General features: G+C 39.0%; 225 protein-coding genes, 1 tRNA gene, 1 other RNA gene, 2 pseudogenes, 1 riboswitch and 7 other annotated features (2 of these 237 running past the window's edge). Of the genes and pseudogenes, 202 read left to right on the top strand and 27 right to left on the bottom strand.

Annotated features, from left to right (window positions below; translation table 11 throughout):
- The 21 genes from AC3A54_RS03985 to AC3A54_RS03885 all read left to right on the top strand — a co-directional run.
- A protein-coding gene (locus AC3A54_RS03985; protein WP_335545657.1) for a MaoC/PaaZ C-terminal domain-containing protein crosses the window boundary here: on the top strand, window positions 1-470 show its 3' portion. 7 nt of this gene lie to the left of the window's left edge; only the last 470 of its 477 coding nucleotides appear in the window; the start codon falls outside the window, past its left edge; its stop codon occupies window positions 468-470.
- A gap of 362 nt (window positions 471-832) precedes the next feature.
- Window positions 833-1,552 (top strand): response regulator, encoded by a 720-nt coding sequence (locus AC3A54_RS03980; protein WP_335545655.1) that lies wholly within the window; start codon window positions 833-835, stop codon window positions 1,550-1,552.
- Window positions 1,549-2,967: a two-component system histidine kinase PnpS gene (pnpS, locus tag AC3A54_RS03975; RefSeq protein WP_487653391.1), complete on the top strand. Its 1,419-nt coding sequence runs from the start codon at window positions 1,549-1,551 to the stop codon at window positions 2,965-2,967. Before AC3A54_RS03980 ends, pnpS begins: the two co-directional genes overlap by 4 nt.
- An 18-nt stretch (window positions 2,968-2,985) precedes the next feature.
- Window positions 2,986-5,622 carry a DNA polymerase I gene (polA, locus tag AC3A54_RS03970; protein WP_487653390.1) on the top strand — a complete coding sequence of 879 codons (2,637 nt, stop codon included), beginning with the start codon at window positions 2,986-2,988 and terminating at the stop codon, window positions 5,620-5,622.
- 18 nt (window positions 5,623-5,640) lie between these two features.
- A complete protein-coding gene (gene mutM, locus AC3A54_RS03965) occupies window positions 5,641-6,468 on the top strand; it encodes a DNA-formamidopyrimidine glycosylase (protein WP_487653389.1) in 828 nt (275 codons plus the stop codon).
- A gap of 98 nt (window positions 6,469-6,566) precedes the next feature.
- On the top strand, window positions 6,567-7,202 hold the full coding sequence (ytaF, locus tag AC3A54_RS03960) for a sporulation membrane protein YtaF (protein ID WP_335545647.1): 636 nt from the start codon (window positions 6,567-6,569) through the stop codon (window positions 7,200-7,202).
- An 18-nt stretch (window positions 7,203-7,220) separates the two neighbouring features.
- A complete protein-coding gene (coaE, locus tag AC3A54_RS03955; protein ID WP_487653388.1) occupies window positions 7,221-7,823 on the top strand; it encodes a dephospho-CoA kinase in 603 nt (200 codons plus the stop codon).
- Window positions 7,824-8,178: 355 nt separating this feature from the next.
- Complete coding sequence (locus tag AC3A54_RS03950) at window positions 8,179-9,210, top strand: glyceraldehyde-3-phosphate dehydrogenase (protein WP_487653387.1); 1,032 nt, start codon at window positions 8,179-8,181, stop codon at window positions 9,208-9,210.
- A gap of 368 nt (window positions 9,211-9,578) precedes the next feature.
- A complete protein-coding gene (gene speD, locus AC3A54_RS03945; RefSeq protein WP_307290748.1) occupies window positions 9,579-9,953 on the top strand; it encodes an adenosylmethionine decarboxylase in 375 nt (124 codons plus the stop codon).
- A gap of 111 nt (window positions 9,954-10,064) precedes the next feature.
- Window positions 10,065-10,451 (top strand): hypothetical protein, encoded by a 387-nt coding sequence (locus AC3A54_RS03940; protein ID WP_487653386.1) that lies wholly within the window; start codon window positions 10,065-10,067, stop codon window positions 10,449-10,451.
- 86 nt (window positions 10,452-10,537) lie between these two features.
- Window positions 10,538-10,999: a transcriptional regulator NrdR gene (nrdR, locus tag AC3A54_RS03935; protein WP_144564449.1), complete on the top strand. Its 462-nt coding sequence runs from the start codon at window positions 10,538-10,540 to the stop codon at window positions 10,997-10,999.
- A gap of 60 nt (window positions 11,000-11,059) precedes the next feature.
- Window positions 11,060-12,454 carry a replication initiation and membrane attachment family protein gene (locus AC3A54_RS03930; protein WP_487653385.1) on the top strand — a complete coding sequence of 465 codons (1,395 nt, stop codon included), beginning with the start codon at window positions 11,060-11,062 and terminating at the stop codon, window positions 12,452-12,454.
- Window positions 12,455-12,463: 9 nt separating this feature from the next.
- Window positions 12,464-13,390 (top strand): primosomal protein DnaI, encoded by a 927-nt coding sequence (dnaI, locus tag AC3A54_RS03925; protein WP_487653384.1) that lies wholly within the window; start codon window positions 12,464-12,466, stop codon window positions 13,388-13,390.
- Window positions 13,391-13,534: 144 nt separating this feature from the next.
- Window positions 13,535-14,416: a putative sporulation protein YtxC gene (ytxC, locus tag AC3A54_RS03920; RefSeq protein WP_487653383.1), complete on the top strand. Its 882-nt coding sequence runs from the start codon at window positions 13,535-13,537 to the stop codon at window positions 14,414-14,416.
- 86 nt (window positions 14,417-14,502) lie between these two features.
- Window positions 14,503-14,751 (top strand) — a binding site (T-box leader).
- 274 nt (window positions 14,752-15,025) lie between these two features.
- Window positions 15,026-16,960, top strand: a complete 1,935-nt coding sequence (gene thrS / locus AC3A54_RS03915; protein ID WP_487653382.1) for a threonine--tRNA ligase — start codon at window positions 15,026-15,028, stop codon at window positions 16,958-16,960.
- 172 nt (window positions 16,961-17,132) lie between these two features.
- Window positions 17,133-17,264, top strand: a sequence feature (ribosomal protein L20 leader region).
- A gap of 141 nt (window positions 17,265-17,405) precedes the next feature.
- On the top strand, window positions 17,406-17,909 hold the full coding sequence (gene infC, locus AC3A54_RS03910) for a translation initiation factor IF-3 (protein ID WP_308084118.1): 504 nt from the start codon (window positions 17,406-17,408) through the stop codon (window positions 17,907-17,909).
- Window positions 17,910-17,925: 16 nt separating this feature from the next.
- Entirely contained in the window at window positions 17,926-18,126 is a 201-nt protein-coding gene (gene rpmI / locus AC3A54_RS03905; RefSeq protein WP_308082943.1) for a 50S ribosomal protein L35, read from the top strand.
- Window positions 18,127-18,163: 37 nt separating this feature from the next.
- The gene (gene rplT / locus AC3A54_RS03900; RefSeq protein ID WP_308082944.1) at window positions 18,164-18,520 is read left to right on the top strand and encodes a 50S ribosomal protein L20; all 357 of its coding nucleotides are present in this window, start codon (window positions 18,164-18,166) and stop codon (window positions 18,518-18,520) included.
- A gap of 60 nt (window positions 18,521-18,580) precedes the next feature.
- A complete protein-coding gene (locus AC3A54_RS03895) occupies window positions 18,581-18,850 on the top strand; it encodes a DUF1294 domain-containing protein (RefSeq protein ID WP_487653381.1) in 270 nt (89 codons plus the stop codon).
- 4 nt (window positions 18,851-18,854) lie between these two features.
- Window positions 18,855-19,346, top strand: a complete 492-nt coding sequence (locus AC3A54_RS03890) for a dUTP diphosphatase (protein WP_487653380.1) — start codon at window positions 18,855-18,857, stop codon at window positions 19,344-19,346.
- A 74-nt stretch (window positions 19,347-19,420) separates the two neighbouring features.
- Complete coding sequence (locus AC3A54_RS03885; RefSeq protein ID WP_487653379.1) at window positions 19,421-20,506, top strand: M42 family metallopeptidase; 1,086 nt, start codon at window positions 19,421-19,423, stop codon at window positions 20,504-20,506.
- A gap of 229 nt (window positions 20,507-20,735) precedes the next feature.
- On the opposite strand, the gene sspI is transcribed toward AC3A54_RS03885, so the two are convergent.
- Window positions 20,736-20,942 (bottom strand): small acid-soluble spore protein SspI, encoded by a 207-nt coding sequence (gene sspI / locus AC3A54_RS03880; RefSeq protein WP_308082948.1) that lies wholly within the window; start codon window positions 20,940-20,942, stop codon window positions 20,736-20,738.
- A 122-nt stretch (window positions 20,943-21,064) separates the two neighbouring features.
- Here sspI and AC3A54_RS03875 point away from each other — a divergent pair, with 122 nt between their 5' ends.
- The 4 genes from AC3A54_RS03875 (at window position 21,065) to AC3A54_RS03860 (ending at window position 26,436) form a co-directional block, all read left to right on the top strand.
- Window positions 21,065-21,826, top strand: coding sequence for a TrmH family RNA methyltransferase (locus AC3A54_RS03875; RefSeq protein ID WP_487653378.1), 762 nt, complete (start codon window positions 21,065-21,067; stop codon window positions 21,824-21,826).
- Window positions 21,827-21,884: 58 nt separating this feature from the next.
- Window positions 21,885-22,136 (top strand) — a binding site (T-box leader).
- A 69-nt stretch (window positions 22,137-22,205) separates the two neighbouring features.
- Window positions 22,206-23,243 (top strand): phenylalanine--tRNA ligase subunit alpha, encoded by a 1,038-nt coding sequence (pheS, locus tag AC3A54_RS03870; protein ID WP_308082950.1) that lies wholly within the window; start codon window positions 22,206-22,208, stop codon window positions 23,241-23,243.
- A gap of 11 nt (window positions 23,244-23,254) precedes the next feature.
- Window positions 23,255-25,669 (top strand): phenylalanine--tRNA ligase subunit beta, encoded by a 2,415-nt coding sequence (gene pheT, locus AC3A54_RS03865; RefSeq protein ID WP_487653377.1) that lies wholly within the window; start codon window positions 23,255-23,257, stop codon window positions 25,667-25,669.
- Window positions 25,670-25,836: 167 nt separating this feature from the next.
- Window positions 25,837-26,436, top strand: coding sequence for a hypothetical protein (locus tag AC3A54_RS03860; RefSeq protein ID WP_487653376.1), 600 nt, complete (start codon window positions 25,837-25,839; stop codon window positions 26,434-26,436).
- A gap of 179 nt (window positions 26,437-26,615) precedes the next feature.
- On the opposite strand, the gene AC3A54_RS03855 is transcribed toward AC3A54_RS03860, so the two are convergent.
- On the bottom strand, window positions 26,616-26,915 hold the full coding sequence (locus AC3A54_RS03855; RefSeq protein ID WP_335545455.1) for a 4a-hydroxytetrahydrobiopterin dehydratase: 300 nt from the start codon (window positions 26,913-26,915) through the stop codon (window positions 26,616-26,618).
- 38 nt (window positions 26,916-26,953) lie between these two features.
- The gene (rnhC, locus tag AC3A54_RS03850; RefSeq protein ID WP_335545457.1) at window positions 26,954-27,901 is read right to left on the bottom strand and encodes a ribonuclease HIII; all 948 of its coding nucleotides are present in this window, start codon (window positions 27,899-27,901) and stop codon (window positions 26,954-26,956) included.
- 137 nt (window positions 27,902-28,038) lie between these two features.
- Between rnhC and zapA the strand changes: the two genes are divergently transcribed.
- From zapA to AC3A54_RS03785, 13 genes are all read left to right on the top strand, one after another.
- Entirely contained in the window at window positions 28,039-28,299 is a 261-nt protein-coding gene (zapA, locus tag AC3A54_RS03845; protein WP_308082955.1) for a cell division protein ZapA, read from the top strand.
- Between the two features lie 6 nt (window positions 28,300-28,305).
- On the top strand, window positions 28,306-28,848 hold the full coding sequence (locus tag AC3A54_RS03840) for a CvpA family protein (RefSeq protein ID WP_308082956.1): 543 nt from the start codon (window positions 28,306-28,308) through the stop codon (window positions 28,846-28,848).
- A gap of 84 nt (window positions 28,849-28,932) precedes the next feature.
- Window positions 28,933-30,648, top strand: a complete 1,716-nt coding sequence (polX, locus tag AC3A54_RS03835) for a DNA polymerase/3'-5' exonuclease PolX (protein ID WP_487653375.1) — start codon at window positions 28,933-28,935, stop codon at window positions 30,646-30,648.
- 17 nt (window positions 30,649-30,665) lie between these two features.
- Complete coding sequence (locus AC3A54_RS03830) at window positions 30,666-33,023, top strand: endonuclease MutS2 (RefSeq protein ID WP_487653374.1); 2,358 nt, start codon at window positions 30,666-30,668, stop codon at window positions 33,021-33,023.
- Window positions 33,024-33,042: 19 nt separating this feature from the next.
- Window positions 33,043-33,447: a DUF350 domain-containing protein gene (locus AC3A54_RS03825; protein WP_335545465.1), complete on the top strand. Its 405-nt coding sequence runs from the start codon at window positions 33,043-33,045 to the stop codon at window positions 33,445-33,447.
- A gap of 452 nt (window positions 33,448-33,899) precedes the next feature.
- A complete protein-coding gene (locus tag AC3A54_RS03820) occupies window positions 33,900-35,603 on the top strand; it encodes an AMP-binding protein (RefSeq protein ID WP_487653373.1) in 1,704 nt (567 codons plus the stop codon).
- Between the two features lie 338 nt (window positions 35,604-35,941).
- Window positions 35,942-36,526, top strand: a complete 585-nt coding sequence (gene fadR, locus AC3A54_RS03815; RefSeq protein ID WP_308082962.1) for a fatty acid metabolism transcriptional regulator FadR — start codon at window positions 35,942-35,944, stop codon at window positions 36,524-36,526.
- Window positions 36,527-36,547: 21 nt separating this feature from the next.
- A complete protein-coding gene (locus AC3A54_RS03810; protein ID WP_335534016.1) occupies window positions 36,548-37,321 on the top strand; it encodes an enoyl-CoA hydratase in 774 nt (257 codons plus the stop codon).
- 109 nt (window positions 37,322-37,430) lie between these two features.
- Window positions 37,431-38,204 (top strand): electron transfer flavoprotein subunit beta/FixA family protein, encoded by a 774-nt coding sequence (locus AC3A54_RS03805; protein WP_309860252.1) that lies wholly within the window; start codon window positions 37,431-37,433, stop codon window positions 38,202-38,204.
- Between the two features lie 39 nt (window positions 38,205-38,243).
- The gene (locus AC3A54_RS03800; protein ID WP_487653372.1) at window positions 38,244-39,221 is read left to right on the top strand and encodes an electron transfer flavoprotein subunit alpha/FixB family protein; all 978 of its coding nucleotides are present in this window, start codon (window positions 38,244-38,246) and stop codon (window positions 39,219-39,221) included.
- 171 nt (window positions 39,222-39,392) lie between these two features.
- Window positions 39,393-39,707 (top strand): thioredoxin, encoded by a 315-nt coding sequence (gene trxA / locus AC3A54_RS03795; protein ID WP_487653371.1) that lies wholly within the window; start codon window positions 39,393-39,395, stop codon window positions 39,705-39,707.
- Between the two features lie 135 nt (window positions 39,708-39,842).
- Entirely contained in the window at window positions 39,843-41,615 is a 1,773-nt protein-coding gene (gene uvrC / locus AC3A54_RS03790) for an excinuclease ABC subunit UvrC (RefSeq protein ID WP_335544345.1), read from the top strand.
- A gap of 70 nt (window positions 41,616-41,685) precedes the next feature.
- Window positions 41,686-41,863: riboswitch (Lysine riboswitch) on the top strand.
- A 115-nt stretch (window positions 41,864-41,978) separates the two neighbouring features.
- A complete protein-coding gene (locus tag AC3A54_RS03785) occupies window positions 41,979-43,193 on the top strand; it encodes an aspartate kinase (protein ID WP_335544352.1) in 1,215 nt (404 codons plus the stop codon).
- 48 nt (window positions 43,194-43,241) lie between these two features.
- Here the strand turns inward: AC3A54_RS03785 and AC3A54_RS03780 are convergent, their stop codons facing one another.
- Window positions 43,242-43,700, bottom strand: a complete 459-nt coding sequence (locus AC3A54_RS03780) for a YslB family protein (RefSeq protein ID WP_487653370.1) — start codon at window positions 43,698-43,700, stop codon at window positions 43,242-43,244.
- Between the two features lie 445 nt (window positions 43,701-44,145).
- Between AC3A54_RS03780 and AC3A54_RS03775 the strand changes: the two genes are divergently transcribed.
- The 20 genes from AC3A54_RS03775 (at window position 44,146) to yihA (ending at window position 65,484) form a co-directional block, all read left to right on the top strand.
- Window positions 44,146-44,757 carry a succinate dehydrogenase cytochrome b558 subunit gene (locus AC3A54_RS03775; RefSeq protein WP_487653369.1) on the top strand — a complete coding sequence of 204 codons (612 nt, stop codon included), beginning with the start codon at window positions 44,146-44,148 and terminating at the stop codon, window positions 44,755-44,757.
- 55 nt (window positions 44,758-44,812) lie between these two features.
- Window positions 44,813-46,564 (top strand): succinate dehydrogenase flavoprotein subunit, encoded by a 1,752-nt coding sequence (gene sdhA / locus AC3A54_RS03770; RefSeq protein WP_335544347.1) that lies wholly within the window; start codon window positions 44,813-44,815, stop codon window positions 46,562-46,564.
- A gap of 21 nt (window positions 46,565-46,585) precedes the next feature.
- Window positions 46,586-47,347 carry a succinate dehydrogenase iron-sulfur subunit gene (gene sdhB, locus AC3A54_RS03765; RefSeq protein WP_335534027.1) on the top strand — a complete coding sequence of 254 codons (762 nt, stop codon included), beginning with the start codon at window positions 46,586-46,588 and terminating at the stop codon, window positions 47,345-47,347.
- A gap of 304 nt (window positions 47,348-47,651) precedes the next feature.
- Window positions 47,652-48,236 (top strand): class D sortase, encoded by a 585-nt coding sequence (locus AC3A54_RS03760; RefSeq protein WP_487653368.1) that lies wholly within the window; start codon window positions 47,652-47,654, stop codon window positions 48,234-48,236.
- A gap of 132 nt (window positions 48,237-48,368) precedes the next feature.
- Complete coding sequence (gene gerE / locus AC3A54_RS03755) at window positions 48,369-48,593, top strand: spore germination transcription factor GerE (protein WP_007087335.1); 225 nt, start codon at window positions 48,369-48,371, stop codon at window positions 48,591-48,593.
- A gap of 382 nt (window positions 48,594-48,975) precedes the next feature.
- Window positions 48,976-50,445 carry a PAS domain-containing sensor histidine kinase gene (locus AC3A54_RS03750; protein ID WP_487653367.1) on the top strand — a complete coding sequence of 490 codons (1,470 nt, stop codon included), beginning with the start codon at window positions 48,976-48,978 and terminating at the stop codon, window positions 50,443-50,445.
- A 152-nt stretch (window positions 50,446-50,597) separates the two neighbouring features.
- Window positions 50,598-51,047 (top strand): MarR family winged helix-turn-helix transcriptional regulator, encoded by a 450-nt coding sequence (locus tag AC3A54_RS03745; RefSeq protein WP_308082974.1) that lies wholly within the window; start codon window positions 50,598-50,600, stop codon window positions 51,045-51,047.
- A 16-nt stretch (window positions 51,048-51,063) separates the two neighbouring features.
- A complete protein-coding gene (racE, locus tag AC3A54_RS03740) occupies window positions 51,064-51,858 on the top strand; it encodes a glutamate racemase (protein ID WP_487653366.1) in 795 nt (264 codons plus the stop codon).
- Window positions 51,859-52,008: 150 nt separating this feature from the next.
- A complete protein-coding gene (locus AC3A54_RS03735) occupies window positions 52,009-53,055 on the top strand; it encodes a GerMN domain-containing protein (RefSeq protein ID WP_487653365.1) in 1,047 nt (348 codons plus the stop codon).
- Window positions 53,056-53,175: 120 nt separating this feature from the next.
- Window positions 53,176-53,931, top strand: a complete 756-nt coding sequence (rph, locus tag AC3A54_RS03730) for a ribonuclease PH (RefSeq protein ID WP_309860277.1) — start codon at window positions 53,176-53,178, stop codon at window positions 53,929-53,931.
- A gap of 13 nt (window positions 53,932-53,944) precedes the next feature.
- Complete coding sequence (locus AC3A54_RS03725) at window positions 53,945-54,556, top strand: XTP/dITP diphosphatase (protein WP_487653485.1); 612 nt, start codon at window positions 53,945-53,947, stop codon at window positions 54,554-54,556.
- Complete coding sequence (locus tag AC3A54_RS03720) at window positions 54,553-55,071, top strand: metallophosphoesterase family protein (protein WP_487653364.1); 519 nt, start codon at window positions 54,553-54,555, stop codon at window positions 55,069-55,071. Before AC3A54_RS03725 ends, AC3A54_RS03720 begins: the two co-directional genes overlap by 4 nt.
- Before the next feature lie 249 nt (window positions 55,072-55,320).
- Window positions 55,321-55,857, top strand: coding sequence for a hypothetical protein (locus AC3A54_RS03715; RefSeq protein WP_487653363.1), 537 nt, complete (start codon window positions 55,321-55,323; stop codon window positions 55,855-55,857).
- 165 nt (window positions 55,858-56,022) lie between these two features.
- A tRNA-Arg gene (locus AC3A54_RS03710) sits at window positions 56,023-56,099 on the top strand.
- 119 nt (window positions 56,100-56,218) lie between these two features.
- Complete coding sequence (locus AC3A54_RS03705; RefSeq protein WP_487653362.1) at window positions 56,219-57,244, top strand: tetratricopeptide repeat protein; 1,026 nt, start codon at window positions 56,219-56,221, stop codon at window positions 57,242-57,244.
- A 167-nt stretch (window positions 57,245-57,411) separates the two neighbouring features.
- Window positions 57,412-58,689: a trigger factor gene (gene tig, locus AC3A54_RS03700; RefSeq protein ID WP_308082979.1), complete on the top strand. Its 1,278-nt coding sequence runs from the start codon at window positions 57,412-57,414 to the stop codon at window positions 58,687-58,689.
- Between the two features lie 438 nt (window positions 58,690-59,127).
- Window positions 59,128-60,387 (top strand): ATP-dependent protease ATP-binding subunit ClpX, encoded by a 1,260-nt coding sequence (gene clpX, locus AC3A54_RS03695; RefSeq protein ID WP_308082980.1) that lies wholly within the window; start codon window positions 59,128-59,130, stop codon window positions 60,385-60,387.
- A gap of 270 nt (window positions 60,388-60,657) precedes the next feature.
- On the top strand, window positions 60,658-62,325 hold the full coding sequence (gene lonB, locus AC3A54_RS03690) for an ATP-dependent protease LonB (RefSeq protein ID WP_487653361.1): 1,668 nt from the start codon (window positions 60,658-60,660) through the stop codon (window positions 62,323-62,325).
- A 253-nt stretch (window positions 62,326-62,578) separates the two neighbouring features.
- On the top strand, window positions 62,579-64,906 hold the full coding sequence (lon, locus tag AC3A54_RS03685) for an endopeptidase La (RefSeq protein ID WP_487653360.1): 2,328 nt from the start codon (window positions 62,579-62,581) through the stop codon (window positions 64,904-64,906).
- Window positions 64,903-65,484 carry a ribosome biogenesis GTP-binding protein YihA/YsxC gene (gene yihA / locus AC3A54_RS03680; protein ID WP_335545761.1) on the top strand — a complete coding sequence of 194 codons (582 nt, stop codon included), beginning with the start codon at window positions 64,903-64,905 and terminating at the stop codon, window positions 65,482-65,484. The genes lon and yihA overlap by 4 nt, the downstream gene beginning before the upstream one ends.
- Window positions 65,485-65,556: 72 nt before the next feature.
- Here yihA and AC3A54_RS03675 read toward each other — a convergent pair whose 3' ends face one another.
- A complete protein-coding gene (locus AC3A54_RS03675; protein ID WP_487653359.1) occupies window positions 65,557-66,045 on the bottom strand; it encodes a LiaF transmembrane domain-containing protein in 489 nt (162 codons plus the stop codon).
- Window positions 66,046-66,264: 219 nt separating this feature from the next.
- Here AC3A54_RS03675 and hemA point away from each other — a divergent pair, with 219 nt between their 5' ends.
- The 8 genes from hemA to ysxE all read left to right on the top strand — a co-directional run bounded on the left by hemA (window position 66,265) and on the right by ysxE (window position 74,996).
- Complete coding sequence (gene hemA / locus AC3A54_RS03670) at window positions 66,265-67,608, top strand: glutamyl-tRNA reductase (RefSeq protein WP_487653358.1); 1,344 nt, start codon at window positions 66,265-66,267, stop codon at window positions 67,606-67,608.
- A gap of 12 nt (window positions 67,609-67,620) precedes the next feature.
- Window positions 67,621-68,454, top strand: coding sequence for a cytochrome c biogenesis protein CcsA (gene ccsA / locus AC3A54_RS03665; RefSeq protein ID WP_308082986.1), 834 nt, complete (start codon window positions 67,621-67,623; stop codon window positions 68,452-68,454).
- Between the two features lie 14 nt (window positions 68,455-68,468).
- Window positions 68,469-69,404 carry a hydroxymethylbilane synthase gene (gene hemC / locus AC3A54_RS03660; protein WP_487653357.1) on the top strand — a complete coding sequence of 312 codons (936 nt, stop codon included), beginning with the start codon at window positions 68,469-68,471 and terminating at the stop codon, window positions 69,402-69,404.
- Window positions 69,401-70,186 carry a uroporphyrinogen-III synthase gene (locus AC3A54_RS03655; protein WP_487653356.1) on the top strand — a complete coding sequence of 262 codons (786 nt, stop codon included), beginning with the start codon at window positions 69,401-69,403 and terminating at the stop codon, window positions 70,184-70,186. Before hemC ends, AC3A54_RS03655 begins: the two co-directional genes overlap by 4 nt.
- Window positions 70,187-71,167, top strand: coding sequence for a porphobilinogen synthase (hemB, locus tag AC3A54_RS03650; protein ID WP_487653355.1), 981 nt, complete (start codon window positions 70,187-70,189; stop codon window positions 71,165-71,167).
- Window positions 71,168-71,190: 23 nt separating this feature from the next.
- Window positions 71,191-72,477 (top strand): glutamate-1-semialdehyde 2,1-aminomutase, encoded by a 1,287-nt coding sequence (hemL, locus tag AC3A54_RS03645; protein WP_487653354.1) that lies wholly within the window; start codon window positions 71,191-71,193, stop codon window positions 72,475-72,477.
- Window positions 72,478-72,771: 294 nt separating this feature from the next.
- On the top strand, window positions 72,772-73,866 hold the full coding sequence (gene spoVID, locus AC3A54_RS03640; protein ID WP_487653353.1) for a stage VI sporulation protein D: 1,095 nt from the start codon (window positions 72,772-72,774) through the stop codon (window positions 73,864-73,866).
- Between the two features lie 92 nt (window positions 73,867-73,958).
- A complete protein-coding gene (ysxE, locus tag AC3A54_RS03635) occupies window positions 73,959-74,996 on the top strand; it encodes a spore coat protein YsxE (RefSeq protein ID WP_487653352.1) in 1,038 nt (345 codons plus the stop codon).
- Between the two features lie 18 nt (window positions 74,997-75,014).
- Here ysxE and AC3A54_RS03630 read toward each other — a convergent pair whose 3' ends face one another.
- Complete coding sequence (locus AC3A54_RS03630) at window positions 75,015-75,206, bottom strand: hypothetical protein (RefSeq protein ID WP_309860309.1); 192 nt, start codon at window positions 75,204-75,206, stop codon at window positions 75,015-75,017.
- 159 nt (window positions 75,207-75,365) lie between these two features.
- Window positions 75,366-75,601: a binding site (T-box leader), on the top strand.
- Window positions 75,602-75,661: 60 nt separating this feature from the next.
- Here AC3A54_RS03630 and AC3A54_RS03625 point away from each other — a divergent pair.
- The 3 genes from AC3A54_RS03625 to AC3A54_RS03615 all read left to right on the top strand — a co-directional run bounded on the left by AC3A54_RS03625 (window position 75,662) and on the right by AC3A54_RS03615 (window position 81,507).
- Window positions 75,662-78,304 carry a valine--tRNA ligase gene (locus AC3A54_RS03625; RefSeq protein ID WP_487653351.1) on the top strand — a complete coding sequence of 881 codons (2,643 nt, stop codon included), beginning with the start codon at window positions 75,662-75,664 and terminating at the stop codon, window positions 78,302-78,304.
- A gap of 90 nt (window positions 78,305-78,394) precedes the next feature.
- On the top strand, window positions 78,395-79,717 hold the full coding sequence (locus tag AC3A54_RS03620) for a bifunctional folylpolyglutamate synthase/dihydrofolate synthase (protein WP_487653350.1): 1,323 nt from the start codon (window positions 78,395-78,397) through the stop codon (window positions 79,715-79,717).
- A 71-nt stretch (window positions 79,718-79,788) separates the two neighbouring features.
- The gene (locus AC3A54_RS03615; protein ID WP_487653349.1) at window positions 79,789-81,507 is read left to right on the top strand and encodes a sensor domain-containing diguanylate cyclase; all 1,719 of its coding nucleotides are present in this window, start codon (window positions 79,789-79,791) and stop codon (window positions 81,505-81,507) included.
- Between the two features lie 50 nt (window positions 81,508-81,557).
- On the opposite strand, the gene AC3A54_RS03610 is transcribed toward AC3A54_RS03615, so the two are convergent.
- The 3 genes from AC3A54_RS03610 to AC3A54_RS03600 form a co-directional block, all read right to left on the bottom strand.
- Window positions 81,558-82,397 carry a hypothetical protein gene (locus tag AC3A54_RS03610; RefSeq protein WP_487653348.1) on the bottom strand — a complete coding sequence of 280 codons (840 nt, stop codon included), beginning with the start codon at window positions 82,395-82,397 and terminating at the stop codon, window positions 81,558-81,560.
- 74 nt (window positions 82,398-82,471) lie between these two features.
- Window positions 82,472-82,924, bottom strand: a complete 453-nt coding sequence (locus AC3A54_RS03605; protein ID WP_487653347.1) for a PilW family protein — start codon at window positions 82,922-82,924, stop codon at window positions 82,472-82,474.
- Between the two features lie 3 nt (window positions 82,925-82,927).
- Complete coding sequence (locus tag AC3A54_RS03600) at window positions 82,928-83,359, bottom strand: PulJ/GspJ family protein (RefSeq protein ID WP_487653346.1); 432 nt, start codon at window positions 83,357-83,359, stop codon at window positions 82,928-82,930.
- 161 nt (window positions 83,360-83,520) lie between these two features.
- On the opposite strand from AC3A54_RS03600, the gene AC3A54_RS03595 reads away from it, so the two are divergent.
- The 28 genes from AC3A54_RS03595 to pheA all read left to right on the top strand — a co-directional run bounded on the left by AC3A54_RS03595 (window position 83,521) and on the right by pheA (window position 108,563).
- A complete protein-coding gene (locus tag AC3A54_RS03595; protein WP_487653345.1) occupies window positions 83,521-84,300 on the top strand; it encodes a hypothetical protein in 780 nt (259 codons plus the stop codon).
- An 18-nt stretch (window positions 84,301-84,318) separates the two neighbouring features.
- Complete coding sequence (locus AC3A54_RS03590; protein WP_487653344.1) at window positions 84,319-85,629, top strand: G5 domain-containing protein; 1,311 nt, start codon at window positions 84,319-84,321, stop codon at window positions 85,627-85,629.
- 14 nt (window positions 85,630-85,643) lie between these two features.
- Window positions 85,644-87,305 carry a GspE/PulE family protein gene (locus tag AC3A54_RS03585; protein WP_487653343.1) on the top strand — a complete coding sequence of 554 codons (1,662 nt, stop codon included), beginning with the start codon at window positions 85,644-85,646 and terminating at the stop codon, window positions 87,303-87,305.
- 12 nt (window positions 87,306-87,317) lie between these two features.
- Complete coding sequence (locus AC3A54_RS03580) at window positions 87,318-88,367, top strand: type IV pilus twitching motility protein PilT (protein ID WP_487653342.1); 1,050 nt, start codon at window positions 87,318-87,320, stop codon at window positions 88,365-88,367.
- Window positions 88,360-89,574 carry a type II secretion system F family protein gene (locus tag AC3A54_RS03575; protein ID WP_487653341.1) on the top strand — a complete coding sequence of 405 codons (1,215 nt, stop codon included), beginning with the start codon at window positions 88,360-88,362 and terminating at the stop codon, window positions 89,572-89,574. Before AC3A54_RS03580 ends, AC3A54_RS03575 begins: the two co-directional genes overlap by 8 nt.
- Window positions 89,575-89,707: 133 nt before the next feature.
- Window positions 89,708-90,235 (top strand): type IV pilin protein, encoded by a 528-nt coding sequence (locus AC3A54_RS03570; RefSeq protein ID WP_487653340.1) that lies wholly within the window; start codon window positions 89,708-89,710, stop codon window positions 90,233-90,235.
- Window positions 90,236-90,239: 4 nt separating this feature from the next.
- Window positions 90,240-91,004, top strand: coding sequence for a prepilin peptidase (locus AC3A54_RS03565; RefSeq protein ID WP_487653339.1), 765 nt, complete (start codon window positions 90,240-90,242; stop codon window positions 91,002-91,004).
- A gap of 16 nt (window positions 91,005-91,020) precedes the next feature.
- Window positions 91,021-92,016: a type IV pilus biogenesis protein PilM gene (gene pilM, locus AC3A54_RS03560; protein WP_487653338.1), complete on the top strand. Its 996-nt coding sequence runs from the start codon at window positions 91,021-91,023 to the stop codon at window positions 92,014-92,016.
- A gap of 4 nt (window positions 92,017-92,020) precedes the next feature.
- Window positions 92,021-92,797 carry a PilN domain-containing protein gene (locus tag AC3A54_RS03555; RefSeq protein ID WP_487653337.1) on the top strand — a complete coding sequence of 259 codons (777 nt, stop codon included), beginning with the start codon at window positions 92,021-92,023 and terminating at the stop codon, window positions 92,795-92,797.
- Entirely contained in the window at window positions 92,794-93,573 is a 780-nt protein-coding gene (locus AC3A54_RS03550) for a hypothetical protein (protein ID WP_487653336.1), read from the top strand. Before AC3A54_RS03555 ends, AC3A54_RS03550 begins: the two co-directional genes overlap by 4 nt.
- Before the next feature lie 132 nt (window positions 93,574-93,705).
- Window positions 93,706-94,779, top strand: coding sequence for a hypothetical protein (locus AC3A54_RS03545; RefSeq protein ID WP_487653335.1), 1,074 nt, complete (start codon window positions 93,706-93,708; stop codon window positions 94,777-94,779).
- Between the two features lie 220 nt (window positions 94,780-94,999).
- Window positions 95,000-95,572 (top strand): Maf family protein, encoded by a 573-nt coding sequence (locus AC3A54_RS03540; RefSeq protein WP_487653334.1) that lies wholly within the window; start codon window positions 95,000-95,002, stop codon window positions 95,570-95,572.
- A 40-nt stretch (window positions 95,573-95,612) separates the two neighbouring features.
- Window positions 95,613-96,302: a RadC family protein gene (gene radC, locus AC3A54_RS03535; RefSeq protein WP_309860347.1), complete on the top strand. Its 690-nt coding sequence runs from the start codon at window positions 95,613-95,615 to the stop codon at window positions 96,300-96,302.
- A gap of 164 nt (window positions 96,303-96,466) precedes the next feature.
- Window positions 96,467-97,489, top strand: coding sequence for a rod shape-determining protein (locus tag AC3A54_RS03530; protein WP_487653333.1), 1,023 nt, complete (start codon window positions 96,467-96,469; stop codon window positions 97,487-97,489).
- Between the two features lie 61 nt (window positions 97,490-97,550).
- Window positions 97,551-98,432, top strand: a complete 882-nt coding sequence (mreC, locus tag AC3A54_RS03525; protein WP_335545297.1) for a rod shape-determining protein MreC — start codon at window positions 97,551-97,553, stop codon at window positions 98,430-98,432.
- Entirely contained in the window at window positions 98,429-98,947 is a 519-nt protein-coding gene (gene mreD, locus AC3A54_RS03520) for a rod shape-determining protein MreD (RefSeq protein ID WP_487653332.1), read from the top strand. The genes mreC and mreD overlap by 4 nt, the downstream gene beginning before the upstream one ends.
- A 205-nt stretch (window positions 98,948-99,152) precedes the next feature.
- A complete protein-coding gene (minC, locus tag AC3A54_RS03515; RefSeq protein ID WP_487653331.1) occupies window positions 99,153-99,833 on the top strand; it encodes a septum site-determining protein MinC in 681 nt (226 codons plus the stop codon).
- A 1-nt stretch (window position 99,834) separates the two neighbouring features.
- Entirely contained in the window at window positions 99,835-100,638 is an 804-nt protein-coding gene (minD, locus tag AC3A54_RS03510) for a septum site-determining protein MinD (RefSeq protein WP_308083018.1), read from the top strand.
- A gap of 118 nt (window positions 100,639-100,756) precedes the next feature.
- Window positions 100,757-101,563 carry a peptidoglycan DD-metalloendopeptidase family protein gene (locus tag AC3A54_RS03505; protein WP_487653330.1) on the top strand — a complete coding sequence of 269 codons (807 nt, stop codon included), beginning with the start codon at window positions 100,757-100,759 and terminating at the stop codon, window positions 101,561-101,563.
- Window positions 101,556-102,422: a M50 family metallopeptidase gene (locus AC3A54_RS03500; protein ID WP_487653329.1), complete on the top strand. Its 867-nt coding sequence runs from the start codon at window positions 101,556-101,558 to the stop codon at window positions 102,420-102,422. The genes AC3A54_RS03505 and AC3A54_RS03500 overlap by 8 nt, the downstream gene beginning before the upstream one ends.
- A gap of 46 nt (window positions 102,423-102,468) precedes the next feature.
- Complete coding sequence (locus tag AC3A54_RS03495) at window positions 102,469-103,932, top strand: Rne/Rng family ribonuclease (protein WP_487653328.1); 1,464 nt, start codon at window positions 102,469-102,471, stop codon at window positions 103,930-103,932.
- Between the two features lie 69 nt (window positions 103,933-104,001).
- Window positions 104,002-104,085: a sequence feature (ribosomal protein L21 leader region), on the top strand.
- A gap of 13 nt (window positions 104,086-104,098) precedes the next feature.
- Window positions 104,099-104,407, top strand: a complete 309-nt coding sequence (rplU, locus tag AC3A54_RS03490; RefSeq protein ID WP_283919673.1) for a 50S ribosomal protein L21 — start codon at window positions 104,099-104,101, stop codon at window positions 104,405-104,407.
- 14 nt (window positions 104,408-104,421) lie between these two features.
- The gene (locus AC3A54_RS03485) at window positions 104,422-104,766 is read left to right on the top strand and encodes a ribosomal-processing cysteine protease Prp (protein WP_335545301.1); all 345 of its coding nucleotides are present in this window, start codon (window positions 104,422-104,424) and stop codon (window positions 104,764-104,766) included.
- Window positions 104,767-105,060, top strand: a complete 294-nt coding sequence (gene rpmA / locus AC3A54_RS03480; RefSeq protein WP_191269736.1) for a 50S ribosomal protein L27 — start codon at window positions 104,767-104,769, stop codon at window positions 105,058-105,060.
- A 208-nt stretch (window positions 105,061-105,268) separates the two neighbouring features.
- Complete coding sequence (locus AC3A54_RS03475; RefSeq protein WP_335545302.1) at window positions 105,269-105,805, top strand: Spo0B C-terminal domain-containing protein; 537 nt, start codon at window positions 105,269-105,271, stop codon at window positions 105,803-105,805.
- A gap of 60 nt (window positions 105,806-105,865) precedes the next feature.
- On the top strand, window positions 105,866-107,155 hold the full coding sequence (obgE, locus tag AC3A54_RS03470) for a GTPase ObgE (RefSeq protein ID WP_487653327.1): 1,290 nt from the start codon (window positions 105,866-105,868) through the stop codon (window positions 107,153-107,155).
- Between the two features lie 26 nt (window positions 107,156-107,181).
- The gene (locus AC3A54_RS03465) at window positions 107,182-107,637 is read left to right on the top strand and encodes an ACT domain-containing protein (protein WP_308083027.1); all 456 of its coding nucleotides are present in this window, start codon (window positions 107,182-107,184) and stop codon (window positions 107,635-107,637) included.
- Window positions 107,638-107,705: 68 nt separating this feature from the next.
- Entirely contained in the window at window positions 107,706-108,563 is an 858-nt protein-coding gene (gene pheA / locus AC3A54_RS03460; protein ID WP_487653326.1) for a prephenate dehydratase, read from the top strand.
- Window positions 108,564-108,596: 33 nt separating this feature from the next.
- On the opposite strand, the gene AC3A54_RS03455 is transcribed toward pheA, so the two are convergent.
- A complete protein-coding gene (locus AC3A54_RS03455; protein ID WP_487653325.1) occupies window positions 108,597-109,136 on the bottom strand; it encodes a 3H domain-containing protein in 540 nt (179 codons plus the stop codon).
- A 71-nt stretch (window positions 109,137-109,207) separates the two neighbouring features.
- Window positions 109,208-110,338, bottom strand: coding sequence for an IscS subfamily cysteine desulfurase (locus AC3A54_RS03450; RefSeq protein ID WP_487653324.1), 1,131 nt, complete (start codon window positions 110,336-110,338; stop codon window positions 109,208-109,210).
- A gap of 152 nt (window positions 110,339-110,490) precedes the next feature.
- Here AC3A54_RS03450 and nadB point away from each other — a divergent pair, with 152 nt between their 5' ends.
- The 12 genes from nadB (at window position 110,491) to yajC (ending at window position 122,933) form a co-directional block, all read left to right on the top strand.
- Window positions 110,491-112,068: an L-aspartate oxidase gene (nadB, locus tag AC3A54_RS03445; protein ID WP_487653323.1), complete on the top strand. Its 1,578-nt coding sequence runs from the start codon at window positions 110,491-110,493 to the stop codon at window positions 112,066-112,068.
- The gene (nadC, locus tag AC3A54_RS03440) at window positions 112,037-112,885 is read left to right on the top strand and encodes a carboxylating nicotinate-nucleotide diphosphorylase (protein WP_487653322.1); all 849 of its coding nucleotides are present in this window, start codon (window positions 112,037-112,039) and stop codon (window positions 112,883-112,885) included. The genes nadB and nadC overlap by 32 nt, the downstream gene beginning before the upstream one ends.
- Before the next feature lies 1 nt (window position 112,886).
- Window positions 112,887-113,984: a quinolinate synthase NadA gene (gene nadA / locus AC3A54_RS03435; protein ID WP_487653321.1), complete on the top strand. Its 1,098-nt coding sequence runs from the start codon at window positions 112,887-112,889 to the stop codon at window positions 113,982-113,984.
- A 379-nt stretch (window positions 113,985-114,363) separates the two neighbouring features.
- Window positions 114,364-116,172, top strand: coding sequence for a SafA/ExsA family spore coat assembly protein (gene safA, locus AC3A54_RS03430; RefSeq protein ID WP_487653320.1), 1,809 nt, complete (start codon window positions 114,364-114,366; stop codon window positions 116,170-116,172).
- Window positions 116,159-117,148, top strand: coding sequence for a phosphotransferase (locus tag AC3A54_RS03425; RefSeq protein WP_487653319.1), 990 nt, complete (start codon window positions 116,159-116,161; stop codon window positions 117,146-117,148). Before safA ends, AC3A54_RS03425 begins: the two co-directional genes overlap by 14 nt.
- A gap of 98 nt (window positions 117,149-117,246) precedes the next feature.
- Window positions 117,247-117,939, top strand: coding sequence for a YhcN/YlaJ family sporulation lipoprotein (locus AC3A54_RS03420; protein WP_487653318.1), 693 nt, complete (start codon window positions 117,247-117,249; stop codon window positions 117,937-117,939).
- 126 nt (window positions 117,940-118,065) lie between these two features.
- A complete protein-coding gene (locus AC3A54_RS03415) occupies window positions 118,066-118,614 on the top strand; it encodes a BofC C-terminal domain-containing protein (protein ID WP_308083039.1) in 549 nt (182 codons plus the stop codon).
- A 140-nt stretch (window positions 118,615-118,754) separates the two neighbouring features.
- The gene (gene ruvA / locus AC3A54_RS03410) at window positions 118,755-119,366 is read left to right on the top strand and encodes a Holliday junction branch migration protein RuvA (RefSeq protein ID WP_335545317.1); all 612 of its coding nucleotides are present in this window, start codon (window positions 118,755-118,757) and stop codon (window positions 119,364-119,366) included.
- A gap of 13 nt (window positions 119,367-119,379) precedes the next feature.
- The gene (ruvB, locus tag AC3A54_RS03405; protein ID WP_335545320.1) at window positions 119,380-120,384 is read left to right on the top strand and encodes a Holliday junction branch migration DNA helicase RuvB; all 1,005 of its coding nucleotides are present in this window, start codon (window positions 119,380-119,382) and stop codon (window positions 120,382-120,384) included.
- A 35-nt stretch (window positions 120,385-120,419) separates the two neighbouring features.
- Window positions 120,420-121,448: a tRNA preQ1(34) S-adenosylmethionine ribosyltransferase-isomerase QueA gene (gene queA, locus AC3A54_RS03400; protein WP_335545322.1), complete on the top strand. Its 1,029-nt coding sequence runs from the start codon at window positions 120,420-120,422 to the stop codon at window positions 121,446-121,448.
- A 28-nt stretch (window positions 121,449-121,476) separates the two neighbouring features.
- A complete protein-coding gene (gene tgt / locus AC3A54_RS03395) occupies window positions 121,477-122,616 on the top strand; it encodes a tRNA guanosine(34) transglycosylase Tgt (protein WP_308083043.1) in 1,140 nt (379 codons plus the stop codon).
- 29 nt (window positions 122,617-122,645) lie between these two features.
- Entirely contained in the window at window positions 122,646-122,933 is a 288-nt protein-coding gene (yajC, locus tag AC3A54_RS03390; RefSeq protein WP_335545324.1) for a preprotein translocase subunit YajC, read from the top strand.
- Between the two features lie 53 nt (window positions 122,934-122,986).
- Here the strand turns inward: yajC and AC3A54_RS03385 are convergent, their stop codons facing one another.
- Entirely contained in the window at window positions 122,987-123,346 is a 360-nt protein-coding gene (locus tag AC3A54_RS03385) for a TIGR04086 family membrane protein (protein WP_335545326.1), read from the bottom strand.
- Between the two features lie 254 nt (window positions 123,347-123,600).
- Between AC3A54_RS03385 and AC3A54_RS03380 the strand changes: the two genes are divergently transcribed.
- On the top strand, window positions 123,601-124,263 hold the full coding sequence (locus AC3A54_RS03380; RefSeq protein WP_487653317.1) for a DUF421 domain-containing protein: 663 nt from the start codon (window positions 123,601-123,603) through the stop codon (window positions 124,261-124,263).
- Between the two features lie 41 nt (window positions 124,264-124,304).
- Here AC3A54_RS03380 and spoVB read toward each other — a convergent pair whose 3' ends face one another.
- Entirely contained in the window at window positions 124,305-125,855 is a 1,551-nt protein-coding gene (gene spoVB, locus AC3A54_RS03375; protein ID WP_487653316.1) for a stage V sporulation protein B, read from the bottom strand.
- Window positions 125,856-125,993: 138 nt separating this feature from the next.
- Here spoVB and AC3A54_RS03370 point away from each other — a divergent pair, with 138 nt between their 5' ends.
- The 6 genes from AC3A54_RS03370 to dtd all read left to right on the top strand — a co-directional run bounded on the left by AC3A54_RS03370 (window position 125,994) and on the right by dtd (window position 134,531).
- Window positions 125,994-126,290: a post-transcriptional regulator gene (locus AC3A54_RS03370; RefSeq protein ID WP_335545331.1), complete on the top strand. Its 297-nt coding sequence runs from the start codon at window positions 125,994-125,996 to the stop codon at window positions 126,288-126,290.
- Between the two features lie 140 nt (window positions 126,291-126,430).
- Complete coding sequence (gene secDF / locus AC3A54_RS03365; protein ID WP_487653315.1) at window positions 126,431-128,695, top strand: protein translocase subunit SecDF; 2,265 nt, start codon at window positions 126,431-126,433, stop codon at window positions 128,693-128,695.
- 97 nt (window positions 128,696-128,792) lie between these two features.
- Complete coding sequence (recJ, locus tag AC3A54_RS03360; protein WP_487653314.1) at window positions 128,793-131,156, top strand: single-stranded-DNA-specific exonuclease RecJ; 2,364 nt, start codon at window positions 128,793-128,795, stop codon at window positions 131,154-131,156.
- Entirely contained in the window at window positions 131,147-131,659 is a 513-nt protein-coding gene (locus AC3A54_RS03355) for an adenine phosphoribosyltransferase (protein ID WP_308083051.1), read from the top strand. The genes recJ and AC3A54_RS03355 overlap by 10 nt, the downstream gene beginning before the upstream one ends.
- Window positions 131,660-131,881: 222 nt before the next feature.
- Complete coding sequence (locus tag AC3A54_RS03350; protein WP_308083052.1) at window positions 131,882-134,077, top strand: RelA/SpoT family protein; 2,196 nt, start codon at window positions 131,882-131,884, stop codon at window positions 134,075-134,077.
- A 10-nt stretch (window positions 134,078-134,087) separates the two neighbouring features.
- Window positions 134,088-134,531: a D-aminoacyl-tRNA deacylase gene (dtd, locus tag AC3A54_RS03345; RefSeq protein WP_487653313.1), complete on the top strand. Its 444-nt coding sequence runs from the start codon at window positions 134,088-134,090 to the stop codon at window positions 134,529-134,531.
- Between the two features lie 35 nt (window positions 134,532-134,566).
- Here dtd and AC3A54_RS03340 read toward each other — a convergent pair whose 3' ends face one another.
- Complete coding sequence (locus tag AC3A54_RS03340) at window positions 134,567-136,327, bottom strand: N-acetylmuramoyl-L-alanine amidase family protein (protein WP_487653312.1); 1,761 nt, start codon at window positions 136,325-136,327, stop codon at window positions 134,567-134,569.
- 173 nt (window positions 136,328-136,500) lie between these two features.
- Between AC3A54_RS03340 and AC3A54_RS03335 the strand changes: the two genes are divergently transcribed.
- From AC3A54_RS03335 to AC3A54_RS03305, 7 genes are all read left to right on the top strand, one after another.
- Window positions 136,501-136,677 carry a hypothetical protein gene (locus AC3A54_RS03335; RefSeq protein WP_487653311.1) on the top strand — a complete coding sequence of 59 codons (177 nt, stop codon included), beginning with the start codon at window positions 136,501-136,503 and terminating at the stop codon, window positions 136,675-136,677.
- 61 nt (window positions 136,678-136,738) lie between these two features.
- Window positions 136,739-136,983, top strand: a binding site (T-box leader).
- 90 nt (window positions 136,984-137,073) lie between these two features.
- Window positions 137,074-138,345 carry a histidine--tRNA ligase gene (hisS, locus tag AC3A54_RS03330; protein ID WP_335545343.1) on the top strand — a complete coding sequence of 424 codons (1,272 nt, stop codon included), beginning with the start codon at window positions 137,074-137,076 and terminating at the stop codon, window positions 138,343-138,345.
- Between the two features lie 15 nt (window positions 138,346-138,360).
- Complete coding sequence (gene aspS / locus AC3A54_RS03325) at window positions 138,361-140,130, top strand: aspartate--tRNA ligase (protein WP_487653310.1); 1,770 nt, start codon at window positions 138,361-138,363, stop codon at window positions 140,128-140,130.
- 66 nt (window positions 140,131-140,196) lie between these two features.
- Window positions 140,197-140,394, top strand: a non-coding RNA gene (gene ssrS, locus AC3A54_RS03320) — 6S RNA.
- A 171-nt stretch (window positions 140,395-140,565) separates the two neighbouring features.
- Window positions 140,566-141,333, top strand: coding sequence for a tRNA threonylcarbamoyladenosine dehydratase (locus tag AC3A54_RS03315; protein ID WP_308083058.1), 768 nt, complete (start codon window positions 140,566-140,568; stop codon window positions 141,331-141,333).
- Window positions 141,334-141,444: 111 nt separating this feature from the next.
- The gene (locus AC3A54_RS03310) at window positions 141,445-142,371 is read left to right on the top strand and encodes an ABC transporter ATP-binding protein (RefSeq protein WP_487653309.1); all 927 of its coding nucleotides are present in this window, start codon (window positions 141,445-141,447) and stop codon (window positions 142,369-142,371) included.
- Window positions 142,364-143,314, top strand: coding sequence for an ABC transporter permease (locus AC3A54_RS03305; protein WP_487653308.1), 951 nt, complete (start codon window positions 142,364-142,366; stop codon window positions 143,312-143,314). Before AC3A54_RS03310 ends, AC3A54_RS03305 begins: the two co-directional genes overlap by 8 nt.
- Window positions 143,315-143,359: 45 nt before the next feature.
- Here AC3A54_RS03305 and AC3A54_RS03300 read toward each other — a convergent pair whose 3' ends face one another.
- A complete protein-coding gene (locus AC3A54_RS03300; RefSeq protein ID WP_487653307.1) occupies window positions 143,360-144,631 on the bottom strand; it encodes a replication-associated recombination protein A in 1,272 nt (423 codons plus the stop codon).
- Window positions 144,632-144,799: 168 nt separating this feature from the next.
- On the opposite strand from AC3A54_RS03300, the gene cymR reads away from it, so the two are divergent.
- The 21 genes from cymR to AC3A54_RS03195 all read left to right on the top strand — a co-directional run bounded on the left by cymR (window position 144,800) and on the right by AC3A54_RS03195 (window position 165,531).
- A complete protein-coding gene (gene cymR / locus AC3A54_RS03295; protein WP_308083063.1) occupies window positions 144,800-145,219 on the top strand; it encodes a cysteine metabolism transcriptional regulator CymR in 420 nt (139 codons plus the stop codon).
- A gap of 45 nt (window positions 145,220-145,264) precedes the next feature.
- Entirely contained in the window at window positions 145,265-146,407 is a 1,143-nt protein-coding gene (locus AC3A54_RS03290; protein WP_487653306.1) for a cysteine desulfurase family protein, read from the top strand.
- A gap of 40 nt (window positions 146,408-146,447) precedes the next feature.
- On the top strand, window positions 146,448-147,566 hold the full coding sequence (mnmA, locus tag AC3A54_RS03285; protein WP_335545358.1) for a tRNA 2-thiouridine(34) synthase MnmA: 1,119 nt from the start codon (window positions 146,448-146,450) through the stop codon (window positions 147,564-147,566).
- 107 nt (window positions 147,567-147,673) lie between these two features.
- Window positions 147,674-148,327, top strand: coding sequence for a tetratricopeptide repeat protein (locus tag AC3A54_RS03280; protein ID WP_487653305.1), 654 nt, complete (start codon window positions 147,674-147,676; stop codon window positions 148,325-148,327).
- A gap of 35 nt (window positions 148,328-148,362) precedes the next feature.
- Entirely contained in the window at window positions 148,363-150,777 is a 2,415-nt protein-coding gene (gene recD2 / locus AC3A54_RS03275; RefSeq protein WP_487653304.1) for an SF1B family DNA helicase RecD2, read from the top strand.
- Between the two features lie 32 nt (window positions 150,778-150,809).
- On the top strand, window positions 150,810-151,286 hold the full coding sequence (locus AC3A54_RS03270; RefSeq protein WP_487653303.1) for a PRC-barrel domain-containing protein: 477 nt from the start codon (window positions 150,810-150,812) through the stop codon (window positions 151,284-151,286).
- 11 nt (window positions 151,287-151,297) lie between these two features.
- Window positions 151,298-151,489 (top strand): hypothetical protein, encoded by a 192-nt coding sequence (locus AC3A54_RS03265; protein ID WP_308083069.1) that lies wholly within the window; start codon window positions 151,298-151,300, stop codon window positions 151,487-151,489.
- Window positions 151,490-151,510: 21 nt separating this feature from the next.
- Window positions 151,511-151,645, top strand: a complete 135-nt coding sequence (locus AC3A54_RS03260) for a YrzQ family protein (protein ID WP_308083070.1) — start codon at window positions 151,511-151,513, stop codon at window positions 151,643-151,645.
- A 321-nt stretch (window positions 151,646-151,966) separates the two neighbouring features.
- Window positions 151,967-153,046 (top strand): AI-2E family transporter, encoded by a 1,080-nt coding sequence (locus tag AC3A54_RS03255; protein WP_487653302.1) that lies wholly within the window; start codon window positions 151,967-151,969, stop codon window positions 153,044-153,046.
- Between the two features lie 346 nt (window positions 153,047-153,392).
- A complete protein-coding gene (gene alaS / locus AC3A54_RS03250; protein WP_487653301.1) occupies window positions 153,393-156,029 on the top strand; it encodes an alanine--tRNA ligase in 2,637 nt (878 codons plus the stop codon).
- Between the two features lie 75 nt (window positions 156,030-156,104).
- Window positions 156,105-156,374, top strand: a complete 270-nt coding sequence (locus AC3A54_RS03245; RefSeq protein ID WP_308083073.1) for an IreB family regulatory phosphoprotein — start codon at window positions 156,105-156,107, stop codon at window positions 156,372-156,374.
- A complete protein-coding gene (ruvX, locus tag AC3A54_RS03240; protein WP_308083074.1) occupies window positions 156,374-156,790 on the top strand; it encodes a Holliday junction resolvase RuvX in 417 nt (138 codons plus the stop codon). The genes AC3A54_RS03245 and ruvX overlap by 1 nt, the downstream gene beginning before the upstream one ends.
- 13 nt (window positions 156,791-156,803) lie before the next feature.
- A complete protein-coding gene (locus tag AC3A54_RS03235; protein ID WP_335545372.1) occupies window positions 156,804-157,109 on the top strand; it encodes a DUF1292 domain-containing protein in 306 nt (101 codons plus the stop codon).
- A gap of 326 nt (window positions 157,110-157,435) precedes the next feature.
- Window positions 157,436-158,572 (top strand): endolytic transglycosylase MltG, encoded by a 1,137-nt coding sequence (gene mltG / locus AC3A54_RS03230; protein WP_487653300.1) that lies wholly within the window; start codon window positions 157,436-157,438, stop codon window positions 158,570-158,572.
- Window positions 158,573-158,833: 261 nt separating this feature from the next.
- Window positions 158,834-159,484, top strand: coding sequence for an O-methyltransferase (locus AC3A54_RS03225; protein WP_487653299.1), 651 nt, complete (start codon window positions 158,834-158,836; stop codon window positions 159,482-159,484).
- On the top strand, window positions 159,481-160,410 hold the full coding sequence (locus AC3A54_RS03220; RefSeq protein ID WP_335545379.1) for a peptidase U32 family protein: 930 nt from the start codon (window positions 159,481-159,483) through the stop codon (window positions 160,408-160,410). Before AC3A54_RS03225 ends, AC3A54_RS03220 begins: the two co-directional genes overlap by 4 nt.
- A gap of 15 nt (window positions 160,411-160,425) precedes the next feature.
- The gene (locus AC3A54_RS03215; RefSeq protein WP_308083079.1) at window positions 160,426-161,697 is read left to right on the top strand and encodes a peptidase U32 family protein; all 1,272 of its coding nucleotides are present in this window, start codon (window positions 160,426-160,428) and stop codon (window positions 161,695-161,697) included.
- Between the two features lies 1 nt (window position 161,698).
- A complete protein-coding gene (gene udk, locus AC3A54_RS03210) occupies window positions 161,699-162,334 on the top strand; it encodes a uridine kinase (RefSeq protein WP_335545383.1) in 636 nt (211 codons plus the stop codon).
- A 167-nt stretch (window positions 162,335-162,501) separates the two neighbouring features.
- Window positions 162,502-162,978, top strand: a complete 477-nt coding sequence (gene greA, locus AC3A54_RS03205) for a transcription elongation factor GreA (RefSeq protein ID WP_308083081.1) — start codon at window positions 162,502-162,504, stop codon at window positions 162,976-162,978.
- Between the two features lie 48 nt (window positions 162,979-163,026).
- On the top strand, window positions 163,027-164,787 hold the full coding sequence (locus AC3A54_RS03200; RefSeq protein WP_487653298.1) for a peptidoglycan D,D-transpeptidase FtsI family protein: 1,761 nt from the start codon (window positions 163,027-163,029) through the stop codon (window positions 164,785-164,787).
- Window positions 164,788-164,862: 75 nt separating this feature from the next.
- Window positions 164,863-165,531, top strand: a complete 669-nt coding sequence (locus tag AC3A54_RS03195) for a YrrS family protein (protein ID WP_308083083.1) — start codon at window positions 164,863-164,865, stop codon at window positions 165,529-165,531.
- A 36-nt stretch (window positions 165,532-165,567) separates the two neighbouring features.
- On the opposite strand, the gene AC3A54_RS03190 is transcribed toward AC3A54_RS03195, so the two are convergent.
- Window positions 165,568-165,771 (bottom strand): DUF2536 family protein, encoded by a 204-nt coding sequence (locus AC3A54_RS03190; RefSeq protein ID WP_487653297.1) that lies wholly within the window; start codon window positions 165,769-165,771, stop codon window positions 165,568-165,570.
- A 272-nt stretch (window positions 165,772-166,043) separates the two neighbouring features.
- Here AC3A54_RS03190 and mtnN point away from each other — a divergent pair, with 272 nt between their 5' ends.
- The 6 genes from mtnN (at window position 166,044) to AC3A54_RS03160 (ending at window position 169,956) form a co-directional block, all read left to right on the top strand.
- Window positions 166,044-166,739: a 5'-methylthioadenosine/S-adenosylhomocysteine nucleosidase gene (gene mtnN, locus AC3A54_RS03185; RefSeq protein ID WP_487653296.1), complete on the top strand. Its 696-nt coding sequence runs from the start codon at window positions 166,044-166,046 to the stop codon at window positions 166,737-166,739.
- A gap of 10 nt (window positions 166,740-166,749) precedes the next feature.
- The gene (locus AC3A54_RS03180; protein WP_487653295.1) at window positions 166,750-167,673 is read left to right on the top strand and encodes a PLP-dependent cysteine synthase family protein; all 924 of its coding nucleotides are present in this window, start codon (window positions 166,750-166,752) and stop codon (window positions 167,671-167,673) included.
- A gap of 1 nt (window position 167,674) precedes the next feature.
- The gene (locus AC3A54_RS03175) at window positions 167,675-168,808 is read left to right on the top strand and encodes a bifunctional cystathionine gamma-lyase/homocysteine desulfhydrase (protein WP_487653294.1); all 1,134 of its coding nucleotides are present in this window, start codon (window positions 167,675-167,677) and stop codon (window positions 168,806-168,808) included.
- 133 nt (window positions 168,809-168,941) lie between these two features.
- On the top strand, window positions 168,942-169,202 hold the full coding sequence (locus AC3A54_RS03170) for a YrhC family protein (RefSeq protein ID WP_309860483.1): 261 nt from the start codon (window positions 168,942-168,944) through the stop codon (window positions 169,200-169,202).
- A gap of 433 nt (window positions 169,203-169,635) precedes the next feature.
- A complete protein-coding gene (locus AC3A54_RS03165; RefSeq protein WP_335545400.1) occupies window positions 169,636-169,776 on the top strand; it encodes a YrzI family small protein in 141 nt (46 codons plus the stop codon).
- Window positions 169,777-169,815: 39 nt separating this feature from the next.
- A complete protein-coding gene (locus AC3A54_RS03160) occupies window positions 169,816-169,956 on the top strand; it encodes a YrzI family small protein (protein WP_309860485.1) in 141 nt (46 codons plus the stop codon).
- A 432-nt stretch (window positions 169,957-170,388) separates the two neighbouring features.
- Here AC3A54_RS03160 and AC3A54_RS03155 read toward each other — a convergent pair whose 3' ends face one another.
- Window positions 170,389-172,188, bottom strand: a complete 1,800-nt coding sequence (locus tag AC3A54_RS03155; RefSeq protein ID WP_487653293.1) for a M3 family oligoendopeptidase — start codon at window positions 172,186-172,188, stop codon at window positions 170,389-170,391.
- Between the two features lie 242 nt (window positions 172,189-172,430).
- The gene (locus tag AC3A54_RS03150; RefSeq protein WP_487653292.1) at window positions 172,431-172,601 is read right to left on the bottom strand and encodes a hypothetical protein; all 171 of its coding nucleotides are present in this window, start codon (window positions 172,599-172,601) and stop codon (window positions 172,431-172,433) included.
- 162 nt (window positions 172,602-172,763) lie between these two features.
- Here AC3A54_RS03150 and AC3A54_RS03145 point away from each other — a divergent pair, with 162 nt between their 5' ends.
- Both AC3A54_RS03145 and AC3A54_RS03140 read left to right on the top strand, forming a co-directional pair.
- Window positions 172,764-173,444: a response regulator transcription factor gene (locus AC3A54_RS03145; protein WP_487653291.1), complete on the top strand. Its 681-nt coding sequence runs from the start codon at window positions 172,764-172,766 to the stop codon at window positions 173,442-173,444.
- A 43-nt stretch (window positions 173,445-173,487) separates the two neighbouring features.
- The gene (locus AC3A54_RS03140; protein WP_487653290.1) at window positions 173,488-174,462 is read left to right on the top strand and encodes a F510_1955 family glycosylhydrolase; all 975 of its coding nucleotides are present in this window, start codon (window positions 173,488-173,490) and stop codon (window positions 174,460-174,462) included.
- Between the two features lie 592 nt (window positions 174,463-175,054).
- On the opposite strand, the gene sigK is transcribed toward AC3A54_RS03140, so the two are convergent.
- Together sigK and pssA are read right to left on the bottom strand one after the other, a co-directional pair.
- Window positions 175,055-175,771, bottom strand: a complete 717-nt coding sequence (gene sigK, locus AC3A54_RS03135; protein ID WP_308083095.1) for an RNA polymerase sporulation sigma factor SigK — start codon at window positions 175,769-175,771, stop codon at window positions 175,055-175,057.
- 350 nt (window positions 175,772-176,121) lie between these two features.
- Window positions 176,122-176,661, bottom strand: coding sequence for a CDP-diacylglycerol--serine O-phosphatidyltransferase (gene pssA / locus AC3A54_RS03130; protein WP_335544035.1), 540 nt, complete (start codon window positions 176,659-176,661; stop codon window positions 176,122-176,124).
- Between the two features lie 127 nt (window positions 176,662-176,788).
- Between pssA and AC3A54_RS03125 the strand changes: the two genes are divergently transcribed.
- Window positions 176,789-177,571, top strand: coding sequence for a phosphatidylserine decarboxylase (locus AC3A54_RS03125; RefSeq protein WP_487653289.1), 783 nt, complete (start codon window positions 176,789-176,791; stop codon window positions 177,569-177,571).
- A gap of 70 nt (window positions 177,572-177,641) precedes the next feature.
- Here the strand turns inward: AC3A54_RS03125 and sda are convergent, their stop codons facing one another.
- On the bottom strand, window positions 177,642-177,782 hold the full coding sequence (gene sda / locus AC3A54_RS03120) for a sporulation histidine kinase inhibitor Sda (RefSeq protein ID WP_308083098.1): 141 nt from the start codon (window positions 177,780-177,782) through the stop codon (window positions 177,642-177,644).
- 454 nt (window positions 177,783-178,236) lie between these two features.
- Between sda and AC3A54_RS03115 the strand changes: the two genes are divergently transcribed.
- Genes AC3A54_RS03115 through AC3A54_RS03080 form a run of 8 tightly spaced genes read left to right on the top strand, consistent with a single transcriptional unit; the run spans window position 178,237 to window position 183,291 of the window.
- Complete coding sequence (locus AC3A54_RS03115) at window positions 178,237-178,752, top strand: YqeG family HAD IIIA-type phosphatase (RefSeq protein ID WP_308083099.1); 516 nt, start codon at window positions 178,237-178,239, stop codon at window positions 178,750-178,752.
- A 3-nt stretch (window positions 178,753-178,755) separates the two neighbouring features.
- Window positions 178,756-179,859: a ribosome biogenesis GTPase YqeH gene (gene yqeH, locus AC3A54_RS03110; protein WP_487653288.1), complete on the top strand. Its 1,104-nt coding sequence runs from the start codon at window positions 178,756-178,758 to the stop codon at window positions 179,857-179,859.
- Window positions 179,860-179,911: 52 nt separating this feature from the next.
- Complete coding sequence (gene aroE / locus AC3A54_RS03105; protein WP_487653287.1) at window positions 179,912-180,751, top strand: shikimate dehydrogenase; 840 nt, start codon at window positions 179,912-179,914, stop codon at window positions 180,749-180,751.
- Entirely contained in the window at window positions 180,745-181,035 is a 291-nt protein-coding gene (gene yhbY / locus AC3A54_RS03100; protein WP_487653286.1) for a ribosome assembly RNA-binding protein YhbY, read from the top strand. The genes aroE and yhbY overlap by 7 nt, the downstream gene beginning before the upstream one ends.
- Window positions 181,036-181,062: 27 nt before the next feature.
- Window positions 181,063-181,632 carry a nicotinate-nucleotide adenylyltransferase gene (locus tag AC3A54_RS03095; RefSeq protein ID WP_487653285.1) on the top strand — a complete coding sequence of 190 codons (570 nt, stop codon included), beginning with the start codon at window positions 181,063-181,065 and terminating at the stop codon, window positions 181,630-181,632.
- Window positions 181,622-182,188 (top strand): bis(5'-nucleosyl)-tetraphosphatase (symmetrical) YqeK, encoded by a 567-nt coding sequence (yqeK, locus tag AC3A54_RS03090; RefSeq protein WP_487653284.1) that lies wholly within the window; start codon window positions 181,622-181,624, stop codon window positions 182,186-182,188. Before AC3A54_RS03095 ends, yqeK begins: the two co-directional genes overlap by 11 nt.
- Before the next feature lie 3 nt (window positions 182,189-182,191).
- Entirely contained in the window at window positions 182,192-182,548 is a 357-nt protein-coding gene (gene rsfS, locus AC3A54_RS03085; RefSeq protein WP_335544029.1) for a ribosome silencing factor, read from the top strand.
- A complete protein-coding gene (locus AC3A54_RS03080; RefSeq protein WP_487653283.1) occupies window positions 182,545-183,291 on the top strand; it encodes a class I SAM-dependent DNA methyltransferase in 747 nt (248 codons plus the stop codon). The genes rsfS and AC3A54_RS03080 overlap by 4 nt, the downstream gene beginning before the upstream one ends.
- 77 nt (window positions 183,292-183,368) lie before the next feature.
- Here AC3A54_RS03080 and comER read toward each other — a convergent pair whose 3' ends face one another.
- Complete coding sequence (comER, locus tag AC3A54_RS03075) at window positions 183,369-184,190, bottom strand: late competence protein ComER (protein WP_308083107.1); 822 nt, start codon at window positions 184,188-184,190, stop codon at window positions 183,369-183,371.
- Window positions 184,191-184,280: 90 nt separating this feature from the next.
- Here comER and AC3A54_RS03070 point away from each other — a divergent pair, with 90 nt between their 5' ends.
- From AC3A54_RS03070 to AC3A54_RS03060, 3 genes and pseudogenes are all read left to right on the top strand, one after another.
- Window positions 184,281-184,928: a helix-hairpin-helix domain-containing protein gene (locus AC3A54_RS03070; protein WP_487653282.1), complete on the top strand. Its 648-nt coding sequence runs from the start codon at window positions 184,281-184,283 to the stop codon at window positions 184,926-184,928.
- Between the two features lie 73 nt (window positions 184,929-185,001).
- Window positions 185,002-185,448: pseudogene (locus AC3A54_RS03065) on the top strand (ComE operon protein 2); the annotation flags it as partial.
- Window positions 185,449-185,539: 91 nt separating this feature from the next.
- Window positions 185,540-187,867 (top strand): DNA internalization-related competence protein ComEC/Rec2, encoded by a 2,328-nt coding sequence (locus AC3A54_RS03060; RefSeq protein ID WP_487653281.1) that lies wholly within the window; start codon window positions 185,540-185,542, stop codon window positions 187,865-187,867.
- Window positions 187,868-187,938: 71 nt separating this feature from the next.
- On the opposite strand, the gene AC3A54_RS03055 is transcribed toward AC3A54_RS03060, so the two are convergent.
- Window positions 187,939-188,073 carry a YqzM family protein gene (locus AC3A54_RS03055; protein ID WP_307286666.1) on the bottom strand — a complete coding sequence of 45 codons (135 nt, stop codon included), beginning with the start codon at window positions 188,071-188,073 and terminating at the stop codon, window positions 187,939-187,941.
- Window positions 188,074-188,378: 305 nt separating this feature from the next.
- Here AC3A54_RS03055 and holA point away from each other — a divergent pair, with 305 nt between their 5' ends.
- The gene (gene holA, locus AC3A54_RS03050; RefSeq protein WP_335544025.1) at window positions 188,379-189,395 is read left to right on the top strand and encodes a DNA polymerase III subunit delta; all 1,017 of its coding nucleotides are present in this window, start codon (window positions 188,379-188,381) and stop codon (window positions 189,393-189,395) included.
- A gap of 576 nt (window positions 189,396-189,971) precedes the next feature.
- Here the strand turns inward: holA and rpsT are convergent.
- Window positions 189,972-190,232 (bottom strand): 30S ribosomal protein S20, encoded by a 261-nt coding sequence (gene rpsT, locus AC3A54_RS03045; RefSeq protein WP_487653280.1) that lies wholly within the window; start codon window positions 190,230-190,232, stop codon window positions 189,972-189,974.
- 222 nt (window positions 190,233-190,454) lie between these two features.
- On the opposite strand from rpsT, the gene gpr reads away from it, so the two are divergent.
- From gpr to deoC, 13 genes are all read left to right on the top strand, one after another.
- Window positions 190,455-191,579, top strand: a complete 1,125-nt coding sequence (gene gpr, locus AC3A54_RS03040) for a GPR endopeptidase (RefSeq protein ID WP_308084122.1) — start codon at window positions 190,455-190,457, stop codon at window positions 191,577-191,579.
- Between the two features lie 129 nt (window positions 191,580-191,708).
- Window positions 191,709-192,914, top strand: coding sequence for a stage II sporulation protein P (gene spoIIP, locus AC3A54_RS03035; RefSeq protein WP_487653279.1), 1,206 nt, complete (start codon window positions 191,709-191,711; stop codon window positions 192,912-192,914).
- 18 nt (window positions 192,915-192,932) lie between these two features.
- Window positions 192,933-193,259, top strand: coding sequence for a YqxA family protein (locus AC3A54_RS03030; RefSeq protein WP_335544023.1), 327 nt, complete (start codon window positions 192,933-192,935; stop codon window positions 193,257-193,259).
- 114 nt (window positions 193,260-193,373) lie between these two features.
- Complete coding sequence (lepA, locus tag AC3A54_RS03025; RefSeq protein WP_308083115.1) at window positions 193,374-195,209, top strand: translation elongation factor 4; 1,836 nt, start codon at window positions 193,374-193,376, stop codon at window positions 195,207-195,209.
- Window positions 195,210-195,287: 78 nt separating this feature from the next.
- Window positions 195,288-196,427: a radical SAM family heme chaperone HemW gene (gene hemW / locus AC3A54_RS03020; protein ID WP_487653278.1), complete on the top strand. Its 1,140-nt coding sequence runs from the start codon at window positions 195,288-195,290 to the stop codon at window positions 196,425-196,427.
- A gap of 115 nt (window positions 196,428-196,542) precedes the next feature.
- The gene (hrcA, locus tag AC3A54_RS03015; RefSeq protein WP_487653484.1) at window positions 196,543-197,574 is read left to right on the top strand and encodes a heat-inducible transcriptional repressor HrcA; all 1,032 of its coding nucleotides are present in this window, start codon (window positions 196,543-196,545) and stop codon (window positions 197,572-197,574) included.
- A gap of 103 nt (window positions 197,575-197,677) precedes the next feature.
- Window positions 197,678-198,268 (top strand): nucleotide exchange factor GrpE, encoded by a 591-nt coding sequence (gene grpE / locus AC3A54_RS03010; protein ID WP_335544020.1) that lies wholly within the window; start codon window positions 197,678-197,680, stop codon window positions 198,266-198,268.
- Between the two features lie 34 nt (window positions 198,269-198,302).
- The gene (gene dnaK / locus AC3A54_RS03005) at window positions 198,303-200,129 is read left to right on the top strand and encodes a molecular chaperone DnaK (protein ID WP_308083118.1); all 1,827 of its coding nucleotides are present in this window, start codon (window positions 198,303-198,305) and stop codon (window positions 200,127-200,129) included.
- A 145-nt stretch (window positions 200,130-200,274) separates the two neighbouring features.
- Entirely contained in the window at window positions 200,275-201,405 is a 1,131-nt protein-coding gene (dnaJ, locus tag AC3A54_RS03000) for a molecular chaperone DnaJ (RefSeq protein WP_335529576.1), read from the top strand.
- 18 nt (window positions 201,406-201,423) lie between these two features.
- Window positions 201,424-202,365, top strand: a complete 942-nt coding sequence (gene prmA / locus AC3A54_RS02995; protein ID WP_487653277.1) for a 50S ribosomal protein L11 methyltransferase — start codon at window positions 201,424-201,426, stop codon at window positions 202,363-202,365.
- Window positions 202,366-202,472: 107 nt separating this feature from the next.
- The gene (locus AC3A54_RS02990) at window positions 202,473-203,222 is read left to right on the top strand and encodes a 16S rRNA (uracil(1498)-N(3))-methyltransferase (RefSeq protein WP_487653276.1); all 750 of its coding nucleotides are present in this window, start codon (window positions 202,473-202,475) and stop codon (window positions 203,220-203,222) included.
- Window positions 203,223-203,229: 7 nt separating this feature from the next.
- The gene (gene mtaB / locus AC3A54_RS02985; RefSeq protein ID WP_335544018.1) at window positions 203,230-204,603 is read left to right on the top strand and encodes a tRNA (N(6)-L-threonylcarbamoyladenosine(37)-C(2))-methylthiotransferase MtaB; all 1,374 of its coding nucleotides are present in this window, start codon (window positions 203,230-203,232) and stop codon (window positions 204,601-204,603) included.
- A 123-nt stretch (window positions 204,604-204,726) separates the two neighbouring features.
- Window positions 204,727-205,401, top strand: coding sequence for a deoxyribose-phosphate aldolase (gene deoC / locus AC3A54_RS02980; RefSeq protein ID WP_487653275.1), 675 nt, complete (start codon window positions 204,727-204,729; stop codon window positions 205,399-205,401).
- A 28-nt stretch (window positions 205,402-205,429) separates the two neighbouring features.
- On the opposite strand, the gene AC3A54_RS02975 is transcribed toward deoC, so the two are convergent.
- A complete protein-coding gene (locus AC3A54_RS02975; RefSeq protein WP_487653274.1) occupies window positions 205,430-206,365 on the bottom strand; it encodes a Na/Pi symporter in 936 nt (311 codons plus the stop codon).
- 218 nt (window positions 206,366-206,583) lie between these two features.
- Between AC3A54_RS02975 and rpsU the strand changes: the two genes are divergently transcribed.
- From rpsU to AC3A54_RS02960, 3 genes are all read left to right on the top strand, one after another.
- Window positions 206,584-206,757, top strand: coding sequence for a 30S ribosomal protein S21 (gene rpsU / locus AC3A54_RS02970; protein WP_007087607.1), 174 nt, complete (start codon window positions 206,584-206,586; stop codon window positions 206,755-206,757).
- A 15-nt stretch (window positions 206,758-206,772) separates the two neighbouring features.
- Complete coding sequence (locus tag AC3A54_RS02965) at window positions 206,773-207,216, top strand: GatB/YqeY domain-containing protein (protein WP_487653273.1); 444 nt, start codon at window positions 206,773-206,775, stop codon at window positions 207,214-207,216.
- Window positions 207,217-207,350: 134 nt separating this feature from the next.
- Window positions 207,351-207,983 carry an NfeD family protein gene (locus AC3A54_RS02960; protein ID WP_487653272.1) on the top strand — a complete coding sequence of 211 codons (633 nt, stop codon included), beginning with the start codon at window positions 207,351-207,353 and terminating at the stop codon, window positions 207,981-207,983.
- 11 nt (window positions 207,984-207,994) lie between these two features.
- Here AC3A54_RS02960 and tnpB read toward each other — a convergent pair.
- Window positions 207,995-209,243: pseudogene (gene tnpB / locus AC3A54_RS02955) on the bottom strand (IS200/IS605 family element RNA-guided endonuclease TnpB).
- A 142-nt stretch (window positions 209,244-209,385) separates the two neighbouring features.
- Between tnpB and floA the strand changes: the two are divergent.
- The 21 genes from floA to AC3A54_RS02850 all read left to right on the top strand — a co-directional run bounded on the left by floA (window position 209,386) and on the right by AC3A54_RS02850 (window position 230,346).
- Complete coding sequence (floA, locus tag AC3A54_RS02950; RefSeq protein WP_335544013.1) at window positions 209,386-210,378, top strand: flotillin-like protein FloA; 993 nt, start codon at window positions 209,386-209,388, stop codon at window positions 210,376-210,378.
- Window positions 210,379-210,409: 31 nt separating this feature from the next.
- Window positions 210,410-210,868: a hypothetical protein gene (locus tag AC3A54_RS02945; protein WP_487653271.1), complete on the top strand. Its 459-nt coding sequence runs from the start codon at window positions 210,410-210,412 to the stop codon at window positions 210,866-210,868.
- A 99-nt stretch (window positions 210,869-210,967) separates the two neighbouring features.
- Window positions 210,968-211,270 carry a sporulation protein YqfC gene (gene yqfC, locus AC3A54_RS02940; protein WP_335544011.1) on the top strand — a complete coding sequence of 101 codons (303 nt, stop codon included), beginning with the start codon at window positions 210,968-210,970 and terminating at the stop codon, window positions 211,268-211,270.
- Window positions 211,267-212,460 carry a sporulation protein YqfD gene (yqfD, locus tag AC3A54_RS02935; RefSeq protein WP_487653270.1) on the top strand — a complete coding sequence of 398 codons (1,194 nt, stop codon included), beginning with the start codon at window positions 211,267-211,269 and terminating at the stop codon, window positions 212,458-212,460. Before yqfC ends, yqfD begins: the two co-directional genes overlap by 4 nt.
- A complete protein-coding gene (locus AC3A54_RS02930) occupies window positions 212,457-213,425 on the top strand; it encodes a PhoH family protein (RefSeq protein ID WP_308083132.1) in 969 nt (322 codons plus the stop codon). The genes yqfD and AC3A54_RS02930 overlap by 4 nt, the downstream gene beginning before the upstream one ends.
- A gap of 162 nt (window positions 213,426-213,587) precedes the next feature.
- Window positions 213,588-215,762 (top strand): HD family phosphohydrolase, encoded by a 2,175-nt coding sequence (locus AC3A54_RS02925; protein ID WP_487653269.1) that lies wholly within the window; start codon window positions 213,588-213,590, stop codon window positions 215,760-215,762.
- On the top strand, window positions 215,759-216,229 hold the full coding sequence (ybeY, locus tag AC3A54_RS02920) for an rRNA maturation RNase YbeY (protein WP_487653268.1): 471 nt from the start codon (window positions 215,759-215,761) through the stop codon (window positions 216,227-216,229). The genes AC3A54_RS02925 and ybeY overlap by 4 nt, the downstream gene beginning before the upstream one ends.
- Window positions 216,213-216,596: a diacylglycerol kinase family protein gene (locus AC3A54_RS02915; RefSeq protein ID WP_487653267.1), complete on the top strand. Its 384-nt coding sequence runs from the start codon at window positions 216,213-216,215 to the stop codon at window positions 216,594-216,596. The genes ybeY and AC3A54_RS02915 overlap by 17 nt, the downstream gene beginning before the upstream one ends.
- A 211-nt stretch (window positions 216,597-216,807) precedes the next feature.
- Window positions 216,808-217,209 carry a cytidine deaminase gene (locus AC3A54_RS02910; RefSeq protein WP_308083136.1) on the top strand — a complete coding sequence of 134 codons (402 nt, stop codon included), beginning with the start codon at window positions 216,808-216,810 and terminating at the stop codon, window positions 217,207-217,209.
- Window positions 217,199-218,119 (top strand): GTPase Era, encoded by a 921-nt coding sequence (gene era / locus AC3A54_RS02905; RefSeq protein ID WP_487653266.1) that lies wholly within the window; start codon window positions 217,199-217,201, stop codon window positions 218,117-218,119. The genes AC3A54_RS02910 and era overlap by 11 nt, the downstream gene beginning before the upstream one ends.
- A gap of 160 nt (window positions 218,120-218,279) precedes the next feature.
- Window positions 218,280-218,423, top strand: a complete 144-nt coding sequence (locus tag AC3A54_RS02900; protein WP_024030127.1) for a YqzL family protein — start codon at window positions 218,280-218,282, stop codon at window positions 218,421-218,423.
- A gap of 34 nt (window positions 218,424-218,457) precedes the next feature.
- Window positions 218,458-219,210, top strand: a complete 753-nt coding sequence (gene recO, locus AC3A54_RS02895; RefSeq protein ID WP_487653265.1) for a DNA repair protein RecO — start codon at window positions 218,458-218,460, stop codon at window positions 219,208-219,210.
- Window positions 219,211-219,260: 50 nt separating this feature from the next.
- Window positions 219,261-219,451, top strand: a binding site (T-box leader).
- A 101-nt stretch (window positions 219,452-219,552) separates the two neighbouring features.
- Window positions 219,553-220,938 carry a glycine--tRNA ligase gene (locus AC3A54_RS02890; RefSeq protein WP_335544006.1) on the top strand — a complete coding sequence of 462 codons (1,386 nt, stop codon included), beginning with the start codon at window positions 219,553-219,555 and terminating at the stop codon, window positions 220,936-220,938.
- A gap of 221 nt (window positions 220,939-221,159) precedes the next feature.
- Complete coding sequence (gene ccpN, locus AC3A54_RS02885) at window positions 221,160-221,792, top strand: transcriptional regulator CcpN (protein ID WP_308083141.1); 633 nt, start codon at window positions 221,160-221,162, stop codon at window positions 221,790-221,792.
- A 37-nt stretch (window positions 221,793-221,829) separates the two neighbouring features.
- Window positions 221,830-222,639 (top strand): pyruvate, water dikinase regulatory protein, encoded by an 810-nt coding sequence (locus AC3A54_RS02880; protein WP_487653264.1) that lies wholly within the window; start codon window positions 221,830-221,832, stop codon window positions 222,637-222,639.
- 545 nt (window positions 222,640-223,184) lie between these two features.
- The gene (gene dnaG, locus AC3A54_RS02875) at window positions 223,185-224,996 is read left to right on the top strand and encodes a DNA primase (protein WP_487653263.1); all 1,812 of its coding nucleotides are present in this window, start codon (window positions 223,185-223,187) and stop codon (window positions 224,994-224,996) included.
- A 41-nt stretch (window positions 224,997-225,037) separates the two neighbouring features.
- Window positions 225,038-226,165 carry an RNA polymerase sigma factor RpoD gene (gene rpoD / locus AC3A54_RS02870; protein WP_307286736.1) on the top strand — a complete coding sequence of 376 codons (1,128 nt, stop codon included), beginning with the start codon at window positions 225,038-225,040 and terminating at the stop codon, window positions 226,163-226,165.
- 374 nt (window positions 226,166-226,539) lie between these two features.
- Window positions 226,540-227,679 carry an acyl-CoA dehydrogenase family protein gene (locus AC3A54_RS02865; protein ID WP_487653262.1) on the top strand — a complete coding sequence of 380 codons (1,140 nt, stop codon included), beginning with the start codon at window positions 226,540-226,542 and terminating at the stop codon, window positions 227,677-227,679.
- Window positions 227,680-228,062: 383 nt separating this feature from the next.
- Complete coding sequence (gene cccA / locus AC3A54_RS02860; protein ID WP_335548358.1) at window positions 228,063-228,431, top strand: cytochrome c550; 369 nt, start codon at window positions 228,063-228,065, stop codon at window positions 228,429-228,431.
- Between the two features lie 93 nt (window positions 228,432-228,524).
- Window positions 228,525-229,244, top strand: coding sequence for a tRNA (adenine(22)-N(1))-methyltransferase (locus tag AC3A54_RS02855; protein WP_487653261.1), 720 nt, complete (start codon window positions 228,525-228,527; stop codon window positions 229,242-229,244).
- On the top strand, window positions 229,231-230,346 hold the full coding sequence (locus AC3A54_RS02850; protein WP_487653260.1) for a Nif3-like dinuclear metal center hexameric protein: 1,116 nt from the start codon (window positions 229,231-229,233) through the stop codon (window positions 230,344-230,346). The genes AC3A54_RS02855 and AC3A54_RS02850 overlap by 14 nt, the downstream gene beginning before the upstream one ends.
- Before the next feature lie 234 nt (window positions 230,347-230,580).
- Here AC3A54_RS02850 and AC3A54_RS02845 read toward each other — a convergent pair whose 3' ends face one another.
- Window positions 230,581-230,686: the end of a 4-hydroxy-3-methylbut-2-enyl diphosphate reductase gene (locus AC3A54_RS02845; RefSeq protein ID WP_487653259.1), read on the bottom strand. The gene runs 845 nt beyond the window's last position; the window shows 106 of its 951 coding nt (coding positions 846-951); the start codon falls outside the window, past its right edge; its stop codon occupies window positions 230,581-230,583.

Raw genomic sequence — 230,686 nt, 5'->3', positions numbered from 1 at the left:
TAGGGAAGAAAAGAAAGTTAGGCCGAAAGATTGAAGAAATAACAGTTGGTGAAAAACTATCATTAACAGAAAAAATTGAAGACAAGGATATCCTTCTATATTTAGGATTAACAGATGACTCAAACCCTTTATACATTCAGCATGATTATGCATCACAAACGCCATTTGAAAAACCGATTGTACCTAGTATCATGTTAACAGGCATTATTACTTCGGCTATCTCAAAATATTTACCTGGCCCAGGAAGTCATATTTTGAGTCAAGAAATTGACTTTCCGAAGCCTGTCTATCATTACGGAACAGTCGAGTGCCTATTTGAAGTGATTGATGTACAGAGAAAAGAACATACCATTTTAATCAGCGTAGTGGGAACCAATGAAAAAAATGAGACGGTCATTCAGGGAAAAGTAAAAGTCTGCCCTCCACACCGGTTAGAAGATATACACGGGAAAGCATTAGAGAATTTTTAATAGAAATGAACGAAGGAATGTGTTTTTTGCATTCCTTTTTGCTTTTTTTATAACTGTGTAAAAAGGACATTGTTGATTTTTATACACTGTTGATTGGAGCGGAAGGCGCGAAGGCTCCTGTGGGAGTACGGTTCAGGGGAGACCCCGCAGGCGTGAGCTTCGTGGAGGCTCGCCGAAACGCCCACGGAAAGCGAAGCGCATGGAGCGGAAATCAACAGACAAGTTTACAAAGCCATTTTTATAAAAAAACATATATACTTTGTTAATTTTTTGTAAAGATAAGAAATGAAGAAGGTGTATCTCTAGGAAATACCTGTTCTTTATTATTATAATGAAGGTATCTTGATTTAGCGGAGGATATTATGAAAAACAAAGTACTGGTTGTAGATGATGAACAATCGATTGTGACATTACTCCAATATAATTTAGAACAGTCGGGATTTGAGGTTTTAACAGCTATGGATGGTCAAGAGGGGAAGGAAATAGCCGAAACGGAATCTCCTGATATAATTGTTTTAGATTTAATGCTGCCAAAATTAGATGGAATGGAAGTATGCAAACAGCTTCGTCAAAAGAATATCATGATTCCTATTTTAATGTTAACAGCGAAAGATGATGAATTAGATAAAATAATTGGTTTAGAGCTTGGTGCAGACGACTATATGGTCAAACCATTTAGCCCAAGAGAAGTGATTGCACGTGTGAAAGCCATATTAAGAAGAACACAGATTCAACATGAGGTTCCAGAAGAAGCAGAAAAGAATTACGATGAACTAATTGAAATCGGTAAGTTAAAAATTTACCCAGAAAAATATGAAGCTTATTTTCAGGAGGAACTCCTTGAATTAACATTAAAAGAGTTTGAATTACTTCTTTATTTGGCACAGAATAAAGGACGGGTTTTAACAAGGGATCAGTTATTAAGTGCTGTTTGGAATTATGAGTTTGCTGGCGATACTAGAATTGTTGATGTACATATCTCTCACCTTAGGGAAAAAATTGAAGAAGAAACGAAGAGGCCTGTTTATATTAAGACACTTCGTGGTCTAGGTTATAAGCTGGAGGGACCAAAAGAAGAATGACAAAATCTCGTACAAAGCTGTTAATTCCATTAGTTTTCACTATTATTACAGTGTTGATTGCGATTGGAATATGGTTGACCCATTTATTTAGAAATGACGTTTTAGAATTACTAAAGGGTCAATATAAAATTGAAGTATTACTCATACTCTTCCTTATACTTGTTATGGTCTTAATTGTCATCAGCTTCTTCTGCATCAGAACTACCTCGAGGTATTCAAAGCACATAGAAGCAGCAACTGATGTTGCCATTCAATTGGCAAACGGTAATTACCGTGCGAGAACATCTGTAGGTAAGCTTAACGGAACAGGAATGTTGGGGTCAGCTATTAACATGTTAGCTGAAAATCTGCAAGAATTAGCTAAATCACAAGAAATGCAGCAGGATCGCTTAGGTGCATTAATAGAAAATATGGGTTCTGGGTTAGTATTAATTGATAGCCGCGGATATATCAGTCTCATAAACAAAGGCTTTGTGGAGATATTTCACATGGATCCTACCAATTACTTAAATAAACTTTATTATGAAGTAGTTGATTCTGAAGAAATATGTCAATTAGTTGCCGAAGTATTTCGAACCGAACAGAAAGTAAGTAAGCAATTATCTATTCCCTTATTGATAGAAAGAAAATTTTTTATGGTTTATGGTGTGCCTATTATTGGGAAAAACAATGTTTGGAAAGGGGTATTACTTGTTTTTCACGATATTACGGAAATAAAAAAGCTTGAACAAATTCGCAAGGATTTCGTGGCAAACGTATCCCATGAACTAAAAACGCCTGTTACGTCTATTAAGGGATTTACTGAAACCCTTTTAGATGGTGCTATGAATAATAAAGAAACATTAGAATCTTTTTTATCCATTATCTTAAAAGAAAGTGATCGTCTCCAATCCCTGATTCAGGACCTATTGGACCTTTCGAAAATTGAGCAGCAAGGCTTTCAATTACTATTAAAAGAAGTAGACTTAAAGTTGTTGCTTGAAGAGGTAATTACCCTTTTAAGTGGAAAGGCAGAAGCTAAAAACATACGCCTTGAATTTTATTGTAAGCAGGAAAGAGTGCAAATCATTGGTGATGTGGATCGTTTAAAACAAGTGTTTATCAATTTAATTGGTAATGCCATTTCTTACACACCTTCCGGAGGCGATGTGAAAATCATCCTCCTGGAACACAATGAAAAAGTCCGAATCCATGTGAAGGACTCAGGGGTAGGTATAAAAAAGGAAGAGATTCCAAGAATTTTTGAACGTTTTTACCGGGTGGATCGTGCAAGAAGCCGTAACTCAGGTGGAACAGGTCTTGGTTTAGCGATTGTTAAACATTTAGTGGAGGCTCATCATGGGCAGATCAGTGTTAGAAGCAAGTTAGGGGAAGGCAGTGAGTTTATCCTAGAGCTTCATAAATATTTGAAATGATATTGGATGGTGAAGAAGATGGAAAAGAAAAAGCTTGTGCTGATAGACGGTAATAGTATAGCTTATCGTGCTTTTTTCGCACTACCGCTCCTTAATAATGATAAGGGGATTCATACGAATGCAGTTTATGGTTTTACGATGATGTTAATGAAGATTTTGGAGGATGAAAAACCAACGCATATGCTTGTTGCCTTTGATGCGGGAAAAACGACCTTCAGACATAAAACCTTTGGAGAGTACAAAGGAGGGAGACAAAAAACGCCGCCAGAATTATCTGAGCAATTCCCGTTTATTCGTGATTTATTAGATGCCTACGGAATTTCCAGATATGAGCTAGAAAATTACGAGGCTGATGATATAATTGGAACGCTTTCCCTAACTGCTGAAAAGGATGGGTATGAAGTCAAAGTTATTTCTGGGGATAAAGATTTAACCCAGCTGTCTTCGCCCCATACCACTGTAGGAATCACTAGAAAAGGAATTACGGATATAGAGGAATATACTCCTCGGCATGTAGCTGAAAAATATGGTCTTACACCCGAACAGATTATCGATATGAAAGGTCTTATGGGGGATGCATCTGATAATATTCCTGGTGTGCCCGGAGTGGGTGAAAAGACTGCTATTAAATTGTTAAAAGAATTTACAACCCTTGAAAAACTGCTTCAATCTATTGATCAAGTAAGCGGAAATAAGCTTAAGGAAAAATTAGAGGAATTCAAAGACCAGGCAATAATGAGTAAAGAGCTGGCAACGATTGAAAGGCAAGCACCCGTCGAAGTCGATTTAGAAACAATCGCCTTTGAAGGCTATATTAGAGAGAAGTTAGTGCCCCTCTTTAAAGAATTAGGCTTTCATTCCTTATTAGACAAGCTGGGGGAAGATACAACCGTACATAACGATCAGGAGCTTGTAGATATTGAATATGTCACTCCTTCCGAAATAACCGAAGATATGTTTGCTGGAAATAATTATTTTTATGTAGAACTTCTTGATGATAATTATCATTATGCAGAGATTATTGGGTTTTCCCTTATAAATGAAAAAGGACAATTCTACCTGCCAACGGAACTAGCATTGAAATCAGAGGCGTTTAAAAACTGGGCAGAAGATGAAGGGAAAAAGAAGACCGTTTATGATGCAAAGCGGTCGGAGGTTTCTTTAAGAAGGCAGAATATCCATCTGAAAGGTACAGACTTTGATATTTTAATGGCTTCTTATCTAATTAATCCTTCAGAGACCCAAGAAGATCTTGCTGCGATTGCACATAAATATCACTATCATAACATTCAAGCGGATGATTCCTTTTATGGGAAGGGAGCTAAACGAAAAGTCCCTGAAGAGCCAAAGCTAGCAGAACATCTTGTACGTAAAGGGCTTGCCATGGCTGAAATAAAGGATAAATTGGAAGATGAATTACGAGCAAATGAACAATATGAATTATTCAATGAGCTTGAGATGCCACTTTCACTCATTTTAGCTGATATGGAATCGTGTGGTATAAAGGTAGAACGGGAACGTCTGCAGACAATGGGCAAAGAACTGAATGAACGACTAGTGGAAATTGAAGAGAAGATTTGTGAACTTGCGGGAGAAAAATTTAATATTAATTCTCCAAAACAATTAGGTGTCATTCTATTTGAAAAGTTAGGTCTTCAAGCATTAAAGAAAACAAAGACGGGCTATTCTACTTCGGCTGATGTTTTGGAAAAGTTAGCTGAGGATCATGAAATAATTGAGCATATCCTTCTGTATCGGCAATTAGGCAAACTCCAATCCACCTATATTGAAGGTTTATTAAAAGTGATTGATCCGAAAACAGAAAAAGTGCATACAAGGTACCAGCAAACATTAACCGCAACCGGACGATTAAGCTCCATCGACCCGAACCTACAAAATATTCCAATCCGACTGGAAGAAGGTAGAAAAATTCGCCAGGCGTTTGTCCCTTCTGAGGAAGGCTGGGTGATTTTTGCATCCGATTATTCTCAGATAGAACTTCGTGTGCTTGCCCATATTGCCGGGGATGAAAAGCTAATCCAAGCATTCAAAGATGATCTTGATATTCATACAAAAACGGCGATGGAGGTTTTCCATGTGTCGGAAGATGAAGTAACCTCTAATATGAGACGTCAAGCAAAGGCCGTTAACTTTGGAATTGTTTACGGGATCAGTGACTATGGACTTTCACAGTCCTTAGGGATCACCCGTAAGGAAGCTGGACGTTTCATCGAGAGATACTTAGATACTTACCCTGGTGTGAAAGAATATATGGATGATATTATTCACTCGGCAAAGCAAAAAGGCTATGTTTCCACGTTAATGCAGAGAAGACGTTATCTTCCTGAAATCACGGCCCGAAACTTTAATTTGAGAAGTTTTGCGGAACGTACAGCCATGAATACGCCTATTCAGGGCAGTGCGGCAGATATTATCAAGAAAGCAATGATTGATATGGATGAGGCGTTAAAGGATAAAGGTTTAAAGACACGCTTATTGCTCCAGGTACACGATGAATTGATTTTTGAGGCTCCAGAGGATGAAGTGGCTATTCTTCAAGAGCTAGTTCCAAGTGTCATGGAAAATGCTCTTGAATTGAAGGTGCCATTAAAAGTGGATTATTCCTATGGTCCAACCTGGTTTGATGCGAAATAAATAAAAGGAGGATCTATATTGCCAGAGCTTCCAGAGGTAGAAACAGTACGAAAGACGTTAAAAAAAATGGTTCTTAATAAGACAATTGGAGAAATCACCGTCTACTGGCCAAAAATTATTAAAAATCCTGTAGAGGTTGAGCAGTTTATTGATGCATTAAAAAAAGAGACCATTATTGATGTTGGGCGAAGAGGGAAGTTTCTTATCATATATACAGATCACTATGCGTTAGTCTCACATTTACGGATGGAAGGAAAGTATGGACTTTATCCGAAGGAACTTCCTTTTGATAAACATACACATGTCATTTTCCATTTTACTGACGATACAGAATTACGGTATAGAGATGTCCGGAAGTTTGGAACGATGCATTTATATAAAAAGGGGGAAGAATTTACAAAACCTCCATTGATAGAGCTTGGTCCTGAACCCTTTTCAGAAGAATTTACTCAAGAGTACCTGTCTCGGAAACTGAAAAAAACCAATAGGAAAGTAAAACCAGCCTTACTCGATCAAAAATTACTAGTAGGTCTTGGCAACATATACGTGGATGAGGCCCTTTTCCGGGCTGGAATACATCCAGAACGGCTTGCTAGTACTTTAACTGAGGACGAAGTTAGCCTTCTTCACAGTGAAATTGTTGCTACTTTAGGAGAAGCAGTGAAAAAGGGAGGGAGTACGATTCGTTCCTATGTTAATTCCCAGGGGGAAATTGGTATGTTCCAGCTTGAATTATATGCATATGGGCGAAAAGGGGAACCCTGTAAAAATTGCGGAACCCCTCTAGAAAAAACAACTGTCGGAGGAAGAGGCACCCATTATTGCCCAAGCTGTCAGAAACTATAAGGTAAGCAAAATGAATGTGAGAACAACAATTCAATAACATTGGATGGGCTCCTGCCATATACTATCGTAGTGATTTTCAGGAAGGAGTCCTAGACGTAATGGTTCAGTTGTTCTCACTTCTCATATTAGCATTTGCCCTTAGTCTTGATAGCTTTAGTGTAGGGTTTACCTATGGATTAAGGAAAATGGTCATGCCGATTAAATCCGTTCTCGTTATTGCAACCTGTTCGGCAGCCTCATTAATGATTGCTGTGTCAATTGGACATGGCTTAGAAAAAGTAATATCACCGAATATTACGGCAAAACTAGGGGGATTTATTCTGATTGCTCTAGGTGCCTGGGTATTGTACCAATTTTTTCGGCCCGAAAAAGAAAAAGAATTAGTGGAACATGAAAAAACAATCGTAAACCTTGAAATCCGCTCCCTAGGATTAGCTATTAGTATATTAAAAAAACCCATGTCTGCTGACTTTGACCAGTCAGGGACCATTACAGGGATCGAAGCATTAATGCTGGGCTTTGCCTTGTCATTAGATGCCTTCGGGGCTGGGATTGGAGCAGCTATGCTTGGATTTCCTCCCCTATATTTAGCTCTTACTGTCGCAGTCATGAGCTCTTTATTCGTCCTGTTAGGAATAAAGAGTGGCACTTTTTTTCATAAGTTCGATTGGATCCAAAAGTTTACGTTTTTACCTGGGGTTTTATTAATCATTATTGGTATTTGGAAATTATAATACCTGAAAGGAAAAAGCATGTCATTAGTTATCGGTTTAACTGGCGGAATTGCCAGTGGAAAAAGTACTGTATCAACAATGTTCAAGGAAATGAATATACCAGTTGTCGATGCTGATGTGGAGGCTCGCCTTGCTGTGATGAAAGGTGAAGCCGCCTACTTTCAAATAATTGATACGTTTGGAAAGGACATTTTATTGGAGGACGGGGAAATTGATCGACAAGAATTGGGCTCGATTATTTTCCATCAAGAAGAGAAGCGAAAGCTTTTAAATGAAATAGTCCATCCGGAAGTTAGAAAGAGAATGATGGAGCAGGTTGAAAAGGCTCAGTTGAACGGGGAAGAAGTCATTGTCCTGGATATCCCTCTATTATTTGAAAGCAAGCTAACCTATATGGTCGAGAAGACGATTCTTGTATACGTGGATTATGACATACAATTTGAAAGACTTATGAAGCGAAATAGCCTTTCGATTGATGATGCTAAGGCCCGAATACAGTCTCAGATGCCTCTCAACGAAAAAATAAAATTAGCAGATGCAGTGATTAATAATAATGGATCAATAGAAGAAACAAAAAAACAACTCATAAACGTATTATCCCAATTTGGAATAAAAATTTAATAACATAAGAGGAGAAGGGGAGCCCCTTCTCCTTTTTTGAATTTGGCTGTGATAAAAGACAGTGTTGATTTTTACACACTGTTGATTGGAGCGGAAGGCACGAAGACTCCTGTGGGAGTATGGTTCAGGTGAGACCCCGCAGGCGCTTGCGCCGAGGAGGCTCACCGAAACACCCACGGAAAGCGAAGTGCCTGGAGCGGAAATCAACAGACAAGTAGAAAAAACTACTAAGTTATCAGAATTATAAAACATTTAAAAATCCGCAGTTTATTCATCACAATTCAACCTATATATGTTATACTAATTACAAGAATACAACTCAAAAGTATAACATTAATACGGAAGGGGCCGTAAAATGAAGTCACGAATTGCAATAAATGGGTTTGGGAGAATTGGAAGGATGGTTTTTAGAAAAGCAATCCTTGAAAAAAAACTTGATGTAGTAGCAATAAATGCGAGCTATCCGGCTGAAACATTAGCTCATCTACTTAAATATGATACAAATCATGGACCTTTTCAGGGAGAAGTTATCCCTTTAGATAACGAATTAATTGTAAATGGTAAAAGAATAAAATTACTAAGTGAACGTAACCCGGAGCAGCTTCCATGGAGAGAGCTAGGGATTGATATCGTGATCGAAGCAACTGGAAAATTCAACTCCAGAGAAAAGGCTGCTCTGCATCTTACAGCAGGTGCAAAAAAAGTGATTTTAACTGCACCAGGGAAAAATGAGGATGTTACAATCGTTATGGGTGTAAATGATGAAATGCTTGATATTAATCAGCATGATATTATTTCAAACGCATCCTGCACAACGAATTGTCTTGCACCAGTTGCAAAGGTACTAGATGAGAAATTTGGAATTGAAAGTGGCTTAATGACAACAATTCATGCCTACACAAATGACCAAAAGAATATTGATAATCCTCATAAAGATTTACGGAGAGCCCGTGCCTGTGGACAATCTATTATCCCTACAACAACAGGTGCGGCTAAAGCATTATCACTGGTATTGCCACAATTGAAGGGTAAATTACATGGGATGGCACTACGAGTACCAACACCAAATGTTTCACTTGTTGATTTAGTAGTTGACCTACACCAAGATGTAACGGTTGATGATATTAATAATGCCTTTATGGAAGCTGCACATGGCAGTTTAAGAGGGATTTTGGATTTAACAATGGAACCGCTCGTTTCAGTGGACTTTAATACAAACGAGAATTCAGCTATCATTGATGGACTTTCGACAATGGTAATGGGGACAAGAAAGGTTAAGGTTTTAGCTTGGTATGATAATGAGTGGGGATATTCTTCTCGTGTCGTAGACTTGGCTCTATATGTGTCAGAGCAAATAGCTAAATCCTCACAGGTTAAGGTCGGCTAGAACAGATTAAAAAGGTAGAAAAATGCTGTCGATTGACAGCATTTTTTTCTGTCCTAGCCTGTTACAATTTTGTACATTTTGGCATAAAATGCTTTTGAACTAATGATTTTTTATTATTATATATAGAGGAATATGCCAACCTTGCCTTGTTACAAAAATATCTTATGAAAATTTTAATTTGATAGGTTGCAAAAAAAATATAAACAAAGTATACTAGTCATCGTGAACTTCTTGAAATTAGGTACCTATTAATTACTTAAAGGGTTAGGACCTCTCTGGACTAACTTTCCCCCGTGGTAGTTATAAGATACCGTCAATAACCGGATTTCAGGAAACCATCATAAAAGGTTAGAGGGGGAAATAAGAATATGGAAACAATGGGACGACACGTAATCTCTGAACTTTGGGGATGCGACTTTGAAAAATTAAATGATATGGATTTTATTGAAACAACTTTTGTAGAAGCAGCTCTTAAATCAGGTGCGGAAATCCGCGAAGTAGCTTTTCATAAATTTGCTCCACAAGGCGTTAGCGGTGTTGTAATTATTTCTGAATCACATCTTACAATTCACAGCTTCCCTGAACATGGATATGCAAGCATTGATGTATATACTTGTGGTGATTTAAACCCTAATGTAGCTGCTGATTATATTGCTGAGGCTTTAAATGCTCAAACGCGTGAAAATATTGAAATTCCACGTGGTATGGGTCCAGTAAATGTTAAGCAAGCAAAGGTACTTTAATTAAAAAAAATGATCGAAGGGGTGTACGAACTATGTACACCTCTTTTTATATTTTCCTCAATATGTTGTAAACTAAATAAAAAGGAAGAATTTTTGGAGGGTTATATTTAAATGAGTTTATTCGGACGCTTTAGAAGTCAAATTGAAACATCTGATCAAAACAAGGATGCTTCTTTAAAGACTCATTACTATAAGGGCAATTTTAATAAGATTTTTGAATCGATTGAAAAGGTATTTCATGAAGATGCTGACTGTCGCATTTTAACGGTCTCAAAAGAACATGGAGAGATTGCGGTAGAAATTAAAAAGCCCTTCCCTTGTTTTCTGATTGTGACCATTGTTTCTGTGAAAGGACTAGAAACGGCTGTAGACTTTAATATTTCAACTGAACGATTCTCTATCTTAGGTAATTACCCTGAACTAAAAAAAAGAGTGGTTTCTTATTACGATCGGGTGAATCAATTACATACGGTTATTAAAGAAAAACAAAACTCCTAATACTTGTACTTGTGCAAAGGTCTGCTTTTTTATAAGATAAAAGTAGGATATTGTTCGGATTTCGTCAGATTTGGAGTTGATTAACAATGAAATGCCCTTCATGTCAAAATTATGGTACACGTGTGCTTGATTCTCGGCCTGTTGATGAAGGACGTGCAACACGGCGAAGACGCGAATGTGAGGAGTGCGGATATCGCTTTACTACATTTGAAAAGATTGAAGAGATTCCCTTAATAGTTGTAAAGAAGGAAGGGACAAGGGAAGAATTCAGCCGTGATAAAATACTTAGGGGCTTAATTAAGGCGTGTGAAAAGCGGCCTGTTGCCTTAAAGGAGTTAGAAGATATTACGCACGGTGTGGAAAAGGACCTTCGAAGTCAGGGGATTTCTGAAATTAAAAGTGAAGCTGTTGGCGAAATGGTAATGGATCGACTTGCCCATGTAGATGAAGTCGCATATGTAAGATTTGCTTCCGTTTATCGCCAATTTAAAGATATTAATGTATTTATCGACGAATTAAAAGAACTGATAAAAAAAGAAAAATCGTAATGAGCTAAAGGGTCGTCTTTGGCTCTTTTTTCACTATTGAAAGAGAAAGGTTGGAATCATATGGCGCAGCATTGGCAGGAAATTCTTCCTATCGATCGTTATATTGTAGCATCCGATGGGCTGCTCCATGAGTATGACCGGAAAGTGCTGACGTTTCTATACCAGCCCTTGATTGGGTCAACTTGTTTAAGCTTGTATATGACACTCTGGGCGGAACTGGAGGAAAATAAACTCTGGTCTGATTCATCCACGCACCATCTGTTAATGAACCTGTTAGGGTTAAATTTAAAGGATATATATGAAGCGCGTCTAAAGTTAGAGGGAATAGGGTTATTAAAGACTTTCGTTAAAATAGATGAAGAGGGAGACCGGTCCTTTATTTATGAGCTGCTTCCTCCTTTAACGCCTGAACAATTCTTTTTGGATGGAATGTTAAATATATTTCTTTATCGGAAAATTGGAAAAAACCATTTTGCTCGTCTAAAACGGTTTTTCTCTGACCAGCAAATGACAAAGGATAAGGAATATCAGGATGTAACCAAGGCCTTCCAAGATGTGTTTGCTTCAGCTACGCCTGGTAGCCTTCAGTATCTTCAATATGTAACAGAGGATCTTGAAGCAGAACAAAATCAACAGTTTATCGGTCGTAATGAACAAAAACCACTTCAAATTGATACAAATACGTTTGATTTTGATTTATTAGCTGCAGGACTTAATGAATCTTTGGTTCCCAAAAAAGCACTGACACCAAAAGTAAAGAATGTTATTAGTAATCTTGCTTTTCTGTATAACATAAATCCGATTGAAATGAAAAATTTTATCTTAGGTGCCATAAATCCGAATGAAGAAATTGATATAGAAGACTTAAGAAAAGGCGCACGTGATTGGTATCAATTTGTTCATTATGACAAGCTCCCGAGCCTTATAAACAGAACACAGCCTGTAATTCACCAAGTTCAAGTTACTGAGCCAAAAACTCCAGAAGAAAAACTGATTCGTTATTATGAAACTACTTCTCCTTTAACTGTTTTTAAGGACATTTCAGGTGGCGTGGAACCTTCAAATGCTAATTTGGATATCTTAGAGGAGATTATGATTAAGTATAAACTTCCTCCAGGGGTAGTGAATGTTCTTATTGAGGTTGTCATGATAAAATCAGATATGAAGTTTACTAAAGCATTTGTCGACTCAATAGCCAGTCATTGGGCACGAAAGCAAGTGAAGACGGTAAAGGAAGCAATGGAACTTGCAAAGAAGGACGAGCGCATACGGAAAGAAAGCAAAAAAACTGCAAAAAGTACAAAAGGTACAAATAAGAAGCCTCTTCGGACAGAGCTTCTTCCTGAATGGTTTGATAAAGAAAAACCAAAGAAGTCGGAGAAGGTAGAGAAGAGTCCTGATTTAGAAGCTAAAAAGCGTGAGATAGAAGAAATGCTAAAGGCATTAGATGACTAGAGGTGACTTATGGAGAAAATAAATCAAACATTGAAACGGTTATCCTCACAAGGAGATTTTCAAAGACGATACGATAAAATGCGCCGCGAAACCCTCGAAAACCCAGATATCGAAGAATTTATTCTAAAGAATGAACAAGCAATAACGAAAGAAATCATTGATAGAAGTTTAGGTAAGCTTTTTGAATATACAAATCAAAGTAAGGATTGTGAGAAATGCGAAAGCCTTGATCATTGTATCAATATGATGAAAGGCTATCGGCCTGAATTGGTTTTAACACGAAATTTCATAGATGTCCGATACGAACGCTGTCATCGGAAAATCATGTATGATGAAAAGAAGAAAAATGAAACTCTTATTAAAAGTTTATATGTCCCGAAAGATATCTTAAACGCTACCTTTGACAAATTCTTTACTGATGATGAACGAATAGATGCTTTTAAGAAGACAATCGCATTTGTAGCTGATTTTAAACAAGGAAAACCAACAAAGGGGCTATATTTTTATGGTGAATTTGGAGTAGGGAAATCTTATTTGTTGGGAGCGATTGCGAATAAACTGGCCCAACAACAAATCTCTTCTATGATTGTCTATGTGCCTGAACTTCTAAGAGAGATGAAAAGTTCAATAGCAGATTCAACCTTAAATGGAAAAATTGAAGCTTTGAAGAAAGAGCCGATTTTGATGCTGGACGATATGGGGGCTGAGTCGATGTCGAGTTGGACAAGGGACGAGGTATTAGGTCCAATTCTTCAGTTTAGGATGCTGGAAAGTTTGCCGACGTTTTTTACTTCGAACTTCGATTTTAATGAGTTGGAACATCATTTGACTTATAGCCAGCGTGGGGAAGAAGAGAGAATGAAAGCGAGAAGAATCATGGAGCGAATTCGCACCTTAAGTGAGCCGGTTCTAGTTAGTGGTCCTAATAGGCGTTAGGAATAATATGTGTTTCCATCGGATTACCGGATCACCCGGTAGTCCTTTTTTTATTATTATAGCAAAACTGTGGTTATCTAACTTCTATTTTGGTCAAGTCCCCCATATATATTAAACAGACAATGCCTCAAAGGGGGGATTTGGTTGGCGGAAATCATCTTCCAAAGCAAGCTGGATGCACAAAAACTTTATAACCACTTGCTGAAGTACGTACCATATAATCCAATGAATGAAACTATTCTTCTTTTAGAAGATCGACATATAGTAAAGATAGTTGATATTTGCTTTTCTACGGCTCTGTTTGACAGGGTGAAATCGGCCTTTTATCAGTTTATAACAAATACGAAACGGGATCATTGGTTTCGAGAGATAGTAAGGGATCATTATTATTATACCGACATGGAAGAGCAACAGCAGATTATTGATATTATCTATTCCTTACTGGACGGGCAAAGAGAGGATCTTGCTGTTTTATTAAAAGAAATAAATGAAGAGCCTAACCTAATTAGTGAGGCTATTGATGAGATTCTTCATGAAAATGTCACGTTCTCTTTCGACTCTTTTGTTAAATTTCGCCTGCGTTCCTATCTACAAGCGCTAGAAAGCTATGTTGAGATTGCCATTGATGAATACAAAATGGAGCAGGAATATCAAATGTTTGTACACATGCTAAGAGACTTTTTAGTGAACCGTGAACCCAAAATGGATACGCTTCATTTATTGTTCGATGAGGAAATTACTTTTTTTAATGAGGATTTTGTTGAAATTAAAAGAGGCGAATTAACAAGATTGATTGATAGAAGGTTATTGGTGAATCATCCTGTTTATGTTGACTCTGCTTCCATTGCGCCGCTGCTGTCACTTGCACCAACGTCTATTTTTATTTATACAAAAGATCCTGATGAGCCGCTGGTTAGAACCATCAAGAATATATTTGAGGAAAGAGTAACCCTTAAGGAGTATGGCGCACTTCGTGAGATTAAAAAATGGACTACTGAAAAAAATTCATCGGAAAATCATGCATAAAAAATAAAATAATGTCAATATTTAGTTTTATGCACCTTGCAATTTTAAAAGTAAATCATTATAATAACGTACATAGCAAATATGTAGTAAAAGTAATGATAAGGACAACAGTATTTCATTTACGGTTTTTAGAGAGGAAGACCACCGGCTGAAAGTCTTCTAACACGGGATAAATACTTACCACCTTTAAACTTCAGCAGTGAACATTTCCTGTTCTATGGAATTAGTAATTGTTGACGGCAACAGCCGTTACCTGACCAAAGTCATGATTAATCGTTTGTATTGAACATGAAAAATTGGGTGGAACCACGTGTTAATCAAAACTCGTCCCTATTCCAGGGACGGGTTTTTTTATTTTTATGCTGTGTTAAAGAACAGTGTTGATTTTTACACCCTGTTGATTGGAGCGGAAGGCGCGAAGACTCCTGTGGGAGTACGGTTCAGGGGAGACCCCGCAGGCGCAAGCGCCGAGGAGGCTCGCCGAAACGCCCACGGAAAGCGAAGCGCTTGGAGCGGAAATCAACAGGAAAATTTAACATAGCCTATTTTTTAAAGCGATTGACGGATATTGATAGTCCAGAAACGCTCAAAATCAAAGGAGGAATTACCATGTCAGACGTTGTTAAGATTTCGTTTCCAGATGGGGCAGTAAAGGAGTTTCCACGGGGAACAACAACGGAAGATATTGCCGCTTCCATTAGCCCTGGCCTCAAGAAAAAAGCTATTGCTGGTAAATGGAATGGAACTATGTTCGATCTTCGTCGTCCCATTATGGAGGACGGTTCTATAGAAATCGTTGTTCCTGAATCAAGTGATGCGCTAGAGGTATTGCGTCACAGTACAGCACACTTAATGGCTCAAGCTGTAAGAAGACTGTATCCAAATGCAAACCTTGGTGTAGGTCCGGTGATCGAGGGTGGATTTTATTATGATATGGACCTTGAGGTGTCGTTAACACCAGAGGACCTTCCAAAAATCGAAAAAGAAATGGCGAAAATCGTTAATGAAAATATTGAGATTGTTCGCAAAGAAGTAAGCCGTGCTGACGCTGTTCAATTATTTAAAGAAGCAGGAGACCCTTACAAGCTTGAACTAATTGAAGCGATTCCTGATGAAGAAACCGTGACAATCTACGAACAAGGTGATTTTTTCGACCTTTGCCGTGGGGTTCATGTTCCTTCAACTGGAAAAATTAAAGAATTTAAACTTTTGAGCATTGCGGGTGCTTACTGGCGCGGTGATAGCAATAATAAAATGTTGCAACGTGTCTACGGAACAGCCTTTTTTAAGAAAGAGGATCTAGCTGAACATCTTCGCCTTCTTGAAGAAGCGAAAGAGCGTGACCACCGTAAAATTGGTAAAGAGTTGAGCTTATTTACAACAAATCAATTAGTCGGTCAAGGGTTGCCACTATGGCTTCCTAAAGGGGCTACTATCCGCCGTGTAATCGAACGTTATATTGTTGATAAGGAACAACGTTTAGGCTATAACCATGTGTATACTCCTGTAATGGGTAGTGTGGATTTATATAAAACGTCGGGTCACTGGGACCACTATCAAGAAGATATGTTCCCGGTTATGGAGATGGATAATGAGCAATTAGTTCTTCGTCCAATGAACTGTCCGCATCATATGATGGTTTACAAGAACAGCATTCACAGTTATCGTGAGCTTCCGATTCGAATTGCTGAGCTCGGTACACAGCATCGTTATGAAATGTCTGGTGCCCTTTCTGGTCTGCAGCGTGTTCGGGGAATGACTCTAAATGATGCGCATATTTTTGTTCGCCCTGATCAAATTAAAGAGGAATTCAAACGCGTCGTTAACCTTATTTTAGCGGTCTATAAAGACTTCAATCTGAATGAGTATTCTTTCCGTCTTTCCTATCGTGACCCTCAGGACACTGAAAAATATTTTGATGATGATGCAATGTGGGAAAAAGCTCAGGGGATGTTGAAGGAAGCTATGGACGAACTTGGACTTAATTATTATGAGGCTGAAGGCGAAGCTGCTTTCTATGGTCCAAAACTTGATGTTCAAGTTAGAACAGCTTTAGGTAAAGATGAAACTCTTTCCACTGTTCAACTTGACTTCTTACTTCCAGAGCGATTTGACTTAACTTATGTGGGTGAAGATGGTAAGCCGCATCGTCCTGTTGTTATCCATCGTGGTGTCGTATCAACAATGGAACGATTTGTTGCCTTCTTAATAGAAGAGTATAAAGGAGCATTCCCTACTTGGTTGGCACCAGTTCAAGTTCAAGTGATTCCTGTTTCTCCAGGTGTTCACTACGATTATGCAAAGCAAGTACAGGAACAGCTTCAAAATGAAGGCTTCCGTGTAGAATTAGATGGCCGTGATGAAAAGATTGGTTATAAAATTCGTGAAGCACAAATGCAAAAAATACCATATATGCTCGTTGTCGGTGACAAAGAAGTAGAAGATCATGCGGTTAACGTTCGTAAATATGGTGAGCAAAACTCAGAAACAAAGCCGTTTGCTGACTTCCTAGCCGAAATAAAAGCGGAAGTGCAAAGAGGATAAATTTTTCAGAAAGAGAGGGTCATACCTCTCTTTCTTTTTGTTTTTGAAAAAAATATATTGAATAATTTTTGGTTTCTTGCTACAATAAATTTCGTTGTCATGAATAAATAGTTCGTTTGACAATACGTCTTTGTTTATGTTATAGTTACAAAGGTAAAATTGAATATGATTTTGGGAAAAGAAGAAGCACCCGCTTCTCACCTGATTGACGCATACGGCAGTTGGCAGGTTTTACGTGAACTTTTTGTTTATTTACTTATGTTTCGTAAAGTGTGGGTGTATTCATCCGCACTTTTTTGTTTGTGTACTTAAGAAATAGCATTTATAAAAAGTTTTATACCTGTCGATTCCAACTAGGGTGTCAAATAGTAAGGTGAATCATTCTTGTACCCAAGACGTTGTATTCGTGAAAAAACCTTGGAGGTGGCTAATTATTAGCAAAGACATGTTGTTAAATGAGGGCATCCGCGCTCGCGAAGTTCGTCTGATTGACCAAAATGGCGAACAGTTAGGGATCAAATCCAAAAACGAAGCGTTGGAGATTGCTGGACGAGTAAATCTTGATTTGGTACTTGTAGCACCAAATGCAAAGCCTCCGGTAGCCCGGATTATGGACTATGGCAAATTCAAATTCGAGAATCAAAAGAAAGAAAAAGAAGCTCGTAAGAATCAAAAGATTATTACTACTAAAGAAGTTCGTCTAAGCCCAACGATAGATGAGCATGACTTTAATACAAAGCTTCGTAATGCTATTAAGTTTTTGGAAAAAGGCGACAAGGTAAAAGCATCCATCCGATTTAAGGGTCGGGCAATTACCCATAAAGAAATTGGTCAACGTGTATTAGACCGTTTCTCTGAAGCATGCAAGGAAGTAGCGACTATTGAGTCACATCCAAAAATGGATGGCCGAAGCATGTTCTTGGTTTTAGCACCTAAAGCTGATAAGTAATAAGGAGGATATTCCAATGCCAAAAATGAAAACTCACCGCGGCGCTGCAAAGCGTTTCAAAAAGACTGGTTCTGGTCAACTTAAGCGTGACCATGCTTATACAAGCCATTTATTCGCGAACAAATCTACAAAAGCTAAGCGTAAACTTCGCAAAGGATCTCTTGTTTCTAAAGGCGATTTCAAACGCATTCGTCAATTATTAACTTACGTTAAGTAATCTCGGACAGATTGATTTATTATAGGAGGGAAATTACATGCCACGTGTAAAAGGCGGTACAGTTACTCGCAAACGTCGTAAAAAAGTTCTTAAATTAGCAAAAGGTTATTACGGTTCAAAACATACATTATATAAAGTTGCTAACCAACAGGTTATGAAATCTTTAATGTATGCGTTCCGCGATCGTCGTCAAAAGAAGCGCGACTTCCGCAAACTTTGGATTACTCGTATCAATGCAGCAGCTCGTATGAACGGTCTTTCTTACAGCCGTTTAATGCATGGCTTAAAGCTTGCTGGTATCGAAGTAAACCGCAAGATGCTTGCTGAATTAGCAGTAAGCGATGCTAACGCATTTGCTGAATTAGCAAACCAAGCTAAACAACAACAAAAATAATTAAAGATATAAAGCCATTCTCTATTGAGGATGGTTTTTTCTATAAGGGGGATAAAAGCTTTGGATAGTAAACTGGTTTTACTTATGGTTTATGTCATCATGAGCCTAATAGGACTTTTTATAATGAGAGAAGATAAAAAGCGTGCCAAGAAGCATCAATATCGAATTTCTGAGCGGACATTATGGCTGATAGCATTATTCGGCGGTGCCATCGGAACGACTGCAGGAATGCAGATTTACCGTCATAAAACAAAGCATTTAGCATTTAAAATCGGCTTTCCCTTTCTAGCGGGAGTCGAACTGATACTTTTAATAAAGGCTTGGTGGTAATGGTATGCAACTTAAAAAACTATTTGAGATGCAAAAGGCATTGGACTCACATATAGAAGAAAAACATCAACTGCAAAATGAGGCTTTATTTGATCGCAAGGTTCTTGCCTTGCTTGTGGAAATTGGAGAATTGGCAAACGAAACTCGTTGTTTTAAGTTTTGGAGTGTCAAGCCTTCCTCAGATAAAGCTGTGATTCTTGAGGAGTTTGTGGACGGAATCCATTTCATATTGTCACTAGGAATTGAATGTGGTTTTAATAAAATAGAAATTAATTTGAAGCGGAAGCAATCAATTAAGGATGTAACCGAACAATTCCTAAGTGTATACGAAACAATCGGTTTGTTCCAAAAGAGCAAACAGTTTGATGATTACATAAAGGTTTTTGAAGCATATTTGCAGCTGGCCTCCTTGCTTGGATTTACTGAGAAAGAAATGGAGCAGGCATATTTTCTTAAAAACGAAGTAAATTATCAAAGACAACAAAATAACTATTAGCAGAAAATTTGTAAATTTACAGTTTTTTTAGGTATAATGAAGGTCGGATATACATAATTAGGGGGGCTAAATAAGTGGCAAAACTTGATGAAACATTATCGATGTTAAAAGACTTAACCGATGCCAAAGGGATTCCCGGCAATGAGCGTGAAGTACGCGAAGTAATGAAGAAATACATAACTCCATTGGCTGATGAAGTAACTACTGACGGCCTTGGCAGTTTAATTGCTAAGAAGGTTGGTAAAGAAGGCGGCCCGAAAATTATGGTTGCTGGTCATTTAGATGAAGTCGGCTTCATGATCACACAAATCGACGATAAAGGCTTTCTACGTTTTCAACCAGTTGGCGGTTGGTGGGGACAAGTCATGCTTGCACAGCGCGTTACGATCGTTACAAAAAAAGGCGATGTAACGGGTATTATCGGTTCAAAGCCACCACATGTTTTAACAGCTGAAGCTCGTAAGAAACCAGTTGAAATTAAAGACATGTTCATTGATATCGGTGCGTCCAGCCGTGATGAGGCACAGGAGTGGGGCGTACGTCCTGGAGATATGGTTGTTCCATACTTTGAGTTTACAGTGATGAACAACGAAAAGATGCTTTTGGCTAAGGCTTGGGATAACCGTATTGGCTGTGCCATTGCGATTGATGTATTACGACAGCTACAAGGCACTGACCATCCGAACGTTGTTTATGGTGTAGGAGCCGTTCAAGAGGAAGTTGGTCTGCGCGGGGCTAAGACTGCAGCTGCTAAAATCCAACCGGATATCGGTTTTGCTGTTGATGTCGGTATTGCGGGTGATACGCCTGGAATCACTGAAAAAGAAGCAATGAGCAAAATGGGCAAAGGTCCACAAGTGGTCATTTACGATGCTTCCTTAGTGGCACATAAAGGGCTTCGCGATTTCGTTACAGATACAGCAGAGGAACTAAACATTCCTTTCCAATACGAGTCCATCCCTGGCGGTGGTACAGATGCTGGTTCAATCCATCTAACACATAATGGGGTTCCTGCATTAGCGATCACGATTGCGACTCGTTATATCCATTCACATGCAGCTATGCTTCATCGTGATGATTATGAAAATGCGGTTAAGCTAATTGTCGAAGTTATCAAACGCCTAGACCGTGAGGCAGTTGATAAAATTACATTTGAATAATAAAAAGGAAATCCCCAGTTGATGTTAGCTGGGGATTTTTTATAATTCTCTTAGGGGTTGATATTGTGGATTCGCTGATAGAATATGAAAATTCGCCGATAGAACGCTGAAATTCGCCGATAGGATATGAAAATTCGCCGATAGACTGCTGAAATTCGCCGATAGAAATGAAAACGACTAGAAAAAAGCTGCCAATTTAACCGATTGACAGCTTTAACACTTAAAAATATTACTTTAACCCGCTTTCAAGAGTTTCAAGCATTTCTTTTTTCTCTTCTTCAGAAGAATTCTTCCAAATGATTTCAAATAGAACGCCAAGACCTGGGAGCATTTTTTCTTCTCCATTTTGAATAGCATCTACAATTGTATCTTCTAATTGATCCTGCGTATTACCAGAGACATTGTGAATAATCGCATTTCGCAAATTTAAGTTCATAAACACACACTCCTTTTTATAACCTTCATTCTTTTATATCATTTCTATTATGTGGTTTTATTATGTATCCTTTTTAGGCTATAATGAGAAAATCAGAAGAGTTTTTTAAAGGAGAACCAGTTTTGAAACATATTGAATCAGTAAATAATCCTAAGGTAAAACAATGGAAAAAGCTTTTAACGAAAAAAGAGCGCGATAACACCGAATCATTTATCGTAGAAGGCTTTCATTTAGTTGAAGAAGCATTAAAACAAGGAGAACAGGTATTAGAAATTATTGTTTCCGAGAAAGTTGGCCTGCCGCCGCGTTGGGATGTAAGTTCTACTCCAGTTACTCTTGTTACGGAGGAAATTTCTGATCTGTTAACAGAAACGGAAGCACCGCAAGGTATTTACGCCGTTTGCAGAATGCCAAGTAAGAGGACGGAGGCTCAGGCGGAAGAAGGTCAAACCTACTTATTGATCGATGCGGTCCAGGATCCAGGAAACCTTGGCACGATGATTCGCACAGCTGATGCAGCAGGGATTGACGCAGTGATCGTTGGGCGTGGGAGTGTGGATATTTATAACTCCAAGGTTTTAAGAGCTGCACAAGGAAGCCATTTTCACCTTCCAATTCTTCGAGTAGACCTTCACGAATGGGTGGATAAACTCCATGAAAAGAATATCCCTGTATACGGGACAGCGCTTGAAGGAGCAGCAGTTTATACAGAAATTGCAGGTGGAGAAACCTTCGCTTTAATTGTGGGCAACGAAGGAAGCGGCGTTGGGAAAGATTTGCTTTCTACCACAACGAAGAATCTTTATATCCCGATTTACGGAAAAAGCGAATCATTAAACGTAGCCGTGGCCACAGGCGTTCTTCTTTATTATTTGAAAAAATAGGCGAAAACTAGTTTGACCTTAAAAGGAAAATTATTATATAATAATGCAATATTGAATAGTAAAGACGATGACGGAGAAAAGTATCTGATTCAGAACCATTTAGGGAGAAAGTGTCATGACTGAAAACACTTTTATGGAAAGGTTCAGAGAAGTTCACCTCCTGAGTTGGCATCGGGACCACAATCGGGCACATGCCCTTTAGTGTAAAGATGCACCGGCCTAAGCCGTTATCCCAATGAAGCGAACACATGTGTTTCTACATACCGTGTTTACAAGGGTGGTACCGCGAATCAACAACCTCGTCCCTTTCCAGGGATGGGGTTTTTTTGTTTGTTTATAGGGCCACAAACATAATGACAATTTATAAGGAGGAATAGACATGCAAGAACGTTTAAAGGAATTGCAGGAAGAGGCTATTCAAAAAGTTGAACAGTCCACAAGCTTAAAAGAACTAAATGACATACGTGTTGCGTATTTAGGCAAAAAAGGCCCAATTACGGAAGTGCTTCGCGGTATGGGGAAGCTTTCGGCGGAAGAAAGACCAGTTATGGGGGCTCTTGCGAATGAAGTACGAGAAGCCATCGCTGTTAAAATTGAAGAGAAACAAAAGGGACTAGAAGAAGCGGCTGTTTTAGAAAAATTAGCTTCTGAAAGTATTGATGTAACTCTTCCAGGGCGCCCTGTTAAGGTAGGAAACCATCATCCATTAACAAGAATCATTGAGGAAATTGAAGATTTATTTATTGGAATGGGCTATCAAGTTGCAGAAGGTCCAGAAGTGGAGCAGGATTATTATAACTTTGAGGCTCTTAACTTACCGAAAGGGCACCCTGCCCGTGATATGCAGGATTCTTTCTATATTACAGAGGAAATCCTTCTTCGTACACATACATCGCCAGTACAAGCACGGACGATGGAAAAGCACCAAGGTAAAGGCCCAATTAAGATTATCTGCCCTGGTAAAGTGTACCGCCGCGATAATGATGATGCGACACACTCTCATCAGTTCATGCAAATCGAAGGATTAGTTGTCGGCGAAAACATCCGCATGAGTGATTTAAAAGGAACATTAGAGGTATTTGCGAAGAAAATGTTTGGGGAAGACCGTGAAATTCGCCTAAGACCAAGTTTCTTCCCTTTCACAGAGCCTTCTGTTGAAATGGATATCTCTTGTAAAATTTGCGGTGGCAAAGGCTGTAACGTGTGTAAGCAAACGGGCTGGATTGAAATTCTAGGAGCAGGAATGGTTCATCCGAATGTTCTTGAAATGGCAGGCTACGATTCTAAGAAATACACTGGATTTGCTTTCGGTATGGGACCAGAACGGATTGCAATGTTGAAATACGGTGTGGATGACATTAGACATTTTTATACCAACGATGTACGTTTCTTAAAACAATTTTCAAAACATGAATAGGAGGTTACGACATGTTCGTTTCATATAAATGGCTTCAGGATTATATTGATTTAACTGGAGTAACAGCTGATGAGCTAGCTGAAAAAATTACGAAGAGCGGAATTGAAGTTGAAGGAGTAGACATTCTTAACGAAGGTATCAAAGGAGTGGTTGTTGGTCATGTTCTAGAGCGTGAGCAACATCCAAATGCCGATAAATTAAGTAAATGTCTGGTTGATGTGGGCGAAGAGCAGCCTGTACAAATTATCTGTGGTGCACCAAATGTGGCACAAGGACAAAAGGTAGCAGTAGCGAAGGTCGGAGCAGTTCTACCAGGTAATTTTAAAATAAAACGCGCGAAGCTTCGCGGCGAAGAATCAAACGGCATGATTTGCTCTCTTACTGAGCTTGGAATGGAAGGAAAAGTCGTCCCAAAGGAATATTCTGAAGGAATCTTTGTTTTTCCAGCGGATGCAGAGGTCGGTGTAGATGCACTTGAATTACTTAATCGTGATGACGAAGTTCTAGAGCTTAGCTTAACGCCAAACCGTTCGGATTGCTTGAGCATGCTTGGTGTTGCTTATGAAGTGGCAGCGATTCTTGGAAGAGAGGTTAAACTTCCAGAAACGAGCTTAGAGCCTACTAGTGAAAAAGCATCTGATTACGTTAAGGTAGTGGTTGAAGCGAAAGACGATAACCCACTTTACGTGGCAAAAATCATTAAAAATGTAAAAATTGGTCCTTCACCACTTTGGATGCAAACACGTTTAATGTCTGCAGGCATTCGTCCGCACAATAACGTTGTCGATATTACCAACTATATTTTATTAGAATACGGTCAGCCATTACACGCATTTGATTATGATCGCGTAGGTTCAAAAGAGATTCTTGTTCGCCGTGCAAACGATGGCGAAAAGTTTGTCACACTTGATGACGTAGAACGGACATTATCATCGGATCATCTTGTGATTACTAATGGTTCAGAACCTGTAGCTCTTGCTGGTGTTATGGGCGGTGCCAATTCTGAGGTAACTTCAGACACAACCACTGTTTTATTAGAGGCTGCTTATTTTAACGGTGGGACTGTTAGAAAAGCATCCAAGGATCATGGATTAAGAAGTGAAGCGAGCGCTCGCTTTGAAAAAGGTGTGGATCCAAACCGTGTCCGTGTAGCTGGTGAACGTGCAGCCAACCTGATGGCAAAGTACGCTGGCGGAGAAGTATTAGAGGGAGCTTCAGAGGTAGATACACTTACTGTCGAACCAGCAGTGGTATCAATTACTCTTGAAAAAATCAATCGTGTCCTAGGCACAGAGCTTCAAATGAGCGATGTAAAGGATATCTTTGACCGTCTTCAGTTTTCAGTAAGTGTGGAGCAGGATACGGTTACCGTGACGGCACCAACACGCCGTGGCGATATCAGAATTGAAGAAGATTTATTGGAAGAAGTAGCCCGTCTATATGGGTATGATAACATTCCAAAGACATTACCAATCGGTTCTACTACTGCTGGAAAGTTGTCCGAGTATCAAAAGAAGCGTCGAGTGGTCCGTCAGTATCTTGAAGGAGCAGGCTTGTATCAAGCCGTTACTTATTCCTTAACAAGTGAGGAAAAAGCGGCACAATTTGCTCTTGAAAAGCGCGATACCATCCGTTTAGCAATGCCGATGAGTGAGGAACGCAGCGTGCTTCGTTTGAGCATCATGCCACAGCTGTTAGAAGTAGTAAAATATAATAGCGCTCGTCAAAACGATAGCTTAGCCGTGTATGAAACAGGTGCTGTATTCTTGGCAAATGGCGAAGATACGCTTCCAACTGAAAAAGAACATGTTGCAGGTGCAGTAACTGGTCTTTGGCACAGTCATTCATGGCAGGGTGAGAAGAAGGCAGTAGATTTCTTCGTTGTGAAAGGTATTTTAGAAGGAATGTTTGCTAAGCTTGGCCTATCTGACAAAGTTCAATATGTGCAAGCACAGGTAGAAGGAATGCATCCTGGCCGAACAGCAGAAGTTCTCTTTAACGGTGAGAAAATCGGCTTTGTCGGTCAAGTACACCCAAATGTGCAGAAAGATCTAGACTTAAAAGATACGTATGTATTCGAGCTTTCCTTACAAGCGATCCTTGAAGCAGAAGCACCGGTATTACAATATGAAGCAATTCCACGCTTCCCATCTATCACAAGAGACATTGCCCTTGTGGTAAACAGAGAAACGGTGTCAGGCACCTTGAAGGATATCATTTTAACGACAGGTGCACCGCTTCTTAAAGAGGTTCATGTGTTTGATTTATATGAAGGCGACAAGATGGAAGAAGGCATGAAGTCCATTGCGTTCTCATTAAAATATGCGGATCCAGAACGTACACTGACTGATGAGGAAGTAACAAAAGTTCACAGCAGCGTTCTTGTGGCGTTAGAAGAAAAAGCAGGCGCGGTTTTACGCGGATAATTTCATAAAAATAGAAAGAGGCCGGCTCGGAAAAATTTTTCGGGCTGGTTTTTTTATTGATTTTTTCTAATGAAGTTCTTATGTTTGTAACAAAATTCGTTAAAATTCGGCAGGGATTTTGAAATTCTTTTAGAAAAACATTATTAAATTGAAAGGAGTGAAAATGATTGGTTGTGAAAGAAAGGAATATTCCATTAGTAATGCTTGTTTTAGAGGCTTTGTCCAGACGGCTACCCTTAAATTACCCTAAATACCAGCAGGTTTTAGAGGAATTAGGAAGGAGGCAAGCTGGATACAAAGGTGAGGTAAGTCTTGAATATTTTTTACGTTTACTCCTAATGGATAAGTACACAATACTCCACGATTTAAACCTTCCTATTCTCAATGCTAAAGAGATCCGAAAGCTTAGTCGTCTACTGATAAAACTGAATACAATTCCAACCAATTATATTTTTAAAAAATATCAAATCAATAAAACAGATGTATTAACTGGCGTCTTTTGCCCTACCTGCAATCATGTTCCATTGATTCGTAAGAAAAAGAAATGGTACTGCACTTCATGTAACATATACTCAAAAGATGCACATGTAACTGCCCTAAAGGATTATTTTTTGCTAATAGATTTAAAAATTACAAATCAGCAATTCCGAGTATTTGTTCATCTAGATTCAATTGATACAGCTGGAAGAATGTTACGATCTGAAAATAATTTAAAAGCCAATGGGACAAAGAAGATGTGTGTGTATATCCCGGTTAATTTTCCGTAAATTGTACGAACGCAAATAAAACTAGCTTTATCGCAAATAAACATAGACTTTTCGCAAATAAAACCGCTACTTACGCAAATAAAAGACCATTTTTCGCAAATAAACCTATCAAAACACGATAAGAAAGTATAAAAAGAGGAAGTCTCTAAGTAAATTAACTAGAATCTTCCTCTTTTTTTCTATTTTTCTTTATATTTTTCATAAAAAGCATCATATTTCTTCGCCAATTCCACATCCAAATCAGTCAATCCCCCGGCATTCCATGATGTGAGCCGGAAAGTAACTAATTTATAGTCGATTGCGATAAATGGATGATGGTTGACCTGTTCAGACAACTCCGCAATCTCATTCACGAACGCTACACCTTTTAAAAATTCATGAAAACGATATTTTTTCACGATGAATTTACCGTCGAGTTTCCAACCGGTTAACTCCGCAAGGAATTGATCAATCTCTGTTAAACTAAGTCTATTTGCCAAAATATCCCCTCCCACAATAAGTGTATTCGCCACACCTGTCAGAACTTCCTTTTATTTACTAGAGCCATTGCTTTATCCGTGTTAGCAAAGTGGAGCTTCACAAAGGAGGGGAGAATATCACGCCCTTTACTCACGATCAGCTTGGCCGCAGCCACATCTACCTGTGCCCCTGCACCCTTTGGAATCTTAAAACCCGCTGCTTCACTCAGCTTGTCTATATATTGGACGAAGGCGTAGCGAGCTAGAATACTAGCGGCAGCAACAGCTAAATGAATTCCTTCTGCTTTCGTGCTGAAACAAACCTTTTCTTTAGCAATCGCTTTTTGGCTTTTCAGATGCTGAAAATAAGTACTCGGCTGTACAAATTGATCAATGAGAATCGCTTCTGGCTGATTGGGGGCAATCTTCTCCAGAACATTTAATATCGCCTGATTATGAAGAATCGCCTTCATTTTCCCTTGTGACATGCCCGACTGCTGCAGCTTATTATATTTGTCATTTTTCAAAGTCATTAAGCTGAACGGTACAACATCCTTGATAACCTTTGCAATCGCAATAATTTTTTCATCATTTAAGTCCTTTGAATCGCGGACACCTAATTCTTTTAATAGAGGGATATGTTCTTTTTTTACATAGGCGGCAACAACGGTAATCGGACCGAAAAAGTCTCCCGTCCCCACTTCATCAGAACCAATAGCAGACATTTGACTGATGCCAGGTGGCAAATCCCCTTTAGCAGAAGAAACAACCTTTTTAGCACCACCAGCCCCAGCTGATAAAGCAACACTGCCCCATCTACCAGCTTCCTTTTCACTATCATTTCCCTGAAATAACACCTTGCCGGAATTGTATGCTGTGATGACACAACCTGGAGTCTTGGCCGAAAACACGCTTCCAGGCGGATTTTTTTCCACCAGCTGCTTCGAGTAATACTTCTTCATTTCCGCAATTTCATTTATTCCTAATTTAATTACCACATTTCCCAAGTAAAAAACACCACATTTCCACTTATTATTATCTCTTAAACTCAAGCTATCTCTAGTTTTTAATTAGTTTGACTTTTCCAGTTCGAATAGTTCATGTTATGATAGAGAGTAGGATTCTTTGATTGGAGGCATTTGCGTTGTCAAACACACAAAAACACAGAACAACCGTAGATATTTACGGTCAGCAATACGTTATTATGGGTACGGAAAGCCCAAGTCATATTAGGCTTGTAGCATCTTTAGTTGACGATAAAATGCGGGAAATCAGTTCTAAGAATCCATCTCTGGACGTTAGTAAGCTTGCCGTTTTAACAGCCGTAAACGCAGTCAATGATTATATTAAAATTAAGGACCAATTCGACCGACTGCAAACAGAACTACTAAAGGAAAAGGACTAATTTATCATGTTAGATTTAGCTATTATTATTCTCTTAATTATTGGATTCTTTGTTGGCCTTAAAAGAGGCTTTATTCTGCAACTTGTGCATTTAACCAGTTTTATTATTGCATATGTAGTCGCTACAATATACTATGAAGAGCTGGCTCCAAAGTTAACCCTGTGGATTCCCTATCCTAACCTAGGTGAAGGAACAACTTTAAAGCTCTTAACTGATAGCACCAATATGGAGACCGCATTCTATCGTGCCATCTCTTTTGTAATTATCTTTTTTGCTGTGAAAATCCTCTTGCAAGTAATAGGGTCCATGCTGGATTTCATTGCTCATTTGCCGGTTCTACGCCAGTTAAATGTGTGGGCAGGAGGAATCTTCGGTTTCTTGGAAGTCTATCTCATTATATTTATTTTATTATATATTGCTGCTTTGATTCCAATAGATTTTTTACAAAATCCTTTGGACAACTCGTTTATGGCAAAAGCAATTGTGAACCACACCCCTATCCTTTCACAGCAAATAAAGAGCTTGTGGATTGAATATACAGCTGCTTGAACTTCTCTGTAGCAGAGAAGTTTTTCTATTCTGCCATAAAGTAGGCTAAAATGAAAATGCTAAATATGAGGCGGGTGAATCATAATGGAAGTTAATAAAAAAGATTTGATTCGTTTACTAGAAACGATTGCTATTTATATGGAATTAAAAGGAGAGAATCCTTTCAAGGTATCGGCCTTCCGTAAGGCAGCTACTGCACTTGAAACAGATGAGCGAACTTTAACAGAAATTGAGGATTTTACAGCGATCTCAGGAATTGGAAAAGGGACTGCCGCTGTCATAGAGGAATACATGAAAGAGGGATCCTCTTCCGTGTTAGCTGAGCTCAAGGAAGAAGTCCCATCAGGACTCATTCCGTTACTGCAGCTTCCTGGTCTTGGCGGTAAGAAAATTGCCAAGCTATACAAAGAATTAGGGGTCGTAGACGTTTCTAGCTTAAAAGAAGCCTGCCAAACAGGAAAAGTGCAGGCGCTTGCTGGATTTGGTAAGAAGACGGAAGAAAAAATCTTAAGTGCTATTGCAAATGTAGGAACTCGACCTGAGCGGCTACCGCTAGCTTACATGCTCCCAATTGCGGAACAGATCGAGGTCAGACTTGCTGAAACCTCGGCTATCGATCGTTTTTCAAGGGCAGGAAGCATGCGAAGAATGAGAGAGACGATTAAAGATTTAGACTTTATTATAGCAACCACTCAACAAGAGAATGTTCGTCAATCTCTATTAGAATGGCCAAATATCAAAGAAGTGGTTGGTGCGGGTGATACGAAGGTCTCCTTAGTTTTTGCCTTTGATTATGATGTCTCCGTTGATTTTCGTTTGGTGAAGCCGGAGGAATTTATTACAACCTTGCATCATTTTACAGGGTCAAAGGACCACAATGTCCGCATGAGGCAGCTTGCTAAAGAACGCGGGGAGAAGATTAGTGAGTATGGAGTAGAGAATGTTGAGACTGGTGAAATTCTTACCTTCTCGTCTGAAGAGGAATTTTTCAAGCATTTTGACCTCCCGTTTATTCCACCTGAAATTAGGGAGGACGGTAGAGAAGTAGATACATTCACAGCTCAGCAAGAATTAATTGAGCTTGAAGATATAAAAGGGGATCTCCACATGCATTCTACGTGGAGTGATGGGGCCCATTCCATTGAGGAAATGGCGGAAGCGTGTCGTGCAAGAGGGTATCAGTATATGGCAATTACCGACCATTCCCAATATTTAAAGGTAGCGAATGGACTGACGCGTGAAAGACTGTTAAAGCAGAGGGAAGAAATCAAACAATTAAATGAGAAATACGATGATTTTCTCATCCTTTCAGGAGTAGAAATGGATATTCTTCCTGATGGGACGTTGGATTATGAAGACGACTTCCTGGCAGAAATGGATTTTGTTATTGCCTCCATTCATTCGGCCTTTTCTCAGCCGAGGGAAAAAATTATGGAGCGTTTAAAAACCGCTTTAACCAATCACCATGTGGATTTAATTGCCCACCCGACAGGCAGAAAAATTGGCCGTCGAGAAGGATATGACGTGGATATTGATTTACTAATTGGACTAGCTAAAGAAACCAATACAGCTTTAGAACTAAATGCAAATCCAAATCGTCTTGATTTGGCTTCAGAATATTTAAGAAAAGCACAGGATTCAGGTGTAAAGATTCTCATCAATACAGATGCACACAAAATGGATACATTAAAGCATATGGAAATAGGTGTTTCCACAGCCAAAAAGGGATGGATTAAGAAATCTTCGGTGATAAATGCACTTGATAAGAATGAACTGCTTGAATTCCTGCATAATCGATAATAAGGAGGATATACTCCATGCAAGAAAGAGCATTAAAAGTATTAGAATTCACCAAAGTGAAGGAACAGCTGTTAAACCATGCTTCTTCTTCACTTGGTATGGAAAAAATAAAGAACTTGATGCCATCAATTGATTTTGATGAAGTGGTTGCACTTCAAGCAGAAACAGATGAGGCTGCCACTGTCTTACGTATAAAAGGAAATGTTCCACTATCAGGGGTTTATGATATTCGTGCTCATGTTAAACGGTCGGTCATTGGGGGTGTTCTTAGCCCACAAGAGTTGATCCAAATTGCCAGCACCATTCATGCCAGTCGACAGATGAAACGTTTTATTGAGGAGCTTGCTGCTGAGAGAACAGAGCTTCCCATCTTATCCGAACAAGTGGAGCGAATTATCCCACTTACAAACCTAGAGCAAGCCATCAAATATGCCATTGATGAAAGTGGAGAAGTATTAGATGGAGCAAGTGATCTTTTACGTTCCTTAAGACATCAGCTTCGCTCGAATGAAGCGAGGGTACGGGAAAAATTAGAAAGTATGATTCGTTCCTCCAATGCGAGTAAAATGCTTTCCGATGCGATTGTTACCATTCGTAATGACCGGTTTGTTATTCCTGTTAAGCAGGAGTACCGCGGCCATTACGGTGGGATTATCCATGACCAAAGTTCATCCGGGCAAACCTTATTTATTGAGCCCCAAGTGATTGTGCAGTTAAATAATCAATTGCAGGATATTCGGGTCAAGGAACAACTAGAAATTGAACGGATCCTTTCCGAACTTTCCGCGCAAGCTGCAGAGCATGAAAGTGAGCTGCAGGTGATTGTTGCCGTGTTAGCAAATTTGGATTTTATCTTTGCAAAAGCTAGATATGGCAAACAAATGAAAGCTTCCATGCCGATTATGAATCATGAGGGAAGAATTGCCTTATATAAGGCGAGACATCCATTAATTCCAATCGATGAAGTCGTTGCCAATGACATTATACTTGGGAAAGACTACACGACGATTGTCATTACCGGACCGAATACAGGGGGAAAAACGGTAACTTTAAAAACGCTAGGATTGTGTTCCTTAATGGCTCAGGCGGGATTACAAGTGCCTGCCTATGACGGGTCAGAACTAGCTGTCTTTGATGCGATTTATGCCGATATTGGTGATGAACAGTCCATCGAACAAAGCCTAAGTACGTTTTCATCGCATATGGTTAATATCGTCGACATTTTAAATAAAGTGGACTTTAACAGCCTTGTTTTGTTTGATGAGCTTGGAGCAGGAACGGATCCTCAGGAAGGTGCGGCACTAGCCATCTCTATATTAGATGAAGTGCATAGAAGAGGTGCGAGGGTAATCGCAACAACACACTATCCTGAATTAAAAGCCTATGGCTACAACCGAGAGGGCGTGCTAAACGCTAGTGTGGAATTTGATGTAGAGACATTAAGTCCAACGTATAAATTGCTATTAGGTGTCCCAGGGAGAAGTAATGCCTTTGAGATTTCAAAACGATTAGGGCTTAATGATCGAGTCATACAATTGGCACGCTCGCATGTTAGCGAAGATACGAATCAAATCGATAAAATGATTGCTTCCTTAGAAGAAAGCAAACGACAAGCAGAGAAAGAACAAGAGGAAGCCCGCGATTTCTTGAAGCAGGCAGAGATACTTCAAAAAGACATGCAAAAGCAAATGATGGAATTTTACGAGAAGAAAGACTCCATGCTGGAAAAAGCGGCTGAAAAAGCGGAAGAGATTGTAGAAGAGGCTAAGACGGAGGCAGAGAAGGTTATTCGGGACCTCCGCAAAATGAGAACGGAAAAGCATGCTGACATTAAAGAGCATGAATTAATTGATGCGAAAAAGCGTCTTGAAAAAGCAGCTCCAGAAATTAAGAAATCAGCGAAGCTGACCAATAAGAAAAATAAGACGCATACCTATATGCCTGGAGATGAAGTGAAAGTCCTTACTTTTGGCCAAAAAGGCACGCTAGTCGAACGTGTGTCAGCAAATGAATGGCAGGTTCAGATTGGGATTTTGAAGATGAAGGTCAAGGAGAAGGATATGGAGTATATGAGCACCCCAAAGCAAGTGGAGACAAAACCAATTGCTATTGTAAAAGGGCGGGACTCATATGTTAAACTAGAACTAGACCTTCGCGGTGAGAGATATGAAGATGCTTTATTAAAAGTAGAAAAGTATATTGATGATGCCCTTCTATCAAGTTATCCACGCGTATCCATCATCCATGGGAAAGGGACTGGGGCCTTAAGGCAGGGAGTTCAGGAGTATTTAAAAAATCATCGTTCCGTTAAAAAAATTCGCTTTGGAGAAGCTGGAGAAGGCGGATCTGGCGTTACCATAGTAGAATTTAAATAATGACCGGGGAGATTAAGCTATGGACCAGTTTTGGGAGAACGAATATATTCAAATAGCTGCCTATTATAGTGTAGTTATTTTATGTATGATTGTTTTTTTAGCCATTTTTGAAGTAGTAACGAAGTATAAAAATTGGGTTGAAATAAAAAATGGGAATATTTCTGTTGCGATGGCTACCGGCGGGAAAATATTTGGTGTAGCTAATATTTTTCGCCATACTATTGAGGCACATAGTTCCTTACTTAACATGATTGGCTGGGGAATATATGGTTTTACGCTTTTATTAATTGGCTATTTTATTTTCGAATTTTTAACACCAAAATTCAAGATTGACGAAGAAATTCAAAAAGACAATCGTGCAGTGGGGCTGATTTCAATGGTCATTTCAATTGGATTATCTTATGTCATTGGGGCAGGAATTTAGTTAGGGGAGAAAAGAGTGGAGACATTAGCTAAAATCCTTCTTGGATTATGTGGCTTATTTTTACTAATAGGAATTATATATATGGTGTTTTTTGCATAGGCTCTGTTAAACTTGCCTGTTGATTTCCGCTCCAGGCACGAGCGGTTCGTGGGTGTTTCGGCGAGCCTCCTCGGCGCTTGCGCCTGCGGGGTCTCCCCTGAACCATACTCCCACAGGAGTCTTCGTGCCTTCCGGTCCAATCAACAGGGTGTATAAATCAACACTGTCCTTTAACACAGCCTTTGCATAAAGAACTACTAAACAATCTTTAGGATGAAAGAGGCTGACATCAATCAGCCTCTTTTTTCTGTACTATTATTCAGTGGTTTCATTGTTAATTGTCACATGCTGTACTATAATAGATAGTGAAATTAGAATTTTTAAAATTATTTATACAAAAAGGGAGGTTTATTATGTTAGAGTCTAAACCGTGGTTAGACATTTATCCGAAAGACATTCCCGCTACACTGCACTACTCCCAAGATCCTGTTCAAAGTTACTTGCAAAAAACAGCGGAAAGGTTTCCAGATAAGATTGGGATTCATTTCATGGGAAAAGAGTTAACCTACAAGAAACTTTATGAAGAGGCCTTGAATTTTGCAGGGTATTTACAGGAAATAGGTATCTCAAAAGATGACCGAATTGCCATCATGCTCCCAAATACTCCGCAGGCTGTCATAAGTTATTTTGGTATTCTGATGGCAGGCGGAATTGTTGTACAGACCAATCCTTTATATACGGAACGTGAGCTTGAATACCAAATGAAGGATTCCGGAGCAAAGGCCATCATCACATTAGATATCCTCTACCCCCGTGTATCGAAAATCATGCCGCAGACTGATTTACAGCATATTATTGTAACCGCTATCAAAGATTACCTGCCATTCCCGAAAAATCTTGCCTATCCTTTCATCCAGAAAAAACAATATGGAATTGTAGTAAAAGTAAAACATGAAGGAAGTACCCATCTGTTCACAGAAATTGTAAAAATTAAACCGAAGAAATTAACCACGTTTGAAGTCAATCCTGAAGAGGACATTGCGTTACTTCAGTATACTGGGGGAACAACCGGTTCTCCAAAGGGAGTCATGCTTACCCACAAAAACTTAATTTCAAATACAGCAATGAGTGAAGCCTGGTTATACAAAGCGAAATTGGGTGAAGAATCGATGCTGGGAATTGTCCCCTTTTTCCATGTCTATGGAATGACAGTTTGCATGATTTTATCGATAAAGATGGCATGTAAAATGATTCTATTGCCTAAATTTGATGCTGTAACCACCTTGAAAACAATTCACAAACAGCGGCCAACCTTATTTCCTGGGGCACCAACCATTTATATTGGATTATTAAACCATCCGGATTTGGAAAAATATGACCTTTCTTCCATTGAAGCCTGTATCAGTGGCTCAGCACCACTTCCACTCGAGGTTCAGGACAAATTTGAAGAAGTTACAGGTGGTAAGCTTGTAGAAGGGTATGGCTTATCAGAAGCTTCTCCGGTTACCCATTCCAACTTCTTGTGGGATGTAGAACGTGTGAAGGGAAGCATTGGCGTACCTTATCCTGATACGGATGTCAAAATCCTTTCAGTCGATACAGGTGAGCCCGTACCAATAAAAGAAATAGGCGAAATTGTAATCAAGGGACCGCAAGTGATGAAAGGCTACTGGAATCGGCCTGCAGAAACCGAGGAAGTCTTAAAAGATGGCTGGCTATATACTGGTGACCTTGGGTATATGGATGAAAAGGGTTATTTTTATGTCGTTGACCGTAAAAAAGATATGATTATTGCAGGGGGATATAATATTTATCCACGAGAAATAGAAGAAGTTTTATATGAACATCCAGATGTGCTTGAGGCAGTTGCGGCCGGGGTGCCAGACCCATACCGCGGAGAAACAGTCAAAGCCTACATCGTTTTAAAAGATGGTTCATCTGTGACAGAAGAAGAAATGAATCAATTTGCAAGAAAATATTTGGCTGCCTACAAAGCACCAAGGCTATATGAATTTAGAAAAGAATTGCCTAAAACAGCCGTTGGAAAAATTTTAAGAAGAATGCTTGTAGAAGAAGAGATGAGAAAAATAGAAGAAGAAAGTACAAAGCAGGCCTAACAGCCAATAGCTCAGATTTTTTTTTGAATTCATATGCTTGTCTATAAAAAGAAATCATACTATCATTAAGTTGTTCAACAGTATTTCTTGACAGAAATACATATAATCACTATTATTAAAATATGAATGATGATTCATTCATATTTTTTGATTATAAGAATGTATTAAATGCGACTTCGAGAATTGTCCAGCTCCAGCGCCTAGCCCCTCGGGTCAAATAACCTTCGGCAATAAAAGTCAAAAGGCGGACTTTTCTTGCCGAAGAACATTTGCCTGTCGGGGCTGACCAAGGCGCTTGCGCTTTTCTAATTGCTTAAAGCTTCAAAGGAGGGTTAGACATGAAAAAGAGTAAGCCTAAATATATGCAGATCATTGATGCAGCAGTGATTGCCATTGCTGAAAATGGCTACCATCAAGCACAGGTTTCGAAAATTGCGAAACAGGCTGGGGTAGCAGATGGCACCATTTATCTGTACTTTAAGAACAAAGAAGACATCCTAATCTCTCTCTTTGAAGAAAAAATGGGAAATTTCATTGAAAAAATAGATAACATGATTGCAGGAAAAGGGACGGCGGCAGAGAAATTATTAAAGATGATAGAAGCTCATTTCAGTATGCTCTATGAGGATCATCACTTAGCAATTGTCACGCAGCTAGAGCTCCGTCAATCCAATAAGGAATTGAGACTCCGCATCAACAACGTTTTAAAAGGATATTTAAAGGTAATTGATAAGGTGCTAATTGAAGGCAAAGAAACCGGTGAGTTTTCAAATGACCTTGATATTCGCCTTGCCCGACAAATGATTTTTGGAACGATTGATGAAACGGCAACATCATGGGTAATGAATGAAGAAAAGTATGATTTACTTGCATTGGCATCACCAGTTCATCGGCTTTTAATCAATGGAATTGGAGGCCGGTAAAGTTTAGAGGAGGAGAAATTATTGGAATACTTAAAGTGGTCTAATCAAGATCGTATTGCTACCATTACGATTCAACGTCCTCCGGCAAACGCCCTTTCATCAGGTTTATTAAGGGAACTGTCGGCGGTACTTGACGAAATTGAACCGAACCGTGATATACGTGTTATTGTTATTCATGGTGAAGGACGCTTTTTTTCAGCAGGTGCCGATATTAAGGAATTTACGACAGTTACTTCTTCAGAAGGCTTTGCTAACCTTGGGAAGTTTGGACAAGATTTATTTGATCGCATGGAGAAATTTCCTAAACCTATTATCGCAGCTATTCATGGGGCCGCTCTTGGCGGTGGATTAGAGCTTGCAATGGCATGCCATATCCGCCTTGTCAGTGAGAATGCAAAGCTTGGCTTACCTGAATTACAGCTTGGTCTAATTCCAGGATTTGCAGGGACACAGCGTCTTCCTAAATATGTAGGTGTGGCAAGGGCAGCTGAAATGCTGTTCACTTCTGAGCCTATTACAGGCGTAGAGGCAGTCCAATATGGGCTGGCTAATCATGCGTACCCAGAAAGCGAAGTATTAGAGCAAGCCTACATACTTGCAGAAAAAATTGCTAAGAAAAGTCCTGGCTCCATCAGTGCAACGATTCAATTATTGAATTTTGCCAAGACGGAAGAATTTTATGAAGGTTCACAGAAAGAAGCAGAGCTGTTTGGTCAAGTTTTTGTTTCTAATGATGCAAAAGAAGGGATCCAAGCCTTTCTTGAAAAAAGAGAGCCACATTTTAAAGGTGAATAAAGCTTCTTAAGTTTTGCTTAAGAAGTTTTTATAAAAAAATTTTTTTCTATAAAATTTTCTCAATCTTTAGAACTGAAAAAATGTTTGAATTTTCTTAGGAGGCGAAACCATGAACATTTATGTATTAATGAAAAGAACCTTTGATACAGAGGAAAAGATTACGATTTCAGGCGGCAAAATCAATGAAGACGGTGCAGAATTTATTATCAATCCATACGACGAATATGCGATTGAAGAAGCGATTCAAGTCCGTGATGCAAAGGGTGGAGAAGTGACTGTTATTTCTGTAGGGAATGAAGAAACAGAAAAACAATTGCGTACAGCCCTTGCTATGGGTGCAGATAAAGCTGTTCTAATTAATACTGAAGATGATGTGGAAAACGGTGACCAATTTACAACTGCTAAAATCCTTGCCGAATATCTAAAGGATAAAGAAGTTGATTTAATTATTGGTGGAAATGTGGCTATTGACGGTGGAACAGGACAAGTAGGACCAAGAGTAGCCGAACTCCTCAATATTCCGTATGTAACTACCATTACGAAACTCGAAATTGATGGAACAAATGTGACTGTTACTCGTGACGTTGAAGGTGATTCAGAAGTCATTGAAACAAGCCTTCCACTTTTAGTTACAGCACAACAAGGGCTTAATGAGCCGCGCTATCCATCTTTACCTGGAATTATGAAAGCGAAGAAAAAGCCGCTTGAGGAATTAGAATTAGATGATCTTGATCTTGAAGAAGAGGATGTAGAAGCAAAAACTAAAACAATTGAAATTTATTTGCCGCCTAAAAAAGAGGCTGGAAAGGTCTTAGCTGGCGATTTAAATGATCAGGTTAAAGAACTTGTTCAACTTCTTCATACTGAAGCAAAAGTAATCTAATCGTAAATTCATAAAAATTGTTTTCAGGAGGTAAATGAAATGACTAGAAAAGTATTGGTATTAGGAGAAGTTCGTGACGGATCATTACGTAATGTATCTTTCGAAGCTGTTGCAGCAGCAAAAACAGTTGCAGAGGGCGGAGAAGTTGTTGGTGTATTAGTGGGCGAATCTGTAAGCGCTTTAGGTGCGGAGTTAGTTCAATACGGGGCTGACCGTGTAGTGGTAGTTGAGCATGAGAATTTAAAACAATATTCTTCTGATGGTTATGCTCAAGCCTTATTAGCTGTCATTGATCAAGAGAAGCCTGAAGGATTAGTGTTTGGTCATACTGCATTAGGAAAAGACCTTTCACCAAGGATTGCTGGTAAGCTCTCATCGGGTCTAATCTCCGATGCAACAGCAGTAGAGACAGCGGGCGGAAACATTGTATTTACTAGACCAATTTATTCTGGTAAAGCATTTGAAAAGAAAATTGTAACAGACGGCGTAATTTTTGCTACCGTACGTCCGAACAATATTGCCCCATTAGCAAAAGATGAAAGCAGAAGCGGTGAGGTTTCCTTACTATCTGTGGAAATTAAAGACCTTCGTGCAATTATTAAAGAAGTAGTAAGAAAAGCAAGTGAAGGTGTGGATCTAAGTGAGGCTAAAGTAGTTATTTCTGGCGGCCGTGGCGTGAAAAGTGCAGAAGGATTCAAACCGCTGAAAGAACTTGCTGACGTACTAGGAGGAGCAGTTGGTGCTTCTCGAGGAGCATGTGATGCCGACTATTGTGATTATTCTTTACAAATTGGGCAAACAGGAAAGGTTGTAACTCCCGATCTATACATTGCCTGCGGTATTTCAGGTGCAATCCAGCATTTAGCCGGTATGTCTAACTCGAAAGTGATTGTTGCCATTAACAAGGATCCAGAAGCCAACATTTTCAAAGTGGCAGATTACGGAATCGTTGGTGACCTTTTCGAGGTTGTACCTTTACTAACAGAAGAGTTTAAAAAACTTAAAGTTCACTCATAATAATAAAGTGGAGAGCGAGCGGCCAAATCCGCTCGCTTTTATCATGAAAAAATCAAGCATACTTATCGCAGGATGGGGTATATTAGTTGCGAAACATATTATTAGCTTGATTTTCCAAACGATGTTATACTTTCGGTAGTAATTCAGTATTCAATAGGAGGTCAATATATAATGGCTATTTCACATTTAACAGATCAAAATTTCTCATCAGAAACAGGTTCAGGTACTGTACTTGTTGATTTCTGGGCACCATGGTGTGGACCTTGTAAAATGATCGCTCCAGTTCTTGAAGAACTTGATGCAGAAATGGGAGACAAAGTAAAAATCACTAAATTAGATGTAGATGATAACCCACAAACAGCAGCTAATTTTGGCGTTATGAGCATCCCAACCTTATTAGTTTTCAAAAATGGCGAAGTTGTAGATAAAGTAGTCGGCTTCCAACCTAAAGATGCATTAGCAAGTGTGTTACAAAAGCACGTATAAACCAATAGAAATTAAACCTTAGCTGGACACGTTCTGGCTAAGGTTTTTTTGTGTATTACAAAACCTCCCACTTTCCTTTATCAACAGATGTGTTAAAATTTTATGGATAGAATAAAAGACGGAGGAGTGGCCGGAGTGAATGAAAATATTAAACAAAAATTAACCCTGCTGCCTGACCAGCCTGGCTGCTACTTAATGAAAGACCGTCAGGGGACAATTATTTATGTAGGGAAGGCAAAAATATTAAAGAACCGCGTTCGTTCTTATTTTACCGGCTCACACGACGGAAAGACGTTAAGACTTGTTAATGAAATAGAAGACTTTGAGTACATTGTTACCTCATCCAATATAGAAGCTTTGATACTTGAACTAAATCTCATTAAAAAATATGATCCAAAATACAATATCATGCTGAAGGATGACAAAAGCTATCCGTTTATTAAGCTGACAGCAGAGAGACACCCCAAGCTGATTATCACAAGAAAAGTAAAAAAAGATAAAGGCAAATACTTTGGTCCTTACCCTAACGTTGGAGCAGCAAATGAAACAAAGAAACTACTAGACCGTATTTATCCGTTGCGAAAATGTGCGACTCTCCCTGACCGAGTTTGTTTATATTACCATTTAGGCCAGTGTCTCGCCCCATGTGTAAACGAAGTTCCTGAGGCACAGTATAAGCAAATGACGGATGAAATTACTCGATTTTTAAATGGCGGATATAAGGAAATAAAAAAAGAACTAACCGAAAAAATGACGGCAGCAGCAGAAGAATTGGATTTTGAAAGAGCAAAAGAGTTCCGTGATAAAATCGTCCATATTGAAACCATCATGGAAAAGCAAAAAATTACCATGACGGATTTCACGGACCGGGATGTGTTTGGTTATGCTGTTGACAAAGGCTGGATGTGTGTACAGGTCTTTTTTGTCCGTCAAGGAAAGCTGATTGAGCGGGATGTTTCCATGTTTCCCATCTACAATGAGCCAGAGGAAGAAATCCTTACGTTTTTAGGACAATTTTATCAAAAAGCCAATCACTTTAAGCCAAAGGAAATCCTGATCCAAGATGAAATTGATTTGAATATGACTGCACAGCTCCTAGAAGTGAAGGTTCTTCAACCGAAAAAGGGACAAAAGAAGGACCTTGTTAACCTTGCAATCAAAAATGCAAAAATTGCCCTAAATGAAAAGTTTTCATTAATTGAGAAGGATGAAGAACGAACCATTAAGGCAGTAGAAAACCTCGGAAAGCTTCTTGGAATTTATACACCCCATCGGATTGAGTCTTTCGATAACTCTAATATACAAGGGACAGATCCCGTTTCAGCGATGGTTGTGTTTACGGATGGGAAAGCGAATAAGAGAGAATATCGCAAGTATAAAATCAAGTCTGTAAAGGGACCGGATGATTATGAATCGATGAGGGAAGTAACTAGAAGAAGATACTCGAGAGCCTTAAAAGAAAATCTTCCTCTACCGGACCTTATTATTATTGATGGTGGAAAAGGACATGTAGAAACGGTAAGGGATGTTTTAGAAAATGAATTAGGATTAGATATCCCACTATCGGGTCTTGTAAAGGATGAAAAACACCGTACATCGCAATTGTTATACGGCAATCCGTTAGAAATTGTTCCACTTGAACGGAACAGCCAGGAGTTTTATTTACTGCAACGTATTCAAGATGAGGTTCACCGCTTTGCCATTACCTTTCACCGCCAAATACGTGGAAAGAGCGCCTTTCAATCATTGTTGGATGATATCCCGGGGATTGGGGAGAAACGCAAAAAATTATTGCTTAAACAGTTTGGTTCTGTAAAAAAAATGAAGGAAGCCAGTCTGGAGGAATTTACCGACATGGGTATTCCATCAAATGTGGCAGAAGAGTTAATGAAAAAACTTCAAGAATAGTTATTGTCAGAATAAATTGACCATGCTATAATTAGTGAAAATTTAAATTACTATCACTTTATAGTACTAAAGTGAAGGTAGAGGTGCGAGCTTCAAGAGTAATGATTCTGAGAAGGATGAGCTTCAAGGAAGAATCATGAAAGGGGATGTTCGCCGAAGTAAAGAAAGTCTCATTTCTTTCTTTGCTGGTCCTGTATTGAATAAATGCCGGATTGTCAAGACGCAGGTCTTGGAGAGCTATCTTAAGTTATTTGTACAGGAATTTATTTTTCGTGTTCAAAAAGCAATGAGATGCCTCTCATTGCTTTTTTATTTATATTTTGTAGCAAAATAGGTAGAGCATAACTGAAAGAAGGGGAAATGATGGGCTTAGTTGTACAAAAATTCGGGGGAACCTCCGTTGGCAATGTAGAAAGAATTTTAAATGTAGCAGCCTGTGTAAAAGATGAAACAGAGAGAGGCAATAACGTTGTTGTCGTTGTTTCTGCTATGGGAAAATCCACGGACAAGCTTGTTGGTCTAGCGAAGGAAATTTCCAATCAACCTAATAAACGGGAAATGGATATGCTCCTTTCGACAGGCGAGCAGGTAACCATTGCCTTATTATCTATGGCTTTAAATCAACAAGGTCTACCAGCGGTTTCCTATACAGGCTGGCAAGCGGGAATTGTAACAGAACCTGTCCATGGAAACGCACGAATTTCAACTATCAAGACAGAATCCATTAAAAACCAACTTGCAGAAGGCAAGGTTGTTATTGTAGCAGGATTCCAAGGAATAACTGAAGATGGGGAAATCACCACTCTTGGTCGAGGGGGATCTGATACGACAGCAGTTGCATTAGCAGCGGCGTTAAAAGCAGATAAATGTGATATTTACACGGATGTAACAGGTGTATTTACAACAGATCCAAGATATGTGAAAGAGGCCCGTAAGTTATTATCCGTTTCCTATGACGAAATGCTGGAGCTTGCCAATCTCGGTGCAGGTGTACTGCATCCAAGAGCGGTAGAATTTGCTAAAAATTATCAAGTAAGACTTGAAGTCCGTTCAAGCATGGAGAAAATCGAAGGAACAGTCATTGAGGGGGAAGCAACAATGGAACAAAATTTAGTTGTACGTGGTGTCGCGTTTGAAGATGATATTACAAAGGTTACCGTTTTGGGGTTAACCAATTCCTTAACCAGTTTATCAACGATTTTTACTACTCTTGCTCAAAATCACATTAACGTTGATATTATTATTCAAAGCACAACAGAAGGAGGTACGGCTAATTTATCCTTCTCTATACATACCGATGATTTGTTAGAGACATTAAAGGTATTAGAAGACAATAAAGCTGTACTTGGCTATGAACAACTTGATGCAGAGAATAAACTGGCAAAGGTTTCTATTGTGGGTTCAGGCATGATTTCTAATCCGGGTGTGGCTGCGAAAATGTTTGAAGTTCTTGCTTCAAATGGCATCCAAATCAAAATGGTCAGCACCTCTGAAATTAAAGTGTCTGCTGTTTTAGAAGAGAAGAATATGTTAAAAGCAGTTGAACTCCTCCACCGTGCATTTGAGCTTGGAAATTAACAAAGAAGAGGCTGACTCGTTGGAATGTGAGTCAGCCTCTTTCCGATATTAAATTAGATCTTTACGATCCCATTTAACAGTAAACTGGACTTTGTTTGCTTTTTTTACAGGGTGTTCAAACGCTTCTGCAATCACTTCTTTTTGCAGTTCAATTTGTTGAGCAAGGAAGCCGGCTTCGAGTTGGAAGAAGTGTTCTGCTTTTGATTTCACACGAGAAACAATGAGTGGGCTTACTAGTTCGAATTCGATTTCATTTTTCGTCTCTTTTATTATTTCAAGCTGTCCCCAAGAAGCATTAGTAAAAAATTCAACTAATGTTTCGTGGTCAGGTAATGGGAACTTTCGTGCAAGACGTTTTCCTGCCCAGTATAAGATTTCAGGAGTGTCTTTGCCTAGGATCTCTGGCAAAAGGTATTCCCTAATGATTTCATACCCAAACATTGAAATGGTTCTTGGTTCTGGCTCTTCAGTATTCAAATGTTGATTAACGGCTGTACTTTCTTTCACAAGCTTCCCCTCTTTCTATCATTCTATTATATACATTTTGATTTATTTTTCAGTACTGAATTGCTGAAAATGTGAATAAATCCTTTTGTGAATGATATGTTATTTCGAAATATCTTATCTTATTTATCATCATAATTATCTTATCCGTTTGAGGGGAAATACCAACCGTAAGATGTTGGTAATTAAATGTAATAATATGGGTTGTGTGGGGAAATGAAGCAGCTGTTTTTCTAAAAATGGTACTATCCTATTATAATATCAATATATTTTAAAAATTTTATTTTTTGATAAAGATTATGTATCCGTTTTCTTGACGCTCTATGTCGATGGGAGTAAAATGGACATGTCACATTATTGTCACAGTAGTATTGGGTTAAGTTTCTTTAAGGGGTACATAGAAGAAAGAGCTTAACATCATTTTTTAAAAATTAAGGGGGGTAAATGTATGGCGGGGAATCGAGAGTTTGCTAATCGCAGATTACATTCGCTGCTAGGGGTCATTCCGATTGGAGTGTTTCTTACACAGCATCTTGTAGTCAATCATTTTATCACTGGAGGTCAAGAGTCTTTCAATAAGGCTGCAGGCTTCATGGGAAGTCTACCATTCCGCATTGTCTTAGAAACTGTAATTATTTATTTACCATTGCTATTTCATGCAATCTATGGACTTTATATTGCTTTTACCGCTAAAAGTAATGTAAAAAGATTTGGTTTCTTTAGGAACTGGATGTTCATGCTTCAACGTGTATCAGGCGTAATCACGCTCATCTTTATTACGTGGCACGTTTGGCAAACACGTGTAGCAGCGGCGTTTGGTGCGGAAGTATCCTATGATATGATGCATAATATTTTGACATCACCATTTATGTTTGTTTTCTATTTAGTGGGAATCCTTTCAACTATTTTCCACTTTGCAAACGGACTTTGGTCCTTCTTTGTTAGCTGGGGGATCACAGTATCACCTCGCTCACAAGTCATTTCTACATACGTGACCGTTGGTGTTTTTATTGTTCTTTCTTTCATTGGAATTCAAACACTTATCGCATTTGTTCAATAACTATTTAATGATCGGAAAAATATAGTATTTTTTGGATTAAGGGAGTGAGTCACGAATGAGTAAAGGTAAAGTGATCGTAGTCGGCGGCGGCTTAGCTGGCTTAATGGCTACCATCAAGGCTGCAGAATCAGGAACTCCGGTAGAGCTTTTTTCTCTTGTTCCGGTTAAACGTTCTCACTCTGTTTGTGCCCAAGGCGGTATTAATGGAGCAGTAAATACAAAAGGTGAAGGGGATTCCCCGTGGATTCACTTTGATGATACGATTTATGGCGGAGACTTTTTAGCGAATCAACCGCCAGTTAAAGCCATGTGTGATGCAGCACCTGGTATTATCAATTTATTTGACCGGATGGGTGTTATGTTTAACCGTACACCAGAGGGTCTTTTAGACTTCCGCCGTTTTGGAGGAACACAACATCACCGTACAGCTTTTGCTGGTGCTACAACTGGTCAGCAATTGTTATATGCATTAGATGAGCAAGTTCGCCGCCATGAAGTGGACGGATTAGTTACAAAATATGAAGGCTGGGAATTCCTTGGTGCGGTCGTTGACGATGAAGGCGTTTGCCGTGGGATTGTTGCTCAGGACTTAAAAACGATGGAAATCAGATCGTTTGCCGCTGATGCAGTTATTATGGCAACTGGTGGCCCTGGTATTATTTTTGGTAAGTCAACAAACTCTGTTATCAATACAGGATCCGCTGCTTCTATTGTTTATCAGCAAGGTGCATCTTATGCAAACGGAGAAATGATTCAAATTCATCCAACTGCTATTCCTGGAGATGATAAGCTTCGTTTAATGAGTGAGTCCGCTCGTGGTGAAGGTGGTCGTATTTGGACGTACAAAGACGGTAAACCTTGGTATTTCCTAGAAGAAAAATATCCGGCTTATGGAAACCTAGTTCCACGTGATATTGCGACACGTGAAATCTTTGATGTTTGCGTTAGTCAGAAACTTGGAATTAACGGCGAAAACATGGTTTTCCTTGACTTATCTCATAAGGATCCACATGAGTTAGACGTAAAACTGGGCGGAATCATTGAAATTTATGAAAAGTTCATGGGAGATAATCCACGTAAAGTCCCAATGAAGATTTTCCCAGCTGTTCACTACTCAATGGGTGGACTATGGGTTGATTATGATCAAATGACAAGTATCCCGGGTCTTTTTGCAGCTGGTGAGTGTGATTATTCACAACACGGTGCCAATCGATTAGGTGCAAACTCCTTGCTTTCAGCTGTATACGGAGGAATGGTTGCAGGACCAAATGCAGTTAAATATATCAGCGGCCTTGAGAAGAGTTCTGATGCTGTATCTTCTACTGTTTTTGACCGTCATGTAAAGGAACAGGAAGAAAAATGGAATTCAATCATGTCATTGAACGGTACAGAAAATGCCTACATCATTCACAAGGAACTTGGTGAATGGATGACAGATAACGTAACTGTTGTTCGTTACAATGACAAGCTGTTAAAGACAGATCAAAAGATTCAAGAGTTATTAGAGCGCTATCAAAATATTAATATCAATGATACATCGAAATGGAGCAACCAAGGAGCTGCGTTCACTAGACAGTTACAAAATATGCTTCAATTAGCACGTGTTATTACAATCGGAGCGTATAACCGTAATGAGAGCCGTGGTGCTCACTATAAACCAGAATTCCCTGAGCGTAACGATGAAGAGTTTATGAAAACAACAATGGCGAAATTTGTTGATGCTAAATCAGCTCCAGCCTTCCATTATGAAGAGATTGACGTATCTTTAATTAAGCCACGGAAACGAGATTACACTACAAAGCATTAATAGAAAGGGGAGTGGGTAATAATGTCTGAAAATAAAACAGTTAAGTTTCTAGTTATGCGTCAGGATACCCCGGATGCTACTCCTTACGAGGAGGAATTTGAGGTTCCATATCGTCCAAATATGAACGTCATTTCCGCTTTGATGGAAATTCGTAAGAATCCTGTGAACGCAAAGGGACAAGCCTCTACTCCAATCACTTGGGAAATGAACTGTCTCGAAGAAGTCTGTGGTGCTTGTTCAATGGTTATTAACGGTAAGCCTCGTCAATCCTGTTCGGCATTGATTGATCAATTAGAGCAACCTATCCGTTTAGAGCCAATGAGAACATTCCCAGTTGTGAGGGACCTTGCGGTAGACCGAAGCAGAATGTTTGATGCTTTAAAGAAAGTAAAGGCATGGATTCCTATTGATGGAACATACGATTTAGGACCAGGACCTCGTATGCCGGAGAAAAAGCGTCAGTGGGCATATGAGCTTTCAAAGTGTATGACATGTGGTGTCTGCCTAGAGGCATGTCCAAATGTGAACAGTAAATCTGACTTTATCGGGCCGCAGCCGCTTTCTCAGGTTCGCCTATTTAACGCACATCCTACAGGGGAAATGAATAAGGCTGAGCGTTTAGAAGCGATCATGGGTGAGGGCGGTCTTGCCAACTGTGGTAACTCACAAAACTGTGTTCAATCTTGTCCAAAAGGTATTCCGTTGACTACCTCCATTGCTGCATTGAACCGTGACACCACTTTCCAAGCGTTTAGAAACTTCTTCGGAAGTGACCATAGTTAATAAGTTCAAGGTCTCTAGTGCCTATGATTTCAATCTTAAAACCTTCTTTTCTAGTATGAAAAGGAGGTTTTTTCGTACTATAGGAAAGTATAAAATTCGACTTCGAGAATGGTCCAGCTCCAGCGCCTAGCCCCTCGGGTCAAATAACCTTCGGCAATAAAAGTCAAAAGGCGGACTTTTCTTGCCGAAGAACATTTGCCTGTCGGGGCTGACCAAGGCACTTGCGCTTTTCTTATTTTAAATACGGACGAATACTTTGTTATACTATACATATCATTACCATTAAAAATAGGGAGGGGATTTATTGAAATCAAAACTTCCACTGCTCATTATATTAATAGGTGTTATTGTATTAGGAATCGGCATTTGGCAGCTAATTGATGGTAAACTCCAAACAAATGATTCGCTGCAGAAAGCAAAAGAATTAGTTTCAAAGCAGCCTGCTGATCCTCCCTATAATAAGAGAAAAAACGATAGCCCTCCTCCACAAACGGGCGATACGGTCGGACTATTAACGATTCCCAAAATTAAAGCTGACCTAGCTATTATTGAAGGAACAGATCCGGATGACCTTGAGAAGGGAGTCGGACATTACAAAGGCTCTTTTTACCCTGGTGATAAAGGGCAGATTGTTTTGTCAGGACATAGGGATACGGTATTTCGGCGATTAGGGGAGCTGAAAATTGGTGATTCACTAAAGATGCAAATGCCCTATGGAAATTTCACCTATGAAATTACCCACACTAAAATTGTTCAATCAAATGATACAAGTATTATCACCTTACAAAAGCAGAAAGAAGAACTAATTTTAACCACCTGCTATCCATTTCGTTATATAGGAAATGCGCCAAAACGATATATCATTTATGCGAAGCTTACAGGTTCCTAATTGTTAGGGCCTTTTTTTTATTTTCTCATAAGAAAAAAAGTCACTACATTTGTATCGTTCACATAAGATATGGTGACTAAATATATACCCACCCCGTGTTCATAACTGGCGAGGCAAGGAGGGTTACATTACTTGAAGGAGAATGATTATAATCACAAGCCGTTACTCACCAAACGTGAAAGAGAAGTATTCGAATTACTAGTACAAGACAAAACAACGAAAGAAATCGCTGGTGAATTATTTATAAGCGAAAAAACGGTTCGAAATCACATATCAAATGCCATGCAAAAGCTTGGTGTTAAGGGGCGTTCACAAGCAGTTGTAGAGCTCCTTCGAATGGGAGAGCTAGAACTTTAAATATGACCGGCGTCCGTTTAGGAGGCCGGTTCATATGTCTCAGACCATAAAAGAGCTATAGTTTTTACCAATGTTTGATTTAATGGTTGGTAATGTAAATATAGAATAAGTAAATGGAAAAATGTTCAAAAAATATTGAAAAAATAATTAGTTAAATTTACAATGAAATTAGGATAAAAGATTCAATACGTTTATCTTAATTAGGGGCAAATTGTAATTTTAACTAGATAACATTGATTGTTCTTTGCAGCTTCAAAAGCAAAAGAGTGGACTTGAATTAGACAAAAACTATTGTTCTAAAAGCAAGCCAAGATGGGAATAAATCCATCTTGGCTTTTTATATAATGACTGGTGACTACGGGAAAGGAACTGATAAAGAGAGATGAATGGTTCTGTAGAAGCAATTAAGAGTGAAAAGAAACTGTTATTAAGACATTTTTTAGATGACAATCTAAGCAGATTTGAAACCTTGTTTGCTTGTAATCCAGATAGTATTTTTACCATGGACTTAGAAGGACATATTGTTCAAGTGAATCCTGCATTTGAAAGCTTAACAGAATTCTCAGCGGAAGAGTCTTTGCGATTGAAACTCCAATTTCTTTTTCCAATCGAAGATATGAATAAAATATTTCACCATTTTCATAAAGCTTCTTTCGGCGAATTTCAAAATTTTGATTGTAGGATACAAAATAAAGCAGGAAAGCTCATTGATTTGAATGTCACACAAATTCCTATTAGTGTTGATAACCAAATAGTAGGCGTCTCTGCGGTTGCAAAAGATATAACCCATTTAAAAAGAAAAAAAGAGGAAGCTAGAAAAGTAGAAGTCATGCATCATATATTGACTGATAATGTACTCGATATCATTATTAGTACCAATTTATCGGGCGAAATTCTTTATGTTTCCCCCTCCAGTGAGCATATCCTTGGATATTCATCTGAAGAATTATACAGAAAAAATATTTTTTCATTCATACATACTGATGACACTGTTCGTGCTTTTCAGGATCGCAAAAGTGTTTTGAATGAACATATAAATGGAAGAGGCTCCTATCGTATAGCCAAAAAGAATGGAGAGTATATTTGGGTTGAAATTCTTTGCAAACCAGTTATTGACCCCGATACCCATCTTGTTTTAGAAATAGTAAGTGTCATAAGAGATATAACAGAGCAGATCAATACAAAGGAGCTCTTACTAAACTCGGAAAAATTAAGCGTTGCAGGACAGTTGGCGGCGGGGATTGCACACGAGGTTCGGAATCCACTTACTGCAATTAAAGGCTTTCTACAGCTAATGGAAAATCAATTAGATAATAAGACATACTTTACTATTATCCAATCTGAAATCGATCGGATTGAGCTCATTTTAAGCGAATTATTGGTACTAGCTAAGCCTCAAGACTTGAAATTTGAAGTAGAGAATATCATTACACTTATGGAAAACGTAAAGACACTAATAAATACGCAAGCCATTATGAATGGAGTTCAAATAGAAACCATTTATGACAGTGATAGCTTTAGCATTCGCTGTGATAGAAACCAGTTAAAACAAGTGTTCATTAATATCTTGAAGAACTCTATCGATGCGATGCCAAAAGGTGGAGTGATTACCGTTGGAATGAAACAGCACAGTGAGGGTAAGGTCAAGATTATTTTTAAGGATACAGGGTGTGGCATGCCACAGCATATTTTAAAGAGAATTGGAGAACCCTTCTTTACAACTAAAGAAAGCGGTACAGGTTTAGGGATTATGATTTCAAAGCAAATTGTTGAAAATCATCATGGCAGTGTTCATTTTTGGAGTGATAAAAAGGGAACAATGGTTGAACTTATTCTGCCTGTAGAAAGCTAGTATGCTAACTCGGCATCCGTTTTTCTTACTTAAGTCTTGAATTTTTTGCGAAAAAAGTAGAAAATAAGTACAAGCTTGAGACGTTCAGCGTGGCATAAGGGCTTTAATGAAAAGTCTTGAGGAGAAGCCTACTAATAGGAGTGTATAAATAGATGAAACTCGAAAATTCACAAAAGGTGAATGGGGACGTAGTAGCAAACATTGAAAAGGATTTAAGGTATATTTCCGGTATTATCAAACAAAAAGGAAGAGAAATGCTGGGTAATTATAAAATTACTCCGCCCCAATTTGTTGCATTACAATGGCTCTTTGAAGACGGTGACATGACCATCGGTGAGCTTTCTAATAAAATGTATTTGGCGTGCAGTACAACTACGGATTTGGTCGATCGCATGGAGAAGAATTTGCTTGTGGAACGAGTAAAGGACCCAAGTGACCGCCGCGTGGTTAGAATTCATTTATTAGAAGAAGGAAAGCGAATTATCGATGAGGTGATTAAAAAACGTCAGGTATATCTAGAGGAAATTTTAATTGATTTCACTTCAGAAGAAATCCTTCTTCTTCAACAGAGTTTAAAGAAATTACATCAAGAAATGCGTTAAGAATGAGGCGAGAAGTTTGAAGCAACCAATAGGTGTCATTGATTCAGGTGTCGGAGGATTAACCGTTGCCAAAGAGGTAATGAGGCAGCTTCCAAATGAAAAAATCATCTATTTAGGTGATACCGCACGCTGCCCCTATGGTCCAAGGACAACCAAAGAGGTAAAGAGATTTACATGGGAGATGACCCGTTTCTTATTAGAAAAAAACATCAAAATGCTTGTTATTGCTTGTAATACCGCAACCGCTGCAGCTCTGGAAGACATTCGTAAGGAACTTTCCATTCCTGTAGTCGGAGTCATTAATCCAGGAGCACGTGCTGCAATTAAACGAACAAAGAATTATCGGGTTGGAATGATTGGTACAGAAGTAACGGTTAAGAGCGGTGCATATGAAAAGGCGTTGAAATCGCTGAATAGCCGGATTTTTGTAAAGGGACATGCGTGTCCGAAATTTGTCCCGCTTGTTGAGAGTGGGGAATATGATGGCCCGATAGCTGAAAAAATTGTGAACGAGTCGTTAAAACCCATGCTGCAGCAAAACTTAGATACGCTTATTTTAGGCTGTACGCACTATCCATTACTTGAACCACTCATTAAAAAGACGATGGGTACTGAAGTGAATGTGATTAGTTCTGGTGATGAAACGGCACGTGAAATCAGTGCTATCCTCGAATATAATGGTTTGCTAGAGACCTGTGAGGAAGAGCCTGAACATGAGTTTTACACGACTGGATCAAGAAGGATTTTTTCGAAAATTGCTTCACAATGGCTGGGAGTGCCTATTAATCCTGTTAATAAAATTAAACTCTAATTAGAAGAGGTTGTCTAAAATGACAGCCTCTTCTTTATTGTGTAAAAAAATTTTTTAATAGAAAAGTTCTATTTTTCTTTCATAAGGCGGTCTAAATTCTTACAAGGCTCGTATACATGTTAGTACAAACTGTCTTAGGGGGGAATTATGATGTCTAATAATAAAGCAAAAATTATTGGTTTAACTGTTCTTACTTCAACCGTTCTACTTTCTGGCTGTGGCTTGTTTGGGACCGAAACACAAAAGAAAATCGACCCACCAAAAACTGTCGTGCAAAACAAGACAAGTAAAGAGACAACTGCAGCTAAAAAAGAAAATGCAGAAAATGTCGTAAAAACAGAATTATACTTAATTGATAAAAATGGCTATGTGGTACCACAGACCTTAGCTTTGCCGAAAACATCTTCCGTAGCCAAACAAGCATTAGAATACCTAGTGGCCAATGGACCTGTCTCCGAACTGCTTCCTAATGATTTTAGAGCTGTCCTACCGGAGGATACCGAGCTTTCTGTTGATATTAATAAAGAAGGTGTCGCTACAGTCAATTTCTCGAAGGAATTTAAAAATTATCAGCCAAAGGATGAGATGAAAATTCTTCAGTCCGTAACATGGACACTGACTCAATTTGATAATGTGAAATCAGTCAAACTTAAAATGAATGGTCATGACTTAACGGAAATGCCTGTAAATGGAACACCAATCAGTGAAAATCTTTCAAGAGCAACAGGTATTAACTACGATACAACGGATGTAGTAGATATCACGAATACAAAGCCTGTAACCGTCTATTATATTGGTGGAGAAGAGGGCTCTTACTACTATGTTCCAGTTACTCGCAGGGTGAGTGCGAGCGAGACAAATAATATCGTTGCAGTGGTGAATGAGTTAATAAAAGGACCTAGTGAAAAATCAAACCTTGTTTCAGAATTTATGCCAGATGTGAAGCTTCTTGAGGCTCCTAAATACGAGGATGGAAAAGTTACCTTAAACTTTAATGAGAATATTTATGGCAGCTTTGAAGAAAAGGTCATCTCTCAACATCTACTAGATGCACTGGTTCTTTCCTTAACGGAACAAACAGGTGTTGAGAAGGTTGCTGTTCAAGTAAAAGGAAAAGCTGAGTTAAAAAATGATAAAGGGAAAAAATTAACTGAGCCAGTAACTCGACCAGAAAAAGTCAACACAGGTAGTTTTTAAAAAAAGTTTTTTGTTATACTATATAGTGACAATGAAAGAGGTTGGCTAGAAGGCCGCCTCTTCTTTATTTGGAATAATAAACATGAAGTAATGCTTTACGAAATGAAGGAGGAAGTACAAGTGCGAGTGGATGGAAGAGAACCATTACAGCTAAGACCAATACATATTGAAACCAATTATTTAATGCATCCTGAAGGTTCTGTCCTTATTTCTGTTGGGAATACAAAGGTGATTTGTACAGCCAGTATTGAAGAGAGAGTCCCTCATTTTATGAGAGGGGAAGGAAAGGGCTGGATTACCGCAGAGTACTCAATGCTTCCTAGAGCGACAGAGACTAGAAACATTCGAGAATCATCAAAAGGAAAAGTGTCCGGCCGTACGATGGAGATTCAACGCTTAATAGGCCGTGCGCTGAGAGCGATTGTAGATCTATCAGCTCTAGGAGAAAGAACGGTTTGGATAGATTGTGACGTGATTCAAGCAGATGGAGGCACACGTACAGCCTCCATTACTGGTGCGTTTGTCGCGATGACGATTGCTCTTAACAAACTGGCAGAGAAAAAGTCACTTTCAAAGTTTCCAATTACAGATTATTTAGCTGCAACTAGTGTAGGAATCTTGCAAAATAAACAAATTGTGCTGGATTTAAACTACGCGGAAGATTCGAAAGCTGAGGTCGATATGAATGTTGTCATGACAGGAGCCGGTGAATTTGTAGAATTACAGGGAACGGGAGAGGAATCGACGTTCTCTTATGAACAGCTTCAAGGACTGCTTTCAGCGGCTCAGGAAGGGCTAATGGAGCTATTTGAACAGCAAAAAGCTGCTTTGGGTGAGAGCATTACGAAGAAAATTGAAGCACGTAGAAAAAAATAAGAGGGGAACCATGATGAAAGAAGTTATTATTGCTACTAAAAACCCTGGGAAAGCCAGAGAATTTGAACATATCTTTGCATCAAGAGGTATTGAGGTCAAAACATTGCTAGATTTTCCAGAGATTCCAGAGGTGGAAGAAACCGGCACTACGTTTGAAGAAAACGCCATTTTAAAAGCCGAGGCAGTCTCTAAAGTCTTAAATAAAATGGTCATTGGTGATGATTCTGGTTTAATTGTTGATGCTCTTGAAGGAAGGCCGGGAATCTATTCTGCCCGTTATGCAGGGGAACCGAAGAATGATCAGAACAATACCGAAAAAGTGTTAGCTGAATTGAAAAATGTCCCTGATGAAACCAGGACAGCCAGATTTTACTGTGCATTGGCTGTTGCCGTACCAGGTCAAAAAACGATGATGGTGTCAGGCACCTGTGAAGGTCGTATACTTAATGAACCTAGAGGGGTAAATGGGTTTGGATATGACCCGGTGTTTTATGTGCCGGAGAAAGGTCTTGCTATGGCCGAGTTATCTGCTGATGTGAAAAATAAAATCAGCCATCGTGCAAATGCGTTGAAAAAGCTCGATGTATTGCTAGATTCTATATTAGAAAGCCCTGAACAGTCATGAGCAAGGTTTTAATTGTCAGTGATAGTCACGGGTTAACTAAAGAGCTCGAAATCATTAGAGAAAGGCATTTAAGCGACGTAGATGTTATGATTCACTGCGGAGATTCACAGTTAATGCCTGATGACCGGGCGATATCCGGCTATGTAACTGTGATGGGAAATTGTGATTTTGGTGGTGGCTTTCCGTTAGAGACGGTCTTAGAGACTGCTGGACATAAATTTTTTGTTACACATGGGCATCGATACTCTGTCAAAACTTCATTGATGAGTTTAAAATACAAGGCACAAGAAGTGGATGCGGACATCGTCTGTTTTGGTCATTCCCATGTATTAGGTGCAGAAGAAATTGGTGGAACATTATTTTTAAATCCTGGAAGCATACGCCTCCCTCGTGAGCGGTTGGAAAAAACCTATGTGATCCTGGATTTGAAGGATGAGAAAGTGAAAATGTCCGTTTACGAGGTCAATGGTCAGGAATTAACAAATTTAGCTTGTGAATTCAATCTACGAAGATAAGGGGGAACCTTTCCCCCATTTATTTTATTGAAAAGCTCTTTTTTTAAACTTTGTTGCTCTTTGTACATTTTGGTTCCTGATTCTAAAGCACTTTCGGACTGAGTTGGCGGAAAACAGGGAAACACTGTTAGAAGGCAGGGCAACTTTGGACAGAGTTGGCAGAAAACAGGTGAACATTGTCAGAAGGCAGGGCAACTTTGGACAGAGTTGGCAGAAAACAGGTGAACATTGTCAGAAGGCAGAGCAACTTTGGACAGAGTTGGCAGAAAACAGGTGAACATTGTCAGAAAGCAGAGCAACTTTGGACAGAGTTGGCAGAAAACAGGGAAACATTGTCAGAAGGCAGAGCAACTTTGGACAGAGTTGGGGGAAAACAGGGAAACACTGTCAGAAGGCAGGGCAACTTTGGACAGAGTTGGCAGAAAACAGGTGAACATTGTCAGAAGGCAGAGCAACTTTGGACAGAGTTGGCGGAAAACAGGGAAACACTGTCAGAAGGCAGAGCAACTTTGGACAGAGTTGGCAGAAAACAGGGAAACACTGTCAGAAGGCAGAGCAACTTTGGACAGAGTTGGCGGAAAACAGGGAAACATTGTCAGAAGGCAGAGCAACTTTGGACAGAGTTGGCGGAAAACAGGGAAACACTGTCAGAAGGCAGAGCAACTTTGGACAGAGTTGGTGGAAAACAGGGAAACATTGTCAGAAGGCAGTGCAACTTTGGATAGAGTTGGCAGAAAACAGGTGAACATTGTCAGAAGGCAGAGCAACTTTGGACAGAGTTGGTAAAAACAGCGAAACCTTGTTAATAGATGTGCGACTTCAATGGAAAACAAAAGTATAAAATAACAACAATCCTTGCGAAAATAGCTTATTGTAAAAATAAAAAGAAGTGTGTTGACTTTTGGATAGTAGGATAATATAATAAATCTTGTCTTAAAGAACAATTAATATGTCCCAGTAGCTCAGCCGGATAGAGCATACGCCTTCTAAGCGTACGGTCGGGAGTTCGAATCTCTCCTGGGACGCCATTTTCTTGTAAGATGTAAAACTACATACCAATCATATAACTCACCAGCACTGGTGAGTTTTTTTTGTTTAGTAATTATGCTACACTAATGTCCAACAATAATCTGAAGGACGGTATACTATGAAAAAACGGGAACAAGCCAAAAGAAAAGATAATATCATTTACTTTCCCGGACTAGAAAAAAGGTTAACAGATAAAGGGTTGGAAAGCCTTGAAAAGAAAAAATTTAAAGAAGCCATAACTCTTTTAGAAGAAGCTAAAGAACTTGACCCGGATAACGATAATATATTAATTGGGCTAGTGCTCGCTTATTTTGAAGCAGGCTCTTTCAAGAACGCCAATGTACTTGCGAAGGAGATGCTGCTTAAGGGAATTGGTGACTATTTTCAGTTAGTTGATTTGTATTTGACTGTGTTGATTCAGTTGCATGAATACCATGAGATTGTCTCTACTATTGAGGCTCTCTTTGAAGAAAAGGAAATTCCGCCAGAAAAACATGATCACTTCTTAACCATCCTTCAATTCAGCCGAAGGATGGCGGAAAATCGTCAGGCACCAGAAGAGAAAAACGTGTCCGAGGAAGCCAATGCAAAAGAGCTTAATCTATTAAAAATCAATAACTTAAACGAGCAGCTACTTCTTATTTCAGGCTTAGCGGAAAAAAACATTCGCCCCTATATAAATGAAATTGCTGATTATTTAAAAGTAGAAACTGGGCATCCGTTTCTTAAAACAATGCTATTAACTCTTTTAAAAGAGCAAGAAATTGATAGAGAATTTGTGATAAAGAAATTTACGAGTGAACAAAGCTTCCACCCAGTCAACCTACCTGAAGTAAGGGTTCATCCGAAAATGAAAAGGGTAAAGGAACTACTAGAAGCCCAGTTAGAGAGCAATGATCCTATACTATTTGAACACACCATCGGGATGGTAGAACGAACCTTTTTTATCACTTATCCATTTGATTTCCAACCGGAAAAACCAGATGCTTGGGCGGCAGCCTTTCATTTAGTAGCTGAAAATTATTTGGGGATGGATGGAAAAGTCGAGAGGCTATCAAGTGATTATCAAATTCCAATAGAAGAAATTGAGCAGGCGAGGGTTCAAATAGAGGAAATTGAGAAAATTTCTTATCCTAATATATAGGCTTCGCTGTTGAAAGAAAACAATCCTGTGTTATAATGTAGGGGTTGCATTGTGTAAAAAACTATATTTTACATTTAAAAATGGAAGATTGGCTTGATGGACAAGACAATTTCCGACTCAATTCGTTACGAATGATATGAGAATAGATTTGTTGGAGGGAAAAAGGTATGACAGTAAAATGGGAAAAATTAGAAGGAAACCAAGGTGTCCTTACAGTTGAAGTAAGTGCTGAAGAGGTAACAAAAGGTCTAGACGCAGCATTCCAAAAGGTTGTTAAAACAGTAAGCGTTCCAGGCTTCCGTAAAGGTAAAATGCCTCGTGGAATGTTTGAAAAGCGCTTTGGCGTAGAAGCACTATATCAAGATGCATTAGATTTCATTCTTCCAGAAGCATATGGAAAGGCAATCGATGAAACTGGAATCGAGCCAGTTGATCGTCCTGAAATCGATATCGAGCAAATGGAAAAAGGCAAAGAGCTTATCTTCAAGGCAACTGTTACAGTAAAGCCTGAAGTGAAATTAGGCGAATACAAAGGCCTTGAAGTTGAAGAATTAGATGCTAACGTAACGGATGAAGACGTTGCAAACGAATTAAAAACTCTTCAAGAACGTCAAGCTGAGTTAGTTGTTAAAGAAGAAGGAACTGCTGAAAACGGTGATACAGTTGTTATCGATTTCGAAGGATTTGTTGATGGCGAAGCTTTCGAAGGTGGAAAAGCTGAAAACCACTCATTAGAATTAGGTACTGGATCTTTCATCCCTGGCTTTGAAGAGCAATTAGTTGGAGTAAAAGCTGGTGAATCTAAAGATGTAGAAGTAACATTCCCTGAAGAATACCATGCTGCTGAGCTTGCTGGTAAGCCTGCAGTATTCAAAGTGACTGTTCACGAAATTAAAGGAAAAGAACTTCCTGCTTTAGATGACGAGTTTGCTAAAGATGTAGATGATGAAGTTGAAACATTAGATGCTCTTAAAGAAAAAATCAACACTCGTTTAGTAGATAGCAAAAAGCATGAAGCAGAGCACCACCTACGTGATACTGTAGTTGAAAAAGCTGCTGAAAATGCTGAAGTTGAAATTCCAGAAGTTATGGTTACAAATGAAGTAAACCGCATGCTTCAAGAGTTTGAACAACGTTTACAAATGCAAGGTATGAACCTTGAGCTTTACTTCCAATTCTCTGGTCAAGACGAAAATGCATTACGTGAGCAAATGAAGGAAGAAGCACAATCCCGCGTAAAAGTGAACTTAACTTTAGAAGCGATTGCTAAAGCTGAAAACCTTGAAGTAACTGACGAAGATGTAGAAGCTGAACTAGAAAAAATGGCTGGTATGTACAACATGACAGTTGATATGATTAAACAAGCTCTTGGCGGTTCTGAAGGTATTAAAACTGACCTTAAACTTAAAAAAGCTGTTGATTTTCTTGTTGAAAACAAGAAATAAATTTTAACCATTTAAAAAAACAAGGTGCGATTTTTATCGTGCCTTGTTTTATACATTTTTCTCATTACATATTATAATAAGGACAGGGAAACCTGTTTATTATCCTGTTAAGTTCCTCAGCAGGGAATAATTTTTATCCTTCAATGGGCAGGAAATAGAGTAAACGAAGGCGAATAATTAATTTCCAAACAGTTTTAAGACTTAATTTTAAAAAATATGGTTAAGATTAATGAGTACATAAGTTTTCCATCGACTTACACAAACAAAAAGAGTAAAGAAAAAACATAATTGCATAATGCGTTTTATTTCCAGTCCATTGACTTCATGTGTTACAATGCAAAATACATACCACCTGAATAGTTAGAAAAATATAGACTTTTGTTTGTGTAAATCACTGCTTCAAATAGGGTACTAACAACGTTTTAAGGGGTGAAAGGATTGTTTAAATTTAATGATGAAAAAGGACAGTTAAAGTGTTCCTTCTGTGGAAAAACACAGGATCAAGTTCGTAAATTAGTTGCCGGGCCTGGAGTTTATATATGCGATGAATGTATCGAGCTTTGCACAGAAATCGTGGAAGAAGAACTTGGAACGGAAGAAGAAGTAGAATTTAAAGACGTTCCAAAGCCAAAGGAAATCTGTGAAATTCTTAAGGAATACGTCATTGGCCAGGACCAGGCGAAAAAATCTCTATCAGTAGCGGTTTACAATCACTATAAGCGAATCAATTCGAACAGCAAAATTGATGACGTAGAGCTTTCAAAGAGTAATATTTGTATGATTGGACCAACTGGTAGCGGTAAAACATTATTAGCACAAACATTGGCTCGAATCTTGAATGTGCCATTTGCAATTGCTGATGCTACTTCCTTAACCGAGGCTGGATATGTTGGGGAAGACGTAGAAAATATTTTATTAAAATTGATCCAAGCTGCTGATTATGATGTGGAAAAAGCAGAAAAAGGAATCATCTATATTGATGAAATTGATAAAATCGCTCGTAAATCAGAGAATCCTTCTATTACACGTGATGTTTCTGGTGAGGGTGTGCAACAGGCATTATTAAAAATTCTTGAAGGTACGGTTGCAAGTGTTCCGCCACAAGGTGGAAGAAAGCATCCACATCAGGAGTTTATCCAAATTGATACTACAAATATTTTATTTATCTGCGGTGGAGCATTTGACGGAATCGAGCCAATTATTAAACGCCGTTTAGGCCAAAAGGTAATTGGATTTGGATCAGATGTGAAGCAGGTAGATGTTTCTCAAAAAGAGCTTCTTTCAAAAGTATTGCCTGAAGACTTACTTCGTTTTGGATTAATTCCAGAATTCATCGGTCGTCTTCCAGTGATTGCTAGCCTTGAGCAATTAGATGAAACAGCATTGATTGAAATTTTAACAAAACCAAAAAATGCGCTTGTTAAACAATATCAAAAAATGCTTGAAATCGATGATGTAGAGCTGCAATTTGAAGATGGCGCATTAGAGGAAATCGCGAAGAAAGCAATTGAACGAAAAACGGGTGCCCGTGGTCTTCGTTCAATAATCGAAGGAATCATGCTTGATGTCATGTTTGATCTTCCTTCACGCGAAGATATAACTAAATGTATTATTACGAAGGAAACTGTCTTAGAAAACAGTGTTCCGAAATTAGTGTTAGAAGATGGAACGGTTGTTGCAGAAGAAAAATCCGCATAAACTTTAAAAGACCTGGCTCTCTGCCAGGTCTTTTTCTATTACAAGGGATATTAAATTCTACTTCGAGAATTGTCCAGATCCAGCGCCTAGCCCCTCGGGTCAAATAACCTTCTGCAATAAAAGTCAAAGAGCGACTTTTCTTGCAGAAGAACATTTGCCTGTCGGGGCTGAACAAGGCGCTTCCGCTTTTCTTTTTTTTTGTGGTTTATTCCTCCTTCCAGCAGGAAATACTTATTAATATATTGTGAGTATGTAGTAGGAGGGAAATGTATGAGTTGGACGGGGATTGCCTTATTTATACAGCTATTTTTCGGAATCATTATTGGGCTGTATTTTTGGAATTTGTTGAGGAATCAGCGTACGCAAAAAGTGTCCATTGACCGGGAATCCCGTAAAGAAATGGAGCAGCTTCGTAAAATGAGATCCATTTCATTGACTGAACCATTAGCTGAAAAAGTTCGCCCTACAAGCTTTAAGGATATTGTAGGCCAAGAAGATGGGATTAAATCATTAAAGGCGGCCCTTTGTGGACCAAATCCGCAGCATGTAATTATTTATGGACCACCGGGAGTTGGTAAAACAGCAGCTGCCCGCCTCGTTCTAGAAGAGGCCAAAAAGAATCAAAAGTCACCATTTAAAGCATCCTCTGTGTTTATTGAATTAGACGCCACAACAGCACGGTTTGACGAAAGAGGAATTGCAGACCCTTTAATTGGTTCTGTTCATGATCCTATTTATCAAGGTGCAGGGGCAATGGGACAGGCAGGTATACCGCAGCCAAAACAAGGTGCTGTGACAAATGCACATGGTGGAGTACTCTTTATTGATGAGATTGGCGAATTACATCCAATCCAAATGAATAAACTTCTAAAAGTATTAGAGGATCGAAAGGTCTTTCTGGAAAGTGCCTATTATCATGAGGAAAATACGCAAATACCAACGCATATTCATGATATTTTTAAAAATGGACTTCCTGCCGATTTTCGCTTAATTGGTGCGACTACTAGGACTCCGAGTGAAATTCCTCCGGCGATCCGTTCCCGCTGTATGGAGGTTTTCTTCCGCGATTTAAATCAGGAGGAAATTGTGGAAGTAGCGAAGAAAGCGGCTGAAAAAGTAAATCTAGAAATTTTTGAAACAGGTGTGAATACCTTATCTACATATGCGAGAAATGGCCGTGAAACGGTCAATATGATCCAAATTGCAGCTGGGCTTGCCATTACAGAAGACCGTAATTATATCAAGGATGAAGATATTGAGTGGGTTATCCATTCCAGTCAAATGACTCCAAGGATGGAAAGAAAGATTAATGATATTTCACATGTGGGTCTGGTGAATGGATTAGCTGTGTATGGGCCAAACTCTGGTGCCTTGCTCGAGATTGAAGTAACGGTCATCCCTGCAAAAGACAAGGGAACAATCAACATAACTGGTATTGTTGAAGAAGAAAGTATTGGCGGTCAAGGGAAATCCATTCGCCGGAAGAGTATGGCACGCGGTTCGATCGAAAATGTGATTACGGTTCTCCGTTCGATGGGAGTACCCGCTAATGACTACGATATTCACGTTAATTTTCCTGGCGGGGTCCCAATCGATGGACCTTCTGCAGGAATCGCCATGGCAACAGGAATTTATTCCGCCATTTACAAAATTCCCATTGATAACACGGTAGCTATGACTGGTGAGATTAGTATTCATGGCAATGTGAAGCCTATTGGCGGGGTTTATCCTAAAGTGAAGGCAGCAAGAAAGGCAGGAGCCAAAACCGTCATCATTCCAGAGGAAAATAAGCAAACCATCTTGAATGAGATTGACGGAATCAACATCGTTCCTGTCACCCACTTACATGAAGTATTTGAGATTGCCTTAGTCCAATCCTTCGGAAAACACGAAGCCATCCCAGCCTCGATTGAACTAACAAAGAAAGAATCAATTTAATTTAAAAAGAGATTATAGAACTTCGGTTTGTTGTAAAAATCAAACCGGAGTTTTTTTATTGCCATTTTTCTAAAAGAAATTCAAAATGAACATGGGAAGATTTCCTTACGTTTGGGGAAAATATAAATTATATTGAAAAAGAGATCTCGAATCTCTAAAAATAGACACCATATTATAAATACGTTAGAATTGTACAAAGACTAATCTGCTAGTAGTAGTAGGAAAACTAGGATTGCATGTGGAGGTGCATTATATGGCGGAAAAGAACGAATTGATCGTCCCCCTCCTGCCGCTTCGAGGATTGCTTGTTTATCCGACAATGGTCCTGCATTTAGATGTTGGGCGTGAAAGATCTGTGCAAGCACTTGAAAAAGCAATGGTAGATGACCACTTAATCTTTTTAACAACTCAAAAAGATGTATCAATCGATGATCCATCAGAAGAGGAAATATACAAAATTGGTACGTTAACAAAAGTGAAGCAAATGCTAAAACTGCCAAACGGAACCATTAGAGTATTGGTAGAAGGCTTAAACCGAGCGGAAATTGTTTCATTTTATGAGGAAGAAGAGTACTATTCGGTAAGCGTGGTCACGTATGATGATCCTGACACTAAGGATGTTGAAGACCAAGCCCTGATGAGAACAATGCTTGATTATTTTGAGCAATACATAAAACTCTCAAAAAAAATCTCTGCAGAAACATATGCCTCTGTCGCTGATATTGAAGAACCTGGTAGAATGGCGGATATCATCGCATCTCATTTACCACTCAAGCTAAAGGAAAAGCAAGAAATCCTTGAGACAATTGATGTAAAGAGCCGTGTAAATCGCGTAATTGATACGATTCATAATGAAAAAGAAGTACTTAATTTGGAAAAGAAAATTGGACAACGAGTTAAACGGTCGATGGAACGGACGCAAAAAGAGTATTATCTTCGTGAGCAAATGAAGGCCATTCAAAAAGAATTAGGCGATAAAGAAGGCAAAACGGGTGAGATTGCGGAGTTGACGAAAAAAATTGAGCAGGCTGAAATGCCTGAGCATGCGAAAAAGGCGGCCCTTAAGGAATTAGATCGATATGAGAAAGTGCCATCTAGTTCGGCAGAAAGTGCAGTCATCCGAAATTATATCGAATGGTTGATAACGATTCCTTGGTCGAAAAAGACAGAGGATGATATTGATATTCTCCGTGCTGAAAAGGTATTAAATCAAGATCATTACGGATTGGAAAAAGTTAAGGAACGGGTACTTGAATATTTGGCGGTACAGAAGCTGACGAATTCCTTAAAAGGCCCTATTCTTTGCTTAGCAGGACCTCCTGGTGTGGGGAAAACAAGCCTTGCCCGCTCTATTGCGTCATCACTGAATCGCAACTTTGTTCGAGTGTCTCTTGGCGGGGTACGCGATGAATCTGAAATTCGCGGCCATAGAAGAACGTATGTGGGAGCCATGCCTGGACGCATTATTCAAGGAATGAAAAAAGCAGGAACAATCAACCCTGTCTTTTTACTTGATGAAATAGATAAAATGTCTAATGATTTCCGTGGAGATCCATCTTCAGCTATGCTAGAAGTATTAGACCCAGAACAAAACCATAATTTTAGTGATCATTATATTGAAGAAACCTACGATTTATCAAAGGTAATGTTTATTGCAACGGCTAATAATTTATCAACCATTCCTGGGCCACTATTAGACAGAATGGAAATCATTACGATTGCAGGTTACACGGAGCTTGAAAAAGTACACATTTGTAGAGACCATTTGCTACCAAAACAAATTAAAGAAAATGGTTTAACGAAGGGGATTCTTCAAGTTCGTGATGATGCGATACTGAAAGTGGTTCGCTATTATACTCGCGAAGCCGGCGTTCGAAGCTTAGAGCGTCAAATGGCGACCATTTGTAGGAAGACAGCAAAAATCATCGTTTCTGGTGAAAAGAAGCGGGTGATTATCACTGAAAAGAATGTAGAGGAATTTTTAGGGAAGCCAAGATTCCACTATGGAATGGCTGAAACAGAAGATCAAGTAGGAGTGGCGACTGGGTTGGCTTATACGACAGTTGGAGGCGACACCCTGCAGATAGAGGTTTCGCTATCACCTGGTAAAGGAAAGCTTGTTCTAACAGGTAAGCTTGGCGATGTGATGAAGGAATCTGCACAAGCTGCATTTAGTTATGTTCGCTCAAAGGCGACTGAACTGGGCATCGAAGATGATTTCCATGAAAAATATGATATTCATATCCATGTTCCCGAAGGAGCTGTTCCGAAGGATGGACCTTCTGCAGGAATTACAATGGCAACGGCACTCGTATCTGCTTTAACTGGCAAACCGATTCGCAGAGAGGTTGGAATGACGGGTGAGATTACACTAAGAGGAAGAGTTCTACCAATTGGTGGTCTAAAGGAAAAAACCCTAAGTGCTCACCGCGCTGGTCTGACGAAAGTCATTCTCCCAAAGGACAATATAAAAGATATTGATGATATTCCAGAAAGTGTAAGGAATGAACTAGAATTTTTACCAGTCTCACATGTGGATGAAGTTCTAAGACATGCCCTTTTAGAAGGTGATACAAAATGAAGGTAGTAAGTTCAGACATTGTCATCAGTGCAGTTAAGCCAGAACAGTATCCAGAAACAGATTTGCCTGAATTTGCTCTTGCGGGGCGTTCAAACGTAGGAAAGTCATCTTTTATTAATAAGATGCTAAACCGGAAAGGATTAGCGAGAATATCGTCTAAGCCTGGTAAAACCCAAACGTTAAATTTTTACCTGATTAATGAAATCCTTCATTTTGTCGATGTCCCTGGATATGGATATGCCAAGGTTTCGAAGTCAGAAAGGGCTGCATGGGGAAGGATGATTGAAACATATTTTACCACTCGTGAGCAATTACGGGCAGTCGTCTTAATAGTTGATTTACGCCATCCGCCGACAGCGGATGATGTGATGATGTATGATTTCTTAAAACACTATGAAATCCCGTGCATTGTTATCGCAACCAAGGCAGATAAAATCCCAAAGGGAAAATGGCAAAAGCATCTAAAGGTCACACGCGAAACATTAGACCTTGATCAAAATGACCACATGATTGTCTTCTCCTCTGAAACGGGAGAGGGAAAAGACAAAGCATGGTCCTTGCTACAGAGTTATATGTAAGTAAGACATAGAAAAACGCCTGGCAGTTAAGCGCCAGGCGTTTTTCTTATGTCAGGTTGGAAAATTTCACTGTTATTTTTTCTTTTTTAGTAGAAAATAAATACCAACAACAATTAACAGAGCGGGCCAGAATTTCCAAATAAAGCTCATGCCATTTTGTAATAAGCCAAGATAGCCGGCAATTTTATCATAAAATAGTAGCAATACCGCTAAAATGAGAAAGAGGAATGCTTGAAACAAGCCTGTATTTGTTTTTTGAAAACGAAGGAAAAATCCAATTGATATAATGAGAATTAACATGCCAATGGTATGGCTTGGCCAAAAAGACACATGACCGACAAGATGAAAGTGAAGACCGAAACCACTCATGATAACTCCAGGAAGAATGGCTTCATGTTCCTTAGCTGAATAGCCTTGACCTAAAAAAGCAATCCCAACGATCATCAGCAAGGTAGGCCATGTATAAAATTGTTGAAAAATAGTAATTCCTGTTTGCTGTAGTAAAAAGTAAGTTCCAAAACCAATCAGAATAATTCCGGGAAAGATTCGCTGATTTTTCATTAAAAAACACCACTTCCAATAAGGTTCACTTGAATCTATTCTATTTTTTTGATACTGTACTTAAGGAAGTAATAGATAAAACTAAGTCCTATTATTTTTTTATCATAACATATCTTTCGTTTTCTGTTCACATTTTCCGAGCAAAAGTCGAAATTGCTCATGATATAATCATACTAGTTAATACTGCTAATGTACTATTAAGTGGGGGTGTACGAAAAAATGCATATTTTAGTAATCGGTCTTAACTATAAAACTGCCCCTGTAGAAATCCGTGAGCGGTTGACATTTAATGAAACCGAACTTGTGGATGCCATAAAAAAGTTAAACACTAAAAAAAGCATCCTAGAAAACATCATCTTGTCTACATGTAATCGTACGGAAATTTATGCGGTTGTCGATCAACTCCATACAGGCCGCTATTATATAAAAGAATTTCTGTCCGAATGGTTCGGTATGGAACAAACGGAATTCTCTCCATTCTTATTTGTTAATGAAGACGATGGAGCTGTAGAGCATTTGTTTAATGTTACATGCGGACTCAATTCCATGGTTTTAGGGGAAACACAAATACTTGGGCAGGTGCGTACTAGCTTTATGCTGGCACAACAAGAGGAAACGACTGGTTCAGTTTTCAATCACTTGTTTAAACAAGCGATTACGGTAGCCAAACGTGGACATTCAGAAACGGATATTGGCGCTAATGCCGTTTCTGTTAGTTATGCTGCGGTTGAGCTGGCAAAGAAAATCTTCGGCTCTCTTGCGAATAAACATGTATTGATTTTCGGTGCGGGAAAAATGGGTGAATTAGCAGCTCAAAACTTGCACGGTAACGGTGTGAAAAAGGTAACAGTGATCAATCGTACGTACGATAAAGCAAAAACTCTTGCCAGCCGTTTTAATGGCGAAGCGAAAACGTTGGTTGACTTACAGCAGTCACTCATTGAAGCGGATATTTTAATTAGCTCAACGGGTGCAAAAGACTTTGTCATTACAAAAGAAATGATGGCTAAGGTTGAGAAAAAGCGTAAGGGTAAACCATTATTTATGGTAGATATTGCTGTACCACGTGATTTGGACCCAAGAATTTCAGAGCTTGAGAATGTCTTTTTATACGATATTGACGATTTAGAAGGCATTGTTGAAGCAAACCTGCAAGAACGCCAAAAAGCAGCAGCTAAAATCAGGCTGATGATTGAAAAAGAAATCGTTGATTTCAAGCAATGGCTTGGAATGCTTGGTGTAGTGCCGGTCATTTCCGCTCTTCGCGAAAAAGCTTTGGCTATTCAAGCTGAGACAATGGTAAGTTTGGAAAGAAAATTGCCCAATTTATCAGATCGTGACCTGAAAGTATTAAACAAACATACAAAGAGCATTATCAACCAGCTTTTAAAGGATCCGATTTTACAAGCGAAAGAAATGGCTGCTAGACCAGATGCCGAACAGGCGATGGATTTGTTTATTAAAATATTCAATATTGAAGAGCTTGTTGAAGAACAACATTCGAGAGCAGCCGAAGTTAATACATCACCGGTTCTTAAACCACAGGCTTCCTTTCAGTCATAAGGGGTACTTTCTATGTTCGATGTCTTTATGACAAGGCTTCATGAATTAACGGTTGTTTTATATGCCTTCAGTGTGTTGTTATATTTCTTTGATTTCATTCACCATAACCGGAAGGCAAACCGAATTGCCTTCTGGTTACTTGCATTTGTATGGGTTTTACAAACGATTTTCCTATTCTTTTATATGACAAAAACAGGAAGGTTCCCTGTACTAACGATCTTTGAGGGACTCTATTTTTATGCTTGGGTATTAGTAACATTGTCAATTGGGATAAATCATTTACTGCGAGTCGATTTTATCGTCTTTTTTACAAATATCCTTGGTTTTACCGTAATGGCGATTCATACCTTCGCTCCAATGCAGTACCATTCTCATATCATGGCTAAACAGTTGGTATCGGAACTACTGTTAATCCATATTACAATGGCGATTCTTTCATACGGGGCTTTTTCCCTGTCGTTTGTATTTTCAGCCCTGTACCTGCTTCAATATGATCTATTGAAACGGAAGAAATGGGGAACAAGGCTTGTTCGCTTGGCAGATTTAGATAAACTTGAAAAATCATCTTACATATTGGCTGTCATTGGTGTTCCGATGCTCCTGCTCAGCCTTATTTTAGGCTTACAGTGGGCATTTCTAAAGGTTCCTGGAATGCCGTGGTACGATATGAAAATTATTGGGTCGTTTTTGTTGCTAACGGCCTACAGCATCTATTTATATCTCCGGATCGGAAAAAACCTATCTGGCAGAAAGTTAGCCATGTGGAATACGGCTTCATTTTTAATAGTATTAATTAATTTTTTCTTATTTGGTCGATTATCATCTTTCCATTTATGGTATGCATAACTTAGGAGGCAGTCATGAGAAAAATTATTGTTGGTTCTAGACGAAGCAAGTTGGCATTAACACAAACCAATTGGGTGATTGAACAGCTAAAGAAGCTGGATTCTCGTTTTGAGTTTGAAGTAAAAGAAATCGTAACAAAAGGTGATAAAATCCTTGATGTTACACTTTCAAAAGTGGGCGGAAAAGGGTTATTCGTGAAGGAAATAGAGCAAGCTATGCTTGATAAAGAGATTGATATGGCCGTTCATAGTATGAAAGACATGCCAGCTGTTTTACCTGAGGGTCTTACAATCGGCTGTATTCCTTTCCGTGAGGACCACCGTGATGCTCTTATTTCAAGAGATCATGTCAAATTGAAAGATTTAAAGCCTGGTGCAATTGTTGGGACGAGTAGCCTTCGCCGCAGTGCGCAGCTATTAGTCCAACGCCCAGACATAGAGATTAAATGGATTCGTGGAAATGTCGATACAAGACTAGCAAAATTACAGGAAGAAGAATATGATGCCATCATTTTAGCAGCTGCAGGACTTTCCCGCCTTGGCTGGGCTTCTGACGTAGTAACAGAATTTATTGATGCCGATATTTGTGTTCCTGCTGTTGGGCAAGGTGCACTATCCATTGAATGCCGCGAAGATGATAAAGAATTACTAGAGCTATTTGAGAAATTCACTTGTAAGAAAACAGAAAGAGCGGTTCGTGCCGAGCGTGCTTTCCTGCAAAAAATGGAGGGTGGCTGTCAGGTTCCAATTGCCGGATTTGCTCGAATAGAGGAAAATGATGAAGTCGTATTAAATGTACTTGTTGCTTCTCCAGAAGGTCAAGAGATCTTTAAAGAGGAACTAAGAGGACAAAATCCGGAAGAGCTTGGTGTTCAGGCTGCTGATTTATTAATTAAAAAAGGAGCCAAGGACCTGATTGAAAAGGTGAAACGGGAGCTGGAAGGTCAATGATCCAATCATTGCCCTTGCTTGATAAAAAAGTCCTTGTTCCAAGAGGCGAAAATCAAGCAAAATCCTTTTCACGGCTTGTAGAAAGGGAGGGAGGGATTCCAGTCGAAATCCCTCTTATTTCCTTTCGACCCATTGAAAAAGTCGATCGCCTTCAAGACTCTTTGAAGGCCCTTGATACATATGATTGGATTATTTTTACGAGCAATGTAACGGTTGAGACCTTTTTTTCTTTTTACCAAAAGGAAGAATTGGATGAAAGATTTCCTAAAATCGCAGTGATTGGGAAAAAGACGGCAGAATGCTTGGAGGAAAAAGGGCTAACTACCGCATTCGTTCCATCTGCCTATGTGGCTGAGGTATTTGTTGAGGAGTTTTTACCTTTTATCCAAAGTGGTATGCGGATTTTGCTTCCGAAAGGAAACCTCGCGCGGGAATACATCTCACGAGCCTTATCAGAAGCTGGAGCTGTGGTTGATGAAATCGTCATTTACGAAACCTATCTGCCTGATGAAAGCCGAGAAAAGCTGGCAAGGATGCTGGCTGACGGGCAGCTGGATATTCTGCTGTTTACAAGTCCTTCTACGGTGGATCATTTGATGGAGGTTGTCAAAGACTACGGCCTTGAAGAACAGCTATACAAGTGTGTCATCGGCTGTATCGGTCCGGTAACAGAGAAAAAACTACTGGAACACGGGCTCACCGTTCATGCTTCACCAAAGGAATATACCGTAAAAGAAATGATTAAAAGCACTATTGCTTATTTAGATGTGGAGGAATCATAAATGGAACTTCAATTCAAACGTCATCGTCGCCTGCGTTCTAGTGCCAGCATGCGCGCACTTGTTAGAGAAAATCACTTGAAAGCGGAGGACTTTATCTATCCGCTGTTTATCTATGAAGGGGAAAATATCCGCAATGAAGTGTCATCCATGCCAGGTGTGTTCCAAGTTTCCATGGACCACCTTCAAGCTGAAATGGAAGATATCGTTGCTCACGGCATAAAGTCTGTCCTTTTATTCGGTATTCCTGCTACGAAGGATGCGTGTGGTGAGCAAGCCTATCATGACCACGGAATTGTTCAGGTAGCCACTCGTTTTATTAAAGAACACTTCCCAGAAATCATCGTTGTAGCAGATACTTGCTTGTGTGAATATACAAGCCATGGACACTGTGGCGTCGTTGAAGGGGAAAAAATCCTTAACGATGCGTCATTAGATCTTCTTGTCAAAACAGCAGTGGCACAAGCTCAAGCTGGTGCGGACATTATTGCGCCATCTAACATGATGGACGGCTTTGTTGCTGCTATTCGTGCCGGTCTTGATGAAGCTGGATTTACAGAGATTCCAATTATGTCGTATGCCGTTAAATATGCTTCTGCGTTCTACGGACCGTTCCGTGAGGCAGCAGAAGGCGCGCCACAATTTGGTGACCGCAAGACCTATCAAATGGATCCTGCTAACCGAATGGAAGCATTCAGAGAAGCAGAATCAGATGTAGCAGAGGGTGCTGATTTCTTAATTGTTAAACCAGGTATGCCATACCTTGATATCGTTCGTGATATGAAGAATACCTTTAACCTGCCTATTGTGATTTATAACGTAAGCGGTGAGTATTCCATGATTAAGGCAGCTTCTGCAAACGGCTGGATTGACGAGAAAAACACCGTTCTTGAAATGTTGATGGGAATGAAGCGTGCCGGTGCTGACTTGATCATCACGTATGCAGCAAAAGATGCGATTCGCTGGTTAAAAGAAGACCAATAAACATTTTGAAAAGAGGGAAAAGGATGCGCTCGTATACAAAATCGATTGAAGCATTTAAAGAAGCCCAAACCCTTATGCCTGGCGGCGTAAACAGTCCAGTTCGTGCCTTTAAATCAGTGAATATGGACCCGATTTTTATGGAAAGAGGCAAAGGGTCTAAAATTTATGATATCGATGGCAATGAATACATTGACTATGTACTTTCATGGGGTCCTCTAATCCTTGGACATACCAATGACCGTGTCGTCGAAGCAATGAAAAAAGTAGCGGAGCTTGGTACAAGCTATGGTGCTCCTACTTTGATGGAAAATGAGCTGGCAAAGCTTGTCATTGAACGTGTTCCATCAATCGAAGTAATACGGATGGTATCATCAGGTACGGAAGCAACGATGAGTGCCCTTCGTTTAGCAAGAGGATATACAGGACGTAATAAGATTTTGAAATTCGAAGGCTGCTATCATGGCCATGGGGATTCCCTGTTAATTAAAGCCGGATCAGGTGTGGCTACACTAGGCCTTCCTGACAGCCCTGGCGTTCCTGAAGGAGTAGCATCCAATACGATTACGGTAGCGTACAACGATCTTGAAGGTGTAAAGTATGCGTTTGAGCAATTTGGTGAAGATATCGCCTGTATCATTGTTGAGCCAGTTGCTGGGAATATGGGTCTTGTTCCGCCGCTTCCTGGATTCTTGGAAGGACTGCGTGAGATTACTTCATCAAATGGCGCATTGCTCATTTTTGACGAGGTTATGACTGGCTTCCGAGTGGGCTACAACTGTGCACAAGGATATTTCAATGTAACGCCTGATATCACTTGTCTTGGAAAAGTAATCGGTGGTGGACTTCCGGTAGGGGCATACGGCGGTAAGGCCGAAATCATGCAGCAAATCGCTCCAAGCGGACCGATTTATCAAGCTGGGACACTTTCTGGTAACCCGCTGGCTATGACAGCAGGTTATGAAACATTGAGCCAGTTAACGCCAGCACATTACGAGGAGTTTATCCGTAAGGGAGATCTTCTGGAAAAAGGCTTTAAGGCGGCTGCTGAAAAGTACGACATTCCAATTACATTTAACCGTGCAGGATCCATGATTGGTTTCTTCTTTACCAATGAAGAGGTTATTAATTTTGAAAAAGCAAAAACATCTAATTTAGCGTTCTTTGCAGAGTACTACCGTGAAATGGCAGAGCAAGGTATCTTTTTACCACCTTCTCAATTCGAAGGATTATTCCTATCGACTGCCCATACGGATGAAGATATTGAAAAAACAATACAAGCAGCGGAAATTGCATTTTCTAAGCTTAAATAAATTTGTTTTGGTAGGCACTCACCTAATTTGGTGGGTGCTTTTTATTGTTCTCTGAGAGGTTCGTAGATGGGGTTTGGCGGAAAGAATTTAAAATTTGGCGGAATCCATGCCTAAGTTGGCGGAATAAATACAAAAGTTGGCGGAATTCTAACCCAAGTTGGCGGAATAATTACATAATTGAGCGGAATCCCCCATCAAGTTGAAGCAGTATCTATTTCTTTTTACTAACTAACTGCTTTTTTATCATAAATAAATCCCATTGTTCATAGAGTGTAAGTGACATAGTGATTTTGCGTGAAGGATACGAAAGGAGGAGTCGCTTTGTCCCAAGAGAATCAATCGTGCCTACGATTTTCTTTGGAGGAATCTTTGTGGTTTAGAAAAGGACAGGAAGTCGAGGAACTTCTATCGATTTCTCTAGACCCGGATATTACCATCCAGGAAAACGATCAGTACGTAACCATACGTGGTTCGTTGGAGCTTACCGGCGAATATAAAAGTTACGAACCTAGCAATGAGGGTAGCGAAGAGGAAGTAACATCCCAAAAGTTTGTAGAGAGGGTGGCAGAACGCGAGGAGGGCACCTGTGAATTTTCACATCGCTTCCCAGTCGATATCACCATCCCGAACAATCGGATTCAAAGCATCTATGATATTGATGTTCTCGTTGAATCATTCGATTATGCTACACCAGAGCGCAGCTGTCTTAAACTATCTGCAGAACTGACCATCAGTGGTTTATATGAGGCAGAGCAGCAGGAACAAGTAGAACCTGAATATGAGGTACTTAACCGTTACGAAACAGAAGAGGCTGAGGAAGAAGCAGCCATTGAACAAGCCGCAGTTCAAAGCGCATACGAAAACAACTTCTTATTTGAAGCAGAGGCAAGAAAACAACAGGAAGAAGAAGAAGAAGTAGAAGTATTACCGAAGTTCCCAACCTTTAACTACCAGCCTTCAGCAGAGGAACAAGAAGAATTTGAGCCTGCATGGGCCAGAAATGAAGGCGGCCAGCCAGTTGAGATCGAAGAAGAGGAAATCGTTGTTCAAGAACAAGCTGCACCACAACCAGAGGTTATTTTTGAAGAGGAAGTAAAGCATGTAGAAGAAAGCTCATCATCCCCTGAGGAAGCACCGAAGGTCAAGAAGAAGAAAGCATCCAAGAAGAAGAGTATGACACTTACCGAATTTTTTGCAAGGAAAGATGAAAACTCCGCCCAAACCAGTTTACGGGTTTGCATAGTACAGAAGGGGGATACAGTAAGTACCCTCGCAGACCGTTATGATGTAACGGTTCAAAATCTGTTGCGCGAAAATAATCTGGAACTCAATCAAGATGTGTATGAGGGGCAAGTATTATATATCCCTAGTGCTTTTGCAAAAAAATAACCATTCACAATTGTTGAGCGGGTTTTCTTTAACCTGCTCAGCTTCTTTTAAAAGCTATTTCGGCTTTTCCATTGAAAGAAGGTCGAGTTGACATGAATGAGTCAAATCGGATACAAATGCTAGCACCTGTATTAAAAAATTATTATATTGAACCTCATTTTGTAGAGGATTATGGTACGGTACAAAAAATTTATTCCAATAAAGGTACGTTTGCCTTAAAGAAAATCAATCCCTCAATCGGGACTGATTTCATTCGCCATGTGCACCTTCTGTACCAAAAAGGATTTAATCGCATCGTCCCAATTTATCCAACAATGGACGGCAGGTATGCGGTGCTGCACGAAAATGACCTGTACTATCTCATGCCCTGGATGCCAAATGATTTAAAAGAAAACCGCGAGCAAACCAATCTGCAATTATTTCGCGAATTAGCGAGACTTCATACCCTTTCGGCAAAAGAAATCACTGTCAACAAAGAAGAACGAACAGAGCATTATGAAAAGACCATTCAAGAGATGGAAAAACAACAGGAATTCCTGGATGGTTTTATCGATCAATGCGAAAAAAAGACCTACATGTCTCCGTTCGAATTATTGTATTGCATGTATTATAACGAAATTAGCCAAGCGCTAAGATTTTCAAAAACAAAATTTGAAGAATGGTACGAAAGCACAAAGGAAACCGAAAAGGCCCGCATGGTCATAACTCATGGAAAATTAGCTTCTGAGCATTTTTTGTATGATGATCGAGGTTACGGCTATTTTATTAATTTTGAAAATGCACGTTATGGTTCCCCGATTCATGATTTGCTCCCTTACCTTTCTCGTGCAATTAATTCCAGGCCGAAGCGGAGTGATACAGCGATCGACTGGGTATACCATTATTTTAAATACTTCCCGTTTAAAGCAGATGAGAAGCTATTATTCTTCAGCTATCTAGCTCTTCCCATTCCAATCATACAGGTAGCGGAGAGCTATTATCGAAAGCAGGGGCGAAAAAATGAGTTGAAATATGTCAGTCAGCTGCAGCACCGATACTGGCATTTAAAGAATTCAGAGTATATTGTCATGAAAATGACGGAAATCGAAAACGCACAAAAAGCAAAAGAAGGAGCCCAGCAGCAGTCATAACTCTGCAAGATGGGCTCCTTAAATAATGTCAAAATAAATGGATACAGCAAGGACAAGAAAACAGGTTAATAGTAATACATCAAATACGGTTGGTAGAAGCAGCGTCCGGATAAATTGAAAAATACTAAACGGAATAATTAATTGGGCAGCAATCCTTCGGCACGTGATGAACCAAGGCTTGTATTTGTATTTATGAAAATTCCTCTTCATCCCAGAACCTCCCCTTTGGGATTTGACCTTTATTTTATATATATTCCAAATGCCTATAGAAGTTCTCCATTAAATACATACAGTATAAAAAATAAAAAAATTGGTTATCATGATTGACGTCAAACCCTTTTTTTCGGTAGTATAACAATATAATTTAAAAAACAAGCAACGACAGGGAAGAGTACGATGCCATCCTACTTTTAGAGAGGGAAATCATTAGCTGAAAGATTTCCTAAGAGGAACATCAGAAGGTCGCCCAGGAGCTTCTTCTGCGAAAAGGTCAAATGATCTAATTAGTTGAAGACGGATGAAATCCGTTATCCCGTTAAGTGCCAATCATGTTTTTTGATTGGAAAAAAGGTGGTACCGCGAAGCAAACTCCATTCGTCCTTTTATGACGAATGGGGTTTTTTATGTTTCTGTGGAAACAGTAGTTTAAGAAGGAGGAATTTTTGATGGAAACAAAAGAATTAACGATGCCAACGAAATACGACCCGCAATCGATTGAAAAAGGTCGTTATGACTGGTGGCTGCAAGGGAAGTATTTTGAAGCAAAGGATGACGAGGGAAAACAGCCTTATACCGTTGTTATTCCACCGCCAAACGTAACAGGTAAGCTTCATCTAGGTCATGCATGGGATACAACCCTTCAAGATATTGTTACACGTATGAAACGGATGCAAGGCTATGACGTGCTTTGGCTCCCTGGTATGGACCATGCGGGAATTGCCACACAGGCGAAGGTAGAAGAGAAGCTTCGCAGTGAAGGCAAAAGCCGTTACGATTTAGGCCGTGAAAAGTTTGTTGAGGAGACATGGAAGTGGAAGGATGAATATGCTTCACACATCCGTCAGCAATGGTCGAAGCTAGGATTAGGCTTAGATTACAGCCGTGAGCGGTTCACTTTGGATGAAGGCCTATCAGATGCGGTTCGCGAAGTATTCGTTACCCTTTATAATAAAGGCTTAATTTACCGCGGCGAATATATTATTAACTGGGATCCTTCCACGAAAACAGCATTATCTGACATTGAAGTAATCTATAAAGATGTTCAGGGTGCGTTTTACCACCTGAGATATCCTTTAGCAGATGGCACTGGATCCATTGAGGTTGCGACAACTCGTCCAGAAACGATGCTCGGTGATACAGCTGTTGCGGTTCATCCTGAAGATGAGCGCTACAAGCACTTAATTGGCAAAACCGTTATTCTGCCAATCGTTGGCCGCGAAATTCCAATTGTAGCAGATGATTATGTAGATATGGAATTCGGTTCTGGAGCGGTTAAAATTACCCCTGCACACGATCCGAACGACTTTGAACTTGGCAACCGCCATAATCTTGAACGTATCCTCGTTATGAACGAAGACGGCTCGATGAATGACAAAGCAGGAAAATATAAAGGTATGGATCGCTTCGACTGCCGTAAGCAAATCGTTAAAGACCTTCAAGAACAAGGCGTTCTTTTCAAAATTGAAGAGCATCTTCATTCCGTAGGCCATTCCGAACGTAGTGGTGCAGTTGTTGAACCATACCTATCTACTCAATGGTTCGTTAAGATGCAACCCCTGGCAGATGAAGCAATTGCCCTTCAAAATAAAGAAAACAAAGTCAACTTTGTTCCTGACCGCTTTGAGAAAACCTACTTGCGTTGGATGGGAAATATCCGTGATTGGTGTATTTCACGTCAGCTTTGGTGGGGACACCGAATTCCTGCATGGTACCACAAAGAAACAGGTGAAGTATTTGTAGGTCATGAAGCACCAGCAGACGCTGAAAACTGGGAGCAGGACAAAGACGTATTAGATACATGGTTCAGCTCAGCATTATGGCCGTTCTCAACCATGGGCTGGCCGAACAAGGAAGCAGCTGATTTTAAACGTTACTTCCCAACAGACGTTTTGGTAACAGGCTACGATATCATTTTCTTCTGGGTATCCAGAATGATTTTCCAAAGCATCGAATTTACAGGTGAACGTCCCTTTAAAGATGTTCTGATCCATGGTCTTGTTCGTGATGAACAAGGACGTAAAATGAGTAAATCACTTGGTAACGGTGTGGACCCAATGGATGTCATAGATCAATATGGGGCAGACTCCTTACGATACTTCTTATCGACTGGATCATCTCCAGGTCAGGATTTACGCTACAGCACAGAAAAAGTTGAAGCTACCTGGAATTTTGCTAATAAAATTTGGAATGCATCACGCTTTGCTTTAATGAATATGGACGGCATGACTTACGAAGAAATTGATTTCAGTGGTGAAAAATCCGTTGCGGATAAATGGATTTTAACAAGATTAAATGAAACGATTGACCATGTTACCAAGCTTTCAGACCGCTATGAATTCGGTGAAGTAGGCCGTGCATTATACAACTTCATTTGGGATGACTTCTGTGATTGGTACATTGAAATGGCAAAGCTTCCATTATATGGTGAAGATGAAGCAGCTAAAAAAACGACTCGTTCCATCCTTGCTTATGTATTAGATCAAACGATGCGTTTGTTACATCCGTTTATGCCATTCATTACCGAGGAAATTTGGCAAAACCTCCCACATGCTGGTGAATCTATTACTACAGCTGCATGGCCAGAGGTGAAACCGGAGCTTTCCGATGACAAGGCAGCACAGGATATGAAGCTTCTTATGGAAATGATTCGCGCGGTACGTAATATTCGTGCGGAAGTGAATACGCCAATGAGTAAGAAAATTAAAATGTTGGTTAAAGCGAAGGACGAATCAATCCTGAAGGCCATCGAAACAAACCGCAGCTATATCGAGCGCTTCTGTAATCCAGAGGAATTACAAATGGGTATCGATATTGAATCACCTGAAAAAGCAATGACAGCGGTGATTACAGGCTTGGAAATCATTCTTCCGCTTGAAGGCTTAATTAACATTGACGAAGAAATTACTCGTCTTGAGAAGGAATACGAAAAGTTAAATAAAGAAGTAGAGCGCGTTCAAAAGAAATTAAGCAATGAAGGATTTATGAAGAAAGCACCTGAAAGTGTTGTTACTGAAGAGCGTGCAAAGGAAAATGACTATCTTGAAAAAAGAAGCATCGTGGAAGCACGCATTAAAGAATTAAGAGGGTAACCTTTATTTAAAGAGGTCAGACCCCACTAATATAACTGTGGGGTCTGACCCCTTTTTCTTATTAATCAAATATGGACGGGGTGTCACGAAATGTTTACTTCATATAAAGAAGCCCTAGACTGGATCCACGCGAGATTACGGCTTGGGATTAAGCCTGGTTTGAAACGAATGGAATGGATAATGGACAAGCTGGGTTCCCCTGAAAAGAAGATCCAAACGATCCATGTGGGGGGGACAAACGGAAAAGGCTCGACCGTCACCTACCTTCGTAATATTTTACAAGCAGCAGGCTATAAGGTGGGTACCTTTACCTCCCCCTATATCGAGCAATTTAATGAGCGTATTAGTGTGAATGGAAAACCGATTACGGATGAAGAGCTTTTACACCTGGCCAATGTCATTCGACCATTAGCAGATGAATTGGAAGAAACAGAGCTTGGGGGACCGACTGAGTTTGAAGTGATCACCGCTATGTCGTTTTATTATTTTGCAGAAATGGGCAAGGTGGACGTGGTTGTTTATGAAGTGGGATTAGGAGGACGATTTGACTCCACCAACATTCTTCATCCACTAGCTTCTATTATTACAAATATCGGATTGGACCACACGAACATTCTCGGAAACTCGTATGAGGAAATCGCTTTTGAAAAAGCAGGAATCATCAAGGAGCATATTCCGATTTTTACGGCGGTGAAACATCCAGGAGCTCTTAAAGTAATCGAGAATCAGGCAGAAAAAATGAAGGCACCGATTTATCGACTGAACCAGGAATTTTCAATTTCTGAGCACCAATCATTGACTAAAGGTGAAAAGTTTACTTTATCTACACCATCACAAGCCTTCATTGATGTTGAAATCAGTATGATCGGTCAGCATCAAACGGAAAATGCGGCCCTTGCAGTCTGTGCAGCACAATACTTAAATCAAGAGGGTTCGTTTCCTATCAGTGACCAAGCCATTAGAGAAGGCTTGAAAAAGGCATACTGGCCAGGCAGATTTGAAATTCTATCTGAAAAGCCGTTAGTCATTATCGATGGAGCTCACAATGAGGAAGGGATTACAGCCCTTGTACAAGAATTATCAACAAGATATAAAGAGCAACATATCCATATTGTATTTGCTGCATTAAAGGATAAGAAGTTGGATGAAATGATTGCAAAGCTGGACCAGGTAGCGAATCAACTCTCATTTGTCAGCTTTGATTTTCCACGGGCAGCTGCAGCGGAAGAGTTATTGAAGATCAGTCAGTCTACCAATAAGGTGGCAGTAACCAACTGGGAGTCCTACCTTTTAGAGGAGATTCAGGCTCTAGATTCATCTAGTATGCTTGTTATTACTGGATCTCTCTATTTTATCTCTGAGATAAAACCACATTTATGTAAATATTTGAAAAATATAAAAATATCTTTGTGACAAGCTATAGTAATAGTGGTAAAATGATTTTATCTTGAATTAATAATAATATGAAGGGGGAGGTAGGTAAGATGGTTAAACCGCTAACAAAACAAGCCATTTTTCTTGTATGGTTTTTATTAGTACCTGCAGGACTCTGGTTTACCTATCATACGCATCCTCCTAAGATTAATGGGCATTGGATAGATCTATTAGCCTTTTTGCTGTTAACCTCCGTGGTGGCTTCCATGCCTATAGTCATAAATCAGATGTACATCTTTTTAATTCAATGGGTGGCCTTGGCTACCTTTTTGCGATTTGGCTTATTTGTTGAAATTATCTTTGCTCAAATTGCTGTCGTTGTATTACTACTTAAGCTAAGGATTCTTCGCAAGGGTGAGATTTTCCGACTGCCTCTCAATTTAATTATGTTTTTTCTTGTTTCTTTCTTGAGTGGTGCTTTCTATTATTTATTAGGTGGTAATCCAACTCCCGACTTTACACATGATTCAAGTTCCCTGTGGCTAGCAGTCATGTATGCGGTCTTAAGTTACACTTTAAATCAAGTTATTTTAGCGTTTAATCTGTATGTAATATATAAAAGCAAGGAACCTTACTTCGGGAAGGAGTTCTTTGCCGAGACAATTACAACATTAGTTACATTCCCAATTGGGTTTATCCTATACATTCTTTATAACCAAGATGGGGTAGGCATATTAGCTCTCCTATTTGTGGGTGTTCCGTTTGTCAGTTTATCTATTATTTTTAATCTCTATTATTCAAGTGAAAAAATAAATGAATATCTTCAAAAGGCAGCAGAAATTGGCCATCAGTTGGCTGAGCGTTTGTATATTAATGATGTTGTTGACTTATTTATTCAAAAATTAAGTGAAATGCTGCCGGTGGATTATGCTTATATCCTTGAGGCAAGCGGCGACGAACTGAAATTGATTCGCCGCATTGAATCAGGAAATGCGTTACCAAATGATCAGCAGTCTATGAGTATCCATGAAGGAATCAGCGGAATGGTTTGGGCAAGCCGAAAGGCCTTCCTATTCAAAACAAAGAAGGATTGGATTGAGTATTCGAATGGCTACATTCCGAAGGATGCCGAAAGTATTCTGGGTGTACCTATCATTCGAAGTAAAAAGTTAATTGGTGTCTTACTATTAGCATCAAGAAGAAAACGAGCTTATGAAAAATCGCAGCTAATGATTATCGATATTCTTTGTTCTCATTTTGCCGTCGCAATTGAAAATGCACGCCATTATGAGCAAACCAAGAGACAGAGCGAGCGTTGTGCCTTAACGAGTCTATATAATTATCGTTACTTTGAGAATATGCTAACAGAGGAATTTGAAAAACTTACTCGTTTCGAACGCAAAATGCTTTCATTAATTATTCTCGACATTGACCATTTTAAAAACGTGAATGACACGTATGGCCATCAAAGTGGAAATGAAATTCTATGCGAACTGGCTAACAGGTTAAATAAGCTGGTAGGAGGCAGAGGAACTGTTGCCCGGTATGGTGGCGAGGAATTTGTGGTCCTTTTACCAGATGTATCAAAAGAAGATGCCTATCAAATGGCTGAACTCATCCGTCAATCCATCGCCAACTGGCCTTTCAGCATAAGCCAGTCGTTAGACCAAAAGCATCAGCAAGTCAGAATCACGGCTTCCATCGGTGTGGCAACCGCACCAGAGGATGCTGAAGATGCATTAGCCTTAATCCGCCATGCAGACCGGGCGCTTTATGTAGGGGCTAAGCGGGCAGGAAGGAACAGGGTTGCGGAGTATTCCTCATGTTAAAGATAATAATACAAAAAATCGCAGGTTCCACTTTGGGACCTGCGGTTTTCTTAGTATTTAACTTTTGTTCCTTTATCCGCATTAAATAGCCATTCATTAACCGAAGGAGTGGAGCAAGTATTTTTTGAAATAGGATAGTCAACAAGTTTAAAATTGGAATCTAGCTTGTATGTTTTACCTGTAATACAAACCCCATACGCTTCCCCAATATTTATAATGTTGTTAGCAAAAATAGCATCCCCGTAAATATTAATTCTTGCAGACCCTTGCAAGGTTAATTTAGTAATGTATGCATCCCCTTTAACTGTTACAGAACGTTTACCTTCAATAACGATATCATTACTAAAATAAGTTGAATAATCATAAGGTTTATCTTTATTTTTATCTTTTGAGCTATTCAGTAATAAAACTTGTTGTGTTTCATTCGTTTTATAAGAGGATGGTGCTGGTTTTGGCTGCCCTACTTTATTCGATTGTGAAATTTTATCGATTGTGAAAAAACCATTAACTGTTGCGGGTTCACCTGATGCAGTTCCTTTACTCTCAAAGTTAATAATGATCTTATTTGAAACAGCATCAGAATTAGGTGGGTCTATGCTTTTAAAGGTGATTTCAAATTTATTGTTAGAAGTGTCAACCTCTACAGGAGTTATACTATTCCTTAACGATGTTAATAATGCTTCATGGAAATAATAGTCATAGGACTTAGTATTAGTTGAAATAGCTTTTTTTGCTGTAGCAGTTGCTTTAGCTGTGGTAACTAAATTAGTAACTATGGGCTGATAATAGGTTATACCCATTTCTGCTAGGTCAGTGGCTTTGTTACGAAAATCAGTTTTTTTTACTAGGGTTCTAGCGTTTAATGCTGCTCCACTTAATGCTAAACCCAAGATCATTACAACTGTCATAACAATCATAACAAGAATTAACGTGTAACCTTTCTCACTCTTTATAACAATCACCCCTAATACTGTTTAATAACTGTGTTTACTTCATAAGACTGACCTTGTTGATTAACAACCTTTACATATATAGTGAGTGCATCTGAAGGATAAATCACCTTGTCACCTGTAAATTCGGCATCATCAATTTTAATATTCAGACTTAAACCTTCTTTTTGTAGTGGGACCATGTTTGAAGAGGACTTTCCGATATATACGTGTTTGCTATCATCAAATTTAATAATATAAAATTCTTTTAAATTAACATCAAGGGAATGTAACGACTCTTTTTGATGGTAATTCTTTATTGTAGCTAATATTAAATTAGCTTCCTGGTTTAAATTTACCTTTTCTGAAATATTATTGTAGTTATTTTTTGAATTAATGAGTACTCCATAAATGACTGAAGAAATAATTAAAAGGATCGAAAGGGCAGCTAAAACCTCAACTAATGTGATTCCTTTTTGATTTTTCATGTCTCACCTTCGTATATAAGTGTATGTTTCAGATTTATTACCAGTATTCGTAGGATCTTGGACAATGATTTTAAACATGATTAAACTCTGGGAGCTGTTTTTTGAAATTTCCACTCTTACATCATATCGTGGATCAATATTATCGTTAATTAATCCTTCTATTTCTGTTTTTGTTAATGATGTTTTAATTACCTGTTCCGAGGAATTGATAATGAAATTGTCAATTAAATCCTGCTTTGTAATTTCTATTTCAACTAAGTTAACTACTTTTTGTGCAGTTTGCATAGTATCTAATTTTTGGTCGTTTTTCTTGGTAAATAATGCTGACTGGGTAAAAAAGCTTATAAAAGAGGTTAAAATAATTGCCAGTAATACAATAGAAACAAGGACTTCTACCAAGGTTAGTCCTTTTTGGCTATGGAAACTGTCCTTCATAAAAATTCCCCGCCTTCTGCTTTAAAAATACTTAATAGTATTATACAATATTTAGTAGGCGATTTTTGTCTAATTTTTGTAGAAAAGGACAAAAACTAAGAAACTTTGATGGAAAAATGTTGTTTTTAGTATATATGAACTATAGGAGAGGGAGTGGATAAATGGTATCAATGGTGTGGGCCTTTAGTTCTATGCTTTTACTTATGTTAATTATAACCTTCTTACCTATAGGGTTTACTAGTAAAGGTAAGATATATGTTGTAATAACTAGTTTTTTGTTAGCGTTAGGAGGACTAGCAGCCGTTCCAGTGTTGCCACTCTGGGAAACTGCATTAATGCTAATTTTACTTATTCTTTTACTAGCATACTTTATGGGGAACCGTAGTGGGGCCATGTTATTTAAGGGAAACACTGTTGAAAAAGAAGTTCCAAGTGCAGAATATACCACTCCTGTCCGAAATTCAAAAATAGAAAAAGAAACCACTACTGTAGAGCTTACTGAGCTAAACATAGATTTACCTTTTGTTTCTGACATTAACCTGCAAGGTCAGGGTGCAGTCCTACAAGTAATGGAAAAAACATTCAATGTAGAAAGTAATATCTTAGAAGAAGATATTTCATTTTTATTAGAGCGGAATAGAATTACTGTTAACGACGAACAAAAAACAGTTGAGGTCACACCAGAAATCGGTTATTTATCTGAGATAGAGAGTTTGTTAGATGGAGATTTAACAGTAGAGAAAAATTATATGAATAACCATTTATTGGATAAAATGGACGGATTACTACCGTTACAAGAAGAGAATTCAGAAGGAATGCCAATATTGAACGAGTTAGAAAGTTTAATAGATAATGCGTCAGAAATGCTTTATTCAAATAAAGAGGTGGCATCAGCTCAAGATGAAAAGGAAGTTAAGAAAAATTTAATCTTACAAAAGTAATCTGAGGGGGGAAGAAATTTGAATAAGAGTCAACAAATTATTAAGCTGTTTGTTGTTTTACTATTTGGTACAACATTTATTTTTAGCTTCTCCCATTATGGTGCGAAAGCTTTCGATAAATTAACAAATGCTGACGGAAAGTTTTCGGATGGAACGATTATTGGAACCATTGACCTGTCAGGCAAAACGAAGAAAGAAGCTATTAGTCTTATAGAACAGAAATATGCAAACTGGCCAAAGGAAACTACTATTCAACTGCAATATGGAGAAACAACTGCTTCTATTGATTTAAGTCAATTTCATTTAGATGCGAATAAGACCATAAATTCGGTTAAAGATGGTCGAAAAAATAAAGCTGTAATTACAATCGACAAAGCTCAGATAGTAGAACAAGTAGGAATTCTATTTCCACAATTAAAAAGCAGTGATCTTGACGTGGACAAGCTCACCCTTAGTTTAAATAAAATGGCTTCACTTTTTGAAGAAGGGTCTCATACTTTTAATATCTATAATGACTTTCTACTAGCTGCGAGCAAAAAAGAGGCTATTTTAAATTCTGTTGTAATTGATTTAGACAATGTTCCGTTTGATCTTCAGTCCTTAGTAGAGAAAAATCCCACAATCGAACTTCAAGAGGAAACCACTTTCTCACTCCTAGACTTAGCGAAAAAGCATAATATAAAAGATAGTTATGCATTAGATGTTTTAGCGACAGGAATTTATCAAGCAGTGCTACCATCGAACTTTAACATTATCGAAAGAAACATCAGCAGTTCATTACCAGAATACGCATTATTAGGCTTTGAAGCGAAAGTAAATCAAAGTAAGAACACAGATTTAGTTATATCTAACCCTAATAAGGCAAAGTATAATCTAGAACTGCAATTAACCAATAGTCAATTAAAGGTTACCCTAAAGGGTGAAAAGTTTGCTTACAACTATAAAATTAGTACAAAAGACGAACAAAAGCTTAAGCCTAAAGTGATTGTTCAATATAGCCCCTTACTCCTGCCAGGAAAAACAAAGGTTCAAACAAAAGGGACAGAGGGTCAAATTATTAAGGTATACAGAGATGTGTTTGAAGGAGAAGCATTTATTAAAAGTGAATTAATCTCGGAAGATTACTATCCTGCCACCTATCAGGTTGAGATTCATGGACTAGGAGATAATGTTCAAAGCCAACCTGCTGTAACTACAAGCCAGACAACTACTGAGAATAGTAGTCAGACTACGACTCCATCCGACTCAACAGGAAATACATCAACAACCAACGGGGACACAACTTCTGAAAGTGACATTTGGGGAAATCCGAATGAACAACCAAAATAAAGCAGGGATAAACTATGAAGCAAGTTAGAAAAAGACTTGGCGATTTATTAATTGAAGTGGGACTAATAACCTCAGAGCAGCTCCAACTAACACTGGAGGAAAAGTCGAAGAATCAAAAAATTGGTGAGGCGCTCCTCCAAAGGGGATTTATTACTGAACAACAATTAATTGAAGTACTCGAATTCCAGCTTGGTATCCCACACATCAGTTTATTTAATTATCCTTTTGATACAAATCTTTTTTCCCTTATCTCTAAAGAATCGGCCAGAAGAAATTTGATTATTCCACTTAAGCGAGAGGGGAATAAGCTCTTTGTCGCAATGGCAAATCCAATGGATTTTATCGTCATTGATGATTTACGATTATCTACAGGATTTCAAATCCAGCCTGCAATTGCTACAAAGGATGATATTCTTCGCTCAATCAATAAATATTATAATGTGGATGAAGGGTTAGACGAACTCCTGGGTGAATTAAAGCAAACGGAAAAGGGTCGGTCAGAGGATGTTACAGACCTTGATTCGCCAATTGTCCGTCTTGTGAACCAGATTCTAGCGAATGCCGCTGTTCAAAAGGCGAGTGATGTTCATATTGATCCCCAGGAGACGAAGGTTGTTGTTCGATATCGTGTTGACGGTGTTTTACGGGTTGAACGAGTTTTGCCTCGCCACATGCAAGGGGTACTGACAGCTAGAATAAAAATTATGTCTAATCTAGATATTACTGAACACAGGATACCTCAGGATGGCAGGATTAAAATGAATCTCGATTTTCATCCCGTGGACCTACGTGTTGCAACATTGCCCACGGTATATGGTGAAAAAATCGTTATGCGCCTTCTTGATATGGGTTCAACATTAAATGACCTAAATAAGCTAGGATTTAACGCACTGAATATGAAACGATTTAATGAAATGATTGAAAAACCAACTGGAATTGTGCTGATTACTGGTCCCACCGGCTCAGGGAAATCTTCTACACTTTATGCAGCCTTAAATAAATTAAATAGTGAAGAGGTCAACATTATTACCATTGAAGATCCCGTTGAGTATCAACTGGAAGGAATTAATCAGATACAGGTGAACACCAATGTAGGGATGACTTTTGCGGCTGGCTTAAGATCGATTCTTCGGCAGGATCCAAATATTATCATGGTCGGTGAAATCCGTGATAAAGAAACAGCCGAAGTTGCTATCCGTGCCTCGCTAACTGGTCACTTAGTTTTGAGCACCCTTCATACCAATGATTCAATCGGTACCGTAACCAGATTGATGGATATGGGAGTCGAACCCTTTTTACTTGCCTCATCTTTAAGTGGAATTGTATCTCAACGGCTTGTACGTAAGGTTTGTCGTGATTGCCAAGAAGTACAGGAACCATCCAAGCGTGAGAAAGAAATTTTTGCAAGACGCGGGATGAAAATTGAACATATTACACGCGGGAATGGTTGTTCCTCTTGTAATATGACCGGTTATAAGGGACGGATTGCCCTTCATGAAGTACTGGTGATCAATGATGAAATGAGTCGGGCAATGATGAATGGGGAGTCTTTCCAAAAGCTAAAGGAACTAGCCAATAAAAATAAAACCATCTTTTTGATTGATGATGGCCTATTAAAAATTAAACAAGGTTTAACAACGACAGAAGAAGTACTACGTGTAGCAATTTTGGAGTAGGAGTAAATGAACATGAGAGATAAAATAGATTCCATACTAAGGGCTGCGATTGAATATAAAGCATCCGATGTTCATTTAACCGTCGGGGTCCCGCCAGTCATGCGGATTAATGGTGACTTAAGAAGGTATGGGGCTGATAATTTGCTCCCTGCTGACACAGAAGGCATGGCAAAAGCCATTATCCCTGATAATATGTGGGACATTTTTAGGGAAAAAGGGGAGTTGGATTTCTCGTATGGTGTTCCAGGTAGTTCTCGGTTCCGTGTGAATGCCTATCATCAACGGAAAAGTGTCTCTCTAGCCTTAAGGGTTGTTGCTTCTAAGGTTCCATCCATAGAAGATTTAGACCTTCCTGAGATTGTCTTAAAGTTAGTAGAGAAGCCACAAGGGCTTATTCTTGTAACCGGTCCAACAGGAAGTGGAAAATCAACAACATTAGCTTCCATGATTGATTATATGAACCGCACAATGCGAAAGCACATTATTACTCTAGAGGATCCAATTGAGTATCTACATCGTCATGGAAATTCAATTATTGATCAACGAGAAGTGGGATTTGACACCAGCAATTATGCAAGTGGTTTAAAGGCTGCGCTTCGCCAGGACCCGGATGTCATTCTTGTGGGAGAGATGAGGGATCTAGAGACGATGTCCATTGCCATCACAGCAGCAGAAACCGGACATCTTGTACTCGGAACACTCCATACCTCAAGTGCACCAACAACGATTAACAGGATTATTGACGTTTTTCCATCCGCACAACAGCCACAAATACGTATACAGCTTGCTTCAGTCCTAGTTGGTGTTATCTCTCAGCGTTTATTTCCGACTGTGGATAAACAAGGCAGAAAAGCTGCAACAGAAATACTAGTGAACAATGCGGCAATCGCTAACTTAATTCGAAATGAGAAAATACACCAAATACAAAGTACGATGCAAACGTCCAGAGCCCAGGGAATGCATACACTTGAAATGAGTATTAGAGATCTAATTGATCGAAATGTGATTCTGAAGGAAGCTGCGTCACAATACTTGCAAGAAAAGATGTTATTAAATGGCTAGATTTAAATATGAAGGGCGCGACAGAAAAGGAAAACGGCAGGGCACCGTTTCCGCTGGATCTAAACGCGAGGCAATGATTAAGTTGAAGGATGAGGGAATCCGGGTTATTGAGATGACGGAGGTTCCAGAGACCTTGCTGACAAAGGATATTTCTTTTGGGAATCCTGTGAAACTTCAACATTTTGTGATCTATCTTAGACAATTCTCTACATTAATCAAGGCGGGAGTAACCGTTGTCGAAGCAACAGCTATACTTTCTGCTCAAACAGAGAGTAAAGCACTTAAAAAGGCCCTACTCAGCGTAGAAGAAGACTTACGAGAAGGGAATCCACTTTCGGAAGCTGTGTCTAAGCACAAAAAAATTTTTACCCCAATGTTTATTAATATGGTCAAAGCAGGGGAAGTGAGCGGGAACTTAGATGAGACGCTAGATCGCTTGGCAGACCATTTTGAGAAGCAGCATTATACAAGGCAAAAAATTGTTTCAGCACTTGCTTATCCAGTAGTTGTTGGTATTATTGCTATTGCAGTTGTTATATTTTTGTTAGTGGCAGTAGTACCGACGTTCGTAACGATGTTTAATGACTTGGATGCTCAACTCCCAGCAATTACAAGATTGGTCTTAGCGTCTAGTAGTTTTATGCAGTCATTTTGGTGGTTTGTAGCTTTATTTATTTTATCTTTCTTTTTTATAATTACTTACCTTAAAAGTAATATAAAAACGAAGTATTACTTAGATTATATGATATTAAGAATGCCGATTTTCGGAAACTTGTTTCAAAAGGCGGCCTTGGCACGCATGATGCGAACTCTGAGCTCTTTATTTTCAAGCTCTGTCCCAATTCTCCAAGCAATGGCGATAGTTGAAAAAGTCGTTGAAAATGAAGTGCTTGCAAAGGTTATTCGGGAATCAAGGGATTCACTAGAAAAAGGTCGTTCGATGACAGAACCAATGAAGAAACACTGGACTTTTCCACCACTAGTTACACAAATGATTGCAATAGGAGAAGAAACTGGTGCATTAGATGCAATGCTATCTAAGATTGCAGAGTTTTATGAAAAAGAAGTTGACACAGGAACTGACAGGTTAAAGTCGTTAATAGAGCCCTTAATGATTGTTGTCTTAGCAGCGCTAGTGGGAACGATAGTTACGGCAATAATGCTACCAATGTTTGACATGTTTAATCAATTTCAGCAACAAAATTAAACAAAAAAGCAAAATTATTTTTTGGAAATGATAAATTCCAACAAAAATCTTCTTTTCTAAGCATTGTAAATTAATGTATACTACAAGAGAAAATATTACTAGGTTCATAGACCTATTAGAGGGAGAGAAAATCATGATTCGAATGTTAAAAAACAAGCTTAAAGACCAACAAGGTTTAACATTAATTGAACTACTTGCTGTTGTAGTTATTTTAGGTATCATAGCAGCAATTGCAGTACCAAGTATTTTAGGATTAATAGACAATAGTAAAAAAGATGCACATGTGGCAAATGCACAACAAATGATTAGCGCAACAAAATTAGCTGTCGCAGGGGATGAGGATCTTCGCCCAGTTCAAAAAACAAGTACATCAAGCTATACTTATGTTAACTTGAAATATTTGGAAGAGAAGGGTTTTCTAGAAACTATTAAGGATCCTGATACAGGAACTGCATATACGGCTGCAACTGCTGCTAATACTGCAACTGCAAGTACTGCCTTCACTACTGAACCAGCGGAGGGAGATTCTTATGTTCGAATAGAGTTGGATGTTACTGGAAAATATACGTATTCTGTTGTTCTTGTAGGCAGCAAAAAATCTATTGGAGAAAGAACAAAGCCTGTAGCAGAAAAATTATTAAAACGCAGTGCTGTTAAGTAAGAATATGATTTCTTTGCTCCAACTGTTATTTTTTCTTTATGGAATAATACTAGGATCATTCTACAATGTAGTTGGCCTGCGAATTCCATTAAAAAAATCAATCGTAGCTCCGAGATCTGCATGTCCAACATGCGGTCATCAACTTAAAGCCTATGAATTAATTCCAGTATTTTCTTATATAATTCAAAAAGGCAAATGCCGCGGCTGTCAGTCGCGGATTTCTCCTATATATCCGACTATGGAACTGCTAACAGGTATTCTGTTTGTAACAGCTCCATTAGTGGTTGGATGGTCTGGTGAATTAGTTGTTGCCTTATCATTAATTTCAATGTTTATTATTATCATCGTTTCGGATATTCACTATATGATCATCCCTGATAAAATTCTCATCTGGTTTGCAGGGATTTTTTTATTGGAACGATTAATTTGGCCATTAATCCCCTGGTGGGACAGCCTATTAGGTGCAGTTGTAGGTTTTACTCTTCTCTTAGTCATCGCACTTGTCAGCAAAGGCGGCATGGGTTTTGGAGATGTAAAACTGTATGCATTACTAGGGTTTATCCTTGGATTTAAATTGGTGCTCTTATCGTTCTTCCTTTCAACATTGTACGGTGCTGTTATCGGTGGATTAGCACTGTTATTTAGAATCTTCAAAAGGCGACAACCTATACCTTTTGGCCCATTTATCGCTGCGGGGACCTTGTCCGCATATTATTGGGGATCGGAAATGATCGATTTTTATTTACGTTTTCTTAATCAAGGATTTTAACTAAGGGGTTTTTTAAATGGCTTTTTCCCTCTTTTCATCCAAAAATCGAATAATTAATCTAGTACTAAATGATCATTCCATTCGCTATCTGGAATTGAAGCAAGCCAATCCTCCTAGACCCCAAAAGTGGGGAGAGCGCTTCTTACCACCTGGCATCATTTCTGACGGGAAAATCGTCGATATTGATTCGTTAGCGAACATTTTAGAAGAGTGTATTGACGAATGGAAAATCCAACGGCGTACTATTCGATTTATTGTTCCTGACCAATTAGTCATCATCCGTAAAGTATCTGTTCCTGTAGAAATTCAAGATGATGAGATGAAGGGTTATTTGTATCTAGAACTCGGCTCTAGTATTCATTTACCTTTTGAAGAGCCAATTTTTGATTTTTATCCTCTTACAAGCAATGATAAAACAATAGATCTTCTTTTGTTTGCAGCACCTGAACAATATGTAATGGAATATGCTAATTTATTTTCAAGTCTAAAATTAACACCAATTGCTGCGGATATTTCTCCTCTAGCATTATACCGGTTATACCATCAGATTGGTCACCATAGTGAAAACGAAAACCTTTTTACTATTCAACTTGATTTAACAAGTGTGAATTTTTGTATTTTTGAGCGGACAGTCCCTGTTGTTATGCGTCCTTTCGCCTTACCTTTCAACTTAGAACAATGGGAAATTAAAAGAGACGATTTGGGATTAATAAACTTGAAATACACAGGTGAAGCAGATGAACTGGTCATTGAGTTTGAAGATATTTTTAAAGAGATAAGTAAATTAATAGACTTTTATCGTTATGCTCTTAACAATGAGAAAAATGAAATTTCTAAGTTTCTAATAGCAGGAGATCATCCTATGCTTCAAGCAGTAACGGATGAAATGAAAGAAAGATTTGAAGCTCCAGTTGAGAGGCTACTTGTTGATTCTACTAATAAAGGAAAAACAGGAAGCGTACCGGCAAATCTATTACTATCACTAGGTCTCGCTTTAAAAGAGGTGAATTAATGCAATGCTAGTTGAAATTAACCTGCTTCCACAGAAGGAACCGAAAAAATTTAGCTTTATCATACTGATTGCAGGACTACTTGCGTTATTCATTCTCATTGGCGGCTATTATTTTTGGCAAACCCAATCCATAAATGACGAGATAGCATCCTTAGATAAACAAATTACGATGACCAAAAAGATTGCTGATAAAGAACAGCAAAACAGTGATACAGTGGCATCTACTAGTTCTGTAAGTCAACTAAAAAGTGCCATTGAGTGGGCAAGTGACTATCCTCTTCAAACAGTACCAGTCATGAAGCACTTAACATCATTGTTGCCAGAACGTGGATTTATCCAATCCTTTGCTTATACTGAGGCTGGAACTGTTACGCTTACGGTTCAATTTGATAGTGCTAGAGAGGCAGCCTACTTTTTAGATAGTCTCCATGAATCTAAATGGATAGAAGAGGCGAGTCTAAATTCGCTCTCAACTACTCAACCTGAAACAGAAACCAATGCTGCTACTGATACTGCAGCTTCCAATAGCCAAACGACAACTGACCCAAATAGTGTTGATAACCAAAACAATACAACGGTTGGTACAACAACAAATCAGACAAATCAAAGTAACACGACAGCTACAACCAGTCAAACAAATATAACAACTGCTACAACCAGTTCAACAATAAAGAAGTCAACCAACTATCTTCCTCGCTATACAGGACAGTTTGAAATCAAGTTCAACAAGGAAGAGATCAAGAAAAGCAAGAAGGATGGGGAAGGAGCGAAGGGCTCATGAGGCTTTATCTCTCTAAAAAACACAAGTTGATTGTAGCCGTCGGTGTTCTTTTGCTTGTGTTACTCATCGTCTATGCTCAATTCTTTTCGTTAACACCTTTGAAGTCTGACTTAGGCATTAAGCAGCAGGAATTAAAGTCAGAGCAAAAGCTGTTGGATATTGTCAGCCAAAAAAAGGCGGCTTCCACTAAAACGACAACGGTTGACACAAAGGAGCTCCAGAAAAAGCTTCCTGTTGGTCCACTTCAGGAACAGTTTATTCTAGACCTTGAAAAAGCAGAAAATGTATCGAACAGTCAGATTACATCTATGGGATTTAGTAAGGATGCAGATGTTGCGCTTACAAGTGACCAAGCAGCTACTGATCCAAATGCTGCCCAAGCAACAACAACAAACACTGCACAAACAACTGCGGCAGACCCAAATGCTGCGCAAACTCAACAGTCGGCCACTCCTGTACCTACAGGATTAAAAAAAATGACTGTCCAGTTGAGCGTGAAATCACCAAAATATGAGGATTTAGAAAAATTTATCGAAACGTTGGAATCCTTACAGCGATTAGTGGTAGTTGAGGCCATAACCTATTCTGGTGGACAAGAAATTACAAGTCTAAGCCAAGAAGATACACCTATTAGTTATAGCCTAACAGTTTCAGCTTTTTATATGCCAACTTTAGCTGATTTAGCTGCAGAACAGCCAACGATCGATGCACCGGCACCAGCGGATAAGGATAACCCATTAAGTCAGTTTCCTTCAACCGCACAAACACAGCCGTAATTAACAACACTGCGAACTTACAAATAATTTGACGAAAGTCTACGATAACAAGACGACAAAAGTCTTGTTATTTTTTTTTGCCTGTATGTTAGGATGAATCCAATGAGCTAGCGGAAGAGAGGAGTACGAATAGTGGACAAGCCTAACAAAGGCAATACAATTAAGATTAAATTAAATGGAGAAAATACAAAGTTTGAGGAAGAAGCTCCAAAAATGGAGCCAGAAGTCAGCTCAAACACAGCAACAAAAGTGATCAAAATAAACCCAGCCACAACAGAATCGGACAGCTATTTAGAGACAGCTGCTGCACAGGAGTCTGTCGATGAGAGCTTTGACTGGATCATTCCTGAATCCTCTGACAATGATCTTGTGGAATATAAAATTGCCACTACTACTAATACGAAGAAAAACAGCCCTAAAAATAACACATCTTTTTCTTCAAACAGCATAAAGAAGAATGGTAGGCCGCTAGGCTCTATCTTTGTTTCAGCGACCTTTGCCATCCTCATCGGTCTAACCATTGGCATTTTTATGCTGAAGATGGTTACAGAACCAAGTAAGAAGGTGGCAACTGTACCCGCTGTGGTCGAAGAAACAGGTGGAACAGGAACGACAACAACAACTACTGGGAAAACAACTACTGCTGTGATTGAGCAATTAACAGCCTATGTTATCCAAGGCGGAGTTTTTTCGTCAAAAGATGGTGCAAAGGCAACCGCAGATCAGATCACAGAAAAGGGAATCCCCTCGCAATTAGTTGAAATGAGCGGAAAGCAATACTTATTTCTTGGTGTAGCGGATACCATTGAAATGGCTAAATCCCTTGGAACCCAGTACAAAGAACATGGGGTTGAAGAGGTATTTGCCAAGCCGCTATTAGTAGATGAAAAGAAGGTGGCTGACGTATCTGAGAAGGAAAAGGCCTTTTTAGAAGGGGCACCTACCATCTATCAGGCGTTGTCTATTGTAACTTCTGGCGCCATGGTTACGAAGTCAATTCCCGAGGAATCCACGAAGACATTAACAGCTTTAGGCGAGCAGTTAAAGGTAAGTGGATTAAAAAATGAAAATGTAAAAAAGCTACATGCTGAATTAGTTGGTGCAGACGCTAAAATTAAGGACTTTCAAAAATCAAAAGACGAGAAAAGCTTAAGTGCAGCCCAACAGCACTTATTAAACTTTTTATCAGTCTACTATTCCATGTAATCGACAAAAAAACATATTTTCCGGGAAATGAATAATAACATAAAGCTTGTCCAAATAGGGCAGGCTTTTCGTCGTCATAATAAGTGATAGATTTCAAATTCAAATGCATAATTTGACAGATTTCTTCAAAATTTAGTTATATAAAAATTGTTTGCTTCTACAATTTCTGATAGGATTGAATTGTATCTCCCTAATGAAGCAAAAAAGGTAAGGTGATTGAATGCAGAACCTCATTTTAGCCTCTTCTTCTCCACGGCGAAAAGAACTTCTAGAAAATCTCCGCTTAACATTCGCAGTCTCAAGCAGTGAAGTAGACGAAAGCTTTGACCCCACACTCTCTCCTGAGGAGGTAGTAATGGAGTTAGCCGAACGAAAGGCACAAGCTGTGTTTAAGGACCATCAAGAAGCTTTTGTTATCGGTTCGGACACGATTGTTTTTGCGAATAATCAAATTTTAGGAAAGCCAGCTGATGAAGCAGAAGCCGTTCGTATGTTGAAAACTCTTTCAGGGTGTCAGCATGAAGTGTTTACAGGTGTTTCAATAGTGTCTCCAACGAGCAAGACCCGTTTCTATGAAAAAACAGAAGTATGGTTTTGGGAGTTAACGGAGGACGAAATCCGTTCATATGTGCAAAGTGGTGAACCGCTTGATAAAGCAGGTGCCTATGGAATTCAACAGCTCGGAAGTATGCTTGTCAAAAAAATAAATGGAGATTATTTTGCGGTTGTCGGTCTGCCAGTAGCAAGGACGATCAGAGAATTAAGAAAGGCAGGCTACCAGTTACCGTATTAACTTTTTTGTGCCTTAACTCCCGAATATAGGGAGGAAAAAAATGTCAACTGATACATTGATGATTCGCGATTTTCCACAAGACGAAAGGCCAAGGGAACGATTTATTCAACACGGACCACAAAGTTTATCTAATCATGAACTAATTGCAATTCTATTGCGGACAGGAACAAAGGATGAATCTGTCCTACAATTATCGAATCGTCTGCTGAACCATTTTGAAGGCTTACGGCTATTAAAAGGCGCTACGTTAGAAGAAATAACCGAAATTAAAGGAATAGGCTCAGCAAAGGCCATTCAAATTTTAGCAGCGGTAGAAATTGGCAGGCGGATTTCCAACCTATCCTTTAATGATCGCTATGTGATCCGCTCCCCAGAGGATGGAGCCAAGTATGTCATGAATGATATGCGCTTTTTATCGCAGGAACATTTTGTTTGTTTATATTTAAATACAAAAAATCAGGTCATTCATAAACAAACGGTTTTTATCGGCAGCTTAAATGCCTCGATTGTTCATCCACGCGAGGTCTTTCGCGAGGCCTTAAAGCGTTCCGCTGCGAGCATCATAGCCCTTCATAACCATCCTTCCGGTGACCCCACACCAAGCCGCGAGGATATTGAAGTGACTAAGAGATTGGTCGAGTGTGGGAAAATTATTGGCATTGACCTTCTTGACCATCTAATCATCGGTGAAAATAAGTTTGTGAGTTTAAAGGAAAAAGGGTATTTATAACACTATTGTTTTATTTGACGATACGATATAATATTAGTTATGATTTTTTAGGACTGCCTGTGAAAGGGCCAATAATTAATTAGGAAATAGACATGATAAGTAAGGCGATTACCTGCCTATTGCTATTTTGCATTTTGTAAGTGTAGAAAGGGAGATACAACACTATGTTTGGAATTAGATCAAGAGACCTTGGAATTGACCTGGGTACAGCGAATACCCTCGTATATGTAAAAGGAAAAGGAATTGTTTTGCGTGAGCCATCAGTAGTTGCCATGCAGACAGATACAAAAAATATCGTCGCAGTTGGTAATGATGCTAAAAATATGATCGGACGGACACCTGGGAATGTGGTTGCTCTAAGACCGATGAAGGACGGGGTCATTGCTGATTTTGAAACAACGGCATCAATGATGAAGCACCATATTCGTCAGGCCCAAAAAAGTAATAATCCTTTTTCAGGAAAGCCATATGTTATGGTTTGTGTGCCTTCAGGTATAACTGCGGTTGAGGAGCGGGCTGTGATTGACGCGACAAGACAAGCTGGTGCGAAGGATGCTTACACCATTGAAGAACCATTCGCAGCTGCGATTGGTGCAAACCTACCTGTTTGGGAGCCAACTGGTAGTATGGTCGTTGATATTGGTGGAGGTACCACTGAAGTTGCGATTATTTCTTTAGGCGGAATTGTGACTAGCCAATCGATTCGCGTGGCTGGAGACGAAATGGATGATAGCATTATTTCGTATATCCGCAAGAATTATAATTTAATGATTGGGGAGCGCACTGCGGAATCCATCAAAATGGAAATTGGTTCAGCGGGTATACCGGAAGGAATCGACAACATGGAAATTCGCGGACGTGATTTATTAACAGGTCTGCCGAAAACCATTGAAATCACGGCAAAAGAAATTGCCACCGCATTAAATGACACGGTCTACGCGATTGTAGAGGCTGTAAAAAACACATTAGAAAAAACACCACCTGAGCTTGCAGCGGATATTATGGACCGCGGTATTGTATTAACGGGTGGAGGCGCGCTTCTGCGAAATTTGGACAGGGTTATTAGTGAAGAGACCAAAATGCCAGTCCTTATTGCTGAAAATCCACTCGATTGCGTTGCAATTGGGACTGGAAAAGCGTTAGATCATATTCATTTATTTAAAAACAAAGCGAAAGACTCAAGATAAAAAGAGGAAGCTTCTTTTTAGGCGACGCAATTTTATCTAGAAAAAATAGAGGTGTATAATCATGCCACAGTTCTTCTTGAATAAACGACTGATTATTTTGCTTGTCAGCATTATTGTTCTCGTGGCATTGATTGGGTTTTCTTTAAGGGAGAGAGAGAAGCTTACCTGGCCGGAACAATTTATTAAAGATACAGCCGGCTGGGTTCAATCCCTGGTTTCAAAGCCTACCAACTATGTTGCCGGCTTTTTTGAAAATCTCCAGGACTTAACCAATACATATGAAGAGAATAAAGAATTAAAATCACGGATTGAAAATCTTGTCAGCCTTGAAGCAGAAGTTCAAGAACTGAAAAAAGACAACAAAGAATTGCGTGACATTCTCGGTGAAAAAGAGACCCTGAGAGATTTGAAACCACTTCCAGCTACAGTTATTGGTAGAAATCCTGATCGTTGGCATGAAATGATTATTATCGACAAAGGTAATCTACAAGGAGTTAAGAAAAATATGGCTGTTGTTACGGCAAGCGGATTGATTGGAAAGGTTAAGAGTGTAACTCAATTCAGTTCAACCGTACAGCTGTTAAGTGCAATGGACCCTAAGAATCGGATTTCTGCTATTGTTCAAGGAACTACCGATGTGTACGGACTTGTTGAAGGCTATGACAAAGAGAAAAAACTACTCATGGTGAAGGCGATTCCTTCTAGTGCGAAAATTGAAAAAGGCCAGACGGTAATTACTTCTGGTTTAGGTGGGATTTTCCCTAAAGGATTAATGATAGGGAAAGTAGTAGAGGTAAAGCCGGACCAGTATGGACTAAACCAAACTGCACTAGTCAAACCAGGTGCCGATTTCTATGACATCAAGTCAGTGATGGTAACGAAGAGACTTATGGCCGAGCCAGATCAAAATGATTTAACCGGTGGGAAGGAGGAAGGATCATGAAAAAATTCCTTCTTCCTCTTTTGTTTCTATTTTTATTGATTTTTGAAAGTATCTTTGTTCAATACTTACCAGATGGCATTTTGGGTAAGGATCGAATCCTTGTACCGCACTTTCTTTTTGTAGCACTGTTGTTTTTAACGATTTTTGTGGGTAAAAAGAAAGGTGTCATTTATGCCGCTATTTTCGGGCTGTTGTTTGATGTGATTTACGTAGAAATAATTGGAATTTATTTATTTCTCTATCCATTCATTTCGTATCTTGTTTCTAAAATCATGCATATCATGCAGGCGAATTTTATCATTGCTTTCCTCGTTTCCCTTTTCGCTGTTGCATTATTAGAAGTGGGTGTCTATGAAATGGATTATTTAATCCATGTCACAAACCTTGATTTTATGAGTTTTCTTACTTTGCGTTTTTATCCAACCCTTGTATTAAATGCGGCTTTTATTATCCTAGCAGGCTATCCTTTAAAGAGATTATTTGAAAATCATTTGGAATCTTTACGAGATGAATAATGAGTTTCAGCTTACCGTTTTTAGGTTCCTTGCTACTTAAGTTTTCATTTAAAAAAAGAGGAGAATGGACGCATCATGTCGAATTATTATCAGATAGTCTGTACTTTCGATTCAGAACTAGTGTAAAGACGTGCAAAATTCCTTGGAATTTACGGGAATTGCACGTTTCTAGACGGCTTTCTTAATTATGAGGTGAAAATTCTCCATGAAAAAACGGCAAAATGTTACAATAAAAGGAACGAAGGAAGGTCTTGTCCTTCATCTTGATGATAAGTGTTCTTACGACGACCTAAAAAAAGAACTGGATCAGAAGCTTTCGGCGAATTTAAGAACACAAGATGACCGCCACTTAATTTCTGTTAAAGTTGAAATTGGGAATCGGTATATTACGGAAGAACAACGAGAAGAACTAAAGCACTTAATTCGACAGAAAAAGAATTTAGTTGTGGATGATATTATTTCAAATGTCATCACAAAAGTGGAAGCAGAACGTTTAAAGGCAGAAGCGGGGATTATGACTGTATCTAGAATCATTCGTTCGGGCCAAGTTCTTGAAACTTCAGGCGATCTGCTGTTGATTGGTGATGTGAATCCTGGTGGGACCGTCGTTGCAGGCGGTAATATCTTCATTATGGGGACCTTAAAGGGTGTGGCTCATGCAGGTTGTTATGGAAATGAACAAGCCGTGATTGCGGCATCAAGCATGAAACCATCGCAGCTTAGAATTAGCGATTGCATCAATCGTTCACCTGATTCCGTAAAAACTAGCGAAAATCGCGAAATGGAATGTGCTTATATAGATGATAACCGACAAATTATCGTTGATAGATTACAAGCTTTAATTCATTTAAGGCCAGATTTAACTAGATTAGAAGGGGGACATTAAAGTGGGAGAAGCAATAGTAATTACTTCTGGCAAGGGCGGCGTTGGTAAAACAACGACATCCGCAAATATTGGGACGTCTTTGGCCCTTCAAGGAAAAAAAGTATGCTTAGTGGATACAGACATCGGTCTTCGAAACTTAGATGTCGTAATGGGGCTTGAAAACAGAATTATTTATGATCTAGTCGATGTAGTAGAAAAAAGATGTAAGATTCATCAGGCCTTAGTAAAGGACAAACGATTTGATGGATTATTATATCTACTTCCAGCTGCGCAAACCGTTGATAAATCGGCGGTTAAACCAGAACAAATGAAAGAGCTTATTACAGAATTAAAGCAGGACTATGATTATATTATTATTGATTGCCCTGCTGGTATCGAACAAGGATTCCAGAATGCAGTGGCAGGAGCAGATAAGGCGATTGTTGTCACAACACCAGAAGTGTCTGCGGTACGTGACGCGGACCGTATTATTGGTCTCTTAGAAAAACAAAGAAACATGGAGCCTCCAAAATTAGTGGTCAACCGTATTCGTAATCATATGATGAAGAGCGGGGACATGCTGGAAATTGATGAAATTACCCAGCATTTATCTATTGAGTTGATAGGGATTGTTGCGGATGATGAAGAGGTAATTAAAGCATCAAATCACGGTGAACCGATTGCCCTGAATCCAAACAGCAAAGCATCGATTGCCTATCGAAATATTGCTAGAAGAATTCTAGGCGAATCGATTCCACTGCAACCACTAGATGAAGTAAACAAAGGCGTCTTCACCAAACTTAAGAAGTTCTTCGGAGTTAGATAAATACAAGCCTGTTCACGATTATCCGTGGACAGGCTTTTTTTTGTAAATTAAATTCAGTCATACTCTTAAAAATTCTCACATAGACTTGTACAAAAAAGTGGGAAAAGGGTTGATGGGAATGGCGCGGTCTACACCGGAGGAAATACGGCGACGAATCGCTAAAAGAAAAAAAGATATGGGTTCAACAACAGCAACAAAAAGTCCAGAACGTCCAGAACGTCAAATCGCTTGGCCTGGGGATGATGATGACAAATATAGATTTAACTATACGGGTAGCTCCAAAAGTAGCAACGGAGACGACGGACATCCGTTATTTAAAAAAGAAGTGTTCTTCTTCAAAATATTGGCTTCCATCCTCCTTTTTCTCGTGGTAGCCATTCTGTTTCGCAACCAGACAGCGACCTTTGATCCAGTAAGGGATTATGTGACCAGTGCAATGGACAAGGATTTTAAATTTGCCACTGTTTCAAATTGGTACGAAGATAAGTTTGGCAAACCCTTGGCACTTCTGCCTTTCTCAGAGGGAGATAAAACAGATAAAAAAGAAGAAGTGGTCCAAACAGAATTTTCTGTTCCAGCCATGGGGAAGATCCTCGAAAACTTTGAAAAAAATGGGCAAGGCATCATGATTGAAACAGGTAAAGGAGCGCCAGTCCAATCCATTAACGGTGGTGTAGTCACCTTTGCAGGAGTAAAAGAGGGAATTGGAAAAACCGTCATCATCCAGCATTCAGATGAAACGGAAACATGGTATGGAAACTTAGACGAAATAAAAGTAAACCTATACGAATATATCGACAAGAGAACCGTCGTTGGAACAGTTTCCACTTCAACGGGTGAAGATAAAACAAAAGGGAAATATTACTTTGCCATAAAAAAAGGCGATGATTTTATTGACCCTATCCAGGTGATCCGTTTTGAATAGAGCCATTTCATTACTCAGACAAGTTCATATCCACCCCTTGCTGTGGATTATCATTGCTATATCTATCGCGACCGCACATTTCCTTGAAGTTTGCTTGCTGCTAGGGATCATTTTTATACATGAAATGGGGCATGCAGCGGCAGCTTCTTTTTTTTCATGGAGAATCAAAAAAATCTCCCTTCTTCCCTTTGGCGGGGTTGCAGAGATGGATGAACACGGGAATCGCCCATTAAAGGAAGAATTAATTGTGGTGGTAGCTGGACCGCTTCAGCATCTTTGGATGATGGGAGCAGCTTACCTATTACTATCGTTCTCGTTGATTTCTGAAGACCTATTTCAGCTCTTTATCAACTACAACTTAATGATTTTTATATTTAATCTTTTTCCAGTTTGGCCGCTTGATGGGGGGAAGCTGATATTTTTACTGCTCTCATTAAAACACTCCTTTCCGAGTGCCCACAGGCTGACACTTATCCTTTCCTTTTTAAGTTTGGGTCTTTTTTCATTCCTAATCCTATTAATTGCGCCATCGCATATCAACGTATGGGTTATTATCGCCTTCCTAGCTTTTTCCCTTTACCATGAATGGAAGCAGCGGCGCTTTATTTTTATGAGATTTTTATTAGAACGCTATTATGGAAAAAAATCGAATCCAAGTGCCTTAAAGCCTATACAGGCGAATGAGCATGATTTATTGATTCACGTTTTAGAAAAATTTCAACGAGGCTGCAAACATCCAATTATAGTGGAAGCAGCGGGAAAAGAAAAAGGAATCTTAGATGAAAATGAACTTTTACATGCGTACTTTACAGAAAAACGATTAACAGATAAAATCAGCGACCTTCTATTTTTATATTGATTATGGTTATAATGAAAGCATCTATGGAAAAAGTGAGGAAGCTGGATTGGAAACATTAATTGTCAACTATACGTCACGGGAAAAAAGATTTGCGTACCTTCGAAATAACCGTGTCGAAAATATCGTATTTGACCGACCAGAACATCGCTCGCTGGTCGGTAATATTTATTTTGGGACCGTTACGAAGGTACTTCCGGGCATGAATGCAGTGTTCATCGATATTGGTGAGGAAAAAAATGCCTATTTGCACCGGGATCAGCTGCCTTCGTATGTACAGTCATCTGAAAAACAACAGAACGTCACCTCTTTTGTTCACCAGGGAGAGAAAATGCTCGTTCAGGTGGATAAGGATGCAACAGGAACAAAAGGTCCTAAAGTGACGGGGATTATTGAAATTCATGGAAACCATCTGATTTATATGCCTACAGGACGCTATGTGGCAGTTAGTAAAAAAATTGCAGATGAAAAGCAAAACATTACCCTCCGAAAAATAGGCAGCACCCTGAAAACGGAAGAAGAGGGGATCATTTTTCGGACGTCCAGCATGACCTGTACAAAGGCGGAGATTGAAGAGGAATTGATGGTACTACGTCAACAACACCAGGAATTGCTCCAGCAAACATCACACCTTAAGAAGCCAAGGCTCATATCCCAAAAAGATACCTTTATGGAAATGGTCCTAGACCGTGTGGCTGCCATGGAGACGGGTGAAATAATGGTAGACGATTTGAACGTTAAGAAGACGCTTGAACAGAACAACCCGCACCTTAAAATTACTTTTTACAATGGAAAAGAAAATATTTTCTCCGTTAATAAGATAGAGCACGAAATTGACAAAGCACTCAAACGGATTGTCTGGCTAGATCATGGTTCCTATCTTATTTTTGACGAAGCCGAAGCTCTAACCATTATTGATGTAAATACGGGGAAGTTTTCTGGAAAAACGGATTATCAAGATACGGTGTTAAAAACGAATCAGCTCGCCGCTAAAGAAATTGTCAGACAACTGCGACTCCGTGATATCGGTGGAATTGTTCTAATCGATTTTATTGATATGAAGCGTGAAAAGGACAAGCAATCCATTCTCTCCTTAATGGAATCCGAGCTGTCAAGGGATGAAAAAAGAACAAAGATGATCGGCTTTACTCCACTTGGCATTCTTCAAATCACCAGGAAGAAGACGAAGGTAAGCATTTCTGAGGCGTTACAAGTGAAATGTCCGGTTTGTGAAGGGACGGGGCGGCTCCTAAGTGCTGAAACGGTGGCTTTCCGATTAGAAAGAGAGCTGTTAGAGCACCGTCATGCTGATTTTGAAGCCATTCTAGTTGAGGTAACGCAAGAGGTGCAGGACGCACTCTTAGGTGAAAATGAGGCGCATAGAGAAGTGTTAGAAGACCTGTTACGGGTTACCTTATATTTTTCTATACAGCCCTCTGAACGGCATTATTATCAATTAAAGCAGTTCGGTACGATTCAGGAGATTTCTCAACGAGTAATGGATTATTCGTAAGGAACCTAAATAATAGGTTGACACTTTCGATTAAATTATGTATGATTTTAATGTTATGTTTGTAGCGCACCCGTGCTACAACCGCACAGAACAGGTAATAAGATTTCTGCAGATTTGCAGGAGCGCCTGTAATTGGCGAGTCTGAGTTTATAAGGAGGTGCAGTTCATGTACGCAATTATCGAAACTGGCGGTAAGCAATTGAAAGTCGAAGAAGGCCAAGCTATCTACATCGAGAAATTAGATGTTGAAGCTGGTGAGACTGTTACTTTTGACAAAGTTCTTTTCGTTGGCGGTGAAACTGTAAAAGTTGGAAGTCCTGTTGTTGCAGGCGCTACTGTTACAGCTAAAGTTGAAAAACAAGGCCGTGCGAAGAAAATCATTGTTTTCAAGTACAAAGCGAAGAAAAACAATCGTAAGAAGCAAGGTCATCGTCAACCTTACACTAAAGTAATCATCGAAAAAATCAACGCGTAAGGTGTTGAAAAAAGATGATAGGTATTACTATTTATCGTACTGAATCCGGAAAAATTCAATCATTCGAACTAAGCGGTCATGCCTTGTTCGCGGATCGTGGAAAAGATATCGTCTGTGCAGGCGTATCCGCCGTGTCCATTGGTGCTATCAATGCGGTGCACGAGCTTACCGGCGTTACTCCAGACCTTGAACATCGGGCAGATGGCTTTCTCCGCTGCGTTATCCCGGAAGAACTTCCGGAAGACGTTTATGAGAAAATCCAGATTCTTCTCGAAGGAATGGCTGTCTCATTACGATCGATTGAAGAAACATACGGAGAGCACATAAAAATTACCTTCAAAAAGCAGGAGGTGGAATAAATGTTATTAAAATTAGATCTTCAGTTGTTTGCATCTAAAAAGGGTGTAGGTTCTACAAAGAACGGACGTGACTCTATCGCAAAGCGCCTTGGTGCTAAGCGTGCAGACGGACAATTTGTAACTGGTGGTTCAATCCTTTACCGTCAACGCGGTACAAAGATTTACCCAGGTGAAAACGTTGGCCGTGGAGGCGACGACACTCTTTTTGCAAAAGTTGACGGCGTTGTGAAATTTGAACGTTTCGGTCGTGATCGCAAAAAAGTGAGCGTTTATCCAGTAGCTCAAGAAGCTTAAGGATTACTTTGAAAACTCTAACCTGTTTGGTTAGAGTTTTCTTTTTGCTGCGAAAGTACACCTTCCATCAAAACTCTTCAAGGAAACTACTTCGTCAAGCTCATTTTTTACCACAAACCAAATCATTCAGATAAAAATGCTTACTCTTGGAAATTTTTTTGATATACTAACAGCAAACAATGTTCCGCATTTATGTAGGAGTGTGCGTATGGAGAGAGAATGGGATATCGTTGAAGTGTTGCGGCACTCACGACACGATTGGTTAAACAAACTGCAATTAATAAAGGGAAACTTGGATTTAAATCGAATGGACCGAGCAAAAGCAGTAATTGATGAAATTGTGATTGAGGCACAGCATGAGACAAAGCTTTCAAATTTACATATGCCTTTGTTTGCTTCCTTACTATTAAAATCCAATTGGGTGAACCCTTCATTTAAACTGGAATATGAGGTCTTTCAAGACACTGAGTCAACAAAAATTGATGACATAATGATTACAAGTTGGACAAATTCCTTTTTTTCATGTTTAAATAAGGCAATTGAAGCATTCCAGGAAAATCATTTATCAATAACAATTGAACCGCAATCAGAAGGAGTTCGTTTCTTTTTTGATTTTAGCGGGATAATACTAAAAAGGGAACTGATTGAAGAATGCCTTTCTGACCAGAAGAAGCCATTAGAGCTAGAGGTGAAGGAATTCACTGAAAACGAACTCTCTGTAGAAATATTTATGCCTGCTTTATAAGGGCTTGAAGGCGTTTTCGTTATATCAGTTTATTTAAAAGTGCAAGTCGGGAGGAATAAGATGTTTGTCGATCAAACGAAGATATATGTAAAAGGTGGAGATGGTGGCAACGGGATTGTCGCTTATCGCCGTGAAAAATATGTACCAAAAGGCGGTCCAGCTGGCGGTGATGGCGGTAAAGGGGCAGATGTGATCTTTGAAGTAAATGAAGGACTCCGTACCTTAATGGATTTCCGCTACCAACGTCATTTCAAGGCGCCACGTGGTGAACATGGAATGTCAAAAAATCAACACGGTAGAAACGCGAAGGATATGCTCGTTAAAGTTCCACCGGGTACGGTAATCATTGACGCTGAGACAAAAGAAGTTCTAGCCGATCTTGTTGAACATGGTCAGCGTGCAATTATTGCTAAAGGTGGTCGCGGAGGTAGAGGTAATTCTCGATTCGCTACTCCGGCAAATCCGGCTCCAGAGATCGCTGAAAATGGTGAACCTGGACAAGAGCGCGAAGTCATATTAGAACTTAAGCTTCTTGCTGATGTTGGTCTTGTAGGCTATCCAAGTGTAGGGAAATCAACCTTATTATCAGTGGTTTCATCCGCTAGACCAAAAATTGCTGAATATCATTTTACAACGATTGTTCCTAACCTAGGTATGGTCGAAACAGAAGATAATCGAAGCTTTGTTATGGCAGACCTACCAGGCCTCATTGAAGGTGCCTCTGAAGGAGTAGGTCTAGGACATCAATTTTTACGACATATTGAACGGACTAGGGTCATTGTTCATGTCATCGATATGGCAGCAATAGAAGGCCGGGATCCATTTGAAGATTATTTGAGTATTAATAAAGAATTAGAAGAATATAATCTCCGACTTACAGAGCGTCCACAAATTATTGTTGCGAATAAGATGGACATTCCGGAAGCGGAAGAGAATTTACAAAAATTCAAAGAACGTCTCGAAGAGGATTATCCAATATTCCCAATCTCAGCAATTACTAGAAAGGGACTAAGGGAACTTTTATTCTCTATTGCAGATAAGATTGAGCAAACTCCAGAATTCCCGCTTGACCATGAAGAAGAGGATACAGGCGTACATCGTGTTCTTTATAAGCACGAAGCAGACCCAGAGGCTTTTTATATTACGAGAGAGCCAGATGGTTCGTTTGTTATTTCTGGTGAAAAGATTGAAAAAATGTTTAAAATGACTAATTTCCAAACAGAAGAATCTGTTCGCCGTTTCTCACGCCAGCTTCGTACTCTTGGGGTAGATGAAGCGTTAAGACAAAGAGGAGCAAAAGACGGGGATATCGTTAAGTTGATGGAATTTGAATTTGAGTTTGTTGATTAGTTCCTGTAAGAGATCGAGGTAGAGAGATGAAGATGGATAACGTTGATAAAAAATTTTATCTGGTCCGTGAAGATGTGTTGCCTGAAGCGATGAAAAAAACCATAGATGTGAAGGATATGCTTGAACGTGGCAAAGCAGAATCGGTGGCAGATGCCGTTCAAAAGGTCGATTTAAGCAGAAGCGCCTATTATAAATACAGAGATACGGTATTTCCTTTTTCAACGATTACAAAGGAAAGGCTTATCACCCTATTTTTCCATTTAGAGGATCGCTCCGGCACTCTCTCCAAACTTTTAGGAGTAGTTGCATCGTCTGGCTGTAATGTCTTAACTATTCATCAAACGATTCCACTTCAGGGCAGAGCTAACGTGACGTTGTCATTAAACACATCGAACTTGACTTTGGGATTCGATGAAGTGCTTTCTGAGTTAAGAAAGCTTGAATTTGTCGAGAAAGTAGAAGTGCTGGGAACAGGTGCGTAAATGAACCGATTGTTCATTATGCTTGGCTGTTTTCAGCCTTCTTTTTATATTTTTGGGGGTGGGGAAGAATGAAGGTTGGTTTTTTAGGACCAAAAGCTACGTTTACAGAACTCGCAGTTAAGAAGGTTTTTTCAGGATTTGATCTTATGCCGTATCGAACCATTCCTGAAAGCATGGATGCCTTAGTAGAAAAGGAAGTAGACCTTGCTGTGGTACCGATTGAAAATGCCCTTGAAGGGTCCGTTAATATTACACTTGATTATTTAACACATATGGTTCAGGTTCCGATTGTCGGGGAAATTACATTACCCATTAAGCAGCATCTAATGGTCCATCCATCTAATGCAGAAAATTGGATCGAGGTTTCCAAAATCTACAGCCATTCTCACGCCATTGCTCAATGCCATAAATTCTTACATAATCAATTTAAAGGCATCCCGTATGAGGCTGTATCTTCAACGGCAGCCGCTGCTCAGTTTGTAATGGAACGACCTGAATTAAAATCTGCTGCGATTGCGAATGAACTGGCTGCAAAAGAATATGGGCTGGCCATTGTCAAAAGGAACATTCATGATTTTGACTACAACCATACTCGTTTTGTGGTTTTAACTGAAGCAGATTTTGATTTTTCAGCATTAAGTGGTTCGACTCATTACAAAACAACGTTGATGGTGACGCTTCCTGCAGATGACCGAGCTGGGGCACTTCATCAAGTGTTATCTGCCTTTGCGTGGAGAAAATTAAACCTTTCAAAAATTGAATCAAGACCGATGAAGACAGGAATAGGCAATTACTTTTTCATTATTGACATTGAAATGAAACTTGATGAGGTTTTGATTCCGGGCGCTATGGCGGAGTTAGAAGCGTTAGGCTGCGGTGTAACATTATTAGGTAGTTATCCGTCCATAATGGTAAAACTAGATTAAAAATAAAGGACCCGCTGCATGTAGCGAGTCCTTTTATGATTCAATGAGATAGCCTTCATCTTTTAACGCGGCTTCGGCTTTATCTAAGATATCAATACTTGAGGCTGAAATGGTATGAAGATGGATTCCATCTGTTAATTGAGATAATAATGAAGCCCCTGTATTCTGGATGTTTTGCATAAACTGTTTAACCTCTTGACGATTAGAAACCATAATCGATGCAGTTAAATCTCCATAAACCGTGTGTTCGATTTTGACATCTTTCACTAATACTCCATGGTCAACGAGTAAATTAAGTTCCCTTTCAGTGTCCTCTGGTGAATGTCGGCACGCAATCGTTCTTTCAAACGTACTTTTACTAGAGTTTTGCTGTAAATAAATATACCCTTGACTGGTAGCGATAATTGGTTCATTTTTTGCTTTAAGCAGTGTTATATCCCCTACAATCACCTGTCTACTGACATTTGTTCTACTTGCTAGCTCGCTGCCTGTTAACGGTATGGGGCTATCCTTTAGTTGTTGAAGAATGAGCGACCTCCTTTCCTCTCCCAATATTTTCTTTTGCTCTACCATATAATTCCTCCTACATCTAATTCTGTTTTATCATTCTAGCATAGTTTCGTTTGATTTAATAAGGGAACAACTCAAAATGTTTTTACAATAGTAACAATCGTTTCCCCAAGACGGACAACATCCTCAAGGGAGGTGCTTTGACCAAATGAGACTCGTATAAACTCCTTTGCTTCTTCCAAATTTAGCCCAAGTGCCTGAGTGACCTTTGCGGGTTGCTGCATCCCAATCTGACAGGCGCTTCCTGTGGAAATAGCAAAGCCTAATCGATTACACTCAAGCATCAACCATTGTCCCTGTATGCCACTAAATCCAAATCCAATGATAGAAGGAAGCTGAGACCCCTCGCCAGCTTGGTAAAGCTTTATTCTGTCTTTTATGGGACCAAGTGCCTCGATAAAATTACGCCTCAACGACTGAAAGTGAATGGTATCCTCACTGAGCCTTGCGTGAATTTTCTGTGCGGCTACTGTCATGGCAGCTATGGCTGGGATATTTAATGTTCCTGGGCGGAATCCCTTTTCATGAGATGCTCCAGGAAAAAAGGGTTCCCACTTAATTCGGGGATCGACATATGCTCCCCCGATCCCTTTTGGTCCATAAATTTTATGACCAGAAAAAGATAAACTACTGACAAAAGGTGCGATGGGTTTAATATCTATTTTACCAAAGGATTGAACAACATCGCTGTGCAGGTGGATGTTGTTAGCGTTACATACTCTAGCCATTTCTACGATAGGCTGGATTGTTCCAATCTCTGAATTCACATGTTGCAGGATCATCAAAATCGTATCAGATTTTATAGCATTCAATAGCTGTTCATGATCAATCAGTCCTGCTGAATTAAAAGGTACTAGAGTGATTTCATAGCCAGCCTTTTTTAACCTGTTAAGCGTTCCATGGACAGATGAATGCTCCGCTATTCCAGCAATAATATGTTTTCCTTCTTTTTTAGGGGAGGACAACAATGCCTCAATCGCTAAAAAGTTTGCTTCCGATCCGCCACTGGTAAAAAAAAGCCCATTTTTATCAATCCCGATTAGATTGGCTAATTCTTCTCGACAATTTTCAAGTAATGAATGTGAAAGTCCACCGAGATCATGAAGACTGCTGGAATTGCCATAGTATTCTGTTGCAACTTTTGTATATACCTGCGCTACTTCTGGATCGATAGGCGTTGTGGCTGCAAAATCACAATATATCATGAAACTTCTCCCATACTCATTTTTTGGTTAAGCCTAAGAATCTAAAGCTCTAGTTAACTGTCCTTCTATTTTTCTATTAAAGTACTTGTTTTTAGTTTAATTGTATGTAAATATATATGTCAAGACACCTGTTATGTCAGGAGGGTCAGAACATGACAAAAGATGATGTATTAATCATTGGAAGTGGAGTAGCGGCATTGCAGCTCGCCAATCAATTAAAACTGGATTTAAATGTGAGGATACTCACAAAAGAAAAGATAAGAACCGCAAATTCCTATCTTGCCCAGGGTGGGATTGCAGCAGCCTTGAGTGCAAACGACCACCCAACGAAACATATGGTCGATACGCTAGAGGCAGGGAGATTTCACAACCATTCAGATGTGGTTCAACAAGTCATTCATGCCGCACCTTTACTAATAAAGAAGATGGCACAACAAGGCGATATTTTTGATAAAAATCAACGGGGTGAACTTTTTCTTGGGATGGAAGGGGCACATAGCGAAAAGAGAATTGTTCATGGCGGCGGTGATGCCACTGGTAAAAATGTCATGGAGCATCTGATTAGTAAGCTTAAGAACAATGTCATCGTAGAAGAGAATGTCTTCGCCTATGAATTACTCCTAAATACAAGAAAAAACCGCTGTATTGGGGTTAAAGCTAAAGCCTTAGATGGGTCAATAAGAAGCTTCTATGGCACCTATTGTATTATCGCTTCAGGAGGCTGCGGTCAACTATATAGCTACACATCAAACGCGAAGACGGTAAGTGGTGATGGGATTGCGATGGCCTATTTAGCAGGAGCGGAAATTGTGGATATGGAATTTGTTCAATTTCACCCTACACTCTTATATGTAAACGGAGAAACAAAAGGATTAATATCGGAAGCTGTTAGAGGGGAAGGGGCAACCCTAATCACGGAGGACGGGACTCCTATTATGGAGGGAGTTCATCCTTTAAAGGACCTAGGCCCAAGACACGTTGTCTCACAAAGAATATATGAATGTCTGAAAAAAGGTTACCAGGTTTATTTAGATATCAGTAAAATTGCTGAATTTGAAAAGAGATTTCCTTCGGTTACAAAGATTTGCGAGGAAAATGGAATCCGTATTTCGGATGGAAAAATCCCTGTCGCTCCAGGAAGCCATTTTTTAATGGGAGGAATTAAAACAGACTTAATCGGCAGGTCTTCCATTATGGGACTATATGCGATTGGAGAAGCCTCCTGCACGGGATTACATGGTGCCAATCGTTTAGCCAGCAACTCCCTTTTAGAAGGATTATATCAAGGCGACCAATTATCAAAATGGATCAATGAAGGCAAAAAAGAAACTCAATCTTTAGATTCGAAGCCATTCTATCCTCCTTTTAAAAAAGAGAGCCTTGATCTACCAGATGTTCAACAGATAAGGGATTTAATGATGGAGCGGGTTGGTATTGTTAGAAATGAAGGTAATCTTATGAAGCAGCTAGCCTGGATCGACCAATACAAGCCGGAAGAAATCAATTTAGATGCTTGTTCTTCAGTGGAAATGACAAAGGTTTATATGCTGATTATTTCCAAGCTGATTACAGAGTCCGCATTAAAGAGGACCGAAAGCAGGGGTGGTCATTTTAGGAGTGATTATCCAATGGAAGATGACAAAATGTGGTTAAGGAAATCAATTATTCATAAATATATACATGGAGTGGAGAAACCCAATGAACACACTAAAACTGCGCTCGCTACTTGAGCAATATTTTATTGAAGACATCGGCGAACAAGATATTACCACAGATTTAATTTTTACAGATGATACAAATGGGGAAATTGTTTTTCTGGCAAAAGAAGCTGGAATTTTTTGCGGTGAAGAGATTATTAAAACGGGGTTCCAGTTATTAAATACTACTATTTCAGCACAGGTATTTGTAAAAGATGGCCAGACATTCGAAATTGGACAAGAGCTTGCACACGTTTCAGGGAAAATTGCTGATTTATTAAAGGGAGAGAGAGTCATCCTAAATCTTGTTCAACGGATGAGTGGGATTGCCACATTAACTCGAAAAACAGTTAATACGCTTGACAGTGGTCATACGAAAATTTGTGACACACGGAAAACGACGCCAGGCCTGCGTATGCTTGAAAAATATGCTGTGCGTTGTGGAGGCGGTTTTAATCATCGTTTCGGATTATACGATGGAGTCATGATTAAAGACAATCACATCTCCTTTGCTGGTTCTATAACAAAGGCAGTAGATGCAATCAGAAAAAATGCTGGTCACATGGTAAAGGTGGAGGTCGAGGTTGAGTCGGAAGAACAAGTGCTTGAAGCAGTAAATGCAGGCGCAGATGTCATTATGTTTGATAATCGTACACCTGATGAAATTAAGGAATTGATTAAATTAGTTCCGCCTTCTATCATCACCGAAGCCTCCGGTGGAATTCAATTAACAAATATCGCTGATTACCGAGAAACCGGTGTGGATTTTATCTCGCTTGGCTACTTAACTCATTCATATAAAGCATTAGACATAAGTGTAAAAGTCCGATGGAACAAAGGAGAGGAGTAAGGTGAATTTTTTAGCGGCGTTAGAAAAAAATAATATAATTCCTGAAAAATATAAGCAAATGACACGTGAAGAACTCGAAAGTCGGGTAATGGAGATAAAGAGACAGCTAGGGTCCCGTTTGTTTATTCCAGGGCATCATTATCAAAAAGATGAAGTCGTTCAGTTTGCTGATGCGACTGGTGATTCCCTACAGCTTGCACAATTATCAGCGAAAAACACCGAGGCCGAATTTATTGTTTTCTGTGGTGTTCATTTTATGGCAGAAACAGCTGATATTTTAACATCTGAAAACCAAAAGGTAATCTTGCCAGATATGCGCGCAGGATGTTCAATGGCTGATATGGCGGATATCCAGCAAACAGAACGAGCCTGGGAACGGCTTCAGGAACTTTTTGGTGACACGATTCTTCCTTTAACCTACGTGAATTCAACAGCAGCCATCAAGGGATTTGTAGGTGCCCATGGAGGAGCCACGGTAACCTCTTCGAATGCGGAGAAAATGGTTAAATGGGCATTTGAGAAAAAAGAACGAATTCTTTTCCTGCCTGATCAACATTTGGGCAGAAATACTGCGGCTGATTTAGGAATAGGCTTAGACGAGATGGCTATTTGGAATCCAATAACCAATGCGTTGGAGTTCGATGGTGATATTTCTGTAATTAAAGTCATTCTTTGGAAAGGGCATTGCTCAGTTCATGAAAATTTTACTGTTCAAAATGTGATTGATACTAGATACCAATACTCCAATATGAATATCATTGTTCATCCAGAATGCCGCCGAGAGGTAGTCGAGCTAGCGGATATGGCGGGCTCAACTAGTTATATTATACATGCTATTGAGAATGCTAAGCCTGGAACAGCTTGGGCGATTGGAACAGAAATGAATCTAGTTAATCGACTAATAAAAAATCACCCGGATAAAAAAATCATTTCATTGAATCCACATATGTGCCCTTGTCTGACTATGAACCGAATCGATCTGCCCCATTTACTTTGGAGCCTGGATACCTTGGAAGAAACACAAAATATTATTAAAGTTAGTCCAGAAATTGCCCAAAATGCAAAACTGGCACTTGAAAAAATGCTGCAAAATTCATAATCCACGTAAAAAAAGATGTCATTTTCTAAGATGGCATCTTTTTTATATGCCTGTTTAAAGACTTATGCTGAATTGAAACACCTGTTGATTGGAGCGGAAGGAGCGTAGACTCCTGTGGGAGTATGGTTCAGGGGAGACCCCGCAGGCGCTTTTCGCCGAGGAGGCTCGCCGAAACACCCACGAACCGCTCGCTCCTGGAGCGGAAATCAACAGACAGATTATGGTGCCTTATGCATGTAGCAAAAAACAAGGTATCTGTCCTTTCTTACGACCTTATACATATTTTTTCAAAAAGCAGCATAAGTTTTTTTGAAGAATGATAGCACTTTGCCCATTTTCACATACACTATATGGACTTATGCATAGGAGGGAAATCAGAGTGAAGATCCATATCGTACAGAAAGGGGATACTCTTTGGAAGATCGCCAAGAAGTACGGCGTGAATTTTGAAGAGCTGAAGAAGCTTAATTCACAGCTCAGCAACCCTGATATGATTATGCCCGGTATGAAAATAAAAGTTCCAACAACAGGAGGAAGCATAAAGAAAGAAGCCCCTATGGGAACGAAACCGGAAACAACAATCAATTTAGGTGTAAAGAAAGAAAAGCCGATTGCTGAGCAACCGTTCGCCAAAGAGAAACCTGTGCCAATGCCGATGGTGGAGGCACCAATTAAAAAAGAAGCACCTATAAAAGAAGTGCCAATTGCCAAGGAAAAACCGATCGTAAAAGAAGTACCGAAAACACCTTATACTCCCAAAATGCCTCTACAAATCGTCCCAGAAATTGATATTAACAATTATTACATGATGAATATGCAAAATATGACGGTTCAGCAACCTCAGCTGCCGCCTAAACCAGCCAATATCCTTCCAGAAGTAAAAGAGGTTCCGAAGAAAGAAATGCCTATAAAAGAAGTGCCTATGAAAGAAATGCCAATTAAAGAGAACTTTGTTCCTGCACCGCCGCCAGTTGAAGCCCCTATTGCGGAAATGCCGGTTCAAGAACAATGTGTTCCTATGACACCAGTCATGCCAGGTCCGGGTTTTTGCCCACCATTTGGTGGATTCCCGATGATGCCAATGACGCCATATCCGCAAATGCAGGGTATGGGTATGCCTGCACCAGGTATGGTTCCAGGAAATCCAGGCATAGCACCAATGACAGCGGCTGCACCAGGTATGGCAAGTCCGTACTTCCATGATGATGAATCATCGTCCTTTATGCCACAATTGCCTGTCATGAATCCAGCATACAACCCAGGAGCAATGATGGGTGCACAGAACCCAGGATTCCAGCAGCAGATGCAAAATCCTTACATGGACCCAGCAGCATTCGGTCAAATGCCAGCGCCAGCTGGATATAGCCAAATGCCAGCGGGCTACGGTCAGATGCCGACAGGAATGGGAGAAATGCCAGCAGGCTATGGTCAAGTGCCGACAGGAATGGGCCAAATGCCAATGAACTATGGTCAGATGCCAACAGGAATGGGCCAAATGCCAATGGACTATGGCCAGATGCCAGCAGGAATGGGTCAAATGCCAATGGACTATGGCCAGATGCCAACAGGAATGGGTCAAATGCCAATGGACTATGGTCAGATGCCAACAGGAATGGGTCAAATGCCAATGGGCTACGGCCAGATGCCAGCAGGATATGGTCAAATGCCAATGGGGTCCGCTCCAACTACAATGCCATCACAGAACCCGGGAGAATCCATGACAGCGGCTCCAATGATGCCGGGAACGATGTACGGTAACCCAGGAATGACAAATCCTTATGGTATGGGTGGCCAAATGTCTTACGGATATCCACAAATGGGCGGTATGAACCCATATGGGGTAACTGATTTTGAATCACCAGAAATGATGATGCCTGTTGCAGGCAGTCAAATGCCTTACATGCAAAACCCTTATCCAACTCAAGGGTTTCCGGTAAGTACAGGTGCAATGGGTGACTGTGGTTGTGGTGGTCCTGTGCCAACACCTTATATGGGTGCCATGCCTGCCGCTGAAAGTGCTCCTGCAGCAATGCCGTCAACATTTGTACCACCAACTCCACCTATTTACAGTGCTCCTTATACGGGTCCAATGAATGTCGCTCAGCCACCATATATGAATCCTTATGGAATGGGAGTACCAGGAAGCGCTCCTTACGGTATGCCTGGTTACCGTGATGAAAGCAATTAATATGTCAGCCAACAAAAAAGGAGACGATGAGTATTATGATCGTCTCTTCTCTTATTTTCAGTCCCAGTTTTATGAAAGGATTACCCAGTTTGTACCGCTCCGAAAAACCGTTATTTTTTTGAAAACGGAGCAAAATACTTACATTATAAAAGGCTATTCCACCAATAGCAGACTTAGACTTCAAGAAGTCTTTACCGATACACTGAAAAAGGAAGGATTTACAAAAACCTATTCCTATTTAACCCCTTTAGTAAAGGAACAGCTATTTTTTGAAGGGACTTATTTTGGATGTATTGAATATCTGCTTCCACATAAAACAGCGTTTTCTTTCCATACTGAAAAGAATCGGCAAGAAGGACTGGAACTTCTAGAACAATTCCATCAAACCACGAGTCTCTTTGAGGCCAGATATCGTACCTTACTTCCTAAAGGACATCTACTTGAAAAGTGGACAGATCGGTTCAATATGTTCACCGCTAATTTTCCTTTTATAAAGTATTTTATCAATGAGTTAGTCTTAGCGGATATGGTTTCTTGGGCCAAATGGGCTCTTGCTGGAATGGAAAAAAAGTATCGTCATTTTTTCAAGGACCCCTTCGTGATTTTACACGGTGATGTAGCGCATCATAATTTTTTACGCGATCACAGGGGGAGTTTGCATTTAATTGATTTTGATTTAATCTGTATAGGTCCACCTGCTTTTGATTATTTACAATACGCAAACCGAATTCTTCCTTCAATAGATTGGTCATTTGAAAAGCTTATCAAGCATAACCAAATGAAAAAATATGCTCATGAAGAGGCCTTTCTGTATGCACTAGCCTATCCAGCTGATATTTTTCGGGAATGGAACCGGTTAATTAGAGAAAAGTCGTACACTGATTCTGTAAAATTAAAGCAAGTAACCGATTTATCGATTAAACAGTATTATGCAAGAAAAAGATTTGTTGACCAAATACAGGAAATAGTAAAATGATTTTGCCAGAATGAAATCCCCTATAAAATAACAACCTATAAATGAGATGGACTCAAAAAGGGGTCACTCTCAGGATGTTATTTTAGGGGGTTTTTCGCTTGAACAAGAAACAGTGGATAATTCCTCTTTCAGCCATCATGACAATTGGGCTGGCAGGATGTAATGGGGATAATAATAATCGTGCAGGGGTTAATGGGAAAAATAACGTAGCACAGCCGATGGGATATTACTCCAATGAAAACCATCCATCACAAGATAATCTATTTGGTGATAATGATGGTGGAGTAACAGAAATAATGGATCATACGATTGGGAATGAGGACCAGCAGACAACGGAGCATAACAGAAAGGTCCTTCAGAATAGGGACGAAAATGGCAATCCGATTAATCCAACGAAACCGTTAGCAGCTAAGGATCGGAATTTTTTTCAACGTGATAATCGATTCAGTACCAGTGATATGAATTATCACGGTCATTTAAGTAAAAATACTGGAAACACGGGCGTAGCTACCGATTCTAATTTTCAAGATAATGTTACGGCAAAAATCAGAAGGAAGGTCGCATCGGTTAATAATGTACAGGACGTACGGTCAGTTGCCTATGGGAATACGGTAATTGTTTCAGTGAAGTTAGCTGATAACAACAAGGCAGCCGATACAAAAAAAGCGATTAAGAAAGCCGTTATGCCTTACACAAAGGGAAGAAAGGTTACCGTGTTAACAGATGAGGGAACCATGGGACGCGATCGCAACAAGCATAACGATAGTCAACCTCATAAATGGGGACAATAAGGGAAAGAGCAAAGCTTCGGGCTTTGCTCTTTTTATGTGAAAAACATAGGACGGATAAAAAGCCAATTTAAGGCTAAACTAGGAATGTAAATTATGTTCAATTTTTAACAATAAGAGGTGAGGAGCATGAGGTTCACTTGGGTAGCAATGTACCGGTTTGGAATAGCCGTTTTTGCTGTTACTCTCTTCATGTTTAGTGGCTGGGCACCGGGAATCACAGGCTCCGCTGCACAACAAGAACCCCCGCTAAATCAACAGAAGAAAGAACCACTGCACATGACGGTGATTTTAGAAAGAGTCTATTTAGATGGAGAGATTAGCCAAGAAGTAGTTCACGAGACTTGCTGGTCAATGGAGAATTTTTGGGCAAAATATGACCAGTGGCAGATGGTTGATATGGATGAGTACACTATGGTATTTAGAAGACAAGTAGATGATATCTCCCCACTTTTAAAAGCAAATGGCTTTTTTGGAATCACTGAAGACGGGGTGTTGACTATTTTCAATGGTAGACCAGACCGTTCAAAAATCATACAATCCTTTTTTCAAATAGATATTAAGAGGCTAGAAAGTAAAACTCAAGAAGATTTGATCCAAGGAATACCTATTAAATCAAAAGATCATTATGTTGAAGTGTTAGAAACCTTCAAGCCGTACTCTATAAAAAAAGAATAGTTCTTTTTCAATCAGACTGAGTGGCATTCAGCCTGATTTTTTCTTTCTATGACCTATTTTCTTCAATTCCATTTCATTCTTATGTTAAAATGAAAGACAGTGCATATGAGAGCAACAGGAAACTAGAGGAGAGAATGGTATTGTATGAATTTATAAAAGGGACTGTTGAATTTATTAGTCCAGAATATATCGTGGTGGAAAACAATGGGGTTGGCTATCAAATCTTCACACCCAATCCGTTTATTTATTCTGGTAAATTGGAGACAATGGTTACTGTCTACACGTATCATTATGTACGAGAAGATATTATGGCCCTGTACGGGTTTGAAACCCGAGAAGAAAAAAGGTTGTTTACTAAATTATTAAATGTATCTGGAATCGGGCCCAAAGGAGCACTCGCGATTCTTGCTTCAGGTGAGGTACAACAAGTGGTAACAGCCATTGAAAATGAGGATGAAAGTTTCCTTGTGAAATTCCCAGGTGTTGGTAAAAAGACAGCCCGTCAAATGATTCTTGATTTAAAAGGGAAATTACAGGATATCGTTCCAGACTTTTTCCCGAATTTATTCAATGCGGATCAACTTCCTATACATACAGAAGGAACCAATTCAGCTTTTGAAGAAGCTATTCTTGCTTTAAAGGCTCTCGGTTATTCAGAAAAGGAAATTAAAAAGATTTCACCTGAATTAAGAAAAGAACAACTGTCAACAGACCAATACATTAAAAATGCACTAAAGCGGCTTTTAAAATAGGTGGTGATGATGGATGGAAGAGCGGATTATTTCAAGTGAAGTGAATGAGAGCGAAATAAATATTGAACAAAGCTTGAGACCCCAGACCTTAAGGCAATATATTGGGCAGAACCAGGTAAAGGAAAACCTAGAAATTTTTATTAAGGCAGCCAAGCTTCGAAACGAAACCTTAGACCATGTTCTCCTTTATGGACCTCCAGGTTTAGGGAAGACGACACTGGCCGTGATTATTGCCAATGAGATGGGCGTAAACATTCGAACCACTGCTGGACCTGCCATTGAGAGACCTGGGGACCTTGCAGCCATTCTGACTGCACTTGAGCCCGGGGATGTGCTATTTATAGATGAAATCCACCGACTGCCGCGAACAATTGAAGAGGTTTTGTATCCAGCAATGGAAGACTTTTGCCTTGATATCGTGATTGGTAAAGGACCTAGTGCACGCTCTGTTCGGCTTGACCTTCCTCCATTTACCCTAGTGGGGGCGACAACAAGGGCGGGTTCTTTATCAGCTCCATTACGCGATCGATTTGGAGTTTTAAGCAGGCTCGAGTATTATAAGGAAGATCAGCTAAAAAACATTGTTTTACGTACAGCTGAGTTGTTTGACACAGAAATTGACGAGCTTTCTGCAGCAGAAATTGCTCGAAGATCAAGAGGAACCCCACGGATTGCGAACCGCCTCCTTAGAAGAGTGCGGGATTTTGCTCAAGTAAAGGGTAATGGTACAATAAACCTACTTCTTGCTAGAGAAGCATTGGAGTTGCTTCAGGTAGATAGGCTTGGCCTCGATCATATAGATCACAAATTACTAAAAGGAATTATCGAAAAGTTTCGCGGCGGCCCAGTCGGCCTTGATACCATCGCCGCTTCGATTGGTGAAGAAGCAGAAACGATTGAAGACGTGTATGAACCGTACCTGCTGCAAATAGGCTTTCTACAGAGAACCCCAAGAGGCAGAATGGTTACATCAGCGGTCTATCAACATTTTGGTATGGAAGTACCCACTCAACAATAGGTAACTCATTTTAAACAGATTAGGGATGTCATAATATGAAAGTAGATTTATTTGATTTTCATTTGCCTGAAGAATTAATCGCACAAGTTCCATTATTAAATCGGACAGACAGCCGATTAATGGTCTTAAATAAGGAAACAGGCGAAATTAAGCATGAAGTATTCAAAAATATTACAGAGTATTTGCGTGAAGGGGACTGCCTTGTCTTAAATGACACAAGGGTATTGCCTGCACGCCTTTTTGGTGTTAAAACAGACACTGGTGCTAAAATTGAAGTCCTCCTGTTAAAACAACTGGAAGGAGACCAGTGGGAAACACTAATAAAACCTGCAAAAAGAGTAAAAGAAGGAACAGTTATCGACTTTGGTGACGGTCTTCTTTCCGCTGTTTGTACAGCCACCTCTGAACATGGTGGAAGAGTATTGGAATTCAAATACGAAGGTATTTTTTACGAGGTTCTTGATCAATTGGGTGAAATGCCTTTGCCGCCTTACATAAAAGAACAGCTCGATGATCGGGAAAGATACCAAACGGTATTTGCCCGTGAGCCTGGATCAGCAGCAGCGCCAACAGCTGGCCTTCATTTTACAGAAAGCTTATTGGACGAAATAAGAGAAAAAGGTGTCCACATAGCGTTTATTACGCTTCATGTGGGACTTGGCACCTTCCGTCCTGTGAATGTCGAGGATGTGTTGGAGCATGATATGCATTCTGAATTTTATATGATGACAGATGGAACTGCCCGATTACTAAACGAAGTAAAAAGCAACGGGGGAAGGATTATATCAGTCGGAACTACCTCAACAAGGACATTGGAGACCATTGCGTCTGCAAATGATGGTCGATTTGTTGAAGGTAGTGGCTGGACGAATATCTTTATTTACCCAGGCTATACCTTTAAGGCCATCGATGGGATGATTACTAACTTCCATCTACCTAAATCAACCTTGATTATGCTTGTTAGTGCATTAGCTGGAAGAGAGAATATTTTGCATGCCTACGAGACGGCTGTTTCAGAACGATATCGTTTCTTCAGTTTTGGGGATGCAATGTTGCTCATCTAAGTTTATGCACACGGAAGGAGATATAAATTTGACTGCAATTCGTTATGAGTTAATTAAAACATGTAAACAAACAGGAGCACGCTTAGGAAGGGTGCACACACCGCACGGTTCGTTTGATACACCAGCTTTTATGCCGGTTGGAACACTTGCAACCGTGAAAACCATGTCACCTGAAGATCTAAAAGAAATGGGTGCCGGGATTATATTAAGTAATACCTATCACCTTTGGTTAAGACCAGGACACGAAATCATTAGGGAGGCTGGCGGCCTTCATAAGTTTATGAACTGGGACCGGGCTATTTTAACAGATTCCGGCGGTTTTCAGGTTTTCAGTTTAAGTGAGTTCCGAAAGATTGAAGAAGAAGGGGTTCATTTTAGGAACCATATGAGCGGGGAGAAACTGTTCCTATCACCTGAAAAAGCAATGGAAATTCAAAATGCTTTAGGTTCGGATATTATGATGGCCTTTGATGAGTGCCCGCCATTTCCTGCTACCTTTGAGTATATGAAGAAATCAGTCGAACGTACTTCGAGATGGGCTGAACGTTGTTTAAATGCCCACCAACGCCCGCAAGATCAAGGATTATTTGGAATCGTACAGGGTGGAGAATTTGAGGAACTACGTAAGCAAAGTGCCAAAGATCTTACGTCCCTTGATTTCCCTGGTTATGCGGTTGGTGGTTTATCGGTAGGGGAACCAAAAGACGTGATGAATCGTGTGCTTGAGTTCACAACTCCGCTTTTACCATCTGATAAACCAAGGTATTTAATGGGTGTGGGTTCACCAGATTCATTAATTGATGGCTCCATTCGTGGAATTGATATGTTTGATTGCGTATTGCCAACCCGAATAGCCAGAAATGGTACCTTAATGACAAGTACAGGTAGACTTGTTGTAAAAAATGCACAATTCGCAAGAGATTTTGGACCGCTTGATGAAAATTGTGATTGCTATACTTGCCGAAATTATAGTAGAGCCTATATTCGCCACTTGATTAAATGTGATGAAACATTCGGAATTCGTTTAACGTCTTACCATAATCTTTATTTTCTGTTAAGATTAATGGAGCAGGTCAGACAAGCCATCATGGAAGACAGGCTTGGTGATTTCCGCGAAGAGTTTTTTGAACGTTATGGTTTTAATAAACCGAACGCGAAAAATTTCTAATAGAACCTTTTTGAAAGGAGGGAAACAAGATGCAAGGAATTAGTACAATCATTCCATTAATATTAATGTTTGTGTTATTTTATTTCCTATTAATTCGCCCACAGCAAAAGCGTCAAAAAGCGGTTGCGAGCATGCAAAACGAATTGAAAAAGGGTGATAAAATCGTTACGATTGGTGGATTACACGGTTTTGTTGACTCAATCGATGATAATAAAGTAGTCATTAAGTGTGGAGACGGCAGCCGTCTTACATACGATCGTTCTGCTATTCGTGAAGTCACTGAAGCTGGTGAGGGAAGCGTTAGTTTAACAAAATAATCGTACACAAAAAGGAAGCCTTTTACAAAATGGCTTCCTTTTTTCATTTTTGGTTACGCAGACCTTGTATTGCCAGCTGAAATATTAACCCCTAAAATTCCACCCATCATGGCGATAAGTGTATAGCAAGTATGATAAATGACTTGCTCTGCGCTAAAGAGGCGATCATAGCCTAAGTATTGAAATAAGAAAACAACAATGGAGTAAATTAGACCAGTTAATCCCCCAATTAGCCAGCCTTTTTCTTTCCGCTTTCCTCCTGAAAGAAATCCTCCTCCAAAAAGCCCAATAAAGGATAAGGCCGTAATTACATATTGAAGTGATCCTTCTTTAGCAGAGGTATACCTTAGAATAAACGCAAAAATAAGGCTTGAAATCACTGCAAAGGCAAAGATGAAAATTAATCCGTACAAAATGGATGTACCAAAGCTTTTTGATTCGATTTTAGCTCTCCTCCTTCAGTTGCCTTAGGCCTGACTCTCTACTTGGTTATGTCTCAGGCCTTAGAAACAGTTTTTTACCTAGTACAAGCGTATTCGTGGAAGAAGAAAAGTAGAATTAAAATTTTATGATTTTCCTCATTTTAAAAGTGTTGGAAAATAATTCTCCTTATTTTTTTTAAAAAAATGCAAACAATGAAATTGAATGGAAAAAAGGGGAGACAAATGTGGAAGATTTTATAACAATTGTAGTTCGAACGCTATTCTTTTATTTCCTCATCTTGCTTATTTTTCGCTTCATGGGAAAGAGGGAAATTGGGGAGCTAAGTATCCTCGATCTTGTCGTCTTTATCATGATTGGTGAACTTGCGGTCGTTGCCATTGAAAGGCCAAATGTACGTATTTCTCATGCGATCTTACCGATGGTTATACTCATGGTTATCCAAATTTCACTCGCCTTGATTTCTTTAAAAAGTAAAAGATTTCGGGATATAGTAGATGGCCAGCCCAGCATTATAATTAATCGAGGGAAAATTGATGAAAATGCAATGCGGAAGCAACGCTACAATTTTGATGATTTAATGACCCAATTAAGGGAGAAGGATATTCGCAGCATTGCGGATGTGGAATTTGCGATATTAGAATCCTCAGGTAGTTTGTCAGTAATTGAAAAATTAAAGAATAGTAAGGAACAGCAAAAGCAAGGGGATATTACTGTCCCATTAATCTTAGATGGGACGATTGAAGAAGAAAACTTAAAAAGAATTAATAAGACAAATTTATGGCTGCGCCAAGAACTGAAGAAAAAAGGATACCGTGATGTTAAGAAAATTTCCTTTTGTAGCTATGAGAATGGAGAATTCTACATTGACTTACAGGATGAAGACTAAGAAGAGGCTGACCCTTTAGATTGGGTCAACCTTTTCTGTTTTTATAAGTTAATAAACTTTCCTATCCACGGAATTCGTTTAAGCTCATCCTTTTTGATTAAACCAAAAATAAGGAGCAGGATTGAATAAGATAAGGTCATAGAAAAGGCTGCGAAAGCGACACGTATCACCAAATGTGTCTCTAATAAGATATTTTCGAAAAGCCAGTAGCCGCACCAAGCAGCTACTCCCATTGCTATGAATCCCTTCACATAGTCCCGGATATAAAAGGAAAATGAAACCTTTTTTAAAACTGTCGCGAAATGTAGACCCGTAACAAGGACAAAGCCAACGATAATTCCTAGTGCTGCCCCGGTAATGCCAAAGGAAGGCTGGGAAGCGAGTAGGAAAATGACGGCTGTTTTAACCACCGCACCAATTAAACTATTAATCATTGCTGCTCTTGCAAGGTTTAGTGCTTGTAGTACGGCTTGTAGTGGGCCTTGATAGTAATAAAAAAGGAAAAATGGTGCCATAATCTGAATGAAGTAAGATCCTTTGGCAGAACCGTACATAAGCTGCATGAGCGGGTTAGCGAGTACGTAAAGTACAATCACAGCAAGTCCTCCTGTTAAAAAGACGAACCTTAATGCTTGCTGGAGGCGATACTCAATTAATTTATGATTATTTTTCGAATTTGCCTCACTGATTGCCGGGACAAGGGAAGTAGCTAATGAAAAGGTAACAAAAGAAGGAAGCATTAATAACGGCATGGCATAGCCGGTTAAGGCACCGTATTGTTTCGTTGCATTCACGGCAACTACCCCTGCAAGAGCTAAACTATGTGCTACTACAATCGGTTCAAAGAACCATGCAATCGAACCAATCATTCGGCTTCCCATAGTTGGAATGGCAATCTCCATTAAATCCTTAAAGGTTCGTTTTCCCTTATGGATAAATTGAAAGAAATCCTTTCTGAGCTTGAATCGTTTTTTTAATTTAAACATAGTTAAAAGATAAATGAGTGATAGTAATTCCCCTAAAACCGAAGCCCCCATTGCTGCCGCTGCAGCGTATTCAACTCCATAAGGCAGGAATGTTTTTGTTGCTGTTGCGATGATGGATATTCTTACAAATTGTTCTAATACTTGAGAGATGGCTGACGGGCGCATATTTTGGCGTCCCTGAAAGTATCCTCGTAAAACAGAAGAGACCGCAATAATAGGTAGTGCTGGTGCAATCGCCATGAGTGGATAATACGTTCTTGGGTCGGTAAAAAGCGTAGTGGATAAAAATGGCGCCAGTAAAATCAAAGCAGGTGTGATAATAATTGATAATCCAATGGTTATGGCAAGGGAGACTACAAGTATTTTTTTTATTTCCGCATAATCCCGCCTTGCCTCTGCCTCTGCAATATTTTTAGAAATAGCTACTGGAAGCCCGAGTTGTGTAATCGTGACCACAAGAATAAACGTGGGATATGCCATCATATATAAACCGACGCCTTCTTCACCAATACTGCGCGCTAGAACGATTCGATAAATAAAACCAAGTATCCTTGTAATAAATCCTGCAATTAATAGGATAAACGTCCCTTTTAAAAACTTCGACATGCTGATTCCCACCTTCTCAAAAAAGAAGAATTCATATACAATTAACTATATGCCTAAGGGTGGACAAAGCATGACAAGTAGTAAGAGCTTTTTGCAAGGTTCAATTAATCAGGGGGTTTCCCCAAGGGGGCAGTTTGAATGGATAATAGCCAGCTATACGATCATTTTCGTATCCAAGTACAACCCGCATTAGCAAGTAAACTCTCTGAATTTCACTTGCTTGGATATGATTCTGTATCGGAGAATGAGCTTTGGAATTTCTTAATAAAGAAAAAGTGGAAAAAAATAAAGGATGAAATGAAACTATACGAGATTATCCAAGAAATTCTTTCTGTGAGAGTAAGTGATTATATGAGCTATGCAACCATTGAGGCATATAAAACTGTGGAGTTTTCTTTTGATGATGAGAATGAATTGAAAGAGTTATTGAAATAATCCCACGTTTTTCAAATTGACAGCTTTTCTTAGTTATTCCATAATGGTAGCAGTGACTTTATTGTTATTATTATATAAGGCTTGTAAGAGTTTTTACGTAACAGTGCAAATGCACATGCACTAAGGAGGAACAATACATAATGGTAAAACGTAGTAGAATTATTGCTTTCTTTCTTGTGGTCCTTATTATTGGAAGCACAATGGGAGCAACAGCAAAGAACATTTTAAACAATATTAAGCTTGGACTGGACCTTCAAGGTGGATTTGAGGTTTTGTACGAGGTTAAGCCAGCGAAGAAAGGTCAAAAAATTGACAAGGAAGTATTGGCCAGTACCGCTGAAGCGCTGGACAAGCGTATTAATGTTCTGGGTGTAAGTGAACCAAGTATTCAAATTGAAGGAAATAACCGGATTCGTGTTCAACTTGCTGGCGTTAAGGATCAAAACAAGGCCCGTGAAATTCTGTCAACACAAGCGAACTTAACCTTCCGCGATGCCAATGATCGTCTAATGATGGACGGATCAGATTTAAAGCAGGGTGGAGCTAAGCAGACATTTGACGAAAACGGAGCACCAAGTGTTTCTCTATCATTAAAGAGCGCTGATAAGTTCCGAAAAGTATCAGAAGAAATTATGAATATGGCTCCAAATAACGTCCTAGTTATTTGGCTTGATTTTCAAGAAGGAAAAGATTCCTTTAAAAATGAGGTAACAAAACCAAATCCAACATATTTGTCAGCTCCAACAGTAAAGCAAATATTTAACCAAGATTCAGTTTCCATTGTTGGTAGCTTCACAGCTGAAGAAGCTAAAACATTGGCTTCGCTATTAAATGCAGGTTCATTACCAGTCAAGCTTAAGGAAGTGTATTCCACTTCTGTAGGAGCGAAGTTTGGTGAGCAAGCGTTAAATGATACGATTTTAGCAGGAATCATTGGTATTGCAATTATTTACCTATTTATGATTTTCTACTATCGTTTCCCTGGTTTCATCGCTACTGTTACATTATCCATTTATATTTATTTAGTTTTATTAATTTTTGATTGGATGAATGGTGTTCTTACCCTACCGGGGATTGCCGCGATTATTCTAGGGGTGGGTATGGCTGTCGATGCCAATATTATTACCTATGAGCGAATTAAGGAAGAGATTAAGGTTGGTAAATCTATTAAATCAGCTTTCCAAGCTGGTGAAAAAAATGCATTTACATCCATTCTTGACTCAAACTTGACTACCATCCTCACAGCCGGAGTGCTTTTCTTCTACGGGACAAGCTCTGTAAAAGGCTTTGCGACGATGTTAATTGTCAGTATCCTAATGAGTTTCTTAACCGCCGTTTACGGTTCACGATTACTACTTGGGCTATGGGTTCACAGTGGAATCTTTAAAAAGAAACCAAGCTGGTTTGGTGTTAAACAATCAAATATTAAAAATATAGCTGAAAACTATGATACGTTAGATCTTCCAACTCGATTTGACAAAATCGATTTTGTTAAGAATCGCAAGAAGTTTTTCATTTTATCAGGTGTTCTTCTTGCTGCAGGTGTTATTATACTTTTAGTTTTCCGTTTGAATCTTTCAATTGACTTTTCAAGCGGTACGCGCGTAGAAGTACTATCTGATAATCCTCTTACTGTAGAGAAAGTAGAAAGTGCTTTTAAAAAGCATGACTTGAAACCTGATGATATCGTTATCTCTGGAGACAAAAAGGAAATTGGCGCGGCAAGAATGATTGGTGTTTTATCAAAAGATGAAATTGCCGAGTTGAAATCAGATTTTAAAAAGGAATTTGGTTCTGAGCCAAATGTTAGTACAGTTTCTCCTACAGTTGGTAAAGAATTGGCCAAGAACGCACTTATTGCTCTGCTAATCGCTTCAATAGGGATTATTATTTATGTAAGCATTCGCTTTGAATTGGCGATGGCGATTGCTGCGATTGCTTCGTTACTGCACGATGCATTCTTTATGGTTGCTTTCTTTAGTATCACGAGACTAGAAGTGGATTTAACGTTTATTGCAGCTGTTCTAACGATTGTTGGTTACTCAATCAACGATACAATTGTTACCTTTGACCGTATGCGTGAAAACATGCATAAGAAAAAACGCCTAAGAACATTCCAAGACATTGCTGATGTTGTGAATGTAAGTATTCGCCAAACATTAACTCGCTCCTTTAACACAGTATTAACTGTTTTAATTACAGTTTTAGCAATGATGATATTTGGTGGAGAATCCATTCGTAACTTCAATATTGCTTTGTTTGTAGGACTAATTGTAGGTGTTTACTCTTCTGTATTTATTGCAGCTTCTTTATGGGTTGTGTTTAAAGCTAGAGAATTAAATAAAAAAGGCGTCATTAAAACGGTAAAAGAAAAGAAAAAATACTCTGATCAACCACAAGTTTAATAATTTAAAAACCGCAGACGGTCTGCGGTTTTTTCTTTTGATTGAAACAGAATTGTTCCTCCTGTATAATAGTAAAGTCTGAGGGGTGAACACACGTATGTTAAAGTCGAAAACAAGATGGATTGTTCGTAGATCTGATGACCATCTAGTTAAACAACTGGAAAATGAATTAAAGATAACACCTCTAGTTGCGTCACTACTTGTCAATCGTGGTTTAGATACCGTAGAATCTGCACGGTATTTTTTATTTGGTAAGGAAGAATTTCATGATCCTTTTCTCTTAAAAGGAATGGATATCGCGGTTAATAGAATTCGTGATGCGATTGAAAAACAAGAACCTATTCTCATTTTCGGCGACTATGACGCGGATGGTGTAAGCAGCACCTCGGTGTTAATGATGACACTGCGTGACCTTGGTGCAAATGTACAATTTTATATCCCGAATCGTTTTACAGAGGGATATGGACCGAATGAACGTGCATTCCGTCATGCTGCGGAATCTGGAATAAACTTAATTATAACTGTGGATACAGGAATATCAGCTGTGCATGAAGCGTCGATAGCAAAAGAGCTTGGTATGGACCTTATTATTACGGATCACCATGAGCCGGGTCCTGTTCTACCAGAAGCCCTCGCAATCATTCATCCGAAGCTGCCTGATAGCATTTATCCTTTCCGGGAACTGGCCGGGGTAGGGGTTGCATTTAAACTTGCCCATGCATTGTATGGTGAAGTGCCGGAGCATTTATTTGAAATTGCCGTCATCGGTACGATTGCCGACTTAGTATCCTTAACGGATGAAAACCGCCTCATTGCAAAAAAGGGCTTAGAAAAGCTGAAAGTAACGCAAAATGTTGGACTTAAAGCTATTTTTAAATTAGCTGGAGTAGACCCTACAGCTATTAATGAAGAAACGATAGGTTTTACACTCGCCCCAAGGATTAATGCAGTTGGGAGATTAGAAGATGCCGATATGGCAGTTCAACTGATTCTGACAGATGATCCTGAAGAAGCTCACCAGCTAGCGGTAGAAATGGATGCGTTGAACAAGACAAGGCAATCCATCGTAAATGAAATCACTGCTGAAGCGATTGAAATCGTTGAAAAAAATTACCCGGTTGACAGCAATAAAGTCCTTGTCATTGGGAAGGAAGGCTGGAATGCAGGAGTAGTAGGAATTGTTGCATCCAGACTGGTTGATAAGTATTATCGTCCAACCATTATTTTATGCTTTGACTCAGAAAAGGGCATTGCAAAAGGTTCAGCCCGAAGTATAGAGGGTTTTGACCTTTTTAAAAATTTATCGACATGTAGAGATATTCTGCCTCATTTTGGCGGACATCCAATGGCTGCTGGAATGACTTTAAATCTCGATAATGTAGCAGACCTTCGAGAGCGGCTTAATAGCCTTGCAGAAGACCAGCTAACGGATAAGCACCTTATCCCGGTCACCTATCTAGACGAAGAAGTTCGTCTTGAAGATGTTCATCTATCTTCATTAGATGAAATGAACTTACTTTCTCCTTTTGGAATGGACAACCCCAAACCAAAAGTTTTAATAAATAATGTTGATATTGCCAGTATGAGAAAAATTGGTAGTGAACAAAATCATCTTAAGGTTTTGGTAAATGAGGATGGTTCCAATCTAGATGGGATTGGCTTTGGACTAGGAGCTTTAGTAGATCAAATCTCTCCTGCCTCAAAAATTTCATTAATTGGAGAATTATCTATTAATGAATGGAACAATATACGTAAACCACAAATCTTTATCCACGATCTCGCAGTTGAATCGTGGCAGTTATTTGACTATCGCGGGCAAAAGCGAATCAACCATATCGCCCAAACGGTACCTTCCGAAAACAGAAAGCTTATTGTGTTCAATAAGGAGCATCTTGATAAAATAAACGCAAGCTTCCTGCCGGACATCACCTTCATTCAAACAAAAGAAGAAGCAGAGGCCTTTGACGGACATCATGCAAATATCGTCCTGGTGGACTTCCCGCCATCAATGGAAATCCTATCTGATTTGTTTAAAGGGAAACAACCGGCAAGGATTTATGCCTATTTTTATAAAGAATCCAGTGATTTTTTCAGTACTGTACCGACTCGTGATCATTTTAAATGGTTCTATGCATATTTGTTAAAAAAGGGACCATTAGACCTTAATCGTCACGGAGATGTCATTGCCAAGCACCGCGGCTGGTCGCAGGAAACAATTATCTTTATGTCAAAGGTGTTTTCTGAACTGGATTTTGTTACAATAAACAATGGATTTATCACTTTGAATAATCAAACGCAGAAGCGTGAATTAACTGACTCAAGAACTTATCAAATCAAACAGAAACAGTACGCTCTTGAAAAGGATTTACTGTTTTCATCCTTCCAGGAATTAAAAAACTGGTTCGATCAAATGATTCATGAGTCAGTTGAGACTGAGGAGGCAATTAAAGAATGGACTTAAAGGAATTTATTACAATTGTACCTGATTGGCCTAAGCCAGGAATTAAATTTAAAGACATTACCCCTTTAATGAATAATGGTGATGCATATAGATATGCAACAGACCAAATCGTTGAATATGCAAAAGATAGGCAAATCGACTTGATTGTAGGACCTGAAGCTCGTGGATTCATTATCGGTTGTCCTGTGGCTTATTCACTTGGTTTGGGGTTTGCCCCTGTTCGTAAAGAGGGTAAATTACCTAGAGAAACAATAAAAGTAAGCTATGGCCTTGAATATGGTAAAGATGTTCTAACAATCCATCAAGACGCTATCAAACCTGGTCAGCGTGTACTAATCACAGATGATTTGTTAGCGACAGGCGGCACGATTGAAGCAACCATCCAATTAGTGGAACAGCTTGGTGGAGTTGTTGCTGGTATCGCTTTCTTAGTTGAGTTAAGTTACTTAGATGGACGTAAAAAACTCGACGGTTATGATATATTAACATTAATGCACTATTAAACCTGCTAGAGGGCACTCCGAAAACGAGTGCTCTCTTTATATAATTTCGGAACTTCCGCTTCATTTTTTTCGACATATTTCTTTAAATTTTGGAAAAAAGCTTTCAATCTCTTTACATCTTCGTGATTTTTTCTGATAATAGAAACAATCATTCTAAATTAGTAACAATTTTATACGAATAACATTGAATAAATAAAATGAGATGAAAATAAAGGTGATTTCATGGCGAATGATCAAGTGTTAACAGCCGACCAAGTCATCGACAAGACCCGCAACTATTTAAATGAGGAGCATGTTGCGTTAGTTAGGAAGGCGTATGAATTCGCCAAACATGCTCACCGTGAACAATATAGAAAATCAGGGGAACCGTACATTATTCATCCCATACAGGTAGCTGGAATATTAGCTGACCTGGAGATGGATCCTGCAACGGTGGCAGCGGGTTTTCTTCATGATGTTGTTGAAGATACGACTGTGTCCTTAAAGGATATAGAAGTAGCTTTCAACGGCGAAGTGGCGATGCTTGTCGACGGTGTAACAAAATTAGGGAAAATTAAATATAAATCGCACGAGGAACAGCAGGCCGAAAACCACCGGAAAATGTTTGTTGCTATGGCTCAAGACATCCGTGTCATCCTGATTAAGCTGGCTGATCGTCTGCATAATATGCGGACACTAAAGCATCTTCCGCTGGAAAAACAACGTCGGATTTCAAATGAGACACTTGAAATTTTTGCACCTTTAGCACATCGTCTTGGTATTTCTAAGATTAAGTGGGAGTTGGAGGATACCGCATTAAGATATTTAAATCCGCAGCAATATTATCGGATTGTTAACTTAATGAAAAAGAAACGTGCGGAACGAGAGCAATATTTAGAAGATGTTATCGATGAAGTAAAAAACCGTATGGGTGAAGTCTCCATTAAAGCAGAGTTGTCAGGCCGGCCAAAGCATATTTACAGCATTTATCGTAAAATGGCTTTGCAAAATAAGCAATTCAGCGAAATCTATGATTTGCTTGCCGTTCGAATCGTAGTCAATAGCATTAAGGATTGTTATGCGGTCTTAGGAATCATTCATACGTGCTGGAAGCCTATGCCAGGTCGATTTAAAGATTATATTGCGATGCCAAAGCCAAATATGTATCAATCCTTGCATACTACGGTAATTGGACCAAAGGGTGATCCGCTTGAAGTCCAAATCAGAACGTATGAGATGCACCGTATTGCCGAGTTCGGGGTTGCGGCCCACTGGGCTTATAAAGAAGGAAAAGCGATTAGTGATAGCTCCACATTTGAGCAAAAGTTAACATGGTTTAGGGAAATTCTTGAGTTCCAGAACGATACGGCAAATGCTGAAGAGTTTATGGAATCGTTAAAGATTGACTTGTTCTCAGATATGGTTTTTGTGTTTACGCCAAAAGGTGATGTCATTGAATTGCCTTCAGGCTCTGTTCCGATTGATTTTGCCTATCGGATACACTCTGAGATTGGGAATAAAACGATTGGGGCAAAAGTAAACGGCAAGATGGTTACCTTAGACTATCGTCTAAAAACAGGTGATATCATTGAAATTCTTACCTCCAAACATTCCTATGGACCAAGTCAGGATTGGTTGAAGCTTGCGCAAACCTCTCAAGCGAAAAATAAGATTCGCGCTTTCTTTAAGAAACAGCGCCGCGATGAAAATGTCGATAAGGGTAAAGAGCTTGTCGAAAAGGAAATCCGTAACATGGAGTTTGATATTAAGGAAATTTTAACTCCGGATAACCTGAAAAAAGTCGTAGAGAAGTTTAATTTTTCAAATGAAGAGGATATGTATGCAGCAGTGGGTTATAACGGTGTCACTGCTTTACAAGTGGCAAACCGTTTAACTGAGAAATGGCGTAAAAAGCGTGACAAGGAACAGTCGGCGAACATTGCCAACGCGATTACGGATTTAAAAGCTTTTCCTTCAACAAAAAAACGCGAATCAGGCGTTCGAGTACAAGGAATTGATAATTTATTAATCCGTTTGTCCAGATGCTGTAATCCAGTACCTGGCGATGAAATTGTTGGCTTTATTACAAAAGGGCGTGGTGTTTCTGTCCACCGCTCTGATTGTACGAATATAGATTCCAATGATGCCCAGTCTAGATTAATTCCGGTAGAGTGGGAATCATCCTTGAATGACCGGAAGGAATATAATGTAGACATTGAAATTAGCGGGTATGATCGTAGAGGTCTACTGAACGAAGTCCTACAAGCTGTTAATGAGACAAAAACAAATATCTCAGCAGTAACAGGGAAATCTGACCGCAATAAAATGGCTACCATTAGTATGTCTATTGCGATTCACAATGTCAGCCACCTGCAAAAGGTAGTCGACCGAATTAAGCAAATCCCAGATATTTATTCGGTTCGCCGAATTATGAATTAAGGAGTTTATCATGAGAGTAGTTGTTCAACGGAGCAAAGCGGCCAAGGTCACCGTTGAAGGAAAAGTGGCGGGGCAAATCACCAAAGGGCTGGTTCTGCTAGTAGGTGTTACACATGACGACAAGCAAGAGGATGCTGCCTACTTAGCCGACAAAATTGCAAACCTTAGAATTTTTGAAGATGCAGATGAAAAGATGAATTATTCTTTATTAGATGTTGGGGGAGAGATTCTATCTGTTTCGCAATTTACCTTATATGGAGATTGCCGAAAGGGTAGAAGACCTAACTTTATGGATGCTGCAAAACCAGAGCAGGCAGTTGAGCTTTACGAAGCGTTTAACAACCTGCTCCGTGAAAAAGGCATCCATGTGGAGACGGGTGTTTTTGGTGCCATGATGGATGTAGAATTAATTAATGATGGTCCAGTAACATTGATTGTTGAAAGTAAAGCATAAGAAAAGCTTGGCACAAATTTTGTGCCAAGCTTTTTCTAATTTCCTTTGAAAAATCTTGCCAGGCCATTAAATAAACCTGATGCAGCATTTTCTTGGAATACACCTGATTTCACAGTCATTTCTTCCTCAGGATTACTTAAATATCCAAGCTCCATTAACACAGCTTTCTGATTATTCTCTCGAACAACATGGAAATCACCAAATCGTACTCCACGATCTTTTAGTTTTGTTTGTGCCACAGTGGACGCATAAAGAGTATCAGCAAGTGATTTTTGATAGTTATGATAATAATAGCCAGTCATTCCACGAACACTTCGATCTAAATTACTGTCGTAATGCAGGCTGATAAATGCATCGGCATTGTAAGATTGGGCCGTACTTACACGCGAGGGAAGAGGAATAAAGGAATCACTATTCCTGGTTAAGTAGACATCTGCACCTGCAGCTCTTAATTTATCATACAACAATCGAGCCGTCCGAAGTGTCAGTTCCTTCTCAAGAGTGCCGCTTGCTCCTGTAGTGCCGTTATCACCGCCGCCATGCCCAGGGTCTAAAACAATTGTTTTATTTTTAAGGTAACCTTCTCCACCCGATTTCTCAATCTGTGTCTTGGAATTGTTGATAGAAACAATCCAACCTGCTACAAATCCCGTTTTGCCATTCTTCAATTTAACTTCATACCAATCATTCACAACGTTTTGAACAGGATAGGAAGTACCTTCATTTGCCCGTTCGATTACATCGGCTTGTACATTGGCTGATGCTCTGATATTTGTTCCATTATGTAAGATGGTAACGTTACGATCTTTGACAGCTTGTCCAGATTGGGTGGATGCTTTAGATTTCTCAAGGTACCACCCGGCAACCCAACCGAATTTGCCAGATTTATATTCTATTTTTGCCCAATTGTTATTCTCTTCTAAAATCGGAAAGCTTTGTCCCACCGTTACAGTTCCAATAATGACTGCATTTAAGGATGATCCTGAGCGGACACTTAAACTGTTGGCAGTGACGGTACCATTCATACCGATTGGTTCGTTCTTAGATGTATCCTTCCCTGCTTTTCCATCAGTATCAATAAATTCTGCACTTACCCAACCTTTTAAATGGGCGAATCCAATTTCAAGCCAATTCTTTTCTTTAGAATAAATGGATACAATCGTTCCTTTTGTTAGCTTTCCAATAACAGTTCCAGTTGCAGACGATTCTTTTCGGATATTAAGTGTGTCCGCATTTACTATTCCAGAACTTGTTTGATTACTAGTAGCTTTAGGTTGATCTGCAGGTTCGGTTTTTAAGACTAAAAAATCCCTCGTAACCCAACCTTCGCCAAATGAGGAGGAAACTTTGTACCAGTTTTCATTTTGGTCCAGTATGCTCACTTCTTGCCCTCTATTTAAGAAACCGACAATACGGAAGCTTGTCCCAGGACCTGAACGAATTCTTAATTGATCGGTGTTAGCCTTTGCAATCGTTCCTTTTGAACCACTGGATGTAGTAGTACTAGATGGTTTTGGCATGTTTTCCTTTGTAACCAGCCAATTAACGACCCAGCCTGTATTACCAAAAGACAACTCAACTTCAATCCAATCGCCTTTTTCTTTTACAATTGAATATTTCTCGCCTCGCTTGGCAACTTTTACAAGAGGATAGCTTAATCCAGGTCCACCCCGTACATTCACCGAATCAGAAGAAACGGTTACCGTCCCGGTTGCAGCACTACTTTTTCCTTGTGGCAGGAAGGCTCCGAAAATAAGAATGATAGATAATAACAGGAAACTAAATTTCTTAACCATCCACACCCTCCTTTTCTAGTGTTAAATTATATTTTATCGTAATTAGAACTGAAAATCATTCCTTATTTACTAAAATTGACCAGTATATGTGTGAATTTCCTTTCATTGATGCAAGTTTTTCATCAATGGTGGAGATAATAGAAATATTGAAGAATAGGCAGGGGTGATTGATTATGAGGTCAAGTGAAAAAGGAATGAACATCCAATCCATGGATGGCAGGATTTTCGGTGTTGATTTCCACGATTTTATCCAAAAAGAACAGAATGCCACTTCGTTTGAGCTTGCATCAGAATTTGGATTAACGATCGGGGATGTCAGAAAGTTAAAAAAACATTTAGAGAGATCCTAAAACTCTCTTGACATTACTATCAATGCTCCGTATTATTATATAAATATAAAACACATACATGGTATAACCAATGATGGAGCATAGTAATTAAGCAAACCCATGAAAAGAGAGGAAATGCCCTAGGCTGAAAGCATTTCTACATGAGTCTTAATGAATGAACACTCCGTAGGCTTCTCTCTGAAAAAAGTACTTTTAGTAGGAGATGAACGTTACAGGCGTTAACTGTAAAAGAGGAAGGGCATGGAATACGATTCATGTGCACTTCAACTAGGGTGGCACCGCGGGATACAAACTCTCGTCCCTTGTATATTTTGTATACAAGGGACGAGAGTTTTTTTGTTTTGTTAAGAGGAAAAAAATTACATACTTGTGAATGTGAAGAGGAGGTAATCCACTATGTCTATAAGCATCCCTAGAGGAACACAGGATATTTTGCCTGGTGAAGTAGAGAAGTGGCAGCTAATTGAAGCGAAGGCAAGAGAACTTTGTGAGAAATATCAATATCAAGAGATTCGTACACCGATTTTTGAACATACTGACCTTTTTTCAAGAGGTGTGGGCGATAGTACAGATATCGTTCAGAAAGAAATGTACACATTTGAAGATCGTGGAAAACGCAGCCTCACACTAAGACCAGAAGGAACTGCAGCAGTCGTTCGGTCCTTTGTTGAAAAAAAGATGTTTGGCTATGCCAACCAGCCAGTCAAACTCTACTATATGGGACCGATGTTCCGATATGAACGTCCACAGGCCGGTCGATTCCGTCAATTTGTTCAGTTTGGAGTGGAAGCATTAGGCAGTAACGACCCTGCCATTGATGCAGAAGTCATCTCCTTAGCGATGAACTTGTATAAAGAAATGGGCTTAAAACAGCTGAAATTGATCATTAACAGCCTTGGTGACAAGGAGAGCCGAACGGCCCATCGTGAAGCGTTAGTAAACCACTTTAAACCACGAATCGGTGAGTTTTGCCATGACTGTCAAAACCGTCTTGAGAAGAATCCATTAAGAATCCTTGATTGTAAACAGGACCGTGATCACGAACTAATGAAAACGGCGCCTTCCATTTTGGAATATCTCAATGATTATTCAAAGTCTTATTTTGAAAAATTACAGCAGTATTTAACACAGCTTGATATTCCATTTGAAGTCGATGCTAATCTAGTTAGAGGTCTTGATTATTATAATCACACGGCGTTTGAAATTATGAGCAATTCCGAGGGATTTGGAGCCATTACTACCTTATGTGGGGGCGGCCGCTACAATGGACTTGCTGAAGAAATTGGTGGACCTGAAACGCCAGGAATTGGATTTGCCTTAAGTATTGAACGGTTTATCGCTGCACTTCAGGCTGAAGGAATTGAACTAGAAGTGAATCAGGGAATTGATTGTTTCTTAGCTGCACTAGGTGACGAAGCAAAAGATTATACAGTAGGACTTTTACAGCAGCTTAGAATGGCTGGTTTTTCTGCTGAGAGAGATTATCTAAACCGTAAAATCAAAGCGCAATTTAAGGCAGCTGACCGTCTTCAAGCAAAGTTTGTTGCTATTCTCGGGGATGAGGAACTAAAAAACAATAAAATCAATGTGAAAAACATGGCGACAGGTGAACAGGTAGAATTAGACTTACATTCTTTCGTTGCACAATTTAAAGAATTGCAAGCTTAAAGGGGGATATATTCAATGTATGGAAGATCGTATTTTTGTGGTGAAGTTCCAGAAACAGCCGTTGGCGAAAAGGTAACATTAAAAGGATGGGTTCAAAAAAGACGTGATCTAGGTGGTTTAATCTTTATTGATCTTCGCGACCGCTCTGGAATTGTTCAGGTAGTGTTCAACCCGGATTTATCAACGGAAGCACTACAAACAGCTGAAAAGATTCGTAATGAATATGTTCTCGATATTGTTGGAACAGTTGTCAGCCGTGAAGCTGGAACAATTAATGAAAACCTGAAAACAGGAAAGATTGAAGTACAGGCAGAAAAAGTAACGATTATCAATGAGGCAAAGACACCTCCATTTATGATTTCTGATAAAACAGATGCATCTGAGGATGTTCGTTTAAAATACCGATACCTAGATTTCCGTAGACCAGTTATTTTTGAAACCTTAAAAATGCGTCATCAGGTAACAAAACAAATTAGAGATTTCTTAGACTCTGAAGGATTCTTAGATATTGAAACACCAATCTTAACCAAAAGTACTCCCGAGGGTGCACGTGACTATTTAGTACCAAGCCGTGTTCACCCTGGTGAATTCTATGCACTGCCACAATCACCACAGCTGTTTAAACAATTGCTCATGGTTGGTGGAGTGGAGCGTTACTATCAAATTGCCCGTTGTTTCCGTGACGAGGATTTACGTGCAGACCGTCAACCAGAATTTACCCAAATTGATATTGAAACAAGCTTCCTAAGCCAAGAGGATATCATGGGAATGATGGAAACAATGATGTCAAAGCTTATGAAAGAAGTAAAAGGCGTAGACATTCCAGCAGCCTTCCCACGTATGACTTATGATGAAGCGATGAGCCGTTACGGTTCCGATAAGCCAGATACACGATTTGGACTAGAACTAGTTGACCTTTCTGAGATTGTGAAGGATTCTGGCTTTAAAGTATTTGCTGCAGCTGTTGCTAATGGTGGACAAGTAAAAGCGATTAATGTTAAAGGTGCAGCAGAAAAATATTCACGTAAAGACATTGATGCTTTAACTGAGTTCGTAGCTGTATATGGTGCGAAAGGGCTGGCTTGGCTTAAAGTAGATGCTGAAGGACTAAAAGGACCAATTGCGAAATTCTTCTCTGAGGAAGATGTGCAAGCACTGACAGCAAGTCTTGAAGCCTCTGAAGGTGATTTACTTTTGTTTGTTGCTGATAAAAAGAGTGTAGTTGCTGATTCTCTAGGGGCGCTTCGCTCAAAGCTTGGAAAAGAGTTAAATCTAATTGATCAAAGTGTGTTCAATTTCTTATGGGTCACAGACTGGCCATTGTTAGAGTACGATGAAGAAGAAGGCCGTTATTATGCTGCCCATCATCCATTTACAATGCCATTTAGGGAAGACCTTGAATTGTTAGACTCTGATCCTGGAAAAGTACGTGCTCAAGCATATGACCTTGTGTTAAATGGATATGAGCTTGGCGGCGGATCACTGAGAATTTTTGAGCGTGATATTCAAGAGAAGATGTTCAGCATCCTTGGATTTACTCCTGAAGAAGCAAAAGAACAATTCGGTTTCTTATTGAATGCATTTGAATACGGTACTCCGCCACATGGTGGTATTGCCCTTGGTCTTGACCGCTTGGTTATGCTTCTTGCTGGCAGCACAAACCTACGTGATACTATTGCATTTCCTAAGACAGCAAGTGCAAGCTGCTTGTTAACAAATGCACCAGGTGAAGTTTCAGAAGCTCAATTAAAGGAACTGAATTTGTCATTAAATGTTAATAAATAACAAGAATTCGCTTTCATGAATCCTTGAAGCAGACTTTTAAATATGATATGATTAAGTCAATCGAGAAGAGTCCTGAAATGTACGTTGTGTTACCTGAAGTTTTGACCGAACATTATTTATTCGGGAATCCGGAGTTTTTCTGATTGCGTAAATGCCTCACCCTTTGACGGGTTAGGGGACTTACAATACCGGGAACAGGGAACCCACCTGCTGAGTGCGGGTTTCAAAACGATGGACATAAGCGACGGCATCATTGGGACTCTTCTATTTATTTGTTTAACAACAACCTCCAGCAAAATTGCTATGGAGGTTTTCTTTTGCTCTTTATCTTCATAATTCCTATCTAAATACTTGTTTTTATAGGATTGTATGTTATATTTTTTAGGGTAAAAGATAATAAAAGATAAAAATGAAATTTATTTTTGGAGGAACATCATGCTGCATCAATTTTCCCGTAATGAGCTTGCCATTGGTAAAGAAGGCCTCGATATCATGAAAAATAGTACGGTTGCTGTTTTGGGAATCGGGGGTGTCGGTTCATTTGCTGCTGAAGCTCTTGCCCGTTCTGGCGTTGGCCGCTTAGTCTTAATTGATAAGGACGATGTGGATATTACAAACGTCAACCGCCAGCTAATTGCCCTGCTTTCAACTGTAGGTAGACCAAAAGTAGAGATTATGCAGGAACGGATTAAAGATATAAATCCTGACTGTGAAGTGATTGCCCTTAAGATGTTCTATACAGAAGAAACGTACGAAGAGATTTTCGGCCATAAGTTAGATTTTGTTGTGGATGCTTCTGATACGATTATGTATAAGATTCATTTAATGAAGGAATGTTTAAAGCGAAATATCCCGATTATTTCAAGTATGGGAGCAGCCAACAAGATGGACCCAACGCGGTTCCAAATTGCGGATATATCTAAAACACATACGGATCCAATTGCAAAGGTGATTCGTACAAAGCTTCGTAAGGAACGCATTCATAAAGGGATTCCAGTTGTATTTTCGGATGAAAGTCCAATTGTGGTTCGTGAAGAAGTTGTAAAAGTTGTAGGGAAAGAAAATGCGCCAATTCGTAAGGCGAAAATGCCGCCTGCATCGAACGCATTTGTCCCATCAGCAGCCGGTCTGATCATGGCCAGCTACGTTGTTCGTGAGTTATTAAAGGATATTAAAATCACACGTGTATCTGATGAAAAATAATCCTTAGACCCTAGGCTTATCAGAAGTTTAGGGTTTTTTTATGCTTTGTTTAGGAGAATTTTTCTAAAATAATGTACACTATAGTGGACGGCTAATGAGAGGAGAGGGAAATTGGAAACAATCGTAGAGTTAAAAGACGTAACTAAAGTGATTAAAGGAAGAACTATCATTGATAATATTAGTTTTAAAGTGAATAAAGGCGAAGTTTTCGGCTTCCTTGGCCCGAATGGTGCTGGGAAAACAACGACTATCCGAATGATTGTCGGTTTAATGGGGATCACCTCAGGAGATATCATCGTCGGTGGATCGAGCATCAAAGCTGATTTTGAGAATGCTGTGGGACATGTGGGTGCTATCGTCGAAAATCCGGAAATGTATAAATTTTTAACCGGTTACCAAAACCTCGTCCACTATGCGCGGATGGCTAAAGGGATTACAAAGGAAAAAATCGCTGAAACGGTGGAACTGGTTGGGTTAACAGAACGCATTAATGATAAGGTCAAAACCTATTCGCTTGGTATGAGACAAAGATTGGGGTTAGCTCAATGTCTTTTACATGATCCAAATGTGTTAATCCTGGATGAGCCTACCAACGGTTTAGATCCTGCAGGAATACGAGAAATCCGTGACTATATTCGTTTACTGGCACGTGAAAAAAATATGGCAGTCATTGTTTCCAGTCACTTGCTATCCGAAATGGAAATGATGTGCGACAGGATTGGGATTATTCAAAACGGGCAGCTAATCGATGTGCAACTCGTAAAGGAGTTTGTCCATGGAACGGAAACTACCTATGAGTTAGAAGTAGTTCCAAGCGATAAAGCTTTGTTAATTGTCCAAAACCACTATTCAAGTATCCGAGCGAACCGCTCTAGAAATGGGATATCGGTAGAGCTTTCTAAGGAAGAAATACCTAACCTTGTAAAAGCTTTTGTTGCAGAAGATATACAAGTTTACGGAATCAAAGAAGTAGCAAAAACACTAGAAGATCGCTTCCTAGAAGTAACGGCTGAAAAGGAGGCGGTAACACGTGGGTAATTTAATCAAAAATGAATGGATGAAAATTTTTAGACGTCCTGGAACCTATGTGATGGTTGCCATCCTAGTCATTTCTATAGCAATAGTAGGTTTTGTAGTAAAGTATCAACAAAATGGGATGGATGTGTCCGAGGATCCCAAATGGGAACAAGTCCTACAAGAAGAAAATAATGCATTAAAGCAGCAGATGGACCAAAGCCGGACAAAAATCAAAAAGCAGTATTTTAAAAAAGAAATAGCGATTAATGATTACCGAATCAAGCATCATATTCCGCCAAGAGAAAAATATTCGGTTTGGTCATTTGTAAAAGATTCATCACAGCTCATTGTGTTAGCTGGGTTATTCATCATTATTGTGGCTGCTGGAATTGTGGCCAGTGAGTTTAACTGGGGAACAATCAAGCTATTATTGATTAGGCCTATCAACCGAACGAAAATTTTACTATCTAAATATTTGACGGTATTGCTGTACGCTATATTCATGCTGTCCATCCTATTTGTCTTTTCAACTATACTTGGTGCCATCCTGTTCGGCATGCCAGACGAAGCGGTTTCGTATTTAAATTATAATAATGGTCAAGTAACGGAGCAAAATATCGTTGTCCATTTATTAATCTATTACGGTTTAAGCTCAATTGATATGATTATGCTGGTTACAATGGCATTTATGATTTCTTCAGTCTTCCGTAATAGTTCGCTTGCCATTGGTTTATCCCTATTTCTATTGTTCACTGGGGGTCAGTTTACTACTCTACTGGCCATGAAATTTACCTGGGCAAAATACATCCTGTTTGCTAATACGGATTTAATGCAATATGTGGAAGGAGCGCCATTGGTGGAAGGAATGACCCTGTCCTTCTCCGTGCTTATGCTGTTGGCCTACTTTGCCCTATTCCAATTTCTCGCTTTTTTTGTCTTTCAAAAACGAGATATTGCTGCCTAAGAAAAAGGTGTCAGGCACCATACTTATGGGTGCCTGACACCTTTATTAGCTTTTTCGTATTAGTTTTTCATAAACGATTGCGAGTGCTTGTTCAAATTTCCCGGTTTTCTTCGGCTGGTAGTATTGTTTGTTTTTTAGCCGGTTCGGCAAGTATTGCTGCGGAACCCAGCCATTTTCATAGTTGTGTGGATATAAATATTCGATTCCTCTGCCAAGCTCTTTTGCTCCCTTGTAGTGGGCATCCTTTAAATGATCAGGAATTTCACCTACATTCCCTTTTCGGATATCTTCAAGAGCGGTATCGATAGCCAAAATAGCAGAGTTCGATTTGGGTGATAAGCATAGTTCAATAACGGCATTGGCAAGCGGGATTCTTGCCTCAGGAAAGCCCAGTCTTTCTGCCGTTTCAATCGCTGCTAACGTCCGTGGTCCTGCTTGTGGATTGGCGAGTCCAATATCCTCATAGGCAATGACGATTAGTCTGCGGCTGATACTGACAAGGTCACCTGCTTCAATTAGCCTCCCAAGATAGTGCAGGGCAGCATTGGCGTCACTACCACGGATGGACTTTTGAAAGGCAGACAGGACATCATAGTGTCCGTCCCCATCCTTATCTGCAGCTATGCTTTTCTTCTGCAGACATTCCTCGGCCGATTCCACATCGATTGAAACAATGCCTTCTTCATCTTCGTCTGTTGAGAGAACAGCTAATTCGAGTGCATTTAAGGAGCTTCTGACATCTCCGTTCGAGGCATTGGCGAAATGTTGTAAGGCTTCGTCAGTCACATTCACCTTTAATTTGCCCAGTCCGCGATCCTCGTCTTCAATCGCATGGAGCAATGCTTGCTTCACTTCATCAGGTGATAGTGGTTTAAGCTCAAAAATTTGACATCGGCTGCGAATCGCAGGATTAATCGCATGGTACGGATTACTTGTGGTTGCTCCGATTAGCGTAATCATTCCATTTTCTAAATAGGGAAGCAAAAAGTCTTGTTTTCCTTTGTCCAAACGATGGACTTCATCTAGAAGAAGAATCACTTTTCCTGACATTTTTGCCTCAGCTGCAACAATTTCCATATCTTTTTTATTATTTGTTACTGCGTTTAAGGTTCGAAAGGCATATTTGGTACTTCCAGCAATGGCACTTGCAATCGATGTTTTGCCAATTCCAGGTGGTCCATATAAAATCATGGATGTAAGCTGTTTTGCTTTCACCATTCTAGCAATGATTTTACCGTCACCAACCAAATGCTGCTGGCCTACGACTTCGTCAATCGTTCTTGGCCTCATCCGAAAGGCCAAAGGCTTTTGCTGCATAATCATCTCTCCAAAAGGGTTTCTTTTTAATCGAGCTTTTATCCTACAATACCACTTTCTTGGGAAAAAAGCATATTAAAGGAGAATGTGTTATAATTTCTAATGCCTATCAATTTACTGTGGAATTACTTATTTAAATATATAGATTTCGAATAGAGGTGCGAAGTAGTGAAAATATCAACAAAGGGAAGATATGGTCTTACAATTATGATTGAGCTTGCTAAAAAATATGGTGAAGGTCCCACTTCTTTAAAAGCCATTGCACAGGCAAATGATTTATCAGAACATTATTTAGAGCAATTGGTTGCTCCGTTAAGGAATGCAGGTTTAGTTAAGAGTATAAGAGGGGCATATGGTGGTTATATTCTTACAAATGTTCCTTCTAAAATTACTGCTGGGGATGTCATTCGTGTCCTGGAGGGACCGATTACGCCAGTTGAAGGAATTGAAGATGAGGAGCCAGCAAAGAGAGAACTGTGGATTCGAATTAGGGATGCGATTAAGGGTGTTTTAGATAACACTACTTTAGAAGACCTGGCAAATCACAGTGAAGATAATGATACCGAAGGTTATATGTTTTATATATAAGGCGAAGAGTATGAACATAGAATTATTTTGATTGAAGGTGTAAGGATGGAACGAATTTATCTCGACCACGCAGCAACCACACCCATGCATCCTAAAGTAATTGGAAAAATGGTCGAAGCTATGAATACGATTTTTGGTAACCCTTCGAGTATTCACTCATTCGGAAGGGAAGCCCGTCATCAAATTGATAGAGCTAGGGCTGGACTTGCGCGCAGCATTGGTGCAAAGGAAAACGAGATTATTTTTACAAGCGGTGGTACAGAAGCCGATAACATGGCGTTGTTTGGTGTGGCTGAAAGCTATCAGAATAAAGGCAAACACATTATTACCACTAAGGTGGAACATCATGCTGTCTTGCATGCTTGTAAAAAGCTAGAGAAGATGGGTTATGAGGTTACCTATTTACCTGTTGATGAAATAGGACGGGTTTCCATCTCTGAATTCCAAGAAGCATTGAGGGATGATACGATTCTAGTATCCATCATGTATGGTAATAATGAAGTTGGCTCGATTCAGCCAATTACTGAAATCGGCCACTTACTAAAAGATCATCAAGCAGTCTTTCATACCGATGCGGTACAAGCCTATGGTATAGAAAAGATTGATGTAAACGAAAGCCATATTGATTTATTATCCGTTTCTGCTCATAAAATCAATGGTCCAAAAGGAACAGGTTTTCTTTTTGCACGTTCAAATGTGAAACTCTCTCCTCGCTCCTTTGGCGGGGACCAAGAAAGAAAGAGACGAGCTGGAACGGAAAATGTTGCTTCTATTGTTGGTTTTCATGAAGCTGTTACAATTGCAAATGAAGAAAGAGCGGCTAATAGAGAAAAGTATATAGGTTTTAAAGAAGTAATGTTAGCAAAATTGCGTGAATTAGATATCGAGTTTAGCGTAAACGGATTGCTTGAAACTTCACTGCCACATGTATTAAACTTAAGCTTTCCGGGAACGAGTGTGGAGGCTATGCTTGTTAATCTTGATTTGGCAGGCATTGCTGTTTCGAGTGGATCAGCATGTACGGCTGGTAGCATAGAACCTTCTCATGTCCTGGTTGCCATGTTTGGTAAACAATCAGAGCGCTTGATCAATTCGATCCGTTTTAGTTTCGGCTTGAACACAACGACTGAGGACGTCGTGAAAGCTGCTGAAGAGACGGCAAAGGTTGTTATGCGTCTGAAAAAATAAATGTAATATCTAGTAGGGTTAAAAGAGAGGTGAAAGAGAAATGGAGAAAAAAGAGCCAAAAGATATCCGTGTTGTAGTTGGAATGTCAGGTGGTGTAGACTCCTCTGTAGCTGCACTCCTATTAAAGCAGCAAGGCTATGACGTAATTGGAATTTTTATGAAGAATTGGGATGACACAGACGAAAATGGTGTGTGTACAGCCACTGAAGACTACGAGGATGTTATTCGGGTATGCAATCAAATTGGCATTCCTTATTATGCTGTTAATTTTGAAAAACAATATTGGGATAAGGTATTTTCTTATTTCCTTGAAGAATATAAAGCGGGTAGAACACCAAACCCAGATGTGATGTGTAACAAAGAAATTAAATTTAAGGCATTCCTCGAACATGCACTTAAATTAGGTGCAGATTACTTAGCAACGGGTCATTATGCAAGAGTTGAATTCCGCGATGGTGAATATAAAATGCTCCGTGGTCTGGATGAAAATAAGGACCAAACGTATTTCTTAAATCAATTGACACAGGAACAACTGAGTAGAGTCATGTTCCCAATTGGAAACTTAGAGAAATCTCGAGTAAGGGAAATAGCGAAGGAAGCAGAACTTGCTACTGCCACAAAAAAGGACAGTACGGGTATTTGCTTTATCGGTGAACGGAATTTTAAGGACTTCCTAGGTCAATATTTACCCGCTCAACCAGGTAAGATGGAGACATTTGAAGGAGAGATTAAAGGGAAACATGAAGGTCTAATGTATCATACCATTGGCCAGCGTCATGGTTTAGGTATTGGCGGAGCAGGTGAACCTTGGTTTGCCATTGGAAAGGACTTAGAAAGAAATGTCCTTTATGTTGGACAAGGTTTCCACAATGAAAAACTTTATTCCAACTCGATTATTGCAACCAACGTTAGTTGGGTATCGAACAAAGAAAAATCGGCTGAGTTTGAATGTACGGCCAAGTTCCGCTATCGCCAGGAAGATAATAGCGTGACTGTACGTTTGTTAGAAGGCAATCGTGCAGAAGTTATTTTCAAGGAGCCCATTCGGGCGGTTACCCCAGGACAGGCGGTTGTATTCTACAATGGCGACGAATGTCTTGGCGGCGGTACCATCGACGAAGTGTACAAAAATGGTGAACGGTTGACATATGTAGGATAATTTAGTCCCTGATTCCACTACTGGAGTCAGGGCTTTTTACTCTATTTTTGGTGCGTTTTTCTTTTAAGAATATGATATACTTTCCCTTAGGATTGGAGCTGAAAAAAATGGATAAAAACCAAATAGGTGTACAATACATGCAGGAAGGCAATTACGAAGAAGCAGCTAAAGCCTTCAATGAAGCTATAGAAGAAAATCCGACGGACCCTGTTGCTTATATTAACTTCGGCAACGTTCTTTCAGCTGTCGGTGACGATGAAAAAGCAATCAAATTTTATCAAAGGGCACTTGAAATAGATGAAAACGCGGCAGCAGCTTACTATAGTATCGGTAACATTATGTTCACTCATGATCAGTTTGACGAGGCGAAAAATATGTTTGAAACAGCCATGAAAAAAGGGCTGGAGTCTGCCGATAATTACTTTATGTTAGGTTTAACGCTAGTACAATTAGACAAGAACCGCTTCGCCCTTCCTTACCTGCAAAGAAGTGTTGAGCTGAATGAAGAGGATGCAGAAGCAAGGTTTCAATATGGTTTATGTCTAGCACAATTAGAATTCATTGACGAATCTATGGTTCAATTTGAAAAGTGTATTGAACTAGATCCAGGACACTCAGATGCTTATTATAATTTAGGGGTTTCGTATGCCTTTAAAGAAAATTCTACTAAAGCAATTGAAATGTTTAATAAGGCCCTGGAAAACCAGCCAGACCATTTGCTTGCAGGACATGCAAAAAAATTAATTGAAAATATGCAATAGGTGATACCGATCTTTTTGAAAGGAGGGAGACACGAGTGGAGAAGCAGGATTCGCTTGATTTATTTGCCGAACAAGGAAAGTTTGTAAAGGGAAGACCCATCGTTACAATCTTTCATAATGAACAAAACCTATATACGGTTTTACGGATACGAGTAGATGAAACAAACCATTCCTATGATGACAAAGAAGCGGTTGTCACTGGCTATTTTCCAAAGGTACATGAGCAGGAAACGTATATCTTTTACGGAGAATTTAAAGATCATCCTAAGTTTGGTCTGCAATTTCATACAAATCATTACAGAAAAGATATGCCACAGACAAAGCAAGGGGTTATTGCTTATTTGTCAGGTGAACTGTTCAAAGGGATTGGTAAGAAGACAGCAGAAAATATCGTGGATACGCTTGGGGAAAACGCCATTTCAAAAATACTTAACCAGCCGTCGCTGCTAGATTCCATTCCTAAGCTTCCTCCTGATAAGGCTAAAACACTGTATGACACACTCATGGAGCACCAAGGACTCGAGCAGGTCATGGTAGCTTTAAACCAATATGGGTTCGGGCCGCAGATTTCAATGCGAATTTACCAAGCATACAAAGAGGAGACACTTGGTATTATTCAGAAGAACCCTTACCAATTAGTTGAGGATATTGAGGGAGTTGGTTTTGGCCGTGCGGATGAGCTTGGCTATCAGCTTGGGATATCAGGCAGTCATCCTGATCGCATCAAAGCAGCCTGTCTGTATACGCTAGAAAATGATAGCTTACAGACCGGTCATGTATACATACATGCTGAGCAATTACTCGAACAAGTAAAAAGTTTGTTAGAAGAAAATAAGCGAGACCAAATTGAGTTTTTCGATATTTCGAATGAAGTCATTAAGTTGGAAGAAGAAGGGAAATTAATTGGTGAAGAAAAACGAATTTACTTGCCATCTCTTTATTTTGCAGAAAAAGGACTTGTGACTAACATTCACCGCATCTTACAGCAAACCGAATATAAGGATCAATTTCCTGAATCTGAGTTCCTACTTGCTTTGGGAGGCTTAGAAGAACGTCTTGGGGTACAATATGCGCCCACCCAAAGAGAAGCCATTCAAACGGCATTAATGTCACCAATGCTTATTTTAACTGGGGGACCTGGAACAGGTAAAACCACGGTTATAAAAGGAATTGTTGAGCTTTACGCTGAACTCCATGGCTGTTCGTTGGAGCCGAAGGATTATCATAAAAAGGGTGAACCGTTTCCATTTTTGCTTGCTGCACCAACAGGTAGAGCAGCCAAAAGAATGAGTGAATCCACCGGTCTTCCTGCCGTAACGATTCATCGATTACTTGGTCTAAATGGGACTGAAGGAATTGACCATGAGGATTCAAATACACTTGAAGGAAAAATATTAATCGTCGATGAAACTTCGATGCTTGATATATGGCTTGCTAATCAATTGTTTAAGGCTCTGCCAGACAATATTCAAGTTATTCTTGTTGGGGACGAGGATCAGCTGCCATCGGTTGGTCCTGGTCAGGTTTTAAAGGACTTGTTGGATTCAGAATGTATTCCGACGGTTCGATTAACCGATATTTACCGGCAGGCGGAAGGTTCATCAATCATAGAATTGGCCCATGATATAAAAAGAGGCTATCTTCCCCCGGATATAACACAAAAGAAGCCTGATCGTTCGTTTATCAGATGTTCTACTGCACAGGTGGCTCAAGTCGTGGAAAAAGTAGCGCAAAATGCCAAAAACAAAGGTTATTCTGCAAAGGATATCCAAGTACTGGCGCCTATGTATAGAGGCCCTGCAGGGATTGACCGATTAAATGTGTTGCTACAGGAGATTTTTAATCCAAACCCTGATGGTAAACGAAAGGAAATTACCTTTGGAGAAGTAAAGTACCGAATTGGTGATAAGGTGCTTCAACTTGTTAATCAACCAGAGAATAATGTGTTCAACGGTGATATTGGTGAAATTATTTCGATTATCTATGCAAAGGAAAATACGGAAAAACAAGACATGATTTATATTTCCTTTGAGGGAAATGAAGTGGAATATACAAGGCAGGATTTGAATCAAATCACCCATGCCTATTGTTGTTCTGTCCATAAATCCCAGGGCAGTGAATTTCCTATTGTTATTCTTCCTGTAACGAGAAGTTATTACCGGATGTTGCGACGAAATTTAATCTATACAGCTATCACAAGAAGTAAACAATCGTTAATTCTATGTGGAGAAGAAGATGCATTAAGAATGGGTGTAGAAAGAGCGGACGAACTTTCAAGACAGACCACTCTTCGTGAAAAGCTTAAAGAAACAATTTTAGTACAGCCCCAGACTCTTCAAAATGACACAGAGCCGGTCCAAGGCTTATCCTATGAGGAAGAATTAATGCAAGTCAATCCAATGGTTGGAATGGAAAACCTTACACCTTATGATTTCATGCTAAATGACTGAAACTATAAATGTTCGGGGAGGTGGGACACTCTTTGCGGACATTTTCATTATTAAAAGGACAACCAGTTTTTGAAACGAGCAGTGGAACAAAAATTGGTGATATCAGTGACCTATGTATCTCAAGCAATGGTATCGTCAAAGGCCTATTGATTAAAAAAGGCGTTTTCTTCAAACAATCGTACTTTCTGGATATTCAAAAAGTGACTACCTTCGGCTGGGATGGGGTTATGATTGAAGATAGCGGGTGCTTGGAAAAGTTAGGAGATAACCCTGAATATACCTTGACACATCAGCATTCTTTAGATGGAATGATGATGCTCTCAAAAAGCGGAGAATCACTCGGTTTGTTAAAGGATGTATATTTTCAGGAAGAAGTGGGCACAATCGTAGGGTATGAAATTACGGATGGCTTCTTTTCGGATATCACGGAAGGTAAACAAGTCATTCAATCCGGGAAGCCCTTAGCGATCGGAAAGGATGCCATTATCGTAGATGTAGATAATACGTGAGGTGTCTTTTCATGTTTAAGTGTCCTAACTGTCAAAGCAAAGATATCGGCAAAATTGGTATCAACCAATATTATTGCTGGAGCTGTTTTATTGAGCTATCTGTTAACAAAGGTCTCATTAACACCCATCAGGTGGAGGAAGACGGTTCACTTAGTTCCTTAGACGATTTGTTTGAAGAAGAAGAGCGTCGTTACACCCTATAATTATTATAAGAGGTGAAACGCATGAATAAAATGATGACGTCGATGATTGCTTTTGGTGCGGGGATGGCCATATATAATATGGCCCAACGAAATAATATGATGTCCACCCGCAATATGAAAAGAATACAAAAAAAGGTAAAACGAGCAATGTTTTAATGCAAATCCCCCTTGGATTCCTAGGGGGATTTTTACGTACCCTTACTCAGAATGTATAAACATCGACTTCGAGAATTGTCCAGCTCCAGCGCCTAGCCAGTTTTCTACCTGAATAATCTTCCTTGAGTATCTTGTAACAATCATGGCTTGATAAAGCGATGATTGTTACAGCTCGGGTCAAATAACCTTCGGCAAGTAAAGTCAAAGAGCGACTTTTCTTGCCGAAGAACATTTGCCTGTTGGGCTGATCAAGGCGCTTGCGCTTTTCTTATGAATATTTCCCCTTATTGTCTCTAACACTAACATGAGGGAGGACTGCTCGTGGATATTCGTATGAAATGGCTGTATCGAATTGGTTTTATACTCCTATTATTAATTGCCCTTTACGTTTTTCTTAAAATTAGATTTGTTTGGATGCCGGTTGTCAGGCTTGCCGTCATTATCATCTTACCTTTTCTAATAGCAGGGTTTATAACGTATCTCCTTCATCCTATTGTGGAAAAATTACATGAAAAAGGATTCCACCGAGGGTTGGCTATTTTCTTAATTTATTTTATTTTTTTTGGAGGCATTGGTTTTGCTTTATATAAAGGTATACCAGCTATCATTGAGCAATTAAAAGACCTATCTGAAAGTGCACCGGTTTTTGCCGAACAGTATCGAAGTTGGATTGATGAGCTTCAGACCCATACAAGGGCATGGCCGGATGGATTGCAAGCAAAAATAGATGACGGGGTCAACACTTTTGAAAAGAAGATGGATTCTCTTTTAACTATTATTGTAAATGTCTTAATGGACTTCCTAAATTCAGCCCTACTTTTAATGATTATTCCGTTTATTGCTTTTTATATGTTAAAGGATTTTCCTTTGTTAAAACGGACGGCATGGTATTTGACCCCTAAGAAATGGAGAAAAAAAGCCACTCTATTTTTAAGAGACGTTGACGAATCTCTCGGAAGTTATATAAGAGGGCAGCTATTAGTTTGTGTGATTATTGGAAGTGTCTCTGCCCTGTTATTTTGGGTATTCCATCTAAAATATCCCTTGTTACTAGGACTTATCGTTGGTGCGACAAATGTGATTCCATATTTTGGACCGATTATCGGGGCAATCCCAGCGGTCATTATTTCTGCGACTACCTCGGTTAAGTTGGTCATCATTACGGTTGTTATTGTTTTTGGGTTGCAATTCCTTGAGGGAAATATCTTATCGCCTTATATCGTCGGGAAGAGTCTTCATATGCATCCATTATTAATCATGATCGCTTTGACATCTGGTGGTGAAATAGGGGGAATCTTAGGGTTAATCTTGGCTGTCCCCGTTCTTGTGGTATTGAAGGTAGGAATTATTCATGCGAAAAATCACTTTATTCAAGACAAAGCAAATGATTCTTCTTCTTAAAGTGCTTGGCCAATTGACAAACGTTTTTTTGGTGGATATAATTCGTCATATAGAATATGAATGAAAATGTTGAAGGGTCGAGTATGTTGTAGTCCATCTGTAACGCTTATTGCGCGGAAGAGAGGAGCTTTCAAGGCTGAAAGAAGCTCCAGATGAAGGATGACAGAACGCTAATCCGGAGTGCAGCTAACCACTGCCGTATACCTGCGTTAAGGGTTTTTTGAGAGATGGATACGGAATGTTAGTATTCATAATCAGGGTGGTACCGCGAGATTAAGCTCTCGTCCCTGTTTGGGATGAGGGCTTTTTTGTATGCTTTTTTTAAAAAATAAGGAGGTCAATACATATGAAAAACTTAACTGGTTCACAAATTCGTTCAATGTTTTTACAGTTTTTTAAAGAAGAAAAAGGACACACAGTGGAGCCAAGCGCATCGCTTGTCCCTCATGATGATCCATCCTTGTTATGGATTAACAGTGGTGTAGCTACCCTAAAGAAATACTTTGATGGCCGTGTAGTTCCAGAAAACCCAAGAATCACGAATGCCCAAAAATCCATTCGGACAAATGACATTGAGAATGTTGGGAAAACTGCTCGACACCATACCTTCTTTGAAATGCTTGGTAACTTTTCAATTGGTGAGTACTTTAAAAATGAAGCAATCGAGTGGGCATGGGAGTTTTTAACGGACCAAAAATGGATGGGCTTTGATCCTGAACTATTATCCGTTACCGTTCATCCTGAAGACAATGAAGCATATGAAATTTGGAATAAAACCATCGGTATTCCAGAGGAACGCATAATTCGACTGGAGGGGAATTTCTGGGATATTGGGGAAGGACCAAGTGGACCGAATACTGAAATCTTCTATGACCGTGGTCCAGAGTACGGGGATGACCCAAATGATCCAGAATTATATCCAGGTGGAGAAAACGAACGGTATCTGGAAGTTTGGAACCTAGTGTTCTCCCAATTTAACCATAATCCTGATGGCACTTATACACCACTGCCAAAGAAAAATATTGATACAGGTATGGGATTAGAACGTATGGCATCTGTTGTTCAGAATGTTCCAACCAACTTTGACACAGATCTATTTATCCCTATTATCCGTGCGACAGAGGAAATCTCTGGAGAGAAATATGGTGTGAATAAAGAGACTGATGTAGCATTCAAAGTTATTGCTGATCATATTCGTACCGTTGCATTTGCTGTCGGTGATGGTGCGCTTCCGTCAAATGAAGGACGGGGCTATGTACTACGCCGTTTGCTTCGCCGTGCTGTCCGCTATGCTAAGCAGATTAACATTAATCGTCCATTTATGTTTGAACTAGTTCCAGTCGTTGGCGAAATCATGAACGATTTCTATCCAGAAGTAAAGGAAAAGACAGAATTCGTCCAAAAAGTGATTAAGAATGAAGAAGAACGTTTCCACGAAACCCTTCATGATGGCTTAACCATCCTAGCTAGTGTCATTAAAAAGGAAAAAGAAAAGGGCAGTGACACCATTTCTGGCGCGGATGTTTTCCGATTATATGATACGTACGGATTCCCAGTTGAGCTGACTGAGGAATATGCTGAAGAAGAAGGTATGAAGGTGGACCATGAAGGCTTTGAAGTAGAAATGGAGCAACAGCGTGAACGTGCACGTGCAGCTCGTCATGATGTTGATTCCATGCAGGTTCAGAGCGGAGTTCTTAGAGATGTGAAGGTAGAAAGTCAGTTTGTTGGCTATGATCAGCTGGAAACAAGCTCCACAGTGGCAGCGATTGTGAAAAATGGTGAACTAATTGATCAGGCTTCGGCTGGAGAGGAAGTACAGGTAATTCTTGACGTTACGCCTTTTTATGCTGAAAGTGGTGGACAAATTGCTGACCACGGAGTAATGGATGGTGCAGGAGTATCTTTATTTGTAAAAGACGTTCAAAAGGCACCGAATGGTCAAAACCTTCATCAAGTAGTGGTAAAGAGTGGCACGCTCAAAACCAACCAACAGGTGACTGCTAAGGTGGATGCAGAAAACCGAGTGAAAATTATCAAAAACCATACAGCCACTCACTTGCTTCATCAAGCATTAAAGGATGTACTTGGCGAGCACGTTAACCAGGCTGGTTCCCTCGTTGAACCTGATCGACTACGCTTTGACTTCTCACACTTTGGTCAAATTAAACCAGAAGAGTTAGAGCAAATTGAAAAAATCGTCAACGAAAAAATTTGGAGAAATATTGAAGTAAACATTAGCTTAAAACCGATTGCTGAAGCAAAAGCAATGGGTGCTATGGCTCTTTTCGGTGAGAAGTATGGTAATATTGTTCGTGTGGTACAGGTTGGAGACTATAGCTTAGAGCTATGTGGTGGCTGCCATGTTCCAAATACATCTGTTATTGGTTTGTTCAAAATTGCTTCAGAAGGCGGAATTGGCGCTGGGACACGAAGAATTGAGGCTGTAACAGGTGAGGCTGCTTATAAATCATTAAATGATCAAGTGGGCTTATTAAAAGAAGCGGCAGATAAATTAAAATCAAATCCAAAGGATATCGTCACACGTATCGATAGTCTGATGGGCGAAATGAAACAGCTTCAACGTGAAAATGAATCACTTGCAGCTAAACTTGGAAATATTGAAGCAGGTAACCTGGTTTCCCAAGTAAAAGAAATTGACGGAGTAACCGTCCTAGTTGCAAAGGTACAAGCTGCTGATATGAATAACTTAAGAAATATGGCTGATGACTTAAGGCAAAAACTGGGCTCTGTGGTACTAGTACTAGGAAGTGCTCACGAAGGCAAAGTAAACCTGATCGCAGCAGTTACAAAGGATTTAATCGACAAAGGCTACCATGCTGGGAAACTGATTAAAGAGGTTGCTACACGCTGTGGCGGAGGTGGCGGGGGCCGTCCAGATATGGCTCAAGCTGGAGGAAAAGATCCTGAAAAACTAGATTCTGCACTTCAATTCGTTGAAGAATGGGTAAAATCGGTTTGATAATAGGATAAAGTAGTGTAAAATGAAGGTAATTAGTACAATTCTCTCGTCTATAATAAATGCGAGGTGCGTGAAATGAGTTCATTTGACAAAACGATGAGATTTAATTTTCCTGAAGAGCCCTTTGAACATGACGTAAATGACGTTCTTTTACAAGTGTATGAAGCATTGCAGGAAAAAGGATATAATCCGATAAATCAAATAGTCGGCTACCTATTATCAGGAGATCCAGCCTATATACCACGTCATCGAGATGCCCGTAACATTATCCGCAAGCTTGAACGGGACGAAATAATTGAAGAATTAGTCAAATCCTATCTAAAACAACAACGAGAGGTTAAGTAATGCGCGTATTGGGTTTAGATGTAGGCTCTAAGACAGTTGGTATTGCCCTTAGCGATGAAATGGGGTGGACCGCACAGGGTCTTAAAACACTCAAAATCAATGAAGAAAGACAAGAGTTTGGTTTTGAGGAAATTGGTCAAATAATAAAAGAGTACCAAGTGGATACAGTTGTCATTGGCTTACCTAAAAATATGAACGGGACAATTGGACCACGTGGTCAAGCCAGTCAGCAATATGCGAATGAAGTGGAGAGCAGATTTGCTGTGCCAACTGTATTATGGGACGAGCGGTTGACAACAATGGCTGCTGAACGTGTATTGCTTGAAGCAGATGTAAGCCGCAAAAAGCGAAAGAAAGTTATCGATAAGATGGCTGCAATGATGATCCTACAAGGTTATCTTGATAGCAAAAATTAATGAGGTGAATGAAATGGAACACAACCATGAGCATGAAGAAGAGCGTTTTATTACATTAGTAGATGAAAATGGAGACGAACAACTTTTTGAAATACTTTTCACATTCGATTCAGATGAATTTGAAAGGTCATATGTATTCTTTTATCCAGTAGGGGCAAATGAGGATGACGAAGAAGAAGTGGATATCCTAACATATGCTTATATTCCAACTGAAGATGGCGGTTTCGGAGAACTAATGGAAATCGAAACGGATGAAGAATGGGATATGGTTGAAGAAGTATTCAATACCTTCAACGAGGACCAAGAAGAAGAAGAATAAATAAACGATGAAAGAGAACCGGCCATAAAAAAGGGCTGGTTTTTTTTCATTTTGACTTTGTTAATGTTCATAATTAATTTGGCAAACTTGTTGATTGGAGCGGAAGGCGCGAAGACTCCTGCGGGAGGACGGGGCAGGGGAGACCCCGCAGGAGCAAAGCGACGAGGAGGCTCCCCGGCACGCCCGCGGAAAGCGAAGCGCCTGGAGCGGAAATCAACAGGCAAGTTTCAGAGCCTTTAATATAATTAGGATAAATTTGACAAATTAATTGATAAATTGACATTTTTCTTACTATATGCTCAAATTATTACGAAAGGGGGAAAAGAATGACAACTGATCAAAAAGACCCGAAGAAAGATTTGGTACGAGAAAAAATGCTTGAACACCACCGTGAAGCAAAAGTAGTTAGAAAAATTGTCATGGTGATCTCAATCTTATTGCTATTATTAATTGTTGTTATCGGCGGCGGAGGATATCTTTACATACAGTCAGCATTAAAGCCTGTTGACTCTGATAGTAAGAAACAAAAAACAGTTGAAATTCCAATTGGTTCATCTGTAACAGGTATTGCAGAAAAGTTAGAAGCAAATGGAATTATTAAAAATGCGAAGGTATTTAAGTATTATGTAAAGCTAAAAAACGAAGGCGGTTTTATGGCAGGGGAATACCAACTGAGTCCTTCTATGGATGTAGCTGAAATTGTCAGCCGATTAAAAACTGGAAAGGTGCTGGCAAAGGCTAGTTTTAAAATCACCATTCCAGAAGGAAAGCAGCTAACAGAAATTGCTGAAATCATTGCGAAAGCAACCAACCAAAAGGAAGCGGATGTTCTTACTAAATTAAATAATAAAGAATTTATCAAACTGTTAATGGAGAAATACCCAGATTTATTAACAGATGAAATCTTAGATTCGAAAATAAAGTATCCGCTTGAGGGATATTTATTTCCTGCTACCTATCCTTTTTATAAACCGAATCCTACAGTGGAAGAAATGGTTACGGCCATGCTGGATAAAACAAGATCGATTGTCTCTTCCTATGCGGAAGAAAGTGAAAAAGCGAAGCTATCTGTTCATAAACTACTTACAATGGCCTCATTAGTTGAAGAGGAAGCGACTGAAAAAACAGAACGTAAAAGAATTGCTAGTGTTTTCTATAACCGTATCGAGAAGGATATGAAATTGCAAACCGATCCTACGGTATTATACGCACAAGGAAAGCACAAAGAACGGGTCTTATATGAGGATTTGGAAGTGAACTCTCCTTATAATACCTACAAACATACTGGACTCCCGCCTGGACCAATCGCAAATGCTGGAAAAATGTCCATTGAAGCTGCCCTCGAGCCGGAGAAAACAGACTTTTATTATTTCTTGGCTGCTGAGGATGGAAGCATATACTATTCAAAGACATTAGAAGAGCATAATAAGTTAAAAGCAAAGTATATTTCCAATAAAAAATAATGTATTAATTTGGGGGAAGCATTAGCATTCCCCCTACTTTTGTGATAAAATAGTTCAAGTGTTTTAATACGTACTCTATAGCGTAACTCACAGTAAGGTAATTTGCGGCAGTATTGCCATAAAACGTCCTGAGTAAAATTTACTAGCTTATGACGTCCGTGCCTGTGAACGCTATTTTTTCATGTCTAAAGAAGAATAATTATAGATAAACTAAAAGTATTTTACTTTGCAATAAATGCTTTTAAAGAGAGGTGACGCAGCTTGTTAGATGCGAAGCTGCATTCATATATTGAAGGTCTTATTTTAGAGCGTAATCCATTGTTAACAGAAATGGAGTTTTATGCTCGTGAACATAATGTACCAATTATGGAACTAGAAGGTATTGAAACGATGCTTCAATTACTTCGAATTCAGGGAACAAAAAAAATACTTGAAGTTGGGACAGCAATAGGATATTCCTCTTTAAGGATGGCAGAAGCGCTTCCTGGTGCTCAAATTGTTACGATTGAGCGGGATGACGAAAGAGCACAAGTAGCTGTCGGATTTATTGAGCGCTCAGCATACAAGGAACGGATTACCTTAATTAAAGGTGACGCGTTAGAGGTTGAAGAACAGATAAGTGGACATGCTCCATTTGATGCCATTTTTATTGATGCAGCGAAGGGCCAATATAAAAAATTTTTTGAAATGTATTCAAGCTATCTTAGTTCGGATGGAATGATCATTACTGATAATGTCCTTTTTAAAGGTTTAGTAGCTGAACCAGAAATTGAATCAAAGAGGATTCGGAATCTTGTTAAAAAGATTGATGATTTTAACAAATGGTTAATGAAGCATCCAGATTATATTTCCGTTATTCTTCCTGTGGGAGACGGGGTTGCCATTAGCAAAAGAAGAGGTGAGAGCAAATGAAGAAACCAGAATTGCTTGTAACACCAATAACGGTCAACGATATTTTGCCATTAGCAGAAGCTGGTGCAGATGCGTTTGTTGTTGGTGAACAAAGATATGGATTAAGACTTGCAGGTGAATTTAATCGTGACGATGTCCAAAAGGCAATTGAACTTGCTCACAGCAAGGGGAAAAAGGTCTATGTTGCAATGAATGCTATTTTTCACAATGAAAAAATAGATGAATTGAGCGATTATATTCAATTTGTTGCAAACGTCAAAGCGGATGCCATTATTTTTGGTGATCCTGCTGTTTTAATGACTGTAAGAGAAGTGGCTCCGGAAATGAAGCTACATTGGGGAACAGAAACGACAGGAACGAACTGGTATACATGTAACTATTGGGGTAAGAAGGGTGCTAAAAGAGCTGTTCTTGCACGTGAAATCAATATGGATGCTATCGTTGAAACGAAGGAAAATGCAGAAGTAGAAATCGAAGTACAGGTTCATGGAATGAGCTGTATGTTCCAATCCAAGCGTTCACTTCTTGGTAATTATTATGAATACCAAGGGAAAGTCATGGAAATCGAAAACCGTAAGATGCAAAAAAATATGTTCTTGCACGATAAAGAGCGTGAGAACAAATACCCGATTTTTGAAGATGAAAATGGGACACATATTATGAGTCCTAATGATATCTGTATCATTGACGAACTTCAAGAAATGTTAGAAGCTGGTGTCGATTCGTTTAAAATTGATGGAATCTTAAAAAGCCCAGAATATATTCTTGCGGTTACTAAAGCCTATCGTAAGGCAATTGATTTATTTGTTGAAGATCCTGATGCCTATGAGGATAAAAAGGATGAGCTGTTAGCTACATTGGAAGAGATTCAGCCTGCTAACCGTCCGTTAGACACAGGGTTCTACTTTAAAGAAACGGTATACTAAGGGAGGAGTTCATCTGTGAATACAGTTAAAGATAAGATTTCTGAAATTATCGATGGAAAACGTGTCATTGTGAAGAAGCCAGAACTCCTTGCTCCAGCTGGTAATCTCGAAAAATTAAAGATTGCCGTTCAATATGGTGCGGATGCTGTTTTTATCGGAGGACAAGAGTATGGTCTTCGTTCAAATGCTGATAACTTTACATTTGAAGAAATGAAGGAAGGCGTAGAGTTCGCCAAACGTTTCGGTGCGAAAATTTATGTTACAACAAACATTTTTGCTCACAATGAAAATATTGATGGCTTAGAGGAATACATCCTAAGTTTAAAAGAGACAGGCATTGCAGGAATAATTGTTGCCGACCCGCTTATTATTGAAACTTGTCAGCGCCTAGCACCGGAAATTGAAATTCATATAAGTACACAGCAGTCACTTTCGAACTGGAAAGCTGCACAGTTTTGGAAAGAAGCCGGAGCTGAGCGTGTCGTCTTAGCTCGTGAAGTAAGTGCGGAAGAAATCAGAGAAATGAAGGAAAAGGTCGATGTTGAGATCGAAACCTTTATTCATGGCGCCATGTGTATTGCTTATTCCGGCAGATGCACATTAAGTAACCATATGACTGCAAGGGACTCAAACCGTGGTGGTTGCTGTCAGTCCTGCCGCTGGGATTATGATCTTTACCAGTTAGAAGGAAACGACCAAGAAGCAGCTCTATTTGAAGAGGGAGATGCTCCTTTTGCAATGAGTCCAAAAGACTTAAATTTAATTCAAGCGATCCCACAGATGATTGAACTTGGAATCGACAGCTTGAAAATCGAAGGTCGTATGAAATCTATTCACTATATTGCGACAGTGGTTAGTGTGTATCGAAAAGTGATTGATGCGTATTGCGCGGACCCTGAGAACTTTGTTATTCAGAGAGAATGGCTTGAAGAATTGGACAAATGTGCTAACCGTGAAACAGCTCCTGCGTTTTTTGAAGGTGTTCCAGGGTATAAAGAGCAAATGTTTGGTAATCATAGCAAGAAGACAAAGTTTGAGTTTGTCGGTCTTGTGTTGGATTATAATCCAGAAACACAAATCGTTACATTACAACAAAGAAATCATTTTAAACCGGGCGAAGAAGTAGAGTTCTTCGGACCAGAAATTCAAAACTTTACTCATGTGATTGATAAAATTTGGGATGAAAAAGGTAATGAACTGGATGCAGCTAGACATCCGCTTCAAATTGTACAATTTAAATTGGACAAACCGGTATACCCTAACAACATGATGCGAAAGGAGAACTAGCATGACGCGCAAGCCAGTTGTTATTGGTGTAACCGGCGGCTCCGGCTCCGGAAAAACCAGTGTAACAAAATCCATTTATGAAAGTTTAAAAGATCATTCCATATTAGTTCTTGAACAGGATTATTATTATAAAGATCAAAGCGACCTACCATTTGAAGAACGATTAAAAACTAACTATGATCACCCACTTGCTTTTGATAATGACTTACTTATTGAACATATTGAACAGCTGCTAAGGTATGAACAGATTGAAAAACCAGTATATGATTATTCCATTCATACCCGTTCAGATAAAGTTATTCCTGTTGAGCCAAAGGATGTAATCATTTTAGAGGGAATCCTCGTACTTGAGGATGAACGTCTTCGGGATTTAATGGATATCAAACTATATGTTGACACTGATGCGGATTTACGAATAATCCGCCGACTTACTCGTGATATAAGTGAGCGTGGACGTACGTTTGATTCAGTTATCGAGCAATATTTAAATGTGGTTCGTCCTATGCATAATCAATTTATTGAGCCAACTAAGCGTTATGCAGATGTCATTATACCAGAAGGCGGACATAACCATGTTGCCATCGATATAATGGTCACAAAAATTCAAACAATTCTTGAACAAAAGTCAATTTTATGAAACAATAGCAAAAGAACTATCTAAAAATCCGTTTGGATAAATATCTTTTATGCGCGCCCTTATTAAAAGGACGCGCTGCTATGTATTATGCCGATTGGCATAATATCTACATATATTACATACACAATTCTATTGGGGGATTGTGAAGACTAGAAGGAGTGAGGGTTTTGGCTACAGAGAAAGTATTTCCAATGACACAAGCAGGTAAAGATAAGCTTGTACAAGAAGTTGAGTTTTTAAAATCAGTGAAGCGTAAAGAAGTGGTAGAAAGAATTAAAATCGCAAGAAGCTTCGGAGATCTATCTGAAAACTCTGAGTATGATTCTGCGAAAGAAGAGCAAGCCTTTGTAGAAGGTAGAATTACGACCTTAGAAAATATGATTCGCAATGCAAAGATTATCGCTGAAGTTGAAAATGCAAGCGACTCCGTTACATTAGGAAGCTCCGTTACTTTTGTTGAACTTCCTGATGGTGAAGAAGAAACATATACAATTGTTGGTAGTGCTGAAGCCGATCCGTTTGAAGGAAAGATTTCTAACGATTCTCCAATTGCAAAAAGCCTATTAGGCAAGAAGGTGGGAGAACAGGTTTCTGTTCAAACTCCTGGCGGCGAGATGAGTGTACGTATCGTTTCTATTAAATAATGTTTGAAATAAGAAAACCTCGTCAAAACTTTTGACGAGGTGTTTTTTATGTGGAGAAAACGAGCCATTGGCTGGCTGGTCATTTGTATAACAGGATTAGTACTTCTCTTAGTACGTTTAATGCAAATTCAACTAATTGAGACAGAAACCTTTTCAAAGCATAATGTGAACTTGCTTGAGGAAAGTGTGAATCAACGAACACAGGAATTAGTGATTGATAATGGCAGGGGGAATTTTCTTGATCGAAATGGAACGATGCTTACTCATAAAAAAGTGTCCGTGCTCGTTTTATTTCCATTTCTAAAAAAGACAGATTGGGATATCGAAAAGGTTTCGACCATTTCAGGAATATCAGTTAACTCACTGAAATTTGCAGTAGATGCTGCAAAAAAACCATTTGCTTTCGGAGGCCCAGAGCCCATTGAATTAACAACCTCACAGATGAAAAGAATTAATCAATTAAAAATACCCGGTGTATTTGCCATTGAGAAGAAATTTGAACGTTCTTCCATTCCAGCTGAGCAACTGATAGGACTAACAGGTGAGAATGCAAAGGAATTAAAAGAACGTTATCCAAGTAAAGAGCTATCGGAAAAGACGCTGCTGGGCGTATCTGGCCTTGAAGAAAGCTTTGATGAATTCCTGCTCCCAGAGGGTAAGTCAAAGCTTGTTTACCATGTTGATGGTGGGGGAGCCCCGCTTTTTGGAATAAATGTAAAATATGTGGACCCTGCTAACCCGTTTTATCCTGTTAATATTCGGACTACGATTGATAAAGACCTGCAGCAAAAGGCCGAGGATTTAGCTGATCAGTATCAGATTAAAAAGGGGGGACTTGTTCTCCTTAATATTGAGGATAATAGTGTGTTGGCGATGGTTTCACGTCCGGCTATCAATAAAAAAGACCCCTATAATGGAGCAGGAATTACGAATTTGATGGTAAAGCAGCAGATTATGGGATCCGTTTTTAAGACGGTGGTTGCTGCAGCTGCTATGGATCATAACTTAGATGACCCAACCCGGCTTTTTGATTGCAGTAAAAAGATTAATGGAAGACCAGAATCAAAATATAATTATGGAATGTTGAACTTTACAAATAGTTTTGCAAGAAGCTGTAATCGTACGTTCGGGGAACTGGCAAAGGAATTGCAGAAGACGGATCCGCATCTACTCGAGGACTATGCAGATAAATTATCTCTAACTGGTTCGGTGGGCTGGCAAGGTGAAGTGTATCATACCAGTGACTTCAAGCAGCTAGGTGATGAAGAAAAAGGGAGGGTGTTTTTGTCTGATGAGGCAAGAAAGGATCCTAATTTTATTGCTATGTCAGGTATCGGGCAGCACGAGGTTCGGGCTACCCCATTAGCTGTCGCTAACATGATGGCCACCATTGCAAGGGGCGGTAAAAAGGAAATGGTAAGAGCAGTTTCAAAAATAGAATATAAAAATGGGACAACGATGGTAGATTTCCCAGAGGAAAGCTTAAAGGGGGATTCTATCTCACCTTATACAGCCATGAAACTGCAAAAATTGCTACGTGAAGTAATTACTAATCCAAATGGGACTGGAAGATGGTTTAAAGATCTTCCATATGAAGTAGCAGGTAAATCAGGTACGGCTGAAACTGGTAAATTTAAAGACGGGAAGCAATTGCATAATAAATGGTTTGCTGGTTATTTTCCATTTCAATCGCCCAAATATGCGTTAGTAGCAGTCAATTTGGATGTAATAGATTCGGAAGGCGGGGTAAATTTATTGTTCGCGGATATGGTGAAAGCACTCTATGAAAAAGATACAGAAAAAGAGTAGTGCGACTATTATCCCTTCATGTTCTGTTAAAATCATGTTAGAATATTGAGAGCCTTTATTTTAGGAGGAAAAAGTATGACTAATGATTTTAATTCTAACTCACGGTCTGGATACCGATCGAAAAGAAAAAAAACGAACCTCGTCTTAAATAGTTTAATCATCATTGTACTCTTACTAATATTATTTGTGGCATACAATATTTTTGCTTCAGGAAATGATCATGCAGCACCTAAGAAAGAAAGTACAAAAACAGAGCAAAAAGAATCTCAACATACAGAGAAGCAAGCAGATAAAAAAGAGAACACTAAGGCAGACGATGAGAGCTCATCTGATCAAGTATCTGAAGAAGAACAGCAAAGTGAGGAAGCTTCAACAACTGAAAAGGCAGATGAATCACAGGAAGTTGTCACTGATGGTGGAAGTTCTTCTAATGTACTAAAAACGATTGAAAATCCAAGCTGGAAACCTGTAGGAACAACCCAATCTGGTGAACATACCGCTGTATACGATACAAATTCAGCCGATTGGCAGGAAATGCTGGAGGCTGTATCCTATGCCACTGGATTAGATGGCAGCAACATGACGGTATATTGGCTGGGAAGAGATAAATCCACACAAAATGGCTCGTTTGCTACCGTTGCATCAAAAGATAAGCAGCAAAAATACAATGTTTATCTTCAGTGGGTGGACGGAGAAGGCTGGATGCCTACACGAGTTGAGGAATTAGCTGAAATTGTTAAATAATAAATGATGACGAGGATGACTTAGAGTCAGCCTCGTTTATTTTTTCTTAAAATGCACCACTGCTGTGAAATAGGTTTGTCCATTTTCATTCACATGCATTTGATGTGATACGGAGTGGACTCCAAGCATAATTGCCCGGTTTTCATCAATTTGTGACTCGATTTTTTTCTGCAGAACTTTAAGATTAGTTGCTTCGAAAAACTCCACTTTATCTTCGATTAAATCAAATTGTAAATTCATAAAATCAGTCCTTTCATTTCTTATTTTAGTTATTTATTTATCAGCTAGCAACGAATTGTTGAATAAAAGTGAGGACTATGATAACATCTTTTTGAATCAATTCATAGTATGCTTATAGGATTAATATGCAGTTTTCGAGAGTGTGAGAATACAGGCTTACTATGGCAAGCATCTTTAAAAAGATGGTAGAATAGTGTTTGCGGATACGATGCTTAAAACAGAGGAAGATTATAAGCAGTAAAGCGTTAAAACACGATGAAAGAGGTCAAATTATGAAAATCGCTATAATTGGAGCAATGGAAGAGGAAGTAACATTATTAAGGGATCATATCGAAGATAAAACACAAGAAACAGTAGCTGGCTGTGAATTTACATTTGGAACCATGTACGGTGTAGATGTCATTCTGCTCCGTTCAGGAATTGGCAAGGTAAATGCAGCAATGTCAACAACCATCTTACTTGAAAAATATAAGCCTGATTATATTATAAACACTGGTTCGGCTGGTGGGTTCAACCCGGCTCTTAATGTTGGTGATGCAGTCATTTCAACTGAAGTTCGTCATCATGATGTAGATGTAACAGCTTTTGGATATGAATACGGGCAGGTTCCACAGCTTCCAGCTGCATTTTTAGCAGAAGAGAAGTTAATTGCGGTCGCTGAAAAAGCATCAAAGGAACTGGAAAAGTTTCAGATTGTCAAAGGCTTAATTGTTACTGGTGACTCCTTTATGGAAGACCCGGCAAGAGTCGAATTTGTTCGTTCGAAATTTAATGATTTACAAGCAGTTGAAATGGAGGCAGCGGCGATTGCGCAAGTAGCCCATCGGTTTGGAGTTCCTTTCGTTATCATTCGTTCTCTTTCTGATATTGCTGGTAAAGAATCAGAAGTATCTTTTGATCAATTTATTGATAAAGCGGCAACTAATTCTGCTACGTTGGTTATGAATATGGTGGCAGCGTTAAAATAGGAGTGGGGAAATGAAGGTCTATAAAAATGTTCATGAATTAATTGGGCATACACCAATGGTGGAAATCACTCAATTTCATTTGCCCGACGGTGTTCGTATCTTTGCGAAACTTGAATTTATGAATCCTGGGGGTAGTGTCAAAGACCGACTTGGAATGGAACTGCTGGATGAGGCATTTTCTAGTGGAAAGTTGTGTAAAGACGGAACAGTCATAGAGCCAACCGCTGGAAATACGGGGATCGGATTAGCTCTAGCAGCCATAAACAAAGGTATACAGGTTATTTTATGTGTTCCTGAAAAGTTTAGTATAGAAAAGCAGGAATTAATGAAAGCACTCGGGGCGAAAATTGTTCATACCCCTACGGAAAAGGGAATGAAGGGAGCAATTGCAAAGGCAAAGGAACTTGTTAACGAGATTCCAGGAGCCTATTGCCCTCAGCAATTCGGAAACCCTGCAAATCCAGAAACGTACTATAAAACGCTTGGTCCAGAAATTTGGGAGCAGCTTGAAGGACAATTACATGTGTTTGTCGCTGGTGCGGGTACAGGTGGAACATTCATGGGTACTGCCCGTTACTTAAAAGAACAGAGCGAGAAAGTAAAAACAGTCATTGTAGAACCTGAGGGTTCCATTTTAAACGGTGGTGAATCAGGTCCCCATAAAACAGAAGGTATTGGAATGGAATTCTTGCCGGAATATATGGATGCAAGTTACTTTGATGCCATTTATACCGTGTTGGATGAACATGCTTTCAGTCTCGTTAAAGAAATAGCAGTGAAAGAAGGCCTTCTTGTCGGTAGTTCGTCAGGTGCTGCATTTCACGCTGCACTAAAAGAAGCCCAAATATCTCCGCCTGGTACCAATATCGTCGTTATTTTTCCAGACGGGAGCGAACGATATTTAAGCAAAAAGATTTTTGAAGGAGGTATTTAGAATGAAAAGGAAAACACAATTGATTCATGGCGGAATTAGCCAAGATCCAGCAACAGGAGCGGTGTCCTTTCCCATTTACCAAGTTAGTACGTATAAGCAGGAAGGGGTAGGGGGTCATAAGGGATTTGAATATTCCAGGACTGGAAACCCTACAAGGAATGCACTTGAAGTGTTAATTAAAGATATTGAAGGCGGTACGGCAGGTTTTGCTTTTGGTTCAGGTATGGCGGCAATCACTGCGGTTATCATGTTATTTAATAGCGGCGATCACGTCATTCTTACTGATGATGTCTATGGTGGAACATTCCGCGTGATGACAAAGGTATTAAACCGATTTGGAATCGACTCTACTTTTGTTGATACTAGTAATTTAGACACTATTAAGAGTGAAATCAGACCGAATACAAAGGCGATTTATTTAGAAACACCAACAAACCCATTACTAAAAATTACGGATATTGAAGCAGCTGCAAAGCTGGCAAAAGAACATCAGCTATTGACCATTGTAGATAACACCTTCTCCACACCATATTGGCAAAATCCAATAGAGCTAGGAGCTGATATTGTCCTGCACAGTGCGACAAAATACATTGGTGGACATAGTGATGTGGTGGCTGGTCTAGTGGTTGTGAATAGTGATAAATTGGCAGAAGATCTTCATTTTGTTCAAAATTCTACGGGCGGTGTTTTAGGACCACAGGATTCTTGGTTATTAATCCGTGGGATCAAAACTTTAGGGATCCGTATGGAAGAAACGGAAACGAATACTGCTGAGATTGTGAAGTTTTTACAATCACATCCAAAGGTAAAAAAGGTATTTTACCCTGGGATTGAATCACATCCAAATCATGAGATTGCTAAAAAACAAGCAAGAGGTTTTGGCGGAATGGTCTCTTTTGATGTAGGAAGTGCTGAAAATGCAGATCAATTATTAAGTAAAATTAAATACTTTACTTTGGCAGAAAGTCTTGGTGCGGTCGAAAGCTTAATATCTGTTCCAGCCCGAATGACACATGCCTCTATACCGGCAGAGCGTCGTGCAGATTTAGGTATTACCGATGGATTAGTCCGTATATCAGTTGGACTAGAAGATGTTGAGGATCTCATTGATGATTTAACACAAGCATTAGAATAATTGATATTATCCAGGCACCAGGTGAACTCACCTGGTGCCTGAGCTTTTCTTTTACTAATATTTACATCCTCTTTCATATTAAGTTTTATGTTAAAGTAGGCTAGTAGATTAAAAGAAAAGCAGGTGATAAGTAGTGAAGCAACAAGCGAGAAGACTTTATGAAAAAATGGTTGATTTTAAACGGTTTGCCACGATCTTATTGGCTGTTGGTGTATTTTTCTATTTAGGTGTAATTATTCCATCCGATACGAAAAGCGAGATGGATGTTAACATAATGGTTCTATCCTCAATGTCTTTCCTAGCTTTATCTATTTTGTTTTTTATTCAATCCAAACAATGCCAAATGAAGCTGTCAGAGACAGAAGAAGGGCAGGATTATTTAATGAAAAAATAAGCGTCTCCCATTTGCGGAGCGCTTATTTTTTTTTTATCTGACAAAAGGGCGTTTTAATTAATTTAAAAAAATTACTGGAAAAAGGTTTACAAATGGCAGGTGTATGGATATAATTACCGTAGCAAGTAAAAAATTCCAAAAGGAGGTCGAAGAAAATGAATTTAATTGTAGCCTGCACACAAACAGCATATTTGAATATCACGCATTCGACCAGACTGGAATGGATTGCTTAAGTAATTAAGTGACATTACATATCCATGCCGCAGGGAGAATGACGCCTTGCGGTATTTTTGTGCCTAAAAATCTTGCCGCAAGGGATAACTTCTTGCGGCCTTTTTGTGCCCTTTTTATTCGCCAGATGGATATGTTATGCATAAATTGAAAATGTTGTTGGAACAAGTAAGAAATAAGTTCTTTAAAGGAGGTGTGAAACATGACCCTGAATATATTATTTTTCTCCATCACAATAAAAAAACGGAAAGTGGATCTTGAAAAGGCAACTCAACAGGAAATGGTTGAGAAACTCTATGATCAAAACAAAGACCGTCAAATTTCCATGCATCATTTCATGTAATCAATACACATGCACTAACTAAAAAAGGAAGTGAAATAAATGACCCTCAATATTTTATTTTTAACCATAACTATTAATAAACGTCGAATGAGCCTCGAAGAAGCTGCTCACCAAGAAATGGTTGATAAGCTTTATGAGAAAAACAGAGATCGTCAGGTTTCCATGCACCGTTTTATGTGATAGGTAAGTAAAAAACCAAAATAGAGAAAGGTGGTTGTTAATATGTTGTTTTTTCTAATGCAAGGTCGAGGAAATAGTTTCTGGGGTATGAAAGATACCACCTAGCCACTGTGAAAGAATGTAAATAGGAGGTAACCAATATGCCGCTTCATATTTTGTTATTATCATTACTCTTTAAATCAAAGAAAAAAGAATCATAATCCTTCAAGGGTTTGTTAACAAAATGTTCATATTTCCTGAAGTTAGATACTGTGAAAATGTGTTAAATTCAAAGTAGAAAATAGCAGTCTCTAACTAAGGGGTGGGGAATATGTTTTTGGTTGTGATGGCTTTCGTCATTACTGGGGCGATCGGTTGTGTAATTTCAGCCGAACTAAGTGTGGAAGTATAATATTAGAAAGCATCGGCCAAAACTTTCGGCCGATGCTTTTATTATTTCATTTCAGTTAACGTAAGGAATTCATCAATGTCATCTAAACAAATATGAACAGCTTTTTCCCAGAAATCTTTTTTTGTTAGATCTACCTGTAGATGTTTTTGTGCTAAATCTTCAACGGACATGGAAGCCGTATCTCTTAACAAAGCAATGTATTTTTCTTCATAGCCTTTGCCTTCCTCGAGCGCCTGCGCATAGATACCTAATGAGAAAAGATAACCAAACGTATATGGGAAGTTATAAAATGGTACACCAGTTATAAAGAAGTGAAGCTTAGAGGCCCAGAATAATGGATGATATTCTTCTAAGGCATCACAATAGGCTTCTTTTTGTGCAGCAAGCATCAGTTCATTCAGACGTTCTGCATTTACAGGTCCTTGCTTTCTTTCTTCATAAAAACTTGTTTCAAATAAGAAGCGTGCATGTATATTCATTAAAAGGGCAACGGTTCTTTGGACCTTATCGTCAAGAAGAACTAGTTTTTCTTCTTCATCTTTTGCATTTTTAACTGCTGCATCTGCAACAATCATTTCAGCGAAGGTAGAGGCCGTTTCTGCCACGTTCATGGCATAATTTCGGTTGAGATGGTGAACCCCCTTCATTGCAAATGTGTGGAAACCATGACCAAGCTCATGTGCCAGAGTTGAAACGTTTGATGGTGTTCCAGAGTAGGTCATAAAGATTCGAGATTGGTCGCTTTCAGGAAAGAAAGTACAGAAGCCACCAGGTGCCTTACCAGGTCGATCTTCTCCTTCAATCCATTGCTCTTCAAAGGCTTTACGGGCAAACGAAGCCATTTTTTCACCGAATATAGCAAAATTTTGTTCGATAAACTCGGCTCCTTCTTGATAGGAAACCTTTGATTCTGTTTTGCCAAACGGAGCATCTAAATCATACCAACTTAATTTATTTACCCCAAGGAGTGCTGCTTTTCGCTCTAAATACGTAACAAGCTTTTGTTTATTTTCGGATATGACTGCCCACATCGTTTCAAGCGTCTCTTTTTCCATACGATTAATGCTAAGAGGTTCTTTTAATACATCTTCCCAGCCTCTTTTTTGATACACACTAAGACGGAAACCGGATAAATGATTTAGGGTTTTGGCAAGAAAGTCAGCCTGTTCACCCCATGCATTCTCCCAATTTCTGAAAGTATTTTCTCGTACGTTTCGGTCGGGGCTTGAGAACTTATTAAATGCCTGACCGACAGATAGGAGCTTTTCCTCGCCGTTTTCTTGTATTGGTACTTTTATTTTCCCCACAATTAAATCGTATAATTGCCCCCAACTATGATAGCCATCTACACCAAGTGCGCTGATTAATGCTTCTTCTTCTTTAGAAAGCTTCTCTTTTGCTCGATTACGTCTTTCTGTTAAAACAAAGGAAAGGACCTGTAACTGTTCATCCTTTAATAACTCTGTCCAAATTCCATCATTAAATGAAGATAATAGGCTGTCAAAGGTACTAAGAGCCGTTTGGAAGGCCGCGCTTAAACTGGTAACCTTTGAATCAAGTGTATGGGCCTTTTTATCGTCGGTGTTTTGTGCCTGCAAGCAACTAACAAATGCCCCTGCTTGACGAAGTTTTTTGGCAGCATGCTCAAAATCCTCAAGTAATTCTTTTAAATATGTTTGATCCTCTTGTGAATTGAGTGGAGTCCAGTTGTTTACTTTTGTTTGGAAACTATCTATTAAGGTTGCTGTAAGATTTAAATGGTTTGCGAATTCTAATGAATCGCTTCCGCCCTGAAAGAACACATCAAGGTTCCAAACATCTGAATATGTAATCGCTGTCATTCTTTGTACCCCTCCTTAAAAGATGAACCACAATCATGGTTGATTATTGTCAAAAAAATAACACTTCCGCATTCCATTATAATTTACTTTTTCTAAAAATTCTATATTATTGGTTTTTACAGAAAGTCTTCGTGCCTTCCGCTCCAATCAACAGGGTATAAAAATCAACAATGTTCCTTAACTCAGCCTACAGAAAAAAGAGGCTGAGTTTACTTTGAGAAAATCAGCCTCTTAAAAAAGTATTAACAAACTCTTGTATACCACCACCAGCCTCCGAAGAGTAACAACAGAATAAATAAGACAATGACGACTGCAATCCAAAAACCACTGCCTGCAGCAAATGGAACTGGATAAGCTGGATATGGGGCTGGGTATCCATAAAAACCATAAGGACTAGGATAACCAAAAGGCATCTAGATTCCCCCCTTTATCCTTTTATAATACGGTATGAGCCCTTGTTTAAGCTTGTATAGGCAAATGTGTATGTCCTCATTAATTCAACAAATATTTCACACCTAATTGGATCTATTCTATAGTATAATTTTACCTAGAATGAAACCGGGAGAGGTATACCATTGAAAAAAATACTGCTTATTGACGATGAAACTCGGATGTTAGACTTACTTTCCCTATATTTAGCACCAAAAGGTTATGACTGCATCAAAATGACTTCTGCTATCCAAGCGGTTCAATACCTAGGTGAAGCAACTGTGGACCTTGTCTTATTAGATATAATGATGCCAGAAATGGATGGCTGGCAAACTTGTAAGGAAATAAGAAAATTGGGAGATACACCCATTATCATGCTTACTGCTCGAAGCGAAAAAATGGATATTGTAAAAGGGCTGAAACTAGGTGCAGATGATTATATTTCCAAGCCTTTTGATGAGGAAGAGCTGATTGCGCGAATAGAAGCTATTCTGAGAAGAAATAAAGGACCTTCAGGTAAAATATCCTTTAATGGTCTATCTCTAAATGAAGAGTCCTTCGAGGTTTCCTATCAAGGACATCCTGTTTTGGTTACTCCCAAGGAATTTTCCTTACTGACTCTTTTATTAAAAAATAGAAATAAAGTATTTACCCGTGAGCATTTGTTGACCACTATATGGGGTTATGCGGTTGCAACAGAGGATCGGACCATAGATTCCCATGTGCGGAATTTACGAGACAAATTGCGAAAATCAGGCTTCACTGTGGACGATTATTTGACAACAGTATGGGGACTAGGGTATAAGTGGATGGATAAGGATTCGTAAACGAAAACCTCATAGTTTAAGATAATGTTCAGGAGGTAACAAGGTGAAAGTTCAAATGAAAGTGATATTGGCTATGTTAATAGGAATATTACTTATTGCAACGGGTTGTACAAACAATAATGAGGACCAAGAAAAGAACCAACAGGAAAAAAAGGCTGAATCAAAGGCTAAATTTGAAGTGGTTGAGGCCAGTTCATTTAGCGTAAAAAATATACGTGGAATTGGCTATCCAGGCAATGATCAAGCACTGTATGTTGCCACAAATACGGGTTTAAAATTATACAAAGATTCAAAGTGGTATGAATCAACCACTAATCAACATGATTATATAGGATTTCAAGCAGTAGAAGATGGTTTTTTAGGAAGTGGACACCCTCAAAAGGGGACAGGCTTTAAAGACCCGCTTGGTGTAGTGCTCAGTGTGGATCAAGGAAAGACACTTGATCAGCTGGCATTTTATGGGAAGAGAAACTTCCACTTTATGGCTGCCAGTTTTTCAGATGGAGGGCTTTATGTAATTAGTGAAACACCGGAAGAAGGTTTAAGCTATGGTGTCAACTATTCTACAAACAATGGCGATACGTGGACAAAGAGCGCATTTAAGGGGTTTAATGCTGACTCATTAGGAATGATAGCAGTACACCCAACTAATGGTGATATCGTGGCAATGTCTACACGGACGGGTATTTATTATTCCTCTGACAATGGAAACACGATGAAGTTAATTACTAATCCCATTATGGTGACAGCCCTTACGTTTAGCGGGAATACTATCCTATTTTCAAGTGTGGAGAACGATAAGATTTTATTGAAATCGTTAAATCCTGTAACTGGCGAGCAAGGGGTATTGGCTTTACCTTTCTTAGATTATGATAATCCTATTACTTATTTAGCGGTTAATCAAAAGGATCATAATCAAATCGCCTTTACTACCTATAAAAATGATATTTATCAATCTAAAGACGGCGGAAAGAATTGGAGCGTTCTTCTTAAAGACGGAAAAAAAGAGCAGGAGTAACTTAACGGGTCCCGTTTCCTATCGCAAAACTCAAAATTGAATAGAAAAATGTATAACTAAATTGCACCGTATTTTGCGGTGTCTTTTTATTTTTTCTCTGTTAATTTATTTTGGCAGGAGTTCTCGTTTAATCGGAGGAATTCCGCTTATTTTGAAAAAGTAGTGGTTAGAAAGAGAAATAGGCGGAGATTTTCCGCCTAAGTAACCTAAAAAGCCTTAAAATCATGGAAATGCATAGTATAACAGGAAAAAATCCGCCTATTTATAGGGAAATATGTGAATTTCCTGATTTAGCCGGAATCTTTCCGCCTATTTTTCAATGCCATCAATAGCTCAGCTTAAACTGGAGCTATTTGTATGCAAAAATGTAGGGCAATTTGTAGAAGTACACTGGCTATTGTACCCTACATTTTCATATACAAGTTGTACTACAAATTCACTAAAAATTATAACCCAAATCCCTTCATATCAACCAAAAATCACCTGCAAATTGGGATACAATTTGCAGGTGATTTTGCATTACACTTTTAATGTTTGCGATAGCTAACGGAACCCGTTAGGAGTAACTGCTCTTTTTTTCTTTGCAATATATTCAATTTTTCTTCTTACGTTCTTTTTCAGCTCGATAAAATTCGTGGAACATTTTCATTAATGCTCGCTTTTCTATTCTCGAGACATAACTTCTTGATATTCCTAATTCTTTAGCAATTTCTCGTTGGGTTTTTTCCTTTTGTAAGTCTAGGCCAAAACGCCCCACAATCACTTCTTTTTCTCGATCATCCAAAACCTCTATATACTTTTTTATTTTCTCCAGTTCCATATTAAGCTGAATGGTATCGATAACGTCCTCAGATTCCGATTTAAGTACATCAATCAATGAAATCTCATTTCCTTCCTTATCCTGACCGATCGGATCATGCAAGGAAACATCTTTCTTTGTTTTCTTTAGTGCCCGTAAATGCATAAGAATTTCATTTTCTATACAACGAGCAGCATAGGTTGCAAGTTTTGTCCCTTTACCTTCTGAATAGCTCTCGATTGCTTTTATTAAACCAATTGTTCCAATTGAGATTAGATCTTCAGAATCCTCCCCGGTATTTTCAAATTTTTTAACTATATGCGCGACAAGTCGTAGATTGTGTTCAATTAACATATTTCGCGCATGCGGATCCCCTTCTGCCATTAACCGCAAGTACTTTCTTTCTTCAGCAGCAGATAGGGGCTGAGGAAAAGCATTATTTTTAACGTACGAAACAAGAAATAAAAATTCTTTCATTAAATATCCGAGAGCTGTTAAGATTCCAGACATCCACATCCACCCCCGTGCTTTCTTTTTTTGGGCTAGGGCCTATTACTAATTCCTATGAAGAAATCAGGAAATTGTGTCTGTCCATTCAAATTTATATTTTTATTTTAAGGGCTCTGTTAAATTTGCCTGTTGATTTCCGCTCCAGGCACGAGCGGTTCGTGGGTGTTTCGGCGAGCCTCCTCGGCCAAAAAAGCGCCTGCGGGGTCTCCCCTGAACCATACTCCCACAGGAGTCTTCGTGCCTTCCGCTTCAATCAACAGGGTGTATAAATCAACACTGTACTTTAACACAGCCATTTTATAAAAAGAAAAGCACCAACCGTAAAAGTGGTTGATGCGAATTGTTGATTATTAGACTTTTTTCAGTTTAAATGAACTTACCATTAGGAATGATAGAATGATGATAATGAATAAGAACGTTTGAGCTGGCACGTAAGGAATGATTAGAAAGCTGAAGGTTGCCAAACAGCCTGCAGCTGTAATTGGTAAACCAGTAAAATATCCATTACTCTCAGTAATGTTGAACCGAGCTAGTCTAAAAGCACCACAGCCGATATAAAAAACAGTAAAAAATGATCCAGGTCCGCCGAATTCATGCAAAATTCCTTGGTATAGTAATAGTGCTGGAGCCACTCCAAATGATATAATATCACTCATGGAATCTAATTGTTTTCCGAGCTCTGATTCAATATTGAATTTTCGTGCTACCATACCATCAAAACGGTCGGCTAAGGCTGCAATAAAAATTAGCAGTAAGCTTAGTCTTAAATTTCCATGTAGTCCGAATACAATCGCAAATCCGCCTAATGATAAATTGGCAAGCGTTATTACATTGGCTGTTTGAGATTTTAATTTCTTTATTGTTTGGTCCAATACGTCCAACAAAAACATTTCTCCTCATCACTCCTTTTTTTAGCAAAAGGAAAATCATTTTTTTTAGTTTATTCTATAATATTTAATTCTAAGCTTTTTATGACAGTTCGTAAAGAGTATTTTTACACTATTTGGGGGTAGATTGATGTTACAAGGTTTATATCGTCTCATGATTGAATTAACGAATGGAAAGTGGACATCCAGCCTTTTAAGAAGGTTTGCTCGTTCACGTGCAAGCCGATTTGTTGTACCATCCTTCGCAAGAATTTATCAGTTGAATGTGGATGAAATGGAAAAGTCAGTCTCGGAATATCCTACTCTTCATGATTTATTTGTTCGAACGTTAAAAAACGAATCTCGAGTTATTGACAGAAGTGAAGACTCCGTTGTCAGTCCCGTTGATGCCGTTATAGAGGATATTGGACCGATAAAAGAGACAAGTGAAATTTTAGTAAAAGGAAAAACGTATTCCATCGAAGAAATGCTTGGTGATCAAGAAGTCTTATCTAAATACTTAAATGGTACATACATGATTCTCTATTTAAGTCCAAGTCATTACCATAGGATACACAGTCCTGTTGATGGCACTGTAACGAAGCAATGGACACTAGGGGCTAAATCCTATCCAGTAAATAAGTTAGGGTTAAAATATGGAGTTCGTACCCTAGCAAAGAATTATAGGGTAATAACTGAAGTAAAAACATCATTCGGGCATGTGGCTATTGTAAAGGTTGGAGCGATGTTTGTTAATTCAATTGAAACAACGCATAAAGGATCAGAACTTGAAAAAGGGGGAGAAATGGCGTATTTCAGTTTTGGTTCAACGGTGGTCCTGCTATTTGAAAAGAACACCTTCCAAGTGGAATCAGCTATTCAAACACCAAAGGATATCAAGGTTGGCGAAAAAATAGGTGTAATACACAAATAAGGCAGGGAGTTTCTGCCCTAGAATATTCTTATAAAAAAAGAAAAGCCCATAATAGGGCAGTGTAATGGTTTTAGGAAGAGAGCTTTATTTTATTATATAAGGAACGTCGGTTAATTTCGGACTCAATTAGACCGATAAAATCCGGGCTTAAGTTTAATTCCTTTGCTTTAAAATATGACTCAATTAATAATTCATCTGACAGTTTTCTCACGTCAGAATCCACCTCCGATTATAAATAAATTGTTCTATTTGATGAAAACTAAACATAAAATAGTACGTTCAATTGGTGTACCCTAAATCTACCAAATTTATCCCTATAGAACAATCGTTCTATTTATCCACAACTTCTGGTGGATAAGTTGTGGTTAATTTGTTTATAAACTAAGGAAACTCAAGGAGTTCAATGGGTATAATGTTAATAAGGTTATCCACAGGATGAAAAAAAGTAGATCTTTGTCGAAAAATATTTTTTATTTTTTAAAAAAGATGTTACATCCATTAAAAATAGCTGTTTTTTAGTTCCAGTAGAATTAGACGTGGTCGAATTTTGTTGAATCACACATTGATCATTTTTCTTTTGAAACAAAGGGTATTATTGGTTATGATTGTACAAGTACAGATGAAAGAGCTATTCATATTAAGAATTATAATGAGGTGTAAGCTTAGTGTTAAAACAATTTTTACCAGATGAGCATGTGAAAAGCATTCTGGATATTTCGCCTGAACAATTAAAGGAAAAAGGGATAAAAGGGATTATTACTGATTTGGATAATACATTAGTGGAATGGGATCGTCCGAATGCCACTCCCCAATTAATTAATTGGTTTGATGAAATTAGAAAACATCATATTCTTGTAACCATTGTTTCAAATAACAATGAAGAACGTGTAAAGGCTTTTTCTGATCCTTTAAACCTTCCGTTTATCTTTCGCGCACGGAAGCCGCTCGGACCTGCATTTAACAAAGCAGTTAGGCAAATGGGCATAAAAAAAGAAGAGACCGTCGTTATTGGGGACCAATTATTAACGGATGTACTTGGAGGAAACCGTAGTGGTTTTCATACCATTTTGGTTGTACCCGTTGCCCAAACCGATGGCTTCTTTACAAAGTTCAACCGTTTTGCTGAGAGAAGGATCTTAAACTGGTTCAGAAAAAAAGGAATGCTTCAATGGGAGGATTAATTTGTGAGTGAACAACATATATGTATAGGCTGTGGTGTAAAAGTTCAAACGGAAAATCCAGAATTAATAGGCTATGCACCATCTTCTGCTTTAGAGAAAGAAATAATTGTTTGTCAAAGGTGTTTCCGGCTCAAGCATTACAATGAGGTTCAAGATGTTAATCTTACCGACGATGACTTTTTAAAGATTTTAAATGAAATGGGAAAAACTGATGCCCTTATTGTGATGATTGTTGATATCTTTGATTTTAATGGAAGTTGGTTACCGGGATTACACAGATTTGTTGGGAATAACAAGGTACTGCTTGTAGGTAACAAGGTTGACCTTTTACCAAAGTCGGTCAAACACAATAAATTAATTAACTGGATGAAGAACGAGGCAAAGGAACTGGGATTAAGAGCAGAAGAGGTGTTCCTTGTTAGTGCAGCCAAAGGTCAGTTTATTAAAGAAACAGCCGCAGCTATTGATGAGATGCGAAATGGAAAGAACGTTTATGTGGTTGGCTGTACAAATGTAGGGAAATCAACCTTTATCAATAGAATTATTAAGGATGTAACAGGGGAAGCGGACCTCATTACTACCTCGCATTTTCCTGGGACTACATTGGATATTATCAAAATCCCACTTGACGATGGAAAGTATCTAATTGATTCTCCTGGAATTATCAATCACCATCAAATGGCTCATTTTGTTGACAAAAGTGATTTAAAAGTGATTACCCCTAAAAAAGAGATTAAACCAAAAGTATTCCAACTGAATGAAGGTCAAACCTTATTCTTTGGAGGCTTAGCACGATTTGATTATATCAGTGGCGGTAGAAGGTCATTTGTTTGTTATGTATCCAATGATTTTACTATTCATAGGACAAAAACAGAAAATGCCTCTGAACTTTATGAAAAGCATGTCGGGGAAATGCTAACACCTCCACAGCCGGAACAAGTTGATTCTTTCCCAGAGTTAGTAAGACAAGAGTTTGTGGTGAGGGAAGCTAAAACAGATATCGTTTTTTCAGGGTTAGGCTGGATTACGGTCAACGAGCCTGGGGCAAAAGTGGCTGCTTATGTTCCAAAGGGTGTACAAACGTTAATACGTAAATCTTTAATTTAAATACGTATGTAAAACAAGTAATACGAGGTCAGAATGGGTGAGGAGAAAAAAGGTGAAAAAGCTTTTTGCTGTTTTAGGCGATCCGATAGGGCACTCGATGTCGCCAGTCATGCACAATGATTTATTCTCTTTTTATAATATTGATGCCTATTATCTTCCCTTTCAAGTAAAATCAGAGAATCTAGAGGATGCCGTTAAGGGATTAAAGGCAATTGGCGCAGGTGGATTTAATGTCACCGTTCCCCATAAAAGCAAGATTATTCCCTTTTTAGATGAGGTAGATGAATTAGCTGCCAGCATTGGAGCAGTAAATACAGTCGTGAATGACGGTGGAAAATTAATTGGCTACAATACTGATGGACCAGGATTTTTAAGTGGACTCCATACAAGTCTTCCTTCTATACAAGGAAAAAGGGTCTTAATCATTGGTGCAGGTGGTGCTGCAAGGGCCATTTATTTTACCTTGGCAAAGGAACGACCTGCGGTGATTGACATTACTAATCGTACTTTGGAGAAAGCTCAGAGCTTGATTGAAGCATGTCCATATACCATCTCGTCTGCAGCAAAATCTATTGCCGAAGCCGGTAACCAAATAGAAGAATATGATTTAATCATTCAAACAACCATGGTTGGGATGTCACCTCGGTTAGATGAAAAACCTTTGGATTTAAATAATCTAAGGAAAGAGTCAATGGTTTGTGATATAATTTACAATCCGCTTACAACTCAATTTTTACATGATGCAAATGGACAAGGGGCACGAACGCAAAATGGAATTGAGATGTTTGTTTATCAAGGAGCCCTTGCCTTTGAAAAGTGGACAGGAATACTCCCGGATATCCAACGAATGAGAGAGAATGTGTTGAAACAATTAGGAGGAAAAACATGTTAACAGGTAAACAAAAAAGTTTTTTACGTTCAAAAGCACACCACTTAGATCCTATTTTTCAAGTAGGAAAAGGCGGAGTCAATGATAATATGATTAAACAAGTATCGGACGCACTTGAAGCGAGAGAACTTTTTAAGATCAGTGTCTTGCAAAATTGTGAGGAAGATAAAACAGCAGTTGCTGAACAGTTAGCTAAAGGTACAGGTGCTGAAATTGTCCAAATCATTGGGAACACGATTGTCCTGTATAAAGAGTCTGTTGAAAAGAAAACAATCACTCTTCCATAATCCAATGTAGTAAAGGATGGCGAAAGCATGAAGAAGGTTGGAATTTTGGGAGGAACATTTGATCCTCCACATTATGGTCATCTGATGATTGCTAATGAGGTTCTTTCCGCACTTGAACTTGATGAAATTTGGTTTATGCCAAACCAGGAACCTCCCCATAAGAAAAAGACAGGTTCTGTTAAAAATGAAGATCGTCTTCGGATGCTTGAGCTTGCAACTCAAGGAAATTCAGCTTTTAATATAGAGACGATTGAATTAGAAAGAGAAGGTCCTTCCTATACTATTGATACTATGAAAAAAATCAATGATAAGTATACTGGGTATCAATTTTTCTTTATCATTGGGGCAGATATGATCGAATATTTACCGAAATGGCAACAAATTGATGAGCTTGTTAAGCTCGTTCAATTTGTTGGTGTACATAGGCCGTCCTATAGTCATCAAACCAATTATCCTGTTCTTTATGTGGAGGTGCCAGGCATGGATGTATCGTCAAGTATGATAAGAGATCGTGTGAAGAGTGAAAAGACTATTCGATATTTACTGCCTGATGCTGTCATTGAATATATTGAGGAGAAGCGCTTATATGGAACGTGAAAAAGCATTACAGCTTGTTAAGGAGCAGTTAACTGAGCACCGGTATCAACATACCATCGGGGTCATGGATACAGCCATACTACTCGCTAAGCGATTTGGAGCCGATATAAAGAAAGCCGAAACCGCTGCTATATTTCATGATTATGCAAAATTCCGTCCAAAAGAGGAAATGAAGGGAATTATCACTACTCAAGGGTTTCCGCTGAACTTGCTTGAATATAATTCCGAATTGTGGCATGCTCCTGCAGGCGCATACTTAGTCGAGAAAGAAGTGGGGATTACGGATCGTGAGGTACTAGATGCCATCCGTTACCATACATCTGGAAGAGTCGGAATGACCTTGCTGGAAAAGGTCATTTATTTGGCAGATTATATGGAGCCAGGCCGTCACTTTCCTGGTGTAGAAGAAGTGAGAGAGATTGCGCAAGACAATTTACAGCGTGCGTTAATTAAATCAGTTCAAAATACCATGATATTTTTATTAAAAAAGAATCAAAAGGTGTACCCTGATACATTTTATACTTACAATGACCTTGTTAATAAACTGGAGGATTGATGGATGAATAATCAAGATCTATTAAAAATGGCTGTAAAGGCAGCAGATGATAAACGTGCGGAAGATATTTTGGCTTTAAATATGAAGGGCATATCTCTAATTGCAGACTACTTTATTATCTGCCACGGTAATTCAGATAAACAAGTACAAGCGATTGCTAGAGAGATTAAGGAAAAAGCCCAAGAGAGCGGCCATGATGTAAAAAGAATGGAAGGCTTTGATGAAGCGAGATGGGTGTTAATTGATTTAGGTGATGTGGTAGCCCATGTGTTCCATCGTGAGGAAAGAAGCTATTACAATTTAGAACGCTTATGGGGCGATGCGCCGCTTGAAGATATCCATAGTGAGTTAAATTCATGAGTTATGAACAATTTGCCTATTTGTATGATGAGCTAATGAAGGATGCTCCTTATGACGAATGGGTAAGTTTTGTCAAAGAACAGCTTGTAAACTATAACGTGACTGGGGTTCGCCTACTTGATTTAGCCTGTGGTACGGGAGAGCTCTCCATTCGCTTTGCAAATGAAGGGTTTCAAGTAACTGGAGTCGACTTATCGTCCGATATGCTGGCTGTTGCGCAGGCAAAGGCAGAAACAGAAGGAATTCATATTCCTTTGTTTGAACAGAATATGATTGATTTGGAAGGACAGGGCCAATTCGATGTGATCGGTATTTTCTGCGACTCACTCAATTACCTGCAAACAGAAGAGGACGTTAAAAAGACGTTTTCTTCTGTATTCCAGCATTTAACGCTTGATGGACTATTTATGTTTGATGTGCATTCCACTTACAAAATCTCTCATGGTTTTATTGATCAAACCTTTGCTGTAAATGATGAGGATCTTTCCTATATTTGGAATAGTTTCTCTGGAGAAAAAGAGTACAGTGTGGAACATGATTTAAGTTTTTTTGTGTTAGATGAAATGTCGGGTAAATATGATCGCTATGATGAAATTCATTACCAACGGACCTATCCGATTGAGCAATACTCAGACTGGTTAAATGAAGCAGGCTTTGAATTGCTCAAGGTTTGTGCAGACTTCGAACCAAAATCACCTGGGCCACAATCCGATCGAATCTTTTTCGTCGCTCGAAAAAAATAAAAAATGAGGCTGACTAAAAAAAGTCAGCCTCATTTTTTTGAAAATATAGAAGGAATTTGTCTAATGCTATCGAATAATTACTTAGAGAATTGCATTTCCACTTTATCAAGGTCTTCTTTAAATTTTGAATGGGTCGCCTGGAACAAATGTTCAAACACGTTCCCCAGTTCATTGTCTAACACCTTTATCCCTTCACCCGTTATTCCACCTTTTACACAAACTTTTTCTTGTAATGATGGTAGAGTGTAGTGACCTTGTTTTAACAACTCACCAAGTCCCACAATCATCTCACTTGCAAAAATGGTTGCAGTGGCTTCGTCAATTTCTGTCTCCTTCACTGCTGCTTGTATGAATCGCTGTAGGAGATAGCTGAAGAAAGCCGGGCCGCAACTCACAATATCTGATGCCACCCTCGTAATGTTCTCGTCAATACTAACTGGTACCGAAATCTTCGTAATTAAAGTTCCAATTTTTTCTCTCCAAAGGTCACTACAATTTTCTCCATAGGTAAGTAAGGACACGCCGGATAATGCCCGATTTGTAATACTTGGAATTACTCGGATTACTGAACAAGATACCTTTTTTTCAATTTGGCTTGTACTGACAGGACTTGTTATGGATATAAGACATTTTTCATCATTTAAGTGAGGGTTTATATCATCCAGTAATTTATAAATGTCTAATGGTTTGACACAAATAAATAATAAATCGGATTGAGCCGCCACCTCTTCCGGAGTTGCCCCAACCCTAATTTCCCTATATTTATCTTTAAGCAGCATGGCTTTAGATTTCGTTCTATTTGTAATGATCATTGAAGAAGGGGATATGGCCTTACTATCAATCAAGGCCTCCACCAAAATTCTCCCCATATTACCGGTACCGATGATACCTAGATTCATTTTCCGACCCTCCTTCGCATGCAATATTCTTTTATAACCATATGAAAAGTAAATGTGAAATATACCTTCGATTTGAAAGGATGGATCCTAATGAAAGACTGGTTGTTGGAACACAAGTTTTACATGGTAGTTGCTATAATTATTGGTTTAAGTTGTTTTTATTATTTTTCCTTCATAGAAAATGCCCCTGTTGCAACTGAGACAATTTCCATGGAAAGCACGCTGAAAGAGGATGGTCAGGAAATCACGAAAAATAATCAACCCGAACAAAAGGAAAAGACAGAGAAAATTATGGTTGATGTAAAGGGACAAATCAAGCAACCGGGCGTATATCAGGCAAATACAGGTGATCGAGTCATTGATGTCATTAGCCGCGCTGGTGGGTTAACGGTGCAAGCTGACCAAACCCAAGTTAATTTTGCTGCACATGTTGTTGATGAAATGGTTGTCTATGTACCGGCCAAGGGTGAGGAAACCGCTGCTGCTGTTGTTGGTTCCATAGATGGAAACTCCACCGTAATAGCGAGTACCAGTGAGGGTCAGGCTAAAATTAATATTAATAAAGCGGATGAAAACGAACTGCAAAACCTCCCTGGGATTGGTCCGTCTAAGGCAGCTGCCATACTGGAATATCGGAACACAAACGGACCATTTAAGGTGGTAGAAGACCTTAAAAATATTAGTGGGATTGGGGATAAAACTTATGAAAAATTAAAGGATTTAATTGAGGTTCACTGAATCATAGATTGACCTATAGTACAAGTACCCTTACACTAAATGTAAACTTTTTAATTCTAGGGAGTGGGGAATCGTGAATCGACTATCTTGGGATCAATATTTTATGGCACAAAGCCACTTGCTGGCACTAAGAAGCACGTGCACTAGGCTTACAGTAGGTGCAACCATTGTTAGAGATAAGCGTATTATTGCGGGAGGCTACAACGGATCGATTGCAGGGGGCGACCATTGTATTGATAAAGGATGCTATGTGATTGACCACCACTGTGTAAGAACGATTCATGCAGAAATGAATGCCTTGCTCCAATGTGCTAAATTTGGTGTACCTACTGCTGATGCTGAAATCTATGTGACTCATTTTCCTTGCCTCCAATGCTGTAAAGCCATTATCCAAGCGGGCATAAAGACAGTTTATTACGCGGAGGATTATAAAAATCATCCATATGCCATTGAATTATTTGAGCAAGCGGGTGTAAAAATTGAAAAGGTAGAACTGTCTGAACAAGTCATCGACTTTAGAAAGATCACACAATAGCTTTTTCTTGGCGCCGGTCATATCCGGCGTCATCCCTTTCAAACTTCAAAAAAAACCTACAAATTGGAGAAGTAAAATGAATGGAAAGTATATGTATATTGCCCTTTCTGCTTTGTTGGGCGTACTATGCGCTCTTGTAACGTTTTTTCCTTTCTTTATTCTAATGATTATTTATATGTATTTACTGTATCAATACAAAAGATTTTCGAAGGAACAAATAGCCCTCCTCGTGGTTATTTTTACAATCTCTCTGTTAATAGGAATGAGGGGGGAAAGAAAGAATCACTCTCTTATACCTGAATCTACCACAGCCTTTACTCTGGAATACATAGAAAATCCCAAAATTGATGGCGATACATTACAGGTAGAGATAAAGGAAAAATTCCACAATGAGAATCTCCTCCTACGTTACAAATTAAAATCAGAAAATGAAAAAATAAACCTTCAGAATAAAATTTTTTTTAGTCGGGTTTGCAGGGTATCGGGTTCCTTGAAAAAACCGGCGATGGCCAAAAATCCAAATGGATTTGATTATCGAAACTATCTCTCCAATAAGCGCATTCATTGGATACTTGAAACCAATGAAAATCCACTCCAACATTGTACTTCCATTCCGCCTTCATTACTGGTTACCTTAAAACAATTTCGTTTTACGGGTACGCGTTATCTTATCGACCATTTCCCTATTGAAATTGCTTCATTGTCTGCAGCTTTAATTTTTGGCGATAGGAGTTTACTGAATCCGGGCTTGCTTGGTAATTATCAAAGAACTGGCATCGTTCATTTATTAGCTATATCTGGACTTCATGTTTCCTTATTAATTGGGGTCGTTTTTTATTTGGGGCTGTGGGTAGGAATCACAAGGCAGTGGATGACGAATGTTCTTTTGGTGGCTATTCCTGTCTATGTAATCCTTACAGGGAGCTCTCCATCCGTGATTAGAGCTGGATTAATGATATTCCTTGTCCTGCTAACGACAAAATGGAAAAATAGACTTAAGCTTTTACCAATTGACGCAATATGTTTGGCCTTTATTATCTTTTTGTTTATAGATCCACTGGTCATTTTTGATGTTGGTTTTCAACTTTCTTTTTCAGTAAGCACGGCCATCATTCTGTCAGCTGGATTAATCATTTCTATTTATCAGCACAGTTTATTACGGATGTTAGTTACGTCTGTTATATCTCAATTAGCAGCCTTTCCATTTTTACTTTATCATTATTTTGAGCTTTCATTAGTCGGCATTATAGCCAACATGCTGTATATTCCTCTCTTTTCCTTTGTATATCTTCCAGGTGTTTACTTCCTCTTTGTCGTTCAACTGCTATTCAGTAATACTCCAATCATTCTTGTAAATAGTTTCTTGAAAATTATCTCCTTTTTTAATGGAGTCATCGATTATGCGGCAAAAATCCCTTTTGGGAGCTTTATAGCTGGTAGGCCCAATCTTATACTTTTAATAGTGGAAATCATCATTATATTTGCGGTCTTTTGTAATTGGGAAGAGATTACTTCATCCAAAGGGAAAAGACATCTTATTTTGTTGGGTATTATGCTTTTCAGTCTTCAAATGGAGTTAAAAAGATTTAATCCTTATGGAGAAGTGACTATGATTGACGTCGGGCAAGGGGACAGTATTCTAATTCAACTTCCTTTCCATAAAGGAACCATTCTGATTGATACAGGAGGAACGATGCAATACCATGTGGAAGAATGGAGGCAGCGAGCAAATCCTTTTGAAATGGGAAAAGATGTGGTAGTACCTTTCTTGAAAGGAAAAGGTGTTACAAAAATTGATAAACTAATTTTAACACATGGTGACATAGACCATATTGGAGGTTCCTTTTCTATTTTAGAAGAGCTTAAGGTCAAACAAATCTTAATACCCTCGGTCATCGCTCCGTCTGAAACAGAGCTTGATATCATTAAAATAGCTAAAAAGAAAGGGATACCTGTTATAAAAGTTGCGGCCGGGGATCATTTTAATATTGATGAATTTGAATTCTTTATCCTTTCTCCGGAAAGAAATTTTGCGGGTGAAAGAAACAGTGGGTCAATTGCCTTTGTTTCCAGCTTAGGGGGGCGGAATTGGTTCTTCGGGGGAGACCTTGATCAGGAAGGAGAAGAGAAAATTATTAAGAGATATCCACAAATAACAATTGATGTACTTAAGGCGGGACATCATGGAAGTAAGACATCGAGTGCGGAATTATTTATTCATCAAGTTAAACCAAAGACAGTTTTAATCTCTGCTGGTGAAAAAAATCGTTTTGGTCATCCACACCAAGAAGTACTTGAGCGGTTAAAAAAAGTCAATGCCACCATTTACCGAACTGATTTACAAGGAGCGATTACGTATCGTTTTTATAAACAGAAAGGAACCTTTTCAACCTTCTTACCATAAGATAAAGCATTCATAAGTAAATAAAAAAAGACTGCAAGGTAGCAGTCCTTGATTACGATATGTACCCTTCATTATGAACCGATAAGCTTAATAACAGTTGCGATAATGAACAATAAAGCAAAGAAGCCAAAAGAAACCCCAAATCCTACTCCAGAATCGATAGCGTCGTTACGTTTGCTTTGCACGTTTTTTTCAAATTGATTCACAATCTACCCCTCCTATTTTCAAAATATAGTATAAGCTATTTGGCTGAAAAAATCCAGCCTCCCTTTACCGTTTTCCTGTAATGACAAGAGTTGTCAAAATACTATGATTCACTTAAGGCTACACTATTATTACGTTAGGAACTCCGCCAGGCAATTACAGATCCTAGGGCTGAATATTGCAGGCGTTCATTATAGATCGGGAATTGGCACTTATTAGTTAAGTGCTAATTCCCTTTAAGTACTTGTCAAATCGTCCAAGCTTCATTACGATAAGATGTAAGTGAAATGAAGGGGAGCGCTGGACAATGGTATTGGATATTTGGAGGAGAATCAAAAAAAAAGAAATTGCTCCTATCTATTTATTATATGGAACAGAGGCATATTTAATCAATGAAACGAAGCAACTACTTCTTAACCATATATTAGACGAAGAAGAGAAGGACTTTAATTTTTCTGCATATGACTTAGAGGAGACTCCCATTGATGTGGCATTGGAGGATGCAGAAACGTTTCCTTTTCTAGGTGAAAAAAAAGTTGTTTTTTTACATAATCCCGTATTTTTAACTGCGGAGAAAACGAAGGAAAAGGTTGAACACGATTTAACTAAACTTGAAGCCTATTTGAAAGAACCAGCTCCGTATACGGTGATGGTTCTTTCAGCGCCATATGAAAAATTAGATGAGCGAAAAAAAATCACAAAAGAACTGAAGAGAAACGCAGAACTAGTAGAAGCTAAAAAGTTAAATGAACATGAGTTGAAAAACTGGGTGAAGGATCGTGCGGCAGGAAATGGAATTGAAATAGAGGCGAATGCTGTTGATCAATTACTGGCCTTAGTTGGAACAAATATGTTTATGCTAACCACAGAAGTGGATAAGTTGGCTTTGTATGCGGCAGACCATAAAAGAATTGATGTGGATTTAGTTGAAAAATTAGTGGCCCGATCTCTTGAACAGAATATTTTTACCTTAATTGAGAAAGTGGTTCAACGAAAATTGGATGAGGCACTACGGATTTATTATGATTTGCTAAAGCAAAATGAGGAGCCAATTAAAATCCTTGCCTTACTAGCCGGGCAATTTCGCTTAATTTATCAAGTAAAGGAACTCTCTAGAAGAGGGTATGGTCAACAGCAAATTGCTGGTTACTTAAAAACCCACCCGTTCCGTGTCAAATTAGCAAGTGGACAGGCAAATAAATTTACAGATGAAGAATTAGCTAAACTTATGGAATGGCTTGCTGAGGCAGACTATCAAATGAAAACCGGCGGTATGAACAAATCCTTGCTTATTGAGATGTTATTATTCCGTTTAAAAAAATAAAGCTCTTTTCGTAAACTTTGTTACTCTTTGTACTTTTTTGTTTCTGATTCTAAAGTAACTCCGGACAGAGATGGCGGAAAAAAGCGAAACATTGTCAGAAGGTAAGGCAACTTCGGACAGAGTTTCAGAAAACAGCGAAACACTGTCAAAAGGCGAGGCAACTTCGGACTATGATGGTTGAAAACAGCGAGACACTGTCAAAAGATAAGGCAACTTTGGACAGAGTTGGCAGAAAACAGCGAAACACTGTCAAAAGGCGAGGCAACTTCGGACTATGATGGTTGAAAACAGCGAGACACTGTCAAAAGATAAGGCAACTTTGGACAGAGTTGGCAGAAAACAGCGAAACACTGTCAAAAGGCCAGGCAACTTTGGACCGTGTTGCAGAAAGCGCCAGCGAAATATTGTCAGAAGGTAAGGTGAATTCTAACGGATTTAGTAAAAACAGCGAAACCTTGTCAAAAGAAGTGCGACCTCAATGGAAAACATAAGTATAAATAACAACAATCTTTGCGAAAACAGCAAAACATAAAAAAACGATTCCTGAGCGGAATCGTTTTTTTATTGCGCTCTATATTATAGAGCGTTTGATTTTTTCATTAGACGTGATTTTTTACGAGCAGCAGCATTTTTGTGGATAAGACCTTTTGCAGCAGCCTTGTCTAATTTACTAGCAGCACTTACTAATGCTTCTTTTGCAGCAGCAGCGTTGTTAGTTGAAACAGCAGCTTCTACTTTTTTAACAGCCGTACGCATTGCAGATTTAGCAGTTGTATTTTGAGCATTACGAGCTTCAGTTGTTTTAACACGCTTAATAGCAGATTTAATGTTAGGCATTACATTCACCTCCTACAAAGAATCGAGACTATATGAACTCGACTTTACATTCATCAATAATAATTCAGAACAAGAAGTATTTTATCAAACGATGGCCTATATTGCAATACACAAATGAAAAGTGATAATTATTTAACTTGCATGTTTTGAAGTGAAGAGGGCAAAAATAGGGAATAGTTTCTATTTTATGGAGAACATGTTAGGAGTGAAATATGAATGAGTATGAGTGAATCAATCGACTTAAGTCAATACTCGGTTAGAACTGACCTGGCCATTGAAGCAAGGGAAATGGTGATCGCTGGTAGAAAGGGGACTGTCGAGCAAGAGGAAGACCTTTCACAAATTGAGGGAGTAATAATTAAGGAAAAAGATGTTGACGATATAAAAATTTCTTTGGTTGAGGTAACTAAACAAGGAGAGCAGCAGCTCGGGAAAAAAGCAGGAAGATATTTAACGGTAGAGGTGCAAGGAATCCGTCAGCAAAACACAGACACACAGCACAAGGTAGAGGAAATATTTGCTAGGGAATTTGCTCATTTTCTAGAAGGGTCTGGAATTAAGAAAACGGACTCGTGCCTTGTTGTTGGACTGGGAAATTGGAATGTAACTCCTGATGCATTAGGGCCAATGGTTTGTGAAAACCTTTTAATTACAAGACATCTCTTTCAGCTTCAACCTGAAAATGTGGAGGAAGGGTATCGATCTGTAAGTGCCTTGGCTCCTGGAGTGATGGGACTAACAGGGATTGAAACAAGTGATATTATTTTCGGTGTAGTAGAAAATACAAAACCGGACTTTGTAATCGCTATCGACGCCCTAGCATCTAGGTCAATCGAAAGGGTTAATTCAACTATCCAAATCTCTGATACAGGTATTCACCCTGGTTCAGGTGTCGGTAATAAAAGAAAAGAACTTAGCAAAGAAACGTTAGGGATTCCTGTTATAGCTATTGGAGTTCCAACGGTGGTGGACGCAGTTTCCATTACTAGTGATACGATTGATTTTATCCTGAAACACTTTGGTAAAGAATTGAAGGAGGGCAATCGCCCTTCAAGAGCGCTGGCACCAGCAGGTATGAGTTTTGGTGAAAAGAGAAAGTTAACCGAGGAAGATTTACCTGAAGAAAAACATCGGAAAACCTTTCTCGGAATTGTTGGCACCCTGCCAGATGATGAGAAAAGAAAGTTGATTTATGAGGTACTTGCACCAATTGGCCATAACTTAATGGTTACTCCAAAGGAAGTTGATGTTTTCATTGAGGATATGGCGAACCTCATTGCAAATGGCTTAAACTCATCGCTTCACACGGCTGTTGATCAGGAAAACGCCGGATATTATACAAAATAAAATTTTCTTAGGGGGGCTTGGTTTTTAACCATTAGCCCCTTTTTAGAACAGCTTTAGCTGTTATTTATGGTTCTACCAATTCTAGTATTGTCATAAGATTTACTAGAATCGTTTAAGCGGGGTGGAACTATGAAAAATGCTAGAACATCTGGAACGTTTTTTATCGTCCAAGGGACAAGCTTATTTAAAATAATCGCTGCTCTGTTACTCTTTATCATATTGATTTTTTCTATAAGCGGCCTTTTAACGTCACTCAAGCCACAATATAGGCTGATGTCATCTTCTGTAAACCAAGCTGCCACAAATGTGAATGGAGAACTCCTCTACCAACTGATGGGCTGGGAAAATCACCATTTTCTAAAGGTGGAAAATAATGGGGCTGCAACACCTACGCTTACCAATTTGGTTTTTAAACTATCTAGTAATATTAATTTGAATGACCCACGAAGTCTTCTTGGAAGAGAACTCCCAGGATTCTATCAATTTGATGGAAAAATTCTTGTGGCAGGAGAGGGCACTAATTATACCAATATGCCAATTGAATCAGCACCGCCCATTGAGATTATGAAGGCAGAACGGGAAGCGGCATTACAAAATCTTGAAGGATTAGATAAGCCAACAAACGAGAATCCTTCTACAACGCCAGGGCAAACGACGGGAGATCGACAAGTCGTCTATGTTTACTTCTCGCATAATCGGGAATCCTATTTACCATATCTGAAGGGTGTAACCAATCCAAATCTGGCTTATCATTCTCAAATTAATGTCACAAAGATTGGTGACCAGCTTAGGACGAGTCTTAAGGATAGAGGAATCGGAAGTTTTATTGATAAAACAGATATCCAAGCAAACTTAAATAAAAAAGGTTGGAAATTTCCAAGATCTTATGAAGAATCACGATCAGTTGTCCAAACAGCCATGGCCTCTAATAAAGATTTGCAGTATTTTATTGATATTCATCGAGATTCACAACGGAAGGACAAAACAACAGTATCGATTAATGGAAAACCGTATGCTAAGCTTGCGTTTATTATTGGAGGTAAAAACCCCAATTATGAGAAAAATGCAAAGCTAGCAACAGAACTGCACAATCTTTTACAGAAAAAATATAAGGGATTAAGCAGAGGCGTTATGGTTAAAAATGAAGCTGGATCAAATAGTATCTATAACCAAAACCTATCATCCAATGCCATTCTAATTGAGTTTGGCGGGGTAGATAATACGTTTGAAGAGTTAAACCGTTCTGCGGATGCTCTTGCTGAAGTATTTAGTGAGTACTACTGGCAGGCAGAAAAGGTGAATCAGGATGTTAAGCAGTCAACTGATAAACAATAAGTGAAAGGGAGCAGTTGTATGAAGTTATTTATGCTTAAAAGCGTTGGTATTGCCGCTCTCATGCTAATCTCTGTTTTAACAGGCATGCAATTAGCCAATAACGGAATTCATAAAATGAAAGGGTACGACGATCCAAACTTTCATCAGGCTGTTAGTTTAAATGAAACCGATAATCACATAAGTGCCTCCATATTGGGTAATGATATTTCCAGTCATGATATTGAAGCAAAGAAGAAGAAGCTTGAGGAGATTAGCGCCTATAACTTCTTTTCCTCAATGGGGAAAAAAATGTCTGATGGGATATCAAATGCCTCTGAAAATCTGATTCAAAAAATAACGAAATAAAGCTAAAGCGGTGCCTAAGAAGGTGCCGCTTTTCGAATTTAATTGAATCTCGAATGCTCTACTGATATAATCAAAAATAGTGTACATGTGCGAGTATAGTAGGAGTGAAAGACCATGAACAGAGAAGAAAAACTCAAACGACAATCAAAGATCAGAAATTTTTCCATTATCGCTCATATCGACCATGGAAAATCAACATTGGCTGATCGTATTTTGGAAAAAACAAATGCATTAACATCGCGTGAGATGAAAGACCAGCTTTTGGATTCCATGGATCTTGAAAGGGAACGCGGGATTACCATCAAGTTAAATGCTGTACAGTTAAAATATAAAGCGAAAGATGGAGAAGAATATATTTTCCATTTAATTGATACACCAGGGCATGTTGATTTTACGTACGAGGTATCAAGGAGTCTTGCTGCTTGTGAAGGGGCTATATTAGTCGTCGACGCAGCACAAGGAATTGAAGCACAGACACTAGCAAACGTATATCTTGCCTTGGATAACGACCTTGAAATTTTACCTGTTATTAATAAAATTGACTTACCAAGTGCCGAGCCAGAGAGAGTTCGGAATGAAATCGAAGAGGTTATCGGCTTAGATGCATCTGAGGCCGTTTTAGCTTCAGCTAAAGCTGGAATCGGCATTGAAGATATTCTTGAACAGGTCGTGAAAACAGTTCCAGCTCCAACAGGAGACCCGGAAGCGCCATTAAAAGCCCTGATTTTTGACTCGTTATATGATGCATATCGTGGCGTTGTTGCCTATGTTCGTGTAGTAGAAGGGTCTGTAAAAGTCGGCGACAAGATTAAAATGATGGCAACAGGAAAAGAATTTGAAGTTAACGAAGTGGGAGTTTTCACTCCAAAAGCTACACAACTTAACGAATTAACAGTTGGAGATGTTGGCTTCTTAACTGCATCTATTAAAAATGTCGGTGACACTCGTGTTGGTGATACCATTACAAATGCGAAAAACGGAACGACTGAAGCGCTTCCTGGTTACCGGAAATTAAACCCGATGGTATATTGCGGACTTTATCCGATTGATACAGCTAAGTTTAATGATCTGCGTGAAGCCCTTGAAAAGCTTCAATTGAATGATTCTGCTCTTCAATTTGAACCAGAAACGTCACAAGCGCTTGGTTTCGGTTTCCGTTGTGGATTCCTTGGACTTCTTCATATGGAAATCATTCAAGAAAGAATTGAACGTGAATTCAAAATTGATTTAATTACAACTGCACCAAGTGTTATCTACCATGTCTACATGACAGATGGTACAAAAGTAAATGTAGACAACCCTGCTAACATGCCTGAACCACAGAAAATTGACCGCGTAGAAGAGCCGTATGTTAAAGCGACAATGATGGCTCCAAATGATTATGTTGGTGCTATCATGGAACTTTGTCAGTTAAAGCGCGGGAATTTTATTGATATGCAATACCAGGGCGAGAACCGGGTTAGTATCGTTTATGAAATTCCATTAGCGGAAATTGTCTATGATTTCTTCGATCAGTTGAAATCCAGCACAAGGGGCTACGCTTCTTTTGACTATGAGTTGATTGGTTACAAACCATCTAGCCTGGTTAAAATGGATATATTACTAAATGCAGAACAAGTCGATGCATTAAGTTTTATTGTTCATAAAGACTTTGCTTATGATCGTGGTAAGATTATTGTTGAAAAGCTGAAGGAATTGATTCCAAGACAACAATTTGAAGTTCCTATACAGGCCGCCATCGGTCAAAAAATTGTTGCTCGCTCTACGATTAAGGCGATGCGTAAAAACGTGTTAGCGAAATGTTACGGGGGAGATATTTCCCGTAAACGTAAATTACTTGAAAAGCAAAAAGAAGGTAAAAAACGGATGAAACAAGTAGGGTCTGTTGAAGTACCGCAGGAAGCGTTTATGGCTGTACTAAAGATGGATGACAATAGTACAAAAAAATAATAACTAATTGGAGGTTAGGACATGCCTGTAGCAGGCATTCTAGCCTCTTTTTGTTACTAGCATAAGGAAGTGTTAAAAATGATAAAAGCTGCCTATCTTCATATCCCTTTTTGTGAGCATATTTGTCATTATTGTGATTTTAATAAAGTTTTTCTAAAAGGGCAGCCAGTTGAGGAGTATTTAAAAGCACTTGATCAAGAAATGAAAATTACTCTTGCAAAGTATCCAACCAATCAATTAGACACCATTTTTGTTGGGGGTGGAACACCTACCTCATTAAATGAACAACAGCTTTTTACATTTTGTGAGAGCATAAATAAAAACCTTCCTACAAGTAATGCTGTTGAATTTACTTTTGAAGCAAATCCGGGTGATTTATCCATTGAAAAATTACAAATATTAAAGAATGCTGGGGTAGACAGGATCAGCTTGGGCGTTCAAACCTTCAACGAAGAACTTTTAAAAAAAATCGGTCGTGTCCATAAAGCTAAGGATGTCTATCAAACCATTGAGAGTGCCAAAAGAGTAGGTTTTGAAAATATCAGCATTGATCTAATCTTCAGCCTGCCTTCGCAGACAGTCGATGACTTTAAAGAATCATTAACGCAAGCTTTTTCGCTCGATATCAATCATTACTCTGCATATTCATTAATCATTGAACCGAAGACTGTTTTTTATAATCTATTAAAAAAAGGGAAGCTCCCCACCCCTGGGGAGGATATAGAAGCAAAAATGTATGAGGTATTAATGGATGAAATGGAAAAACATGGATTCCGTCAGTATGAAATAAGTAATTTTTCTAAGCCTGGTTTTGAGAGTAAACATAACCTGACGTATTGGAATAACGAATATTATTACGGGTTTGGCGCTGGGGCACATAGCTATGTCAATGGGTTTCGACGCTCGAATTCAGGCCCATTAAAAAAATATATGGACCAAGTAAATAGCGGATTGCTTCCGGTTTTGGATGATCATCAAGTTACAAAAGCAGAACAAATGGAAGAAGAAATGTTCCTTGGATTGCGTAAAACAGAAGGAGTTTCCATTTCTCATTTTATTGAAAAATTCGATCAGGACCCATTACAGTTATTTAAAAAGGAAATTACTGAATTAATTAGTAAGCAATGGATAGAAGTGAAGAACGATAATATATATTTAACTAAAACGGGTCGTTTTTTAGGAAATGAGGTTTTCCAGGCCTTTTTGGGCGCGGTCTAGTCAATCTGTCACAAATATCGGCTTTCTTTTTAATTGACACCATCCCCCCTTTTTTGATAATTTATTAATATAATTAGCACTCGGTAACTATGAGTGCTAACAGAGGTGATGAATGTTGCTAACAGATCGTCAATTGTTGATTCTTCAGGTTATTGTTGATGACTTTATTCGATCTGCTCAACCAGTCGGCTCAAGAAGCTTGTCGAAAAAAGAGGATATTTCCTTTAGCTCAGCTACGATTCGCAATGAAATGGCCGACCTAGAAGAGTTGGGGTATATTGAAAAAACTCATACCTCCTCAGGAAGAGTTCCGTCTGAAAAAGGTTATCGGTATTATGTTGATCATTTACTCTCACCGCAGGCATTAAATCAGCAGGATGTTTCCATTATTCAATCGATTTTTGCCGAAAAAATTTATGAGTTTGAGAAAATTATTCAAAGGTCTGCAAAAATACTTTCTGAATTAACCAATTACACATCAATTGTGCTTGGACCGGCTACTAGTATCAATAAGCTGAAAAGAATTCAGATTATTCCTTTGAATAAGGAAACAGCGGTAGCCATCTTTGTTACAGATACAGGTCATGTTGAAAACAGAACCTTTTCCTTACCTGCCTCTATTGATGTGAGTGATCTGGAAAAAACAGTAAATATTCTGAATGACCGTCTTGCTGGTGTTCCGCTAGAAGATTTGAACGACAAAATTTACAAAGAAGTTGCCATGCTGCTTAGACAGCATATTCATAATTATGATTTGATGCTGCATACAGTAGCAGATTCACTAAAAATGCCAGTCACTGAAAAACTTTTCTTTGGTGGAAAAACAAATATGTTAAGCCAGCCTGAATTTCATGATATAAGTAAAATCCGTACTTTACTAACCATGATTGACCAAGAAGAGTGGATTTACAATTTAATTCGAAAAGATTCAGCTGGGATTCATGTCAAAATAGGAACAGAAAATAATATCAGTGCTATGGATAATTGTAGTTTGATTACTGCTACTTATTCTGTTGGAGTTGAAAAGTTAGGTACGATTGCCATTCTGGGTCCAACCCGAATGGAATATTCACGTGTCATTGGCCTGCTCCAATTGTTAAGTAACGACTTGACGGCGGTTTTGACAAGATTGTATCAAACCAAGTAGGACTGGCAATATTGAGTAAGGGTGAAATTCCTTATGTTTCACCCCTTTTCTGTGAGAAATAATTTGACTATAAATAGTAGATGCTTTAAGGGAGGTGAGTAAGTTGACAAATGAAAAAACCAATTCATTAAATGAAGAAGTAGAAATTGAGAGTGCTGACCAAGTTGAACTTACCGAGGATCAAGCGGTTTTAAATGAAGAGCAAATTTCAGATGAAACGGCGGTAGACCCTGGTGAGGAGTATATAAAACAAATCCAAGTGCTTAAGGATAAGTTAGAGGAAGCAGATAATCGTTATTTACGTCTTCAAGCCGATTTTGATAATTTCCGTCGTCGCACTAGATTAGATTTAGAAGCGAGCGAAAAATATAGAGCACAAAAACTTATTACTGATTTACTACCTGCATTAGACAACTTTGAAAGAGCAATGCAGGTTGAGGCAGACAATGAACAAACAAAAGCATTACTTCAAGGGATGGATATGGTATACCGAAGTTTGGTAGATGCCTTGAAAAAGGAAGGTGTGGAACCAATCGAAGCAGTGGGTAAAGAATTTGACCCGCATCAACACCAAGCAGTAATGCAGGGGGAAAATGAAAACTTTGGTTCTAACATTGTTACTGATGAATTTCAAAAAGGTTATTTACTAAAGGATCGAGTGATTCGACCATCCATGGTAAAAGTAAATCAATAAAGACTACATATTATTTTTTTAGGAGGAAAAGGCAATGAGTAAAATTATTGGTATCGACCTTGGAACAACAAACTCTTGTGTGTCTGTACTTGAAGGCGGAGAGCCAAAAGTTATTCCTAATCCAGAAGGTAATCGCACAACTCCATCTGTTATTGCATTTAAAAATGGCGAGCGTCAGGTTGGGGAAGTAGCAAAGCGTCAAGCCATCACAAACCCAAATACGATCATGTCCATTAAACGTCATATGGGTACGAACTATAAAGTTGGAATTGAAGGCAAGGATTATACGCCACAAGAACTTTCAGCTATCATTCTTCAATATTTAAAATCTTATGCTGAAGATTATCTTGGCGAACCTGTGACAAAGGCTGTTATTACAGTACCAGCTTACTTTAACGATGCGGAGCGTCAAGCAACAAAGGATGCTGGGAAAATTGCTGGTTTAGAAGTAGAGCGTATTATCAATGAGCCTACAGCAGCTGCACTTGCCTATGGTTTGGATAAGACAGACCAAGATCAAACTATTTTAGTTTACGACCTTGGTGGCGGTACATTTGACGTTTCTATCCTTGAATTAGGTGACGGTGTTTTCGAAGTAAAATCAACTGCTGGTGATAATCGTCTTGGTGGAGATGATTTTGACCAAGTCATTATTGATTACCTTGTTGACCAGTTCAAAAAAGAGAATGGCATTGACCTTTCACAAGATAAAATGGCTTTACAGCGTTTAAAAGATGCGGCTGAAAAAGCGAAAAAAGATCTTTCTGGTGTAACATCCACACAAATTTCTTTACCGTTTATCACAGCCGGCGCTGCTGGTCCACTTCACCTTGAAGTGACAATGTCAAGAGCGAAATTTGATGAATTATCCGCTCCTCTTGTTGAACGGACAATGGGTCCAACTCGTCAAGCGTTAAGCGATGCAGGATTAACTGCTTCACAAATTGATAAGGTAATCCTTGTTGGTGGTTCAACTCGTATTCCAGCTGTCCAAGAAGCGATTAAAAAGGCTACAGGACAAGAACCTCATCGTGGAGTGAATCCAGATGAAGTAGTAGCGATGGGTGCTGCTATTCAAGGTGGAGTCATTACGGGTGATGTAAAAGACGTAGTATTACTTGACGTAACTCCTCTTTCACTAGGTATTGAAACAATGGGTGGAGTATTCACTAAGTTAATCGATCGTAATACAACGATTCCAACATCTAAATCACAAGTATTCTCGACTGCTGCGGATAACCAAACAGCTGTTGATATCCATGTCCTTCAAGGGGAACGCCCAATGGCAGCAAACAACAAAACGCTTGGCCGTTTCCAGTTATCGGATATCCCACCAGCACCACGTGGCATTCCACAAATCGAGGTTACTTTCGATATTGATAAAAACGGTATTGTAAATGTTCGTGCGAAGGATCTTGGCACAAATAAGGAACAACAAATTACTATTAAATCATCTACAGGACTTTCTGATGAAGAAATCCAAAAAATGGTTAGAGAAGCGGAAGAAAACGCAGAAGCAGATAAGCAGCGTAAAGAAGAAGTGGAGCTGCGTAATGAAGCAGATCAGTTAGTATTCCAAACTGAAAAAACAGTTAAAGATCTTGAAGGTAAGGTAGACGCTGCTGAAGTTGCCAAAGCAAACGAAGCTAAGGATGAACTAAAGCAAGCGATTGAGAAAAACGATCTTAATGAAATTCGTTCGAAGAAGGATGCACTTCAAGAAATCGTTCAAGCTTTAACAGTTAAGCTTTATGAACAAGCGGCACAAGCTCAACAACAGGCAGGCCAAGAAGCAGGTAATGCTGGGGGCAAAGACGATGTAGTTGATGCGGAATTCGAAGAAGTAAAAGATGACAAATAAGTTGTTGGCTAACTAACAAGAGAAAAGTCAAAGTCAGTCTATGGGCTTTGGCTTTTTCTCTGTAATAAACATAAGTATTTTATTGCAATCTTCATCTTATGGGTGATAGAATAATCTTTATGTGAAAGATTCGGGAGTGGTAATCATGAGTAAACGGGATTACTATGAAGTGCTTGGTGTCAGTAAGAGTGCTTCAAAGGATGAGATAAAAAAAGCGTATCGTAAGCTCTCTAAACAATATCATCCTGATATTAATAAAGAGCCTGATGCGGCAGATAAGTTTAAGGAAATTGCGGAAGCATATGAAGTATTAAGCGATGATCAAAAAAAGGCGCATTATGATCAATTCGGTCATACGGATCCGAATCAAGGATTCGGTGGCGGAGCTGATTTTGGTGGCGGCTTTGGTGGGTTTGAGGATATTTTTAATACTTTCTTCGGAGGGGGCGGCGGCTCAAGAAGACGTGACCCGAATGCACCTAGACAAGGTGCTGACCTCCAGTATACAATGACAGTTTCTTTTGAAGAAGCAGCATTTGGAAAAGAAACCGATATTGAAATTCCTCGGGAAGAAACATGCGAAACATGTAGTGGTTCAGGTGCTAAACCTGGTACTAATCCTGAAACATGTAATCACTGCCATGGATCAGGTCAATTAAATGTGGAACAAAACACTCCATTTGGCAGGATTGTGAATCGTCGTACATGTCATTATTGTAATGGTACCGGAAAAGAAATCAAACACAAATGTTCAACCTGCGGTGGTGCTGGTAAGGTAAAGAAACGTAAGAAAATTCACGTCAAAATTCCTGCTGGTATTGATGATGGTCAGCAACTTCGAGTATCTGGCCAAGGGGAAGCGGGAATGAATGGGGGACCAGCTGGAGATCTTTATGTAGTATTCCATGTCCGTCCACATGAGTTTTTTGAAAGAGATGGCGACGATATTTACTGTGAAATGCCAATCACCTTTGTTCAGGCATCTCTAGGAGATGAGATTGAAGTACCTACTCTTCACGGGAAAGTTAAACTGAAGGTTCCAGCTGGTACACAAACAGGTAAAAAATTCCGTCTTAAGGGTAAGGGTGTTCCAAATGTCCGTGGCTATGGTGTAGGTGATCAGTACATTATCGTGCAAATCATCACCCCAACTAAGCTATCAGACAAACAAAAGCAACTTCTTAAAGAATTTGCAGAACTTAGCGGTAATTCACCAATTGGTGAACACGAAGAAAGCTTCTTCTCAAAAGTAAAACGTGCATTTAAAAGCGAGTAAGGATTGGAGTTGGTAGATGTGAAATGGTCTGAAATCAGTATTCACACAACAAATGAGGCGATTGAACCTATTTCTCATATTTTGCATGAAGCTGGGGCGAGCGGTGTAGTCATTGAGGATCCATTTGAGTTGACGAAAGAACGGGAAGATCAATTCGGAGAAATCTACCAACTTAATCCCGATGATTACCCGGAGGAAGGGGTAATCGTCAAAGCTTATTTACCCGTTAACAGCTTCCTTGGTGAAACCGTTGATGCCATAAAAGAATCAATCAATAACTTAATTATTTATAATATTGATATCGGCTTAAACAAAGTAACTATTAGTGAAGTGAATGAAGAAGAATGGGCAACAGCTTGGAAGAAGTATTATAACCCTGTAAAAATATCTGAAAAGTTTACGATCGTTCCTACATGGGAGGAATATACTCCAGTCAGTAGTGATGAACTAATTATTGAATTGGATCCAGGTATGGCCTTTGGTACAGGAACACATCCAACGACCGTAATGTGTATTCAAGCTATAGAACGAACTGTTAAGTCTGGGGACCGAGTAATTGATGTAGGGACAGGATCCGGTGTATTGAGCATAGCAGCAGCCATGCTTGGTGCAGAAGATATTAGGGCCTTCGATCTAGATGAAGTAGCAGTTACGCAGGCAAGGCTTAATATTAAGCTTAATAAAGTGCACCCTTTAGTTAAGATATCCCAAAATAACCTGCTGGACAATGTTGAGGAAGGTTCAGCAGATGTTATTGTTGCCAATATTTTAGCTGAAGTTATTTTGCGGTTTACTGATGACGCAGCCCGTGTGATTAAGCCGGGTGGTGCATTTATTACATCAGGGATTATTAAGCAGAAAAAAGACCAAGTAAAAGAAGCATTAGTGAACTCAGGATTTGAAATTTTAGAAACAATCTTAATGGAAGACTGGGTTGCGATTATTGCAAAGAGGGTATAATGATGGAAAAAAGGGGTGTTTGTTCCCCTTTTTTTTATTTCTGTCTTTTAAATTAATCGCTTCTTTAGTAAAATAAAGAGTAAAATGTTTTAGAGAGGGTGCATTGTGTGCAACGTTACTTTGTTAAACAACGAGCAAATGATGATCGTTTTTTAATTGATGAGGAAGATCGTCATCATATTGTAAAGGTTATGCGCATGCAAATAGACGATCAAATTATTTGTGTTGATCCTGAAGGGAAACAGGCTATTTGCAGGCTTGCAGAAATTACCGATGAAAGAGTCGTTGCAGACGTTGTACAATGGAAAGAAGAGTCTCCTGAACTACCGATAACAATTACGATTGCTAGCGGCTTGCCCAAGGGGGACAAGCTTGAATGGATTATTCAAAAAGGTACTGAATTAGGAGCACATCAGTTCCTCCCTTTTGCTGCTGCTCGTTCAGTAGTGAAGTGGGATGAAAAAAAAGCAGCGAAAAAAATAGATAGATGGCAGAAAATTGCCAAAGAAGCTGCGGAACAATCCCATCGTGCGGTAATGCCAGAAATTATTAGCCCGATGACATTTAAAGCTTTATTGGGAAAAAGTAAGGAATACCAATATAAATTGGCTGCCTTTGAAGAAGAAAGTAGAAAAGGGGAGGCGTCTGTTTTTGCTTCTACTTTGAAGCAAATGAAACCAGGGGAGTCCCTTCTTATCGTTTTCGGACCAGAAGGCGGTTTAGCAGATGAAGAGGTAAAGTTATTACAGGAACATGGGTTTAAACTTTGCGGGTTAGGCCCACGTATTTTACGAACGGAAACTGCTCCACTGTATACAATGGCGGCTATTTCCTATCATTTTGAATTATTGAGGTGAGGTTCCAATGGCAACAGTCGCGTTTCATACACTTGGATGTAAAGTGAACCATTATGAAACTGAAGCAATTTGGCAGTTGTTTAAACAAGAAGGCTACGAAAGAGTGGAATTTGAATCCATCTCCGACGTTTATATTATTAATACATGTACAGTAACCAATACAGGCGATAAGAAAAGTCGTCAGGTGATTCGTCGTGCTGTAAGAAAGAATCCTGATGCGGTTATTTGTGTAACAGGTTGTTATGCTCAAACATCGCCTGCAGAAATCATGGCTATTCCAGGTGTTGATATTGTTGTAGGTACACAAGACCGTGTGAAAATGCTTGAATATATTGAGCAATATAAAGCTGAACGACAACCTATTAATGGTGTCGGGAATATTATGAAGAATCGTGTGTATGAAGAGCTAGATGTTCCTTCTTTTACTGATCGAACACGCGCATCATTAAAGATTCAAGAAGGTTGTAATAATTTCTGTACCTTCTGTATTATTCCTTGGGCAAGAGGGTTGATGAGATCACGGGATCCAAAAGAAGTAATTCGTCAAGCGCAGCAGCTAGTGGATGCTGGGTATAAAGAAATCGTGTTGACAGGTATTCATACTGGCGGTTACGGAGAAGACATGAAGGATTATAACCTTGCTATGCTGCTCCATGATTTAGAGGCTCAAGTTAAAGGGATTGAGCGTCTTCGTATCTCTTCAATCGAAGCGAGTCAGATTACGGATGAAGTGATTGAAGTCATTAAACATTCAAATATTGTCGTCCGTCATTTACACATTCCATTGCAATCCGGTTCTAATTCTGTCTTAAAAAGAATGCGACGTAAATATACGATGGAATTCTTTGGAGAAAGACTGGAGCGACTTAAAGAAGTTCTTCCAGGGCTTGCTGTTACTTCAGATGTAATTGTTGGATTCCCTGGAGAAACAGAAGAAGAATTTATGGAAACATTTAATTTTATTAAAGATCATAAATTCTCAGAATTACACGTATTCCCTTATTCTAAACGTACAGGAACACCAGCCGCACGTATGGAAGACCAAGTAGATGAAGAAGTGAAGAATGCGCGGGTTCACCGTTTGATTTCTCTTTCTGACCAGCTGGCTAAGGAATATGCTTCTCAATTTGAGAACGAAGTATTAGAGGTCATTCCAGAAGAGGAATACAAAGAAGAAGGAATGACAGGTATGTTTGTTGGTTATACCGATAATTACTTAAAAGTAGTATTCCCTGCTACTGAAGATATGGTTGGTAAAATTGTAAAAGTAAAACTTACTAAAGCGGGTTACCCGTACAATGAGGGACAATTTGTTCGAGTAATTGAAGATACGGCATTCGTGAAAGAAGAAGTTTTTACTAAAGAAGAAGCTGCTATTTAAGGACCCATTTGGGTTCTTTTTTTAATTTAAGTAGGGCATACTACCTTTAGCAGCAAAAAATTTCTTTCTGAACCACGTAAGAGTGTTTTCATTTCGAAGTGAAATCGGAGGGAATAAAAGCATATGGCTACGACGAATGTTGCTGCAATGATAGATCACACTTTGCTAAAACCAGAAGCGACGAAAGAACAAATAGAGACATTGTGCCAAGAGGCGATAGAAAATAAATTCTTTTCGGTATGTGTGAATCCAGTGTGGGTTCGAACCTCGAAGGAATTAGTAAAAAACAGTGGAGTAAAAGTCTGTACTGTTATTGGATTTCCATTAGGGGCATCGACTTCAGAAACTAAGGCATTTGAAACCATAAATGCGATTGAAAATGGTGCAGATGAAGTTGATATGGTAATTAATATCGGTGCACTTAAGGACCAAAACGATACCTTGGTAGAAAGTGATATCAGGGCCGTTGTCGAAGCAGCAAAAGGCAAAGCACTTACTAAAGTGATTATTGAAACAAGTCTCCTAACGAAGGAAGAAAAAATTCGCGCCTGTGAGATATCAGTTAAAGCGGGGGCAGATTATGTTAAAACTTCTACAGGATTTTCAACGGGTGGTGCCACGTTTGATGACATTGCCCTTATGAGAAAAACGGTAGGACCTACGATTGGAGTCAAGGCATCCGGTGGTGTAAGAAGCACAGAGGATGCGCAAAAAATGATTGAAGCAGGTGCTACAAGAATCGGTGCAAGTTCAAGTGTGGATATAATAAGGGGACTCACGGTAACCTCAGGATACTAGAAAAGACGGCCTAATTGCCGTCTTTTCTTTATATTTTTTTAGGCGGCCTGTCATGAAAAAATAAAATCATTTTCCCAAATTTCTCTGCAAAAGGTAAGACGAGTAACGAGGTGGCAATATTAAAAATTACACTTATATGTGCTAACTGAACCTCGATGCGACTTGCCAGCAGGTTTGCATGCTCATTAAGCATAGGAATCAGCGGAATAAACAACAAGACCCCGAAGACATTTAACCAAACATGTGCAAATGCTGCCAATCGGGATTCTTTACCACCACCTATAGAAGCGATCACCGCTGTAATACAGGTACCAATATTAGCACCAAGCACAATCGCAATTCCAGCATCAAGCTGTAACAAACCAGCTGTTAAAAAGCCCATGGCAATCCCAGTCATAGCTGTACTTGATTGGATAATAGCTGTGATGATGGTCCCTGTTAATAAACTTAAAAAGATATGATCATTAATAGATAAGATAAAGTTATGAATGATGTTCATGGACGTTAATGGCTGTGCTAGTAGTTCAAAGCCCTTCATGGCTGTAAACACAGAAGCAATCCCAAAAAGAAGCATCCCAATACTACGAGCCTTTTTGTTTTTAAATAATATTAGGAATGCTCCACTTACTGCTAGTGGTACCAAAGCCGCATCAATATTAAAGGTAATAAGTTCTGTCTTAAAGGTAGTCCCAATATTTGTTCCAAGAATAATTCCAATCGATTGAGGAAAGGTCATAATTCTTGCGGAAATCAACCCAATGGTAATAACCATTACCGCAGAGCTACTCTGTAAAAGGGCCGTGATAAAAGTTCCTGTCAGCATTCCTTTTAATGGTGTACTTGTTAGCTTGATTAGCCACGTTTTTAATTTATTTGCTGATAAATTGAATAAGCCAAATCGTATAATTGTCATTCCGAAAATAAATATTAAGATACAAAGAATAAATAAAAATATGTAAAGCATGTCTTATGCCCCCTTCCCCTTCATTCTATGGTCATTGGGAGAGGGACATGCCACTTTTCATGGGAAATAGAGACAAGTATTAGCAATAATTCTATAAATTTTAAAAAGCATGTTTTATCCTAGCGAAATTCAGTTGACCTTGTTTCAAGGTTATATTATAATTGCAAGGTACATGGATTGAATGTAAGTGTGTTGTGTTTCGGAGGGAGGGAAAGAGAATGTCTAAAACCGTCGTTCGTAAAAACGAATCGCTTGAAGATGCTCTTCGTCGCTTCAAACGTACAGTATCAAAAACTGGTACTTTGCAAGAGGCAAGAAAGCGCGAATTTTATGAAAAGCCAAGTGTTAAACGTAAGAAAAAGTCTGAAGCAGCTAGAAAACGTAAGTTTTAAGAGAGGGTGTATTATATGAGTCTTCTCGAGCGTTTAAATAATGATATGAAACAAGCGATGAAAAACAAGGAAAAAGACAAACTCTCAGTCATTCGGATGGTTAAAGCTTCGTTGCAAAATGAAGCTATTAAGCTTGGAACAGAGCTTCCCGAAGATGCAGAGTTAACGGTCCTTTCTCGCGAAGTAAAACAACGCAAAGACTCCCTCCATGAATTTGATAAGGCTGGTCGTGAAGATCTAGTTGAGAAATTGCGTACAGAGTTGGCGATTGTCGAACTGTATTTACCGAAACAGCTTTCAGAAGAAGAGCTGTCTGAGATTGTAACAGAAATAATTTCAGAAGTCGGTGCAAAATCAAAAGCGGAAATGGGAAAAGTGATGGCTGCTATCATGCCTAAAGTTAAAGGTAAAGCAGACGGATCGCTTGTAAATAAACTTGTACAACAACACCTTTCATAGTATTCTGACACAAAGATCGATGGCTTTCAGCTATCGGTCTTTTTACATATATTCGAAAAAAAAATTTATGAAACTTTTTACATGTTAAAACGTAATAAGTAGAGTCAGGATGAAAGGAAGAGAGGAGGATATGAATGATCGCATTTCTTACTGACCCGATTGTTGTAACGGTTCTATTAACGATTGCTGGAGTTGGAATCGTCTTAGAGCTATTTTCACAGAAATTTGGTATCGCTGGTTTCATTGGGGTAGCCGCACTTATGCTATTCTTTTATGGGCATTTTCAAGCAGGGCTGGCTGGATACGGGACATTAACCCTATTTGTAGCAGGAATCCTTCTCATCTTCTTAGAGTTCTTTCTACCGGGAGCTGTTTCTGGTACCCTTGGCGTCGCTGCGTTAATTTTAAGCCTCTTTTTAGCTGGGGAAGATGCCCTCCAAATAGGAGTCTCTATATTAATTGCCTTGTTCGTTTCTATTAGCGTTTTCTTTATTATGATAAAGGTACTTAACAAAAAGCTTGTTCTCTTTAATAAAATGGTTTTGTTTGAGACAGCGAGGAAAGAAGATGGGTATGTTTCTAATGTGAACCGTACAGACCTGTTAGGAATAGAGGGTAAAGCATTGACCATTCTCAGGCCAGCAGGGACGGTTATCATTAATAACGAAAGAATAGATGTGGTAAGTGAAGGCGGTTTCATCGAGCAGAATGCAAAGGTAATAGTCATTAAGGTAGAAGGAGCCCGAATTGTTGTAAGAGAAGTTTGAACCTCACATCACTAAAGTGAAGTGATTCCTACGCTATTGTTTCTATCGAAACAAGGTAAGTAGGCTATCCCCGCAGTTCCTGCGGTTCTCGTTTCCGTTTGTGCGGAAAGAAGTCGTTTCGCTTCTTTTAAAATATTCAGTGAAGCGTTGGCATCTCGATTTTCATGGTGAATGCCACAATTCGGGCAAGTCCATTCTCGTATCGAGAGGTCTTTCACAGCTTTATTTTGCGTGCCACAGTTCGAACAGATTTGAGAAGATGCAAACCAAGTGTTAACGAAAACGATTTGTTTTCCATACCAATTGGCTTTGTACTCCACCATCCGACAGAACTCCGCCCATGAAACATCGTGAATACTCTTGGCTAACTTGTGGTTCTTTACCATATTGGCGACGTCCAAACTCTCCATGGCAATGAGGTCGTGGGTTTTGACCAACTCCGTGGAGCATTTATGCAAGAAGTCCATTCTGGCGTTTGTGATCCGCTCATGTATAGTAGCCACTTTCCGTTTTTGTTTAAGCCAATTCGAAGAACCCATCACTCGTCGAGAGAGGGTTTGTTGCTCCTTGATTAGTTTGGCTTCCATTCTCTTTAAGAAGTGAGGATTTTCGATGTGTTTGCCATTGGTCAATACGGCAAAGTCTTTGATGCCTAAATCAACGCCTACTTCTTGATGGGTTTTCGGGAAGGATTGAATGTCCACTTCTGCGAGAATGGAGATGAAATACTTTCCACTTGGTTTTCGACGCACCGTGGCGTTCAAAATACGTCCTTTGACCTTACGGCTTTTAGCCAAGCGAACCCACCCCAATTTAGGAAGTTTTATCTTGTTACCGTAGATGGAAATGTTGTTATTTGTTTGTTTGGTGGTGTAGCTTTGTACAGAATTCTTTTTGCTTTTGAACTTTGGGGCTTTATTTTGCATTTTGTAATAACGATCGTAGGCATCTGCAAGGTTTTCGACAGCTTTTTGAAGAGCAATGCTGTCTACTTCTTTTAAGAAGGGATACTGTCTTTTCAAGTCAGGGAGGGATTTAATGGTGTCATATTTTTTAATATAAGGACTTTTCCAATTGTTTTTGAGGCAGTTGGCCGTTTTGAACCATTTCTTCTGTGATGTGCCAATAAGCATCTTGGTCTTTTTGTTTACCTAAAAAAGTGTTAAAGACAAAACGAGAACAACCAATGGTTTTGTTGATTAATGTAGCTTGTTTTTCCGTTGGATAAATGCGAAATTTAAAGGCTTTGTGCTGTTTCAAAGGGGCCACCTCCTTTGGGAATGATCTCCTTTATTATAGCACGTATGTTTGGTTTTGAATACAAAAAAGAGTTCGATTCATCCCATGGCTGAAACCACGGGTGTTCTCGAACCCGGTATAAAAAATGAAGGGGGTATTTAGAATGGTTGTAGGTAGTGGAACAATTTTTATTATTGCTGTTGTCATTATTGCACTTATCTTTTTAGGGATATTATTATCATTTGTCCCTGTTATGCTGTGGATTTCAGCATTGGCTGCTGGTGTTCGAATCAGTATTTTTACATTAGTTGGAATGAGGCTAAGAAGGGTAACCCCGAGCAGGGTCGTTAACCCACTTATAAAAGCACATAAAGCAGGCCTGAATGTTACAACTAATCAACTAGAAAGTCATTACCTAGCTGGTGGAAATGTGGATCGGGTCGTAAATGCTCTTATAGCTGCCCACAGGGCAAATATAGAATTATCATTTGAGCGTTGTGCAGCAATTGATCTTGCAGGTCGTGATGTGCTAGAGGCCGTGCAAATGAGCGTTAACCCGAAAGTCATTGAAACACCATTTATTGCGGGTGTTGCAATGAATGGTATTGAGGTTAAAGCGAAGGCAAGAATTACTGTTCGTGCCAATATTGAGCGTCTAGTCGGTGGGGCAGGTGAAGAAACCGTCGTTGCTCGTGTTGGTGAAGGGGTAGTCTCTACCATTGGTTCATCAGATAGTCACAGTAAGGTACTGGAGAACCCTGATCTTATTTCACAAACGGTCCTTTCCAAAGGACTTGATGCAGGTACAGCGTTTGAAATCTTATCGATCGATATTGCTGACGTTGATATCGGTAAGAATATAGGTGCTGAACTTCAAACAGAACAGGCAGAAGCAGATAAGAAAATTGCCCAAGCGAAAGCAGAAGAACGCCGAGCGATGGCAGTAGCTCTAGAACAAGAAATGAAAGCCAAGGTTCAGGAAATGAGAGCCAAAGTAGTGGAAGCAGAAGCAGAAGTCCCGCTTGCAATGGCAGAAGCACTTAAGTCTGGTAATATCGGTGTGATGGATTATATGAACATTAAAAATATTTCTGCTGATACAGATATGAGAGGATCCATCGGAAAAATAACAGGTGAGAAAAAAGACGACCAATAACCCACTTTAATTAAAAAAAGGAGGGTAGGATTTGGAAACGATACTATTCTTAATCATTGTCGGTGTGATCTCAACAATCTTTGGTAAAACAAAAAGCACACAAGGAAAGTCACGAAATAAGCCTTTTTCCGTAGGTAACATGAAAGATATTCGAACGCTTTTTGATGAATATACCAATGTAAAACCAAGAGAAACTTTCTCCGCTGAAACGAAAACTCATACAGAAGTGCCGCAAAACGTAATAAAAGATCTTGAAAAAGAATATGTTCAAGTTAGGCAAGAGTCAGAAGCTAGTCGTACTAGAATGGCAGTAACTCGGCAACAGGCTGAACGAGTGATAGCCCCTACTACGAAAGTTAACCATCAGGAAACGACTATACCTGTTGCGTTAGAAAATCCAGATGCTAATACGATTGTTAATGGAATCATTTGGTCGGAAATTCTTGGCGAACCGCGCGCAAAAAGACCTTATTTTTCAAAAAGAAGATAATTGGATCAGATTAAAGCAACATATGAATCTAAATAGAAAAAAATGTGCTAGAACCCCCTTTCTTTTCATAAATATGAGATGAAAGGGGGTTCTTTTTTTATGGCAAAAAAATGGGCCGGGCGGGTTCGAAACTGGATGGCTAATAAAATGGATCTTCCTCAAGATGTCATGATGGATTTGCCGCGAATAACGATGATAGGACAAATTCATATATATATAGAAAACCATCGCGGCCTTCTGGCATTTTCTGATAAAGAACTCCGATTGTTGTTAAAGCAAGGTCAATTATTAATAAAAGGCAAATCTTTTGTTATTAAAACGATCTTACCTGAAGAAATTTTACTCCAAGGAAAAATTGATCAGGTGACCTATATAACAGATAACCCGGGAGGTACAAAATGAAGAACCAGTGGATAGAATTTTTTTATGGCAGGGTTACCGTTAGAGTTTCAGGAAAGGGGCTTGAGCGGTTTATAAATGTGTTAATAAGAAATGGTCTACATGTTTGGAATGTAAAACGTCATGGTACTGAGACCATAACATTTAAGATGAGACTTCAGGATGCTCTCCGAATCAGAAAATTTGCCAGGAAAAGTGAATGTACAATCTCTTTTTTACAGAGAAATGGTGCGCCATTTCTATTACGGAGATTGTTAAAGAATAGCGGCTTTTTAATTGGAGCAGCTACTTTTTTACTCCTTATATTTCTTCTGTCAAATGTCATTTGGGGAATTGAGATTAAAGGTGCAAAACCAGCTACGGAGTATCAAATACGCAAAGAATTGGACAAGATGGGGGTGAAAATAGGCAAGGTCCAGTTTTTTGTAGATAATGTGGAAGGGATTCAAAGAAAATTAACAAATAATATTGGTGCGTTAACTTGGGTCGGTGTGGAACTAAAAGGGACAACCTATCATCTTCAAGTAGTTGAAAAAAATGAACCCAAAAAACCTGAGGTTCTATCACCCCAAAATTTAATTGCTAAAAAGAAGGCTATTATAGTAAAAATGTTTATTGAAGAAGGCCAAAAGGCTGTAGACATTCATGATCATGTGGAAGCAGGACAACTCCTCGTTTCTGGTGCGTTTGGACAGGAAGAGAGTCCGAAATTGGTGGCAGCAAAAGGGGAAGTTTGGGGTGAAACCTGGTATAAGAGCCACGTTGAGTTGCCGTTAGTCAGTAACTTTAAGGTATATAATGGTAAGGAAAAACAAAAACACTCCCTTTTGCTTTGGAATATGAAAGTGCCTATTTGGGGGTTTGGAAAGCCGGAGTTTAGGGAATATGAAACAGAGGAGAATACTCATAAAATCCATTTTTTAAAATGGGAATTACCGATTTCTTACGTAAATACAACGTTGCGTGAACGGGAGGAAATTACTCGAACCTACTCGGTTAAACAGGCTGAGGAAATTGCGTTAGAAATGGCAAAAAAAGAAATAAAAAGTCACTTAGATGAAGATGCTATTATAAAAGATGAAAAAATTTTACACAAGGTAAATGAAAATGGTAAAGTTATACTAGATATCCATTTTAAGATAATTGAAAACATTGCGGTCGGACAACCAATTTCCAAGGAGACTCCTGAATGACAGAAAAATTAACTACTATAAATGTTCAGTTAGAAAATCCGGCAGAGGCTATTACGCTTCTCGGTAATTCAGATCAAAACTTAAAAACCATTGAACAAGAGCTTGGTGTATCCATTATTACAAGAGGAGAATCTGTAAGCTTGTCAGGTGATGAAGAGAAGGTCACGATGGCTGGAGAAATTATTGACAGATTAATCTTTGTTATTCGTAAGGGTATTAACATCAGCCAGAGAGATGTTTTATACGCCATTGAAATGGCGAACAAAGGAACGCTTGATTACTTTGTTAATTTATATGACGAAGAAATTGGAAAAAACGTTAAAGGTAAAACCATTAGAATTAAAACGCTTGGACAAAGACAATATGTACAAGCTATTAAGAAAAATGACCTTGTTTTCGGGATTGGACCGGCTGGGACCGGGAAAACCTATTTAGCCGTAGTTATGGCTGTTAACGCGCTTCGAAATGGTAACGTCAATAAAATCATCCTAACAAGACCTGCTGTTGAGGCAGGAGAAAGTCTTGGCTTCCTACCTGGGGACTTAAAGGAAAAGGTTGACCCTTATTTGAGGCCCTTGTACGATGCGCTTAATGATATATTAGGCGTGGAGCATACTCAAAGATTAATTGAACGGGGAACCATTGAAATAGCTCCATTAGCATACATGAGGGGCCGTACATTGGACGACGCATTTGTTATATTGGATGAGGCGCAAAATACAACTCATGCACAAATGAAGATGTTTTTGACTAGACTTGGTTTTGGTTCCAAAATGGTAATTACAGGTGACCGAACCCAAATTGACCTGCCAAAGGGTGCTAAATCTGGCCTAATTGTTGCAGAAGAGATATTACAAAATGTAAATGGTATTTCCTTTGTGTTTTTAGAACAAAGTGATGTTGTTCGCCATCCGTTAGTTGGTAAGATCATTCAAGCCTATGAAAAGATAGTTAATCAAAAGTAAGCAAGGGATAAACCATAAGGGTTTATCCTCTTTTTTTTCATTAAACGTGAAAGTTGCCAGAAAAACTGTTATCATTTTACATAAAGCACACGTGTAAGTAGTAATTTGTATTTTTTTGTGGAATTACAAAGCATTTTTTATGGTGTGGTCGGGGGGAGTTAATTGGACAAAATACAGCAACACTTTATACGTATCCGAAAGCTGCTCGATATTACTTTTTTTCGCTTACTTTTTTTCTTTGTATTAGGCTCTGTCCTTTTTTCAGCAATGTACAGTAATGTTAAGCCGGAAAAATTAGAATTAAGCTTATTTTCTGTTGCTGAAAAAACCATTCGTTCCCCTGGGACAGTAGAAGACAAAAAAAGTACCGAAAATAAACGCAAAGATGCACTTGACCAGGTACAAGACGTTTACTCATTAAAAAAAGAATATACTCAAAATAGAGTGGATTTAATTACTTCCATTTTTCAATCAGCAATTGATGTAAATAATGAAATGAAAGAGGAATTAAAAAAGCTGGCTGAACAGGCAACAGAAGATACTCCTATTAAAGAAGAGCCAAGTACGGAGGATAAAGTAACAAGATTAAAAGCAAAATTAACGTCTAGTGCTTCAAAGGATCTCTCTACTCAAGTTCTAACTGCATTAGTGCAAGCTAATAATGATGATCTATCTATTGCAAGAGATATGACAGTGACAGCCATTAACAATGTAATGACTAAAAGGATCTCTGCAGATGAAGTAGAAAATGCAAAAAAGAGAGTGGAAGAGGAGTTAAAATATACAACACTTAGTGAAAACCTAAGAATTGCCTCGATTGAGCTTGGTAGGTATGCTATTATTCAAAATGAATTTTATGACCCAACAGCAACAGAAGAGCTGCGAAATCAAGCAGTTGAAAGTGTAGAACCTGTAAAGATTTTACAAGGTCAGGTTATTGTTGAAGAAGGGGAATTAATTACGCAAGATATCTATCGTCAACTTAAGCTGGCAGGACTCTTAAGCACAGAAAAATCGTTTAAACCGTTTATCGGATTGATCGTGCTAGTCACCATTATTCTTTCTGCCATTTACTATTATTTTTATCAAATGAAATCGTTGCCTGGGAAAAGACAGACCTACCTTCTGTTATTTGGGATTATCTTTATCCTCTCCATCTTTATTATGAAAATAATAAGCATGCTGCAAATATTTAATTTTGCAGGTATTGGCTATATATTTCCTGCCGCGATGGGGGGCATGCTAATAAAGATTCTAATTGACGAGAAGCTTGCGATTTTTATGTCCATTATTATGGCGATTTGTGGCAGCATCCTTTTTAATGAGGGAATGGCAGGAACGCTAAACTTTTCAGAAGGCATTTACATTTTGTTTAGTGCTATAGCTGGGATCTTGTTTCTAAGCAAAAAAAATCAGCGTTCGAAAATTTTACAGGCAGGTACCTTTGCTGCTCTGGTCAATCTACTAACCATTTTGGCGTTAATGTTCCTACCTAATGGTCAGTATTCTGGAGTTGAATATGGGTATTACTTTATTACAGCTCTTGTTTCAGGAATTGGTTCTGCGGTATTAACCATAGGATTATTACCTTTTTTTGAAGCTAGTTTTGGAATTTTATCAACAATGAGGCTGATTGAACTTTCTAATCCCAATCATCCACTGCTCAGGAAAATCCTCATGGAGGCTCCTGGTACATATCATCACAGTGTGATGGTGGCCAACTTAGCTGAATCGGCCTGTGAAGCGATAGGAGCGAATGGGCTTTTAGCAAGAGTAGGAAGTTATTATCATGATATCGGAAAGACGAAACGACCAAACTTTTTCATAGAAAATCAACTGCATTTAGAAAATCCTCATGACCGTCTACCGCCGGATAAAAGTGCAAATATTATTATTGCGCATGTCACTGATGGCTCTCATATACTGAGAAAATATCATATGCCAAAAGAAATTGTTGATATCGCCGAACAGCACCATGGAACAACCCTATTGAAATTCTTTTATCATAAGGCACTTCAGGATGAGACAGCTATAAAGGAAGATGATTACCGTTATCCTGGCCCGAAGGCACAAACAAAAGAATCCGCCGTTGTAGGGATTGCAGATAGTGTAGAGGCCGCTGTTCGCTCATTATCCAAACCTACGCCAGAACTAATTGAATCACTCGTTAAGAAAATTGTTGCAGACAGGCTTCAAGATGGCCAGTTAAATGAATGTGATATAACGTTAAAAGAGATTGAGACTGTCTCACATACGTTATGTGAAACACTTAAAGGGATATTTCACTCAAGGATTGAATATCCAGAAATGACGAAGAAGAAGGTGAAAGAAGCATGACTTTACTAATTGATTGTGCTGACGAGACGAATGAATTATCTGAAGAACATATGCTTGATGTGGAAAGGATATTAGCGTTTGCCGCTAAGAAACTAAATATTAAAGAACATAGTGAAGTGTCTGTAACATACGTTACAAATGAAAGAATTCATGAAATAAACCGAGAGTACCGCGATAAGGACACTCCAACAGACGTTATTTCTTTTGCTATGGAAGAACTAGGTGAAGGTGAAGTGGAGCTAAAGGGTGTGGATATGCCTCGAGTCTTAGGAGATATTATCATCTCTGTCCCTAAAACAAGGGAACAGGCGGAAGAGTATGGTCATTCATTTCAAAGAGAGTTAGGTTTTTTAGCGATACATGGATTTTTGCATCTCTTAGGATATGATCATATGACTAAAGAGGAAGAAAAAGAAATGTTTACATTGCAAAAGGAAATTTTTAACGAGTATGGACTTACAAGATAAAAGAAAGTCAAAACCACTGCTGGGGTCATTTTCTTATGCTGTTGCAGGGATCCTTACCGCTCTTCTTTCAGAGAGGAATATGAGGATTCATTTGATCAGCTCGATAGTGGTCGTTCTCTTTTCCATATACTTTTCAATAACAAAAATGGAATGGATAGTCATCCTTTTCGCTATTGGCGGTATGTTCTCCTTAGAGTTAATAAATACTGCTATTGAAAGAGTGGTGGATCTCGTAACGAAGGAATACCACCCTCTCGCAAAACAAGCAAAGGATATAGCGGCAGGGGCTGTATTCCTTTACGCGGTTCTTTCAGTGATCGTTGGAAATATCATTTTTATTCCATACATATTTAAGCTATTCAAGTAGGTATTTATTAAACATTTTAAATGTATTTGAAATGGTGCAGGGAATTCGGTAAAATGAATTACCAACTTTCATTACTAGACAAGTTGAGTTATGAGAAAATTCTAATTTTTAAAAATTTTATATTACTTTTTCGCTACAAGTAATGATTTTCTCTCGTTTTTAATGTAAAATAAAGGAACAGCAGAAACCTGCTGGAAGGGAAGAAGAGCTAGTGAACATCGAACAATTAATTGAAGAAGCAAAAAAAGCAAGAGATAAAGCTTATGTTCCATATTCCAAATTTGGAGTTGGAGCAGCCTTATTAACAACAGATGGAAAAGTATATCATGGTTGTAATATTGAAAATGCCGCATATAGCATGTGCAACTGCGCAGAACGCACAGCTTTATTTAAAGCCTATTCCGAAGGTGATCGGAATTTTCAATTGCTCGCCGTTGTTGCCGATACAGAACGTCCATGTTCTCCTTGTGGAGCGTGTAGACAAGTAATATCTGAACTTTGTCCAAGAGACATGAAAGTTGTATTAACGAACCTAAAAGGGGATATTCAGGAAATTACAGTCGAAGAATTATTGCCTGGTGCCTTTTCTCCGGAGGATTTACATGCAGAATAATGGGAATGGAAACGGATACAAATCAGGATTTATCTCCATTATTGGGCGCCCCAATGTTGGGAAATCAACCTTTCTAAATCGAGTGATTGGACAAAAAATTGCTATAATGAGTGATAAGCCCCAAACCACACGGAACAAGATTCAAGGTGTGCTAACGATTAATGATGCTCAAATGATTTTTATTGATACACCAGGGATCCATAAACCAAAACATAAATTAGGCGACTTTATGATGAAGGTTGCACAAAATACACTAAAAGAAGTTGATTTAGTATTATTTATGGTGAACGCCGAAGAAGGATTTGGCAGGGGTGAAGAATTTATTCTTGAAAAGTTCCAAACAGTTAATACTCCAATCTTTCTTGTTATAAATAAAATTGACCAGATTCATCCAGATGATTTATTGCCAATTATACAGTCTTATCAAGAAAAGTACGCGTTTAAAGAAATTGTCCCAATATCTGCTCTTGAAGGAAATAATGTGGAGCGTCTTCTTGATCAAATTAAATCCTTCTTACCAGAGGGACCACAGTATTATCCAGCTGACCAAGTAACAGATCATCCAGAGCGGTTTATCATAACAGAGCTCATTAGGGAAAAAGCATTGCATTTAACAAGAGAAGAAATCCCTCACTCTTTGGCTGTTGTTTTAGACAAAATGGAGCGTAAAGAGGGCAAGGATATCATTCATGTTATGGCAACTGTAATTGTGGAGAGAGATTCACAAAAAGGTATTATTATCGGAAAACAAGGAAGCATGTTAAAAGAAATTGGAAAGCGTGCCAGGGTAGATATTGAAAATCTACTTGGATCTAAGGTTTTCCTAGAGTTATGGGTAAAAGTTCAAAAAGATTGGCGTAACAAAATGTCCCAGCTTCGTGATTATGGCTTTAACGAAGATGAATATTGAGACAATAACCCTAACTAAAATATTACGATATAGATCAAATTATGCATGGACAACATTAACAATTTTTTCGTCTTATGATTTTTGCGCAGGCAGGCTATGATAAATGTAAGGTTTGGGATTGAATTAAAGCTAGTCTAAATATTGAAAGGTGGGGTTTTCGATGATGGATTTTACGTGGAAAGTATTCCTTCAAACAGGTAATATTGACACATATCTTCTCTTCAAAGAGCTTGAGAAGGAAAACCAAGAAATACCCGGAAATCTGAATGAAGAGCTAGCACAAATCGATTTTCCCGTTTCATAAGTTTGTCTTCGTACTACTTTAGAAGGTGACATTTATGCTTCAAAAGTGTGAAGGCATCGTCATTAGAACGACAGATTATGGTGAAACCAATAAAATAATAACAATATTTACAAGGGAATGGGGGAAGATAGGTGTTATGGCGAGAGGTGCTAAAAAGCCTAACAGCCGCCTTTCTTCCGTTACCCAGCTTTTTACACATGGTTATTTTTTGGTACAAAGAGGATCTGGATTAGGCAGTCTCCAACAGGGAGAGATTGCTACTTCCTTAAGGTCAATTGGTGAAGATATATTCTTAACTGCGTATGCGAGTTATATTGTTGAATTAACTGATAAATGCACCGATGAAAAAAAACCAAACCCTTTTCATTTTGAATTGCTTCTCCAAACATTGAACTACATGAACGAAGGCTATGAACCTGATATTCTGATGAATATCTATGAAATGAAAATGTTAAATGTAATGGGCTTATATCCAGTCTTGAATCAATGTTCCGTTTGCGGGAGTACAGACGGACATTTTTCTTTTTCCATTCGGGAAGGCGGCTTTATTTGTCACAGATGTTTAGAAAAAGATCGATACCATTATAAATTATCACCAGCTACAATTAAATTATTAAGGCTATTTTATTATTTTGATCTTTCTAGACTAGGAAATATATCTGTTAAAGCAGAAACGAAGGCCGAACTAAAAAATGTGATTGACGCATATTATGAAGAGTACTCGGGACTACACTTAAAAACAAAGAAATTTCTTAACTCCATGGATCAATTTCGTAATCTCTTATGATAGCTATATTGACAATAGCAGAAGTTTTGGTTAATATTTTGGATAATAAAATATTTGCATTGACGGAAAAGAGTAATTAGATTTCTCTCTCTATAAAAGCGAACCTAGGATGGTGAGAGCTAGGGTATAGGGCACTAATGAAGGCGTTCCTGAGCAATTTTGTGTTGATTAGGCACATTTAAGGAGGCTGCTATTACAAGCAGCAAATAGGGTGGAACCGCGGGTAACTCTCGTCCCTATGCTAATAAGCATAGGGGTGGGAGTTTTTTTATTTGCTGAAATAGGCACCCCCTGTTTTAAAGGCACTATAGCTAGAAATTTTTTAGAAAAGGAGCAATAAAAATGAGTAATGTAACGATGGAGCAAATTGTTGCACATGCAAAGCACAGAGGATTTATTTTTCCGGGGTCAGAGATTTATGGTGGCCTTGCAAACACATGGGATTACGGTCCATTAGGTGTTGAGTTCAAAAACAATATCAAACAGGCATGGTGGAAGAAATTTGTTCAGGAGTCCCCTTACAATGTGGGCTTGGACGCTAGTATTCTGATGAATCCAAGAACATGGGAAGCGTCTGGACACATTGGAAACTTTAATGATCCAATGATTGATTGTAAAAACTGTAAAGCGCGTCACCGCGCAGATAAATTAATCGAAAATGCTCTTGATGAAAAAGGTATTGAAATGGTTGTTGATGGCTTACCGTTTGAGAAGATGGAAGAGCTTGTCAAAGAACATAATATAGCATGTCCGGATTGTGGAAGTCATGATTTCACAGGAATCCGACAGTTTAATCTTATGTTTAAAACCTTCCAAGGTGTTACTGAGTCAAGCACCAATGAGATTTTCCTTCGACCTGAAACAGCTCAAGGAATTTTTGTGAACTTTAAAAATGTACAACGTACAATGAGAAAGAAATTACCATTTGGTATTGCTCAGATTGGAAAAAGTTTCCGCAACGAAATTACACCAGGTAATTTTACCTTCCGTACACGTGAGTTCGAACAAATGGAGCTTGAATTTTTCTGTAAACCAGGAGAAGAGCTCACATGGTTTGATTATTGGAAGAATTTCGCTGAAGGCTGGTTAGGTTCTTTAGGTCTTACAAAAGAAAATTTAAGACTGCGTGACCATTCTGAAGATGAACTTTCTCACTATAGTAATGCAACGACCGATTTTGAATATAAGTTTCCATTTGGCTGGGGTGAGCTTTGGGGTGTTGCTTCCAGAACAGATTATGATTTGAAGCAGCATATGGAATTTTCGGGTGAGGATTTCCATTACCTTGATCCGGAAACGAATGAAAAGTATGTTCCTTACTGTATCGAACCATCACTCGGTGCGGACCGCGTTACATTGGCATTTTTAATTGATGCATATGAAGAAGAAGAGCTTGAAGATGGTACTTCCAGAACAGTTATGCATTTTCATCCTGCACTAGCACCGTTTAAGGCAGCCATTCTTCCGTTATCCAAGAAGTTATCTGATGAGGCAAAAGAAGTTTTTGCTACATTATCTAAATACTTTACTGTCGATTATGACGAGGCTGGTTCTATCGGTAAACGCTACCGCCGCCATGATGAAATCGGAACACCGTTCTGTATTACCTATGATTTTGACTCAAAAGAAGATCAAATGGTAACAGTAAGAGACCGTGATACCATGGAGCAAACAAGAATCCCAATCGCGGATCTTGTCAGCTTCCTTCAGGAGAAAATGGTATTTTAAAATATGCAAACCTAAAGGTGTGGGAAACCACACCTTTTTGTCATTTCAACTTGTCTGTTGATTTACGCTCCAATCAACAGGGGATAAAAATCAAAAATGTTCTTTAATAGTGCCTTGTCATGAAAGGGATGCTTCCGCCTTTAAGATAATTAGTATATAATATTTCTATTAAAGTATAACGTTATCATAGGAATAGGGTTCATTAGGAATCCATATTAAGGGTGGTGAGGACAATCGAACTGACAAAACGCCAGGAACATATTCTACAAATAGTAAAGGAAAATGGGCCGATAACAGGAGAGCACATCGCGGATCAATTAAGTTTGACCAGAGCAACCTTAAGACCGGATCTTGCCATACTAACGATGGCTGGTTTCCTTGATGCCAGACCACGTGTGGGCTATTTTTATACGGGAAAATCGGGAGCCCAATTATTAACAGAAAACCTTCAAAAAATTTATGTGAAGGATTATCAATCCATTCCTGTTGTAGTGAATGAGAATGTTTCGGTATACGATGCTATTTGTACAATGTTTCTTGAAGATGTGGGAACATTATTTGTAGTTGATCAAAGCACTCTTTTAGTAGGTGTTCTTTCTAGAAAGGACTTGCTAAGAGCGAGTATTGGGAAGCAGGAACTTGCAAGTATACCTGTCAATATTATTATGACCAGGATGCCTAATATTACAATGTGTGAGCGGGAAGATCTACTGATTGATATTGCCAAGAAATTAATTGAAAAACAAATCGATGCTCTTCCAGTAGTGAAAAGATCTGACAAGGGTTTTGAAGTAATTGGCAGAATAACGAAAACGAATATAACAAAAGCTTTTGTTGCTTTAGGGGATGAATAAGGTTAGATAACTTGAATAGAGGAGCTGTTGGGGGAGAATGAGTTTACCAATTATTTATGTAGTGTCTGATTCGGTTGGAGAAACAGCAGAATTAGTGACCAAAGCGGCAATAACCCAATTTAATGGTTCTGGTATGACATTAAAAAGATTTCCCTATGTGGAAGACAGGGAACATATTGATGAAGTCCTCTCACTTGTTTCTCTTGATAAGGGAATGATTGCCTTTACACTAGTTAAACCGGACATGCGTACATATATGCAGAAACGTGCGGAAGAGGAAGGAATCATTGCTGTAGATCTTATCGGGCCTATTATGGATCAAATTCAACTTTATAGCGGAAAAACTCCATTATGTGAGCCTGGACTTGTCAGAAAGCTGGACGAGGATTATTTTAAAAAAATTGAGGCGATTGAATTCGCCGTTAAATATGACGATGGCCGAGACCCAAGAGGAATTTTAAAGGCTGATATAGTATTAATTGGTGTTTCAAGAACCTCTAAAACTCCACTATCTCAATACTTGGCCCATAAACGCTTAAAAGTGGCAAATGTTCCCCTTGTGCCTGAGGTCGATCCACCAGAAGAACTTTTTAAGGTTCCTATTGAAAAATGCTTTGGTCTAAAAATTAGCCCTGAAAAGTTAAATAATATTAGACGTGAACGATTACGGTCCCTAGGATTAAATGACGAGGCTAGTTATGCGAATATTGAACGGATAAAAGATGAATTAACCTTTTTTGAAAAATTAGTTTCAAAAATTAACTGCCCTGTTATTGATGTGACCAATAAAGCTGTTGAGGAAACAGCGAACGTTATTTTAAATTATATTCAAAAAGGTAGACCGTAAGCGCATAATCAATTGATTATGTGCTTTTTTATGAAAAAAACTAATAAAATAAAACAAAATAATTATGGTAAAATGATAATGATTGTACTATAATAAAAAATTGTGATAAAAATATATCTTTTTAGGTTTAGAGTTGCATGTGAACGAATAAACTATTTATTGTTAGATGTCAAGGCAACCCCCTAAAAAAAATTCGACATAAATCCTTTTTGTAAAAGTTATCACTTTTAAGAAGGAATATGCGGAGAGATGTAGAATTAATACTTATGCAAAAGCATTCCAAGATTTAAGTGGATAAGATTCATGACTGGTTAATGAGGAAATTGTCGAAATAGCTTCTGATTTTTCAGAAGAATTTTTACTTATTGCTTCCTAAAATTACCATGACACGAACTATTCTACATAATTTTATCTCCAAAGGGAGTGTTATTTAAGGAGAATGCAATATAAAGTTTTACGGCAGAATTAACAAAAATTTTGTCGAAATTTGCAGGAATTTAAAGATTGCCTGCCGAATACCTGTTAGTACAAATGGAGATGTTCACATGGCAGACCGTATTGCCGAAGAAAAGATTGATCAAGTTCGTCAAGCTGTTGATATTGTCGAAATAATCAGCGATTATGTTCAACTGAAAAAGCAGGGGCGAAATTACTTCGGACTATGTCCTTTCCATGGTGAAAGCACCCCTTCATTTTCAGTATCGCCTGATAAACAAATTTACCATTGTTTTGGATGTGGAGCAGGTGGAAATGTTTTTTCTTTCTTAATGGAACTTGAAGGTATGTCGTTCCAGGAAGCAGCCATTAAATTAGCTGCGAGAGTTAATATTGATCTCGATATTAAAAGGTCTACGGTTTCTGGAGAGAAGAAGGTTTCCAAAGAATTTCAATCTATGCTCGATGCCCATGAGTTATTAAGAAAATTTTATCATCACTTACTAGTAAATACAAAGGAAGGTCAGCACGCATTAGAGTATTTATTAGATAGAGGTTTTTCAAGGGAATCGATTGATAAGTTTCAAATTGGGTATTCATTAAATTCATGGGATTTTGTTTATAAGTTCCTATCTAAAAGGGATTTTTCACCTGAATGGATGGAAAAAGCCGGACTAATTATCCAGCGGGAAAGAGACGGGACATATTTTGATCGATTTAGAGATCGAATCATGTTTCCAATTTCCGACCGAAATGGTAATACGATTGCATTTTCAGGGAGGTCACTTGGGGCCGATGAGCCCAAATATTTAAATAGTCCCGAAACCGCAATCTTTAATAAAAGTAAAATTCTATACAATTATCATTTAGCTAAATCAAGTATAAAAAAGTTGCAACATGCTGTTTTGTTTGAGGGATTTGCCGATTGTATTGCAGCAGATCGATCTGGTGTAGAGAATGGTATTGCCACAATGGGAACTTCTTTGACTGATGAACATATAGCCCTATTACGTCAAAGCGTTCAATCCATAACAATTTGCTATGATTCTGATAAGCCTGGGATTGAAGCGGCCTATCGAGCAGGTAGTCACTTAAATGATGCGGGTTTCCAAATCAAGGTGGCTATGATGCCAGATGGAATGGATCCTGATGAATATATAAAAAAAAATGGCTCTGAAAAATTTCGCAATGAAGTAATTGGTGCAAGCTCAACCTGGATGGGTTTTAAATTTCTTTACTTTAGAAGAGGAAAAAATCTTCAAATTGAAGGAGATCGGCTTGCGTATATCGAACAAATAATTAAAGAAATCAGCAAATTAAATAAGGCTGTTGAAAGAGATCATTACTTGCGGCAGCTCGCTGGTGAATTTTCGCTTTCGTTGGATGCTTTAAAACAGCAGCAAAAACAAATCTTCTTCGAAGAAAAAAGAAAATCCAACGGAAAGACTGAAACAAGTAATAAACCATCATTGAAAATTGTTAAGCAGGTGAACGAGTTAAAGCCCGCACATTATACTGCTGAGAGGCGTTTAATTGCACATATGCTAAAAAATCGTGATGTTGCTTACAAGGTTCAGGATTTATTACAACAAAACACGTTTAATATGGATGAACATCAGGCAATAATAACATATCTGTTAGGATTTTATGAAGATCACTTAGAACCTGATTCTAGTGCGTTTTTAACCTATATTCAAGATGAAAATCTTAGAAGAATGGTTGCAAATATTGAAATGATGTCCATTAATGAAGAATTAAGTGACCAAGAATTAACTGATTATATCAAACAGGTGTTGAATTATCAAAAAATGCTAAAGATAAAAGAAAAAGAAGTGGAACAAAAAGAAGCAGAGCGACATGGTGAATTTAGTAGAGCTGCTGCAATTGGTATTGAAATTATTCAATTGCGTAAATCGTTATAGATTCCATTTTAGTGTCTTTGATTCTGGAAGGAGGAGGACATATGGCTGCTGAAAAATCAGCCCGTTCAAAAGAGGCCGAGAATGAACTGACCTTTGAACAAGTAAAGGATCAGTTAACTGAATTAGGAAAAAAAGTTGGTGTCCTTGCCTATGATGACATTGCCGAAAAGATGGCTAATTTTGATTTAGAATCTGATCAAATGGATGAGTTTTATGAATTCCTGGGAGATCAAGGTATCGAATTAGTAGGCGATAGTGAGGAAGCTCCAAACAGTAAACAATTATCAAAAGGGGACGACGAAGAATTTGATTTAAATGATCTTAGCGTTCCTCCAGGTGTTAAGATTAATGACCCAGTTCGTATGTATTTAAAAGAGATTGGTCGCGTTGACTTACTTTCTGGTGAAGAAGAGATTAAACTCGCCAACCGTATTGAAGAAGGTGACGAGGAAGCGAAGCGCCGTTTGGCTGAAGCAAACCTACGTCTAGTCGTAAGTATTGCAAAGCGCTATGTAGGTCGCGGTATGCTATTTCTAGACCTGATTCAAGAAGGAAATATGGGTCTTATTAAAGCAGTTGAAAAATTCGATTATCGTAAAGGCTTTAAGTTTAGTACCTATGCAACCTGGTGGATTCGCCAAGCTATCACAAGGGCGATTGCGGACCAAGCCAGAACCATTCGTATCCCTGTTCATATGGTTGAAACAATTAACAAACTTATCCGTGTTCAACGTCAATTACTACAGGATCTTGGACGTGAACCAACACCAGAAGAAATTGGGGAAGATATGGATTTAACCCCGGATAAAGTAAGGGAAATTCTAAAGATTGCTCAAGAGCCTGTTTCATTGGAAACACCAATTGGTGAAGAAGATGATTCTCATCTTGGTGATTTCATAGAAGACCAAGATGCAACGTCTCCTTCTGAACATGCTGCGTATGAATTATTAAAAGAGCAATTAGAAGACGTTCTCGATACTTTGACAGACAGGGAAGAAAACGTCCTTCGCCTGCGTTTTGGATTGGATGATGGCCGGACTCGTACACTAGAAGAAGTAGGGAAAGTCTTTGGAGTAACCCGCGAGCGAATTCGTCAAATTGAAGCGAAAGCATTGCGGAAATTACGTCATCCAAGCCGGAGCAAACGGTTGAAAGATTTCTTAGAATAAATTTATTCAATTAATGGTTTACTCTTTAAGGGAGTAAACTTTTTTTTGTCTTTTTATAAAAGTTTACATTGAAAGCACTTACTGTATTTGAGTTTATTTTACTGAATTGTCTCTCATTTTGCAAATAGGCACATTGATTTATTCATTTGTTTTAATGAATTTTATTTTTTTGGAAAAGGAATAAACTTGTTCTTGTTTCTTATTCTCTGTGTTAATAGTGTAAATTCTTTTCTTGCAACTTTGTTGAATTACTATTTTTATTATTTTTAAATAATTAATTATTTTATAAAATTTTTAAATGTTGAGAAATTTCGGTTGTTTCTTTTATAATAAATAAAGAAAGCGCATACAAAGTTGTTTCAAGGGGGATAAAAATGAATTTCGACTTAACAGCTGAACAAGATATGATTAAACGGACAATTCGCCAATTTGCAGATGAAGAGGTAGCACCTGGTGCTATTGAAAGAGATAAAACTAAACAATTTCCAGTAGAGATCTTTAAAAAGCTTGCTGAAATGGGGATTATGGGACTTCCATTCCCTGAAGAATACGGCGGTGCTGGAGCAGATACTGTCAGCTTTGCGATTGTAACTGAAGAATTAAGTAGAGCTTGTGCATCGACAGGGATTACCTATTCTGCTCATATTTCATTAGGTGGAGCACCCCTTCATTTGTTTGGGACTGAAGAACAAAAGCAAAAATATTTAACTCCTATTTGTACAGGTGAATCATTTGGTGCATTTGGCTTAACGGAACCCAATGCTGGTTCAGATGCGGGCGGTACAAGAACTTCCGCTAGAGAAGCGAATGGTGAATTCCTAATAAATGGGAATAAGTGTTTCATTACTAACGCAAGCTTCGCAAAGCATTTAGCCTTAACAGCTATAACTGGTGAAAATAACGGGAAGAAAGAAATCAGTGCGATTATCGTTCCTACTAATTCTGACGGCTTTACGATTATTGATAATTACGAAAAGATGGGTTTGAATGCTTCGAATACCACGGAGCTTGTATTAGAGGATGTAAGAGTTTCTTCCGAAAATCTTTTAGGAAAGCGAGGAGAGGGTTTTAGACAGTTTTTGATTACACTTGATGGGGGCCGAATTGGGATTGGAGCTATGGCAGTGGGGATTGCTCAGGGTGCGTATGAGAAGGCACTTGCCTATGCAAAGGAACGGAAGCAATTTGGAAAATCCATTTCCTCTTTCCAAGCTATTCAGTTTAAATTAGCCGATATGGCAATGAAAATTGAATTAGCCAGAAATATGGTGTATAAAGCTGCTTGGTTAAAAGATCAAGGCAGAGCGTTCTCAAAAGAAGCTGCAATGTGTAAACTATATGCTTCTGAAATCTGTATGGAAGTAACGAGTCAGGCTGTTCAGATACATGGTGGATACGGATATATGAAGGAGTATCATGTGGAAAGAATGATGCGTGATGCAAAACTGCTTGAAATTGGTGAAGGAACATCTGAAGTTCAACGAATGGTTATTTCGCGATTAATTGGTTGTTAAAAGTATATATGGGAAAGCTAAGAGAGGTAAATTAATTATTGTCGTTAATTTACCTCTTTTTTCTTTTGTCTTTGTTAAAGAACAGTGTTAATTTTTTGTACCCTGTTGATTGGAGCGGAAGGTGCGAGACTCCTGTGGGAGTACGGTTCAGGGGAGACCCCGCAGGCGTGAGCGCCGAGGAGGCTCGCCGAAACGCCCACGGAAAGCGAAGCACTTGGAGCGGAAATCAACAGGCAAGTTTAACAAAGCTTTGTTTTTTATAAAGATTATAGTGATAAAATAAGTTTAGGGCTTTTCCTTCTGTTCATTTTCAAGTAAAATAGTAATTGTTTGTAGACTATTTATTTATTAACAGATGTTCGTACATAAGGGAGGTTAATTGCATGAAACGTAATCCAGTAATTCCTTTTATTCTTATCATGGTTTTTGGACTCGTACTTGTATTTGTCATGTCTTTCAAAGGCCTTGGAGATATGAAAGAAGTAGCTAGTGAGAAGGGTGAAGGAAATGGCAGCGAGAAGACGGAAGTAGCTGCTTCTAAGCCAGAAGACATTTATAAGCAAACATGTGTTGCTTGTCACGGTGATCAGTATCAAGGGGTAGTGGGTCCTACGTTAAAAGGTGTAGGAGGCAAATATTCTAAGGATCAACTTATGGAAATCGTGACAAAAGGTAAAGGAAACATGCCTGCTGGTCTAGTTCCACAAGAACAAGCTGCTGCAATGGCAGATTGGTTAGCAAATATCAAATAATGTATCGTCTTAAAAGAAGTCCTTTGCATATGTGAAGGACTTTTTTTATACTTAGAAAAGTAATTAATGATTTTATTGTAAAGTGGTGGTTTTTTGAATACTGATAAATTATCAATCCGATTAGCTACAGTGGCTAAATATGTACCTGCTGGGTCTAGGATTGCAGATATTGGCTCTGATCATGCATATTTACCCTGTTACTTAGCCAAAAGTACAGGAATTTCTTTTGCTATTGCAGGAGAGGTTGCTGCAGGACCATACCAATCGGCCGAAAGAAATGTTCAATCGGAAGGTTTATCTTCTATTATTTCTGTACGAATGGGTGATGGTTTAGAAGTCATTCAACCTGGAGAAGTGGATTGTATTACTATTGCAGGAATGGGTGGCTCTTTAATCACAAGTATATTAGAAAATGGGAAAGAAAAGCTTGGGTCTGTCAAACGGTTAGTATTGCAACCAAATATTAGTGCAATTTCTATCCGAAAATGGTTCTTAGAAAATAATTGGGAACTTGTTGCGGAAGAAATTATGGAAGAGGACGGGAAAATTTACGAGGTCCTTGTTGCTGAAAAAGGAGATACCTCTAAACCTTATCAAAATCAGTTAGAAAGTGGTCTTTTATTAGGGCCATTTCTAAGTCAAAATCAAGAACCAGCCTTTCAAAAAAAATGGTCCATGGAAATAAAAAATTGGAAGCGAATAGTAGATCAGTTAGAGAGTGCAGGAGAAACGGCTGAAACAGTAGAAAAAAAGCAAGAGTTATTGAACAAGATAAGGTTAGTTGAGGAGGTATTGAAACTTGAAGAATCCTAACGGGCATGAGATTATTCAGCTTTTTGAACAGTTTTCACCGAAATCCTTAGCAATGGAAGGCGATAAAATTGGCTTGCAAGTTGGAAGGTTAAATAAAAAGGTTGATCGAGTGATGATTGCTCTTGATGTGCTGGAAGATGTAATAGATGAAGCTGTTGAAAAAAATGTACAACTGATCATTGCACACCATCCAATTATTTTTCGCCCACTAAAAAATGTACTAACGGATACAACACAAGGTAGAATGGTTGAAAAGCTATTAAAACACGACATTGCAGTCTATGCGGCACACACCAATCTGGACGTTGCAAAGGGAGGAGTAAACGACCTCTTGGCAGCTGCATTAGAATTACGGGAACCAGAAGTACTAGTCCCTACCTTTGACACGAAGTTAAAGAAATTAGTGGTTTTTGTACCTGTAAGCCATGCAGAAGAAATTAGAAACGTACTTGGCAAAGCCGGAGCAGGTTTTATAGGGAATTACAGTCATTGTACCTTCTCTACAAATGGCACCGGGCGGTTTCTGCCTGGTGAGAATACAAATCCCTTTGTGGGGCAACCTGGTCAGTTAGAAGAGGTAGATGAGATTCGGATTGAGACCATAGTTCCAGAACCGCTTCTAAAAAAAGCCATTACTGCATTGATTAAAGCACATCCTTATGAAGAAGTAGCTTACGATGTATATCCTACTGAAAATAAAGGGGAAGTGCTTGGTCTAGGTAGGATAGGAAAAGTTAGTGAAATGACTCTTGGAGAGTTTGCAGAAAAAGTAAAGACCGCACTTGATGTGGAACAAGTAAGAGTAGTAGGCGATCTAGCTTCTAAGGTTAGAAAGGTTGCTGTTTTGGGTGGCGATGGAAATAAATATTTCATGAATGCCAAATTCAAAGGAGCCGATGTATATGTAACAGGAGATATTTATTATCACACTGCACATGATGCTATGATGCAAGGTCTTAATATGATTGATCCTGGGCATAATGTTGAAAAGGTCATGAAAAAAGGATTGACAGCAGCCTTGCAAAAGTTGTGTAGAGAAGAAGGATATGAAGTAGAGATATTCCCTTCTGAAGTTAATACGGATCCTTTCCAATTCATTTAAAAAGAAGGCTGTGTTAAAGAACAGTGTTGATATATACACCCTGTTGATTGGAGCGGAAGGCACGAAGACTCCTGTGGGAGTATGGTTCAGGGGAGACCCCGCAGGCGCAAGCGCCGAGGAGGCTCGCCGAAACACCCACGGAAAGCGAAGTGCCTGGAGCGGAAATCAACAGGCAAGTTAATAGAGCCAAAAAGAAAAAGAACCGCGTCTAACGTAAGACGCGGTTCTTTTCATTTACTCGTTTTCGGCCTTTTTAACCTTAGGTAATATTCTACTTAGTTGAACTTTTTTTCTCCGTTCCCAAGTGGCTTCATTGTTCGGATCAAATTGTTCTAAGAAC

This window comes from Neobacillus sp. Soil_C_43, from assembly GCF_057656715.1.
Note: the sequence above shows the minus strand (reverse complement) of the source record. Positions and strands in the feature narration are given on the sequence as shown.

Excerpts from the sequence above, each read along its gene's own strand:
- AC3A54_RS03980 (WP_335545655.1), top strand. The coding sequence starts at position 833 with ATGAAAAACAAAGTACTGGTTGTAGATGATGAACAATCGATTGTGACA.
- pnpS (WP_487653391.1), top strand. The coding sequence starts at position 1,549 with ATGACAAAATCTCGTACAAAGCTGTTAATTCCATTAGTTTTCACTATT.
- polA (WP_487653390.1), top strand. The coding sequence starts at position 2,986 with ATGGAAAAGAAAAAGCTTGTGCTGATAGACGGTAATAGTATAGCTTAT.
- ytaF (WP_335545647.1), top strand. The coding sequence starts at position 6,567 with ATGGTTCAGTTGTTCTCACTTCTCATATTAGCATTTGCCCTTAGTCTT.
- coaE (WP_487653388.1), top strand. The coding sequence starts at position 7,221 with ATGTCATTAGTTATCGGTTTAACTGGCGGAATTGCCAGTGGAAAAAGT.
- AC3A54_RS03950 (WP_487653387.1), top strand. The coding sequence starts at position 8,179 with ATGAAGTCACGAATTGCAATAAATGGGTTTGGGAGAATTGGAAGGATG.
- speD (WP_307290748.1), top strand. The coding sequence starts at position 9,579 with ATGGAAACAATGGGACGACACGTAATCTCTGAACTTTGGGGATGCGAC.
- AC3A54_RS03940 (WP_487653386.1), top strand. The coding sequence starts at position 10,065 with ATGAGTTTATTCGGACGCTTTAGAAGTCAAATTGAAACATCTGATCAA.
- nrdR (WP_144564449.1), top strand. The coding sequence starts at position 10,538 with ATGAAATGCCCTTCATGTCAAAATTATGGTACACGTGTGCTTGATTCT.
- AC3A54_RS03930 (WP_487653385.1), top strand. The coding sequence starts at position 11,060 with ATGGCGCAGCATTGGCAGGAAATTCTTCCTATCGATCGTTATATTGTA.
- dnaI (WP_487653384.1), top strand. The coding sequence starts at position 12,464 with ATGGAGAAAATAAATCAAACATTGAAACGGTTATCCTCACAAGGAGAT.
- thrS (WP_487653382.1), top strand. The coding sequence starts at position 15,026 with ATGTCAGACGTTGTTAAGATTTCGTTTCCAGATGGGGCAGTAAAGGAG.
- infC (WP_308084118.1), top strand. The coding sequence starts at position 17,406 with ATGTTGTTAAATGAGGGCATCCGCGCTCGCGAAGTTCGTCTGATTGAC.
- rpmI (WP_308082943.1), top strand. The coding sequence starts at position 17,926 with ATGCCAAAAATGAAAACTCACCGCGGCGCTGCAAAGCGTTTCAAAAAG.
- rplT (WP_308082944.1), top strand. The coding sequence starts at position 18,164 with ATGCCACGTGTAAAAGGCGGTACAGTTACTCGCAAACGTCGTAAAAAA.
- AC3A54_RS03890 (WP_487653380.1), top strand. The coding sequence starts at position 18,855 with ATGCAACTTAAAAAACTATTTGAGATGCAAAAGGCATTGGACTCACAT.
- sspI (WP_308082948.1), bottom strand. The coding sequence starts at position 20,942 with ATGAACTTAAATTTGCGAAATGCGATTATTCACAATGTCTCTGGTAAT.
- pheS (WP_308082950.1), top strand. The coding sequence starts at position 22,206 with ATGCAAGAACGTTTAAAGGAATTGCAGGAAGAGGCTATTCAAAAAGTT.
- pheT (WP_487653377.1), top strand. The coding sequence starts at position 23,255 with ATGTTCGTTTCATATAAATGGCTTCAGGATTATATTGATTTAACTGGA.
- AC3A54_RS03840 (WP_308082956.1), top strand. The coding sequence starts at position 28,306 with ATGTTAGATTTAGCTATTATTATTCTCTTAATTATTGGATTCTTTGTT.
- polX (WP_487653375.1), top strand. The coding sequence starts at position 28,933 with ATGGAAGTTAATAAAAAAGATTTGATTCGTTTACTAGAAACGATTGCT.
- AC3A54_RS03830 (WP_487653374.1), top strand. The coding sequence starts at position 30,666 with ATGCAAGAAAGAGCATTAAAAGTATTAGAATTCACCAAAGTGAAGGAA.
- AC3A54_RS03825 (WP_335545465.1), top strand. The coding sequence starts at position 33,043 with ATGGACCAGTTTTGGGAGAACGAATATATTCAAATAGCTGCCTATTAT.
- AC3A54_RS03820 (WP_487653373.1), top strand. The coding sequence starts at position 33,900 with ATGTTAGAGTCTAAACCGTGGTTAGACATTTATCCGAAAGACATTCCC.
- fadR (WP_308082962.1), top strand. The coding sequence starts at position 35,942 with ATGAAAAAGAGTAAGCCTAAATATATGCAGATCATTGATGCAGCAGTG.
- AC3A54_RS03805 (WP_309860252.1), top strand. The coding sequence starts at position 37,431 with ATGAACATTTATGTATTAATGAAAAGAACCTTTGATACAGAGGAAAAG.
- AC3A54_RS03800 (WP_487653372.1), top strand. The coding sequence starts at position 38,244 with ATGACTAGAAAAGTATTGGTATTAGGAGAAGTTCGTGACGGATCATTA.
- trxA (WP_487653371.1), top strand. The coding sequence starts at position 39,393 with ATGGCTATTTCACATTTAACAGATCAAAATTTCTCATCAGAAACAGGT.
- AC3A54_RS03785 (WP_335544352.1), top strand. The coding sequence starts at position 41,979 with ATGGGCTTAGTTGTACAAAAATTCGGGGGAACCTCCGTTGGCAATGTA.
- AC3A54_RS03775 (WP_487653369.1), top strand. The coding sequence starts at position 44,146 with ATGGCGGGGAATCGAGAGTTTGCTAATCGCAGATTACATTCGCTGCTA.
- sdhA (WP_335544347.1), top strand. The coding sequence starts at position 44,813 with ATGAGTAAAGGTAAAGTGATCGTAGTCGGCGGCGGCTTAGCTGGCTTA.
- sdhB (WP_335534027.1), top strand. The coding sequence starts at position 46,586 with ATGTCTGAAAATAAAACAGTTAAGTTTCTAGTTATGCGTCAGGATACC.
- AC3A54_RS03750 (WP_487653367.1), top strand. The coding sequence starts at position 48,976 with ATGAATGGTTCTGTAGAAGCAATTAAGAGTGAAAAGAAACTGTTATTA.
- AC3A54_RS03745 (WP_308082974.1), top strand. The coding sequence starts at position 50,598 with ATGAAACTCGAAAATTCACAAAAGGTGAATGGGGACGTAGTAGCAAAC.
- AC3A54_RS03735 (WP_487653365.1), top strand. The coding sequence starts at position 52,009 with ATGTCTAATAATAAAGCAAAAATTATTGGTTTAACTGTTCTTACTTCA.
- AC3A54_RS03725 (WP_487653485.1), top strand. The coding sequence starts at position 53,945 with ATGAAAGAAGTTATTATTGCTACTAAAAACCCTGGGAAAGCCAGAGAA.
- AC3A54_RS03720 (WP_487653364.1), top strand. The coding sequence starts at position 54,553 with ATGAGCAAGGTTTTAATTGTCAGTGATAGTCACGGGTTAACTAAAGAG.
- AC3A54_RS03705 (WP_487653362.1), top strand. The coding sequence starts at position 56,219 with ATGAAAAAACGGGAACAAGCCAAAAGAAAAGATAATATCATTTACTTT.
- tig (WP_308082979.1), top strand. The coding sequence starts at position 57,412 with ATGACAGTAAAATGGGAAAAATTAGAAGGAAACCAAGGTGTCCTTACA.
- lonB (WP_487653361.1), top strand. The coding sequence starts at position 60,658 with ATGAGTTGGACGGGGATTGCCTTATTTATACAGCTATTTTTCGGAATC.
- lon (WP_487653360.1), top strand. The coding sequence starts at position 62,579 with ATGGCGGAAAAGAACGAATTGATCGTCCCCCTCCTGCCGCTTCGAGGA.
- yihA (WP_335545761.1), top strand. The coding sequence starts at position 64,903 with ATGAAGGTAGTAAGTTCAGACATTGTCATCAGTGCAGTTAAGCCAGAA.
- AC3A54_RS03675 (WP_487653359.1), bottom strand. The coding sequence starts at position 66,045 with ATGAAAAATCAGCGAATCTTTCCCGGAATTATTCTGATTGGTTTTGGA.
- hemA (WP_487653358.1), top strand. The coding sequence starts at position 66,265 with ATGCATATTTTAGTAATCGGTCTTAACTATAAAACTGCCCCTGTAGAA.
- ccsA (WP_308082986.1), top strand. The coding sequence starts at position 67,621 with ATGTTCGATGTCTTTATGACAAGGCTTCATGAATTAACGGTTGTTTTA.
- hemC (WP_487653357.1), top strand. The coding sequence starts at position 68,469 with ATGAGAAAAATTATTGTTGGTTCTAGACGAAGCAAGTTGGCATTAACA.
- AC3A54_RS03655 (WP_487653356.1), top strand. The coding sequence starts at position 69,401 with ATGATCCAATCATTGCCCTTGCTTGATAAAAAAGTCCTTGTTCCAAGA.
- hemB (WP_487653355.1), top strand. The coding sequence starts at position 70,187 with ATGGAACTTCAATTCAAACGTCATCGTCGCCTGCGTTCTAGTGCCAGC.
- hemL (WP_487653354.1), top strand. The coding sequence starts at position 71,191 with ATGCGCTCGTATACAAAATCGATTGAAGCATTTAAAGAAGCCCAAACC.
- ysxE (WP_487653352.1), top strand. The coding sequence starts at position 73,959 with ATGAATGAGTCAAATCGGATACAAATGCTAGCACCTGTATTAAAAAAT.
- AC3A54_RS03630 (WP_309860309.1), bottom strand. The coding sequence starts at position 75,206 with ATGAAGAGGAATTTTCATAAATACAAATACAAGCCTTGGTTCATCACG.
- AC3A54_RS03625 (WP_487653351.1), top strand. The coding sequence starts at position 75,662 with ATGGAAACAAAAGAATTAACGATGCCAACGAAATACGACCCGCAATCG.
- AC3A54_RS03620 (WP_487653350.1), top strand. The coding sequence starts at position 78,395 with ATGTTTACTTCATATAAAGAAGCCCTAGACTGGATCCACGCGAGATTA.
- AC3A54_RS03615 (WP_487653349.1), top strand. The coding sequence starts at position 79,789 with ATGGTTAAACCGCTAACAAAACAAGCCATTTTTCTTGTATGGTTTTTA.
- AC3A54_RS03605 (WP_487653347.1), bottom strand. The coding sequence starts at position 82,924 with ATGAAAAATCAAAAAGGAATCACATTAGTTGAGGTTTTAGCTGCCCTT.
- AC3A54_RS03600 (WP_487653346.1), bottom strand. The coding sequence starts at position 83,359 with ATGAAGGACAGTTTCCATAGCCAAAAAGGACTAACCTTGGTAGAAGTC.
- AC3A54_RS03595 (WP_487653345.1), top strand. The coding sequence starts at position 83,521 with ATGGTATCAATGGTGTGGGCCTTTAGTTCTATGCTTTTACTTATGTTA.
- AC3A54_RS03585 (WP_487653343.1), top strand. The coding sequence starts at position 85,644 with ATGAAGCAAGTTAGAAAAAGACTTGGCGATTTATTAATTGAAGTGGGA.
- AC3A54_RS03580 (WP_487653342.1), top strand. The coding sequence starts at position 87,318 with ATGAGAGATAAAATAGATTCCATACTAAGGGCTGCGATTGAATATAAA.
- AC3A54_RS03575 (WP_487653341.1), top strand. The coding sequence starts at position 88,360 with ATGGCTAGATTTAAATATGAAGGGCGCGACAGAAAAGGAAAACGGCAG.
- AC3A54_RS03570 (WP_487653340.1), top strand. The coding sequence starts at position 89,708 with ATGATTCGAATGTTAAAAAACAAGCTTAAAGACCAACAAGGTTTAACA.
- AC3A54_RS03565 (WP_487653339.1), top strand. The coding sequence starts at position 90,240 with ATGATTTCTTTGCTCCAACTGTTATTTTTTCTTTATGGAATAATACTA.
- pilM (WP_487653338.1), top strand. The coding sequence starts at position 91,021 with ATGGCTTTTTCCCTCTTTTCATCCAAAAATCGAATAATTAATCTAGTA.
- AC3A54_RS03555 (WP_487653337.1), top strand. The coding sequence starts at position 92,021 with ATGCTAGTTGAAATTAACCTGCTTCCACAGAAGGAACCGAAAAAATTT.
- AC3A54_RS03550 (WP_487653336.1), top strand. The coding sequence starts at position 92,794 with ATGAGGCTTTATCTCTCTAAAAAACACAAGTTGATTGTAGCCGTCGGT.
- AC3A54_RS03540 (WP_487653334.1), top strand. The coding sequence starts at position 95,000 with ATGCAGAACCTCATTTTAGCCTCTTCTTCTCCACGGCGAAAAGAACTT.
- radC (WP_309860347.1), top strand. The coding sequence starts at position 95,613 with ATGTCAACTGATACATTGATGATTCGCGATTTTCCACAAGACGAAAGG.
- AC3A54_RS03530 (WP_487653333.1), top strand. The coding sequence starts at position 96,467 with ATGTTTGGAATTAGATCAAGAGACCTTGGAATTGACCTGGGTACAGCG.
- mreC (WP_335545297.1), top strand. The coding sequence starts at position 97,551 with ATGCCACAGTTCTTCTTGAATAAACGACTGATTATTTTGCTTGTCAGC.
- mreD (WP_487653332.1), top strand. The coding sequence starts at position 98,429 with ATGAAAAAATTCCTTCTTCCTCTTTTGTTTCTATTTTTATTGATTTTT.
- minC (WP_487653331.1), top strand. The coding sequence starts at position 99,153 with ATGAAAAAACGGCAAAATGTTACAATAAAAGGAACGAAGGAAGGTCTT.
- AC3A54_RS03505 (WP_487653330.1), top strand. The coding sequence starts at position 100,757 with ATGGCGCGGTCTACACCGGAGGAAATACGGCGACGAATCGCTAAAAGA.
- rplU (WP_283919673.1), top strand. The coding sequence starts at position 104,099 with ATGTACGCAATTATCGAAACTGGCGGTAAGCAATTGAAAGTCGAAGAA.
- AC3A54_RS03485 (WP_335545301.1), top strand. The coding sequence starts at position 104,422 with ATGATAGGTATTACTATTTATCGTACTGAATCCGGAAAAATTCAATCA.
- rpmA (WP_191269736.1), top strand. The coding sequence starts at position 104,767 with ATGTTATTAAAATTAGATCTTCAGTTGTTTGCATCTAAAAAGGGTGTA.
- AC3A54_RS03475 (WP_335545302.1), top strand. The coding sequence starts at position 105,269 with ATGGAGAGAGAATGGGATATCGTTGAAGTGTTGCGGCACTCACGACAC.
- obgE (WP_487653327.1), top strand. The coding sequence starts at position 105,866 with ATGTTTGTCGATCAAACGAAGATATATGTAAAAGGTGGAGATGGTGGC.
- AC3A54_RS03465 (WP_308083027.1), top strand. The coding sequence starts at position 107,182 with ATGAAGATGGATAACGTTGATAAAAAATTTTATCTGGTCCGTGAAGAT.
- pheA (WP_487653326.1), top strand. The coding sequence starts at position 107,706 with ATGAAGGTTGGTTTTTTAGGACCAAAAGCTACGTTTACAGAACTCGCA.
- AC3A54_RS03455 (WP_487653325.1), bottom strand. The coding sequence starts at position 109,136 with ATGGTAGAGCAAAAGAAAATATTGGGAGAGGAAAGGAGGTCGCTCATT.
- AC3A54_RS03450 (WP_487653324.1), bottom strand. The coding sequence starts at position 110,338 with ATGATATATTGTGATTTTGCAGCCACAACGCCTATCGATCCAGAAGTA.
- nadB (WP_487653323.1), top strand. The coding sequence starts at position 110,491 with ATGACAAAAGATGATGTATTAATCATTGGAAGTGGAGTAGCGGCATTG.
- nadC (WP_487653322.1), top strand. The coding sequence starts at position 112,037 with ATGAACACACTAAAACTGCGCTCGCTACTTGAGCAATATTTTATTGAA.
- AC3A54_RS03425 (WP_487653319.1), top strand. The coding sequence starts at position 116,159 with ATGAAAGCAATTAATATGTCAGCCAACAAAAAAGGAGACGATGAGTAT.
- AC3A54_RS03415 (WP_308083039.1), top strand. The coding sequence starts at position 118,066 with ATGAGGTTCACTTGGGTAGCAATGTACCGGTTTGGAATAGCCGTTTTT.
- ruvB (WP_335545320.1), top strand. The coding sequence starts at position 119,380 with ATGGAAGAGCGGATTATTTCAAGTGAAGTGAATGAGAGCGAAATAAAT.
- queA (WP_335545322.1), top strand. The coding sequence starts at position 120,420 with ATGAAAGTAGATTTATTTGATTTTCATTTGCCTGAAGAATTAATCGCA.
- yajC (WP_335545324.1), top strand. The coding sequence starts at position 122,646 with ATGCAAGGAATTAGTACAATCATTCCATTAATATTAATGTTTGTGTTA.
- spoVB (WP_487653316.1), bottom strand. The coding sequence starts at position 125,855 with ATGTCGAAGTTTTTAAAAGGGACGTTTATCCTATTAATTGCAGGATTT.
- AC3A54_RS03370 (WP_335545331.1), top strand. The coding sequence starts at position 125,994 with ATGGATAATAGCCAGCTATACGATCATTTTCGTATCCAAGTACAACCC.
- secDF (WP_487653315.1), top strand. The coding sequence starts at position 126,431 with ATGGTAAAACGTAGTAGAATTATTGCTTTCTTTCTTGTGGTCCTTATT.
- recJ (WP_487653314.1), top strand. The coding sequence starts at position 128,793 with ATGTTAAAGTCGAAAACAAGATGGATTGTTCGTAGATCTGATGACCAT.
- AC3A54_RS03355 (WP_308083051.1), top strand. The coding sequence starts at position 131,147 with ATGGACTTAAAGGAATTTATTACAATTGTACCTGATTGGCCTAAGCCA.
- AC3A54_RS03350 (WP_308083052.1), top strand. The coding sequence starts at position 131,882 with ATGGCGAATGATCAAGTGTTAACAGCCGACCAAGTCATCGACAAGACC.
- dtd (WP_487653313.1), top strand. The coding sequence starts at position 134,088 with ATGAGAGTAGTTGTTCAACGGAGCAAAGCGGCCAAGGTCACCGTTGAA.
- AC3A54_RS03340 (WP_487653312.1), bottom strand. The coding sequence starts at position 136,327 with ATGGTTAAGAAATTTAGTTTCCTGTTATTATCTATCATTCTTATTTTC.
- AC3A54_RS03335 (WP_487653311.1), top strand. The coding sequence starts at position 136,501 with ATGAGGTCAAGTGAAAAAGGAATGAACATCCAATCCATGGATGGCAGG.
- hisS (WP_335545343.1), top strand. The coding sequence starts at position 137,074 with ATGTCTATAAGCATCCCTAGAGGAACACAGGATATTTTGCCTGGTGAA.
- aspS (WP_487653310.1), top strand. The coding sequence starts at position 138,361 with ATGTATGGAAGATCGTATTTTTGTGGTGAAGTTCCAGAAACAGCCGTT.
- AC3A54_RS03315 (WP_308083058.1), top strand. The coding sequence starts at position 140,566 with ATGCTGCATCAATTTTCCCGTAATGAGCTTGCCATTGGTAAAGAAGGC.
- AC3A54_RS03300 (WP_487653307.1), bottom strand. The coding sequence starts at position 144,631 with ATGCAGCAAAAGCCTTTGGCCTTTCGGATGAGGCCAAGAACGATTGAC.
- AC3A54_RS03290 (WP_487653306.1), top strand. The coding sequence starts at position 145,265 with ATGGAACGAATTTATCTCGACCACGCAGCAACCACACCCATGCATCCT.
- mnmA (WP_335545358.1), top strand. The coding sequence starts at position 146,448 with ATGGAGAAAAAAGAGCCAAAAGATATCCGTGTTGTAGTTGGAATGTCA.
- AC3A54_RS03280 (WP_487653305.1), top strand. The coding sequence starts at position 147,674 with ATGGATAAAAACCAAATAGGTGTACAATACATGCAGGAAGGCAATTAC.
- AC3A54_RS03265 (WP_308083069.1), top strand. The coding sequence starts at position 151,298 with ATGTTTAAGTGTCCTAACTGTCAAAGCAAAGATATCGGCAAAATTGGT.
- AC3A54_RS03260 (WP_308083070.1), top strand. The coding sequence starts at position 151,511 with ATGAATAAAATGATGACGTCGATGATTGCTTTTGGTGCGGGGATGGCC.
- alaS (WP_487653301.1), top strand. The coding sequence starts at position 153,393 with ATGAAAAACTTAACTGGTTCACAAATTCGTTCAATGTTTTTACAGTTT.
- AC3A54_RS03245 (WP_308083073.1), top strand. The coding sequence starts at position 156,105 with ATGAGTTCATTTGACAAAACGATGAGATTTAATTTTCCTGAAGAGCCC.
- ruvX (WP_308083074.1), top strand. The coding sequence starts at position 156,374 with ATGCGCGTATTGGGTTTAGATGTAGGCTCTAAGACAGTTGGTATTGCC.
- AC3A54_RS03235 (WP_335545372.1), top strand. The coding sequence starts at position 156,804 with ATGGAACACAACCATGAGCATGAAGAAGAGCGTTTTATTACATTAGTA.
- mltG (WP_487653300.1), top strand. The coding sequence starts at position 157,436 with ATGACAACTGATCAAAAAGACCCGAAGAAAGATTTGGTACGAGAAAAA.
- AC3A54_RS03220 (WP_335545379.1), top strand. The coding sequence starts at position 159,481 with ATGAAGAAACCAGAATTGCTTGTAACACCAATAACGGTCAACGATATT.
- udk (WP_335545383.1), top strand. The coding sequence starts at position 161,699 with ATGACGCGCAAGCCAGTTGTTATTGGTGTAACCGGCGGCTCCGGCTCC.
- AC3A54_RS03200 (WP_487653298.1), top strand. The coding sequence starts at position 163,027 with ATGTGGAGAAAACGAGCCATTGGCTGGCTGGTCATTTGTATAACAGGA.
- AC3A54_RS03195 (WP_308083083.1), top strand. The coding sequence starts at position 164,863 with ATGACTAATGATTTTAATTCTAACTCACGGTCTGGATACCGATCGAAA.
- AC3A54_RS03190 (WP_487653297.1), bottom strand. The coding sequence starts at position 165,771 with ATGAATTTACAATTTGATTTAATCGAAGATAAAGTGGAGTTTTTCGAA.
- mtnN (WP_487653296.1), top strand. The coding sequence starts at position 166,044 with ATGAAAATCGCTATAATTGGAGCAATGGAAGAGGAAGTAACATTATTA.
- AC3A54_RS03180 (WP_487653295.1), top strand. The coding sequence starts at position 166,750 with ATGAAGGTCTATAAAAATGTTCATGAATTAATTGGGCATACACCAATG.
- AC3A54_RS03175 (WP_487653294.1), top strand. The coding sequence starts at position 167,675 with ATGAAAAGGAAAACACAATTGATTCATGGCGGAATTAGCCAAGATCCA.
- AC3A54_RS03165 (WP_335545400.1), top strand. The coding sequence starts at position 169,636 with ATGACCCTGAATATATTATTTTTCTCCATCACAATAAAAAAACGGAAA.
- AC3A54_RS03160 (WP_309860485.1), top strand. The coding sequence starts at position 169,816 with ATGACCCTCAATATTTTATTTTTAACCATAACTATTAATAAACGTCGA.
- AC3A54_RS03155 (WP_487653293.1), bottom strand. The coding sequence starts at position 172,188 with ATGACAGCGATTACATATTCAGATGTTTGGAACCTTGATGTGTTCTTT.
- AC3A54_RS03150 (WP_487653292.1), bottom strand. The coding sequence starts at position 172,601 with ATGCCTTTTGGTTATCCTAGTCCTTATGGTTTTTATGGATACCCAGCC.
- sigK (WP_308083095.1), bottom strand. The coding sequence starts at position 175,771 with ATGTCTGGAATCTTAACAGCTCTCGGATATTTAATGAAAGAATTTTTA.
- pssA (WP_335544035.1), bottom strand. The coding sequence starts at position 176,661 with ATGTTTTTGTTGGACGTATTGGACCAAACAATAAAGAAATTAAAATCT.
- AC3A54_RS03125 (WP_487653289.1), top strand. The coding sequence starts at position 176,789 with ATGTTACAAGGTTTATATCGTCTCATGATTGAATTAACGAATGGAAAG.
- yhbY (WP_487653286.1), top strand. The coding sequence starts at position 180,745 with ATGTTAACAGGTAAACAAAAAAGTTTTTTACGTTCAAAAGCACACCAC.
- AC3A54_RS03095 (WP_487653285.1), top strand. The coding sequence starts at position 181,063 with ATGAAGAAGGTTGGAATTTTGGGAGGAACATTTGATCCTCCACATTAT.
- yqeK (WP_487653284.1), top strand. The coding sequence starts at position 181,622 with ATGGAACGTGAAAAAGCATTACAGCTTGTTAAGGAGCAGTTAACTGAG.
- rsfS (WP_335544029.1), top strand. The coding sequence starts at position 182,192 with ATGAATAATCAAGATCTATTAAAAATGGCTGTAAAGGCAGCAGATGAT.
- AC3A54_RS03080 (WP_487653283.1), top strand. The coding sequence starts at position 182,545 with ATGAGTTATGAACAATTTGCCTATTTGTATGATGAGCTAATGAAGGAT.
- comER (WP_308083107.1), bottom strand. The coding sequence starts at position 184,190 with ATGAATCTAGGTATCATCGGTACCGGTAATATGGGGAGAATTTTGGTG.
- AC3A54_RS03070 (WP_487653282.1), top strand. The coding sequence starts at position 184,281 with ATGAAAGACTGGTTGTTGGAACACAAGTTTTACATGGTAGTTGCTATA.
- AC3A54_RS03060 (WP_487653281.1), top strand. The coding sequence starts at position 185,540 with ATGAATGGAAAGTATATGTATATTGCCCTTTCTGCTTTGTTGGGCGTA.
- holA (WP_335544025.1), top strand. The coding sequence starts at position 188,379 with ATGGTATTGGATATTTGGAGGAGAATCAAAAAAAAAGAAATTGCTCCT.
- rpsT (WP_487653280.1), bottom strand. The coding sequence starts at position 190,232 with ATGCCTAACATTAAATCTGCTATTAAGCGTGTTAAAACAACTGAAGCT.
- gpr (WP_308084122.1), top strand. The coding sequence starts at position 190,455 with ATGAGTGAATCAATCGACTTAAGTCAATACTCGGTTAGAACTGACCTG.
- spoIIP (WP_487653279.1), top strand. The coding sequence starts at position 191,709 with ATGAAAAATGCTAGAACATCTGGAACGTTTTTTATCGTCCAAGGGACA.
- AC3A54_RS03030 (WP_335544023.1), top strand. The coding sequence starts at position 192,933 with ATGAAGTTATTTATGCTTAAAAGCGTTGGTATTGCCGCTCTCATGCTA.
- lepA (WP_308083115.1), top strand. The coding sequence starts at position 193,374 with ATGAACAGAGAAGAAAAACTCAAACGACAATCAAAGATCAGAAATTTT.
- hemW (WP_487653278.1), top strand. The coding sequence starts at position 195,288 with ATGATAAAAGCTGCCTATCTTCATATCCCTTTTTGTGAGCATATTTGT.
- dnaK (WP_308083118.1), top strand. The coding sequence starts at position 198,303 with ATGAGTAAAATTATTGGTATCGACCTTGGAACAACAAACTCTTGTGTG.
- dnaJ (WP_335529576.1), top strand. The coding sequence starts at position 200,275 with ATGAGTAAACGGGATTACTATGAAGTGCTTGGTGTCAGTAAGAGTGCT.
- mtaB (WP_335544018.1), top strand. The coding sequence starts at position 203,230 with ATGGCAACAGTCGCGTTTCATACACTTGGATGTAAAGTGAACCATTAT.
- deoC (WP_487653275.1), top strand. The coding sequence starts at position 204,727 with ATGGCTACGACGAATGTTGCTGCAATGATAGATCACACTTTGCTAAAA.
- AC3A54_RS02975 (WP_487653274.1), bottom strand. The coding sequence starts at position 206,365 with ATGCTTTACATATTTTTATTTATTCTTTGTATCTTAATATTTATTTTC.
- rpsU (WP_007087607.1), top strand. The coding sequence starts at position 206,584 with ATGTCTAAAACCGTCGTTCGTAAAAACGAATCGCTTGAAGATGCTCTT.
- AC3A54_RS02965 (WP_487653273.1), top strand. The coding sequence starts at position 206,773 with ATGAGTCTTCTCGAGCGTTTAAATAATGATATGAAACAAGCGATGAAA.
- AC3A54_RS02960 (WP_487653272.1), top strand. The coding sequence starts at position 207,351 with ATGATCGCATTTCTTACTGACCCGATTGTTGTAACGGTTCTATTAACG.
- floA (WP_335544013.1), top strand. The coding sequence starts at position 209,386 with ATGGTTGTAGGTAGTGGAACAATTTTTATTATTGCTGTTGTCATTATT.
- yqfC (WP_335544011.1), top strand. The coding sequence starts at position 210,968 with ATGGCAAAAAAATGGGCCGGGCGGGTTCGAAACTGGATGGCTAATAAA.
- yqfD (WP_487653270.1), top strand. The coding sequence starts at position 211,267 with ATGAAGAACCAGTGGATAGAATTTTTTTATGGCAGGGTTACCGTTAGA.
- AC3A54_RS02930 (WP_308083132.1), top strand. The coding sequence starts at position 212,457 with ATGACAGAAAAATTAACTACTATAAATGTTCAGTTAGAAAATCCGGCA.
- ybeY (WP_487653268.1), top strand. The coding sequence starts at position 215,759 with ATGACTTTACTAATTGATTGTGCTGACGAGACGAATGAATTATCTGAA.
- AC3A54_RS02915 (WP_487653267.1), top strand. The coding sequence starts at position 216,213 with ATGGACTTACAAGATAAAAGAAAGTCAAAACCACTGCTGGGGTCATTT.
- era (WP_487653266.1), top strand. The coding sequence starts at position 217,199 with ATGCAGAATAATGGGAATGGAAACGGATACAAATCAGGATTTATCTCC.
- AC3A54_RS02900 (WP_024030127.1), top strand. The coding sequence starts at position 218,280 with ATGATGGATTTTACGTGGAAAGTATTCCTTCAAACAGGTAATATTGAC.
- recO (WP_487653265.1), top strand. The coding sequence starts at position 218,458 with ATGCTTCAAAAGTGTGAAGGCATCGTCATTAGAACGACAGATTATGGT.
- AC3A54_RS02890 (WP_335544006.1), top strand. The coding sequence starts at position 219,553 with ATGAGTAATGTAACGATGGAGCAAATTGTTGCACATGCAAAGCACAGA.
- AC3A54_RS02880 (WP_487653264.1), top strand. The coding sequence starts at position 221,830 with ATGAGTTTACCAATTATTTATGTAGTGTCTGATTCGGTTGGAGAAACA.
- dnaG (WP_487653263.1), top strand. The coding sequence starts at position 223,185 with ATGGCAGACCGTATTGCCGAAGAAAAGATTGATCAAGTTCGTCAAGCT.
- rpoD (WP_307286736.1), top strand. The coding sequence starts at position 225,038 with ATGGCTGCTGAAAAATCAGCCCGTTCAAAAGAGGCCGAGAATGAACTG.
- AC3A54_RS02865 (WP_487653262.1), top strand. The coding sequence starts at position 226,540 with ATGAATTTCGACTTAACAGCTGAACAAGATATGATTAAACGGACAATT.
- cccA (WP_335548358.1), top strand. The coding sequence starts at position 228,063 with ATGAAACGTAATCCAGTAATTCCTTTTATTCTTATCATGGTTTTTGGA.